This is a genomic window from Plantibacter sp. MPB07 (genome assembly GCF_046619465.1).
Taxonomy (GTDB): domain Bacteria; phylum Actinomycetota; class Actinomycetes; order Actinomycetales; family Microbacteriaceae; genus Plantibacter; species Plantibacter auratus.
Map to the genome: position 1 here is coordinate 2222513 of NZ_CP177043.1, position 226547 is coordinate 2449059.

215 protein-coding genes, 4 tRNA genes and 1 riboswitch (2 of these 220 running past the window's edge) are annotated in these 226547 nt (G+C 69.9%); of the genes, 80 read left to right on the forward strand and 139 right to left on the reverse strand.

What is annotated here, in order from left to right; all coding sequences use genetic code 11:
* The 7 genes from ACLIME_RS10165 to ACLIME_RS10195 all read right to left on the reverse strand — a co-directional run.
* Positions 1–422, reverse strand: partial view of a Gfo/Idh/MocA family protein gene (locus tag ACLIME_RS10165; protein ID WP_411556840.1) — the beginning only. 712 nt of this gene lie to the left of the window's left edge; only the first 422 of its 1134 coding nucleotides appear in the window; its start codon is at positions 420–422; its stop codon lies off the left edge, out of view.
* Positions 423–483: 61 nt separating this feature from the next.
* On the reverse strand, positions 484–1179 hold the full coding sequence (locus tag ACLIME_RS10170) for a ThuA domain-containing protein (protein WP_064295003.1): 696 nt from the start codon (positions 1177–1179) through the stop codon (positions 484–486).
* Positions 1180–1228: 49 nt separating this feature from the next.
* Positions 1229–2182, reverse strand: a complete 954-nt coding sequence (locus ACLIME_RS10175; protein WP_079706768.1) for a carbohydrate ABC transporter permease — start codon at positions 2180–2182, stop codon at positions 1229–1231.
* Complete coding sequence (locus ACLIME_RS10180; protein ID WP_071258845.1) at positions 2182–3108, reverse strand: carbohydrate ABC transporter permease; 927 nt, start codon at positions 3106–3108, stop codon at positions 2182–2184. The genes ACLIME_RS10175 and ACLIME_RS10180 overlap by 1 nt, the downstream gene beginning before the upstream one ends.
* Before the next feature lie 7 nt (positions 3109–3115).
* Positions 3116–4426, reverse strand: coding sequence for an extracellular solute-binding protein (locus ACLIME_RS10185; protein WP_202939489.1), 1311 nt, complete (start codon positions 4424–4426; stop codon positions 3116–3118).
* A gap of 50 nt (positions 4427–4476) precedes the next feature.
* A complete protein-coding gene (locus ACLIME_RS10190; protein ID WP_411556841.1) occupies positions 4477–5667 on the reverse strand; it encodes a Gfo/Idh/MocA family protein in 1191 nt (396 codons plus the stop codon).
* Positions 5668–5895: 228 nt separating this feature from the next.
* Positions 5896–6942 (reverse strand): LacI family DNA-binding transcriptional regulator, encoded by a 1047-nt coding sequence (locus ACLIME_RS10195; RefSeq protein WP_192005792.1) that lies wholly within the window; start codon positions 6940–6942, stop codon positions 5896–5898.
* Between the two features lie 187 nt (positions 6943–7129).
* Between ACLIME_RS10195 and xylA the strand changes: the two genes are divergently transcribed.
* The 3 genes from xylA to ACLIME_RS10210 all read left to right on the forward strand — a co-directional run bounded on the left by xylA (position 7130) and on the right by ACLIME_RS10210 (position 11316).
* Positions 7130–8320: a xylose isomerase gene (gene xylA, locus ACLIME_RS10200; protein ID WP_202939491.1), complete on the forward strand. Its 1191-nt coding sequence runs from the start codon at positions 7130–7132 to the stop codon at positions 8318–8320.
* Positions 8321–8449: 129 nt separating this feature from the next.
* Positions 8450–9883: a xylulokinase gene (gene xylB / locus ACLIME_RS10205; protein ID WP_411556842.1), complete on the forward strand. Its 1434-nt coding sequence runs from the start codon at positions 8450–8452 to the stop codon at positions 9881–9883.
* A gap of 389 nt (positions 9884–10272) precedes the next feature.
* Positions 10273–11316 carry an NADPH:quinone reductase gene (locus ACLIME_RS10210; RefSeq protein ID WP_411556843.1) on the forward strand — a complete coding sequence of 348 codons (1044 nt, stop codon included), beginning with the start codon at positions 10273–10275 and terminating at the stop codon, positions 11314–11316.
* 25 nt (positions 11317–11341) lie between these two features.
* On the opposite strand, the gene ACLIME_RS10215 is transcribed toward ACLIME_RS10210, so the two are convergent.
* The 4 genes from ACLIME_RS10215 to ACLIME_RS10230 are packed head-to-tail and all read right to left on the reverse strand — an operon-like array spanning position 11342 to position 16695.
* Positions 11342–12454, reverse strand: a complete 1113-nt coding sequence (locus ACLIME_RS10215) for a glycerate kinase (protein ID WP_411556844.1) — start codon at positions 12452–12454, stop codon at positions 11342–11344.
* Positions 12455–12458: 4 nt separating this feature from the next.
* Entirely contained in the window at positions 12459–13511 is a 1053-nt protein-coding gene (locus ACLIME_RS10220) for a M24 family metallopeptidase (protein WP_411556845.1), read from the reverse strand.
* Positions 13508–14677 carry a Gfo/Idh/MocA family protein gene (locus ACLIME_RS10225; protein WP_411556846.1) on the reverse strand — a complete coding sequence of 390 codons (1170 nt, stop codon included), beginning with the start codon at positions 14675–14677 and terminating at the stop codon, positions 13508–13510. The genes ACLIME_RS10220 and ACLIME_RS10225 overlap by 4 nt, the downstream gene beginning before the upstream one ends.
* Positions 14674–16695, reverse strand: a complete 2022-nt coding sequence (locus ACLIME_RS10230; RefSeq protein ID WP_411556847.1) for a DUF6807 family protein — start codon at positions 16693–16695, stop codon at positions 14674–14676. Before ACLIME_RS10230 ends, ACLIME_RS10225 begins: the two co-directional genes overlap by 4 nt.
* Positions 16696–16821: 126 nt before the next feature.
* Between ACLIME_RS10230 and ACLIME_RS10235 the strand changes: the two genes are divergently transcribed.
* From ACLIME_RS10235 to ACLIME_RS10250, 4 genes are all read left to right on the forward strand, one after another.
* Positions 16822–17790, forward strand: coding sequence for an NAD-dependent epimerase/dehydratase family protein (locus ACLIME_RS10235; RefSeq protein WP_411556848.1), 969 nt, complete (start codon positions 16822–16824; stop codon positions 17788–17790).
* Between the two features lie 14 nt (positions 17791–17804).
* Positions 17805–18746, forward strand: coding sequence for a 5-dehydro-4-deoxyglucarate dehydratase (locus tag ACLIME_RS10240; RefSeq protein WP_124769998.1), 942 nt, complete (start codon positions 17805–17807; stop codon positions 18744–18746).
* 2 nt (positions 18747–18748) lie between these two features.
* Positions 18749–19843: a mandelate racemase/muconate lactonizing enzyme family protein gene (locus ACLIME_RS10245; RefSeq protein ID WP_411556849.1), complete on the forward strand. Its 1095-nt coding sequence runs from the start codon at positions 18749–18751 to the stop codon at positions 19841–19843.
* 406 nt (positions 19844–20249) lie between these two features.
* A complete protein-coding gene (locus ACLIME_RS10250; RefSeq protein WP_411558788.1) occupies positions 20250–21776 on the forward strand; it encodes an aldehyde dehydrogenase (NADP(+)) in 1527 nt (508 codons plus the stop codon).
* Between the two features lie 504 nt (positions 21777–22280).
* On the opposite strand, the gene ACLIME_RS10255 is transcribed toward ACLIME_RS10250, so the two are convergent.
* From ACLIME_RS10255 to ACLIME_RS10280, 6 genes are all read right to left on the reverse strand, one after another.
* Positions 22281–23513 carry a dienelactone hydrolase family protein gene (locus ACLIME_RS10255; protein ID WP_411556850.1) on the reverse strand — a complete coding sequence of 411 codons (1233 nt, stop codon included), beginning with the start codon at positions 23511–23513 and terminating at the stop codon, positions 22281–22283.
* 269 nt (positions 23514–23782) lie between these two features.
* On the reverse strand, positions 23783–25144 hold the full coding sequence (locus ACLIME_RS10260; protein ID WP_411556851.1) for a Gfo/Idh/MocA family protein: 1362 nt from the start codon (positions 25142–25144) through the stop codon (positions 23783–23785).
* Positions 25141–26151, reverse strand: a complete 1011-nt coding sequence (locus ACLIME_RS10265; RefSeq protein ID WP_411556852.1) for a PmoA family protein — start codon at positions 26149–26151, stop codon at positions 25141–25143. Before ACLIME_RS10265 ends, ACLIME_RS10260 begins: the two co-directional genes overlap by 4 nt.
* A 94-nt stretch (positions 26152–26245) precedes the next feature.
* Entirely contained in the window at positions 26246–27559 is a 1314-nt protein-coding gene (locus ACLIME_RS10270) for an ABC transporter substrate-binding protein (protein ID WP_124767322.1), read from the reverse strand.
* Positions 27560–27676: 117 nt separating this feature from the next.
* Complete coding sequence (locus ACLIME_RS10275) at positions 27677–28603, reverse strand: carbohydrate ABC transporter permease (RefSeq protein ID WP_079706749.1); 927 nt, start codon at positions 28601–28603, stop codon at positions 27677–27679.
* Positions 28596–29552, reverse strand: a complete 957-nt coding sequence (locus ACLIME_RS10280; protein WP_079706748.1) for a carbohydrate ABC transporter permease — start codon at positions 29550–29552, stop codon at positions 28596–28598. The genes ACLIME_RS10275 and ACLIME_RS10280 overlap by 8 nt, the downstream gene beginning before the upstream one ends.
* A gap of 358 nt (positions 29553–29910) precedes the next feature.
* Here ACLIME_RS10280 and ACLIME_RS10285 point away from each other — a divergent pair, with 358 nt between their 5' ends.
* The 4 genes from ACLIME_RS10285 to ACLIME_RS10300 are packed head-to-tail and all read left to right on the forward strand — an operon-like array spanning position 29911 to position 34308.
* Positions 29911–31080 (forward strand): Gfo/Idh/MocA family protein, encoded by a 1170-nt coding sequence (locus tag ACLIME_RS10285; protein WP_411558789.1) that lies wholly within the window; start codon positions 29911–29913, stop codon positions 31078–31080.
* The gene (locus ACLIME_RS10290) at positions 31077–32264 is read left to right on the forward strand and encodes a dihydrodipicolinate synthase family protein (RefSeq protein ID WP_411556853.1); all 1188 of its coding nucleotides are present in this window, start codon (positions 31077–31079) and stop codon (positions 32262–32264) included. Before ACLIME_RS10285 ends, ACLIME_RS10290 begins: the two co-directional genes overlap by 4 nt.
* The gene (locus ACLIME_RS10295) at positions 32261–33199 is read left to right on the forward strand and encodes a sugar phosphate isomerase/epimerase family protein (RefSeq protein WP_411556854.1); all 939 of its coding nucleotides are present in this window, start codon (positions 32261–32263) and stop codon (positions 33197–33199) included. Before ACLIME_RS10290 ends, ACLIME_RS10295 begins: the two co-directional genes overlap by 4 nt.
* A 59-nt stretch (positions 33200–33258) precedes the next feature.
* Complete coding sequence (locus ACLIME_RS10300; protein WP_411556855.1) at positions 33259–34308, forward strand: LacI family DNA-binding transcriptional regulator; 1050 nt, start codon at positions 33259–33261, stop codon at positions 34306–34308.
* Between the two features lie 296 nt (positions 34309–34604).
* Here ACLIME_RS10300 and ACLIME_RS10305 read toward each other — a convergent pair whose 3' ends face one another.
* From ACLIME_RS10305 to ACLIME_RS10330, 6 genes are all read right to left on the reverse strand, one after another.
* The gene (locus ACLIME_RS10305; RefSeq protein WP_411556856.1) at positions 34605–35492 is read right to left on the reverse strand and encodes a DarT ssDNA thymidine ADP-ribosyltransferase family protein; all 888 of its coding nucleotides are present in this window, start codon (positions 35490–35492) and stop codon (positions 34605–34607) included.
* A 116-nt stretch (positions 35493–35608) separates the two neighbouring features.
* A complete protein-coding gene (locus tag ACLIME_RS10310; protein WP_411556857.1) occupies positions 35609–36175 on the reverse strand; it encodes a DUF1648 domain-containing protein in 567 nt (188 codons plus the stop codon).
* 171 nt (positions 36176–36346) lie between these two features.
* Complete coding sequence (locus ACLIME_RS10315) at positions 36347–37852, reverse strand: MFS transporter (protein ID WP_411556858.1); 1506 nt, start codon at positions 37850–37852, stop codon at positions 36347–36349.
* Between the two features lie 159 nt (positions 37853–38011).
* A complete protein-coding gene (locus ACLIME_RS10320; RefSeq protein WP_137243873.1) occupies positions 38012–39190 on the reverse strand; it encodes a cystathionine gamma-synthase in 1179 nt (392 codons plus the stop codon).
* 133 nt (positions 39191–39323) lie between these two features.
* On the reverse strand, positions 39324–40688 hold the full coding sequence (locus tag ACLIME_RS10325; RefSeq protein ID WP_064295706.1) for a cystathionine beta-synthase: 1365 nt from the start codon (positions 40686–40688) through the stop codon (positions 39324–39326).
* Between the two features lie 195 nt (positions 40689–40883).
* Positions 40884–41189, reverse strand: coding sequence for a hypothetical protein (locus ACLIME_RS10330; protein ID WP_411556859.1), 306 nt, complete (start codon positions 41187–41189; stop codon positions 40884–40886).
* A gap of 174 nt (positions 41190–41363) precedes the next feature.
* Between ACLIME_RS10330 and ACLIME_RS10335 the strand changes: the two genes are divergently transcribed.
* Positions 41364–42041 (forward strand): metal-dependent transcriptional regulator, encoded by a 678-nt coding sequence (locus ACLIME_RS10335; RefSeq protein WP_411556860.1) that lies wholly within the window; start codon positions 41364–41366, stop codon positions 42039–42041.
* Positions 42042–42092: 51 nt separating this feature from the next.
* Here the strand turns inward: ACLIME_RS10335 and ACLIME_RS10340 are convergent, their stop codons facing one another.
* Entirely contained in the window at positions 42093–43346 is a 1254-nt protein-coding gene (locus ACLIME_RS10340) for an Nramp family divalent metal transporter (RefSeq protein ID WP_411556861.1), read from the reverse strand.
* A 165-nt stretch (positions 43347–43511) separates the two neighbouring features.
* Between ACLIME_RS10340 and ACLIME_RS10345 the strand changes: the two genes are divergently transcribed.
* From ACLIME_RS10345 to ACLIME_RS10355, 3 genes are all read left to right on the forward strand, one after another.
* Positions 43512–44216 (forward strand): DUF3105 domain-containing protein, encoded by a 705-nt coding sequence (locus ACLIME_RS10345; RefSeq protein WP_124767330.1) that lies wholly within the window; start codon positions 43512–43514, stop codon positions 44214–44216.
* A gap of 4 nt (positions 44217–44220) precedes the next feature.
* A complete protein-coding gene (locus tag ACLIME_RS10350; protein WP_411556862.1) occupies positions 44221–45009 on the forward strand; it encodes a DUF305 domain-containing protein in 789 nt (262 codons plus the stop codon).
* A 118-nt stretch (positions 45010–45127) separates the two neighbouring features.
* On the forward strand, positions 45128–45337 hold the full coding sequence (locus ACLIME_RS10355; RefSeq protein WP_079706736.1) for an antitoxin: 210 nt from the start codon (positions 45128–45130) through the stop codon (positions 45335–45337).
* A 93-nt stretch (positions 45338–45430) separates the two neighbouring features.
* Here the strand turns inward: ACLIME_RS10355 and ACLIME_RS10360 are convergent, their stop codons facing one another.
* The 6 genes from ACLIME_RS10360 to ACLIME_RS10385 form a co-directional block, all read right to left on the reverse strand.
* The gene (locus tag ACLIME_RS10360; protein WP_124767331.1) at positions 45431–45934 is read right to left on the reverse strand and encodes a hypothetical protein; all 504 of its coding nucleotides are present in this window, start codon (positions 45932–45934) and stop codon (positions 45431–45433) included.
* A gap of 163 nt (positions 45935–46097) precedes the next feature.
* Positions 46098–46889 (reverse strand): aquaporin, encoded by a 792-nt coding sequence (locus tag ACLIME_RS10365; RefSeq protein ID WP_411556863.1) that lies wholly within the window; start codon positions 46887–46889, stop codon positions 46098–46100.
* Positions 46890–47011: 122 nt separating this feature from the next.
* Positions 47012–47626 (reverse strand): GntR family transcriptional regulator, encoded by a 615-nt coding sequence (locus tag ACLIME_RS10370; RefSeq protein ID WP_411556864.1) that lies wholly within the window; start codon positions 47624–47626, stop codon positions 47012–47014.
* A gap of 86 nt (positions 47627–47712) precedes the next feature.
* Positions 47713–49134: a mechanosensitive ion channel domain-containing protein gene (locus tag ACLIME_RS10375; RefSeq protein ID WP_411556865.1), complete on the reverse strand. Its 1422-nt coding sequence runs from the start codon at positions 49132–49134 to the stop codon at positions 47713–47715.
* Positions 49131–51368 carry an adenylate/guanylate cyclase domain-containing protein gene (locus tag ACLIME_RS10380; RefSeq protein ID WP_411556866.1) on the reverse strand — a complete coding sequence of 746 codons (2238 nt, stop codon included), beginning with the start codon at positions 51366–51368 and terminating at the stop codon, positions 49131–49133. Before ACLIME_RS10380 ends, ACLIME_RS10375 begins: the two co-directional genes overlap by 4 nt.
* 194 nt (positions 51369–51562) lie before the next feature.
* The gene (locus ACLIME_RS10385) at positions 51563–53452 is read right to left on the reverse strand and encodes an ABC transporter ATP-binding protein (protein ID WP_202938964.1); all 1890 of its coding nucleotides are present in this window, start codon (positions 53450–53452) and stop codon (positions 51563–51565) included.
* Between the two features lie 355 nt (positions 53453–53807).
* On the opposite strand from ACLIME_RS10385, the gene ACLIME_RS10390 reads away from it, so the two are divergent.
* On the forward strand, positions 53808–54599 hold the full coding sequence (locus tag ACLIME_RS10390) for an endonuclease domain-containing protein (protein WP_411556867.1): 792 nt from the start codon (positions 53808–53810) through the stop codon (positions 54597–54599).
* A gap of 341 nt (positions 54600–54940) precedes the next feature.
* On the opposite strand, the gene ACLIME_RS10395 is transcribed toward ACLIME_RS10390, so the two are convergent.
* From ACLIME_RS10395 to ACLIME_RS10405, 3 genes are all read right to left on the reverse strand, one after another.
* Positions 54941–55915 (reverse strand): carbohydrate ABC transporter permease, encoded by a 975-nt coding sequence (locus ACLIME_RS10395; RefSeq protein WP_079706730.1) that lies wholly within the window; start codon positions 55913–55915, stop codon positions 54941–54943.
* Entirely contained in the window at positions 55912–57045 is a 1134-nt protein-coding gene (locus ACLIME_RS10400; RefSeq protein ID WP_411556868.1) for a carbohydrate ABC transporter permease, read from the reverse strand. Before ACLIME_RS10400 ends, ACLIME_RS10395 begins: the two co-directional genes overlap by 4 nt.
* 127 nt (positions 57046–57172) lie before the next feature.
* Positions 57173–58486, reverse strand: a complete 1314-nt coding sequence (locus ACLIME_RS10405) for an ABC transporter substrate-binding protein (protein WP_079706728.1) — start codon at positions 58484–58486, stop codon at positions 57173–57175.
* A gap of 298 nt (positions 58487–58784) precedes the next feature.
* Between ACLIME_RS10405 and ACLIME_RS10410 the strand changes: the two genes are divergently transcribed.
* On the forward strand, positions 58785–59834 hold the full coding sequence (locus tag ACLIME_RS10410; protein ID WP_124767336.1) for a LacI family DNA-binding transcriptional regulator: 1050 nt from the start codon (positions 58785–58787) through the stop codon (positions 59832–59834).
* Positions 59835–59946: 112 nt separating this feature from the next.
* Here the strand turns inward: ACLIME_RS10410 and ACLIME_RS10415 are convergent, their stop codons facing one another.
* From ACLIME_RS10415 to rplJ, 5 genes are all read right to left on the reverse strand, one after another.
* Positions 59947–61245, reverse strand: coding sequence for an MFS transporter (locus tag ACLIME_RS10415; protein ID WP_411556869.1), 1299 nt, complete (start codon positions 61243–61245; stop codon positions 59947–59949).
* Positions 61242–61703: a MarR family winged helix-turn-helix transcriptional regulator gene (locus tag ACLIME_RS10420; RefSeq protein ID WP_192005846.1), complete on the reverse strand. Its 462-nt coding sequence runs from the start codon at positions 61701–61703 to the stop codon at positions 61242–61244. The genes ACLIME_RS10415 and ACLIME_RS10420 overlap by 4 nt, the downstream gene beginning before the upstream one ends.
* Before the next feature lie 140 nt (positions 61704–61843).
* Positions 61844–61987 carry a hypothetical protein gene (locus ACLIME_RS10425; RefSeq protein ID WP_153303516.1) on the reverse strand — a complete coding sequence of 48 codons (144 nt, stop codon included), beginning with the start codon at positions 61985–61987 and terminating at the stop codon, positions 61844–61846.
* A 329-nt stretch (positions 61988–62316) separates the two neighbouring features.
* On the reverse strand, positions 62317–62700 hold the full coding sequence (rplL, locus tag ACLIME_RS10430; protein ID WP_056014124.1) for a 50S ribosomal protein L7/L12: 384 nt from the start codon (positions 62698–62700) through the stop codon (positions 62317–62319).
* Positions 62701–62778: 78 nt separating this feature from the next.
* Entirely contained in the window at positions 62779–63297 is a 519-nt protein-coding gene (rplJ, locus tag ACLIME_RS10435) for a 50S ribosomal protein L10 (RefSeq protein ID WP_079706724.1), read from the reverse strand.
* A 320-nt stretch (positions 63298–63617) separates the two neighbouring features.
* On the opposite strand from rplJ, the gene ACLIME_RS10440 reads away from it, so the two are divergent.
* A complete protein-coding gene (locus tag ACLIME_RS10440; protein WP_192005847.1) occupies positions 63618–64775 on the forward strand; it encodes an AAA family ATPase in 1158 nt (385 codons plus the stop codon).
* 24 nt (positions 64776–64799) lie between these two features.
* Here the strand turns inward: ACLIME_RS10440 and ACLIME_RS10445 are convergent, their stop codons facing one another.
* The 4 genes from ACLIME_RS10445 to ACLIME_RS10460 all read right to left on the reverse strand — a co-directional run bounded on the left by ACLIME_RS10445 (position 64800) and on the right by ACLIME_RS10460 (position 68310).
* Positions 64800–65210: a DUF5684 domain-containing protein gene (locus ACLIME_RS10445; RefSeq protein WP_079706722.1), complete on the reverse strand. Its 411-nt coding sequence runs from the start codon at positions 65208–65210 to the stop codon at positions 64800–64802.
* A 101-nt stretch (positions 65211–65311) separates the two neighbouring features.
* A complete protein-coding gene (locus tag ACLIME_RS10450; protein ID WP_124767341.1) occupies positions 65312–65932 on the reverse strand; it encodes a phosphoribosylanthranilate isomerase in 621 nt (206 codons plus the stop codon).
* 27 nt (positions 65933–65959) lie between these two features.
* Positions 65960–67555 (reverse strand): sensor histidine kinase, encoded by a 1596-nt coding sequence (locus ACLIME_RS10455; protein WP_411556870.1) that lies wholly within the window; start codon positions 67553–67555, stop codon positions 65960–65962.
* Positions 67552–68310: a response regulator transcription factor gene (locus ACLIME_RS10460; protein ID WP_079003251.1), complete on the reverse strand. Its 759-nt coding sequence runs from the start codon at positions 68308–68310 to the stop codon at positions 67552–67554. Before ACLIME_RS10460 ends, ACLIME_RS10455 begins: the two co-directional genes overlap by 4 nt.
* Before the next feature lie 235 nt (positions 68311–68545).
* Between ACLIME_RS10460 and ACLIME_RS10465 the strand changes: the two genes are divergently transcribed.
* From ACLIME_RS10465 to ACLIME_RS10480, 4 genes are all read left to right on the forward strand, one after another.
* On the forward strand, positions 68546–70069 hold the full coding sequence (locus tag ACLIME_RS10465) for an ABC transporter permease (protein WP_411556871.1): 1524 nt from the start codon (positions 68546–68548) through the stop codon (positions 70067–70069).
* Between the two features lie 89 nt (positions 70070–70158).
* On the forward strand, positions 70159–70839 hold the full coding sequence (locus ACLIME_RS10470; RefSeq protein WP_411556872.1) for an ABC transporter ATP-binding protein: 681 nt from the start codon (positions 70159–70161) through the stop codon (positions 70837–70839).
* 297 nt (positions 70840–71136) lie between these two features.
* Positions 71137–72888: an MDR family MFS transporter gene (locus ACLIME_RS10475; protein ID WP_411556873.1), complete on the forward strand. Its 1752-nt coding sequence runs from the start codon at positions 71137–71139 to the stop codon at positions 72886–72888.
* A 17-nt stretch (positions 72889–72905) separates the two neighbouring features.
* Entirely contained in the window at positions 72906–73397 is a 492-nt protein-coding gene (locus ACLIME_RS10480) for a MarR family winged helix-turn-helix transcriptional regulator (protein ID WP_159879906.1), read from the forward strand.
* Positions 73398–73472: 75 nt separating this feature from the next.
* Here ACLIME_RS10480 and ACLIME_RS10485 read toward each other — a convergent pair whose 3' ends face one another.
* Positions 73473–74312, reverse strand: a complete 840-nt coding sequence (locus tag ACLIME_RS10485; RefSeq protein ID WP_124767346.1) for an NAD-dependent epimerase/dehydratase family protein — start codon at positions 74310–74312, stop codon at positions 73473–73475.
* A gap of 109 nt (positions 74313–74421) precedes the next feature.
* On the opposite strand from ACLIME_RS10485, the gene ACLIME_RS10490 reads away from it, so the two are divergent.
* Positions 74422–74682: a hypothetical protein gene (locus tag ACLIME_RS10490; protein WP_064294542.1), complete on the forward strand. Its 261-nt coding sequence runs from the start codon at positions 74422–74424 to the stop codon at positions 74680–74682.
* Between the two features lie 96 nt (positions 74683–74778).
* Here the strand turns inward: ACLIME_RS10490 and ACLIME_RS10495 are convergent, their stop codons facing one another.
* Genes ACLIME_RS10495 through ACLIME_RS10510 form a run of 4 tightly spaced genes read right to left on the reverse strand, consistent with a single transcriptional unit; the run spans position 74779 to position 78777 of the window.
* The gene (locus tag ACLIME_RS10495; RefSeq protein WP_191941759.1) at positions 74779–75813 is read right to left on the reverse strand and encodes a sugar phosphate isomerase/epimerase family protein; all 1035 of its coding nucleotides are present in this window, start codon (positions 75811–75813) and stop codon (positions 74779–74781) included.
* Entirely contained in the window at positions 75810–76928 is a 1119-nt protein-coding gene (locus ACLIME_RS10500) for a Gfo/Idh/MocA family protein (RefSeq protein ID WP_411556874.1), read from the reverse strand. Before ACLIME_RS10500 ends, ACLIME_RS10495 begins: the two co-directional genes overlap by 4 nt.
* Positions 76925–78034, reverse strand: coding sequence for a Gfo/Idh/MocA family protein (locus tag ACLIME_RS10505; RefSeq protein WP_079706712.1), 1110 nt, complete (start codon positions 78032–78034; stop codon positions 76925–76927). Before ACLIME_RS10505 ends, ACLIME_RS10500 begins: the two co-directional genes overlap by 4 nt.
* Positions 78031–78777: a sugar phosphate isomerase/epimerase family protein gene (locus tag ACLIME_RS10510; protein WP_079706711.1), complete on the reverse strand. Its 747-nt coding sequence runs from the start codon at positions 78775–78777 to the stop codon at positions 78031–78033. The genes ACLIME_RS10505 and ACLIME_RS10510 overlap by 4 nt, the downstream gene beginning before the upstream one ends.
* Positions 78778–78931: 154 nt before the next feature.
* Here ACLIME_RS10510 and ACLIME_RS10515 point away from each other — a divergent pair, with 154 nt between their 5' ends.
* The gene (locus tag ACLIME_RS10515; RefSeq protein ID WP_124767348.1) at positions 78932–79594 is read left to right on the forward strand and encodes a YqaJ viral recombinase family protein; all 663 of its coding nucleotides are present in this window, start codon (positions 78932–78934) and stop codon (positions 79592–79594) included.
* 42 nt (positions 79595–79636) lie between these two features.
* Entirely contained in the window at positions 79637–80863 is a 1227-nt protein-coding gene (locus ACLIME_RS10520; protein WP_411556875.1) for an ROK family transcriptional regulator, read from the forward strand.
* On the opposite strand, the gene ACLIME_RS10525 is transcribed toward ACLIME_RS10520, so the two are convergent.
* Together ACLIME_RS10525 and ACLIME_RS10530 are read right to left on the reverse strand one after the other, a co-directional pair.
* Positions 80830–81603 carry a DUF998 domain-containing protein gene (locus ACLIME_RS10525; protein ID WP_411556876.1) on the reverse strand — a complete coding sequence of 258 codons (774 nt, stop codon included), beginning with the start codon at positions 81601–81603 and terminating at the stop codon, positions 80830–80832. The two genes, ACLIME_RS10520 and ACLIME_RS10525, sit on opposite strands and share 34 nt — an antisense overlap.
* Positions 81600–82229, reverse strand: coding sequence for a Pr6Pr family membrane protein (locus ACLIME_RS10530; protein WP_159879921.1), 630 nt, complete (start codon positions 82227–82229; stop codon positions 81600–81602). Before ACLIME_RS10530 ends, ACLIME_RS10525 begins: the two co-directional genes overlap by 4 nt.
* Positions 82230–82530: 301 nt before the next feature.
* Between ACLIME_RS10530 and ACLIME_RS10535 the strand changes: the two genes are divergently transcribed.
* Positions 82531–83487: an NADP-dependent oxidoreductase gene (locus ACLIME_RS10535; protein ID WP_124770005.1), complete on the forward strand. Its 957-nt coding sequence runs from the start codon at positions 82531–82533 to the stop codon at positions 83485–83487.
* 50 nt (positions 83488–83537) lie between these two features.
* On the opposite strand, the gene ACLIME_RS10540 is transcribed toward ACLIME_RS10535, so the two are convergent.
* From ACLIME_RS10540 to ACLIME_RS10580, 9 genes are all read right to left on the reverse strand, one after another.
* Complete coding sequence (locus ACLIME_RS10540; protein WP_411556877.1) at positions 83538–85589, reverse strand: hypothetical protein; 2052 nt, start codon at positions 85587–85589, stop codon at positions 83538–83540.
* Between the two features lie 175 nt (positions 85590–85764).
* Positions 85765–86316 carry a GNAT family N-acetyltransferase gene (locus ACLIME_RS10545; protein WP_411556878.1) on the reverse strand — a complete coding sequence of 184 codons (552 nt, stop codon included), beginning with the start codon at positions 86314–86316 and terminating at the stop codon, positions 85765–85767.
* A gap of 79 nt (positions 86317–86395) precedes the next feature.
* A complete protein-coding gene (rplA, locus tag ACLIME_RS10550; protein WP_079706704.1) occupies positions 86396–87085 on the reverse strand; it encodes a 50S ribosomal protein L1 in 690 nt (229 codons plus the stop codon).
* Positions 87086–87199: 114 nt separating this feature from the next.
* Complete coding sequence (gene rplK, locus ACLIME_RS10555) at positions 87200–87631, reverse strand: 50S ribosomal protein L11 (protein ID WP_056014074.1); 432 nt, start codon at positions 87629–87631, stop codon at positions 87200–87202.
* 93 nt (positions 87632–87724) lie between these two features.
* Complete coding sequence (nusG, locus tag ACLIME_RS10560; RefSeq protein WP_079706703.1) at positions 87725–88687, reverse strand: transcription termination/antitermination protein NusG; 963 nt, start codon at positions 88685–88687, stop codon at positions 87725–87727.
* 139 nt (positions 88688–88826) lie between these two features.
* The gene (gene secE, locus ACLIME_RS10565) at positions 88827–89099 is read right to left on the reverse strand and encodes a preprotein translocase subunit SecE (protein ID WP_079706702.1); all 273 of its coding nucleotides are present in this window, start codon (positions 89097–89099) and stop codon (positions 88827–88829) included.
* A gap of 41 nt (positions 89100–89140) precedes the next feature.
* Positions 89141–89213: transfer RNA gene (locus tag ACLIME_RS10570), tRNA-Trp, on the reverse strand.
* 172 nt (positions 89214–89385) lie between these two features.
* Positions 89386–90741, reverse strand: coding sequence for a signal peptidase I (locus ACLIME_RS10575; RefSeq protein ID WP_411556879.1), 1356 nt, complete (start codon positions 90739–90741; stop codon positions 89386–89388).
* 81 nt (positions 90742–90822) lie between these two features.
* A complete protein-coding gene (locus tag ACLIME_RS10580; RefSeq protein ID WP_192019059.1) occupies positions 90823–91422 on the reverse strand; it encodes a hypothetical protein in 600 nt (199 codons plus the stop codon).
* A gap of 139 nt (positions 91423–91561) precedes the next feature.
* Between ACLIME_RS10580 and ACLIME_RS10585 the strand changes: the two genes are divergently transcribed.
* Entirely contained in the window at positions 91562–92113 is a 552-nt protein-coding gene (locus tag ACLIME_RS10585) for a DUF805 domain-containing protein (protein ID WP_411556880.1), read from the forward strand.
* Here ACLIME_RS10585 and ACLIME_RS10590 read toward each other — a convergent pair.
* A complete protein-coding gene (locus ACLIME_RS10590; protein WP_411556881.1) occupies positions 92088–93356 on the reverse strand; it encodes a low temperature requirement protein A in 1269 nt (422 codons plus the stop codon). The genes ACLIME_RS10585 and ACLIME_RS10590 overlap by 26 nt on opposite strands.
* Positions 93357–93594: 238 nt before the next feature.
* On the opposite strand from ACLIME_RS10590, the gene ACLIME_RS10595 reads away from it, so the two are divergent.
* Complete coding sequence (locus ACLIME_RS10595) at positions 93595–94668, forward strand: alkene reductase (protein ID WP_411556882.1); 1074 nt, start codon at positions 93595–93597, stop codon at positions 94666–94668.
* Between the two features lie 60 nt (positions 94669–94728).
* Here the strand turns inward: ACLIME_RS10595 and ACLIME_RS10600 are convergent, their stop codons facing one another.
* Positions 94729–96222 carry a helix-turn-helix domain-containing protein gene (locus ACLIME_RS10600; RefSeq protein ID WP_411556883.1) on the reverse strand — a complete coding sequence of 498 codons (1494 nt, stop codon included), beginning with the start codon at positions 96220–96222 and terminating at the stop codon, positions 94729–94731.
* Positions 96223–96373: 151 nt separating this feature from the next.
* On the opposite strand from ACLIME_RS10600, the gene aceA reads away from it, so the two are divergent.
* From aceA to ACLIME_RS10615, 3 genes are all read left to right on the forward strand, one after another.
* Positions 96374–97720 carry an isocitrate lyase gene (gene aceA / locus ACLIME_RS10605; protein WP_411556884.1) on the forward strand — a complete coding sequence of 449 codons (1347 nt, stop codon included), beginning with the start codon at positions 96374–96376 and terminating at the stop codon, positions 97718–97720.
* A gap of 84 nt (positions 97721–97804) precedes the next feature.
* Entirely contained in the window at positions 97805–99469 is a 1665-nt protein-coding gene (aceB, locus tag ACLIME_RS10610) for a malate synthase A (RefSeq protein ID WP_411556885.1), read from the forward strand.
* A 121-nt stretch (positions 99470–99590) separates the two neighbouring features.
* On the forward strand, positions 99591–100802 hold the full coding sequence (locus tag ACLIME_RS10615; RefSeq protein WP_138945169.1) for a pyridoxal phosphate-dependent aminotransferase: 1212 nt from the start codon (positions 99591–99593) through the stop codon (positions 100800–100802).
* Between the two features lie 48 nt (positions 100803–100850).
* Here ACLIME_RS10615 and ACLIME_RS10620 read toward each other — a convergent pair whose 3' ends face one another.
* From ACLIME_RS10620 to ACLIME_RS10655, 8 genes are all read right to left on the reverse strand, one after another.
* A complete protein-coding gene (locus tag ACLIME_RS10620; RefSeq protein ID WP_411556886.1) occupies positions 100851–101987 on the reverse strand; it encodes a UDP-N-acetylmuramate dehydrogenase in 1137 nt (378 codons plus the stop codon).
* An 11-nt stretch (positions 101988–101998) separates the two neighbouring features.
* A complete protein-coding gene (locus tag ACLIME_RS10625) occupies positions 101999–102430 on the reverse strand; it encodes a MaoC family dehydratase (protein WP_411556887.1) in 432 nt (143 codons plus the stop codon).
* On the reverse strand, positions 102427–102876 hold the full coding sequence (locus tag ACLIME_RS10630) for a MaoC family dehydratase N-terminal domain-containing protein (protein ID WP_079706694.1): 450 nt from the start codon (positions 102874–102876) through the stop codon (positions 102427–102429). The genes ACLIME_RS10625 and ACLIME_RS10630 overlap by 4 nt, the downstream gene beginning before the upstream one ends.
* 63 nt (positions 102877–102939) lie before the next feature.
* Positions 102940–103737: a sulfite exporter TauE/SafE family protein gene (locus ACLIME_RS10635; protein ID WP_079706693.1), complete on the reverse strand. Its 798-nt coding sequence runs from the start codon at positions 103735–103737 to the stop codon at positions 102940–102942.
* Positions 103734–104324 (reverse strand): histidine phosphatase family protein, encoded by a 591-nt coding sequence (locus ACLIME_RS10640; RefSeq protein ID WP_124767362.1) that lies wholly within the window; start codon positions 104322–104324, stop codon positions 103734–103736. The genes ACLIME_RS10635 and ACLIME_RS10640 overlap by 4 nt, the downstream gene beginning before the upstream one ends.
* A 58-nt stretch (positions 104325–104382) precedes the next feature.
* Positions 104383–104688, reverse strand: a complete 306-nt coding sequence (locus ACLIME_RS10645) for a DUF3253 domain-containing protein (RefSeq protein ID WP_411556888.1) — start codon at positions 104686–104688, stop codon at positions 104383–104385.
* A gap of 21 nt (positions 104689–104709) precedes the next feature.
* On the reverse strand, positions 104710–105156 hold the full coding sequence (locus ACLIME_RS10650; RefSeq protein WP_159879943.1) for an ImmA/IrrE family metallo-endopeptidase: 447 nt from the start codon (positions 105154–105156) through the stop codon (positions 104710–104712).
* Positions 105101–105544, reverse strand: a complete 444-nt coding sequence (locus ACLIME_RS10655; RefSeq protein ID WP_137243913.1) for a helix-turn-helix domain-containing protein — start codon at positions 105542–105544, stop codon at positions 105101–105103. Before ACLIME_RS10655 ends, ACLIME_RS10650 begins: the two co-directional genes overlap by 56 nt.
* Positions 105545–105698: 154 nt before the next feature.
* On the opposite strand from ACLIME_RS10655, the gene ACLIME_RS10660 reads away from it, so the two are divergent.
* The 3 genes from ACLIME_RS10660 (at position 105699) to ACLIME_RS10670 (ending at position 107717) form a co-directional block, all read left to right on the forward strand.
* Complete coding sequence (locus ACLIME_RS10660; RefSeq protein ID WP_411556889.1) at positions 105699–106040, forward strand: hypothetical protein; 342 nt, start codon at positions 105699–105701, stop codon at positions 106038–106040.
* A gap of 271 nt (positions 106041–106311) precedes the next feature.
* On the forward strand, positions 106312–106929 hold the full coding sequence (locus ACLIME_RS10665) for a M23 family metallopeptidase (protein ID WP_411556890.1): 618 nt from the start codon (positions 106312–106314) through the stop codon (positions 106927–106929).
* A gap of 98 nt (positions 106930–107027) precedes the next feature.
* On the forward strand, positions 107028–107717 hold the full coding sequence (locus ACLIME_RS10670) for a M23 family metallopeptidase (RefSeq protein ID WP_411556891.1): 690 nt from the start codon (positions 107028–107030) through the stop codon (positions 107715–107717).
* A 101-nt stretch (positions 107718–107818) separates the two neighbouring features.
* Here the strand turns inward: ACLIME_RS10670 and ACLIME_RS10675 are convergent, their stop codons facing one another.
* A complete protein-coding gene (locus ACLIME_RS10675; RefSeq protein ID WP_411556892.1) occupies positions 107819–108520 on the reverse strand; it encodes an SDR family oxidoreductase in 702 nt (233 codons plus the stop codon).
* A gap of 92 nt (positions 108521–108612) precedes the next feature.
* On the opposite strand from ACLIME_RS10675, the gene ACLIME_RS10680 reads away from it, so the two are divergent.
* The 6 genes from ACLIME_RS10680 to ACLIME_RS10705 all read left to right on the forward strand — a co-directional run bounded on the left by ACLIME_RS10680 (position 108613) and on the right by ACLIME_RS10705 (position 114336).
* Positions 108613–109011 (forward strand): MerR family transcriptional regulator, encoded by a 399-nt coding sequence (locus ACLIME_RS10680; protein ID WP_124767369.1) that lies wholly within the window; start codon positions 108613–108615, stop codon positions 109009–109011.
* A gap of 141 nt (positions 109012–109152) precedes the next feature.
* Positions 109153–109731, forward strand: a complete 579-nt coding sequence (locus tag ACLIME_RS10685) for a hypothetical protein (RefSeq protein WP_137243917.1) — start codon at positions 109153–109155, stop codon at positions 109729–109731.
* Between the two features lie 82 nt (positions 109732–109813).
* Positions 109814–110365, forward strand: a complete 552-nt coding sequence (locus tag ACLIME_RS10690; protein ID WP_411556893.1) for a hypothetical protein — start codon at positions 109814–109816, stop codon at positions 110363–110365.
* Between the two features lie 37 nt (positions 110366–110402).
* Positions 110403–110900 (forward strand): DUF3592 domain-containing protein, encoded by a 498-nt coding sequence (locus ACLIME_RS10695; protein ID WP_411556894.1) that lies wholly within the window; start codon positions 110403–110405, stop codon positions 110898–110900.
* Between the two features lie 270 nt (positions 110901–111170).
* Positions 111171–113972 carry an immunoglobulin-like domain-containing protein gene (locus ACLIME_RS10700; RefSeq protein WP_411556895.1) on the forward strand — a complete coding sequence of 934 codons (2802 nt, stop codon included), beginning with the start codon at positions 111171–111173 and terminating at the stop codon, positions 113970–113972.
* A gap of 109 nt (positions 113973–114081) precedes the next feature.
* Positions 114082–114336, forward strand: a complete 255-nt coding sequence (locus ACLIME_RS10705) for a hypothetical protein (RefSeq protein WP_411556896.1) — start codon at positions 114082–114084, stop codon at positions 114334–114336.
* Positions 114337–114436: 100 nt separating this feature from the next.
* Here ACLIME_RS10705 and ACLIME_RS10710 read toward each other — a convergent pair.
* From ACLIME_RS10710 to ACLIME_RS10725, 4 genes are all read right to left on the reverse strand, one after another.
* A tRNA-Met gene (locus tag ACLIME_RS10710) sits at positions 114437–114513 on the reverse strand.
* A gap of 42 nt (positions 114514–114555) precedes the next feature.
* Positions 114556–114627 (reverse strand) — tRNA-Thr (locus tag ACLIME_RS10715).
* 80 nt (positions 114628–114707) lie between these two features.
* Positions 114708–115646, reverse strand: coding sequence for a lytic murein transglycosylase (locus ACLIME_RS10720; protein ID WP_411556897.1), 939 nt, complete (start codon positions 115644–115646; stop codon positions 114708–114710).
* Between the two features lie 45 nt (positions 115647–115691).
* Complete coding sequence (locus ACLIME_RS10725) at positions 115692–116069, reverse strand: PGPGW domain-containing protein (RefSeq protein WP_285026349.1); 378 nt, start codon at positions 116067–116069, stop codon at positions 115692–115694.
* A gap of 218 nt (positions 116070–116287) precedes the next feature.
* On the opposite strand from ACLIME_RS10725, the gene ACLIME_RS10730 reads away from it, so the two are divergent.
* Positions 116288–118069: a glycoside hydrolase family 13 protein gene (locus tag ACLIME_RS10730; RefSeq protein ID WP_411556898.1), complete on the forward strand. Its 1782-nt coding sequence runs from the start codon at positions 116288–116290 to the stop codon at positions 118067–118069.
* Between the two features lie 47 nt (positions 118070–118116).
* Here the strand turns inward: ACLIME_RS10730 and treZ are convergent, their stop codons facing one another.
* The 4 genes from treZ to ACLIME_RS10750 all read right to left on the reverse strand — a co-directional run bounded on the left by treZ (position 118117) and on the right by ACLIME_RS10750 (position 125453).
* A complete protein-coding gene (gene treZ, locus ACLIME_RS10735) occupies positions 118117–119892 on the reverse strand; it encodes a malto-oligosyltrehalose trehalohydrolase (RefSeq protein ID WP_193555856.1) in 1776 nt (591 codons plus the stop codon).
* 5 nt (positions 119893–119897) lie between these two features.
* Positions 119898–122252: a malto-oligosyltrehalose synthase gene (treY, locus tag ACLIME_RS10740; protein ID WP_411556899.1), complete on the reverse strand. Its 2355-nt coding sequence runs from the start codon at positions 122250–122252 to the stop codon at positions 119898–119900.
* A complete protein-coding gene (gene glgX / locus ACLIME_RS10745) occupies positions 122249–124297 on the reverse strand; it encodes a glycogen debranching protein GlgX (protein WP_137243947.1) in 2049 nt (682 codons plus the stop codon). The genes treY and glgX overlap by 4 nt, the downstream gene beginning before the upstream one ends.
* Before the next feature lie 94 nt (positions 124298–124391).
* Complete coding sequence (locus ACLIME_RS10750) at positions 124392–125453, reverse strand: serine/threonine-protein kinase (protein ID WP_159453425.1); 1062 nt, start codon at positions 125451–125453, stop codon at positions 124392–124394.
* 244 nt (positions 125454–125697) lie between these two features.
* On the opposite strand from ACLIME_RS10750, the gene poxB reads away from it, so the two are divergent.
* Together poxB and rfbB are read left to right on the forward strand one after the other, a co-directional pair.
* A complete protein-coding gene (poxB, locus tag ACLIME_RS10755) occupies positions 125698–127434 on the forward strand; it encodes a ubiquinone-dependent pyruvate dehydrogenase (protein WP_411556900.1) in 1737 nt (578 codons plus the stop codon).
* Positions 127435–127489: 55 nt separating this feature from the next.
* The gene (gene rfbB / locus ACLIME_RS10760; protein WP_411556901.1) at positions 127490–128488 is read left to right on the forward strand and encodes a dTDP-glucose 4,6-dehydratase; all 999 of its coding nucleotides are present in this window, start codon (positions 127490–127492) and stop codon (positions 128486–128488) included.
* Between the two features lie 204 nt (positions 128489–128692).
* On the opposite strand, the gene ACLIME_RS10765 is transcribed toward rfbB, so the two are convergent.
* From ACLIME_RS10765 to ACLIME_RS10785, 5 genes are all read right to left on the reverse strand, one after another.
* The gene (locus ACLIME_RS10765; RefSeq protein ID WP_411556902.1) at positions 128693–129895 is read right to left on the reverse strand and encodes a peptidoglycan DD-metalloendopeptidase family protein; all 1203 of its coding nucleotides are present in this window, start codon (positions 129893–129895) and stop codon (positions 128693–128695) included.
* Between the two features lie 259 nt (positions 129896–130154).
* Positions 130155–130982: an inositol monophosphatase family protein gene (locus ACLIME_RS10770; RefSeq protein ID WP_411556903.1), complete on the reverse strand. Its 828-nt coding sequence runs from the start codon at positions 130980–130982 to the stop codon at positions 130155–130157.
* 295 nt (positions 130983–131277) lie between these two features.
* Complete coding sequence (locus ACLIME_RS10775; protein WP_411556904.1) at positions 131278–132549, reverse strand: DUF222 domain-containing protein; 1272 nt, start codon at positions 132547–132549, stop codon at positions 131278–131280.
* 387 nt (positions 132550–132936) lie between these two features.
* Positions 132937–133018: transfer RNA gene (locus ACLIME_RS10780), tRNA-Tyr, on the reverse strand.
* A gap of 105 nt (positions 133019–133123) precedes the next feature.
* The gene (locus ACLIME_RS10785) at positions 133124–133888 is read right to left on the reverse strand and encodes a lytic transglycosylase domain-containing protein (RefSeq protein WP_411556905.1); all 765 of its coding nucleotides are present in this window, start codon (positions 133886–133888) and stop codon (positions 133124–133126) included.
* 53 nt (positions 133889–133941) lie between these two features.
* On the opposite strand from ACLIME_RS10785, the gene ACLIME_RS10790 reads away from it, so the two are divergent.
* Complete coding sequence (locus ACLIME_RS10790; protein ID WP_056014685.1) at positions 133942–134430, forward strand: YajQ family cyclic di-GMP-binding protein; 489 nt, start codon at positions 133942–133944, stop codon at positions 134428–134430.
* A gap of 296 nt (positions 134431–134726) precedes the next feature.
* Here ACLIME_RS10790 and ACLIME_RS10795 read toward each other — a convergent pair whose 3' ends face one another.
* From ACLIME_RS10795 to ACLIME_RS10830, 8 genes are all read right to left on the reverse strand, one after another.
* Positions 134727–135764, reverse strand: a complete 1038-nt coding sequence (locus ACLIME_RS10795) for an alpha/beta hydrolase (protein WP_411556906.1) — start codon at positions 135762–135764, stop codon at positions 134727–134729.
* A gap of 73 nt (positions 135765–135837) precedes the next feature.
* Positions 135838–136932 (reverse strand): hypothetical protein, encoded by a 1095-nt coding sequence (locus ACLIME_RS10800; protein WP_411556907.1) that lies wholly within the window; start codon positions 136930–136932, stop codon positions 135838–135840.
* A gap of 96 nt (positions 136933–137028) precedes the next feature.
* On the reverse strand, positions 137029–138414 hold the full coding sequence (locus ACLIME_RS10805) for an FAD-dependent oxidoreductase (protein ID WP_079707009.1): 1386 nt from the start codon (positions 138412–138414) through the stop codon (positions 137029–137031).
* A gap of 112 nt (positions 138415–138526) precedes the next feature.
* Positions 138527–139588 (reverse strand): polyprenyl synthetase family protein, encoded by a 1062-nt coding sequence (locus ACLIME_RS10810; RefSeq protein WP_079706663.1) that lies wholly within the window; start codon positions 139586–139588, stop codon positions 138527–138529.
* Positions 139589–139690: 102 nt separating this feature from the next.
* Entirely contained in the window at positions 139691–140128 is a 438-nt protein-coding gene (locus tag ACLIME_RS10815) for a hypothetical protein (protein WP_079706662.1), read from the reverse strand.
* A gap of 114 nt (positions 140129–140242) precedes the next feature.
* The gene (locus ACLIME_RS10820; protein ID WP_085514037.1) at positions 140243–141802 is read right to left on the reverse strand and encodes an APC family permease; all 1560 of its coding nucleotides are present in this window, start codon (positions 141800–141802) and stop codon (positions 140243–140245) included.
* A gap of 150 nt (positions 141803–141952) precedes the next feature.
* Positions 141953–142612: a class I SAM-dependent methyltransferase gene (locus ACLIME_RS10825; protein ID WP_411558790.1), complete on the reverse strand. Its 660-nt coding sequence runs from the start codon at positions 142610–142612 to the stop codon at positions 141953–141955.
* A gap of 108 nt (positions 142613–142720) precedes the next feature.
* Entirely contained in the window at positions 142721–143401 is a 681-nt protein-coding gene (locus ACLIME_RS10830) for an SDR family NAD(P)-dependent oxidoreductase (protein ID WP_411556908.1), read from the reverse strand.
* A gap of 101 nt (positions 143402–143502) precedes the next feature.
* On the opposite strand from ACLIME_RS10830, the gene ACLIME_RS10835 reads away from it, so the two are divergent.
* A complete protein-coding gene (locus ACLIME_RS10835) occupies positions 143503–144345 on the forward strand; it encodes a helix-turn-helix domain-containing protein (RefSeq protein WP_411556909.1) in 843 nt (280 codons plus the stop codon).
* A gap of 88 nt (positions 144346–144433) precedes the next feature.
* Positions 144434–145672 carry an isochorismate synthase MenF gene (locus ACLIME_RS10840; RefSeq protein ID WP_274500354.1) on the forward strand — a complete coding sequence of 413 codons (1239 nt, stop codon included), beginning with the start codon at positions 144434–144436 and terminating at the stop codon, positions 145670–145672.
* Between the two features lie 16 nt (positions 145673–145688).
* On the opposite strand, the gene ACLIME_RS10845 is transcribed toward ACLIME_RS10840, so the two are convergent.
* The 3 genes from ACLIME_RS10845 to ACLIME_RS10855 are packed head-to-tail and all read right to left on the reverse strand — an operon-like array spanning position 145689 to position 148764.
* Positions 145689–146552 carry a polyphosphate kinase 2 family protein gene (locus ACLIME_RS10845; protein ID WP_159875725.1) on the reverse strand — a complete coding sequence of 288 codons (864 nt, stop codon included), beginning with the start codon at positions 146550–146552 and terminating at the stop codon, positions 145689–145691.
* A gap of 56 nt (positions 146553–146608) precedes the next feature.
* Positions 146609–148345 (reverse strand): 2-succinyl-5-enolpyruvyl-6-hydroxy-3-cyclohexene-1-carboxylic-acid synthase, encoded by a 1737-nt coding sequence (gene menD / locus ACLIME_RS10850; protein ID WP_411556910.1) that lies wholly within the window; start codon positions 148343–148345, stop codon positions 146609–146611.
* Positions 148342–148764: a PLD nuclease N-terminal domain-containing protein gene (locus tag ACLIME_RS10855; protein ID WP_085514031.1), complete on the reverse strand. Its 423-nt coding sequence runs from the start codon at positions 148762–148764 to the stop codon at positions 148342–148344. The genes menD and ACLIME_RS10855 overlap by 4 nt, the downstream gene beginning before the upstream one ends.
* Positions 148765–148835: 71 nt before the next feature.
* Here ACLIME_RS10855 and ACLIME_RS10860 point away from each other — a divergent pair, with 71 nt between their 5' ends.
* Positions 148836–149180, forward strand: coding sequence for a DUF4229 domain-containing protein (locus ACLIME_RS10860; protein ID WP_411556911.1), 345 nt, complete (start codon positions 148836–148838; stop codon positions 149178–149180).
* On the opposite strand, the gene ACLIME_RS10865 is transcribed toward ACLIME_RS10860, so the two are convergent.
* From ACLIME_RS10865 to ACLIME_RS10885, 5 genes are all read right to left on the reverse strand, one after another.
* Complete coding sequence (locus tag ACLIME_RS10865; protein ID WP_079706653.1) at positions 149121–150155, reverse strand: 1,4-dihydroxy-2-naphthoate polyprenyltransferase; 1035 nt, start codon at positions 150153–150155, stop codon at positions 149121–149123. The genes ACLIME_RS10860 and ACLIME_RS10865 overlap by 60 nt on opposite strands.
* Positions 150156–150194: 39 nt before the next feature.
* Positions 150195–152336: an acyltransferase family protein gene (locus tag ACLIME_RS10870; RefSeq protein ID WP_411556912.1), complete on the reverse strand. Its 2142-nt coding sequence runs from the start codon at positions 152334–152336 to the stop codon at positions 150195–150197.
* A gap of 106 nt (positions 152337–152442) precedes the next feature.
* Complete coding sequence (locus ACLIME_RS10875) at positions 152443–153603, reverse strand: AMP-binding protein (protein ID WP_411556913.1); 1161 nt, start codon at positions 153601–153603, stop codon at positions 152443–152445.
* Between the two features lie 57 nt (positions 153604–153660).
* The gene (locus ACLIME_RS10880) at positions 153661–154587 is read right to left on the reverse strand and encodes a 1,4-dihydroxy-2-naphthoyl-CoA synthase (protein WP_411556914.1); all 927 of its coding nucleotides are present in this window, start codon (positions 154585–154587) and stop codon (positions 153661–153663) included.
* 16 nt (positions 154588–154603) lie between these two features.
* The gene (locus ACLIME_RS10885; RefSeq protein WP_411556915.1) at positions 154604–156091 is read right to left on the reverse strand and encodes a hypothetical protein; all 1488 of its coding nucleotides are present in this window, start codon (positions 156089–156091) and stop codon (positions 154604–154606) included.
* A 62-nt stretch (positions 156092–156153) separates the two neighbouring features.
* On the opposite strand from ACLIME_RS10885, the gene ACLIME_RS10890 reads away from it, so the two are divergent.
* Positions 156154–157131: an o-succinylbenzoate synthase gene (locus tag ACLIME_RS10890; RefSeq protein WP_411556916.1), complete on the forward strand. Its 978-nt coding sequence runs from the start codon at positions 156154–156156 to the stop codon at positions 157129–157131.
* A gap of 16 nt (positions 157132–157147) precedes the next feature.
* Here ACLIME_RS10890 and ccsB read toward each other — a convergent pair whose 3' ends face one another.
* From ccsB to ACLIME_RS10915, 5 genes are read right to left on the reverse strand one after another with little or no spacing between them, the layout of a single operon-like run.
* The gene (gene ccsB / locus ACLIME_RS10895; protein WP_079706648.1) at positions 157148–158203 is read right to left on the reverse strand and encodes a c-type cytochrome biogenesis protein CcsB; all 1056 of its coding nucleotides are present in this window, start codon (positions 158201–158203) and stop codon (positions 157148–157150) included.
* Positions 158200–159864, reverse strand: coding sequence for a cytochrome c biogenesis protein ResB (locus ACLIME_RS10900; RefSeq protein WP_079003290.1), 1665 nt, complete (start codon positions 159862–159864; stop codon positions 158200–158202). The genes ccsB and ACLIME_RS10900 overlap by 4 nt, the downstream gene beginning before the upstream one ends.
* A complete protein-coding gene (locus ACLIME_RS10905; protein ID WP_411556917.1) occupies positions 159848–160594 on the reverse strand; it encodes a cytochrome c biogenesis CcdA family protein in 747 nt (248 codons plus the stop codon). The genes ACLIME_RS10900 and ACLIME_RS10905 overlap by 17 nt, the downstream gene beginning before the upstream one ends.
* Positions 160591–161199: a TlpA family protein disulfide reductase gene (locus tag ACLIME_RS10910; protein WP_411556918.1), complete on the reverse strand. Its 609-nt coding sequence runs from the start codon at positions 161197–161199 to the stop codon at positions 160591–160593. Before ACLIME_RS10910 ends, ACLIME_RS10905 begins: the two co-directional genes overlap by 4 nt.
* On the reverse strand, positions 161199–161834 hold the full coding sequence (locus ACLIME_RS10915) for a histidine phosphatase family protein (protein WP_192005946.1): 636 nt from the start codon (positions 161832–161834) through the stop codon (positions 161199–161201). Before ACLIME_RS10915 ends, ACLIME_RS10910 begins: the two co-directional genes overlap by 1 nt.
* A gap of 85 nt (positions 161835–161919) precedes the next feature.
* Here ACLIME_RS10915 and aspS point away from each other — a divergent pair, with 85 nt between their 5' ends.
* From aspS to ACLIME_RS10930, 3 genes are all read left to right on the forward strand, one after another.
* Positions 161920–163260, forward strand: a complete 1341-nt coding sequence (aspS, locus tag ACLIME_RS10920) for an aspartate--tRNA(Asn) ligase (protein ID WP_411556919.1) — start codon at positions 161920–161922, stop codon at positions 163258–163260.
* 18 nt (positions 163261–163278) lie between these two features.
* Complete coding sequence (locus ACLIME_RS10925; protein WP_124767400.1) at positions 163279–163731, forward strand: flavodoxin domain-containing protein; 453 nt, start codon at positions 163279–163281, stop codon at positions 163729–163731.
* Between the two features lie 89 nt (positions 163732–163820).
* A complete protein-coding gene (locus ACLIME_RS10930) occupies positions 163821–164597 on the forward strand; it encodes a putative protein N(5)-glutamine methyltransferase (RefSeq protein ID WP_194645099.1) in 777 nt (258 codons plus the stop codon).
* A gap of 18 nt (positions 164598–164615) precedes the next feature.
* On the opposite strand, the gene ACLIME_RS10935 is transcribed toward ACLIME_RS10930, so the two are convergent.
* The gene (locus ACLIME_RS10935; RefSeq protein ID WP_411556920.1) at positions 164616–164924 is read right to left on the reverse strand and encodes a Dabb family protein; all 309 of its coding nucleotides are present in this window, start codon (positions 164922–164924) and stop codon (positions 164616–164618) included.
* Between the two features lie 40 nt (positions 164925–164964).
* A complete protein-coding gene (locus ACLIME_RS10940) occupies positions 164965–165225 on the reverse strand; it encodes a glutaredoxin family protein (RefSeq protein WP_064294609.1) in 261 nt (86 codons plus the stop codon).
* 192 nt (positions 165226–165417) lie between these two features.
* Here ACLIME_RS10940 and ACLIME_RS10945 point away from each other — a divergent pair, with 192 nt between their 5' ends.
* Positions 165418–165717, forward strand: coding sequence for a helix-turn-helix domain-containing protein (locus ACLIME_RS10945; RefSeq protein ID WP_064294610.1), 300 nt, complete (start codon positions 165418–165420; stop codon positions 165715–165717).
* A gap of 42 nt (positions 165718–165759) precedes the next feature.
* On the opposite strand, the gene ACLIME_RS10950 is transcribed toward ACLIME_RS10945, so the two are convergent.
* The 4 genes from ACLIME_RS10950 to ACLIME_RS10965 all read right to left on the reverse strand — a co-directional run bounded on the left by ACLIME_RS10950 (position 165760) and on the right by ACLIME_RS10965 (position 167277).
* Positions 165760–166068 (reverse strand): hypothetical protein, encoded by a 309-nt coding sequence (locus tag ACLIME_RS10950; RefSeq protein ID WP_411556921.1) that lies wholly within the window; start codon positions 166066–166068, stop codon positions 165760–165762.
* 246 nt (positions 166069–166314) lie between these two features.
* Entirely contained in the window at positions 166315–166413 is a 99-nt protein-coding gene (locus ACLIME_RS10955) for a 30S ribosomal protein bS22 (protein ID WP_003792170.1), read from the reverse strand.
* 139 nt (positions 166414–166552) lie between these two features.
* Positions 166553–166747, reverse strand: coding sequence for a helix-turn-helix domain-containing protein (locus ACLIME_RS10960; protein WP_079706638.1), 195 nt, complete (start codon positions 166745–166747; stop codon positions 166553–166555).
* Between the two features lie 125 nt (positions 166748–166872).
* Positions 166873–167277: an ArsR/SmtB family transcription factor gene (locus ACLIME_RS10965; protein WP_064294613.1), complete on the reverse strand. Its 405-nt coding sequence runs from the start codon at positions 167275–167277 to the stop codon at positions 166873–166875.
* A 72-nt stretch (positions 167278–167349) separates the two neighbouring features.
* Here ACLIME_RS10965 and ACLIME_RS10970 point away from each other — a divergent pair, with 72 nt between their 5' ends.
* Both ACLIME_RS10970 and ACLIME_RS10975 read left to right on the forward strand, forming a co-directional pair.
* Positions 167350–168792: a TrkH family potassium uptake protein gene (locus ACLIME_RS10970; RefSeq protein WP_079706637.1), complete on the forward strand. Its 1443-nt coding sequence runs from the start codon at positions 167350–167352 to the stop codon at positions 168790–168792.
* Positions 168785–169456: a potassium channel family protein gene (locus ACLIME_RS10975; protein ID WP_056013885.1), complete on the forward strand. Its 672-nt coding sequence runs from the start codon at positions 168785–168787 to the stop codon at positions 169454–169456. The genes ACLIME_RS10970 and ACLIME_RS10975 overlap by 8 nt, the downstream gene beginning before the upstream one ends.
* A gap of 7 nt (positions 169457–169463) precedes the next feature.
* Here the strand turns inward: ACLIME_RS10975 and ACLIME_RS10980 are convergent, their stop codons facing one another.
* A complete protein-coding gene (locus tag ACLIME_RS10980) occupies positions 169464–169922 on the reverse strand; it encodes a GNAT family N-acetyltransferase (protein WP_411556922.1) in 459 nt (152 codons plus the stop codon).
* A 63-nt stretch (positions 169923–169985) separates the two neighbouring features.
* Between ACLIME_RS10980 and ACLIME_RS10985 the strand changes: the two genes are divergently transcribed.
* Both ACLIME_RS10985 and ACLIME_RS10990 read left to right on the forward strand, forming a co-directional pair.
* Entirely contained in the window at positions 169986–170585 is a 600-nt protein-coding gene (locus tag ACLIME_RS10985) for a TetR/AcrR family transcriptional regulator (protein ID WP_192005953.1), read from the forward strand.
* On the forward strand, positions 170582–171085 hold the full coding sequence (locus ACLIME_RS10990; RefSeq protein ID WP_411556923.1) for a GNAT family N-acetyltransferase: 504 nt from the start codon (positions 170582–170584) through the stop codon (positions 171083–171085). The genes ACLIME_RS10985 and ACLIME_RS10990 overlap by 4 nt, the downstream gene beginning before the upstream one ends.
* A 16-nt stretch (positions 171086–171101) precedes the next feature.
* On the opposite strand, the gene proC is transcribed toward ACLIME_RS10990, so the two are convergent.
* From proC to tadA, 3 genes are all read right to left on the reverse strand, one after another.
* Positions 171102–171893, reverse strand: a complete 792-nt coding sequence (proC, locus tag ACLIME_RS10995; protein WP_411558791.1) for a pyrroline-5-carboxylate reductase — start codon at positions 171891–171893, stop codon at positions 171102–171104.
* A 99-nt stretch (positions 171894–171992) separates the two neighbouring features.
* A complete protein-coding gene (locus ACLIME_RS11000) occupies positions 171993–173180 on the reverse strand; it encodes a MarP family serine protease (RefSeq protein WP_411556924.1) in 1188 nt (395 codons plus the stop codon).
* Positions 173181–173291: 111 nt separating this feature from the next.
* Positions 173292–173768 carry a tRNA adenosine(34) deaminase TadA gene (tadA, locus tag ACLIME_RS11005; RefSeq protein WP_411556925.1) on the reverse strand — a complete coding sequence of 159 codons (477 nt, stop codon included), beginning with the start codon at positions 173766–173768 and terminating at the stop codon, positions 173292–173294.
* Positions 173769–173819: 51 nt separating this feature from the next.
* On the opposite strand from tadA, the gene upp reads away from it, so the two are divergent.
* Positions 173820–174452, forward strand: coding sequence for a uracil phosphoribosyltransferase (gene upp / locus ACLIME_RS11010; protein WP_079706630.1), 633 nt, complete (start codon positions 173820–173822; stop codon positions 174450–174452).
* A 502-nt stretch (positions 174453–174954) separates the two neighbouring features.
* Positions 174955–175662, forward strand: a complete 708-nt coding sequence (locus ACLIME_RS11015) for a winged helix-turn-helix domain-containing protein (RefSeq protein ID WP_079706629.1) — start codon at positions 174955–174957, stop codon at positions 175660–175662.
* 36 nt (positions 175663–175698) lie between these two features.
* On the opposite strand, the gene ACLIME_RS11020 is transcribed toward ACLIME_RS11015, so the two are convergent.
* Both ACLIME_RS11020 and ACLIME_RS11025 read right to left on the reverse strand, forming a co-directional pair.
* Complete coding sequence (locus tag ACLIME_RS11020; RefSeq protein WP_411556926.1) at positions 175699–176706, reverse strand: DMT family transporter; 1008 nt, start codon at positions 176704–176706, stop codon at positions 175699–175701.
* The gene (locus ACLIME_RS11025; protein WP_079706627.1) at positions 176706–177980 is read right to left on the reverse strand and encodes an AI-2E family transporter; all 1275 of its coding nucleotides are present in this window, start codon (positions 177978–177980) and stop codon (positions 176706–176708) included. The genes ACLIME_RS11020 and ACLIME_RS11025 overlap by 1 nt, the downstream gene beginning before the upstream one ends.
* A 175-nt stretch (positions 177981–178155) precedes the next feature.
* Here ACLIME_RS11025 and ACLIME_RS11030 point away from each other — a divergent pair, with 175 nt between their 5' ends.
* Genes ACLIME_RS11030 through ACLIME_RS11040 form a run of 3 tightly spaced genes read left to right on the forward strand, consistent with a single transcriptional unit; the run spans position 178156 to position 179706 of the window.
* The gene (locus tag ACLIME_RS11030) at positions 178156–178731 is read left to right on the forward strand and encodes an RNA polymerase sigma factor (protein ID WP_236555260.1); all 576 of its coding nucleotides are present in this window, start codon (positions 178156–178158) and stop codon (positions 178729–178731) included.
* Entirely contained in the window at positions 178728–179345 is a 618-nt protein-coding gene (locus tag ACLIME_RS11035) for an Asp23/Gls24 family envelope stress response protein (RefSeq protein ID WP_411556927.1), read from the forward strand. The genes ACLIME_RS11030 and ACLIME_RS11035 overlap by 4 nt, the downstream gene beginning before the upstream one ends.
* Positions 179338–179706, forward strand: coding sequence for a hypothetical protein (locus tag ACLIME_RS11040; protein WP_411556928.1), 369 nt, complete (start codon positions 179338–179340; stop codon positions 179704–179706). Before ACLIME_RS11035 ends, ACLIME_RS11040 begins: the two co-directional genes overlap by 8 nt.
* A 61-nt stretch (positions 179707–179767) precedes the next feature.
* Here the strand turns inward: ACLIME_RS11040 and ACLIME_RS11045 are convergent, their stop codons facing one another.
* Positions 179768–183454, reverse strand: coding sequence for an SdrD B-like domain-containing protein (locus ACLIME_RS11045; RefSeq protein WP_411556929.1), 3687 nt, complete (start codon positions 183452–183454; stop codon positions 179768–179770).
* A 399-nt stretch (positions 183455–183853) separates the two neighbouring features.
* On the opposite strand from ACLIME_RS11045, the gene ACLIME_RS11050 reads away from it, so the two are divergent.
* The 4 genes from ACLIME_RS11050 to ACLIME_RS11065 all read left to right on the forward strand — a co-directional run bounded on the left by ACLIME_RS11050 (position 183854) and on the right by ACLIME_RS11065 (position 188165).
* The gene (locus ACLIME_RS11050; protein ID WP_411558792.1) at positions 183854–184285 is read left to right on the forward strand and encodes a MarR family winged helix-turn-helix transcriptional regulator; all 432 of its coding nucleotides are present in this window, start codon (positions 183854–183856) and stop codon (positions 184283–184285) included.
* Positions 184286–184374: 89 nt separating this feature from the next.
* Positions 184375–185877, forward strand: coding sequence for an AlkA N-terminal domain-containing protein (locus ACLIME_RS11055; RefSeq protein ID WP_411556930.1), 1503 nt, complete (start codon positions 184375–184377; stop codon positions 185875–185877).
* Entirely contained in the window at positions 185874–186434 is a 561-nt protein-coding gene (locus ACLIME_RS11060) for a methylated-DNA--[protein]-cysteine S-methyltransferase (protein ID WP_411556931.1), read from the forward strand. The genes ACLIME_RS11055 and ACLIME_RS11060 overlap by 4 nt, the downstream gene beginning before the upstream one ends.
* Positions 186435–186794: 360 nt before the next feature.
* Entirely contained in the window at positions 186795–188165 is a 1371-nt protein-coding gene (locus tag ACLIME_RS11065; protein WP_192005974.1) for a cryptochrome/photolyase family protein, read from the forward strand.
* A 301-nt stretch (positions 188166–188466) separates the two neighbouring features.
* On the opposite strand, the gene ACLIME_RS11070 is transcribed toward ACLIME_RS11065, so the two are convergent.
* Both ACLIME_RS11070 and ACLIME_RS11075 read right to left on the reverse strand, forming a co-directional pair.
* Complete coding sequence (locus tag ACLIME_RS11070) at positions 188467–189123, reverse strand: response regulator (RefSeq protein ID WP_411556932.1); 657 nt, start codon at positions 189121–189123, stop codon at positions 188467–188469.
* On the reverse strand, positions 189116–190381 hold the full coding sequence (locus tag ACLIME_RS11075) for a sensor histidine kinase (protein ID WP_411556933.1): 1266 nt from the start codon (positions 190379–190381) through the stop codon (positions 189116–189118). The genes ACLIME_RS11070 and ACLIME_RS11075 overlap by 8 nt, the downstream gene beginning before the upstream one ends.
* Positions 190382–190557: 176 nt before the next feature.
* Between ACLIME_RS11075 and ACLIME_RS11080 the strand changes: the two genes are divergently transcribed.
* From ACLIME_RS11080 to ACLIME_RS11095, 4 genes are all read left to right on the forward strand, one after another.
* Positions 190558–191643, forward strand: coding sequence for an ABC transporter permease (locus ACLIME_RS11080; protein ID WP_411556934.1), 1086 nt, complete (start codon positions 190558–190560; stop codon positions 191641–191643).
* Positions 191644–191704: 61 nt separating this feature from the next.
* Positions 191705–192409, forward strand: a complete 705-nt coding sequence (locus ACLIME_RS11085) for an ABC transporter ATP-binding protein (RefSeq protein WP_411556935.1) — start codon at positions 191705–191707, stop codon at positions 192407–192409.
* 51 nt (positions 192410–192460) lie between these two features.
* Positions 192461–192862: a hypothetical protein gene (locus tag ACLIME_RS11090; RefSeq protein WP_064296142.1), complete on the forward strand. Its 402-nt coding sequence runs from the start codon at positions 192461–192463 to the stop codon at positions 192860–192862.
* 735 nt (positions 192863–193597) lie between these two features.
* Complete coding sequence (locus ACLIME_RS11095) at positions 193598–194218, forward strand: hypothetical protein (RefSeq protein WP_411556936.1); 621 nt, start codon at positions 193598–193600, stop codon at positions 194216–194218.
* A 124-nt stretch (positions 194219–194342) separates the two neighbouring features.
* On the opposite strand, the gene ACLIME_RS11100 is transcribed toward ACLIME_RS11095, so the two are convergent.
* The 4 genes from ACLIME_RS11100 to thiM form a co-directional block, all read right to left on the reverse strand.
* Positions 194343–194639, reverse strand: coding sequence for a pyrimidine/purine nucleoside phosphorylase (locus ACLIME_RS11100; RefSeq protein ID WP_086475105.1), 297 nt, complete (start codon positions 194637–194639; stop codon positions 194343–194345).
* Positions 194640–194686: 47 nt separating this feature from the next.
* Complete coding sequence (locus tag ACLIME_RS11105) at positions 194687–196255, reverse strand: bifunctional hydroxymethylpyrimidine kinase/phosphomethylpyrimidine kinase (protein WP_411556937.1); 1569 nt, start codon at positions 196253–196255, stop codon at positions 194687–194689.
* Positions 196252–196962: a thiamine phosphate synthase gene (gene thiE, locus ACLIME_RS11110; protein WP_307783489.1), complete on the reverse strand. Its 711-nt coding sequence runs from the start codon at positions 196960–196962 to the stop codon at positions 196252–196254. The genes ACLIME_RS11105 and thiE overlap by 4 nt, the downstream gene beginning before the upstream one ends.
* A complete protein-coding gene (gene thiM, locus ACLIME_RS11115) occupies positions 196959–197810 on the reverse strand; it encodes a hydroxyethylthiazole kinase (RefSeq protein WP_411556938.1) in 852 nt (283 codons plus the stop codon). The genes thiE and thiM overlap by 4 nt, the downstream gene beginning before the upstream one ends.
* A riboswitch (TPP riboswitch) is annotated at positions 197802–197902 on the reverse strand. It overlaps the preceding gene by 9 nt.
* Positions 197903–197962: 60 nt before the next feature.
* On the opposite strand from thiM, the gene ACLIME_RS11120 reads away from it, so the two are divergent.
* A complete protein-coding gene (locus ACLIME_RS11120) occupies positions 197963–198472 on the forward strand; it encodes a DUF1622 domain-containing protein (protein ID WP_192019015.1) in 510 nt (169 codons plus the stop codon).
* A gap of 10 nt (positions 198473–198482) precedes the next feature.
* Here ACLIME_RS11120 and ACLIME_RS11125 read toward each other — a convergent pair whose 3' ends face one another.
* The 3 genes from ACLIME_RS11125 to ACLIME_RS11135 all read right to left on the reverse strand — a co-directional run bounded on the left by ACLIME_RS11125 (position 198483) and on the right by ACLIME_RS11135 (position 202608).
* Positions 198483–199166 carry an HAD family hydrolase gene (locus tag ACLIME_RS11125; RefSeq protein ID WP_411556939.1) on the reverse strand — a complete coding sequence of 228 codons (684 nt, stop codon included), beginning with the start codon at positions 199164–199166 and terminating at the stop codon, positions 198483–198485.
* Between the two features lie 80 nt (positions 199167–199246).
* On the reverse strand, positions 199247–200524 hold the full coding sequence (locus tag ACLIME_RS11130) for a CDP-alcohol phosphatidyltransferase family protein (protein ID WP_411556940.1): 1278 nt from the start codon (positions 200522–200524) through the stop codon (positions 199247–199249).
* A gap of 104 nt (positions 200525–200628) precedes the next feature.
* Positions 200629–202608 carry a carboxypeptidase regulatory-like domain-containing protein gene (locus tag ACLIME_RS11135; protein WP_411556941.1) on the reverse strand — a complete coding sequence of 660 codons (1980 nt, stop codon included), beginning with the start codon at positions 202606–202608 and terminating at the stop codon, positions 200629–200631.
* 262 nt (positions 202609–202870) lie between these two features.
* On the opposite strand from ACLIME_RS11135, the gene ACLIME_RS11140 reads away from it, so the two are divergent.
* From ACLIME_RS11140 to ACLIME_RS11150, 3 genes are all read left to right on the forward strand, one after another.
* A complete protein-coding gene (locus ACLIME_RS11140; protein ID WP_411556942.1) occupies positions 202871–203320 on the forward strand; it encodes a hypothetical protein in 450 nt (149 codons plus the stop codon).
* Positions 203321–203425: 105 nt separating this feature from the next.
* Entirely contained in the window at positions 203426–204397 is a 972-nt protein-coding gene (locus tag ACLIME_RS11145; protein ID WP_411556943.1) for a DMT family transporter, read from the forward strand.
* A complete protein-coding gene (locus ACLIME_RS11150) occupies positions 204394–205032 on the forward strand; it encodes a GntR family transcriptional regulator (RefSeq protein ID WP_411556944.1) in 639 nt (212 codons plus the stop codon). The genes ACLIME_RS11145 and ACLIME_RS11150 overlap by 4 nt, the downstream gene beginning before the upstream one ends.
* A 190-nt stretch (positions 205033–205222) precedes the next feature.
* On the opposite strand, the gene ACLIME_RS11155 is transcribed toward ACLIME_RS11150, so the two are convergent.
* Entirely contained in the window at positions 205223–206854 is a 1632-nt protein-coding gene (locus ACLIME_RS11155) for a sensor histidine kinase (protein WP_411556945.1), read from the reverse strand.
* Entirely contained in the window at positions 206851–207642 is a 792-nt protein-coding gene (locus ACLIME_RS11160) for a response regulator transcription factor (RefSeq protein WP_064295688.1), read from the reverse strand. Before ACLIME_RS11160 ends, ACLIME_RS11155 begins: the two co-directional genes overlap by 4 nt.
* 111 nt (positions 207643–207753) lie before the next feature.
* On the opposite strand from ACLIME_RS11160, the gene ACLIME_RS11165 reads away from it, so the two are divergent.
* The 5 genes from ACLIME_RS11165 to ACLIME_RS11185 all read left to right on the forward strand — a co-directional run bounded on the left by ACLIME_RS11165 (position 207754) and on the right by ACLIME_RS11185 (position 212693).
* On the forward strand, positions 207754–208518 hold the full coding sequence (locus tag ACLIME_RS11165) for a GNAT family N-acetyltransferase (RefSeq protein ID WP_411556946.1): 765 nt from the start codon (positions 207754–207756) through the stop codon (positions 208516–208518).
* A 286-nt stretch (positions 208519–208804) separates the two neighbouring features.
* Positions 208805–210535, forward strand: coding sequence for a dihydroxyacetone kinase family protein (locus ACLIME_RS11170; protein ID WP_411556947.1), 1731 nt, complete (start codon positions 208805–208807; stop codon positions 210533–210535).
* A gap of 77 nt (positions 210536–210612) precedes the next feature.
* Positions 210613–211074 carry a ribose-5-phosphate isomerase gene (locus ACLIME_RS11175; protein ID WP_071258616.1) on the forward strand — a complete coding sequence of 154 codons (462 nt, stop codon included), beginning with the start codon at positions 210613–210615 and terminating at the stop codon, positions 211072–211074.
* Positions 211075–211100: 26 nt separating this feature from the next.
* The gene (locus ACLIME_RS11180) at positions 211101–211877 is read left to right on the forward strand and encodes a triose-phosphate isomerase family protein (RefSeq protein ID WP_411556948.1); all 777 of its coding nucleotides are present in this window, start codon (positions 211101–211103) and stop codon (positions 211875–211877) included.
* 102 nt (positions 211878–211979) lie between these two features.
* On the forward strand, positions 211980–212693 hold the full coding sequence (locus ACLIME_RS11185) for a GntR family transcriptional regulator (RefSeq protein ID WP_244175592.1): 714 nt from the start codon (positions 211980–211982) through the stop codon (positions 212691–212693).
* Positions 212694–212826: 133 nt separating this feature from the next.
* Here ACLIME_RS11185 and ACLIME_RS11190 read toward each other — a convergent pair whose 3' ends face one another.
* The 6 genes from ACLIME_RS11190 to ACLIME_RS11215 form a co-directional block, all read right to left on the reverse strand.
* On the reverse strand, positions 212827–214200 hold the full coding sequence (locus tag ACLIME_RS11190) for an MFS transporter (protein ID WP_240044097.1): 1374 nt from the start codon (positions 214198–214200) through the stop codon (positions 212827–212829).
* Positions 214201–214414: 214 nt separating this feature from the next.
* The gene (locus ACLIME_RS11195; protein WP_124767434.1) at positions 214415–215188 is read right to left on the reverse strand and encodes an SDR family NAD(P)-dependent oxidoreductase; all 774 of its coding nucleotides are present in this window, start codon (positions 215186–215188) and stop codon (positions 214415–214417) included.
* Positions 215189–215263: 75 nt separating this feature from the next.
* Entirely contained in the window at positions 215264–216217 is a 954-nt protein-coding gene (locus tag ACLIME_RS11200) for a 3-hydroxyacyl-CoA dehydrogenase family protein (protein ID WP_079706602.1), read from the reverse strand.
* Between the two features lie 27 nt (positions 216218–216244).
* A complete protein-coding gene (locus tag ACLIME_RS11205) occupies positions 216245–217198 on the reverse strand; it encodes a sugar phosphate isomerase/epimerase family protein (protein WP_411556949.1) in 954 nt (317 codons plus the stop codon).
* A gap of 246 nt (positions 217199–217444) precedes the next feature.
* Positions 217445–218140: an LON peptidase substrate-binding domain-containing protein gene (locus ACLIME_RS11210; RefSeq protein ID WP_241160950.1), complete on the reverse strand. Its 696-nt coding sequence runs from the start codon at positions 218138–218140 to the stop codon at positions 217445–217447.
* Positions 218141–218239: 99 nt separating this feature from the next.
* A complete protein-coding gene (locus tag ACLIME_RS11215) occupies positions 218240–218461 on the reverse strand; it encodes a hypothetical protein (RefSeq protein WP_079706600.1) in 222 nt (73 codons plus the stop codon).
* A gap of 220 nt (positions 218462–218681) precedes the next feature.
* On the opposite strand from ACLIME_RS11215, the gene ACLIME_RS11220 reads away from it, so the two are divergent.
* Positions 218682–218891 carry a hypothetical protein gene (locus ACLIME_RS11220; protein ID WP_124767435.1) on the forward strand — a complete coding sequence of 70 codons (210 nt, stop codon included), beginning with the start codon at positions 218682–218684 and terminating at the stop codon, positions 218889–218891.
* A 61-nt stretch (positions 218892–218952) separates the two neighbouring features.
* On the opposite strand, the gene msrA is transcribed toward ACLIME_RS11220, so the two are convergent.
* The 3 genes from msrA to ACLIME_RS11235 all read right to left on the reverse strand — a co-directional run bounded on the left by msrA (position 218953) and on the right by ACLIME_RS11235 (position 221488).
* Complete coding sequence (gene msrA, locus ACLIME_RS11225) at positions 218953–219501, reverse strand: peptide-methionine (S)-S-oxide reductase MsrA (protein WP_411556950.1); 549 nt, start codon at positions 219499–219501, stop codon at positions 218953–218955.
* A 150-nt stretch (positions 219502–219651) separates the two neighbouring features.
* The gene (locus tag ACLIME_RS11230) at positions 219652–220299 is read right to left on the reverse strand and encodes an MOSC domain-containing protein (RefSeq protein ID WP_411556951.1); all 648 of its coding nucleotides are present in this window, start codon (positions 220297–220299) and stop codon (positions 219652–219654) included.
* 82 nt (positions 220300–220381) lie between these two features.
* On the reverse strand, positions 220382–221488 hold the full coding sequence (locus ACLIME_RS11235) for a LacI family DNA-binding transcriptional regulator (RefSeq protein WP_411556952.1): 1107 nt from the start codon (positions 221486–221488) through the stop codon (positions 220382–220384).
* A 96-nt stretch (positions 221489–221584) separates the two neighbouring features.
* On the opposite strand from ACLIME_RS11235, the gene ACLIME_RS11240 reads away from it, so the two are divergent.
* Entirely contained in the window at positions 221585–223576 is a 1992-nt protein-coding gene (locus ACLIME_RS11240) for an aldo/keto reductase (protein WP_411556953.1), read from the forward strand.
* 175 nt (positions 223577–223751) lie between these two features.
* Here ACLIME_RS11240 and ACLIME_RS11245 read toward each other — a convergent pair whose 3' ends face one another.
* The 3 genes in view from ACLIME_RS11245 to ACLIME_RS11255 are tightly spaced (each overlapping or abutting the next) and all read right to left on the reverse strand, a layout consistent with a single transcriptional unit that may run on beyond the window.
* Entirely contained in the window at positions 223752–224843 is a 1092-nt protein-coding gene (locus ACLIME_RS11245; protein ID WP_411556954.1) for an ABC transporter permease, read from the reverse strand.
* Positions 224840–225868, reverse strand: coding sequence for an ABC transporter permease (locus ACLIME_RS11250; protein WP_124767441.1), 1029 nt, complete (start codon positions 225866–225868; stop codon positions 224840–224842). Before ACLIME_RS11250 ends, ACLIME_RS11245 begins: the two co-directional genes overlap by 4 nt.
* A protein-coding gene (locus ACLIME_RS11255) for a sugar ABC transporter ATP-binding protein (RefSeq protein ID WP_411556955.1) crosses the window boundary here: on the reverse strand, positions 225865–226547 show its final stretch. Its footprint extends 961 nt past the window's final position; the window shows 683 of its 1644 coding nt (coding positions 962–1644); its start codon lies off the right edge, out of view — the gene reads right to left on this strand; its stop codon occupies positions 225865–225867. Before ACLIME_RS11255 ends, ACLIME_RS11250 begins: the two co-directional genes overlap by 4 nt.

Consider the following 226547-nt stretch of genomic DNA (forward strand, 5'->3'; position numbering starts at 1 on the left):
CCCGACCCGAGGACGGTGTCCGGTGCGCTGCCGACGCGGAGGCCCTTCGCCGCCGCGAGCTCGAGCACCGGTCGCGCCTCGGCGGTCGACAGTGCGAGCGGCTTCTCCCCGTAGACGTGCTTGCCGGCCTCGAGGGCTCGGAGCGCGACCTCGGCGTGCGCCGCCGGGATGGTCAGGTTCAGGACGACGTCGACCTCGGGGTCTGCGAGCAACTCGTCGACGCTCGACGACCGCACGCCCTGTTCGGCGGCGACCTCCGCCGCGCGGGCGAGGTCGAGGTCCGCGACGACGACGAGCTCGAGGTTCGGCAGCTTCGGGAACTCGGCGAAGTACTGCTTCGAGATGTTGCCGACGCCGATGACGCCGACCCGGAGGACGGACCCTCCGGTGGTCTCCGATGCCCCGTTCAGCGTGCTGCCCACAGCAGGCCCCTTTCGATCATGGCGCGGCCGGCGTTCTGGCACCGGTCTTCGACGATCCCGTTCAGCGTGCTGCCCACAGCAGGCCCCTTTCGATGATGGTGCGGACGTTCGGGTCCTCGACGATCTCGATGCGGTGGCCGGGAGCGGACACGAAGATCCGACCCTTCCCCCACTGTCGCGTCCAGATGGCGGGCGCCGTGACGGGACGGTTCCATGCGTCCCAGGGCCGCACCTCCTGCGTCGTCGTCGCGAGGACGTCGTTGTACTCGTCGCTCAGCACCCAGTACTGCTCGGTGACGAGGTCGAAGTCCTCGATCCCCTCCGTGATGGGGTGGGTCCGGCCGTACTCGGTGATGTGGACGGTGTAGGGGATGTAGTTGTCGGACTGCTCCCCCGTCCGCTCGGCCGGGTCCTTGCCGGCGTGGTGCGCGAACTGGCCGCCGATCATGTGGAGGTAGTCGGCGTTGTTGCGGTACGAGTCTGCGATCCCGCCGTGCCAACCGGCCATGCCCGTCCCGTTCAGGACGGCGCGTTGCAGGCCGGCGAACTCCTCCGGCTCGATCGTGTTCATCGTGTTGATCTGCACGATGAGGTCGACCGTGTCGAGGTAGTCGGTGTCCGTGTAGACGGTGGTCCCGTCCTCGACGCGGACGGTGAACCCGTTCGCCTCCAGGAAGGGGATGAAGGCCGCGGTCGTCTCGACGGGCATGTGCCCGTCCCAGCCGCCTCGCACCACGAGCGCCTGCTTGTCAGTCATGTGTTCCTCTCAGGGGATGGTTCGGTCATTGGTCGGCTCGCGATCAGCACTACTTGCTGAAGCCGGCGGTCATGCCACTGATCAACTGGCGTCGGCCGAACAGGTACAGGATGAAGATCGGCAGGGTCGACAACACCACGGCGGCGAGCACGGCCGGCACGTTCACGCTGAACGACCCTTGGAACGTCCACAGCGACAACGGCAGCACCCGGTTGCTCGGCGACTGCGTGAGCACGAGTGGGAACAGGAAGCCGTTCCACACGTTGAGCGCGTTGTAGAGCGCGACGGTGACGATCGCCGGCCGGGCGAGCGGGAGGACGAGCGAGACGAGGGTCCGCCAGCTCGACGCCCCGTCGACGGTCATCGACTCGAACAGCTCCTTGGGGATGTCGCGGATGAAGTTCGACAGGATGAGCACGGTGACGGGCACCGCGAAGCCGATCGACGGCAGGATCAGCGCCAGGAGGGTGTCGTAGAGCCCCGCCTTGCTGAGCATGTAGAACAGCGGGATGATCGTCGCCTGCAGCGGGATCGCGAGGCCGAGCAGGAAGAACGAGAACGCTCCCCGCGTGAACCGGGAGTTGGTGCGCACGATCGCGTACGACGCCATGAGGCAGACGAACACAGTGACGGCGACGCTCGCGACGGTGATGATGACGCTGTTGCCGAGGTACAGGAAGAAGTCGCTCTGCAGCACGAGGGCGTAACCGTCGAGGGTCGGGTCGGTGGGCGGGATGAGCTGGTTGCTCGAGAAGAACCCGGCCTGCGGGCGCACGCTCGTGATGACGATGTAGTAGATCGGCAGCACGATGATGAGCAGCCAGATCCAGGCGCCGATCCCGCCGAGGATGTTCGGTTTGCGGCGGGCACCGCGGGGGCGCTTGCCTCGCGTCTCGTGCTCGCCGGGGCGTCCTCGCTTGGACCCGGCGGTCGAGACGCTGACCGTGTCGAGGCTGCCCGTCGGGAGCGCGCCGGGCTTCGTGAGTGGGTTCGTCGCTGACATCAGAGGCCCTCCTGCTGACTGTCCATCTTGGCGAAGCCGCTCAGCTTGGTGAGCAGCAGGGCGATGGCGAGACCGATGACGGCCAGGATGATCGCCATGACGCTCGCCTGCCCGAACTGACTCGCGGAGAAGCCCGTCACGTACATGAGGATCGGGAGGATGCGGGTGCCGGCGCTCGGAACGCCGCCGGTGAGCACGAAGATCACGTCGAAGTAGGTGAGCGAACCGATGATCATGAGCGTGGACGACGTCACGAGCGTGTACCGCAGCTGCGGGAGCGTGATGTGGAAGAACTGCTTGACCGTCCCAGCCCCGTCGATCTCGGCCGCCTCATAGAGGGACGCCGGGATCTGTCGCACGCCACCCTGGAACAGGAGCGTGTGGAAGGGCACGAACTGCCACGCGATGATGAAGATCACGACGAAGAGCACGAGCTGCTGGTTGCCGAGCCAGTCCTGCTTGAGGAACGGGATGCCGAGCGACGCCGACAGGCCGAAGTTCGGGTCGAGGATCGCCTTGAACGCGATGGCCGTCGCCGCCGACGACAGCAGCAGCGGCAGGAAGAAGATCGCGCCGAGGACGGCCCGGTTGCGCTGCTTGCCGGCGGTCCAGGTCCCGAGCAGCAGGCTGATCGGGGTCTGGACGATCCAGGAGATCACGATGACCTTGAGGGTCAGGACGAGGGCGTCGATCGCGACCGGGTCGACGAGGACGGATGCCCAGTTGTCGAGGCCGACCCACGCGGGGTCGGTGATCGCGTCCCAGCGGGTGAAGCTCAGGTACAGGGCGACGATGAGCGGGATGATCGCGAAGACGAGGAAGAAGCCCAGCGCCGGCGCGACCATCCAGCCGCTGGGGCCGGTGCGGCGGCGCATCGCTGCCGCACCGGCCCCTCGGGCCCCGTTCAATGGACGGGTGACGGTCATCGGGAGATCACTGTCCGATCGTCTTGTTCATGTTGTCGGAGAACTCCTGCGGGGTGATCTGCAGGTTGAACAGCTGGTCGAGGTTCGTCAGCAGCGCGGTGGCCTGTGCGGGCGGGAGCGCCTGGTCCCACGACATCTGGAAGTTCTTGGCGTTCTTCGTCAGGTCGTAGACGGTCGTGCCGAAGTCGCCGCCGGCGTCCGCGATCTGGTCGTCGATACCCGTGATCGGCGGCACCTGACCGGCCTCGACCATGCGGTCGATGTAGCCCTTGTCGAAGACGCCCTCGGTGAGGTACTTCAGCGCGCTGGCCTGCTGCTCCTTCGTCGCCGAGGCGGAGATGGAGAAGTACCCGGACGGGTTGCCGACGATGTTCGACGGGTCGCCCTTGCCACCGGTGACGGCGGGGAAGGTCGTGTAGCCGAGCCCCTTCTCGGCGAACTCGGCCGCCTGCTGCTTGAAGGTCGTCATGACCCAGGCGCCTTGGAGCATCATCGCGGCCTTGCCCGTGTAGAGCAGGGCGACGTCGGCGTTGCTGTCGGCGGTGACCGAGGCGTAGCCGTCGACGAACGCGCCGGCCTTCACGAGCTCCTGGATCTTCTCGTTCGCCTCGATGATGCCGGGGTCGCTCCACGCGTCGGCTTCACCGGCCATGATCTTGTTGAAGGCCTCGGGGCCGGCGACGCGGTCGACGAGGTACTCCTCCCACATGAGCGACGGCCACTTGGACGCACCGGCGAGCGAGAACGGGGCCACGCCTGCGGCCTTGAGCTTGGGGATGGCGTCGATGATCTCGTCGAAGTTCGTCGGGACCTCGACGCCGGCGGCCTTCAGGACGTCCTTGTTGTAATAGAACATGATCGGCGTGGTGGCGTTCATCGGCACCGCATAGACCTTGTCGTCGATGACGCCCTGGTTCCAGACGGACTCGAGGAACTTGCCCTTGGCGTCCGCGGTCTCCGAGGTGATGTCGGCGACCTTGCCGGCGTCCACGTAGGAGTTCAGGGTGCCGCCCGCCCAGCTGTAGATGATGGTCGGGGCGCTGCCCGCGCCGACGGCCGTGCGGATCTTGGTCTTGTAAGCGTCGTTCTGGAAGTAGGTCGCTGCGACCTGGCCGTCGGCGTTGGCGCCGTTCCACTCCTTGAGCGACGGGCCGAGGACGGTGTCCTCGTCGGTGCCGGTGAGGCCCCAGAGGGTGGCGCTGCCACTCGGGGCGCCACCGCCGCTGGAGCAGGCGGTCGCGCCGAGCATGAGGGCCGAGACGCCGAGGGCGACTGCGGCCAGTCGGGTCCGACGGCGGGATGAAGTACGAAGCGTCATTGCGTTCTCTCCTTGGTGGGTGCTGCTGCTGATGGTGCGATGTGGTCGGGTCAGTCGGTGGGCGTCCAGGCGCTGCCGTTCGCGGCGCTCGACTCGACGGCGCGCAGGACCCGCTGGACCTGCAGGCCTTCGGCGAAGGACGGTTCGGGATCGGTGCCGCCGGTGATGGCCTGGACGAGGTCCCGCACCTGGTGCGAGAACGGGTGCTCGTAGCCGATGCCGTGGCCGGTCGGCCACCAGGCGGCCATGTACGGGTGCTCCGGCTCGGTGACGACGATGCGCGTGAAGCCCTGCTTGCCGGCGGGAGCGGTGGCGTCGTACACCTCGAGCTCGTTCATCCGCTCGAGGTCGAAGGCGATGGCTCCGCGGGAGCCGCTCAGCTCGATGCGGAGCGCGTTCTTCCGGCCGGTCGCGTAGCGGGTGGCTTCGAAGGCGCCGATGGCGCCGTCCGCGAGTCCGCCCGTGAGCTTTGCGGTGAACCAGGCGGCGTCGTCGACGGTGACCGCGCCGCGTTCGTCCGAGGCGGTCCCGCTCAGGCCGACGGTCTCGCCGAGGAGCGGTCGCTCGGTGACGAAGGTCGCGAGCGTCCCGCTGACAGTGTCGAGTCGGGCGCCGGTCAGGTGCTGCACGAGGTCGATGGCGTGCGCGCCGATGTCGCCGAGCGAGCCGGAACCGGCCTGGTCCTTGTCGAGGCGCCAGGTCATCGGACCCTCGGCGTCGCTCAGCCAGTCCTGGAGGTAGAGCGCGCGGATCTGGCGGACGTCCCCGAGCGCGCCCTCCGCGACGAGCTGACGGGCATACCCGATGGCGGGCACGCGACGGTAGCTGAAGCCGACCATGGAGCGGACGCCGCGGGCCCTCGCCGCCTCGGCTGCGGCGACCATCAGCTCCGCCTCCTCGACGCTGTTGGCGAGCGGCTTCTCGCAGAGGACGTGCTTGCCGGCTTCGAGGGCGGCGATCGCGATCTCGACGTGCGAGGAGCCGGGCGTGCAGACGTCGACGATGTCGATGGACGGGTCGGCGATGACGCTCCGCCAGTCCGTCGAGGCCGACTCCCAGCCGAACTTCACGCGGGCCGCCTCGAGTGCCTCGGCGTTGCGGCCGACGATCGTCGCCATGACCGGTTCCGCGTCGAGGTCGAAGAAGCGCGGTGCGGTGCGCCAGGCCTGCGAATGTGCGGCTCCCATGAAGCCGTATCCGATCATCGCGACCCGGAGTTCCGGCCGTCCGCTTCCCGCCATGTGCAACGCTCCCGAGCTGCTCGCGCAGCTGCGGCCCCGGGGTTCCGGATCGCTTCGCTGCGGTGCCCTGAAGCTAGCCCCGCCGCCTGTCTCCCCGCAACTTCCCTCTCCCGCATTGGAAACTTTTCGCACGAGCCAACCTCCCCCCCCCCCCCTGCCCCTGCCCGCGAACTGTCACTCCGACACAGTCCCCGCCGCTCGGACTAGGAGCGAGTGACAGTTCGCGGGCTACGGGGTGGGCGGGGCTGCGGTCGAACCCCGGACGACGAGGGAGGTGGCGAGGTCGAGGCGGATGTTGTCGACCGTCTCGGACCGGAGCTTCAGCACCAGGCGGGTCGCCTCCTCGGCCATCTCGATGAGCGGCTGCCGGATGGTCGTGAGGGCCGGGCCGACCCACTTGGCCGGCGGGACGTCGTCGTACCCGACGACCGACAGCTGCTCCGGGATCGAGATCCCGAGCGAGCGCGCCGCCTCGTAGACGCCGAACGCCTGCATGTCGTTGCCGGCGAAGATCGCAGTCGGTCGGTCCTCGAGCTGCAGCAGTTCGAGCGCCAGGACGCGTCCGGCCTCCGGGATGAACTCACCGCGCCGCAGGATGGTCTCGTCGAGCGGGATCCCGGCCTCCTCGAGCGCGGACCGGTAGCCCGAGACCCGTGCCCGCGAACACATGAGGTCCTGCGGACCCGAGATCAGCCCGATCCTGCGGTGTCCGAGCTCGATGAGGTGGCGCGTCGCGGCCATCCCGCCGGACCAGTTCGTGGAGCCGATGGCGGCGACCTCCGGGCCAGGGTCCCCCGCCGGGTCGACCACGACGACCGGGATGTTGCGCGTGTGGAGCTGGCGCCGGTACGCCGGGTCGATGTCCGAGAACACGAGGATGACCCCGACCGGCTTCCGCGAGATGATGCTCTCGACCCAACCCTCGCCGGTCGACCGCCGGGCGCCCGTCTCGGTGAGGGTGACGCTCATGCCGTGCTGACGCGCGACCTTCTCGACACCGCGGATGATCTCGAGCGACCAGGAGCTGTCGATGTACTCGAAGACGAGCTCGATGAGCGAACCTTGCGCGAGCTCGGCACCGCGGCGACTGTAGCCGTGGCGGTCCAGGAGTCGCTCGACGATCTCCCGGGTGTCCGGCGACACCCCCGGTCGCCCGTTGAGCACCTTCGAGGCGGTCGACACCGACACGGAGGCCTCCCTGGCGATGCGCGACAGGGTCGCGCGCCCGCCACCGGCACCGGGTCCAGCGGTCTGCGCCGCGGGGTCGTCGCTCATCCGAGTCCTCCGATCCCGCTCCGTCGGGCCGGACGGCCGTCTCTGCAGCGAGAAGTTCTGCCCATGCTAACGAAATATTTCGCGACACTCGACCGGTGACGCGCGGCCGTCGATCTGCTAGTCTCGACTATAAGTTGTGGTTAACAACAAATCATCCGCTCACCAACGACGTTGAAGGACTGCACGCATGAGCCTCACCCCCACCAAAGCCGATCGATTCTCCTTCGGCCTCTGGACGATCGGCTACAACGGGACCGACCCGTTCGGTGGCCCCACCCGCCCCGACCTCGACGTGGTCGAGGCCGTCACCCGCCTGAACGAGCTCGGCGCCTACGGCCTCACCTTCCACGACGACGACCTCTTCGCCTTCGGTTCGACCGACGCCGAACGCCAGAAGCAGATCGACCGTCTCAAGCAGGCGCTCGCCGACACCGGCGTCATCGTGCCGATGGTGACCACCAACCTGTTCAGCGCCCCCGTCTTCAAGGACGGCGGCTTCACCTCGAACGACCGCGCCGTCCGTCGCTTCGCCCTCCGCAAGGTGCTCCGCAACCTCGACCTCGCCGCCGAACTCGGCGCCAAGACCTTCGTCATGTGGGGCGGCCGCGAGGGCGCCGAGTACGACTCTGCGAAGGACGTGCAGGCGGCCCTCGAGCGTTACCGCGAGGCCGTCAACCTCCTCGGTGACTACGTCACCGACAAGGGCTACGACATCCGCTTCGCGATCGAGCCGAAGCCCAACGAGCCCCGCGGCGACATCCTGCTCCCGACGCTCGGCCACGCGATGGCGTTCATCGAGACCCTCGAGCGCCCGGAGCTCGTCGGCATCAACCCCGAGGTCGGCCACGAGCAGATGGCGGGCCTCAACTTCACGGCCGGCATCGCCCAGGCGCTCTACCAGGGCAAGCTCTACCACATCGACCTCAACGGCCAGCGGGGCATCAAGTACGACCAGGACCTCGTCTTCGGTCACGGCGACCTGCAGAACGCGTTCTCGCTCGTCGACCTCCTCGAGCACGGTGGCGTGAACGGCGGCCCCGCGTACGACGGCCCGCGTCACTTCGACTACAAGCCGAGCCGCACCGAGGACATCACGGGCGTGTGGGACTCCGCAGCCGCCAACATGCGCATGTACCTGCTGCTCAAGGAGCGCGCCGAGGCGTTCCGCGCCGACCCCGAGGTGCAGGAGGCGCTGGCCGCCGCCCGCGTGCCCGAGCTGCGCGAGCCGACGCTCAACCCCGGCGAGACCGTCGAGCAGCTGCTCGCCGATCGCTCGTCGTACGAGGACTTCGACGCCGACGCCTACTTCGGCGGCAAGGGCTTCGGCTTCGTCCGCCTGCAGCAGCTGGCCGTCGACCACCTCATGGGTGCACGCTAGCCGACACCCGCGAACCTGGCGTTCCGTCTCCTGATCCGAGAGGATCGGGGGCGGAACGCCGTTCCGCGTCCCACCCCACAGCAGACCCGGCGGTCACCCGACCGCCCACCACCGAGAACAGGGAGAGCGATGACGCTCGTCGCCGGCATCGATTCGTCCACCCAGAGCTGCAAGGTCGTCATCCGCGACGCCGAGACCGGAGCGCTCGTCCGCGAAGGACGCGCGGCGCACCCCGCCGGCACCGAGGTCGACCCGGCCGCGTGGTGGCAGGCGTTGCAGGAGGCGGCCGCCGCCGCCGGCGGGTTGGCCGATGTCGCCGCGGTGTCGGTCGCGGCCCAGCAGCACGGCATGGTCGCGCTGGACGTCGACGGACGCGTCATCCGTCCGGCGCTCCTCTGGAACGACACCCGGAGCGCGCAGGCCGCGACGGACCTCATCACGGAGTTCGGCGCTGCGGAACTCGCCCAGCGGACCGGGTGCGTCCCCGTCGCCTCCTTCACGATCACGAAGCTGCGCTGGCTGCGCGACGCCGAACCCGCGAACGCCGCCGAGGTCGCCGCCGTCGCGCTCCCCCACGACTGGCTGAGCTGGCGTCTGCGCGGCTTCGGTCCGGCCGACGAGAGCCCGCTCGGCGCGGACCTCGCCGAGCTGACGACCGACCGCTCCGACGCCTCCGGCACCGGGTACTGGTCCCCCACCGACGGCGAGTACGACCGCGAGCTGCTCGTCGCAGCGCTCGGCCACGATGCGATCCTGCCGCGCGTGCTCGCGCCGGAGGAGTCCACAGGGACCGGTGTCGACGGCGGCCTCATCGGGCCGGACACCGTCATCGGGGCGGGCGCCGGCGACAACGCGGGAGCCGCCCTCGGGCTCGGGGCGACGGCCGGCGACGTCGTCGTGTCGATCGGCACGAGCGGGACGGTGTTCGCCGTGACGCCGGCCGTGGTCCGCGACAGCTCGGGCACCGTCGCCGGGTTCGCCTCGGCCGACGGCGCGTTCCTGCCGCTCATCGCGACGCTCAACGCCGCCCGAATCCTCGACGCGGTGGCCGCGCTGCTCGGCGTCGACCACACGGAACTCGGTCGACTCGCGCTCGAGGCCCCGGCCGGGGCACGGGGACTCGTGCTCCAGCCGTACTTCGAGGGCGAGCGCACCCCGAACCGGCCGGACGCGACGGCGACCCTCTTCGGCATGACACTGGAGTCGACGACGCGCGAGGGCCTCGCCCGAGCGGCGATCGAGGGGCTGCTCTGCGGACTCGCCGACGGCCTCGACGCGGTGCTCGCGCAGGGCGTCACGGCGGAGCGCGTGCTCCTCATCGGTGGTGCGGCGCAGAACCCGGCGGTGCAGGCGATCGCTCGCGAGGTCTTCGGCGTGCCGGTCGTCGTGCCGGCACCCGGGGAGTACGTCGCCGACGGCGCCGCGGTGCAGGCGGCCTGGGCGCTGAGTGGCACACGCCCGGCGTGGGCTGCAGTGGGGGCCGGCGTCCGCACCGACCAGGCGGACGCGGTCGCTGCGGACGCGTCCGGCATCGCACGGGAGCAGTACGCCGCCCGAGCCTGAGGCGGCACCGGTCGCCGGTCACTGAGCCTGTCGAAGTGCCACACACCGGAGCCTCCCGACCTACAACGCTCCCCCGGGGGCCCTTCGACAAGCTCAGGGAACGGGCATCCCTTCCCTCGGTCACTGAGCGAACCCCTCCCGGTCTCTGAGCCGACCCCTCCCGGTCAGTGAGCCGAACCCTCCCGGTCACTGAGCCTGTCGAAGTGCCACACGCAGAAGCCTCCCGAGACGCAACGTCACCCCGGGGGCCCTTCGACAAGCTCAGGGAACGGGTATCCCCTCCCCGGTCACCGAGCACCACCCGGTCACTGAGCGAACCCCTCCCGGTCACTGAGCCTGTCGAAGTGCCACCGCGGAATCTTCCGCGCGGCGGAGACGTTGGCCCCGGTATGCGATCGATCGTCTACTCCACCAACGGTGACCCGTCCGTCCTCCACCTCGTCGAGCGCGAGCTCCCCGAGCCCGGCCCCGGCGAGGTCCGCATCAAGCTCGCGTTCTCCGGCGTCAACCCGACCGACTGGAAGACCAGGCGCGGCGGCGGCCCCTCGGGTGGCATGCCCTTCCCCGAGGTCGTCCCGAACCTCGACGGCGCCGGCGTGATCGACGCGGTCGGCCCGGCCGCCGGCGACGCGGTGTCCACAACCACCTTCGCCGTCGGCGACCGCGTCTGGGTGTACCTCGCGGCGCACGAGAGCCCGCTGGGCACGGCCCAGGAGTTCACGGTGCAGCCCGTCTCCCGTGTGGTCCCCCTGCCCGACGCCGCGTCATTCGAACTCGGCGCCAGCCTCGGTGTCCCCGCGATGACCGCGCACCGCGCCCTCACCGTCGCGCAGGACGGCCCGACCCGGCTCTCCCCCGGTGCCCTCGACGGCCGGACGGTCCTCGTCCAGGGTGGCGCCGGTGCGGTCGGCAACGCCGCGATCCAGCTCGCCCGCTGGGCCGGCGCGACGGTGATCAGCACCATCAGTAGCGACGAGAAGGCCCGCCTCGCGACCGCCGCGGGAGCGCACCACGTCGTGAACTACCGCGAGGGCGACACCGCCGCGGCGATCCGTGAGGTGGCACCCGACGGCGTCGACCTCGTCGTGGAGGTCGCGATCGCGCAGAACCTCCCCCTCGACCAGGCGGTCCTCGCCCCGCGCGGCACGGTCGTCAGCTACGCCAACAACGGCGGTGACCAGGTCACGCTCGACATCCGTCCGCACATGGGGCTCAACACGCGGCTCCAGTTCATGCTGCTCTACACGGTCGGCGACGCCGCGCTCCACGCCGCCGCTGAGGACATCACCGCCGCGATCGAGGACGACGCGCTCGCCGTCGGCGAAGACCACGGTCTGGCGCTGACGGTGTTCCCGCTCGCTGAGACGGCTGCGGCCCACGCCGCCGTCGAGGACGACACGGTCGGGAAGGTCCTCATCGACGTCACGGCATGACCGCCGGCGCGTCGACGTGACCTGATCAGGGGCGGTACTGGGTGGCCAGTGCCGCCCCTGCCGCACGCAGGTGGACGAGCGGTTCGGCCATCGCCGCCTCGACACCGCCGGCCAGCGCCGTGAGCGATGCCGCCGCGAGGAAGATCCCCTCGGTGGGCGCCTGGATCGCCCCGGCGACGAGCATGGTCCGGTCCGCCGCGAGCCCGGCGACCCAGGAGGCGACCTTGCCGTCGGCCGTCTGGTCGTCGAAGCGGCCCTCGCCCGTGATCACGATCGACGCCGTCGCGGCCGCTTCCGGGAGGGCGATCGCCTCGCCGACACCGCGCGCGCCCGAAGTGGCGGTGGCGCCCCACAGCAGGAGGCCGTAGCCCGCACCGCCCGCGGCACCGGCACCGGGTTCGGCCGCGGCGCGTTCCGCACGGTCCGTCCCGAAAACCTCCGCAGCGCGGCTCACGAACCGGGCCAGGTTGGTGTCGAGGACCGCGACGTCGGCGGTGGTCGCGCCCTTCTGCGGGCCGAAGACCGCAGCGGCACCGCGGTCGCCGAGCAGCGGGTTGGTCACGTCGCTGAGGATGACCGCGCCGTCCGGCGGCAGCGCGCGGAGTCCGGCGGTGTCGATGTCGCGGAGCGTCGCGAGTCCGGCGTTGCCGGGCGCCACCGGTCCACCGTCGGCGTCCACCAGCCGCGCTCCGAGCGCGGTGAGCAGCCCGGCTCCACCGTCCGTGCTGGAGCTTCCGCCGATCGCGAGCAGGAGGCGTCGCGCACCGTGGTCCAGGGCGGCCGCGATGGCCTCACCGAAGCCGACGGTGTGCGCCGCGAACGGCTGCAGGGGGTCGAGCAGGGTCAGCCCGCTCGTCTGGGCGAGCTCCACGACCGCCGAACCGTCGGGCAGCTCGAGCCACTCGGCGTCCACCGGGTCGCCGACCGGGCCGGTGACCGTGATCGGGTGCCGACGCGCCCCGGGCACGGCGGCCGCGAAGGCGTCGAGCGTGCCCTCGCCGCCGTCGGCCATGGGGAGCGATTGCAGGAGATCGTCGGGCCGAATGGTCTGCCACCCGTCGGCGATCGCCTCGGCGACCTCCGCGGCGGTCGCCGTGCCCTTGAACGAGTCCGGTGCGATCACGATGTGCCGGGTCATGTCTTCAGCCTCCCACGGTGGACGGGGTCGGGTGGGTCGAGGCCGTGCTCGTCGTCAGCACCTCGACACCGTCCGGCGTGACCACGACGGTGTCCTCGACCTTCACGCCGGGGGCGGTCGGGTTCCAGGCGAAGGCTTGCCAGAGCTGGACGACGTCGGTCGCCTCAGGCGTGGCGCGCGGATCGCGTCCCGCGTAGCCGGCCGCACCGCCCTGATGGTGCCTCGTCCACTCGTCGGCGTCGAAGCCCCGCTCGGCGTACGCCGCACTCCCCGTGCGGAGGATGTCGGCGAGCGAAGCACCTGGCACGGTGGCGTCGAGATAGGCGCGTTCGACGGCGCGGATGCGCTGCATGTCCGTGGCGAACGGCTCCGCCGGGGTGCCGCCCTCGTCGAACCACCGCGTGAGGTTCACGATGAGCCCGTCGCGGCGGCCGCAGGCGACGAGCATCGCCCGGGAACCGAGTCGCCCCTCGGTCGGCAGCGGGTGCCGGTGGGCGAGTCTGCCCTCCCCGGCGACGAGGAGGACGAGCGGGTCGATACCGGCTGCGACGAGGCGCCCGGCGAGGTCCGCAGCGACCGCGCGTTCCGTCCGGGCGGGGTCGAGCTCGTCGACGAGCGTCTCGAGCGCCGACGTCGTCTCCCGACCGAGCGAACGGAAGCGCGCGAGTTCAGCCGGGAGGAGCGACGCACGTGCGGCGCGCAGCTCGGCGGCGACGTCCGCCTCCTGCAGCACCCCGTCCCCACTCGGCAGCACCGCGTCGATCGGCGTGTGCCACGGCACCGTCCGAACGCGGATGTCGGGCAGCTCCTCGGCCTGCAGCCGGTCTACCTCGTTGGAGGTCGCGACGAGCCACGCGTCGCCCGGCGAGACCACGACCGCGACGATCGGGTCGGCCGCGAGGCTCACGTGGACGCGCGAGCCGTCGAGGTACCAGCTGACCGCTGCGGCGGACCGCAGCACGATCGTGCCTGCTCCGCGGGCCTCCAGGAGCGACGCGAGTCGGGCGTGTTTGCGACGGCGGTCGTCCTCGTCCGGACCGGGCCGCTCGTGGTTCATCGCCGGGCCCAATCGGTCCCGAGCTCGGCGAAGGTGCTGCCGGTGGCGGCCGCTTCCGCGACGAGCTCCTCGATCCTCGGAATGACGGGGCGGCGCTCGTCGCCCGCCCCGAGCCACTCGACGAGATCAGCGGGGATGCGGTGTGGCGCGGGGGCCGACCGGACCGCGTCGAGGACGGCGGTGAAGGCGGACGCGTCGGCCAGGGAGCTGACGAGTGCGGCATCCTCACCAGCCCGGACCGCCTCGCGCGCGCGGAGGAGGTCGGGGAGCAGGTCGGTCCGGCCCGTCGTCCAGCGTCGCAGGGTGACGCCGTCGACGACCAGCTCGACCTCGTCGCGTGTGTAGTGGAACCGGATCGAGCCGAGCTCTCCGTGGACCGTGACCACCGGGTCGGTCGTCTCCTGCGCGCACAGGGTGAGCGCCGCGGTCATGATCGGACCGCGCTGTGGGGTGATGCGGACGACCGAGGTGTCATCGGCCTCGATGTCGTTCGCCCGGTACTGGTCGAGGTCGATGGTGGCGATCGCCGCGCGGTCGGTCGTGACGCCGAGTCGGAGCATGGTCTGGACCGCGTGCGCGAAGGGGTTGGTGACGACGCCGTCCACGACGGGTGTGCCGTCGAGCGTGCGCCTGCCCGACCACGCGGCACGCGTCCAGTAGCCGACGGTGCGGACCCAGGTGCCTCTCGCCTCGAGTGCTGTCACGGCCCCGATCTCCCCGCCGGCGGCGACGTCCGCGATCTCGCCGATCGCGTGCGATCCGAGACTCTGGAACCCGACCTGCACGAGTCCGCCGGTCCGGGCGGCGGTGGCCTGCAGCCGGTCGAGTTCGTCGTTCGAGGTCACCGGAGGCTTCTCGAGCAGGACGTCGGCGCCGTGCTCGAGGGCGGCGACGGCGAGGTCCAGGTGCGTGTGGATCGGGGTCGAGAGGATGACCACGTCCACCCGCCCGGCGGCGAAGCACTCCTCCAGCGAGTCGCGGAGCGGCGCATCCCCGGCAGCGCGGTCCTCCTCGGTGAAGGTCCGGTCGACGAGTCCGACGAGACGGATCGCGCCGGTCGCGGCGAGCGCCCTGGCTGCCGCCACGTGACTGGCGCCATGGCCGTGGATCCCGACGACCACGACGGTCGGGGCGGTGGTGGCGGTGGCGTGGTCGGTGCTGGTCATGCGTCACTCCCTGTGCTGCGCGGTTCAATGCTGCGCGGTTCGGTGCTGCGTTCCTCTGCGGTGAGGAGCGCACGGTGGATGGCGTCCGCCTGCTGCGCGTCCAGAGCGCCGTCGACGACGACCGTCTCCAGACCGGTGACGAGCGGGGTTTCGGCGGTGATGGTGGTGCGGCTGGTGGCGGCGAGCGAGACCCCGATACCCGGGTACTCGGCCGCGCGGACGAACCAGCGGAAAGCATTCGCTGCGGGCTGTCGGAACAGGACCGTGGTGGGGCGTCGAGGCGGCGTCGGGGCGGGCCCGGTGGTGTCGCCCGTCTGTGTGTCAGCGCTCCCGTCGGCGTCGAGGACGAAGGCGACCCAGGCCGCACGCGAGCCGTGCGCGGTCGACTCCCCCGGTCCGTCAGCGCTGAGGACGGACCGGTGGGCGTCCGCGGGCAACCGCCAGAACCATCCGCCGTACCCGGCGCCCTCACGACCGTTGGTGGCCGGCGATCCGATCGTCACCGTCGATCCCGTCGTCCGGAAGACACTGGAGACGGCGACGCGGAGCGCCGACCTCCCGCTCCCGACGCCAGGCACGGCGAACTCCTCGACGACCGTGCGGCGCGACTCCCTCAGCTGCGTCGTCCCGTCGCGTCCGATCCAGTCGAGCGACTGACGCAGCACACCGGCGTCCACCTCGGTCTCGGTGACGCGCTGGACACCGTGGTTGTCGAGCATCGTCGACCCCTGCCCGGCGACGTAGGTGCGACCGCCCCAGTAGGAGACGCCGTCGACGTCGGCGACGGCCATCGAGAGACCGACATGGTGGGGGTGGTCCTCGGGAGCGGATTCCGTGACGACGGTCCCGCCGAGCGACGTGACGGGGTGTGCGAACGGTCGCTGGGCGTCGGTCGGTTCGAGGCCGCTGCCGTCGTGGAGGACGAGGACCTCGCGGTCGCCGAGCCGGGCGGTCAGCTCCGGTGAAATGGGGTGGTCGGGTTCACGCCAGACGGGCGGACTCGCGGCCGGGCGGGCGGCGGCGCTCTCCCGGGCGACGAACCGGGGCCGGAAGACGAGCGGGTGTCCACCCTCCGCACCGCCGATCGTGTCGCGCAGTCTGGTCCACGCCTCGGCGCCGAGCTCGCGTCGCGGGACGGACACCGTGCTGAGCGCCGGCACCGCGAACGCCGCGAACGGGATGTCGTCGAAGCCGACCACACTGAGCGCCGAGGGGACGGACACACCGGCACCGCGGAGCGCCGAGACGAGCCCGAGGGCGACGAGGTCGTTGAAGGCGACCACGGCGGTCGCGTCGTGCTGCACCACCGTGTCGACGACCGTCGCGCCGTCCACCAGCGCTGATCCGGCCGTCACGATGTCGACGGAGAGGTCGTCGTGGTCCGAGCGTGCGCGGGCGATGCCGACCCGTCGGAGGCGATCGCCCTGACTCGCGGTGGGACCCGCGAGGTACAGGATGCGCCGGTGCCCGAGCGCGTGCAGCTCGGCGAGCACCTGCTCCATGCCGCTGGCGTAGTCGATGGACACCGACGGCACGGGCGAGTCGGCGAGCTCGCGGTTGACGAGCACGACCGGGTGGAGTTCGGCGAGCAGCGCTCGAAGCTCCGGCTCGGCCAGACGGGGTGAGCAGAGGACGATCGCGTCGCAGCGACGACGGGCTTCGCGGGCCGCCGCAGCCTCGTCGGCCGGGTCCTCCTCCGTGTCGGTCACGAGGACGCGGTAGCCGTCGGCCGCCGCGGCCCGGGTGACCCCGCGCAGGATCTCCTGGAACATCGGGTTCTCGAGGTCGGGCACGACGACCCCGATGGTGTTCGTGCGGCCGAGCGACAGGCTTCGGGCGAGCATGCTCGGGCGGTAGCCGAGGGCGTCCACCGCGGCGAGGACGCGGTCGGCGATCGCCGCGTCGACGGTCGCCTTCCCGTTGAGCACCCGCGACACGGTGGCCTTCGAGACGCCCGCCTCCACGGCGACGTCCGAGATCGTCGGTGTCGGTCCAGCACTGGGGAACCGGTTGCTCATACGTCCTCGTTCAACTCGTCACGGGTGGTGCCGTCCTCAATCATCCTATAGGCTCGCTCCGAGAAACCGGTTTCCCGGTTTGCGTGGTCGACCCGGTCGACCCGGACGTGGTCAGAGAGGACACCGATGCGCATCATCGTCACCGGCGGTGCAGGACGACTCGGGCGGAGCGTCGCGAGCGCCCTCGCCCAAGCAGGCCACGAGGTCGTCTCCGTCGATCGGACCGACCCCGGACTCCCCGGTGTCGAGGGCCGGACCGCAGACCTCCTCGACCACGATGCGACCCACGAGCTCTTCGCCACCCTGCGGCCCGACGCCGTGGTGCACCTGGCGGCGATCGCGGTGCCGTTCAGCGCGCCGGAGCACGTCATCCTGGCGACCAACCAGACGCTCGCCTTCACCGCCCTCACCGCCGGGATCGCCGCCGGGGCGACCAGGCTGCTGGCCGCGAGCAGCCCGACCGTCATCGGCTACGGTGCCCCGCACGGGTGGACGCCCGAGGCGCTCCCCATCACCGAGGAGCACCGGGTCGCCCCGTGGAACGCCTACGCGCTGTCGAAGGTCGCGATCGAGTCGACGGTCGCGATGCTGGCCCGAGCCCACGGCGACGCCGTCGTGACCGGTGCGTTCCGGCCGTGCTTCGTCGTCTCCCCGGAGGAGTGGGAGGGCGCGCCGACGCAGCAGGGGCACACCATCGTCGACCGGCTCGCCGATCCCGCACTCGCGGCCGTCTCCCTCTACAACTACGTGGACGCGCGTGACGCCGGCCGGTTCGTCGCCGCCTGGATCGATCGTGCCGAAGCCCGACACTCCGGTGAGGTGTACTTCGTCGGCGCCGACGACGCCCTGGCCCTCGCACCCCTGTCCACCCTGCTGCCCGCGCAGGTCCCGAGCACCGCCGGATTCGCCGACGGACTCGTCGACCGAGCCGCCGCCTTCAGCAGCGCGAAGGCCACCGCCCACCTCGGGTGGCGCCCGGAGCACGACTGGCGATCCGCACTCAGCCCCGCCGAGGCTGCCCGGCTCACCGATCTGCTCGCCGCCGACACCGGCCAGCCGGCCACCACTCCTGTTCCAGCCCCAGCCCCACGATGACGAGGACCTCCACCATGCCAGCACCACTCGCCTTCGACGGCGTCCTGTACTTCCCGATCACCCCCTTCGACGCCGCGGGCGAGGTCGACCTTGGGCTCCTCGGCACCCACCTCGAGTCGCGACTCGAACACCGGCCCGGTGGGGTGTTCCCCGCCTGCGGCACCGGCGAGCTGCACGCGATGTCGCCGTCGGAGGCCGCCCGCGTCGTCCGACGGACCGTCGAGGTCGTCGACGGCGCCGTCCCGGTCATCGGTGGCGCCGGAGGAGGCGTGGCGACCGCCAAGGAACTCGCGGTGGCGGCCGAAGAGGCGGGAGCCGACGCGATCCTGCTCATGCCGCCATACCTCGTCTCCGGGCCGGCGGCCGGTCTGCAGGCGTACGTCGAGGACGTCCTCTCGGCGACGAGCCTCCCGGCGATCGTCTACCACCGGAACAACGCCCGGTACACGACGGCGACGATGCGCCACCTCGCCCGCAACCCGCAGGTCGTCGGTTTCAAGGACGGCGTCGGCGACGTCGCGGCCGCCCAGGACATCGTGCTGGCGGTGCACGAGGAGGGACGCGATGACTTCGCCTTCTTCAACGGCCTCCTCACCGCCGAGCTCACGCAGGCCGCCTACCGCGGCATCGGCATCCCGCTCTACTCCTCGGCCGTCTTCGCCATGCTGCCCGAGCTCGCGACGCTGTTCTACCGCGCGTACACCGAGCACGACGAACCGCTGCGCGAGCGCCTGCTCCGCGAGTTCTACCGGCCGCTGGTCGCCCTCCGCGACGAGACCCCCGGCTTCGCCGTGTCGCTCATCAAGGCCGGCGTCCGGCTCGGCGGCCTGCCGGTCGGTTCCGTGCGGTCGCCCTTCGTCGATCCGACCCCCGAGCAGACCGACCGCCTGGAGGCACTCCTCGCAACCGGTGCCGACCTCGTCGCCGAGCACGCGACGCTGGCCGCAGGGCGCTGACGATGACCCGGATCGCCTCCATCACCACCTCGCTCGGCCGGTTCGCCATGCCGCGCCCCTGGGTGCCCGAAGCCCCGTGGCTGCATCTCATCCGCGTGGACGTCGTCGACGACGAGGGGGCGACCGGGTCGGGCTTCACGTGGACGCCGACCATCGGAGCCACGGCCGTCCGGGCGTTGCTCGACGACGACATCTCCGCCGCCGCCGTCGGATCGACGACCGACCCCGAAGCGCTGTGGCCCCGGTTGTGGGCGCATCTGCACGAGGCCGGTGGCGGCGGGATCACGACGATCGCGCTTGCCGGGCTCGACACCGCGCTCTGGGACCTCCGTGGACGACGGGCCGGGCTCGGGCTCTCCGACCTCCTCGGCCGTCGACGCGACACGGTCCGGGCGTACGGCAGCGGGGTGAACCTCCACCTCGACGCCGCCTCGCTCGCCGCGCAGGTCGAGCGGTGGATCGCGGCGGGCTACGACGCCGTCAAGATCAAGGTCGGCAAGCCCGACCTCGCCGAGGACGTCGACCGCGTGACGATGGTGCGCGAACTGCTCGGACCGGACCGCCGGCTCATGATCGACGCGAACCAGCGCTGGGACGTCGACCAAGCGGTCTCCTCCCTGGAACGGCTCGGTGTCGTCGCCCCGGCCTGGATCGAGGAGCCGCTGCGCTCGGACGACACCGCGGGGTACGAACGGCTGCGTCAGGCGACCGACATCCCGATCGCTCTGGGCGAGAACGTGCACACGATCCACCGGTTCCGCGACCTCGTCGACCGTGGCGTCGCCGACGTCCTGCAGCCGAACGTGGTCCGCGTCGGCGGCATCACCCCCTTCCTCGCGATCGCCGCGCTCGTCGACGACGCCCAGCTGACGCTCGCGCCGCACCTGCTCCCCGACCTCTCCGGGCAGCTCGCCCTCGCCCTCGCGCAGCGCACCGAGGTCGAGGACGTCGAGGACGCGGGCTTCGTCGCGATCGGCGCCATCGACCCGCCCGGGCCGGTCACCATCGCGGAGGGCCTGGTGCAGGTCGAGCAGCGCCCCGGCCTCGGCTTCGTGATCCGAGACCGGGCCACGGAGACCACTGCCGTCGCGCACTGACCCCGTCCGCCGCCCGGCCCGCCGGCCGACCAGACGCCCAAATCATCACCTGTCGCATCCGCATCCTCGAGGAGCCATCACCATGCACGACGCCGACCACAGCACCGGCACGATCGACCACACCACCCCCGCCAGGGCGCGCACCGACGACCCGAACGGCGTCGGCGGCCGTATCGACGACAACGACGACAACGACGGCAACGACGGCAACGACGGCAACGACAACAACGACAACAACGACAACAACGACAACAACGACAACAACGACAACAACGACAACGGTACCGACAACGGTACCGACAACGGTACCGACAACGGTACCGACGGCAACGGCAACGGCAACGGAAGCAGCAGCAGCAGCAGCAGCAGCAGCAGCAGCAGCAGCAGCAGCAGCAGCAGCAGCAGCGTGGGCCCCGGCGGCGGCACCGTCACGCCCGCAGGTCACGCTGGCGACGCCGCGTCCGACACGGGCCGTGCCGCCGTTCCGACCGTCGACGAGGTCGCCGCGGCAGCAGCCGCGGCCTCCTCGGAGCTCGCATCCACGGTGCCCTCGACCCGGGCCGCCTGGCTCGAGGCCGTCGCCGACGCCCTCGACGGACGGGTCGACGAGCTCGTCGCACTCGCCGACGAGGAGTCCCACCTCGGGACCGCGCGCCTCACGGGCGAGGTCGCGCGGACGACGGGCCAGCTGCGACTGTTCGCAGCCGTCCTCCGCGACGGGGCCTTCCTCGAGGTCGTCATCGACCACGCTGACGCCTCCGCCACCCCGCCCAAGCCGGAGCTGCGACGGATGCTCCGGCCGACGGGACCGGTGGCGGTCTTCAGCGCGTCGAACTTCCCGTTCGCGTTCTCGGTCGCCGGCGGCGACACGGCGTCGGCGCTGGCGGCCGGATGTCCGGTCATCGTCAAAGCGCACGCCGCCCACCCGCGACTCTCCCGGCTGACCGCGGCGATCGTGGTCGATGCGTTGCGCTCGGCCGGCGCCCCGGACGGCACGTTCGCGCTCGTCGAGGGTCGCGAGCAGGGCACCGCCCTCGTGCAGCATCCTGCGATCACCGCGGTCGGGTTCACGGGCTCACTCGCCGGCGGGCGCGCACTGTTCGACCTGGCGTCGCAGCGGCCGGCCCCGATCCCGTTCTACGGCGAGCTCGGCAGCACGAACCCGGTCGTCATCACCGCGGCCGCACTGCAGGGCGAGGCGGCGGCGGACCTCGCGCGTGGGCTGGCGGCGTCGTTCACGCTCGGTGTGGGGCAGTTCTGCACGAACCCCGGTCTCGTCCTCGTACCGAGCGGCAGCGGGTTCGCCGAGCTCGTCGCTCAGGCGGCGTCCGACGCCGTCGCCGGGCGCATGCTCACGCCGGGCATCGCCGAGGCGTATGCCGCGGGCACCGCTCGCGCCGCCGGCCATCCCGGGGTGCGGACGCTCCTCGGCGGCGAGACGGCGGCTGCGGATTCCGGCGTTCCGACCGTCCTCGCGACCACCGCCGCGACGGTGCTCGACGCGCCAGAAGTCCTGCTCGAGGAGATCTTCGGGCCGGCGACGCTCGTCATCGAGGTCGCGGACGACGCCGAGCTGCACGCGGTCCTGGCCGAGGTCGGTGGCGCGCTCACGGCGACCGTGCACGCGGCGCCCGGTGAGGACGTCACCGGTGTCGTGTCACGGCTCGAGCCGATCGCCGGCCGGGTGCTCTTCGGTGGCTGGCCGACGGGTGTCGCGGTCGGCTGGGCGCAGCACCACGGCGGACCGTGGCCGGCGACGACCTCGCTCCACACCTCGGTGGGTGCGTCGGCGGTACGCCGCTTCCAGCGTCCGATCGTCTACCAGGACGCACCCGAGCGCGTGCTCCCCGAGGCTCTGCACGAGGCGAACCCGCTCCGTCTCCCCCGCCGCGTCGACGGCGTCCTCGAGCTCCCCGACGCAGCCCGCGCCTGACCGCCGTCCGGTCCGTCCCCAACTCAGGACTCCCCCGGCGTGCCGCCGCAACCCGGGCACGACACACCGGACATCTCCTGAGTTGGGGACACCCCGACCAACCACACCCACCCCTGTTCACAACTCAGGACGCACCCGGCGCGCCACCCACCCAGCCCGGTCCCACACCCCAACACGCCGCAACCATCCTGAATTGCGAACACCGCAACCACCGTCCCTAACTCAGGACTCCCCCGGCGCGCCGCCCCAGCCCAGCCCCGGCACACCGGACATCTCCTGAGTTGGGGACACTCCGACCATCCACACCCGCCCACGTTCACAACCTAGGACGCACCCGGCGCGCCGTGCGCCACAGCACCCGCCCCGGGCCCAACATGCCGCAACCATCCTGAATTGCGAACACCGCAACCACCGTCCCCAACTCAGGACTTCCCCGGCGTGCCGCTCCAGCCCGGGCACGACACACCGGACGACTCCTGAGTTGGGGACGAATACCAGGGCGAGTCAGGCGAGGGCGACGGCGAGCCAGGCGCGCAGCCCGGCCTGCATCGGTGCCGACCAACTGTGCGGTTCGTCGTGGAAGGTGCCCGTGTAGGCCGAGTGCTCGGCGCCGACCCGGTACCGCTCCGTGAGGATCGCGTGCGCTTCACGCATGCCCGCCGGCTCGAAGAGCTCGTCGCGCTCGGCGTACTGGACGAGCAGCGGCAAGCGGGGGCGCAGGGATGCGAGCTCCGGCCAGTCACCGACCCGCGACAGCCCCGGTGAGAGGAACGACCACGAGTGCTGATCGGCGTGCCCATCGAGCACACCGTCGAACGTCGACATCATCGCGACCACGCCGGCAGCACGGATCCGGTCGTCCATGGCTGCGAGCAGAACGGCCCGGGCACCGCCACCGGAGAGACCGAAGCACGCGACGGCTCCGGAACGGACCCCGGGCGCGGCCGCCAGCTGGTCGAGCGCGATGAGGTCGTCGCGGAGGACGAGACCAGCGAGCGAGGTGCCCAGGACGCCCAGCTCCTTCGCGAGCTGCGGCTCGTTGGCCGTCGCGAGGAGCTCGGACCGCTGCCCGAGCGACACCGCCGCGACCTCCATCCCGCGTCGGATCGACTCAGCCCGACGGCCGGCGAGCTGCAGGTCGACGGTCCGATGGAAGCGTTCGGCGACGGCCTCGTCCGGGATCCGACGGGACCCCCACCCGAACGCATCGTGCACGAGCACGGTGAACCCGTCGCGCGCGAGGTCGGACGCGACGGCGCGGCCTCCGTAGTACCGGTCGCGGAACGCCTGCAGCTCCTCGCGCGCGACGGTCGACGTGGCGGGGACGCCATCGGGTCCGTCCGCGAGTTTCTCCCGCCCGACGCGCGTGAACCCACCGTGGTCGTGCAGCGCAAGCGCGCCCGGGAGCGCACCTGTCTCGCCGGCCGGCCGCAGAAGCCACGCCGACGTCGGCGCACCGAACCCGGTCGACCAGCGGAGTTCGACCCCGTCGACGCCGTCGCGGGTCCAGCTGCCGAGATCCTCGGGCGGCTCGGTCTGCGCCGGTCGCGGGAGGACACCGAGGACCTCGGCGAGGCGCGTGCGCGTCCTGCCGAGCGACCGGTCGCCCGGGTTGCTCTGGTGCGGGGATGCGCGGAAGCGAGCGGCGAGCGCCCGCAGACGGGAGTCGCGCGCAGGTGAAGGTGTGACCGGTCGGGACCGCACCTCGACGGGCTCGGCGACCGGGACATGGTCCACGACCGAGACGTGGCTAGCGACCGGGACGCCGACCGTTACGGGACCGTCCCGCAAGGCAGCATCCGGGGCCGGGACCGACCCTGTCCGGGACCGAACCTCGACAGGCTCAGCGACCGGGACGGGCTCAGCGACCGGGACGGGCTCGGCGACCGGAACAGTCTCACCGGCCGGGACGGACTCGGTGATCTGGGCGGGCTCGGCCACCGGCTCAGTGGCCGGGGTCGACCCGACGTCCGAGTCAGCGCCGGCGCCGGCATCCGGGCCGGAGCTCACGGCGCGATCGTCGCGACCGGACGCCCGGTCAGCAGCGACTCGTTCCCGGCGATGCCCACCGAGATCGCCCGGACGCCGTCGTCGTAGCCGGCAGGCCGTCCCAGTTCGTCCTCGGTGACGCGGTCGAACAGGTGCCGCAGCAGGAACGCGTCGCCGCCGCCGTGTCCGCCGACGCCCTCGGGGATCTCGATCTCGCGGGCCTCCTCCCAGTGGCGTTGCAGCACGAGGCGTTCCCCGCGCGAGCGCACCGGCGCGACGGACGCGGCGCCGTCCGCGGTCTCGCCGTCGCCGCTCAGGCTCGGGTCGAGGACGACGCGCCCGTCGGCCCCCACGAGCACGGCGGCGCGCTCCACGACCTCGAGCTCGACCCTGCCCTCCGTCCCGTTGATGGCGACGCGATACCCCTCCCACGGTGCGTGGGCGTTCAGGGAGTAGCTGAGCGAGGCGCCGCCGTCGTACTCGACGAGGACGGACAGGTTGTCCTCGATGTCGATCCCGGGCGAGAAGACGTCGCGGTCGCGTAGGTACCCGTCGTGCTGCTCGGCCCGCAGGTAGAGCGACTCGAGCCGCGGGTCGTCACGCAGGTCGAGGGCGAACGGGTCGGTCGAGCGCCCGCGAGCCGCCGCCTCGGCGTCGTCCGGCACCGATCCACGCCCCTGACGCGCCGCGAGCCCGCGCTCGGCCGCGTTGGCGTCACCGTAGAAGCGGAGTCCTCCGGTGGCGTAGACGGAGGCCGGCCGAGCCCCGATCCACCAGTTGACGAGGTCGAAGTGGTGCGACGCCTTGTGGATGAGGAGCCCGCCGGAGTGCTCCTTCTCGCGGTGCCAGCGACGGAAGTAGTCGGCGCCGTGCACGGTGTCGAGCACCCACTCGAAGTGCACGCTCGTCACCCGGCCGATCCCACCGTCCTGCACGATGCGGCGCAGCTCCGAGTTCCGCGGGCTGTAGCGGTAGTTGAAGGTCGTCACGACGTTCCGGCCGCTTTCGGCGACGGCCGCTGCAATGCGCTCGACGCCCTCACGGTCGATGGTGAGCGGCTTCTCGACGACGACGTCGGCACCGGCGAGGAGCGCGCGCGAGACGATCTCGGCGTGCGTGAAGTCGGGGGTCGTCACGATCACCCGGTCGACGCGCTGCTCGGCGATGAGCCGCTCGACGTCGTCAGGGCCGTATCGAGCCGGCAGCGCGACACCCTGCTCGGCGAGGACCGCCTCATAGTGGTCGAGGCGGCCGGGGTTGCTGTCGCTCCAGGCGACGAGCTCGGCGACGTCTGCGTGCGGGCCGACGATGGCGTCGAGGTACATCTGCGAGCGGTGTCCGGTGCCGATGAGGGCGTAGCGTTCGCGGGTCGTGGTCATGCGTGTGGGTCCTTCCGGGTCGGTGCGGCGGGCGCTGTGGTCGGCGCGCTGTCGTGGTGATCGGCACGGCCAGAACGCGACCGTTCGAGCGCGTCTCGACCGGATGCGGCGAGCGCCGCTGCCCGGCCGTCACCGACTACACCGTCGGCGACGACGACGGCGTATCGGAACGCGAGGGTCTCGTCGGCGCCGAAGGGCAGTTCCTCACTGAAGAACGGGGCCGGGCAGAGACCGGCGAACTCCTCGGTGCGCGCGAACCACTGCGGTGGGTGCGCGGGGTTCCGCTCGTCGTCGACGATGACGATGCTCGACGCCGCGGCCGTACCGTCGTGGAGGCCGGTGAACCCCATCCACGCGTGGCGGGTGCCGCGGAGCTCCTCACCGCCGCTCCCGTCGGGGGTGTGCAGGGTGCCGCCGGTGAAGGATCGCGGGCCGCGCCAGAAGAGCCCGCCGTAGCCGGCGTTCTCCCGCCCCTTCGTCGTGGGCGATCCGATCGACAGGTCCCGGCCGGAGACGTTGCGCATCCGGGTCTCGATGGTCAGCGTCCAGTCGCCGGCGGCCGGTCGCACGGTGAGCGCACGCTCCTCGTCGACGAGGTGCCGACCGTCCTCCGTGATCCACCTGAGCGTGTGCGCGAACCGCACCTCGCCCGGGTCGGCACGGGCGTCCGTGACCGCGACGTGCTCGGAGCGACCGTTGTTCGCGAGTTGTTCGTAGGCGGTCCCGGTGAAGGTCGGGCCGCCCCAGAAGTTGTCGTCGCCGACGTGCGGGAGGGCCCAGGCGATCCCGGTGTGCCAGACGTGGTCGTGCGGTCTGGCCAGGGTGACGAGTGCTCCGCCGGCGGTCCGCACCGGGTGGAGATACGGCTTCGGCGACTCGCGCTGGACCGTGTCCGGACGGTAGGTGTACCGCAGGATGTCGATCCCGTCGAGGTGCACGGTGATGGCCGAACCGACCTCGTGCGTCAGCGCGAGACCGGTCGGACGGGGGCGGTGGTCGGTGGTCACGGGATCCCCTCGGGTGAAGCGGTGGTGGAGCTGCCGATCGACAGGCTCAGGGACCGAAGCGGTTCCCTGAGCCTGTCGAAGGGCTGTGGCAGGATCAGCCGGCTGCGACGGCGGCCTTGAGGTCCTTGATGAACCCCTCGGCGGCCTGGTCGGGCGTGTTCTTCCCGAAGAGGACCTGCTCGGTGTACTGCTTGACGAGCGCCTCGATCGCGCTGCCACCGGCAGGCGTGACGGTCGGCGGCTCACCGATGTCGTCGGCGAGCCCGTCGAGGAACTCGACGACCGCCTGGTCGGTCTCGGCCAGCTTCGGCGTGATGTATTCGCGGATCTTCGTGTTGGCCGGGACGCCGCGCTCGGTGAGGAGCGAGTCGGCCGCGGTCTCGCTGTTGGCGAGGAAGTCGATGAACAGCGCAGCCTCGGCGGGGTGCTCGGTCCGGGCGGACGCCGACCAGTACATCGACGGCTTGTAGTACGCCGAACCATCGGCGCCGCCGTCCACCGTCGGCACCCGCAGGAGCTCGAGCGGCGACCCGCTCGCCTCGGTCAGGGCCGTCAGCTGGCTGTTCCACCAGGGGGCGAACGCAGCCGAGTTGGTCGCGGTGAAGGACTCGGCGAGCCCGCCGGCCTGCTTCTCGATGATCGCGGAGGGCGACGGCGTCGCTCCCGCGTTCACGAGGTCGAGGAGGTAGGTCCACCAGGAGGACAGGGTCTCCGGCTTGATGGACACCTCGCCCTTGTCGTTGTACAGCTCGTCGCCGTGCTGACGGGCCCAGTTGTTGAGGCCGCCGTCCTCGAAGCCGAAGGGCTGGAAGCCGTAGATCGATCCGCCACCGGCTGCCGAGACCTGCTCGCTCAGCTCGGTGAAGTCGTCCCACGTCCAGGTCTCGTCGTCGGGCATCTCGATGCCGGCCGAGGCGAGGAGGTCGGGGTTCACGACGAAGGAGTAGCTCGTGATGCCCGAGGGGACGCCGTAGAGCGAGTCGTTGACCGTGCCGGACGTCAGCGTCTCCTTGGGGAAGTCGCCGAGGTCGAGCTGGTCGGTGACCGTGTTCAGGTCGAGGAGCGCGCCCCGGTCGCCGTAGGTGGCGATGTACTTCTCGTCCATCTGGATGATGTCGGGGGTGTCGTTCGCCGCCGTCTCGGTGGCGAGCTTGTCCCAGTAGCCGGCCCAGTCCGTGAACTGCGGCTCGATGGTGATGTTCGGATACTCCTTCTCGAAGGCCGCGATGACCTCCTGGGTGGCCGCCGTGCGGGCGTCGTTGCCCCACCAGGTGAAGCGGAGGGTGACGGGCTCGTCGGACAGTTCGGTGGCGGCGTCGCCCCCGGCGCTGCAGCCGGCGAGGAGGAGGGCTGCGACGGCTCCCGTCGCGATGAAGCCGGCGGCTCTGCCGTGCTTGCTGATGCTCATGCTGTTCCCTTTCGAATCGATCGATCCGGATCCGGAGCTGCTGGATCCGGTGGTGCTGGGTCTGGTGCTGGTGGTCTGGTGCGGGTGCTTCGGTGGTGCTGGTCGGTGGGTCGGGCCTCACTTGCCGCCGGTCGTCGCGATGCCCTTCAACAGGAACCGCTGACCGAACAGGAAGACGAGGAAGATCGGCAGGAGCGAGACGACACTCATCGCGAACATCGGCCCCCACGAGGTGGAGGATTGCGCGTCCATGAACGCCCGGAGGGCGAGCGGCACCGTGTACATCTCCGGTTTCGTCAGGTACAGGAGCTGACTGAAGAAGTCGTTCCAGGTCCAGATGAAGGTGAAGATGGCGGTCGTCGCGAGCGCCGGCACCATGAGCGGCAGGATGATGACCCCGAAGATGCGGGCGTGACCGCAGCCGTCGATGCGTGCCGCCTCGTCGAGTTCCTTCGGGATGCCGCGGATGAACTGCACCATGAGGAACACGAAGAACGCGTCGGTGGCGAGGATCTTCGGCAGGATCAGCGGCAGGTACGTGTTCACGAAGCCGAGCTGGGAGAACATGATGTACTGCGGCACGATGATGACGTGGATCGGCAGCATGAGCGTCATGAGCATCGCCGCGAACCACCAGCGCTTGCCGCTGAACTTCAGACGGGCGAAGGCGTAGGCGGCCATCGAGCAGGACACGAGGTTGCCGACGATGCACCCGAGGACGATGAGCACGGAGTTCAGCAGGAACACGTGGAACGGCTCGGAGAGGGTGTTCCAGCCCTCGCTGTAGTTGCTCACCTCGAAGCTGTCGAGGACGATGCCGGGGTTCCGGAAGATCTCCTCCGTCGGGCGGAGCGAGGAGACGACGAGCCAGATCACCGGGTAGAGCATGATGAAGCCCACGAGGATCAGGCCGATGTGCTTCAGGACCGACTTCCAGGGCGACCACCCACGAGCCCGGCGGTACTGGCGTTCGGCCTCCTTGGCCTCGCGACTGCGGTTCTTGCTGTCCGTCGTGATGGACCGTGTGGTCAGCGTGTCAGTCATCGTAGTTCACCCAGTATTTCGAGGCCCAGAAGTTGATCGCGGTGAAGACTCCGATGATGAGGAGCAGGAACCAGGCCATGGCCGAGGCGTAGCCCATGTCGAAGTTCGAGAAGCCGCGGTTGTAGAGGTACAGCGTGTAGAAGAGCGTCGAGTCGGCCGGGCCGCCCGTTCCGCCCGACACGATGAAGGCCTGCGTGAAGGCCTGGAACGCGTGGATGATCTGCAGCACGAGGTTGAAGAAGATGATCGGGGTGAGCAGCGGCAGGGTGATCTTGGTGAAGCGCTGCCACTTCGTCGCGCCGTCCATCTGCGCCGCCTCGTGGTACATGACGGGGATCTGGCGGAGACCGGCGAGGAAGATCACCATCGGTGCACCGAAGGTCCACACGTTGAGCGTGATGAGCGTGGAGAGGGCGGTCGACGGGTCGGCGATCCAGCTGCGTCCCTCGATCCCGAAGATCGCGATGAACTGGTTCACGAGGCCTTCGCCGCCGAACACCTGCTTCCACAGCACCGCGATGGCGACGGAGGAGCCGAGGAGCGACGGCAGGTAGTACACGGACCGGTAGATCGCGAGGCCACGGAGACCGCGGTCGAGCAGGGCGGCCAGGGCCAGTGCCGCGGCGAGCTGGAGCGGCACCGACACGAAGACGTACACGAACGTGACACCGAGCGAGTTGTGGAGCCGCTCGTCGCCCATCATGCGGATGAAGTTGTCGAGGCCGATGAACTTCGGCGCCTGCAGCAGGTTGTACTTCGTGAAGGACAGCGCGAGCGAGGCGACCATCGGACCGACGGTGATGACGGCGAGTCCGATGAGCCACGGGAGGAGGAACAGGTAGGCGGCCTTGTTGTCGCGGCGGTTGTCCTTCTTGATGAAGGCCTTCTCGGCCGCCGTCTGCGGGCGCTTGCCGGCGCTGAGCTTGCGGAGCTCGCCGAGCGCGCTCACCGAACACCCCTCGCGAGTGTCGTCCTGGGCGCTCCTGGAGTTGCACGGACCACGTCGGACCTCCTTGTCGATCGTCGTTGATGACTTCCCGGAAAGCGTTTCCCGGCTGAGCTGCATCAAGTTCTATCACGGCCCCGTCGGACGATGCAACGATTCAATCCGCATCCGTGTCCGATCTGTGATCACCTGCGACCGAATCGGTTCGAACGCTTGCCTTGACCGCGCGCGCCGTTCTACAGTGACCCGGTAAACGCTTTCCGGATGGCCCGCGGCCGCCGGGACCGGAACACGAACCAGAGGAAGAGCCACCGTGTCAGAGCAGACCATCGGGATCATCGTCAACGGCGCCACCGGGCGCATGGGCTACCGGCAGCACCTCGTGCGCTCGCTGCTGGCCATCCAGGAGCAGGGCGGTGTGCAGCTGTCCGACGGCACCCGACGCCAGATCGAGTTGATCCTCGTCGGCCGCAACCAGGCGACCCTCGACGAGCTCGCCACGCGTCATGGCATCGAGCACACCTCGACCGACCTCGACGCGGTCCTCGCCGACCCCCGCTGGGACATCTACGCCGACTTCCTCGTCACGAAGGCCCGCGCGACCGCGCTGCGCAAGGCGATCGCGGCCGGCAAGACCATCTACACGGAGAAGCCGACGGCGGAGTCCTTCGAGGAGGCGCTGGAACTCGCACGCCTCGCCGCCGAGGCCGGTGTGAAGAACGGCGTCGTACACGACAAGCTCTACCTGCCGGGGCTGCGCAAGCTCAAGCGCCTGATCGACTCGGGCTTCTTCGGTCGGATCCTCTCCGTCCGTGGCGAGTTCGGCTACTGGGTGTTCGAGGGCGACTGGCAGCCGGCGCAGCGCCCGAGCTGGAACTACCGGGCCGAGGACGGCGGCGGCATCGTCGTCGACATGTTCCCGCACTGGAGCTACGTGCTCGAGAACCTCTTCGGTCGGGTCGAGTCGGTGTACGCGAAGGCGACGACGCACATCCCCGAGCGCTTCGACGAGCGGGGCGAGGCCTACGCGGCCACCGCCGACGACGCCGCCTACGGGGTCTTCGAGCTCGAGGGCGGCGTGATCGCCCAGCTCAACTCCAGCTGGACGGTGCGCGTCGACCGCGACGAGCTCGTGCAGTTCCAGGTCGACGGCACGCATGGCTCCGCCGTCGCCGGTCTCTTCGGTTGCAAGGTGCAGCCGCGGAACGTCACCCCGAAGCCGGTGTGGAACCCCGACCTCGCCGACGACCACGACTACGCGGGCGATTGGCAGGACGTGCCGACGAACGACGTGTTCGAGAACGGGTTCAAGACGCAGTGGGAGGAGTTCCTCCGCCACGTCGTCGAGGACGGCCCCTACGAGTACGACCTCCTCGCCGGCGCGCGCGGCGTCCTGCTCGCGGAGCTCGGCCTCGAGAGCTCGCGCACCGGCCGCCGCCTCGACCTGCCCGAGGTGACGCTCGGGGGCACGGGCGACACCGCCGGCGCGGACGAGGAGCTGGCGTCGCTCGAGGCCTCGGTCGCACGATGACCTCCGTCCCGCTGCTCTCGACCGACGGCGCGGTCACCGCGCTGGAGCTCCGCGAGCCCGTCGTGGCCGAGCGCCCGACCACTCCCCTGGCGAGCCGCACCGCCTACGCCGCGGCACACGTCGTGCCGACGGCCTGGGGCGACAACGTGCCGGGCGCGCCCGCCGAGCTCGACTGGGACGCGACGCTCGCCTACCGCCACCACGTGTGGTCGTACGGCCTCGGCGTCGCGGACGCGATGGACACCGCCCAGCGGAACATGGGGCTCGACACCGCCGCCACGCGTGAGCTGATCACCCGGAGCGCCGCGGAGGCCGCCTCCGTCGGCGGCGCGCTCGTCGTGGGCGTCAACACCGACCATCTCACCGACGAGACCGTCTCGCTCGACGCGGTCGCCGACGCCTACCTCGAACAGCTCGCGTTCGCCGAGGACGCGGGCGCCGGGACCGTGCTCATGGCCAGCCGACACCTGGCGAGGGCCGCGCGGTCCGCCGACGACTACCGTCGCGTCTACGACCGGGTCCTGTCGGCGGCGCAGGCACCCGTGGTCCTGCACTGGCTCGGCACGGCGTTCGACCCGAGCCTCGAGGGCTACTTCGGCGCAAGCGACGTCGCCGAGGCCTCGGACACCCTGCTGCGCATCATGACCGACCACGTCGACCACGTCGCCGGGGTCAAGATGAGCCTCCTCGACGCCGACGCGGAGATCGCCGTCCGACGTCGCCTCCCGGCCGGCACGACGATGTTCACCGGGGACGACTTCAACTACGTCGACCTCATCGCCGGAGACACGGTCGGACACTCCGACGCCCTGCTCGGTGCGTTCACCGCGATCGCTCCGGCCGCGTCCGCCGCGATCCAGGCGCTCGACGCCGGCGACCCGGCCGCCTACGAGCGGATCCTCCGACCGACCGAGGCCCTGTCTCGGCAGATCTTCGCCGCGCCGACCTACTACTACAAGACGGGCATCGCCTTCCTCAGCTGGTTGAACGACCACCAGCCGGCGTTCTCGATGGTCGGCGGCTTGCACGCTGCCCGGAGCCTGCCGCACCTGTCGGAGATCGTGCGCCTCGCCGACGCGGCCGGCGCACTCGAGCACCCGGAGCTCGCCGCCGAACGCTGGACGGGCCTGCTGCGCACGGCCGGTGTCGTCGGCACGCTGACCACTGCGGGAGGAACCCGATGAGCACCACCGCCCTTCGACAGGCTCAGCGACCGGCGGGACAAGCCGAGGGACCGGCGGGCGGCAGCACCACCCCGCACCCGCGACTCTCGGTCAACCAGGCCACGATCAAGTACGCCACCCTCCCGGAGGCGGTCGCAGCCGTCACGGCGGCCGGTGTCACGAGCTTCGGCGCCTGGCGCGAGCCCGTGCAGGAGTACGGCGTCGCCGCCTCGGCGAGCCTCCTCACGGACAGCGGCCTGCGTGTCTCGAGCCTCTGCCGTGGTGGCTTCTTCACCATGCCCGAGGGGCCGGCTCGCCGGAGGTCGATCGACGACAACCGGACCGCGATCGACGAGGCCGCCGCCCTCGGCGCACCGGCCCTCGTCCTCGTGGTGGGCGGCCTCCCGGCCGGATCCCGTGACCTCATCGGCGCCCGCGAACTCGTCCGAGACGCGATCGGTGAACTCACCGACCACGCGCTCGAGTCCGGCGTGCAGCTCGCCATCGAGCCGTTGCATCCGATGTACGCCTCGGACCGCGCGGTCGTCTCGACGCTCGGTCAGGCCCTCGACATCGCCGAGCAGTTCGCTCCGGAGGCCGTCGGAGTGGTCGTCGACACCTTCCACATCTGGTGGGACCCGCAGGTGCTCGAGCAGATCGCCCGCGCGGGCGCGACCGGTCGGATCTCCAGCTACCAGGCGTGCGACTGGGCGACGCCGCTCGCCGCGGACGTCCTCCTCTCCCGGCACTACCCGGGCGACGGTGTCGTCGACTTCGGCTCGCTCACCCGTGCCGTCGAGGCGGCGGGGTACACCGGCGACATCGAGGTCGAGCTCTTCAACCAGGACATCTGGGACAGCCCGTTCCAGCAGGTGGTGGATCGCACCGTCGACGCGTTCCAGGCGACGGTCGTCCCGCACCTCGACCACGACGACGACGCGATCCACCACCCCTGATCGCCGCGGCCGCCCTGTGGCAGAGTGTGTCTCAGCAGCCGCCAGTACGAAGGAGCGCCATGTCGGTCGACGAGCACCGGGCGACGCCGGTCCCACCGACGCTGCACGACGTCGCCCGTGAGGCGGGGGTCTCCCTCGCCACCGCGTCGCGCGCGCTCAACGGGAGCACCCGGACGGTCAACGAGACGTTCCGTCGGCGGGTCCTCGACGCCGCGCTCCGGCTGAACTACACGCCGAACCTGTCGGCCCAGGCGGTCGCGAAGGGGCTGTCGTCGACGATCTCGCTGCTCGTGAGCGACATCGCCGACCCGTACTTCTCGTCCATCGCGGCCGGGGCCATCCGCGCGGCCGACGAGCAGCGCATCGCCACGACCATGGCCGTCACGCACCGCGACCACGAGCGCGAACTCGAACTCGTGCGGGTGCTCCGCGGGCAGCGGCCACGCGCCATCATCCTGACGGGCAGTCGCTGGGACGGGGTCGCGTCGGAGCACCGGCTGTCGGATGAGCTCGCGGCCTACGAGTCGACGGGCGGACGCGTCGTCCTCGTCTCGCAGCGGACGCTCCCGTTCGCCACGGTGCAGCTCGGCAACGCGACCGGTGCCCGCGAGCTGGCCCGGGAGCTCGTCGGTGCCGGGTACCGCCGGTTCGCCGTCATCGCCGGCGACGACCGCCTGCTCACCTCCCGCGAGCGCGTGAGCGGGTTCGCGGAGGGTTTGGCCGAGCACGGCATCGCGATCCATCCGTCGAGGATCGTCCGGGCCGAGTTCACCCGCGACGGCGGGCGCCAGGGTGCCGCCGAACTCCTGCAGCTGGGACTCGACGACGTCGACCTGGTCTTCGCCGTCAACGACGTGATGGCGATCGGGGCGATGTCGGCGTTCCGCGCGGCCGGACTCCGCCTTCCCGAGGACCTCGCGGTCGCCGGCTACGACGACATCGCGACCTCCCGCGACGTCACCCCGGCGCTCACCACGGTCGCCGTGCCGCTCGAGGCGGTCGGTGAGCACGCGGTGCGGCTGGCGCTTGACGCGGCGACGGACAGCACGACGACGGAGCCCATCGGGGCGACGGTCCTCCTCCGCGAGAGCACGCCACCGCGCGTCTGACTCGCCAGTCCGTCTCCTCCCCCGGGGCGTTCACCGGGGCACAACTCCTGCAGCTCGCCCCGATCGGGGTGTGCAGCGTCCGACTCAGTGGCCCTGGGGCCATGCAGCAGGAGTTGCGGACAGCAGCACGCCCTGAGCCTGGTGTCCTCGGAAGGGGACGCGTTCACCTCCACACAGCCGAGGTGCGCACTCGTTTCCGCGCACAACTCCTGCTGAGGGCGGCTGGACCGCCCGACACGGCACCGACAGCCGGGTTCCGGTGCCGTCCAGCAGGAGTTGTGAACGCGAGACAGCTGCTACTCGGCGACGTGCTCCTGGAACCACGGCGTGTAGGCGGCGACCTTGGTGCGGTGGCCGGCGCCGGCGACGAGTCGCTTGACGTGCTCGCGGACATTGACCGTCGCGACACCGATCACGGTGACGCGGTCGAACGGCACGGCGTCGGCGACGAGCACCTCGGCGCGTCGGAGGGCCGCGGAGTCCTCGTCGGTCGCGAAGCGCTGCACCATGCGGTCTGCGGTCATCGCGTTCGCGCCGATGCTCGTGAGCACGTGGGAGGCGTCACCGTCGGCGACCACGACCCGCGCGCGGGAGGGCCGGCCGGTGTCGGCGTCGAACTCGCCCGGGTGCACGGCTGCGCCGTCGATCGTGGTGACGAGCACGACGTAGTCGTTGACCGATGACGCGAACGCCTCGGCGGACAGACGGACGTCGTGCTCGCCCGCGCGGATGCCCGCCCAGAGGTCGGCGTCCGGGGTCAGGAAGAACGGGACGAAGTCGGCGGGCGTCAGGTCGTCGGTGCCGGCGAGCACCATCGTGCGTCGCGCTTCGCGGTGGCTCGCGGCGGCGATGTCGACGACCGGCCCGTCGGGGAGCGCCGGGGAGGCCACCGGCAGGATGCTACCGGTCTCGAGGATGCGCTCGAGATTGCGGATGTGGGTGACGTGGTACAGCCGCTGCTCGCCGACGCGCACCACGGGCAGCGCTGCCGCCGCCTTCGTCACCGTCTTCGTGGTGGCCGCGGTCCGCACGCGGGTCGGGGCCGGCTCGCGGAGCGAGGGAGCGACCGTCGACCGACGGACCTTGGGAGCGGGTGGTTCAGCGACCGGCACCTCGCGGGGCGGCGGCGGGAAGCAGGTCGCGCAGAGTCCGTTGTCGAAACCGTGTTTGCATTCGTCGCTCAAGAGAGTCCTTCTGCAGTCCGGCTCCGAGACACGAGGAGCGGGTCACTGGGGGGACGAGCCGAGACGTACGCATCAAGGGTACGCGGCTTCCGCACCCCTCGTGCACGCGGGCACCCTCAGGCCAGCCCGCGCTGCGCCCGGAACCCCCGGACGCACGACACGGCGAGTGATCCGAAGAACGCCACCATCAGCACCGGGAGCAGCCAGGGCGCCATCCACGCGGGCACGCCGAGCCAGGTGGTGAGTGCGACGACGGCGATGAGCGCGGCGGTCGCGATCGTCAGATCCCCCAGCAGTCGCCCGGTGGCGTCCAGCGTGGCAGCCGTCACCTCCGGACGAGGCGACAGTTGCGTGGACCACGTCGATGCGGTGGTCGGTGGGTGGGGGTCGACATCCGATCGGGTCGTGCCGGCGAGCGGTAGGCAGGCGGCGACGATCCAGAAGATCGCCACGACCGCGGCCCCGATGATGACCGGGAGCAGGAACCCGCCGAGACGCTTGTCCGACCAGGCGTCCGGCTGGAGTGCGGCGTCGAAGTGCACCGGCATCGGATCAGGAGCAGACGGATACATCACCAGGCCGACGACCAGCGTCGCCGCGACGATCACGAGTGCGACGAGATGCGGCCAGACCGGCGGTCGGCGAGGGGGCCACTCCGGGCGAGTGGTCGTCGGGTCCTGCATCCCACTCCTCATCTGCGCGAGCACCCTGGTGCGCACCCCAGGAATATCTGCATCAACCATACCCGATGCCCTGGTTCTCCACCTCGGGGCCGCCGCCTGGACACTGCAGCGATGCGTGGGCGACGCTACCCCCCACGCACCGCAGCACTACCCAGGCGACGGCGTCTCGACTCACCCGGTCGCGCCTGGCTCCGCTGGTCGGCCCACCCGACGCGCGACGACGACCGCCACGACACCGGCGACCAGCGCGATCGCGAAGCATCCGGCGAACGCGACCCCGCCGGGAGCGATCCAGCCCAGCCCGGCGAACACACGGGAGCCGTCGAGTGCCGTGAACGCCAGCCCGGTCGCCGCGAGGGCGAGAGCACCGCCGATCGCGTCGCCGATCGACATCGCCGCGCTGTTGAACCCCTGCGAGCGCTCGTCGGAGTAGGCGAGCGTCATGACGCTGAGGCGCGGGAACATGAGGCCCATGCCGCCGCCGCTCACCACCCAGGCGACGATCGGCACCACCGGCGGCAGGCCGACGAGGGCGGCGGACAGGGCGATCGCGACGGCGACCGTGACGAGTGACGACCCGATCTGCACGGCGTTCGCATTCGACAGCCGGTCCCCGAGGCGCCCCTGCAACCAGGACGACAGCGACCACGCGATCGCCCCACCGGTGAGCGCGAGTCCGGCGAGCGCCGGCGTGAGCCCGTGCTCGCGGGTCAGCAGGTACGGCACGTACACCTCGGCGCCGAAGAACGCGGCGGAGGTCAGTCCGCGCACCAGGATGACCGTCGGGAGCCCGCGGCGTGCGGTGAGCGTGCCGAGCGGAATCAGGGGGCGGAGGGCGAGGATCGCGACCACGGCACCGACGACCGGGAGCGCCCAGGCGGTCCATCCCGAGAACTCCGTCGAGAGGTTGACCGCGAGGACCGCCGCCGCGACGAGCACCGCCCACCCGAGTCGGCGCAGCTCCGCGCCCGTGCGCGCGACGGTGGCCGCCTCGCCGCTCTCCTTCGCCGACTGCTGCTCGGCGGCCTGCCGCTCCGCGCGTTCGGTGGCGGAGGCGCGCAGCATCCGGAGGGCCGGCAGGAGGAGGAGCGTCGCGACGACCACGAGGCCGACGACCCCGAGGAAGACCCAGTGCCAGCTGAACCGCTCGGCGACCACCCCGGCGAGGAACGGCCCGATCAGGGAGGGGACCACCCAGGCGGCCGCGAACCCGGCGAAGATCCGCGGGTGCAGGGCCGGTGGGTAGATGCGGGCGACGAGGACGTACAGGGCGACGGTCATCGCTCCCGAACCGAGGCTCTGGACGAGGCGTCCGGTGACGACGGCCCACATGGTGGTCGCGGTTCCGGCCAGGAGGAGACCGATGAGGAACAGGACGACTGACGCGAGCAGCGGCTGGACCGGACCGATGCGGTCGGCGACCGAGCCCGCCGCGACCATGCCGATGACACTGACCGCGAGCGGGCCGGCGAAGGCGAGCGCGTAGAGCTGCTCGCCGCCGAGTTCCCCGCTCACGAGCGGCATGATCGTCGTGACGGCGAGGGACTCGAAGGCGCCGAGGAACACGAGCGCGCACGCACCGATGGTGACGAGGACGAACCGGCGGCTGAAAATCCCGCGGTCGCGGGGCGTCGTGTCGGCTCCGGTCACGGGCTCGGGGGTCGTCGCTGTGGTCACGATCCGAGCCTAGAACCTCAACGTGACTTGAGGTCAAGCGCAGACGAACCCCTGCCCGTTCACCATTCAGGACGTGCCCGGCGCGCCGTCGCCGATCGACGGGTTCGGCGCAGGACGCGCCGCAGCCTTCCTGAATTGCGAACGAGCCGGGACCGCCCGCTAGTGCTTGGCGCTCGCCTTCAAGACCTTCGCGAGCGCGCGGTCGAGGTCGGCGATGAGGTCGGCGACGTCCTCGATGCCGACCGACAGCCGGACGACGTTCTCGGGGACCGCCAGCTCCGTGCCCTTCACCGAGGCGTGCGTCATCTGCGCCGGCAGGCCGATGAGCGACTCGACGCCGCCGAGCGACTCGGCGAGCGCGAAGAGCTTCGTCTTCTCGACGAGGCGCGTGGCTGCAGCCGGGCCACCGACGAGCGCGAGCGACAGCATGCCGCCGAACCCGGACATCTGGCGGGCGGCGAGCTCGTGACCGGGGTGGCTCTCGAGGCCCGGGTAGTAGACGCGCTCGACGGCGGCGTGGCCGTCGAGGAACTCCGCGATCGCCTGCGCGTTCGCGCTGTGCTGGCGCATGCGCACCGCGAGGGTCTTGATGCCGCGGGTCGTGAGCCACGCGTCGAGCGGGGCCGAGACCGCGCCGGCGGCGAACTGCACGAAGCCGAGCTGCTCGGCGAGCTCGTCGTCGTTCATGATGACGGCGCCACCGAGGACGTCGGAGTGACCGCCGAGGTACTTGGTCGTCGAGTGCACGACGATGTCGGCCCCGAGCGAGAGCGGCTGCTGCAGCGCCGGCGAGGCGAAGGTGTTGTCCACGACGGAGAGCACCTCGTGGCGGTGCGCGAGGGCCGCGAGTGCCGCGATGTCGCTGATCTTCATGAGCGGGTTGCTCGGCGTCTCGACCCACAGCAGCTTCGTGCGGCCCGGGATGATCGCCGCTTCGACGGCCGCGAGGTCGCCGAGGTCCACGACCGTGTGCTCGATGCCCCAGGCGCCGTGCACCCGGTTGATCAGCCGGTAAGTACCGCCGTAGACGTCGTTGCCGATGACGATGTGGTCGCCGGGGCGGAGGGCCGTGCGGATGAGCGCGTCCTCGGCGGCGAGGCCGGAGGCGAAGGAGAAGCCGTGCTTCGCACCCTCGAGCGCGGCGAGCTGCGTCTCGAGCGCCGTGCGGGTCGGGTTGGCGGAGCGGCTGTACTCGTAGCCGCCGCGGAGCCCGCCGACGCCGTCCTGGACGAAGGTCGACGTCTGGTAAATCGGCGGGATGATCGCCCCGGTGGTGGGGTCGAACTCCTGTCCGGCGTGGATGCTGCGGGTGGCGAAGCCGTGGTCGTGCTTGCTCATGGGTGACTCTTTCGGTTCAGGATTCGGGGAGGTGTCGGGGTGGGCGACCGGTCGGACTGCCCCGGTCACCGGGGTCGGGCGCGGTCGGGACATCGCCCGGACTCCGCCCACACGACCTGCATGCCGCCCACGCTCAACCCGCCAGGTAGGTGAGGAGGTCGTGCCGCGTGATGACGCCGATCGGCTTGCCACCGTCGGTGACGAGGAACGCCGGGGCGGAACCGAGCGCCGCGCGCGCCGCCGGGATGGACTCACCGAGACCGATGAGCGGCAGCGGGTCGCCGACGAACGCGCTCGCGGCGTCGTTCATCTTGGCCGCGCCGCTGAAGACGGCGTCCATGAGGCTGGCCTCGTCGATCGCACCGACGACCTCGCCCATCACCACGGGCGGCTCGGCGCTCAGCACCGGGAGCTGCGAGACGCCGTACTCGGTCATGATGTCGACGACGTCGCGGACGGTGTCGCTCGGGTGCACGTGCACGAGGTCCGGCATCTCCGAGCCCTTGCCACGGAGGATGTCGCCCACCGTGCGGTCGTCGGCGACCTCGCTGAAGCCGTAGGACTGCAGCCAGGAGTCGTTGAAGATCTTGCCGAGGTAGCCGCGCCCGCCGTCGGGCAGGAGGACGACGACCACGGCCGACGCCGGGAGGTCGCGCGCCGCGACGAGGGCCGCCTGGACCGCCATGCCGCTGGAGCCGCCCACGAGCAGTCCCTCCTCACGGGCGAGGCGACGTGTCATCGCGAACGACTCGGCGTCGGTGACGGCGATGATCTCGTCGGGGATGGAGGGGTCGTACGCGGTCGGCCAGAAGTCCTCGCCGACGCCCTCGACGAGGTATGGACGCCCGGTGCCGCCCGAGTAGACGGAGCCCTCCGGGTCTGCGCCGATGATGCGCACGCCGCCCTCGGAGACCTCCTTGAGGTACTTGCCCGTCCCGGAGATGGTGCCTCCGGTACCGACGCCCGCGACGAAGTGGGTGATCTCGCCCTCGGTGTCGCGCCAGATCTCGGGACCGGTCGACTCGTAGTGGCTGCGCGGCCCGTTCGGGTTCGCGTACTGGTTGGGCTTGAACGCGCCCGGGATCTCGGCGGTGAGGCGGTCGGACACGCTGTAGTACGAGTCGGGGCTGTCGGGAGCGACAGAGGTGGGCGTGACGACGATCTCCGCACCGTAGGCGGTGAGCACGTTCCGCTTGTCCTCGCCGACCTTGTCGGGCAGGACGAACACGCAGCGGTACCCGCGCTGCTGGGCGACGAGGGCGAGGCCGACGCCGGTGTTGCCGGAGGTGGGCTCGACGATCGTGCCGCCCGGCTTGAGGTCGCCCGACGCCTCGGCGGCGTCGATGATGCGCGTCGCGATGCGGTCCTTCGAGGAGCCGCCCGGGTTGAGGTACTCGACCTTGACGAGCACGGTGGCCGCGATGCCCTCGGTGACCCGGTTGAGCTTGACGAGGGGCGTGTTCCCGATGAGATCGAGGACGGAGTCTGCGTAGTTCATGTCTGCAATCTGTTCCTGTGGTGCGTCACCGCACGACTCTCGCGTGCGTCACCGGATGGCTGGGGCGGCTGAGGCGGCATCCCGGGCAGGGACGGTTCAGCGAGGACAGCAGGAACACGACAGGCGGAGACGCATGCTGACCACCCTACCCGGCGAGTGCAGGGAACGCAGCCGGATGACGGGGCCGATCCGACGTCAGTGGATCGCGACGAGTCGCTGCCGCGGACCGAGTGCCGAGACAGCCGAGGACACCAGCCGGACGGCGAGGGTCAGCACCATGAGGACACCGATGACCGTGAGCACGACCGCGGCGAGCAGCAGCACCGCGACGAGCGCCGGGAGCCGGCGCAGCGCGAGCTCGACCGGGCGACGACGGGGTGTCCCGTCCGCCTCGGGTGCCTCCAGGTGGCCTTCGCCCGCCATGGCCGCGGCGACGAGTTCGAGCGTGGCACGCGCGCCGGATCCGAGCCGTGTTGTCGAGGTGCGCAGCGCCTGGGACATCGCGTGGCCCTTCTCGTCGGATGGATCGGTGTTCGCGGGTGCGAGGACTCGACCGTAGCAGTCGGGTGCCCTGTTCGGGGGTGCCGGTGCCCATTCTGCCAGGCGGGCGTGAACACCCGGTGGCCTGCCGACGGACGCATGATGGACGCGCACCGCGCTCCCTAGACTGGAGGCATGACCGTCTCCGGCCTCTCCGCCGTCTCCCAGGACTACCTCAAGACGATCTGGACGACCTCCGAGTGGGCCGACGAGTCGGCCACCGTCAAGCTGCTCGCGGATCGCATGGGTGTCCGTCCCGCGACCGCCTCCGACGCCGTGAAGCGACTCGCGGCCCAGGGACTCGTCGTGCACGAGCCCTACGGCAGCATCGAGCTCACCCCCGCCGGGCAGGCGCACGCGGTCGCGATGGTGCGGCGGCACCGGCTCATCGAGACCTTCCTCGTCGAGATGCTCGGCTACGGCTGGGACGAGGTCCACGACGAGGCGGAGATCCTCGAGCACGCGGCGAGCGACACGATGATCGAGCGCATCGACGCCGCGCTCGGCCACCCGATCCGCGATCCGCACGGCGACCCGATCCCCTCTGCCGACGGCACGCCGCACCGCCCGGACGCGGTCCGGTTGAACGAGGCGCCGTCCGACAGCCCACTGACGGTGTGCCGCATCTCGGACGCCGACCCGGAGAACCTCCGCCATCTGAGCACCCTCGGCATCGTCCTCGACACCGAACTCAGCGTGGACGACCACCGTGCGTTCGCGGGCGAACTGGAACTCCGACTCACCGCCACCGGCACCCGCCTCACGCTCGGTCGCCTCGCCGCCGACGCCGTCTGGGTGACGGTCGTCGCCTGATCGCCGGCATCTCCGTTCGCCGATGTTCCGGCGAGCGAACCGCCGGGCTGATCACCCGAAGAACGTCAGCACGATGAGCGCGACGTTCAGCGTGACGATGAGCGCGACCACGATCCAGGCGAACACGCGCGTGGCGAGCTGGTTGACGTGGACACCCATGATCCGCCGGTCGCCCGTGTAGCGCACGAGCGGGATGAGCGCGAAGGGGATGCCGAGGCTGAGGAACACCTGGCTGAGCACGAGCGCGGTGGTCGGGTCGATGCCCGCAGCCAGGATGACGAGTGCCGGGATCAGGGTGATCACGCGTCGGGCGAGCAACGGGATGCGCACCTTGAGGAGCCCTCCCATGATCGCCGCTCCCGCGTAGGCGCCCACCGAGGTCGAGGCGAGCCCCGATGCGAGCAGGCCGATGGCGAAGATCACGCCGATGACCGGCCCGAGCGCAGCGGTGATCGCCGCGTGCGCCCCCTCGATCGAGTCCGTCCCCTCGACACCGCCGAGCGACGCGGCCGCGAGCAGGAGCATCGCGATGTTCACCGCTCCGGCGAGGACGAGTGCCGCCGCGACGTCCCAGCGGGTCGCCACGATGAGCCGACGGATGGCGCCGTCGCTCGTCTGGACGCCGTGCCGGTCCCGACTCAGCGAGGAGTGGAGGTAGATCGCGTGCGGCATGACCGTCGCGCCGAGCATGCTCGCGGCGAGCAGGACCGTCGCCGTGCCCTCGAACCGAGGCACCAGCCCACCGGCCGCGGCACCCCAGTCGACGGGACTGACGAACAGGCCGGCGAGGAAGCCGACGGCGATGACGGCGAGGAGCGTCAGGATCGCGAACTCGAAGTGCCGCTGGCCGTACCAGTTCTGCACGGCGAGGAGCACGATCGAGAAGACCCCGACGATGACGCCGCCGAGCACGAGCGGGATCCCGAACAGCAGGTACAGCGCCACGGCGCCGCCGATCACTTCGGCGAGGTCGGTCGCGGCGGCGACGAGCTCCGCCTGCACCCAGTAGAGCCGACGCGGCCCGGTGCGCAGTCGCGAGCCGAGCAGCTCGGGCAGGCTCTGCCCGGTGACGAGGCCGAGCTTGGCGGAGAGGTACTGGACGAGCACGGCCATAGCGTTCGCGGCGACGAGCACCCAGACGAGCAGGTAGCCGTACTGGGCTCCCGCCGTGAGGTTGGCCGCGACGTTCCCAGGATCGACGTAGGCGATCGCCGCCACGAAGGCGGGCCCGAGGAGGAACAGGAGTCGGGGTCCGCGGGGCGCGCGGGTCGTCGGAGCGGCGAGGTCACTGGTCACGTCGGCCATGTTAGCAAGACCGAGCTACATTTGTTAGACGAGGCTAACTCTTGGATTCACCGGCTGTCTGCTTGGATGAGCCTGAGAATCGACTGCGCATCGTCAGGCGCCGGAACGGCACCCGCAAGCCGATCTGGTTCGATAGTTACGCATACAACTTTTCGAGAGGCCCCCGTGACCCCTGCAGCAGATCGCCCCAAGAACACCCCCGTCCCGCCCGCCGTCAAGCAGCAGAGCGTGAAGCAGGAGCGCGAAGCCCAGCGTCAGGCCAAGGTAGCCGCGTTCAAGCAGGCGCAGAAGCGGAAGAACCGCAACCGCCGCATCGGGATCTGGGCCGGCGTCGTGGGCGGTGTGGCCGTCATCGCGGTCCTCATCACGAGCGTCGTCCTCACCCTGCCGAAGAACGCCAGCTACCCCGGCGGTGGCACCGGCACCGGCCAGGACATCGCGGGCGTGGAGCTGTTCCAGAACACCTCGGAACACGTCGAGGGCACGGTCGACTACCCGCAGAACCCGCCGGCCGGTGGCCCGCACAACCAGTACTGGCTGAACTGCGGCATCTACACCGAGGAGCAGACCAACGAGAACGCGGTCCACTCCCTCGAGCACGGCGCGATCTGGGTCACCTACGACCCGTCCCTCAGCGACGCGGAGCTCACGAAGCTCAAGGAGCTGCTCCCCACCACGTACGTCGTCCTGTCGCCGAAGTCCGACCTCCCCTCGCCCATCGTGCTGAGCGGCTGGAATTCCCAACTGCAGGTCAACAACGCGAGCGACGCGCGCATCGCCGACTTCTTCGAGGAGTTCTGGAAGAGCAACAACGTCCCGGAGCCCGGCGCGGCCTGCACCGGCGCGATCGACGGTCCCGGCAAGGTCTGATCCGTTGACCCCGGCGAGCACACCCGACGCCCCGGCGACCGGTGAACCGGCCGACGGCGGCGTGACCGACGAGGAACTCGCCGCCTGGGAGGCGCAAGGCTCCCCCGACGGCTCCAGCCGGACCCGCGTCGTCATCGCCGCGATGGCCGTCGTCGCGATCATGGTCGCCGCGGCGATCGGTTTCTCCGTCGGTCGGCTCAGCACGCTCGCCGACCCGACACCCACCACGACGAGTGCCGAAGCGGGCTTCTCGCGCGACATGCAGGTGCACCACAACCAGGGTGTGGAGCTCGCCATGATCATCCGCGATCGGACGGACGCGGTCGACGTGCGCACCCTCGCGTACGACATCGCGACCACCCAGGCGCAGCAGTCGGGCCAGCTGTACGACTGGCTCGTCCAGTGGAACCTGCCGCAGGGTTCACGGCAGCCGGACATGACGTGGATGACGCTCCCCACGCTCACGGGCGCGAGCGGCCATGCGCACGGCGGTGACACGGCGACCCCGGGATCCACCCACACCCCGGGCGACCCGATGCCGGGCCTCGCCACCCCCGCCCAGATCGACCAGCTGACGGCAGCGTCCGGTCTCCAAGCCGAGCGGGTCTTCCTCACGCTGATGATCGCCCACCACCAGGGCGCGGTCGAGATGGCCGAGGCGCTGCAGCCGCGGACCACGAACGCGACCGCGCTGGCCTTCACGCGCGCGGTCATCGCGAGCCAGCAGGCGGAGATCGAGCTCATGACCAGCATGCTCGACGACCGGGGCGGGCCGGTCGACCTCGCCGGCTGACCCCTCCTGTCGACCGCCCGGGCGAGCTGCGGGCTCCGACAAGGGGCTAGCCAGAACACCGGCTGACGGCGAAGAATGATCCCGACGCCCGAACGGGCCCGATGAACAGGAGCGACGAATGGCACTCGACGACATCACCAAGAAGGCTCAGGAATTCCTGAAGGACAACAAGGTCAAGGACGCGCTGAAGAGCGAACAGGCCGAGGACATCAGCGACAAGCTCCTCGGCAGCGTGGCCGACGCGGCCAAGAAGGTCACCGGCGGCAAGTTCGACGAGCAGATCGACGGCGCCCGCGACGCGGCGGACAAGGCCGTCGGCAACGAGTAGTCCCCGGCTCGAAACGCGAGACGGCCGGGTCCCGATGGGCGCCCGGCCGTTCACGTCTGCGCCGGTCAGCGCTCGATCGCCCTTCCGGGTCGATCAGTGCCCGTCGACGCCGGCGTCCACGGGATTGCTCCGGAACCGGTCGAGCGCGATGGCCACGAGTTCGGGAGCGGACAGGTGCGTGTCCTGCATCAGGTCCGAGAGGACTTCTGATGCGCGTCCGCTGAGCGTCAGTTGCACGGTCGCGGAGCGGTCTTCATCGACACCGCTCAGCGCGCGACGACGTTCGCCCAGGCTGAGAATGGCCGACCGCAGATAGGTGCGGCTCGCGACGGTGTCGATCTCCCATCGGCCGGCGCGACGGTTCGCGACGACATTGCCGCGACGGATGTTCGTCATGAGCGACGCTCGGCTCACATGGAGCTTCGCGGCGAGTTCCGCCGTCCGGACCGGACGCGGGAGGTCGTCGATGAAGTCCTCGACGAGCGCCTCCCGGAGGAGTTCCCAGGCGACGTCCGGAGGGAGCGGCGCATCGGGCATGCTGCCGCCGTCCTGCAGCGGACCCACCCACGCGGTCGTGGGGGCGTCGCGTTCGGTCATCGTCATCGCCCCTCCAAGGTTCCGGCGCTCGAACCTCAAGCATGCTCGGTGCCCGTGGAAAGCGCGTCCCCCAATGCGGGTTGCCCGCGTTCGCGGGGTGCCGGCCCGAAACGACGCACCCCGTCCACCAGGGCGGACGGGGTGCGGGCGACGCTCGGACGACTCAGCTGCGGTTCGCGACCGGTCGGGAACCCACCGGGCGGGTCCCCTCGAACAGGATCCGATAGCTGAATCCGGCGATCAGCGCGCCGATGATCGGGAACACGATGAACACCCAGACCTGCGCGAGCCAGTCGGCCCCGCCGAAGATGGCGGTCGCGATGGAGCGCGCCGGGTTGAGCGAGCCGTTGTCGATCGGAATCGCGATCAACAGGAACAGCGTGAGCGTGCCGCCGATGGCGATCGGCGCGAAGCCCGCGGCGGCCCGCGTGTGCGTGACGCCGAGGATGACGTAGAGGAAGAGTGCGGTGATGACGACCTCGATCACGATCGCCGAGACGAGTCCGAATCCGCCGGGCGAGAGCTCGCCGAAGCCGTTCGAGACGAAGCCGCCCGCGACCGACTTGTCGAGGAAGCCTGCCGGCCCGCCGGCCGCGAGGCCGAACACCGCGAGTGCGCCGAGGAATGCTCCGACGAGCTGCGCGAGGATGAACGTCCACGTCGCACGCCAGGGGAACCGACCGGCGGCGGCGAGCCCGAGCGTCACCGCCGGGTTGAAGTGCCCGCCGGAGATAGGGCCGAACGCGTAGGCGGCGATAGTCACCGAGAGGCCGAGGGCGATCGCCACCCCGAGGAAACCGACGCCCAGGGGGTTGGAGGTCTCCTCGCCGAAGAATGCGGAGAAGGTCGCCGTCCCGACGAGACCGAAGACCAGCAGGAAGGTGCCGGCCAGCTCTGCGAGGAGTTGCGACGCGGTGGTCGGTTCGACGGAGGGTGGGACTTCCGGGGAGGACATCTGGGCTCTTCTCGCTCGAGGTGACGACGTGGACGCGGAGCTCTGGCGAGCACCGCGCCATCAGCAGACTATTGCCCCGCGTCCCACCGGCGACAGCCCCGAGGGCAGCATGTCGCCGTCGCTCAGTGCACCTCCAGGTCGTGGAGCGGGACCTGGAGCCGGAAGACGTGCTCGATCGCGAGCTCCGCGCCGACGGCGTCGCCCGAGGCGATCGCGGAGCGGAGGTGCGGGTACCCGACGCGCAGATCCGACCAGTCCACCGTCTCGGCCGACCGCGTCGCCGCGACGCGGTAGATCAGGGCGCCGATCACGTCCTTCGTCGCGGAGACGAGGACCGGGTTCTCGCAGTGCTTCAGGAACCGGTCCACGAGCCCCCAGACGCAGCGGCCGTGCGCATCCGCGTCCTCCGCCGTCACCGTCGTCATCGTGTGCTCGACGAACGCCAGGAGCTCGGCCCGTTGCCCAGCGGTCAACGTCGGGACGGTGACCCGGACGACGCCGCTGACGAGCGCTCCGAGGGTCTGCAGGACGGCTGTCCGGTCCTCGGCCCGTGGCTGCGCGACCCGGGTGTGCCGCTGCGGTGCCGTCTCGACTAGTCCGACGCGCTCGAGTTCCCGGAGTGCTGCGGCGACTTCCTTACTCGGAGCGTCGAGCCACTCCCGGAGCTCCTCCTCGATGAGCAGCTCGCCCGAGGGGAGCGTCCCGTCGTAGATCGCGTTGCGGATCCGCTCGGTCACGGAATCGCCGACAGGCGACGGCCGCGACCCGGACGGTCCATCGGGGTTCGGCATCGGTTCCTCGCTCGGCTGGGGACGGCTGCTGGCTACCGGCCGATCGTACCGCGGACGATCCCCGCCTCGGCGAGCGCCGCCTGCGCCTGCCGGTGCTTGTTGTCGATCGAGGCGCCGATCTCCTGGGCCAGGCGGGGCTTGCTCCGCACGAGCTGATCGATGGTGGACAGCGGCATCCGCAGGACCAGGGTCGTCCCGTCGGCGATCGCGGCGGCCATGGCGACCTCCCTCGTCAGCGCCGTCTGGCCGATGAAGTCGCCGACGCCGAGTCGTTGGAAGGTGATGAGCCCGTCCGTCGTCGGCACGGCGAGATGGACGCCACCCTCCACGAGGAACCGCATCGCGCCGGGGATCGTGCCCGCCTGCTGGATGGTCTCCCCCGGCCCGTACCGCTCGAGTGTGCACGTCCGGGCGAGCTCGTCGTAGTCCTCCTCCCGCGCGTGGAGGGTCGGTGCCAGTGCGGCGATGGCACTCCGCAAGCGCTCCGGCGTCGCGACCGGGTCGGAGCCGTCGCCGTCGAGCGCGAGACCGCGGCGCCGCGAGGCGTACCAGAGCCAGGCGCGGAACAGGGCGACCGCGGCGTCGGCGGTGGAGGGCCCGGACACGGGCAGGGTGACGGAGAACCGCGCTGCGCCGAGGTAGGACGCGGAGACCACGTCCCCCGGCTCGAGCATCGGCAGGCCCGATCCGACCTCGCGGAGCAGCCGGAGCACGTCGTCCGGCGGGTCGTCGGTCGAGAAGGTCACCTCGACGCTCGCGGTGTACGCACCCACCGGTTGGCTGAGGTTCGTGAACGACGCCCCCGCGAGCGAGGAGTTCGGCACGATCTGGATGCCGTTGCCGGTGTCGAGGTGGACCGCACGCCAGTTCACCTCGACCACGCGACCGCGGACGCTTCCCGTGTCGAGCCAGTCGCCGAGACGGAACGGCTGCTCGAACAGCAGCAGCAGTCCCGAGATGACCCCGCCGACCGCGTTCTGCAGGGCGAGGCCGATCACGATCGACGTCACGCCGAGCGCGGTGACGAGGCCACCGATGTCGGCTCCCCACACCCACGAGAACAGGATCGCGAGGCTGATGAGGATGAGGGCCAGCCGGGCGAGGTCCACGAAGATCGACGGGATCCGGTCGCGCCACGACCCCTCCTCGGCGTTCGCGAACAGGGCGACGTTGAAGGCGGAGAGGATGAGCAGGATCACGAGGAACCCGAGGAGGGTGCCGACGATCCGCACCCAGGTGCTGTCGTCCGCCCGCGCTGTGGCGAACACGAGGAGCGCGAACACCGCGCCGACCGGCACCACGTAGTTGCGCAGCAGACGGATCGGTTTCGCCGCAGCGTGCTTCCGGCGGTTGAGCGCACCGAGCACCTCGGTCAGGACGATGAGCAGCACGGGGACGCCGACGGCCAGCGCCACAGCCCAGGGGAACCACGCCTCCTGCCACACCTGCGTCATGACTTCGGCCCCGAGACGACCTGCCAGACGGCCTGCGGACCGCCGCGCGTCTCCACGGTGCCGGCGGCCTCGAAGGCGACGGTGTCCTGCATACGGTCACGTACCCGCTGACTGACGAAGATGCCGGCCGTCCCGGAGACCGACTGCACCTGGTTGGCGAGGCTCACCGCGTCGCCCCACATGTCGTAGGCGAGGCTCGTCCGGCCGACGAGGCCGCTCGTCACGACACCGGCGTCCACGCCGACCCGCAGGGTGAGGTTCGCCTGGTGCTGCGCATTGAAGCGTTCGACGATCGTGCGCATCTCGAGCGCGAAGTCGAGGGTCCGACGCACGTTGTCGACTCGTGGGACGATCAGCCCGCAGCTCGCGAGATACCCCTCCCGCAGTGTCCGCACCTGCTCGATCCCGAGCCGCTCGGCCGCCTCGTCGAAGCTGCGGACCAGCGCGTTGAGCATCGACAGCTCCCGCTCCGGATCGAGGCCGCGGGTCAGGTCGTCGAACCCGACGAGGTCGGCGAAGATGACGGACACGTCCTGGTGGACCTCGGAGATCGTCTCCTCACCGTCCTTGTAGCGCTTGGCGACCGACGCCGGCATGAGGGTGAGCAGCAGCTTCTCGTTCTCCGCTCGCTGCTCCTCGATGAGCTCCTGCTTGAGTCTCAGGCTGCGGCTCATGTCGTTGAAGGCCGAGCCGAGGTCGCCGAACTCGTCGCGTCGGGTGTTCGGCACCTCGACGCTGTAGTCGCCACCGGCCACCCGCCGCACCGCGCCGACGAGTGCCCGCACCGGCCGGGCGAACACCTGCGCCAGGAGCAGGGAGAGCAACGACACCACGACCACGATGGCGAGCACCGAGATGACGAGGTTGCGGGTGAAGTCGGTCACCGGCGCGAAGGCCTCGGCGGCGTCGACCCGGGCGACGAGCACCCACTGGAGCCCGTCGATGTCGACCGGGGTGTACGCCGTGAGGTTCTCCTCACCGAGGTAGCCGCGCCCGATGGTGGTGCCGGTCTCGCCCGCGAGCGCACGCTCGACCGAGACGGTGCGGGTCGGTTGGATCTGGATCGTCCCCGCGACGGCAACGGCACGCGCGGCGGTCTCCGGCGGTGTGCCGGCGGCGACCGCGGCCCGCTCGTACGCCTTCGGATCCTCGATCAGCAGACGGGAGGTCGAGCGCATGAGTTGATCGGGCCCGGCGAGGTACGTCTCACCGGTCTCCCCCAGGCCGTCCTGCTCCCACTGGCCGAAGCCGGTCATGATGTCGTTGATCGCCTCGATCGGGACCTGCAGCGCCATCACCCCGTCGACCCGACCGTTCTCGCCGACCGGTGAGAAGATCCACTGCGTCGGGACGTTGAGCGACGGCTGGTAGCGCTCGAAGTCGGTGATGCCCACGTAGTCGATCGCGTTCGACCGGAGCGCCGCGGTGAAGCCGTCCTCGAGCACGCCGCCCTTGTAGGGGCCGGTGAGGACGTTCGTACCGAGGTCCGGACCCTTGTAGGCGCTGTAGACGACGTCGCCCTCGTCATCGATGAGCAGGGCGTCCTCGTACCCGAAACGGTCGATGATCTCGCGGAAGTAGTCGTGGTACTGCGCGTGCACGGACGACCAGGCGCTCCCGTCACCGGCATCGTCGACGGTGATGGCGGTGTCGTAGTCGAGGTCGCCCGGCGTGTACACCGACTGCAGGTAGGTCTCGGCCGGGTTCGTCGGGATGAACGCAGCCGGGTCCGCCTCGTCACCGGTGCGTTCGGCGAGCTCCGGAGCGAACGTGTCCTCGTAGAACGACGTCACCGTCGACGCGCGCGCCGGGTCCACCGGCTGCTCCTCCAACTCGTGGAAGGCGTCGTGGAAGCCGTTCATCGCGTCGACCACCGTGGTGCCGCGGGTGTAGACGACGAGCGAGTCGCGCGTCTGGTCGTAGTAGTTCGTGATCTCACGGGCGCGGGACTCCCGGACCTCGGTCAGCCGCTCGAACGACGCCTGGCGCAGCGAGTCACTGCCGGACAGGTACCCGACGATCCCGGTCACGATCGACGCTCCCACGCTGACGAGCAGCAGCATGACGAGCAGCTTCGACTGGATGCTGAAGCCGGGGCGACCGAACCGTCCGCGACCGAACCCGCGGGACCTGGCGGCCGGGGAGGGGGCAGCTGGGATCGGCGGGCCTGACTGGACTGTCGGCGCGGGGCCGTCTGGCGAGGATCCGGATGGTGCGTCCACAGCTGCGGTCATCGACGAGTCCCCTACTCGATCCGGCGGTGCGCGGTCACCCCCTCCTTCGGGGGGTCACGATGGCGCTCACTCTAGCCACCCGTGTCGCGCGCCCACAATGGCTGGACCGCGATTCTTCGCTGGCCGGACTGCGCCGGACCGGCCTCCTCACGTCAGCGCGTCGTCGACGTGCACGACGCGACGCGACGTCCTGCTCAGACGGTGACGGCCTGCTGGGCGTAGAGGGTCGCGTACACGCCGCCGGCGGCGAGCAGTTCCTGGTGGGTGCCGCGCTCCACGATGCGCCCGCGATCGAGCACGAAGATGACGTCGGCGTGCACGATGGTCGACAGGCGGTGCGCGATCGACACCGTGGTGCGTCCGCGGGTCGCGTCGTCGAGGGCCACTTGTACGACCCGTTCGGAGATCGTGTCGAGAGCGCTCGTCGCCTCGTCGAGGATGAGCACCTCCGGGTCCTTCAACAGCACGCGCGCGATGGCGATGCGCTGCTTCTCGCCGCCGGACAACCGGTAGCCGCGCTCCCCGACGAGCGTGTCGTAGCCGTCCTCGAAGCGAGCGATCGTCTCGTGGATGTTCGCCGCGCGGCAGGCGGTCTCGAGCTCCTCGAGGGTCGCGTCGGGCTTCGCGTAGCGGAGGTTCTCGGCGATCGTCGCGTGGAAGAGGTAGGTCTCCTGACTGACGATGCCGATGCGGGAGACGAGGGACTCCTGCGTGACGTCGCGGACGTCTGCGCCCGCCACCATGACCCGTCCGCCCGAGACCTCCTGGAAGCGCGGGATGAGGTAGGAGATGGTCGTCTTGCCTGCTCCCGACGGTCCGACGAACGCGGCGAACTGTCCGGGTTCGATCGTGAAGGAGACGCCGTCGAGCGTGGGGGTCGAGTCGTCCTGGGCATCGGCGTAGCGGAACGTGACGTCGTCGAAGCGGATCTGCGGTGCGACGCTCGGGAGCGGTGCGGCGCCGGGGCGGTCGGCGATCGCGGGCTTGAGGTCGAGGTACTCGAAGATCCGCGCGAAGAGGGCGCCGGAGGTCTGCAGGTCGAGGGCGACGCGCATCACGCCCATGAGCGGGAACAGCAGGCGGGCCTGGATGGTGGTGAAGGCCACGATCGAGCCGGCGGTGACGTCCACCGCCCCGCCGGTGATGAGCCAGCCGGCCACCAGGTACACGATCGCGGGGATGGACGACAGGAAGATGTTGACCATCGCGAAGAACCACTGGCCGCTCATCGCCTGGCTGACCTGGAGGCGGATCTGGGTGCGGTTCTCGGCGCTGTAGCGCTCGACCTCGGTGTCCTGGCGGTTGAAGCTCTTCGCGAGGAGCACGCCGGAGACGCTCAGGGCCTCCTGGGTGATCGCGGTCATCTCCGACAGCGACTCCTGCGTCTTCGTCGCGATCCGTGCCCGGACCTGACCCACGCGGCGCTGCGCGATCACGAGGATCGGCATGAGGATGAGGGCGACGATCGTCAGTTGCCAGTTGAGGATGAGCATCGCGACGAGCGCGGAGATGACCGTCACGGTGTTGCCGAGCACGCTCGACACGGTGTTGGTGAGGACGTTCGCGACGCCACCGACGTCGTTCTGGAGGCGCGACTGGATGATGCCCGTCTTCGTGCGGGTGAAGAAGCTCAGTTCCATCGCCTGCAACTGCGAGAACAGCTTGATGCGCAGGGCGCCCATGACACTGTTGCCGACGGTCGCCGTGAGGTAGGTCTGCCAGACGCCGAGCAGGGCGGCGATGATGAACAGCGCCACCATCACGCCGACGATCTCCGCGAGGGCGACGAGGTTCGGAGTGCCGCCGTCGGTCGGGAACAGGCCGACGTCGAACGCCTGCTTGACCAGCAGCGGAGGGAGCACCGCGAGGGCGGCACCGATGACGACGAGCACCATCGTGAGGATGATCTTCGCGCGGAACGGCACGAACAGTGCGACGATGCGCTTGCCGAGGTTCGGGATCCTCGGTGCCTCGGCGTTGAGCGCCTTCTGCGCCGCCATGTCGCCACCGCTGACGCGGCTGCCCGCTCGAGGCCCGCCGCCCCCGGGTGCACCGCCGCGTGGCCCGCCCCGTCCGCCGTGCATGCTCATCCCGCCACCCTATCCCCGCCCACCGTCCTCCCCGCCCTTGTCCCCGTCCGCGTAGGCTTCCCGCTCCGTGTCCTTTCTCAGGAGTCCGCTGGCGCGTCACCTCGCCCGCTCTCCGACCCGCCGCAACTGTCCTGAGAAAGGGTCACCGCCGCGAGTCCGCTCCCCAGGTCCACTGCGGGGCGGATCATCCCCAGATGAGCAGCGTGACTCGGCGGTCCCGCGACACCGGGTGGACGATCGACCAATGACAGGAGGAACCTACGCCTTGGGCCCGGCGTACGGTATCGCCACGGTCCATCAGCTTCGGGCTCGCGGCCACTCCAAACGGTCGCTCCGACTCGCGGTCGAGATGGCCGAGCTGATCAGGGTGAAACGAGGCTGGTACGCGGACCACGGTGCACCCCCGGAGATCGTCCAAGCCGTTCGGGTCGGCGGGAGACTCGCGTGCATCTCGGCGGCCGCCTGGTTCGGCTGGGCCACACCGGAAGACCGGCGCATACACGTTGCCGTCCCGTCGAACGCGGGACGCCTCCGCGATGTGAGCGACCGCCGATGTCATCCGCCCGCGCAGGACCGGGACGACATTGTCCTGCACTTGGACGACGATCAACCGGTGGTCCCTCGGGGCGGTTCGATCGCGCCGCTCCTCGTGGTGAGCCGTGAGTCGGCAGTTCGTCAGATCGTCACCTGCCAGCACCCTGACGTCGCCGGCGCGATCTTGGACTCGGTGCTGCACCGAGAACCCCACCGCGGGCGGGCGCTCCGCGCGTGGCTGGACGAACTCCCGCACGCGCGCAGGCGCAGACTCCCTCGGCTGGAGTCGGGATGCGAGAGTTTCCTCGAGAGCATCGGTCGCATCCGCCTCGAACGGGCCGGGATCGCCGGTCGACACCAGGTCGACATCCCCGGTGTCGGGCGCGTCGACGAGCTGATCGAGGGCTGGCTGGTGGTCGAGTGGGATGGGCGCGCGTTCCACGACACGCCCGACGCCCATGAACAGGACCGCTGGCGCGACGCCCAGTTGGCGATCCGCGGCTACCGCTCGCTCCGTTTCACCTATCGCATGGTGATGGACGACTGGTACGCGGTCATCGGAGCGGTCCGCGCAGCGCTCGCGCGGGGCCGCCCAAGGCCCCGCTGAGCGGATCCGATCACCCTCGCACCTGCCAGCCTGCACTCCGTCCCTTTCTCAGGACTCCCCCGGCGCGCCGGGTGTACTCGGGCACGACGCACCACAACTCTCCTGAGAAAGGACCATCCCCGTCATTCGTCCGCCGGAATTCGCCTCCGTCCCTTTCTCAGGACTCCCCCGGCACGCCGGGCGCACACCGACACGACGCACCGCAACTCTCCTGAGAAAGGGCCATCGGGACCAGGAGAACGAACGGCCGGCAGACGCACGGACGCCCCGGGAGCGTGAGCTCCCGAGGCGTTCGCGCACCGACGACGCTGTCGATCGGAGGATCGAACCGCGGCGTCGGGTCAGCCCTTCGTCGAACCGGCCAGGAGCCCGCGGACGAAGTACCGCTGCAGCGCGAAGAACACGACCAGCGGGACGAGGATCGAGATGAACGCGCCGGCCGTGAGCAGGTGCCACTCGTTGCCACGCGTACCCGTGATCTCCGCCAGCAGCTTCGTGATCGGTGCGACCTCGCCGTCCGCGAAGATGAGCGCGACCAGCAGGTCGTTCCACACCCACAGGAACTGGAAGATCGCGAACGACGCGATGGCGGGCATCGTCAGCGGCAGCACGATCCGGAAGAAGATCTGACCGTGACCGGCGCCGTCGACGCGTGCCGCCTCGATGACCTCGCCGGGGATCTCCGCGACGAAGTTGTGCAGCAGGAAGATCGCCAGCGGCAGCGCGAACATGGTGTGGGCGATCCACACCTGGGCGAAGGTGCCGCTCGCGTCCAGTCCCTCGCCGACCTGCAGACCGAAGATGTTCAGGCCACGGGAGAAGGTCGACAGCAGCGGGACGAGCGCCATCTGGATCGGCACGACCTGCAGCGCGAACACGAGGATGAACAGGAAGTTCTTGCCGCGGAAGTCGATCCACGCGAACGCGTACGCCGCGAGGCTCGCCACCACCAGCGGGATCAGGGTCGCCGGGACCGCGATGGCGATCGAGTTGACCCACGAGCCCGCCAGGTTCAGCGTCGAGTTGCCGGCCTGCAGCACCTGCACGTAGTTGTCGATGGTGACCTGGAAGTCGGAGAAGATCGTCCACCAACCGGTGGTCTTCACCTGCTGCTCAGGCCGGAATGAGGAGACGAAGAGACCGAAGGTCGGGATCGTCCACAGCACGGCGATGACGACGGCCGCGATGGTCGCGCCACGGCTCGTGAGCCGCTTCTTCGTCCGTCGGCTCGCAGCCTCGATGCCGCGCTCACCCTTCGCGAGCTGGTCCTTGGTGGACTCGTCGATCGGTAGTTCGATCGGCTGCACAGCACTCATCGGATCTCCCTCTGCTTCTTGATCTGCCGTGCGTTGTAGATGACGATCGGCAGCACGAGGATGAACAGGATCACGGCGAACGCCGCACTCCGGCCGTTCTCGAAGTTCTTGAACTGGGTGTACATCTCGTTCGCGATGACCGAGGTGCCGTTGTTGCCGGCGGTCATGGTGCGGACGATGTCGAAGACCTTCAGCGACGCGATGGAGATCGTCGTGACGACGACGACCAGCGAGGAGCGGATGCCGGGGACGATGACGTTGGTGAAGCGCTGCCAGCCGTTCGTGCCGTCGAGCTCGGCGGCCTCGATCTGCTCGGTGGGGACACCCTTGATCGCGGCGGACAGGACGACCATCGCGAACCCGGTCTGCACCCAGATGAGCACGACGATGAGGAACAGCGTGTTCCACGGCTCGTTCTGCAACCACTGCACCGGGGTGCCGCCGAACCACACGACGATCTGGTTGAGCAGACCGATCTGGGTCGCGCCGGCCTCACGGTAGGCGTAGATGAAGCGCCAGATGATGGATGCGCCGACGAAGGAGATCGCCATCGGCATGAAGACGAGGATCTTGAAGTACTTCTCACCGCGGGACTTGTCGATGAACACCGCATAGGCGAGGCCGAAGGCCGTCGACAGCGCCGGGACGAGCAGCACCCAGATGATCGTGTTGATCACGGTGCGGATCGCGCTCGGCTGCGTGAACAGCCAGATGAAGTTGTTCAGCCCGACGAAGTTCTTGCCGGACGCCGACATGAATGCGGCGATCGTCGTGTTGATCGACGGCAGGATCAGGCCGATCAGCAGCAGCAGGAAGGCCGGTGCGAGGAAGCCGACGAGCTGGACGAGGTACCCGACGCCCTTCTTGGAGCGGTAGTCGAGGAGGAAGAGCAAGCCACCCAGGACGGCTGCGACGGCCGCGGCCCACAGGAACGAGCCGAAGAAGAGGACGACGATCACGGGCACCAGGACGCAGAACGCCAGACGGATGACCGTGTAGAGGGTGCCCTTGCGTGGCGCGATGTCCACGAAGAAGAGGAGGAGGGCCACCACCGCGCCGAAGGCGATGACGACGATCGGGATCTGGGCGAGCGGTGGCAGTCCGCCCAACCAGTTGAGGAAACCTGACATAGCTGGCCTTTCGAGTACGGCGTTGGACCCTGAGTGAACCCTAGGGGGTTCCACTGCCGAGGCGGAAGCGCCGGAGGGTGATCACCCTCCGGCGCTTCCGCTCTTGAGCAGCAGTTCCGGATATCGATTACTCGCTGGAGGGCCAGCCGGCTTCGATGTCCTTGAGGACCTGGTCGGTCTCGTCGCCGTTGATCCAGTTCACGAGGCCCTTCCAGAAGGTTCCGGCGCCGACGGCACCGGGCATCAGGTCGGAGGCGTCGAAGCGGAACGTGGTCTTCTCGTCCTGCAGGATCTCGATCGCCTGGCTGAGGATCGGGGTCGAGGCGTTCGCCGGGTCGAGGCCGTTGTTGGCCGAGATGACGCCGCCGAGCTTGACCCGCTTGTTCGCCCACTCAGGGCTCGAGAGGTACTCCTGGACCTTGACGGTGCTCTCGTCGTCGCTGAACGCGCCGACGATCTCGCCACCACCGGTGACAGCGGTCTCGCCCTCCTTGATGCCGGGGGTCACGAAGGCCCACACGTCACCGTCGGGGGCGACGGTCGCGCCGGCGTCCTCGAGGAAGCCGGAGAAGAAGGATGCCTGGTGGTGCAGTGCGCAGGCGCCGGAGGCGAGCGCCGGAGCGACGTCACCGAACTCGGTCGAGTTGATCGAGGACACGTCGCCGAAGCTCGCGTTCACGTACTCCGGGTTCTTGAGGATCTCGCCGACCGAGTCGAACGCTTCCTTGATCTTCGGGTCGGTGAACTTGACCTTGTTGGCCACCCAGTCGTCGTAGACGTCCGGGCCCTGCTGGCGCAGGACGAGGTCTTCGATCCAGTCGGTGCCGGGCCAGCCCGAGGCGTCGCCGGAGCCGAAGCCGGCGCACCAGGGTGCTGCACCCGTCTTCTCCTGGATCGTCTTGGTCAGCGTGAGCAGCTCGTCCCAGGTCTTCGGGACCTCGACGCCCCATTCCTTGAACTTGGCCGGCTGGTACCAGACGAGGCCCTTGACGCTCGCCATGAGCGGCGCGCCGTAGACGGTGTCGTTGACGGTGCCGTAGGCGGCCCAGTCCTTCGACCAGTACTTCTCGATGTTCGCCTTGACGCTGTCGGGCGCGGGCTTCAGGTAGTCGCGCTTGGCGAGGTCGGCCAGGAGGCCGGGCTGCGGGAAGATCGCGAGGTCGGGCGGGTTGCCGCCCTGGGCGCGGATACCGATCTGCGACTCGAACTCCTTGGAGGACTCGTACTTGATCGTGATGCCGCTGTCCTTCTCGAAGTCGGCCCAGCTCTCCTCGAGCAGTTTCGCCTCGGTGTCGGCGATCGTCCCGTAGATGGTGACGGTCTTGTCGTCGTCGCCACCGCCGCTGCTGCCCGATCCGCCTGAACAAGCGGTGAGCGCGACGCCCGCGACGGCCAGGACGGCCAGCGGCAGGGCCGTCCGGCGGGTCCGAATGAAACTCATCTGTGTCCTCCTCATTGAGTGCTGCAGGTTCGAACGTCTCCAGGGTCGAGCCGTTCCGATGATGCACTGGTGCGGAATCGGCCCGGATGCGGAACCGTTTCCATGCGTCAAAGTACTTCACCCGGCGACAGGATGCAAGCACGAGAACATAACGAAATAGACAGTGAGAGCGCTCCCACCGAAATCATGCGGCCGGGCGGTCCATTCGCGTTCCAGATGTTATGGATCAGTTCCAGTCGGCAGTTCCAGGTCTGTTCCAGATTCGCTATGGTGGTGCTACCCAACGGAGGGAGTCGGCATGAGTGGTGCCATCAGCGATGTCGCGGCCCTCGCCGGCGTCTCGAAAGCGACGGCCTCGCGAGCGCTCACCGGGCGCGGATACGTGTCGGCCGAGACCCGGGAACGGGTCGTGCAGGCCGCGGCCACGATCGGGTACGTCGCCTCGCCCATCGCCGCGAGCCTGTCCACCGGACGCACGCTGGCCATCGGTGTCCTCACCTCGTTCCTCAACCGCTGGTACTTCGGGGAGGTCCTCGAGGGCGCCGAGGGGGCACTCCGTGCGCGGGGCTACGACCTGACGCTCCACCATCTGCCGCCCGACTCCCCGGAACGCGACCGCATCTTCGACTCGTACCTCACGAACAAGCGCTTCGACGGCATGATTTCGATCGGGATCGAGGCCTCGCAGGACGAGATCGCGCGCCTGCTCGCCAACCCCCGTCCACTCGTGTCGATCGGCGGCAACATCCGCGGGGCCCACTCCATCAACATCGACGACCAGGCGCTCGGCCGCGAGGCGACGGAGCACCTCATGACGCTCGGGCACACGCGCATCGCCCACATCACCGGTCACGACGCCGAACTGCAGACGGACACCGTGCACGGCAGGCGCCTGGCCGGCTACCTCGCGGCGATGGAGGATGCAGGGCTCACCTCGGCCGTGCACGTCCTGCCCGCGGTCCACTCGTTGCCGGGCGGGTACGAGGCCGCGGCGCAGTTGCTGCGGGACGCGAGGATCCGCCCGACGGCGGTGTTCGCCTCGACGGACGAGGTGGCGATCGGCATCATCATCGCCGCACGACGCCTCGGGATCACCGTTCCGGCGGAGCTGTCGGTCATCGGGATCGACGGGCACTCCTACGCGGAGATGTTCGCGCTCACCACCTTCGAGCAGGAGCCCCGCGCGCAGGGGCGGCATGCCGTCGAGATCCTCCTCCAAGACCTGGAGGACGAGCAACGCACGCAGGCCCCGGACTCCGGGGAGCCGGGCAGCACCGTCTCCGAGGTGCGCTGGCCGACCCGTCTGGTGATCCGACAGACCACGACCCGCCCCGAGTCAGCCGAGTAGACACCCGGCTGCGCCCCCAGCGCGGTGCGCGGACGCGAGCGCGCCTCACTGCCGTGAGCGCGGGCCCCCGGAGGGGAGCGCTCGCGTCAGTGGGGCGCGGTGACCGGTCGGATCAGCTCGCGTCGGCTGCGGTGATCGCGATGGCCTCGTCGAGTTCGCTCTCCACCGGACCGTCGACGCGGGCGAGGTGCTTGCGTCCGAGGACGACGATGAGGACCGCGACGATGAGCGAGCCGGCGGCCACGTAGTACGGTGCGGCAGGCGAGAGGAGCTTCGCGATCTCCGCGGCGGCCGGCGGCGCGATGGCCCCACCGAGGAACCGTACGGACGAGTACGCCGAGGATGCGACGTTGCTCGGCAGGTCCGTCGCCTCCATGACCGACTCGGTCAGCACCGTGTTCATGACGCCGAGCAGGAGTCCGCCGACGACGATGCAGACGATGAGGCCGGTGGTGGACTGCACGAGGAGTCCGGCCGCGACGAGGTTCAGCGCCAGCAACGGCAGGACCAGCTTGATCACGGAGGTGCGACGCATCCGAGCCGTGAGCAGCGGTGCGACGAACACGCTCGTGATCGCCAGCGCGACACCCCAGCCGAAGAAGGTGAACCCGAGACCCATCGCATCGAGGCCGAGCGGGAACGGCGAGTAGGCGAGCAGGGTGAAGAAGCCGATGTTGTAGAACAGGGCGGCTGCCGCGAGGATGCCGAGCGACGGGATCGCCAGCGCCTTGAACGGCGCGGACAGCTTGAGCGGCTCAGGCTTCGGCCCCTCGGTCTTCAGCAGGGTGACGATCGCGATGAACCCGACGGCCATGAGCGTCGCGGTGCCGAAGAACGGCCACTTCCAGCCGATGCCGCCGAGGAGACCACCGAGGAGTGGACCGATCGCGATGCCGAGCCCGAGTGCCGCTTCGTACAGGATGATCGCGTTGGCGCGGCCGCCCGCTGCAGCACCGACGATGGTGGCGAGTGCCGTCGAGATGAAGAGCGCGTTGCCGAGGCCCCAGCCGGCCCGGAAGCCGATGACGGCTCCGACGGAGTCGGACAGGCCCGCGAGGAGGGCGAACAGGACGACGAGTGCGAGTCCGATGAGGAGCGTGCGTTTGGCACCGATCCGGCTCGACAGCCAGCTCGTGAAGAGCATGGCCACGCCGGTGACGAGCAGGTAGCTCGTGAAGAGCATCTCGGCCTGGGTCGGCGTCGCCTGGAGGTCTTCGGCGATCGCGGGGAGGATCGGGTCGACGAGGCCGATGCCCATGAAGGCGATGACGCTCGCGAAGGCGACCGCCCAGACGGCCTTCGGCTGGTGCAGGATGCCGCCGAGGTCTGCACTGTGGCCGGCGCCGTGGCCGTGGCTCGACGCCGTGGGCGTGGGCACGGAGGACGTGCGTGCGCTGGTTTCGGCGCTCATGCCGTCAGCTCCGAGGCGACCTCGACGGCCACGCGGGCCTGGATGATCTCGACCGTCCTGGCGATCGCAGCGAGGTCGTCGTCCTCGAGGTCGGTGAAGGCCGGCTCCAGGGCGTTGGTGAGCTCGTCAAGCCAGGCGAGGAGGGCGGCCGTCCCCTTGGGGGCGATGGCGATGAGCCACGCGCGGTGGTCGTCGACGTCGGCGATCCGTTTGATCCAGTCGCGCTCGTCGAGGCTCTGCACGAGCTTCGTCATCGTGGGTTGGGACACCCGGCTCTGGCGGGCCAGTTCGCCGACCCGGACGGGGCCGACCGTGGTGAGCACGGAGAGCGTGCGCCAGACGGCGGGCGATTCGGAGGATCCGGTGGCCTGGGCGGCAAGGCGGGTGAGCCGGTGCGATGCCGTGATGAGGTCGCCGAGGATGGTGTGCAGGGGTGAATGCGTACGGTTCTCGGTCATGATCCATCCAGTATACATAGCTAAGCTATGCACTTGCACCCTCAGTCCGGTGATCACCATTCAGGAGGCTCCCGGCGCGTCGGCACCGGGAGCCTCCCGCAGGGCGGGACTCGCCCAGGCGGACCTGAATTGTGAACCGGTCAGCGCATCCAGGTGGTGAAGGACTGGCTGACCCGCGGATCGGGCGGATGGGCGTCGCTCGCCCGTTCCGACTCGGTGAAGGCGGATGCGAGCTGGGCTCGGATCCAGGTGATGGTTGCACGCCAGCGTGCGTGGGTGTTCATGGTGGTGGGTTCTCCCGATTCGGGCACCGCACCGACGGCCCACGCTCACACGGAGCGGGACGACGACGCGGATACCTGCGTGAACCGTCGACGAACGTCGTCGACGGGTGCAGAGCATCCGCGTCCGTGTGGAGTGACGCGACGAATCGCAGGCCCTCCGATTAACTGACGGAGGGCACCGCTCCCGAACGAATCGGGGGCGATGCCCTCCGATCACGGATGTCTCTGCCGAGTGCGTGCAGCACTCGTCTCAAGAAGATCCGCGATCGTCAGCGGCGACCGACCGGAGTCGGTCGCCAGCCCAGTGGTTGTCCCCCGCAGGGGACCGACTACTTGAGCGTGACGGTGGCGCCGGCAGCCTCGAGGGCTTCCTTCGCCTTGTCAGCGGCTTCCTTGTTGGCACCTTCGAGGACGGCAGCCGGAGCGCCGTCGACGAGAGCCTTGGCCTCGCCGAGGCCGAGCGAGGTGAGCTCGCGGACCGTCTTGATGACCTGGATCTTCTTGTCGCCAGCAGCCTCGAGGATGACGTCGAAGTCGGTCTTCTCTTCGACCTCTTCGACAGCAGCGCCAGCAGCAGCCGGGCCGGCGACGGCGACGGGAGCAGCAGCGGTGACCTCGAAGGTCTCCTCGAACAGCTTGACGAACTCGCTGAGCTCGATGAGCGTGAGCTCCTTGAACGCGTTGATCAGTTCTTCGTTTGACAGCTTTGCCATGATTGTTCTCCTTGTTTCATGCCCTGCAACCGCATCACGCGGCGGACAGGTACGGGGTTGATTGTTCGCGGAACCGAATTACTCGGCCGCGGACTCCTGCTTCTCGCGCAGCGCCTCGACCGTGCGAACGGCCTTCGAGAGCGGTGCGTTGAAGAGGTAGGCAGCTCCGAACAGCGAGGCCTTGACGGCGCCGGCAAGCTTTGCCAGCAGCACTTCACGGGACTCGAGGTCGGCGAGCTTGCCGACTTCTTCAGCGGTCAGCGGGTTACCGTCGAAGTAACCGCCCTTGACCACGAGGAGAGGGTTTGCCTTGGCGAAGTCACGAAGAGCCTTCGCGACGGTGACCGGGTCACCGTGCACGAATGCGATCGCGGACGGACCGGCGAGCTCGTCGTCGAACGACGAGATGCCGGCGTTGTTCGCCGCGATCTTGGTCAGCGTGTTCTTCACCACGGCGTAGGTTGCGTCCGCACTGATGCTCTTGCGCAGGTTCTTGAGCTGAGCAACAGTGAGGCCGCGGTACTCGGTCAGCAGAACGGCAGTCGAGCTCTGGAACTTCTCCGTGAGTTCGGCAACCGAGGCTTCCTTGTTCGCCATGGCCACTCCTTTTCGAATCTTGAATGCATGCAGCGGAGGCCGCACACACCAACCGCCGGGCCGGCGAAGGGTTCGGGCATGAAAAAAGCTCCGGCGCAAGCGCACGGAGCTGGGGAGAGGCGAGCCTCGATCAGATCTTCATACACCTGCGCTGGACGTCTCGTCATGAGAACCTTCGACTGTCTCGTTTGCACGCGACAGTGACCGGCGGTCTTTGGTTTCGACAACCATAACACACCCCCGGCCCCGTTCCGACAGGCGTGCACCGGGCGCTCACGACCGCCCGTCCGGATGTCCGAGGCGACCGGCACCATGGAGCCATGATCCAGACGCTCGCCATCTCCGGCTACCGGTCCATCCGAGACACCGTGCTGCCGCTGCACGGCCTCGACGTCGTGACCGGAGCGAACGGCACCGGCAAGTCCAACCTCTACCGGGCACTCCGACTCCTCGCGAGTGCGGGCGACGGCGATGTCGTCGGATCCCTCGCCCGCGACGGCGGGCTCTCCTCGACACTATGGGCCGGCCCCGAGCACGTGAGTCGCGCCATGGTCGACGGCTCCGTCCCGGTCCAGGGCACGCGCCGTTCGGGTCCGATCAGCCTGCGACTCGGGTTCGCGACGGACACGCTGGGGTATCTCATCGACCTCGGGATCCCGCAGCCGTCCACGACGCTGTTCGGTCGCGACCCCGAGATCAAGCGGGAGCAGATCTTCGCCGGTGCACTGGCCAAACCGAGCAGCCTGCTCGTCGACCGGCACGGTCCGGCGGTCCGGGTCCGCGACGGGTCGTGGCGTCCGATCGGTCGAACGCTCGGCACCTCGGAGAGCATCCTCACCGAGTTCTCGGACGCCGACGCGACGCCCGAGGTCCTCCGCGTGCGCGGCCAGGTGCGCGGCTGGCGGTTCTACGACCAGTTCCGGACCGACCGCGACGCCCCGGCACGTGCGCCGCAGGTCGGGACGAGGACGCCTGTGCTCGGACACGACGGCGCGGACCTCGCCGCCGCGGTGCAGACGATCATCGAGTCCGGCGGACGGGATCGCCTCGACGCAGCCGTCGACGACGCCTTCCCCGGCAGCGTGCTGCGCGTGCGCGCCGACGACGGGGTGTTCCGGCTGGAGCTCGAACAGCCCGGGATGCTCCGTCCGCTCTCGGCCGGCGAGCTGTCCGACGGCACGCTCCGCTACCTGCTGCTCGTCGCGGCGCTCCTCACTCCGCGCCCGCCCGAGCTCATGGTGTTGAACGAGCCCGAGACGAGCCTGCACGGCGACCTCCTCCCCCAGCTCGCTCGGCTCATCACCGCGGCGAGCGCCGACACACAGCTCGTGGTCGTCTCCCACGCCCGCCCACTCATCGAGGCCATGCTCGAGGCCGGCGAGGTGCACGAACACCGGCTGGTGAAGCGACTCGGCGAGACGACCGTCGAGGATCAGGGCCTGCTGTCGACGCCGCCGTGGGCCTGGCCGTCCCGGTGAGCGTCCGGCCCAGGTGACCGCCGGCTAGGCGCGGTCGGCCTGCTTGCCCAGGTAGCGGTCCGAACCGTAGCTGAGGATGAAGAACCCGATCAGCTGGAACAGGACGAGTCCGAAGATCCGGAACACCGTGCTCTTGTCGAACTGCTTGCCGATGTGCCATCCGACGATCCACCCGAACACGATGTTCACGAGCGGGATGAAGTAGAGGATGGTCGCCGCACCCGTGAAGCCGGCGAGCTTCACGACGACGTACCAGTTGTAGATCGGGATGATCGCGGTCCAGCCGGAGCGGCCAGACTTCTCGAACATCCCCCAGACGGATGCGACGAACAGCGCGTAGCCGATGATGCCGCCGAAGACGTTGGCGGGGGCGTTCATGAACTCGATGGCGGCACGACCGTTGTCGTCAGCGGCGAGCAGGATGGTGTCGATCACGGTGGTGGCGCTCCTTGTCGTCATCGCGGTCGACCGACCGCCTCATCCGACGAATGTAGCGCGCGGGTCGCACCCCGGACCAGCGGGTGTCCCGCAGACGCTCAGACGGCCCGGGCGGTGCGGGCGGCGTGCACGAACGAGCGGATGAGCTCCGGCGACTTCACCCCGCGCGAGGACTCGACCCCGCTGGACACGTCGACTCCCCAGGGCCGGAGTTCCGCGATGAGGCCCTGGACGTTCTCCGGCGTGAGACCACCGGCGAGGATCCACGTGCGGGTGGGTGGGTTCGCCACCAGAGCGATCGTGTCGAAGGTCTTCCCGGCTCCCGGGTCAGGTGCATCGAGGAGCAACAGCTCCTCGGCGTAGGCGGCGCGCTCGGCGGCGTTCTCGGAGGCGTAGTGCACCGCCGAGGTCGCCCGGAGCGTCCGCCATCCCATCGCCTGCAGCTCCTGGAACGCCTCGGGTGGTTCGTCACCGTGGAGCTGGACGGCCTGCACCCCGGCAGCACCGGCGATCCGCGAGACCTCCTCGACCGACTGGCGCCGGAAGACGCCGACCGTGAGCACCGACTCGGGGACGTCGGCGAGCAGCGAGGCGACGCGTTCGGGCTCGATGGTCCGGGGCGACCCCGGCGCGAAGACGAATCCGATCGCGTCGACTCCGGCGTCCACCGCCGCAGCGACGTCGGACGCCTCGGACAGACCGCACACCTTGACCCACATGGGGACCACGCTACCCGGCCTCACGGATCACTCCGCCGTCGGGACGAGGACGTCCGGGGTGGCGACGGCCGGCAGCTCGACGCGGAACACCGTCCGTCCTGGTGTGCTCTCGCACCTGACCGTGCCGTGGTGCGCGGCCACGACGGCGTGCACGATCGCGAGCCCGAGGCCGGTGCTCCCGGTGGCCCGTGAGCGGGAGTCGTCGCCACGGACGAAGCGCTCGAAGAGGTTGGGCTGCAGCGCGGGGTCGATGCCGGGGCCGTCGTCCGAAACGGTCAGCACGGCGATCTCGCCCGCAGGACCGCTCTCGACCGCCAGCCCCGTCCGCACGGTCGTCCCGGCGGGCGTGTGGGTCCGCGCGTTGGCGAGTAGGTTGACGATCACCTGTTGCAGTCGGGACGCATCACCCGTGACGAGGACGGGATCCTCGGGGAAGTCCAGTTCGAACACGTGGTCCGGCCCGGCGACATGGGCGTCGCCGACGGTGTGGATGACGAGTTCGGTGAGGTCGACGGGGCGCTTCGCGAGTTCGCGTCCCTCGTCCAACCGCGCCAGCAGCAGCAGGTCCTCGACGATCGTGGTCATGCGACCGGCCTCGGAGCGGATCCGGCCGAGGGAGTGGGTGACGTCCTCCGGCAGCGCGTCCGACTTCCGGGCGGCGAGTTCCGAGTATCCGGCGATGGACGCCAGCGGGGTCCGGAGCTCGTGGCTCGCGTCCGAGACGAACCGGCGCACCTTGTTCTCGCTCGCCTGCCGGGCGTTCAGCGCGGACGAGACGTGCCCGAGCATGCGGTTGATCGCCGATCCGACGCGTCCGACCTCGGTGCGCGGGTCGGTGTCCGACTCCGGTACCCGGACGGCGAGCGCCACCTCACCGCGGTCGAGGGGCAGCTCGGCGACGACCGCGGCCGTCGCGACGACCCGGTCGAGTGGGCGGAGCGAGTACCGCACGATCGCGAACGCCGCCAGCCCGGCGAGCAGCAGGACCACGACGCTCATGATCGCGATGAGGGTGACGAGCTGCATGACCGTCGACGCGACCTCGGCGAGCGGCAGCCCGATGATCCTCGTCGCGCCGCTCGCGTCGGTGACGGCGACGACGCGGTAGTCACCGAGGTGCTCCCCGAGGTTGATGGTCGACGGTCGGTCACCGGCCGACACCGTGAGGATCATGGCGTCCTGACTCTCGGTGCACGGGACCGTGCTGCCGTCGGCGTTGAGGTATCCGGCGCTGACGATGGTGCCGTCGACGACGATCGCCCCGAGTGCGCCGGGGCCGAGGCCCGGAGCGCCGATGAAGGCGGGCGGCTCGCGCGTGCCCGAGCCACCGCCGTAGCCGTCCGGGATCGCGGCGTCGGGGATGGACTCCGGCGTGGGGAGTTGACCGTTGCGACCGTAGTCGACGATCCGCTCGGCGGCCTTCGTGAGCTGGTTGTCGACGCCCTCGGTGAGGAGGCCGCTCACCGCCACCGCGCTCGCGACTCCGACGACGGCGCTGCCGAGGGCGAGGAGCCCGACGACGACGACCATGAGGCGTCGACGGAGCGTCCACGGAGCGCGCTTGGGGTGGGTGGATTCGGTGGTCGTCGCTGCCGGGTCGGTGACGGGGGCGCTCGTGGTCACGAACCGACCGTCGGGATCTTCAACATGTAGCCGGCGCCGCGCACGGTGTGGATCATGGGCTCGCGCCCGGCGTCGATCTTCTTCCGCAGGTAGGAGATGTAGATCTCGACGACGCTCGCACGACCGCCGAAGTCGTAGCTCCACACCCGGTCGAGGATCTGGGCCTTGCTCAGCACCCGGCGCGGGTTCCGCATGAGGAACCGCAGCAACTCGAACTCGGTCGCGGTGAGTTCGATGGGCTCGCCGTCGCGCGTCACCTCGTGGCTGTCCTCGTTCAGCACGAGGTCGCCGACCACGATGTCCGGGCCGGACTCGTCGGCGGCCAGCAGGGTCGAGCGGCGGATGAGCCCGCGCAGCCGGGCGACGACCTCCTCGAGGCTGAAGGGCTTGGTCACGTAGTCGTCGCCGCCGGCGGTGAGGCCCGCGATGCGGTCGTCGAGCGAGTCCTTGGCGGTGAGGAACAGGACGGGGACGTCGCTCCCCGAGGTCCGCAGGCGGTTCAGCACCTGCAGGCCGTCCAGGTCCGGCAGCATGATGTCGAGCACGATGGCGTCCGGGCGGAAGTCGCGGGCGATCGTGAGGGCCTCGCGGCCGTCGGCGGCGGTCCGGATCTCCCAGCCTTCGTAGCGCAGGGCCATCTGCAGGAGGTCCGTGAGCGTCGCCTCGTCGTCGACGACGAGCACGCGGACGGCGGTGCCGTCGGCCCGTTTGAGTGCGCTTCGCGCGGCACCGGGCGCCTGGGTCGGGATGTTCACGGCTTCAGTATTCGCCGCCGCCCTATGAGCTGTCTATGAACCGACCTGACGGATGCTGTGCCCTCCCCGAGCCGGCGAGACGCCATCAGCGGCCTGGGCCGATTCATAGCGTCGCCGAGGCGCAGGCCAAGCGGGCCTCCGTAGCGTCCGGTCCAAGTCATCCGCGACGTGCGGATCGTCGGCGTCCCGCAACGGGGACGCCGGCACGTGCACCAGAGCAGAAGGAAACTCAGACATGTTCGGAACCTATCTCCGGCGGGAACTCGTCGGTCGTCGGAAACAGACCATCATCATCGCCATCGGGATGGCGCTCGCCATCGCCCTCGTGATCATCGTCAACTCGGTCGCAGCCGGCGTGAAGACGGCGCAGGCGTCGGTGCTGGAATCCGTCTACGGGGTCGGAACGGACATCACCGTCAGTCAAGCCGCCGAAGCGCCGACGGAGGGCGGTGGCCCCGGCCAGAACTTCGACTTCGGCTCGGGCGACGGATCGACGAGCGACGGCACGACGACCGTCAACCAGTCGCGGCTCGAGGCGGCGCGCGGCACGTCGACCTTCGACGCGACGGCGCTCGGCACGATCACCGACGTCGCCAACGTCGAAGCCGCCGCAGCCACCCTGTCGCTCACGAACACGACCTTCACGGGCGAGCTGCCCGACTTCTCCCAGGCGCAGGGATCCGATGGGACGGCAGGCGTGCCCGGCGATGACGCGACCGGCGCGACCCCGCCGCAGGGTGGTCCGGACGGCGCAGGCGGGAGCTCCTTCGGCGTCGACTCCTTCACGGTCCTCGGTCTCGACCCCTCGGGCGACGCCGTCGGTCCGCTCTCGGCCGTCACCCTCAGCGACGGACGCTCGCTCGCAGCCGACGACGCGGGCACGGACGTCGCCGTCCTCGACGCCTCCTACGCGACGGAGGCGGGGATCGCCACCGGCGACACAATCGACATCGTGGGCACCACGTTCAGCGTGGTCGGCACGGTGACCGCCTCCGGAGCCGACGCCACGACCGCCTCGAACGTCTACATCCCCCTCGACGTCGCGCAGACGCTCGCCGGACTCGACGACCAGGTCAGCGACGTGTACGTGCAGGCCGCCTCGTCGACCGACATCACGCAGGTGCAGACGGACATCGAGACGGCACTGCCCGACGCGACCGTGAGCACCCAGGAGGACCTCGCGTCCACCGTGTCCGGCTCGCTCGCCTCGGCGTCGACGCTCGTGTCCAACCTCGGCACCTGGCTGTCGCTCATCGTGCTCGCAGCCGCGTTCCTCATCGCGATCCTGTTCACGATCTCCGGCGTCACGCGCCGCACCCGCGAGTTCGGCACGCTCAAGGCGATCGGCTGGAGCGACCGGCGCATCGTCGGCCAGGTCGCGGGTGAGTCCGTCGTGCAGTCACTCATCGGCGGCGCCGTCGGTGTCGCGGTCGGCCTCGTCGGCATCCTCGTCGTGAACCTCGTCGCCCCGACGCTCAGCGCGGCGGCGACGACCTCGGCCGGTGGCGGACTCGGCGGACCCGGCGGCGCCGCGGGCATGCCGGCGGACGCGGCGGCGGGAACGGCCGGTGGGTTCGGCGGCGCCCCGGGCGCTGCGGCCGCGACCACCACCGACATCGTCCTCCAGGCTCCCGTGACCGCGTGGATCATCGTCATCGCCGTCGGGATCGCCGTCATCGGCGGGCTGCTCGCGGGTGCCATCGGCGGGTGGCGCGCCTCACGGCTGCGTCCGGCCGAGGCGCTCCGCTCCGTCGCCTAGGCGACGCACCAGACGCCGCCGGGTGGTCGTCTCTCCTGCACCACCCGGCGGTCCCACTTCTCACTCCGACCAGCAGAACGAAGGACCCCATGTACACGATCACCGGCCTCACCAAGCAGTACCGCCAGGCGAAGCGCTCGGTCACGGCGCTCGACGGCGTCGACCTCGACATCCCCGACGGACAGCTCGTCGCCATCCAAGGTCCGACCGGCGGCGGCAAGTCGACGCTCCTCCAGATGCTCGGCGCGCTGGACCGACCGACCGCCGGCAGCATCTCCCTCGCCGGCGACGACCTCTCGACGCTCAGCGAGACGAAGCTCGGCAGGATCCGCGCCACGGAGATCGGCTTCGTGTTCCAGGGGTTCAACCTCATCCCGACGCTGACGGCACAGGAGAACGTCGAGATGGCCCTGGTCCCGATCGGCACCCCTCGGGCCGAACGCGAGACCAGGGCTCGGGCGGCGCTCGCGTCCGTCGGACTCTCCGAGCGGGGTTCGCACCTCCCCGCCGAGTTGTCCGGCGGGCAGCAGCAGCGGGTGGCGATCGCCCGTGCGCTCGTCAAAGAGCCCGAGGTGCTGCTCGCCGACGAACCGACCGGCAACCTCGACGAGGAGACCCGCGACGAGATCATGGACCTCCTCGAGGGCCTGTGGCGCGACCGCGGGCTCACGGTCATCGTGGTGACGCACGACACCGCGGTCGCCAAGCGCGCCGAGCGTCGTCTCCACATCGCGAACGGGAAGCTCAAGGACGTCACGACTCGGCGCTGATCGGCCACTCGGCAGGCTCGGGGAGCGGCTCCATCCGCTCCCCGAGCCACCCCTGACCGGACCGCGAGCCACTCGTCCGCTCCCCGACGCGCCCCTCCCCGGTCCCCGCGCCGCCGGTCCCCGGTCCCTGAGCCTGTCGAAGGGCCACGGGAATACCCCGCCGTCGTGATTGGTTGACACTGATCAACTACTTCTCATATAGTTGACGCATATCAACTAGCTGACGTCATCACGATCGCGGAGCCCATGTCACACACCACTTCTTCACCAGCCACGCCCGCTCGCGCGGACAACGGCATGACGCATCGCCAGGTGCTCGAGGCCCTCTCCGGCCTCCTCCTCGGCATGTTCGTGTCGATCCTCGCCGGAACCGTCGTCTCGACCTCCCTCCCCCGGATCATCTCCGACCTGAACGGCGACCAGACGGCATTCACCTGGGTCGTCACGGCCACGTTGCTCGCCACCACCGTCTCGACGCCCATCTGGGGCAAGTTCGCCGACCTGTTCAACCGCAAGCTGCTCATCCAGCTGGCGCTCGGGATCTTCGTCCTCGGCTCGGCGCTCGCGGGCTTCTCCCAGGACACCGGCACGCTCATCGGCTTCCGCGTCCTGCAGGGCCTCGGCGCCGGTGGTCTCACGGCGCTCAGCCAGATCATCATGGCCGACATCATCAGCCCGCGTGAGCGTGGCCGCTACATGGGCCTCTTCGGCGCGGTGATGGCGGTCGGCACGGTCGGCGGCCCGCTCTTCGGCGGACTCCTCACCGACTCGCTCGGCTGGCGCTGGAACTTCTTCGTCGGCGTCCCCTTCGCGATCGCAGCGATCTTCCTCCTGCAGCGCACGCTCCACCTCCCGAAGCGGAACGTCGGCAAGGTCAAGATCGACTACCTGGGCGCAGCCCTGATCGCCGGCGGTGTCTCGCTGCTGCTCATCTGGGTCACCCTGGCCGGGACGCAGTTCGAGTGGGCGAGCTTCACGACGCTCGTCATGGTGGGCATCTCCGTCCTCCTGCTCGCCGCCGCGGTCATCGTCGAGATCAAGGTCGACGAGCCGATCATCCCGATGTCGCTGTTCAAGAACCGCACCTTCACCCTCGCGGTCATCGCGAGCATCTCGGTGGGTGTGGCGATGTTCGGCACCTCGGTGTTCCTCAGCCAGTACATGCAGCTGGCGCGTGGGGCGACACCGACGGAGTCGGGCCTGCTGACGCTCCCGATGATCGGCGGCCTCCTGATCGCCTCCATCGTGGTCGGGCAGTTCATCTCCCGCTTCGGCCACTGGAAGCCGTACCTCATCGTCGGCTCGATCCTCCTCACCGTCGGCCTGTTCCTCATGAGCACGATCCACTACGACTCGAACTACCTGCTCGTCTCCGTGTACATGTTCGTCCTCGGCGCCGGTGTCGGCATGGTCATGCAGAACCTCGTGCTCGTGGTCCAGAACGACGTCCTGCCGCAGCAGCTGGGGACGGCGAGCGCGGGTGTCGCGTTCTTCCGCAGCCTCGGCGGCACGATCGGCGTCTCGGTCATGGGCTCCGTGCTCGCGACGAAGGTCACCGACATGCTCTCCGACCGACAGGACGACCTGCAGGCGGCCATCGTCGCCCTCGGTGCTCCCGGCGCCAAGATCGCCGAGACGCTCTCGAGCGGCACGATCCCCAAGGTGAGCACGCTGCCCGAGTCGGTGCGGACCATCATCGAATCCGTCTACGGTGACGCGGTCGCCGACATCTTCCTCGTCGCCGCACCACTCGCGATCCTGACGATCATCGCCGTGATCTTCCTGCCGAACAAGAAGCTCGGTTCGAAGAACGCCGTGCAGCGCATGGCCGAGCAGGGCGCCGGGGAGCCGGCCCTCGTCGGCGCGACCACCGGTTCCGTCACGACGGCCACCGCGTCCACGTCGACCCAGTCGTTCGCGACCGGTGCGCTCGACGTGGCCGAGGCCATGATCGGTGGCGAGGCGGACACCCGACTCGAGCGAGGACGGGACGAGACCGCCGACAGCGGCATCGAGGCCGAGGCACACAGCCCCCGCCACGGCCGCTAGTCCGTACAATGCGAACGATGTCCATCGATCACGACGCCCAGGCCGGGCCGGCCGCTGCCGACGACGCAGCGGCCGGCACCGCGCACGACCTCGCGATCGGTGCCGTGGAGGAGCAGTTCGCGCTGCTCATCAACCGCATCCGCAACGGCATCCGCGACCGGGCCGAGCGGATCTCCCCCGGACTCCAGCCGGCCGGCTACAAGCTGCTCAGCATGGTCTCGCGCTCTGGAGCGATCCGCGCCGGTGCCCTGGCCGAGATGCTCGCGACGGACAAGAGCGCGGTGAGCCGCCTCATCCACCAGCTGGAGGAGCTCGGCCTCGTCACGAGGACCCCGGACCCCGAGGATGGTCGAGCCAGCCTCGTCGTCGCGACGGCCGAGGGCAAACGCCGGATGGAGTCGACGAAGGCGAGCGACCAGGCGATGCTCTACCAGCAGCTCTCGTCCTGGGACGAGGCCGAGGTGCGGCGGCTCGCCGAACTGCTCGCGAAGCTCAACGACACCCTCTGAAGTCCCTTTCTCAGGAGTCCCCCGGAGCGCCGTGCTCGCGAGCGAGCGACGCGCCGAGGAACTCCTGAGAACGGGTCAGCGCCAGCTGTGCTTCGGGTCGTACCCGAGGACCTCGCGGGCGTGGTCGATCGAGAGCAGCGTCCCGTTGCCGGCGATGTCGCCGTTGACGGGCACGTCCGGGAAGACCTCCGCGACGAGCTCGACGTTGTCGCGCGACATGACCGTGTCGGCCGCAGCGATGATGAACCGGTCGAACCCGGTGGCCTGGTGCTCGAGCGCGAGCCGCACGGCCTGCGCGCCGTCACGGCCGTCGATGTAGCCCCAGAGGTTCCACTTGCGGAGGGTGGCGTCGGCGTCGAACGACGGGAACGCCGCGTAGTCGGCCTCGTCCATCACGTTGGAGAAGCGGAGGGCGATGATCTTGAGCTCGGGGTGCCACCGCGTGAGTTCGATCGCCAGCTGTTCCTCGAGGTGCTTCGAGAGCGAGTACGTCGACTCGGGTCGCGCCGCGTAGGCCTCGTCGACGGGGATGTAGGGCGGCGGGGTGTCGAACGGCAGCCCGAGGACGGTCTCGCTCGACGCCGTGACGATGTTCGTGATGCCGGCCTTGATGGCGGCGTTGAACACGTTGTAGGTGCTGAGGATGTTGTTCTGGAAGGTCGCCGTGTTCGTCGAGAGCCCCGGCGCGGGGATGGCGCTCAGGTGGACGACCGCGTCGAACCCGTCCGGCGCCTGCTCGTCGACGCCGGTGAGGGCGTCGAACACCTGGCCAGCGTCACGCAGGTCGATGCGGACGAAACCGTCACCGCGCTCTCCCGCCTGGTCGAGGTTGATCACCAGGTGACCGTGCTCCCGAAGATGGCCGACCACTGTTCGCCCGAGCTTGCCCGAGCCTCCCGTCACTGCGATTCTCATGACGCCCATCCTGGTCCATCAACCCGCGATCGCGTGGACGATTGACAACTCCCCCAGGATCGGGCGACCGAAGCGGAATGGTCGACCGCCGGCTCGCGTTGGACGAGACGTGAAGCTCACCCTGTACACCTCCGCGTTCTGCGCCCCCTGCATGCAGGCCCGCGCCGTCCTGGCCGAGGTCCCGGCGCTCGTGGCCGGTGCCGTCGTCGAGGAGCGCGACGTCGCCTTCCGTTCGGCGGAGGCGGAGGCCGACGGCATCCGCTCCACCCCGACCGTCATCATCACGGCCGACGACGGCACCGAGGTGTTCCGTGCGACGGGCGCACCGACGCTCAACCAGGTGCTGGTCGCGGCGGCGAAGGCGCTGTAACCGGCGACCGCCCTTCGACAAGCTCAGGGACCGAAGAGGCAGCTCAGGGACCGGAGAAGCAGCTCAGGGACCGGAGAAGCAGTTCAGGGTCCGGGGCTACTGGGTGCTGAACGCCGCGTCGAAGGACTGCTCGGGCAGCTTCCAGAGCAGGTTCCGGATGTATCCGACGGCCTCCTCGGCTCCGTGCAGGCGGTCCATGCCGGCGTCCTCCCACTCGATCGAGATCGGCCCGGCGTAGCCGATGCTCGAGAGGGCACGGAAGGCGTCCTCCCACGGCACGTCGCCGTGACCGGTCGACACGAAGTCCCAGCCGCGTCGCGGGTCGCCCCAGGGCAGGTGCGAGCCGACGATGCCGGCGTGACCGGTCGCCGGCCGGATCCGGGTGTCCTTGCAGTCGACGTGGTAGATCCGGTTCGCGAACTCGACGATGAACCCGACCGGGTCGACACCCTGCCACATCATGTGCGACGGGTCCCAGTTGAAGCCGAACGCCGGGCGGTGGTCGATCGCCTCGAGGGTCCGGACACTCGTCCAGTAGTCGTACGCGATCTCGGACGGGTGCACCTCGTGTGCGAAGCGGACACCTTCGGCGTCGAAGACGTCGAGGATGGGGTTCCAGCGGGTCGCGAAGTCCTCGTACCCGGCGTCGATGACGGAGGCCGGCACCGGCGGGAACATCGCGGAGTACTGCCAGATCTTCGACCCCGTGAAGCCGACGACCGTGTCGACGCCGAGCTTGCGCGCGACCCGTGCGGACCGCTTCATGTCCTCGGCCGCCCGCTGGCGCACCCCCTCCGCTTCGCCGTCGCCCCAGGTGTAGTCGCGCACGATCGCCTGGTGGCGGAAGTCGATCGGGTCGTCGCACACGGCCTGGCCGGTGAGGTGGTTCGAGATCGCGAAGACCTCGAGGCCGTGCCGGTCGAGGATGTCGAGGCGGGACTGCAGGTAGGCGTCGTCCTCATCCGCGCGCTTCAGGTCGAGGTGGTCGCCCGAGGCCGCGATCTCGAGGCCGTCGTAGCCCCAGGAGGCGGCGAGGCGGGCGACCTCTTCGAAGGGGAGATCCGCCCACTGTCCGGTGAACAGGGTCACCGGGAGGCGGCTGGCGTACTGCTTGTCGGTGGTGTCGGTCATGCGGTGATCCTCTGCTCGTCGTCGGTGGAGGTGGCGATCGCTTCCCAGCGGCCGGTTTCGGCCGCGTCGAGGACGGCCTCGGTGATGCGCGCGGTGCGGAGGCCGTCGGCGAAGACGGGCAAGCCGTCCGGCGACTGCCCGGCCATCGCCGCGTAGCTGTCGGCCACGAACGCGTTGAAGGCGTCCTGGTAGCCCATCGGGTGCCCCGAGGGGACGATGGACAGGCGTGCGGCGTCCGGGTGCAGCTGGTCGGCGTCGCGCGGCAGCACCTGCGTCCCCGACCGACGGCCGAGCCAGAGCGTCTCCGGCGCTTCCTGATCGAAGCCGATGCTGAGCTCCGTCCCGGCGACCTCGAGGTGCAGCCGGTTCTTCCGACCGGGCGTGACCTGCGAGACGAGCAGCGTGCCGATGGCGCCGCCCTCGAGCCGGATCACGACCGCGGCCGCGTCCTCGGTCGTGACCTCCGGAGTGTTCGCGCGCTCGGCGAAGAAGGTGCGGACCGTCGAACTGAGCTCCGTGATGCGCGCGCCGGTGATGAACTCGAGGAGGTCGACGAGGTGCGAACCGATGTCGGCGAAGGCGCGCGAGCGGCCACCGGCCGCCGAGTCGACCCGCCAGTTGTCGTCGGCCTGCGCGAGCAACCAGTCCTGGAGGTAGGACCCGCTGATGGTGAGCAGGGTCCCGAGGTCACCGGCGGCGACACGCGCCCTGGCCTCCCGGACGAGCGGGTGGAAGCGGTACACGAACGGCACCGTGCCGACGACACCGGCCTCGGCCGCGGCGGCGACGAGACGCTCGGCGGTCGCGGCGTCGGTCGCGAGGGGTTTCTCACAGACGACGTGCTTGCCCGCCGCGATGGCCGCGAGTGCCTGCTCGGCGTGGAGCGCGTTCGGCGTGCAGACGTGTACCACGTCGACCGAGGGGTCGGCCAGCAGCTCGTCGAGCGAGCCGTACCCGCGCTCGAACCCGAGGTTCGCGGCGACCTCCCGCGAGCGCTCGGGCGTCGAGGCGACGACACCGACCAGCCGGGCACCCGCAGCGCGGGCCGCCCGGCTGTGGACGGTGGCCATGAAGCCACCGCCCACCACCGCGATACCGGGGCCGGCCACGGTCATGCTCCGAAGGTGCCGTCCGCCGGCGTCCACGACTCGGGCAGCGCGGGAGCGAGCTCCACGGTGCTGACGACGTCGACCGAAGTGCGGCTGAGACCCGACTCGGCCGTCGAGACCATGACGTCGAGCACGTGGTACGCGAGCTCACCGGAGGCGCGCTCGGGACGACCGGCGCGGATCGCCTGGGCGAGCTCGACCACCCCGGTTCCGCGGCCCTGCGTCGGACCGGTCGACGGGATCGACTCGGGCTCCTCGCCACCGCCGTAGACGAGCAGGTCGCCCTCGAAGGTGTTCGGGTCGGGGACGACGAGCGTGCCGGTCGAGCCGGCGACCTCGAACTGCGTGCGGCCGAGCTTGGAGTCGAAGCTGAAGACGCTCTGCGCGAGCTGCCCGCTCTCGAACTCGAAGAGGGCGCTCACGTGCGTCGGCACCGTCACGTCGAACGACTGACCGGCGCGCGGGCCGGATCCGATCGTCCGCTGCGGGAAGGCCTGCGAGGCCAGCGCGGTGACACGGGCAATCGGACCGAACAGCTGCACGAGCGCCGTGATGTAGTACGGGCCGATGTCGAAGAGCGGACCGGCGCCGTCCTGGAACAGGAAGTCGGGGTTCGGGTGCCACGACTCCGGGCCGGGGCTCTGCATGAGGGTCAGCGCGGTGAGGGGCTGGCCGATGCCACCGGCCTCCACGAGTCGACGGGCGGACTGGATGCCGGCGCCGAGGAAGGTGTCCGGAGCCGTGGCGACGCGGAGCCCCTTCTCCGTCGCGGCGGCCAGCAGGGCCTGCCCGCTCTCACGGTCGAGCGCGAAGGGCTTCTCGCTCCACACGTGCTTGCCGGCGTCGAGGATCTGCATGGCGACCTCGACGTGGACCTTCGGGATGGTCAGGTTGACGACGATCTCGATCTCGGGGTCGGCCAGGAGTTCGGCGACCGAGCCGTGGCCGGGCACCCCGTACTTCTCGGCCTGCGTCTTCGCCCGCTCGAGGTCGAGGTCCGCGACGAACCGGACGTCGAGGTCGGGGAAGGTGACCATATTGCTGAGGTACTGGTCGCTGATGACGCCGGCGCCGATGAGGCCGACACCGACCGTTCCGGTGCTGTTGCTCATGCCTGGACTCCGTTCGTGGTGAGGTACGTGAAGCTCTGCTCGAGCCCCTGGAAGATGTCGCCGTCGAACGCGTCGAACTCGACGACGCGGAGGGCCTGCGGTGCCGCGGCGAGGATGTCGAGCACCGGGACGACCCCGGCGCCCGCGGGCAGCTGCTTCAGCGTGTCGCGGGAGGCGTCGCCGTCCTTGACGTGGATGAAGCGCACACGATCGCCGATCGCACCGAGGACGTCGACCGCGCGGCGTCCGCCGACCTCGACCCAGTAGGTGTCGACCTCGAACACGACGGCCGGGTCGGTGAGCGCGGCGAGGTGCTCGAGCGGGCTGGTACCCGCGACGTCGCCCTCGAGCTCCCACCAGTGGTTGTGGTAGCCCACCTGGACCCCGTGACCGGCGGCGACCGCCGCCGCGGCGTTCAGCTCGTCGGCGATCGATGCGACCGTCTCGGCGGTGGCGAAGCGCTCTTCGGCGATGGCTGGGTCGATGAGGACCTGCACGCCCTGCTCCGCCGCCGCGCCGAAGGCCGCCGACAGGTCGATGTCGTCGGCGATGACCTTGCCGTGCGCGCTCGGGGTGGCGAGGCCGGCATCGTGGATGTCCTGCAGACTGACGCCGGGACCGAAGCCGAACGGCTCGGCCTGGCGGAAACCGATCTCGGTCAGGCGCTGCAGCGCTGCGGCACGATCCGCGGTGAGCGGCTCCCGTACCGAGTAGAGCTGGACAGAGAGTTGGGAAGTCGACACGATGCTCCTCAATGATGATGGTGTCAGGCAGCCGCTGCTGCGAGATCCAGGCTAACCACACTTCTGTCGGTGGTCAAACAAAAGTCTCCCACCGGTCGCCGCTCCCCCGGCGACGAATACCGCAGGAGTCGGAAGCGTGGGGGACAATGGAGAGGTGAACTCAGCTCTGCTCTCCCGGATCGTCGCTGACTCCAGCGACCGCATCTCGTGGTTGCGGGCTCGTTCGCGCGGGATCACCGCGACCGACGTCGCCACCCTCTCGACCCCGGCCTCGATCCAGCGGGCGGCCGACGCGAAGCTCGGCGGGACGGGCTTCTCCGGCAACGCCTTCACCGACCACGGTCGCGCCCGCGAGCCGGAGATCGCCCGGTGGGTCGCCGCGACACACGGGATCAACCCCTCGTCGGCGCTCTTCCGGGCTGAGGTCGAACATCGCCACCTCGCCACCCCCGACGGCATCGCCGTGACCGAGCGCGGGGCCGTCGTGCTCGCGGAGATCAAGACCACGACGAAGTCCTGGCGCTCGATCCCCCGCAACTACCTGCGTCAGGTGTGGTGGCAGCAGTACGTGATCGGCGCGGAGCGGACGCTCGTCGTCTGGGAGGAGCATAAGGACTTCGTCCCCATCGACGACGAACCGCTCTGTCGATGGGTCGAGCGGGATGACGTCGAGATCGCGAAGCTTGTGGGCCTTGCGAACGCACTCATCGACGAGCTGTACCACCGCACCAATCCAGCCGCCCGGCGCCCGGTCCTCCCGGAGCCTGCGCCCGTCACTCGGCAGCTCCGGGAACCACTGCTGAGCGCCGACTTCTGACGACAAGTCGACAGAAGTCGGCCGAGGTGGTTGACTGTCGCCATGACCGAGCCGCTACGCCCCTCCCCCGGAGCACCGGGCGCCGGCGACCTCTTCCAACTCTTCCGCGGCGGTGAGGCACGCACGAAGTCGGAGTTGTGCGCCCTGACCGGCCTGGCCCGCTCCACCGTCTCCCTCCGGATCGACGCCCTCGTGGCCGCAGACCTGCTCCGTCCCGCTGGAGAGGCAGCCTCCTCGGGTGGTCGGCCGCCCGCACGGATCGCATTCAACCCGCTCGCGCGCGTCGTCGTCGCCGTCGACCTGGGGGCGACGCACGGGACGGTGGCCGTCACCGACCTGGCCGGCGCGATCCTCGCGACGAGCCGCGCGGAGCTGCAGATCGCCGCAGGACCCGAGCCCGTCCTCGACTGGGTGGTCGAAGCGGCGTCGGCCCTGCTGGCCGCTCCGCAGACCTGGGCCACACCCCAGCCGGTCGCTCCCCCGGTCATCGGGATCGGGATCGGCCTCCCGGGGCCGGTCGAGCACTCGACCGGACGGCCGACGAACCCGCCGATCATGCCGGGCTGGGACCGTTTCGACGTCCCCGCCTACATCCGTCGGACCATCGACGTCCCGGTCCTCGTCGACAACGACGTCAACGTCCTCGCGCTCGGCGAGCACGCGATCTCCTGGCCGGACACCGACGACCTCGTCTACGTGAAGGTGTCCACGGGTATCGGTGCCGGCATCATCGCGGGTGGCGAGCTGCAGCGCGGGGCACTCGGTGCGGCCGGCGACATCGGGCACGTCCAGGTCCCCGTCGGCCGAGACTCCCCACGCGCTGCGGACGACGAGCGCGACCTCGAGGCCATCGCGAGCGGGCCGGCGATCGCGACCGAGCTCCGCGCCCGCGGGATCGACGCCGTCAGCAGTCGCGACGTCGCAGCACTCATCCGCGCGGGCGACCGTATGGCCATCGAGACCACGCGGCAGGCCGGCCGGGAGATCGGTGAGGTGCTCAGCGTCGTGGTGAACCTCCTGAACCCCTCGGTGATCGTGCTCGGCGGGACGATGACCCGGGCGGGTGAACATCTCCTCACCGGTGTCCGCGAGGTGGTCTACCGCCGGTCGATGCCGCTCGCCACCGGACACCTCGGCATCGTCACCTCGACGGCCGGCGAGGAGGCCGGGGTGTTGGGAGCGGCGATCATGGTGCTGCGCGACGCCCTGTCCGCACCGGCGATCGACGCGATGACTCAGCCCCGGGCGCTCGACGCCGCGTCGACCTGACGCGCGTCCTCCGCTGCGGAACCAGGCCGTCCGACGTCATCCGTCTTCGCGACGGCGAGGACCTCCGCCAGGCCGTACCCGACGAGCCAGAACAGGGCGATGGTCATCGCCGCGAACTCCAACCAACTGCCCACCTGCTGCCCGATCTCGGCGAGCGAGAGCAGGCCACCGAGCCCCGCGACCACCGCGACGGCGGACCCGGCGAACCAGGACAGCCGCCGGATGGCGCGCAGCCGGGACCCGAGGGCCGACCCGATCATCGCCAGGCAGGCGAGGGCGAAGCCCAGCACGGCGAAGGAGATGTGCACCGCGTCCTGGAGCGTGAACAGCGGATTCGACGGGATCGGGCACTCGTAGGTGCACGTCACCCGGGACGCCACGAGGAAGCACAGGCTCGACAGGCCCACGAGCAGCCAGGGGATGAGCAGCAGTCCAACCCTCGTGCGGCGCTGACCGGGCTCGCGGGACGGGACGACTCGCTGCAGCGCCACAGCGATGCTGAGACCACCGACCGCGACCATGAGCAGTGCCGCGTTGAAGACCGGCGCCGTCACCTCGCCGGTGGCACCGAGGCCGCTCACGTAGCTGTTCTTGCCGAGGCTGAGTCGTGCGGCCCAGATCATGATCGTGGCGACCACGACGAGCACGCCACCGATGCTCGCGAACCCGAGGGCGACGGATCGGCGCCGACGGACGGCCGACGGGCGAGAGACCCGCTGGTCTGAGGTGGCCCCCGTCATCCGCGGATGAGCCTCGTCCGGCTCAACGCGATGACGGCGCAGCCCATCAGGCCGATGAACCCGGCGATGGCGATCATGTAGACGACGACGGCTCCCCAGCCGCCGGGCTGCGCCGGGTTGAGGAACGGGTACGGGTACCAGCCGACGATCGATCCGCGGATCATCGTGTAGACGGTCCAGACGAGGGGGAACGCGATGATCGCCCACACCTGACGCCATTCCAGGCGGGACTTGCCGGGCGTCACGATCCAGACGAGCACCAGGTAGATCGGTGCGATGAGGTGCAACACCTCGTTCGACCAACCGAGAGTGTGCCCCTGGTCGAGAGCGATGCCGCGCAGCAGCAGGTTGTAGACGACGCCGGTGGTCGCCATGTAGGTCACGACGCAGCCGAGGACCAGGTTGTACCAGGCCGGATCGCGTCGCAGCCGGAAGCAGAACCCGGCGCCGACCAACAGGACGATCGCACTCAGCGCGTTCGACAGGATCGTGAAGTAGCTGAAGAAGTTGACGAAGAAGTCGTCGGGCGCATCACCGAAGGACAGGGTGTAGACGAACTGGCCGACGATGGCGGCGATGATCACCCCACCCGCGATGATCCTGATGACTCCGAACAGTGCGCGCATTGCGCCACTGTATCGGAAGCACGCGCCCGAGGATCGGGCGACAGCCGGGCCGCCGTGTCCCCCGAAGAGAGGGAATCGTTTCCAGCCAATTGACACCCCCGTAACAGCGCCGACTCATTCGACGGCTTTGATGAGAACAGAGCCGGACCACGCACCGGAGCGAGACTCGTCGCCGAGCCGACCTCCGCCGGGTGGAGCTTTCGGGGGATGAACGACGAAGGAGTACTCGATGCGTCAAGGAGTCGGACACTCCTGGTCTCTGGCGACAACCGCGGACGCGGTGAAGCCGGCACCGGAGACCATGCGAGCCGCGGTGATCGACGCCGTCGGCAGCCCTGAGGTCCTCCGGATGGAGACCGTACCGACACCGCGTCCGGTCATGGCGGAGTTCCTCGTGAAGGTCGTCGCGGCCGGCGTGAACCCGGTCGACGCCAAGACCCGCGCGGGCCGGGGCGTCTCCTCTGCCATCACGGCGATGCCGGCCGTCCTCGGGTACGACTTCAGCGGCATCGTCGTCGAGTCGCCCTTCGCTGCCGCCGGCCTCCTGCCCGGTGACGAGGTCTACGGCATGACGAGCTTCCCGCGGACGGGCGGCAGTTACGCCGAGTACGTCGCGGTGTCCTCCCTGAGCCTGACGCGGAAGCCGACGACGCTGTCACACGTCGAGGCCGCCGGGGTCCCTCTCGCCGCGCTGACCGCGTGGGGCATGGTCGTCGACGTCGCGAAGGCGCACGAGGGACAGCGCATCCTCATCCACGCCGGGAGCGGCGGTGTCGGGCACTTCGCCGTGCAGTTCGCCACCTACTTCGGCGCGCGGGTGATCGCCACCGGCTCCGGTCGCAACGTCGGTTGGCTGCGCGAACTCGGCGCCCATCAGGCGGTCGACCACGAGTTGCACCGGTTCGAGGACGTCGTCGACCAGGTCGACGTCGTGATCGACCTCGTGGGCAACACCGTGGACGACACGGGGTCGCGTTCCCTGCGGGTCCTCCGCCCTGGCGGGCTCATCATCAACGCGCCGACCGGTTCCTGGCCGACGCTCGAGGAGGAGGCCCGGGCCGCAGGCGTCCGCGCGACGCGGTTCACCGTGGCCCCCGACGGCGCCACACTCGACACCATCAGTCGACTGCTGGAGTCCGGGGACGTCCGGGTGTTCGTCGACCAGGTGTTCGACCTCGACGCCGTCCGGCAGGCCCACGTGCTCCTCGAGGGCGGTCACTCACGCGGCAAGATCGTCCTCAAGGTCGCCGACGGCTGACGACCGAGGCCGTCGGGTGACCAGGCCGCTACGGCGCCGCCAGCCGACGCTCAGCGGACGAGGGTGAAGTCGTAGGGCAGTGTCCTGACCACCGTGCCACCCACGGCTTCCGTCACCGTGCCACCCGAGTACCGAGCAGGCAGGTAGTCCGACGGCCAGGTGATGCTCCAGTCGCCCTGAGGTCCGGCCGTGACGCTCCCGAGGTCCGTGCCCCAGGCCCCGCGGATCTGGATCAGGGCGCCGGGGTTCGCGCGGCCGGAGAACACCGGCCGGGTTCCGGCGATGGTGCCGCCGAGCGCGGGCGACACCACCTCGAGGCGTGGGACGACGACGGTGAAGTCGTAGACGACGGAGTGGGTCTGCTCCCCGTCCACGAACTGCCGGACTGTGCCGCCGACGTACCGTGCGGGCAGCAGGGTCTTGTTCCAGGTGATGGTCCATCGACCGTCGTCGGCGACGCGGTCGACGGCGCCCAGGAGGTCTCCCGACGCACCGCGGATCTCGATCGCCGCACCCGGCTGCGCGGTGCCCGTGAACACGGGGTTGGTCTCCAAGACGATCGCCCCGACCGACGGGGAGGTCACGACGAGGGGCGCCACCCGCCAGTCAACTCGGAAGTCGTACGGGACGCTCGTGAACGGCTTGCCGTCGAGGTACTGCCGGACCGAACCGCCCGAGTAGGTCCCGGGCGTCAGCGCCTTGTTCCAGGTGAGCGTCCAGGTGGCGTCCGTCTCCACGCGGGTCTCACCCAGGAGCGAACCCCAAGCTCCGTAGACCTGGATCAGTGCGCCGGGCTGACCGGTCCCGGAGAACACCGGGGCGCCGGGCTCGAGGACCCCACCGGTCGCCGGCGAGAGCAGGACGACCGGGGCGTCGGGAACCGGCGCACCGGCCTCGATCGTCGCGGTCCACACCTGGTCGATCCCTGTGGCGCGCACGGCGCCGTCGAACACGCCGACGGCGGCATCGGCGTTCGCGGTCAGCGCCAGGGTGAACGATCGGTTCGCGGCCGTGATCGTGCCCCGGTAGCTGTTGCTCGCGGGGTACCAGGTGAATCCGGCCGGCGCATCGCCGGTGGGCTTGAGCCCGGCCGGGACGACGATCTCCGCGGATCCGGACACCGATTCGGTGAAGGCGACGGGGACCTCGACGGCGTCCCCCTGTCGTACGGTGACGTTCGGGATGGTGACACCAGGCGCGATGGGTGCCGCGAGGACGTTCGCCGTGAAGTCCGCGAGCTTCACCCGGTTCGTGGACCAGCTGACGCTCCCGCCGGTGGCCAGGCCGAGCCGCGCGTCGGCTTCGGCAGTGAGGGTGAAGGTGACGGCGGTGGTGCCGATCGGCAGGGTGCCGCCGGCACCGGTGCCGTCGAGCGCGAATGCCGGGTTCGCCACGGCGGTGATCCTGGTACCGAGCGGCGGCACGATGTCGATCCGTTGACCGCCCGCATCGGTGTTGAAGGTCGCCTGGACCTGGACCGATTCGCCCTGCCGGAGCGACGGGGTCGGCACGGAGGCCGACGGCGACAGGTCCGGAACCAGCTGGCTCATCACCAGCTTGCTGACGTCTGCGTCGTTGTTCGGCCCGAATCCGAGTTGCATGTCCTTCGTGCCGACCCCGAGGACGTTCAGGCGCCGCCCGGACGGATCGGTGAGGAACCCGTCGGCGGCCAGCGTGTACTGCGTGCTCGCCGAGGAGCAGCTCGCCACGCGCACGAGATCGGTCCTCGTGCCGCCCCGGTCCGTGGTGAGGCACTGGCCGTTGATCTCGATCCTTCCGCTGGTGCCGACGGCGGGGAAGGTCGCGGTCGCCGCAGCGGCCAGGGCCGCGCCATACGACAACCCGTAGGGCCCGCCGGTGCCGATCGACTGCGGGTGGGTGAGCCACTGCGAGGACCCCCGCGGCGCCCAGCCGTGGAATCCGGTGGACCACGCCGGATCGGTCACGAACTTGCCGCGCAACCGCGGCTGCGTGGCCGTCACCGACGTCTCCGCGTCCGATCCGGCCTGACCGACGGGCGCGGCCGATGCCGGACCGGACACCAGTGCTGTGGCGGCGACGGCCGTCAGGACGACCATCGAGAGGGCTGTGTGGGGCTTCATGGAGGGGCGTCCTTTCGTGATCGGGCCTGTCGGCCCGCGCCGCCTCGGCCTCCACCAGGAGGGAGACGTGCTTGGGAGGATCGAGGGCGCAGCTCACCGAGCGCCGCTCATGTCGTCCACAAACATATCAGTCGAACAGCTTGCTGGTCCGCACTCCTACCGAGGCCTGCCAGGGCTAGCCGATCGGGCCCCGTTCCGACATCCGCTCCATCACGAAGTCGTCGTGCCGCTCGGGCCCGACCAGGAACGTCTTCGTCCCCACCACCTCGAAGCCGCTCTTGCCGTAGAACCGGATCGCCCTGGCGTTCTGCTGGTTCACCCCGAGCCACACCGACGTGACGCCTCGGGAACGGGCGTCGTCGAGCGTCGCCTCCATGAGCGTGCGCGCTGCGCCGGCACCGTGGCTCGCGGGGAGCACGTACAGCTTGCTGAGTTCCGCTGTCGGGCGGTGCGTGACTGCGGCGAGCACGTCGGGGTCGATCGGATCACCGAAGACGAGCATCGTGTAGCCGATGGCCGTGCCGTCATCGTCGTCGACGAGGAGCCGGAGCGCGCGTCCGGGATCTGCCAGGTAGCCGGTGAATCGGTCGAGGGTGAAGTGCTCGGCGATGAACGCGTCGATGTGCTCCTGCGCAGTGCCGGGCGGGCAGGCGAGGGCGAAGGTCGCTGCGGCGAGCGTGGCGAGGGTGGCGGCGTCGTCGGCCTGAGCAGTGCGGGTGGAGACCATCCCTGCATCGTACGACGCCACCCCTCCGGACGACGAAGGCCCGGTCGCGTGACGCGACCGGGCCTTCGTACTGGTGAGACTAGATGGAGTTGACGTCCAGCGGGATGCCGGGGCCGAACGTGGTCGACACGGCGCCCTTCTGGATGTAACGGCCCTTCGAGGAGGACGGCTTGAGGCGGAGGATCTCCTCGAGCGCGGTGTTGATGTTCTCCTCGAGCTGCGATGCGTCGAACGAGGCCTTGCCGACGACGAAGTGCACGTTGGAGTGCTTGTCGACGCGGAACTCGATCTTGCCGCCCTTGATGTCGGACACGGCCTTGGCCACGTCCGGCGTCACGGTGCCGGTCTTGGGGTTCGGCATGAGGCCACGGGGACCGAGGACCTTACCGAGACGACCGACCTTACCCATGAGCTCCGGGGTGGAGACCGCGGAATCGAACGAGGTGTAGCCCTCGGCGACCTTCGCGATGAGCTCGTCGCCGCCGACCTCGTCAGCACCGGCCGCGATCGCGGCCTCTGCTGCCGGGCCCGTCGCGAAGACGATGACGCGGGCGGTCTTGCCCGTGCCGTGCGGGAGGATGACCGTGCCGCGGACCATCTGGTCCGCCTTGCGCGGGTCGACACCGAGCTTGAGGGCGACCTCGACGGTGCTGTTGAACTTGGCGGAACCGGTCTCCTTGGCGAGGGCGACGGCCTCGTTCGGGGTGTAGAACTTGTCAGCCTCGATCTTCTCGGCTGCGGCCCGGTAGGCCTTCGACTTCTGTGCCATGTGTGTTCTCCTATGAGAAATGTGGTCATCTGCGCCTGGCCGGCGCTGCCACGAGTGAAAAAGAAAGGTGCGAGGGTGTGGCCTGGACGGCTCACCCCGTGCGGGTCGGAAGGACTAGCCCTCGACCGTGATGCCCATGGAGCGGGCGGTGCCGGCGATGATCTTCGCGGCTGCGTCGATGTCGTTCGAGTTCAGGTCGGGAGCCTTCTGCTCGGCGATCTGACGGACCTGCTCCTTGGTGAGCTTCGCGACCTTGACGGTGTGCGGGGTACCGGAGCCCTTGGCGACGCCGGCGGCCTTCTTGATGAGCTCCGCTGCGGGCGGGGTCTTCAGGATGAAGGTGAACGAACGGTCCTCGTAGACGGTGATCTCGACGGGGATGACGTTGCCGCGCTGCGACTCGGTGGCCGCGTTGTACGCCTTGCAGAACTCCATGATGTTGACGCCGTGCTGACCAAGGGCGGGGCCGATGGGGGGAGCAGGGTTTGCGGCGCCGGCCTGGATCTGCAGCTTGATGAGACCCGTGACCTTCTTCTTCGGTGCCATGTTTCTTCCTTCTTCTGGGGTTCGAACGCCATCGGATGATGTGCGCTCTCCCGCGCGCCCGTCGGGCGGCGGTGGACTGTGGAGCCGTGTGGCTTAGAGCTTGGTGACCTGGTCGAAGCTGAGCTCGACCGGCGTCTCGCGCTCGAAGAGGGAGACGAGCACCGTGAGCTTGCCGCTCTCGGGCTTGATCTCGCTGATGGAGCCGGGGAGGCCCGCGAACGAGCCTTCCTTGATCGTGATGGTCTCGCCGATCTCGAAGTCGACCTCGGCGGGGATGACACGCTGCTGCGTGGCGCTGCCCTTGGTGCCGGAGCCCTTGACGGGCGCGGTCTCCTTGACCTCGACGAGCGACTTCAACATGTTGAAGGACTCTTCGAAGCGGAGCGGCGTGGGGTTGTGCGCGTTGCCGACGAAGCCGGTGACGCCAGGCGTGTGGCGGACGACCGACCAGCTGTCCTCGTTGAGGTCCATGCGGACGAGCACGTAGCCGGGGATGCGGACGCGGGTGACCATCTTGCGCTGGCCGTTCTTGATCTCGACCACGTCTTCCATGGGGACCTCGACCTGGTAGATGTAGTCCGCGACCTCGAGCGTCGACTTGCGCTGCTCGATGTTGGCCTTCACCTTGCGCTCGAAACCGGCGTAGGAGTGGATGACGTACCACTTGCCGGGCAGGAAGCGGAGTTCCTTGCGGAACGCGTCGTAAGGGTCTTCCTCGGACTCCTCGGCGGGCTCGGCGTCGGCGTCGGTGGGGTCTGCCTCTTCTTCGGCGATGGCCTCTGCTGCGGCTTCGACCTCGGCTGCCTCGTCGAGTTCGAGGGCGTCGTCGACGACGGCGTCGGCCTCGGGGTCGACGGCCTCGGCCATCGCGTCGAGCACGGCGTCGAGGTCGACCTCGGTGTCGCCGGTCTCCTCGACGTGGACGGCGTTGTGCTCAGCGGGGTCGACGGAGTGCTCGTCGGCCGAGAGCACGTTGCCCTCCTGGGCCTCGTCGTCCTCCGAGGACTGCTCGGCAGCGGTTGCCCAGTCGACGTCGTTCGAGTTTCGCTCAGACACTGATTTCCATTCCGTTTCTGTTGTGCGGATCGTGGGTGATCCCCGACCGCGGCGCCAGATCCTGGCGCGTGACGACTGCGTCGCCGTCTGTGATTGTGGAACCCGGGTGCCGGACCGGAGCACCGGAACCTGAGCGGAACTAGCTCGCGGTACCGAACACCAGCGTGACGACCCAGGCGAAGACGAAGTCGATGCCGTAGACGAGCGCCATCATGATGCAGACGAAGACGAGCACCACAGCCGTGTAGCTGAGGAGTTCCTTCCGCGTCGGCGTGACGACCTTCTTGAGTTCCGCGAAGACCTGCTTCAGGAACAGGACGATGCCCGAGAAGAAGCCGCGCCGTTCGGCACGGTCCGCCTTCGCCTTGACGACGACGTCCTCGCCGGGCGTGTCGGTACTCTTCGGGGCCACTCGTTACACCTTTCGTGTGCCGGTGCATACGCACCGACTCGCAGGGCGGACAGGACTTGAACCTGCAACCTGCGGTTTTGGAGACCGCTGCTCTACCAATTGAGCCACCGCCCTTCAGTGCTCACGCACCGGAGGGGTCGAAGCTACCCTGACCTCCTGAGCGTTGCCTCACCACACGGTGAAAACAGGCGCAGAAAATCATGGCAGATTTCAACTACCTCCATCCAGTGTACGGCACGGTCGCCCGGCTGTAAAACCGGCGTCGGCCTGCGCGCGGCCGCACGCCTCACAGGCGCCCGAGCGCTGCGTGCTCGGCAGCCTCCTCGGCCGACAGCACCCGCGAATGGATCCCGACGCCGTCGAGATCTCCGGCGAACCAAGCGGAGGAGGGCGCACCGGGCCAGGTGGACGCGATCGTGTCGTGGCCGATGCGCCAATAGCCACGGTAGCCCTGCAGCACCGTGTTCGAATTCGTTCCGACCAGGGCGCCGTCGAGGTAGAGGCGCATGCCGTCCGTGGTCGACATGGTCGCCATGACGTGGTGCCACCGTCCGTCCGTGACCGCGTCCGGCGTCACGATCGTCTGCGGCGAACCGCTCCACGTCCCGAAGACGAGGCGGCCGTCCCGGTCGATGTACAGGTGGCGGTCATGGGCGCTGGACGGGACGGTCTGCGCGTTCCCGAAGCCGATCAGCTTGCCCTGCGACTCCGTGGTCCGGAACCAGGTCTCCAGCGTGAAGGTGGTCTGCTGCGGAAGCTGCGGCATGGTGACCACCTGACCGGCCTGGCCGTCGAGTCGGACGAACGGACTGTCGCCGCAACTACCGCCGACGCGCTCCGCCGTGCCGCCCAGCTGTGCGATGCCACTGCCGGTTCCGCTGTTCACGACCTCGGCCCCGTCGGCCTCACTGAAGTCCAGTCGGAACTCGGGCGAGCCCAACGGCTGCCCGAGGCACGAGAAGGGCCCCGCGCCGAGTCGGTTGTCGGAAGCGCCGGCGACGCTCTGCCAGTTCGCGCCAGCGGTCGGCAGCACCGACACGACGGCCAGGACCCCAGCCAGGGCGGCACCACCGATCGGGGCGGCCCGACGCACCCGACCGATCGGCGCGGTGGCTTCGCGGTCCTCGACGAGGTACCGCCGCGTGGCCGCGATCGCCCCGAGGATCGCCGCCGCGAACGCCGCGGAGAGTGCCAGGGGACCCCAGGCACCCTCGTTCGCCCAGACGACGGGGAGACCGATGTACGGGACTCGGAGGACGCCGACGCCACGAACGGCGTCGTCCTGGACGAGCTGTCGATCCGATTGCCGGTTCGCGTCACCCTTCAGGCGGAGTCCCTCCGCCTCCCGCTCGACGACGCGGTGCAGGAGCAGCGCGTCGTCCTCGCCCGGTCCGTCGACGAGGACCACCTGTCCTGCCGCGGCGTCGGAGCCGTCGATCGGCATCGAGACGACGACGTCGCCGGTCATGATGCGCGGCTCCATGGAACCTGACGCCACGGTGGTCGGAATCCACCCGACGAGCTTCGGCACAGCGGCCCACGCCAGGAGGCACAGCGCGAGCAACGCGAGGACGCGCGCACCGAGGGCGACGACCACGATGCCGGACGACACGACGCGCCGGCGGGCGGATGACGGTTCCATGAGAGCTCCCGGAGGGACGAGGTGGACGGGGACAGGCGGGCCGCGGTGCTCCCGTCAGCGGGACGAGAGCACCGGGATCGCCTAGGAGGTGCGACCCTCCCAGACGAGGTCGACCGCCGCCGTGCCGCCCTGGACGGTGTTCGGCGCATCCGGGGACAGCGTGTACGTGACCTTGAAGACGCGCTCCTCGCCGCCGCCGACGGAGGCCCACGAGCCGAGTCCGGACGCGTGGTCGACCGCAGTGTTCGCGAGGCCGGCGAGGGTGCCGCCGTAGACGGACGCGCCCGTGGTCGCGGGGACGAAGTCCTCGCAGGACCCGTAGCCGCCGCCGGCGCCCTGGACGATGTCGAGCTGCAGGTGCTGGTCGAGGTCCTGCGTCTGCGCCGCGTTGTCCGCGTAGAGACGGATGTCGGACGACAGCGAACCGTCCGAGGTGACGGCGATGCAGTTCACGCCGGTCGAGCCGGGCTGCAGGTCGTCCGCGGCGAACATGGCGGCGCCGGAGTCGTCATCGCTCAGCGCGATCGCCCCGGCGCTCCAGGCGTTGCCGGAGTTGTCGGTCGACGAGGTGAAGGCGGCGTAGGAGGCGGTCGAGACGATGACGCCGCTCGCCAGGACGGCGACGGGCAGCGCGGCCCAGCGGACGAGGCGGCGGGATCGAGGGGACAGGGCGGTGGTCATGGTGATTCTCCAGGGTCGGGGCCGAAATCGGCACGTGTTGTACAACTAATATTCCATATGCTGTTCTGAAATACAACATGTGCTGGCGATGTCGGTAGGGTGGACGCACGAATGCACGACGACTCGACCCAGGGGACCGATGAGCAGCGCAGACGAACACGCAGTGACCGCGGAGACGGACCGCAAGGACGATCGCCGGATCCCGGCCCGCTTCGCGGACGACAGCCCGCTCCCGGGCGCCGGCCCGATCCAGGCGTTCCTCCGCTTCTGGAAGCGGTATCCGATCTTCACCGGGCGGGCCAGCCGGAGCGAGTTCTGGTGGTGGGTGGTCGTCCACGCGGTCATCGTCACCGCGCTCCTGGTGATCGGACGCGGTGTCGACGTCGCGACCGGGGTGACGGCCGGTTTCTGGGAGGGTCAGGTCACCGAAGGACCCGCATGGGGTGTCCAGAGCGTCCTGTCCGGGATCTGGGGCCTCGCGACGATCATCCCGGGGCTGTCACTGAACGCCCGTCGCATGCACGACACGGACCACAGCGGCTGGTGGCAGCTCATCAACCTGGTCCCGATCTTCGGCTGGTTCTTCTTCATCTGGCTCGCGGCGCAGCCGAGCGACCGGGGCGGTGCCCGCTACGACACGGGGCCGCACCGCGAGGGCGCCCAGATCAAGCCTGGTGACGCTCCGCAGTGACCCGCCGGTCCGGGAGGACCGTGTCGGCGATCGCGGCGAGGACGAGCACCAGCGTGCAGAGACACCCGAGGACGAGTTCCCCGAGCTGCGGCACGAGGAACGCGGCGACCGCGCAGCCAGCGAGCATCGCGAGGCCGATGACCGGCGCGAGTGGAACGGCGCGGTCGACGACGAACCGGAACAGCGACAGCCCGAGCAGGTAGAGGGCCGGTCCGCCGAGGATCACGACGCCCCCGGCGAGTTCCACGGCGTCGGCCGGCCGGTCGAGGATCTCCTTGTCCCCCACCGAGACGAGCACGATCCCGGCGACGATCACGACGTGGGCGTAGCTGTATCCGTCGCGCGCGATGCGTCCGAGACGTCCCGGCCCCCGTCGACCGGGACGACCCTCGTCACCGTCGGCGCGGTCGGCCTCCTCCTCGGCGGCCTCGACCGCTCGGCGTCCCGCCGTCTCCGTGCGGTGGAAGTACAACCACCACAGCGCGACCGCGGAGACGAAGGCGCTCAGCATCCCGACGACGGCGGCGACCGACGTCTCGAGCTCGACGAACGCGAACCCGGTGACGAGCAGCGACTCGCCGATCGCGATGATGATGAAGAGCGACGCCCGCTCCGAGAGGTGCGCACCGGAGAGCTCCCAGCTCTCGACCTCTGAGGTCCGCACACCCGGCAGCCGGAATCCGAGGGCCCCGCCGCCGTACTCGATGGCGACGGCGCAGATCCAGAACGCCAGTTGCCAGTCGGCCGGCACCAGCGCGCCGGCGATCCAGAAGACCGCGGCGAACGCGGTCCAGACGAGGACGCGTGCGAAGCTCAGGGCCACGTCGCGGTCGTGCCGCCAGGTCGCCACGACCATGAACAGCGTCCGGATGAGCTGGAGCACGACGTAGGCGACGGCGAACGCCAGCGCGCGGTCGGTGAACGACGCCGACACCGACACCGCCGCGACGAACGCCAACAGGCCGAAGCCGATGAGCGCGAGTCGCACCGCGAGCCGTTCCGGGTCGAGCCAGTTCGTCACCCAGCTCGTGGACACCCAGGACCACCAGAGCGCCAGGATGAGGACGATCGACTCGAGCGCGGCGGTGACGCTCTGGTCGTCGGCGATGAGCTTGCTCAGCTGGGTGAGCGCGAAGACGAAGACGAGGTCGAAGAACAACTCGACGAAGGTGACGCGCTCGGCGCGTTCACCGGACTCCGGACGACGGAGGTCGGAGACGAGGCCGAATCTGGGGGCGGGCATCTTCGTATCCTGGCAGGGTTCCCGGTGCCGACGCCTCCCCCTCGGATTCGTCGACACCGGGTCGTGCTCGTCGCGAGCTGCGGGGACAGAGCCCGACGACCACACCGTGAGCCTAGCAAGAAGTATTCCAGATGCACAAGGTCCAGAAGCATCACCGGAATATCGACGGCCGCAGCCGGGTTGCGTCCGGAGGCCGCGTCCTCCGCGAGCCGCATCCCCCACGAAAGGCATCACCCGTATGGATCTCTTCGCGCCCATCCGACTCGGCGACCTCGAACTCGCCAACCGCGTCGTCATGGCCCCGCTCACCCGCATGCGGTCCGGAGCCGACGGCGTCCCCGGCGAACTCGTCGCAGAGCACTACAGCCAGCGCGCAGGGCTCGGGCTCATCATCACGGAGGGCACCTACCCGAGCGCCGAGTCGCGCTCCTACCCGGGCCAGCCCGGCATCGTCACCCCCGAGCAGGTCGAGGGTTGGCGTGGCGTCGCGAAGGCCGTGCACGGAGCGGGCGGGCTCATCGTCATGCAGCTCATGAACGGCGGCCGCGTCTCGCACACCGACATCACGGGCACCGACCGCATCGTCGCGCCGAGCGCGATCGCCATCGCCGGCGAGGTCCGGACGCCGGCGGGCGCCCAGCCGTACCCCGTCCCGCACGCGCTGAGCACCGAGGAGCTCGACACGGTCCGCGAGGAGTTCGTCCAGGCCGCCCGCAACGCGATCGAGGCAGGCCTCGACGGCGTCGAACTCCACGCCGCGAACGGCTACCTGCTGCACCAGTTCCTCTCCCCCGTCTCCAACGTGCGCGACGACCGCGCCGGAGGCAGCCCGGAGGCCCGCGCGTCGTACGTCGCCGAGGTCGTCAGCGCCGTCGCCGAGGCGGTCGGTGCAGCGCGCGTCGGCATCCGCATCTCCCCGATGAACGGCGCCGGTGACACTGCGGAGACCGACGAGGCCGACGTCCGCGCGACCTACGAGGCACTGCTCGACGCCCTGGCACCGCGCGGCCTCGCCTACGTCAGCATCCTCCACGAGGACCCGGCCGGCGCGCTCGTCCAGGACCTGCGCGGTCACTTCGGCGGCAAGCTCATCGTCAACAGCGGCTTCGGCACCGTCACGACGCGCGACGAGGCGATCGCCCTCGTCGAGCACGCGCACGCCGACGCCGTCGCCGTCGGGCGTCTCGCCATCGCGAACCCCGACCTCGTCGAGCGTTGGGCGGGCGAGCACGAGGAGAACACCCCCAACCCGGCCACCTTCTACGGCCCGGGCGCCGAGGGCTACACGGACTACCCGCGCCTCGCGAGCTGATCACGCTGAGGTGAGGCACCTCGTCGCTCGACACCTCGTCGGGCGACGAGGTGCCTCACCTCAGTCCGCCCGCGGCGCGTGCGACTCGAGGAACTCGTACACCTCGACGGAGTCGACCCCCGGGAAGGATCCGGTCGGCAGCGCAGCCAGCAGACTCGTCGGCGTCCGCGCCGCCGGCCAGGCCTTCCCCTCCCACCGTTCGGCGAGCGCCGGCGACGCCCGACGACAGCATCGCTCGTCGGGGCAGTTCGAGGTCGACCGATGCGGCGTCTCGCGTCCGCGGAACCACTTCACGTGCGCGAACGGGACGCCGACGCTGACCGAGTACTCGCCCTCCTTGGCCTTCTCGATCCGCGAGGTGCACCAGAAGGTGCCGGTGTCCATGTCGGTGTACTGATACCAGGGGCTGAAGCGGTCCTCGACGTCGAAGACGGTCCTGGCCGTCCAGTTGCGGCAGACGAGCGAGCCCTCCACCGCTCCGAGGACGTCGGACGGGAACGTGACCCCGTCGTTCTCGTACGCCTTGATGATCGTCCCCGACTCGTGCACCTTCATGAAGTGCACCGGGAGCCCGAGGTGCCTCGTCGCGAGGTTGGTGAAGCGGTGCGCGGCGGTCTCGTACGACACCGCGAACGCGTCGCGCAGGTCCTCCATCGAGATGCGCCGGAGCTGTTTCGCCTCACCGAGGACGCGCACGGCGTCGCGCTCGGGCAGCAGGATGGCCGCCGTCAGGTAGTTGGTCTCGACGCGCTGCCGCAGAAAGTCTGCGTAGTTTCCCGGCTCCTCGTGTCCGCACAGGTGACTGGCGAACGCCTGGAGGATGGGGGAACGCGAATCACGGGACATCGAGGGTTCGGTCGGCAGGTAGATCCGACCGTTGCGCCGGTCGGTGACCGAACGAGTCGAGTGCGGCAGGTCGCCGACGTAGTGGAGCGAGAACCCGAGGTGCTGTGCCATCTCCGCGACCGTCTGGTGCGAGACCGGCCCTCCGGTGTGGCCGACGGCGTCGAGCAGTCCTTTCGCGACGGCCTCGAGCTCGGGGAAGTGGTTGTCGGCCGCGCGCATGTCCGCCCGGAGGACCGCGTTGGCCCGGCGCGCCTCCTCGGGTGTCGCCGCTCGCTCCCGATGCAGGCGGGCGACCTCGTCGTGCAGCGCCAGCACGGTGCGCAGCGTCTCGTCCGCCGTCCCTTTCGAGACGCGGATGGGCGCGATCCCGAGGGCGGAGAAGACAGGCCCCCGCTGGGCACGCTCGACGGCGATCTCGAGCGCGGCCCGGTCGCTCGGCGGTTCGTCACGGAGGAGGTCGTCGACGGTGGTGCCGAGGGCCGCGGCGATGACGCGGAGCATCGACAGGCTCGGCTCCCGATGCCCGTTCTCGATCGCCGACGCCTGCGACGGTGCGCGGTCGATCGCCTGCGCGAGCTCGTCGAGGGTGAGGCCCGCACGGGATCGGGCATCGCGGATCCGGCGACCGAGGACGAGGGCGTCCGCGTGTGGAGCAGGTCCGTCACCAGAGGTGGCGGAGACGGGTGGAGCAGCGGCGGTGCTGGTCATGGTGATCATGCTCACACGCGCCGGTTGTTCCGGCAAACAGAAGGTCGGCCGTTCTTCTGTCCACGGATGACGTCCGTCGGGGTTGCGGCGAGCGCAGGATCGTTCCGACAGCACGACCCGCCCCACCGCCCTCGACACCACAGGAGTCATCGTGAGCAATGAAGCCACCCGACCGACCGACCACCGCACGCCCCTCCGCGCCGGCGACCAGACGCAGACGGCCGAGGAACTGCAGCGCGAGTGGGACACCGACCCGCGCTGGGACGGGGTCCGCCGTGACTACACCGCTGAGGACGTCGTCCGCCTGCGCGGCGGTGTCCGGGAGGAGCCGACGCTCGCACGCCGAGGGGCGGAGCGCCTGTGGAACCTCCTCCACACCGAGGAGTGGGTGCCTGCCCTCGGCGCGCTGACCGGCAACCAGGCCGTGCAGCAGGTCCGGGCTGGCCTGCAGGCGATCTACCTCTCCGGCTGGCAGGTCGCCGCCGACGCGAACCTCTCCGGGCAGACCTACCCCGATCAGAGCCTCTACCCGGCGAACTCGGTTCCGGCGGTCGTCCGGCGGATCAACAACGCGCTGCTCCGGGCCGAGCAGATCGACTTCGCCGAGCGAGCCGTCGGGGAGACGCCGGGACCCGAGGCGATCGACTGGCTCGCGCCGATCGTCGCCGACGCCGAAGCCGGCTTCGGTGGACCGCTCAACGCCTACGAACTCATGGCCGGCATGATCCAGGCCGGCGCCGCGGGCGTCCACTGGGAGGACCAGCTCGCGGCTGAGAAGAAGTGCGGCCACATGGGCGGCAAGGTGCTGGTGCCGACGAGCCAGCACATCCGGACGCTCAATGCGGCCCGGCTGGCGGCGGACGTCGCCGGCGTCCCGACCATCGTCATCGCCCGCACCGATGCGCTGGCCGCCACGCTCCTCACGAGCGACATCGACGAGCGCGATCTGCCGTTCCTGAACGGGAACCGGACCCCGGAGGGCTTCTACGAGGTGGAGAACGGCATCGGTCCGGTGCTCGCGCGCGGCCTCGCCTACGCGGAGTACGCCGACCTGCTCTGGGTCGAGTCCGCGGAACCCGACCTCGACCTCGCCCGTCGGTTCGCCGAGGCCGTCCACGAGCGGTTCCCGGGCAAGCTGCTCGCCTACAACTGCTCGCCGTCGTTCAACTGGAAGTCGCACCTCGACGATGCGCAGATCGCGTCCTTCCAGCGCGAGCTCGCCGCTATGGGATACGCCTTCCAGTTCATCACCCTCGCCGGCTTCCACGCGCTGAACCACTCGATGTTCTCCCTGGCGAGCGACTACAAAGAGCGGGCGATGAGCGCCTACGTCGACCTCCAGGAAGCCGAGTTCGCCGCAGAGGCCAGCGGCTACACCGCCACCAAGCACCAGCGGGAAGTCGGTACCGGCTACTTCGACCTGGTCGCGACCGCCCTCAACCCCGGCAGCGCCACCCTCGCCCTCGCCGGCTCGACCGAGGAACAGCAGTTCCACTGATCCACACCAGCCCCGCCCTTCGACAAGCTCAGGGACCGCTCGAAGGCCCCATCCGACGCACGACCTCCGAAACGGAGTCACCCCATGAACACCCTGCTCGCTTCCCCGTCCACACCCACCACCGGGCCGGTGCCCACGCAACGCACCGGCCCCGCCATCGAGGTCATCGGTCGTCTCGGTGACCGGCACGAGGAGATCCTCACCCCCGACGCCCTCGCCTTCCTCGCCGAACTGCACCAGCGGTTCGCGGGTGCGCGGCACGACCGCCTCGCCGAGCGCATGCGCCGACGCTTCGAGATCGGGAACGGCCGCGACCCGCGGTTCCGCGACGACACCGCGGCGATCCGGGAGGACCGCTCCTGGCGGGTCGCCGGCGCCGGGCCGGGTCTCGAGGACCGCCGGGTCGAGATCACGGGCCCCACCGATCCGAAGATGACGATCAACGCCCTCAACTCCGGCGCGAACATCTGGCTCGCCGATCAGGAGGACGCGACGAGCCCGACGTGGGCCAACGTCATCGGTGGTCAGCTCTCGCTGCGCGACGCCGTCCGCGGCGAGCTCACATTCACCAACGAGGCGGGGAAGGTGTACCGCGTCACCGCGACGGAGACGCCGACGATCGTCATGCGCCCGCGCGGCTGGCACCTCGTGGAGAAGCACCTGCGGTTCATCGACCGCTCCGGGGCGGCGATGGCGGCCTCCGGGAGCCTCGTCGACTACGGCCTCTACGTCTTCCACAACGCCCGCCCGCTCATCGACGCCGGCCGCGGGCCCTACTTCTACCTCCCGAAGTTGGAGTCGAGCGAGGAGGCGCAGCTCTGGGATGACGCCTTCACATTCACCGAGGAACGCCTGGGTCTCGACCACGGCACGATCCGCGCCACCGTGCTCATCGAGACGCTCCCAGCGGCGTTCGAGATGGACGAGATCCTGTACGCGCTCCGCGACCACTGCGCCGGTCTCAACGCCGGTCGGTGGGACTACATCTTCTCGATCATCAAGAACTACCGGGGGCGCGGTGCCCGGTTCGTCCTGCCCGACCGCAGCGAGGTGACGATGACGGTTCCGTTCATGCGCGCCTACACCGAGCTCCTCGTGCAGACGTGCCACCGCCGCGGTGCGCACGCGATCGGCGGGATGTCGGCGTTCATCCCGAACCGGCGCGATCCGGAGGCGACGGCGCGCGCCATCGAGAAGGTCTCAGCCGACAAGCGCCGCGAGGCGGGCGACGGCTTCGATGGGACCTGGGTGGCGCACCCGGACCTCATCGAGACAGCCAGGGCCGAGTTCGACGCGGTCCTCGGCGACCGTCCGAACCAGCTCGACCGACTGCGGGAGGACGTGTCGGTGACACCGGCGCAGCTCCTCGACGTGCGCATCGGTCGGGCGGTCACGGACGCCGGTCTCCGTGACAACGTGTCGATCGCCGTCCGCTACCTCGACTCCTGGCTGCGCGGCGTCGGCGCCGCGGCCATCGACGGACTCATGGAGGACGCGGCCACGGCGGAGATCAGTCGATCGCAGGTCTGGCAGTGGATCCACCAGGACGTCGCGACCGACGACGGCCGTCCGATCACCCGTGAGCGGGTCGAGGACCTCCTCGACGAGCTCCTCTCCTCGCTCCCCCGCACCGCGGACGACCGCTTCGACGACGCCGCCGAGCTGTTCCGCGAGGTCGCGCTCAAGGACGAGTTCCCGACCTTCCTCACCGTCCCGGCGTACACGCGGTACCTCGTCGACCCCGCATGAGGACCGAGGTGAGGCACGTCGTCGTTCCCCGGTGGACCGGGCGACGACGTGCCTCACCTCGCTGCACGCGAGGTCGGACACACACTGTCCTCTCGATGCCGGGTTCGGTACGCTCGGACTCGTGCCTGAATCGACTCCCACGCCCCGCCTGTCCACGAAGATCTCAGCGATCGCCGAGTCCGCCACGCTGAAGGTGGACGCGAAGGCGAAGGCGCTGCAGGCGCAAGGCCGACCCGTGATCTCCTACGCGGCGGGCGAGCCGGACTTCCCGACGCCCGAGCACATCGTCGAAGCGGCGCTCGTCGCCGCCCGCGACCCGAAGGCGCACCGGTACACCCCAGCGGCCGGCCTGCCGGACCTCCGCGCCGCAATCGCGGAGAAGACGCTCCGCGACTCCGGTCTCGAGGTCGACCCGAGCCGCGTCATCGTCACCAACGGCGGCAAGCAGTCGGTGTACGAGGCGTTCCAAGTCCTGCTCAACCCGGGCGACGAGGTCATCGTGCCGACGCCGTTCTGGACCACCTACCCCGAGGCCATCGCGCTCGCCGACGGTGTCGCGGTCGACGTCTTCGCCGACGCCTCGCAGAACTACCAGGTCACCGTCGAGCAGCTCGAGGCGGCGCGCACCCCGCGTACCAAGGTCCTCCTGTTCGTCTCCCCCTCGAACCCGACCGGGTCCGTCTACTCCCCCGAGCAGACGAAGGCGATCGGCGAGTGGGCGCTCGAGCACGGCATCTGGGTCATCACCGACGAGATCTATCAGAACCTCACCTACGACGGCGTCCGCGCGACGTCGATCGTCGAAGCGGTGCCCGAGCTCGCCGAGCAGACGCTCCTCGTCAACGGCGTGGCCAAGACGTACGCGATGACGGGCTGGCGGGTGGGGTGGACCGTCGGCCCGGCGGACGCGATCAAGGCGCTCGGCAACCTCCAGTCGCACCTCTCCGGCAACGTGAACAACATCGCGCAGCGCGCGGCGATCGCGGCCCTCACCGGTCCGCAGGACGCCGCGGAGGCGATGCGTGAGGCGTTCGACCGCCGCCGCAAGCTCATCGTCGGCGAGCTCAACAAGATCGACGGCTTCGAGACGCCGACCCCGCAGGGCGCCTTCTACGTCTACCCCGACGTCACGGCACTGCTCGGCCGGACGTTCGGCGGCGTGACGCCCACGACGTCCCTCGAACTCGCCGACCTCATGCTCGACCAGGCCGAGGTCGCGGCCGTGCCCGGCGAGGCGTTCGGGCCGTCCGGCTACCTGCGCTTCAGCTACGCGCTCGGCGACGACCAGCTCCTCGAGGGCGTCCAGCGCCTCCAGCGCCTGTTCGCATCCTGACCCGAGGTCCGCTCGCTCGTCCCCGGGCGAGCGGACCTCGCATCAGCGTCAGATCGTGACGCCGACCACGACGGGCTCGGGCTGCAGGAGGACGCCGAATTCGGCGTGGACGCGCGCCTGCACGAATCGCGCGAGCTCGGCGATCTCGGTGGCGGTCGCCCCGCCACGGTTCGTCAGGGCGAGCGTGTGCTTCGTGGAGACCGCGGCGTGCGATCCGGGGAGTGCGAACCCGCGACGGACGCCGGCCCGCTCGATCAGCCAGGCGGCCGAGAGCTTCGCGAGGCGCTCGGTCGGGGCCGGACGGGGCGGGTTGACGACCTCGCCGAGCGGGAAGACGTACTCGGTGTCGTCGTCGGCCGGCGGGTCGACGGGCCACCAGGGAGCGTCGCCGGGGAGCGAGCGGGCGACGTGCTCCGACACGATCGGGTTCGTGAAGAACGACCCGGCGCTGGCGGTGTCGGGGTCGTCGGGATCGAGCACCATACCCTTCGACGTCCGCAGCGCGAGCACCGTCGTGCGCACCTGGGCCAGGCGGACCTGCTCGCCGACCTCCACGCCGAGTGCGAAGGCGAGCTGTTGGTAGGCGATGGGTGCGGCCAGTCCGTCGACACCGACGTCGTCGAGGTCGATGATGATCGCCACGACCACGCCGGAGCGCTCGGGCTCTCCGCCACCGTGGCGCTTCAAGACCGACGTCCGGTACCCGAGACCGAGCTCCGCGGCGGGAACGCGCTCGACGGCCTGCGACTCCTCGTCGAGCAGGTCGACGGCGACGAGCGACGACACGATCTCCTGCCCGTAGGCGCCGATGTTCTGGACGGGGGCCGCCCCGCAGGATCCCGGGATGCCGGAGAGCGCCTCGATGCCCGCGAAGCCGTGCTCCACGGTGAAGGCGACGAGCGCGTCCCAGTCCTCACCGGCCTGCACCCGCAGGCGGACACGGCCGGACGGCGCGTCGAGGCGTTCGATGCCGCGGTTGGCCGCCCGGATGACGGTCGCGTCGACGGGCTCGTCGCCGATCAGCAGGTTCGACCCGCCGCCGAGCAACAGCCACGGCTGGTCGGTGTTCCAGACGTCGAGCACGGCCTCGATCAGCGCTGCCTCGCTCGTGCACTCCGCGAAGGCTGCGGCGGGCCCGCCCACCCCGAGGGTGGTGAGCTCGCTCAGACGGATGGCGTCGTTCATGGTCCTCCGGGTCAGGCGAAGCTGACGACGAGCTGCGCCTTGCCGAGCACCGTCTGCTCGGCGTAGGTGACGGTGAGGTCGACGCGCGCGGTGCGGGCTTCCTCGTCGATCTTGCCGACCTTGGCGACGATCTGGAGGTCGGCGCCGGTCGCGGGGTCGACGACGACCGGTCGGGTGAACCGCACCTGGTACTCGAGCACCCGACCGGGGTCGCCGATCCAGTCGACCACCGGCTGGGCGGCGATCCCCATCGTCAGCATGCCGTGGGCGAGCACGCCCGGCAGCCCGACGGAGGCCGCGACATCGTCGCGGTAGTGGATGGGGTTGAAGTCTCCGGAGGCGCCGGCGTACCGCACGAGGGCGTCGCGCGTCAGGTGGACGGTCCGCTCCGCGACGACGTCGCCGACAGCCGGCATGGTCGGGGTCTGCTGCACGTCGCTCATCCTTCGTCTCCTCGCACCACGAGCGTCGAGGTCGCGGTGACCACGGGCTCGCCGGCGGCATCGGTCATGACCGAGTCGCACGTCACCATCGAGTGGCCACCCAGGGACTTCACCGCGGTGACGGTCAGCTGCGCGGTGAGCTCGTCGCCGGCGACGATCGGTCGGTGGTGCACGAAACGCTGGTCGCCGTGGACCACCCGGCTGAAGTCGATACCCGCGTCGGGTGCGGCGAGCAGTTGCTGGAGCGTGTGCTCCTGGACGACGACGGCGAAGGTGGGCGGCGCCACGACGTCGGCGTATCCTGCGGCGCGGGCCGCCTCCGGGTCGAGGTTGATCGGGTTCGTCGCGAAGACGGCCCGCGAGAACTCGCGGATCTTCTCGCGTCCGACCAGGTACGGGGCGACGGGCGGGAAGACCCGACCGGCGAGCTCTGGGTTCACTGACACGCCCTCCAGCCTACCCGCTGCCCTGGCTCGCCGACCGGGCACGGACGGACCGACAGCGGGCTGTCAGGAGCGCTTGATCGCCTGGAACACCATCCGGATCGCGATGGCCACGAGGAAGGCAGCGAAGAGCAGGTTGCCGACGAACGGGGGCACCACCGAGGCGACGATGGCGCCGAGTGCGGTCGTCGTGCAGGCGGCGACACCGATGATCGCTGCGGCCGTCAGGTCGACGTTGCCTCGCCGGACGTTGCCGATGGTGCCGGAGATCGCGGTCGGCACCATCATGAGCAGCGAGGTGCCCTTGGCGATGAGGTCGCTCGCGCCGAACAGCAGGATGAGCATCGGCACCACGACGACCCCGCCGCCGATGCCGAGCAGTCCCGACAGGACGCCGGTCAGGAAGCCGAGCACGATGAGGCCGATGATCGATCCGACGTGCAGATCGATCTCGGCTGTGCGGGACGGGACGATCAGGAACAGCGAGACCACCACGACGAGCAGGAAGCCGATGAAGCCCCACTGGAGCGCCTTCTTGGGGAGCTTGGAGAGGAGGTAGCTGCCGAGTTGTGCCCCGCCGATCGCACCGATCGCCAGGAGGATCGCCGCCACCCAGTCGACGGTCCCGTTCACCGCGTAGGAGAGGACGCCGACGAGCGAGGTCGGGACGATCGCCGCGAGTGAGGTCCCCGCGGCGAGCCGCTGGCCGAAGCCGAGCAGGAAGACGACGGCGGGGACGATGAGGATGCCGCCGCCGACGCCGAACAAGCCGGAGAGGAATCCGGCGGTCAGTCCGATGCCGATCAGCCAGGCGATGCCCGACGGGGAGCGGACCGGACGGCCGGTCGAGTCGCTCCCGCTCACTGCGCGCTGGAGCCGGACAGCGCCGTCTCGAGCGAGGGCGTCGTGCGAGCGGTACCGGCGTCCAGGAGTGACCAACCGGTGTCGGTCGCCTCGATGACCGACACGGAGCAGTTCTCCAGCGGAGGGACCGTCGTACCCGAGAGGTGGCTGAGCGTGAGACGGATGAGCGTGCCGTGGCTGACCACGAGCACGTTCTGGCCGGGGAAGTCACGGGCGATGGCGTCGATGCCGCGGACGCCGCGTTCGATCACCGACTCCTCGGACTCGAGGTTCGGGTACTGGTGGTCGGGCCAGTTCTCGAGGACCATCTGCGCCGTCGCGCCCTCGGCGTCGCCGTAGTGCCGCTCGATGACGTCGGGATAGGACGGGCCGAGCTCCAGTCCGAGCGCGTCGGCGATGATCTGCGCGGTCTCGCGTGCGCGCCCCAGTGGGGAGCTGACGACGACGTCCCAGGTGCCGGTGAGCCGAGGGGCGACCGTGGCCGCCTGCTCCCGCCCGGTGTCGTTCAGGGGGATGTCCGTCGTGCCCTGCAGCCGTCGTTCGAAGTTCCAGGCGGTCTGTCCGTGACGGATGAGGGCGATGGTCATGTCTCAAGCCTAACCGGCGTCGGACCGAGGTCTTCCGGCCTTCACCGCGACACGGGGCTCACTGCTCGTCGACGGCGTCCTTCGCCCATCGGATCCGGATGGGTCCACGGACCGTCGTGCGGTCGACCGCCTCGTCGCCCTGCGTGATCCGCACCCGGCCCTCGTCGACCAAGCGCCAGGCGACCCGGCGGGTGTCGTCCATCAGCGCTCGCCAGTCGTCGCCGCCGACGGCTCGTGCCACGTCCGACGGACAGATGGACGAGGTGGCGGCCCGGTTCCCCAGCAGGTCGAGCATCGTCGACTCCAGGAGGCCGTCGTCTACGGCTCCCGCAGGCTGCGGGTCCGGTTCGGCTTCGTCGGTCATGGTCCCAGTATGCGCGCGCCGCTAAGCGAGATCGGCGTGCCGGGACAGATCCGCATGCTGCGCGACGAACGCCCGGGCAAGGCGCTTCGTGACGCCGAGTTCGGCGACGAGATGCTCGAGGTCCGGTGCCCAACGCGCGATGGCCCGGAACTCGTCGAGGTCGATGAGGTTGGATGCGGCGAACCGGTCGGCCTGCACCTCGTGTTTCGGTCGGTCGTCCTCGTGGCCGAGCACGCAGTGCGCGATGCCGTGGGCGAGGGCGTTCCGGCGGTGGACGGACCGGAGCGACTCCTGGATGACGATCGTGTGCGCGGACGGCAGCCAGCGCTCATGGGACACCCGCAGGGGCCGGAAGATCACCGCGAGACCGAGCTCCTCCGCGTGCGCATACGGGTCGTAGGCGCGCCCACGCTCACGGGGCTTCCGGCTCGGGTTGCTCCAGTTCTCCATCGGTGATTGCCGCCCCACGTTCCCCCTCCAACTGCTCCGTCGTCCACGACGCAGCCTCGCGCTGGCGTCGCTTGCGATCCAGCTCGTCATTCGTAGCAGCGGTGTCCGACACCGGAGCCATACGCTCGTCGGCGCTCGCCTGCAGTTCGGCCTCGATCCGACTCATCCCCCCGACGGCTTGCAGGGCGTCGGCAAGGAGTCGCACCGGATCGGAGCCGGTCACCGCGCAGAGCGTCACGAAGGTCGGGCCACTGATCTCGCTGCGACCGGCGAGGACGCGTTGCAGCGTCGTCGGACTCATCCCCGTCGCCTCAGCCAGGGCGCGCTGATTCATGCGTCGCCGCTTGTAGGCGGCGACGAGCTCGTCCGCCAACGCCTGATTGACCATCGCCTCTGCTGCGTTCACGTTCCGATCGTAGCCAGAAACCCTGTCGCGAACGGCAGAAAACCTGCCTCAGTCGCTCTATAGTGTCACCTCCGACCTGAATGATGCCAGATGAGACAACTTCTGAAAACCATCCGGGTCATCCACCACCACCCACGATGCCTGAGGAGGCACCATGACCGAACACCGGACATCACCGGAACCACCGACACCACCGCCCGTCCCGTTTCCAGCACAGCGGATCATCCGCACCGTGATCCAGACGACCGCGGCCGTGATCCTGAGCTCGGTGGCCTGCATCACGACCGCGAGCATCATCGCGCCACAGCTCCTGGAGGCGATCCGGGAGCTCCTCCCGGACGACGTCTACGCCTGGGCGGCTGCGGCCGTGGCCGCCACGGCGGCGATCGCCGCAGCACTGGCCCGGATCATGGCGATCCCCGGCGTGAACGGCTTCCTGACGAGGCTGAGCGCAGGATCCACACCCCGCCACGCTCGAATCGATTCAGACGCCTAATCTGCCACTGGAGAAAGAATTTCAGGACGAATCGGCAAGATGAACTGGACAAGACGACGAGGTGGTCGTAGAGTCTCTCTCGAACACACGTTCGAATGTCGGAGGACACTTCCTCCATCAACAGAAAGGAGGGCTCATGGTCTTGAAGTACCAGCAACCGTTCACACAGACGGATCAGGCGACAGACGGCTGGGGCTCTTGGGCGGATGGGCGTACACAGGCCCATCGAGGCGTCGACTACCAACCGGGGGCCGGCGCATCGATTCCCGCAGTGGCAACCGGGACGGTGTCGTACAACGACTGGAACTCCGCGCTCGGCAACGTCCTCGTGATCGCCCATCCGGATGGCATGTACTCGGGATACTCGCACATGCGTGATCGATCGCCGCATGCGCCGGGGACGGGGATCACGCGGGGCCAGCACGTCGGCTACGTCGGGAACACCGGCACGGCGTCTCGGGCCGCGCATCTGCACCTCACCATCACCTACACCGCGGACGGAACCTGGAACAACGGTGACATCAACGTCACTGTCGACCCGTACGCATTCATCAACGCTCGCCTCAACGGCGACGACCCCAACACCACCCCACCACAGGAAGAAGAAGACGACATGGCAGCAGGAACCCTCATCAAGCGACAGGACAACGCGGCGGTCTACTGGCAGGAGCACCCGCTCGCTCCGCTGTACCCGCTGAACGGTGGCCAGTTCGCCGCGTACACCAACCAGGGGCTGAAGCTCAACGACCTCGCGCCGGCGAGCTTCGACCCGATCATCCAGCGGGTCGGCCGGTACACGCTCGACCAGCAGGAACGACGCATCCCCGCTGGCACGACCGACGCCAAGTACGAGGGCTGGCAGATCTACCTGCCCAACCGCCCGCTGTAACCCTTCCGGGTTCTCGCAAGGGAATCACTCCCACACCGGGCATCCTCCGAGCAGACCGTAACTGCTCGGGGGATGCCCCCTCAGTACGGAGGAGCCACATGGTTCTCAGATATCAACACCCGTTCGCCCAGATCGACCTCGCCGATGGCTGGGGATCGATGGCCGGCGGGCGGACCCAACCGCACCGCGGACTGGACTACCAACCCGGCGCCGGAGCCGCGATCCCCGCTGTCGCAGCCGGAGTCGTCTCCGCCAACCGGTGGAACGCGACCCTCGGGCAGATTGTCGTCATCGCACATCCCGACGGCATGTACTCGGGCTACTCGCATCTGGCGGCGGCCTCACCCCATCAGGTCGGTGCGGCGATCGTCCGCGGTGAACCCGTCGGCGTCGTCGGGAGCACCGGGTCCGCAGCCCGAGGACCCCATCTCCACCTCACCATCACCTTCGCCGCGGACGGCACGTGGAACAACGCAGACATCGGCGTCACCACCGATCCGTACCTCTTCATCAACGCTCGCCTGAACGGCGAGGACCCGGTTCACCCTCTCAAGGAGTCAGACATGCCCAAGATCATCAGCGTGCCAGGTGGCACCATCGCGCTCGTCACCGAGACGTTCGGCACGATGTACACGTCCGCCAGCGGCGGGCAGGGATTCTCCATCGCCGCCAACACGAAGGCCTACGGTCAGGTCAGCGGGCTGACCCAGGACCAGGTCTCGACCCTCGTCGCCGAGGCGAACGCCCGAGGCCAGCGCATCGCCGACCTCGTCGCGGCCGCGCGATAGCCGCACCGGCACGAGGAAGCCCCCGAGCAGACCGTAACTGCTCGGGGGCTTCCTCCATTCTGCACTGTCTACGCCCGGTGCACAGGGCCCAGGTTCGGTGTTCAGGCGAACTGCGCGTAGAACGCGTCAGGTCCGTGGGCGAGTGAGGCCTTGACCATGGCGCTCCACTCGTCGACGACGACCTCGGAAGCGCCGGCTGCAACGCCGTCGAGGCTCGCGCGCGCGACGTCCGCGGGGTCGACCATCGGCCCCTCGTAGCCGGCCATGATGTCGGTGTCGGCGGCCCCGAGGTGGAGCCCCTGCACCGTGACGCCCTTCGGGGCGAGTTCCAGACGGACCGCGTTCGTCATGTTCCACTCCGCCGCCTTGGCAGCTGCGTATCCGCCGGAGCCGGGGTGGGCGAACCAGCTCAGGGCGGAGAGCACGTTGACGATCGTCCCTCCGCCGTTCGCCTCGATCACCGGCGCGAACGCACGCACCATGGCGAGGTTGCCCCAGTAGTGCGTGTCCATCTCCCGCCGAGCGTTCGCGAGGTCGTCGGTCAGCATCGAGCCCTGCGTCGCGATCCCGGCGTTGTTGACGAGCAACGTGACGTCGGTCGCGATCTCGGCCGCCGCAGCGACGGACGCCTGATCGGTGATGTCGAGCTGCAGCACCTCCACGCCCGGGATGTCGACGAGGTCCGGGCGCCGCGCGGTCGCGTACACCTTCGAGGCGCCGCGCTCGAGCAGCTGCACGACGAACCGGCGTCCGATGCCCCGGTTCGAGCCGGTGACGAGTGCGACGGATCCTGCGATGTCCATGATTCCCTTCCGCGTGCGGGTCGATCCCGCAGCAGCCTGGTTAGGCTAAGACCTCACATCAATGTCAGGTGCAAGCCAGGAACGGAAGATCGATGCGCATCGGAGATCTCGCGGCTCGAACCGGGGTGAGCGTCCGCTCGCTCCGCTACTACGAGGAGCAGGGGCTGCTCACCGCCACCCGCACGACGAGTGGCCAGCGGACCTATGAACGAGCGGCGGTGGAACGCGTCGAGCTCGTGCAGCAGCTCTTCGCCGCCGGCCTGCCGAGCCGCACGATCGTCCAGCTGCTCCCCTGCGTCGATGCGGGAGTCGCGACGCCGGAGTCCCTCGCGCTGCTCCGGACCGAACGCGACCGCATCACCGCGCAGATGGCCGACCTCGAAGCAGCACGCGCCCGCTTGGAAGCGGTCATCGACATCACCCTCCACCCGACGCCGGAGCACTGCCCCGCCCTGCGCGAGGAGCTTCCGGCCGAGCTGGACGCCGCCTGACGCCACCCGGCACGGCTCCGGCATGGTCGGCCCATCGCGGCTACCATGACCACGTCGGAGGTCGAGGGCTACCGGTCGCTCGCCTTCGCGGCAGCCGAGTCGGGCACGCCTGAGCCCGACTCCCGATCCGGGGGGTAAGCGATGAGTGAATCAGCGAAGCAGGGGTCAGCGAAGCAGGGACCAGCGACCGCCACCGAGTCGGTCGCCGCCCAGGCGGCGCGCACCCGGCTCGAGGAGCGCGTGGCGGGCATCGAGTCGATCCTGATCTCGGTCCCGATGCTGCTGCTCGAGATCGCCCTCATCCTCTCGCTGTTCGTCCCCTACGCGAGCCAGACGAAGACGGATGAGGACCCTGAGTCCTTCAACCTGTTCTTCTTCCTCGCGGGATTCGCCGATCGCGACGACGACGGCGACCCGGAGGCCGCCTCGATCCTGTTCGCGAGTGCGTTCCTGATACTCATCGTCGTGATCGTCGGCACGATCTGCACCGCGCCGACCCTCGCGGGCAAGCGGGTCTCGTCGCGAGCGGGAGCGACCGCGGTGACCTTCATCATCGTGCTCATCCTCGGCAACATCGGCGCCTGGATGGTCATGCTGATGGGGGTCTACGCCGACTCGCCCTGGACCATCGGTCCAGCTCTGCCACTGCTCAACCTCGGCACCCTGCTCGCGGCGATGATCGCCTTCATGCCCGGCTACCGTCGCATCTGGGAGCGATAGCAGTTCGAGGTCAGTGTGCGATGGGGAGCACTGCCCATCCGACGGTGGTCGCGCACTCTCGCCGCGTTGCCATACTGAGTCCGTGAGTGGAACCGACGTTGCGCCGACGGGCGTGCTACAGGACTATCAGTGGGCCGTGGACGCCGAGCTGCAGAACACCCCATTCACCGTCACCAGCCTCCCCGACGGGTTCCAGGTCGGATACGACATGGCGGACGCCCGCTGGTGGAACGTCCTCCAGCTGAACGAGGTGTCCGACAGCATCACCTACACCGTGCGGGTCGATGAGCGACGCCGGCGGTTCAGCATCACCGACACGGTCAAGCGGATCAGCTGGTCGGCTGGTGTCTCCGGCTTCGTGCCGCGCCTCTCCTGGTCGTTCTCCTGGCAATCCGGCCGGATCCGCTACGGCAGGGTCATCATGCTCGGGACCTCCCCCGGCGGGTTCGAGATCGCGTTCAGCCCCGAGAACGAACGCGCGCGGATCAAGGAGATCGGCGAGGAACTCGGTCTGCGTCCCCGCATGAGCCCCCACGTCCGCATCGGGCTCTGGGCGGCGGCCGGTGGCGTCGCGATCGGCCTGATCGTGCCCGCCATCATCATGCTGAGTCTTTCCCTCACCGGGAACCACTGATGCAGGAGCTTCGAAACGGGACGGTGGCGTACTGGTGATGGCACGCAAGCGCGTGGCGGGCGACACACGGGGCTTCCTGCACAGCAGGGTGTTCCAGACGGCGGCGATCGTCCTGATGCTGTTGGCCGGTCCGGTGGCCGTGGTCGTCGGCTCCTTCATGATGGCTGCCGACAGCGACCTGTTGCAGAACGGGGAGCGGACGAGTGGGACGGTCACCGAGGTCGACGACGGCCGGAAGGCATCTCACCACCGGTTCAGGACCGACTATCTGGCACCCGACGGTTCGCCACAGCGGGTCTGGTCGGACTGGCCCCTCGACGGCAAACCCGCCGTCGGCGACGTCGTCACGGTGATCTACCGCGCGGACGACCCCGGCACGGCGGTGCTCGAGGGCTATGACGGACCGGGGACCCCGGTCGTCGGGATCGGTGTCGTGCTGACCGGCGTGAGTCTCCTGATCGGTACCGCGATGCTCGTCGGGGTCTTGCTTCGAGCAGGCCGCGGGCCTGACCCCGAGGAGATCTCGAAGCCGTGACCGTGCGGTGACCGAGGTCGCCGCCCGTCCGAGCATCCGTCACCGGGTCGACTCGCACAGCTCCTCGCTCTTGACGGACCAGGTCCGCATGCGCCAGGGTCGACATCACGATGTGAGCGATCACAATCCGTGACCCTGATCCCGAGACGATGGAGTTTCCAGGTGAGTCCACAACGCCTATCGACCATGCAACCCCGGCACCTGTCCCGTAACTGGACAACCCCGCTGGTGGCCTCACCCAAGCGGGCCGCTGCCTGGGGCGCGATGATCATGGTAGGAGTCATCTCCGCTCTGGGCGCCACGCCGGCGACGGCAGCCGCCGACTCGAGTGCACTGCTGCACTATCGATTCGACACGGCCGCGAACGGTGTGGTGCCGGATGTGAGCGGTAACGGCAACGACGGGACGCTCAGGAACGTGGGCGGCACGGTCGCCGACGGCCTGCTCACCCTGCCCGGCGGCTCGGCCGACTCGGCGCCCTATCTCGACATCCCGACCGACGATCTGGCCGGGGTGCAGACGTTGACCTCGAGCATCTGGCTCGAGTCGCAGTCACCAGCTGGGAACACCGCTGCAGCCTTCATCGGCACCCCGGTCGGCGATGGCCAGTTCTCAGCGGGCTACTGGTTGCTCAATCCGGCGAATCCGAACGGGTACGTCAAGTCCGTCATCACGGATTCGGTGAACCCCGGAGCACCCTGGACGACCGAGGTGGGCGCCGGTTCGACCAACGCGCCCACCAGCGGACTCCGGACCCCGACCGGGATGGCGCTCTACACGACCGTGATCGACGGCCCGGCCGGAACGTTGACGAGCTACGTGAACGGTGAGCGGATCGCGCAGACCGCCATCACGCGCGACGTGGCGTCCTTCGGTCCGGACCTCGTCGCCTACCTCGGCCGCTCCACCTACGCGGACGCCGGGTGGAAGGGCTCCATCGACGAGGTCGTCCTGAGCGATGTCGCGATGACGGCGACGGAGGTCCAGGACGCGTTCATCGAGCAGTCGATCGAGAAGGCGTCGTCCGGGCTGCGCGTACCGACGGAGGCGACGAGCGACTTTCCACTCCCCTCGACCTCCTATGGCACGCATCTGAGCTGGACCTCGGATGACGCCGCCATCGTCGTGGAGGACGGACTCGCGCGGGTGGTCCGGCCGACGAATGGCGAGCAAGACGCCACGGTGACCCTCACTGCCACGGTGACCGCCGGAGACCGACAGGAGACGCTGGCATTCCCCGTCCGGGTCGCCGCCGACCGCTCCGACGCTGAGAAGCTCGCCCTCGACCTTGAGGGCATCCGGATCACCAATTCGGATGACATCCGGTCCAACTTCTCCGTCCCAGGCAAGGGCCCGAACGGATCGTCCTTCACCTGGTCCGTCATCGGCGGCACCGAGGCGGCGACGGTCCGCGCGGGAGTCGACGAATCGTCGAAGACCATCGACGTCGTACGCCCCGCCACCGGGAGTGCCGTGACCGTGACGCTCCGCGCCACCGCGCGCATCGCCGGATCCGAACTGACGCGGGACATCACCGTGTCCGTCCAGCCGCTGCCGGCGGACCAGCCGGATCCCGAAGCCTATGTGTGGGCGTTCTTCACCGGGGAGGGCAGTGGTGCCGAGCAGGTCAGCCTCGCTGCATCCAAGGGCAACGACGCGTTGAGCTGGAACACGCTGAACGAGGGCAAGCCGATCTTCACGTCGACCCAGGGCACGACCGGCCTGCGCGACCCGTTCATCCTCCGCTCCCCCGATGGCGACCGGTTCTTCATGATCGCCACCGACCTGAAGATCGACGGTCTTCCCGGTGGCTTCGCCACGGCCCAGATCAGTGGGTCGCGGTACATCGAGGTCTGGGAGTCGAACGACCTGGTCACCTGGTCCGAGCAACGACATGTGAAGGTCTCCTCGGACTTCGCCGGGAACACCTGGGCGCCCGAAGCCTACTGGGACGACAAGCTGGACACCTTCGTCGTGTTCTGGGCCTCGAACCTGTACGACACCACGGACGAGAGCCAGCGGACGAACGTGACCTACAACCGGATGATGTACGCGACGACTGACGACTTCATCACCTTCTCCGATCCCGAGCCGTGGATCGACGTCTCGCGTGGGCCCGGTCTCGGCACGATCGACTCCTCGGTCACGAAGTCGGGCGACTACTACTACCGGTTCACGAAGGACGAGGGGACGCTGACCATCCGCGAGGAGCGGTCGACGGATCTCCTCGCCACAGAGAAGGGGACCCTGCCCGGTGCGGGAGGACCTGCCGACCAGTGGAGTCTCGTCAAGGACCAGGTCGCCTCCGGATTGCCGAACGGCGAGCCGGGCGGTGTCTACCTGAACGGCGAGGGCCCGAGTGTCTTCCCCGCGAATCCCGGCGACGTGAACGGGCTCGACTGGTATCTGTTCATCGACCAACCCGACTACCACGGTGGCCCGAACCACTACATCCCATTCGGGACCGACTCCCTCGACGACGGCGACTCCTGGGAGCCGTTGGGGGCCAAGCTCCGGGAGAACCTCCCTCAGAACGCGGACGGCGGAAAGCCGAGGCACGGCACGGTCATCCCCGTGACCCGTGCTGAGTACGAACGTCTGTTGACCGCCTACGCGCCGGGTGTCGCCGTCCAGGACGTCTCAGTGCCCGAGGTCGTCACCGCGGTGGGTACGGCTCCGAGCCTGCCGTCCGCCGTGCTGACGAAGGTGGACGGTTCGATCGAGACCGTCCCTGTGGACTGGGCGGCCGTCCAGGCCGATCAGTATGGTGCGCCCGGCAGCTTCACCGTGTCGGGCACGGCGGCAGACGATGCCCGCACGCCGGTCGACGTCACCGTCACCGTGCGGGCAGGGGGCGCGCTGCCGGGTGGACCCGAGCCGTCCACCCCGCCAGCGGCGGAACCGGGTTCGTCGTCGGGTCGTGACGCCGACAGCGCCCCTGGTCCGAGAGACGGCCTGGCGTCCACGGGGGTCGACACGGAGGCCGTCGCGCTCCTGGCGACGGCCGCGACCATCGCCCTCCTCGTCGGCGGGCTGCTCACCCGGCGCCGCACGAGACGCGGGGAGATCTGAGGGCGATCTCGGCGTCGCACAGGCGTGGACGGCTGCTGTCCAGTCAGCGACGCGTGAACTCCACCGAGAACTCGACAGCATCGACGGTGTCGACGTCGAAGAGCTGCGGATGCCCTTGGATGAGGACAAAGGCACGGCGCTGCAGAGGATCATCCGGGCTGATGGCTTGGGTGTCGTCGCATACGCCGGTGACGACCGTGGGGACCTGCCTGCGTTCAGAGTGGCGCTGGCCAGCGGCGGGTATGCACTCGTCGTCGAGGGCCCCGACGCAGCGGAGGAGGTCGCTCGGATGCCCGGAGTCCACTTCTCAGGTCCCGGCGAGTTCCAGCAGTGGCTCCAGCAACTTGACGACGCTCTAAGCTGACCGGATCGCTACTCGCAGTCGTGCGCGATTCAGCGAACGCTGCGGCAAAACAGAGAAGCACCGGAGAAATCTCCGGTGCTTCTCTCTTGAACAGCTGATCTGGTAGCAGGAGAGAGATTCGAACTCTCGACCTCACGATTATGAGTCGTGCGCTCTCACCAACTGAGCTACCCTGCCACGTCTCTCCGTATGCCGGCGAGAGCAGTGACGGAGAGAACGAGCCCCGAGCGGGACTTGAACCCGCGACCTCTTCCTTACCAAGGAAGTGCTCTACCACTGAGCTATCGGAGCGCGAACCAAACCGCTCACGCGGAAATGGCACCAGTAGAGACTAGCATCCCGCGAGGGGTGCTTCGTACACCGGATCGGGATCAGTTCGCGGCGAAGGTGTCCGCGGCGTGGACGACCTTCTGCAGGTACGACGCGGCCCCGTTGTACGAGCCGATCGCCGCGATCCACTCGGCCTCGATGCGGAGGTCCCGGCCACCGTGGCACAGATAGTGCGCTGCGGCGAGCGCCGCGTCGTCGATCTGTTGCGGGTCCGCGACGCCGTCGCCGTTCCCGTCCGCGCCCCACCGCTGCCAGGTCGACGGGATGAACTGCATCGGCCCGACCGCACGATCCCATCTGGCGTCGCCGTCGAAGGCGCCGCGGTCCGTGTCGGTGACGGCATCGAACTCGGTGCCGGTGAGCGCCGGGCCGACGATGGGTGGAACGGCCCGCCCGGCGTCGTCGAGCGCACCGCCGAAGATCGTGCCGTGGCCGGACTCGACGCTCCCGAGCGCAGCCAGGGTGTTCCAGGCGATCCCGCAGCCCGGCTGCGTCTCCGCGACGGCGAGCGCCGCACCGGCGTAGGCGACCATCGCCCGCTCGGGGATGCCGAGGCGGAGCGCCGTGGCCGTCGCCCAGGCACGGTCCACCCGGTCGGTGACGGCCGCCGGCGCTGTTCCAGCCGAGCCCGCGGCGGGGATGCCCGGTCCCTCGACGGCAGCATGTGGCGCGGCTCCGAGGGTCGAGTCCCGTGCTTCCGCTCGACTGATGAGCTCCGGTCCCCAGACGACCGCTGCCACGATGACGGCGAGACCGACGATCGCGACCGCTCCGCCGGCGACGAGCCAGCCCACGCGGATGCCCGACCGCCGGTTCCGGCGTGTCGGTGCGACGGGGCGCCGGGAGCCGTTGCGCGCGCCGGACGGTCGGGACCGCGGCTTCCGCGTCGAGCGGGTGGCGCTGGTCGTGCGTCGTCCGGGCGCAGCGGTCTTGCGTTGTGCAGGCCGACGCGCACCACTCCCCTTCGCCGATGTCCCCACCGGTCCACCGTACCCGCGCGTCGGTCGGCGCCGTGCGCCGCGGGGTCAGTGCTCCGGAGCAGCCTTCGCAGCCTGCTTGGCCTGACGCTTCGCCCGAAGGTCTTTCGCGACGGCGACACCCTTCTTGGCGGCGGCGTTCGCCTTCGTGCTGGCGCGCTTCGCACCCTCGAACTCCGAGGCGAGGACGGCGAGCCCGCCGACGGCGATCAATGCTCCCGGTCCGGGAAGCGGGATCAGGGCCACGCCGAGGGCCACGGTGCCACCGCCGACGACTCCGACGCCCGCCCGGTACACCCGGTTCGCGGTCGGATTCCGACGGATGATGCCACGCGTCGTCCGGGCCGCTGATCCGGCGATGCCTCCCGCCTGCGCGGCGACGCGCTTCGCCGTGCTGCGGGCCGAGCCGTCCGATTCCGTGGTCATATCCCCACTCTAAGCAGGGCGGGCGGGTCGGTGGCCGGGAATCCGGTCCGAATCGACGTGGCTCCCGTGTGACCGAACCGACGTGAGCGCGGGGTGCCAGCGCGACCGCACCCCTCCGGGGCGCCGCGCTCGCCGCCATGCACCGCACTCGTGTCAGCGCACCGCGCTGGCCAGTCCACGAGCGGCGACGGGCCCCGTGGATGGCCTAGGGTAGCGACATGGACTCCGCCCTCCCGACCACGTCGGCGACCGCAGCTCAGCACGCCTCCCCCGCAGGAGGCTCCACCCCCGGTTCGGAGTGGTGGCGCTCCGCCGTCATCTACCAGATCTACCCGCGATCCTTCGCGGACGCGAACGGCGACGGCCTCGGCGACCTGCCCGGGATCACCTCCCGCCTCGGCGCCCTGCAGGAGCTCGGCGTCGACGCCATCTGGCTGTCCCCCTTCATGACGAGCCCGCAGAAGGACGCCGGCTACGACGTCGCCGATTATTGCGACGTCGACCCCATCTTCGGCACGCTCGCCGACTTCGACGCGATGACCGCTGCCGCGCACGCTGCCGGCATCCGCGTCATCGTCGACCTCGTCCCCAACCATTCCTCGAGCGCCCACCGCTGGTTCCAGGAGGCCCTCGCAGCCGGGCCCGGCTCGGCGGAGCGCGCCCGGTACATGTTCCGCGACGGCAAGGGCGAGCACGGCGAGATCGCCCCCAACAACTGGGAGTCCGTCTTCGGCGGTCCGGCCTGGACGCGGGTCACCGAGGCCGACGGCACGCCTGGCCAGTGGTACCTGCACATCTTCGACTCCTCGCAGCCCGACTTCGACTGGACGAACCCGTGGGTCCGCGAGCAGTTCCGCGACATCCTCCGGTTCTGGCTCGACCGCGGCGTCGACGGGTTCCGCGTCGACGTGGCGCACGGCATGATCAAGGCCGACGGCCTGCCCGACTACACCCCACCGGCCGAGGGCGGCAGCATGGGTGGCGCCTCCGTGGACGCGTCGCTCGAAGCCGCCGGCACCGGTCCGGATTCGTGGCCCGAGACCGCGCCGTACTGGGGACAGGACGGCGTCCACGAGATCTACCGCGACTGGCACGAGCTGCTCGCGACGTACGACGGCGACCGTGTGCTGTGCGCCGAGGCCTGGGTCGACCCGCTTGACAAGATGGCCCTGTGGGTGCGCCCCGACGAGATGCAGCAGGCGTTCAACTTCCCGTACCTCGAGACGCCGTGGAACGCGGCCGCGCTCAAGACCGTCGTCTCGGAGTCGCTGCGCGCGTTCGCCCAGGTCGGCGCACCGAGCACCTGGGTGCTCTCGAATCACGACGTCGTCCGTCACGCCTCCCGCCTCGCACTGACCGAGGAGAACCCGCAGGGCTACGGTGTCGGGCCGAACACCCCCGGCAAGCCGGACCGTGCGCTCGGTCTGCAGCGCGCACGGGCCGCGACGGCGCTCATGCTGAGCCTGCCCGGCGGCGCCTACCTGTACCAGGGTGAGGAACTCGGGCTCCCCGAGGTCATCGACCTGCCGGATGACGCCCGACAGGACCCGACGTGGTTCCGCACGAACCACGAGCGGTACGGCCGCGACGGCTGCCGCGTCCCGATCCCGTGGGAGGCCGGCCACCCCGCATACGGCTTCAACACGACCGGTGCGTCCTGGCTGCCGCAGCCCGACGACTGGAACGACTACTCGCGCGACGCACAGGCCGGCATCCCCGGTTCGACGCTGGAGCTGTACCGCACGCTGCTCCGCCTGCGCCGCGAGCACACGCTGGGACTCGGCTCGATCGCCTGGATCGAGGGGGCTCCCGACACCATTCTCGCGCTGACGAACGGTGCGGTCACGGTCGTCGCGAACACCGGTGCCGACGACATCGCCGTGCCCTCGTCGCTCGCGGACTCGGCCGTGCTCGTCGCGAGCGGACCCTTCGACGGCAGGACCATCCACGGCGACACGACGGTCTGGTTCACGACGCCGTCGACCCTGCCCGTCGGCTGAGACCCGCGCCCGGGTCAGCGCACCGCGCTGACCCGAGGCCCAGGGACTCAGTGGTGCAGGATGGCGACGGAGTGCGCTCCGAGCCGCAGTGACCCCTCCGTCGTGACGACCTCGCCGAAGCTGTCGAGCAGCTCACCGACCCGCTGGGTGAGCTCCACCGGTTCCGTCCCGAAGTTCACCGCGAGCATCGCAGAGCCACGACGCAGGACGAACGAGCCGGTCGCCTCGTCGACGATCGCGGTCGTGTCGGCGAACGCCGGATCGGTGAACGCCGGGACCGTCCGCCGCAGCTCGATCACCCGTCGGTACCAGGTCAGCAGCGTCGCGTGCCGCCCACGGGACCGCTCCGACCAGTCGAGCACCGACCGACGGTAGGTCTCGGGATCCTGGGGATCCGGCACGTCGGCCTCGTTCCAACCCATCCGGGCGAACTCGGCGATCCGGCCCTTCGCCGTCGCCTCACCGAGCTCGGGCTCCGGGTGCGAGGTGAAGAACTGCCAGGGCGTCGAGGCGGCCCACTCCTCCCCCATGAACAGCATCGGGGTGAACGGTCCGAGCAGCGTGACGGCGGCGGCGATGGCGAGCTGCCCGTCGTCGAGGGTCGCGGCCAGCCGGTCGCCCGTCGCGCGGTTCCCGATCTGGTCGTGGTTCTGGTCGGAGACGACAAGCCGCCAGCTCGGCGTCCGTTCGAGGTCGATGCGGCGGCCGTGGTGGCGCTTGCGGAAGCTCGACCAGGTGCCGTTGTGGAAGAACCCCTCCTCCATGACCTTGCCGAGCGCACCGAGCGGCGCGAAGTCGGCGTAGTAGCCGGACACCTCGCCGGTGAGCGCCACGTGCAGTGCGTGGTGGAAGTCGTCGCTCCACTGCGCGTCGAGACCGTACCCGCCGGCACCGCCGGGCCCACGGGGCGTGATGAGCTTCGGGTCGTTCAGATCCGACTCGGCGATGAGCGTGAACGATCGGTCGAGGTCGGCGCTGAGCGCATCCACCGCGGCGTCGAGTTCTTCGAGGAGGTGGATCGCACGGGTGTCGTGCAGGGCGTGGACCGCGTCGAGGCGCAGGCCGTCCACCCCGTACTCCTCGAACCACAGCAGCGCGCTGTCGATGATGTACCGACGCACCTCGTCGGAGTCCGGCCCGTCGAGGTTGAGGCTGTCGCCCCAGGTGTTGCCGGCGCCGTCCGCGAGGTACGGACCGAAGCGCGGCAGGACGTTGCCGGAGGGGCCGAGGTGGTTGTACACGACGTCCTGGATGACGGCGAGCCCGCGCTCATGGCACGCGGCGACGAAGCGACGGTAGCCGTCCGGTCCGCCGTAGGCCTCGTGGACAGCCGACCAGAAGACGCCGTCGTAGCCCCAGTTCCAGACGCCGTTGAACGCGTTGACCGGCAGGACCTCGACGGCGTCGACGCCCAGCTCGACCAGCTCGTCGAGGCGTTCGATCGCCCCGTCGAAGGTGGCCGCCTCGGTGAAGGTCCCGATGTGGAGTTCGTAGAGCACGGCACCGATGAGGGAGCGACCCCGCCAGCCGGTTCCGTCGCACGGCACGGGGTCGGATGCGACGACGCGTGACGGGCCGTGGACGCCCTCCGGCTGCCGGCGCGAGCGCGGATCGGCGAACGGACCCTCACCGTCGACGAGATAGCGGTAGTCGCTGTCGACGACCGCCACGCGGGGCTCGGCACCGTCGAGCGCGATCCACCACCCCTCGGCGACGTCGCGGTCCATCGGGTGCTGCTCACCGTCCAGGACGAGGTCGACGCGCTGGGCCTCGGGTGCCCAGACACGGAACCCGTCAGCCGGACTGGTGGTGCTGGTCGTCATCGTGCTCACTCCTCGCTCGCGGCCTCGGCCGCATCGTCGGGCCGCGTCAGGACGGCGACGGGATACTGCTCCAGCAGCGCCGCGAGACGGACCTCGCCACCCTGCAGCTCACGGCCGGTCAGCACGTCGACGAGCCGGCCCTCCGGCAGGGTGACCGTGGTCGACTTCCATCCACCGTGCTCCGCGAGCCGGAGCGAGAGCCGGGTCGCGACCGTGGTGACGCCACCGCGTGAGAACGCGACGACGTGGTCGGCGGCCGGTCCGTCCGCCCCGATGGGGGTGTACTCGGCGAACCGCGACGGGTGCTCCCGTCGCAGGCGGAGGAGCCGGCTGGTCACGAGGAGCTTCGCGGCTCCGTCGGCGTCGACCGGCGGCAGCCAGCCCTCGTCGAGACGGGCCAGCACCGCGCGACGCTCGGCGTAGTCGACCGGGCGACGGTTGTCGGGGTCCACGAGCGATCGGTCCCAGAGCTCGCTGCCCTGGTACACGTCCGGCACGCCCGGCATCGTGAGCTGGATCGCCTTGGCGACCAGACTGTTCGTCCATCCGGCCGCCTCGACGTCCGCGACGGCGTCGAGCAGCGCGGCGTTCGCACGACGGCTGTCGTACAGTCCGTCGACCGCTGCATGCAGGGCGGCCTCGAACGTCTCGTCCGGTGCGGTCCACGTGGTCGAGTCGCCTGCCTCACGGGCGGCCTTCTCGACGTAGGCGTGCAGTCGCTCGCGCTCGATCGGCCACGCACCGACGGCCGCCTGCCAGACCAGCTGCTCGAGCTGCCGGTCGGGGAAGCCGTTCGAGGTGTGGAGGGCGACGGCGTGCTCCGCCCACCGGTCCGCGACTTCACTCAGGGCGTCGATACGGGCGCGGACGTCTTCGCTGCGCTTCGTGTCGTGCGTGCTGAGCGTCGTCATCGAGGACGGCCACTCCGCCTGCCGCCGTGCCTGGCGGTGGTGGAACTCGGCGACGCTGATGTCGGTCTCGGCGGGGTCGCCACCGACCTCGGTCAGCGAGGTGAGCGCCGTGTAGCGGTAGAACGCGGTGTCCTCGACGCCCTTCGCCATCACCATGCCCGAGGTCTGCTGGAACCGCGCGGCGAGCGGATCGGTCGAGTTGCGCAGGCGCGGAGCCAAGGCGGCGAAGGCGTCTGCGAGCTCCGGCCGACGGGTCTCCGCCTCGTCGAGTGCGGCGTCCAGGTATTCGTCGCCGAGCGGCAGGTAGGAGCGGTAGACGGGGAACGCGGTCAGGATCTCGGCGAGGGCGTCCACGGCGTCCGGGACCTCGGGCACGAGTCTCGCGAGACGTCGCACCTCGGAACCGAGGATCCCGTCGGCGATGCCGCGCTTCGTGGTGTGCACGAGGTCGTCCCACGCTTCACGCGTCAGTTCGACGCCGGCGAGCTGGCCGATCGTCGGCAGCCCGGTCGGGTCGACGAGCACCCGGTCGACGTCGCCCAGGGCGTCGTACCCGGTGGTCCCGAGCGTGGCCCACTCGGCCGGCAGGTCCTCTTCGCCCTCGAGGATCTTCTCCACCCAGATGGGTGCTCCGCCGATGCGCTCGGACAGTCGGTCGAGGTAGGCACCGGGGTCGAGGAGCCCGTCCGGGTGGTCCACGCGGATCCCGTCGGCGAGGCCGTCGTCGAACCAACGACCGATCTCGACGTGCGAGCCGTCGAAGACCGCCGGGTCCTCGACCCGGATCGCTGCGAGCGTGTTGACGGCGAAGAACCGTCGGTAGTTCAGCTCGCTGTCGGCGCGGCGCCAGTTCACCAGTTCGTAGTGCTGGCGGTCGTGTACCTCGCGGGCGCTCGCGTCGTCGTCCGCCGTCCCGGGAGCGATGGGCAGTCGGTGGTCGAAGTAGCGCAGTTCGCCGTCCTCGATGCTGAGGTCGTCGAGCGCACGACGTCCGTCCTCGTCGTCGCCCAGGATCGGCACCCGGATCCGACCGTCGCCGGCCTCCCAGTCGACGTCGAACGCGGCCGCGTGCTCTGCGTCCCGACCGTGCTGGAGCAGGTCCCACCACCAGGCGTTCTCCACCGGTGTCGCGACGCCCATGTGGTTCGGGACGGTGTCGATGAGGACGCCGAGGCCGGCCGCGTGGGCTGCTTCGGCGAGCGCCGTGAGCCCGTCGGCACCGCCGCGCTCCGGGTCGACCTCGGTGTGGTCGACGACGTCGTAGCCGTGGGTGGATCCGGGTTCCGCGCGGAGGATCGGCGACAGGTAGACCCAGTCGGCACCGAGGGCCTGGAGGTAGTCGACGAGCGCCGCGGCGTCCTGGAGTCGGAAGTCCGCGGTCAGCTGGAGACGGTAGGTCGAGACGGGCACGGTGGAACGCTGTGGCCCGCCGCCGGACACGGTGGTCATGATGCGACCCCCGATCGCAGGAGGGTGAAGGAGGTCCCCTGCACGATCACCGTCGTCGACCCCTCGGCGAGCATCTGCTCCGGGTCACTCGATTCGACGAGCGCCCATGGCAGGCCGGGAGCCTTCGGCAGGCTGAACTCCACGCCGTTCTCGGCCGCGTTGAGCAGCAGGGCGAACGACGCCGATCCGGCGTGACGGAACACGAAGGTGATCGAGCGGGCGTCCGGGTTGTCCCAGTCCTCGTCGGCGAAGGGCTCGTCGTCGGACCGGGTGATGAAGACCCGGTCGTCTGCTTTGGAGCCCGGACCCTGGCGGAACCAGTCGGGTCGCAGGGCCGGCTCGGCGAGGCGCAGGGCGATCAGACGCTTCGTGAAGCCGAGGAGGTCGTGGTCGGCGTGCTCCCAGTCGAACCACGACACCTCGTTGTCCTGGCAGTAGGCGTTGTTGTTGCCGCCCTGGGTGCGGGCGATCTCGTCGCCGCCGAGGATCATCGGGACACCGGCCGACAGCAGGACCGTCGCGAGGAAGTTGCGACGCTGACGGTCGCGGCGCGCGTTCACGGCGGGGTCGTCCGTCGGACCCTCCGCACCGTTGTTGCTGGAGCGGTTGTCGCTCTCGCCGTCGTTGTTGTCCTCGCCGTTCGCCGCGTTGTGCTTCGTCGAGTACGCCGTGAGGTCGGCGAGGGTGAAGCCGTCGTGCGCGGTGACGAAGTTGACGCTGGACAGCGGCGAGCGTCGGGACGCCTCGTAGACGTCGGGGCTACCGAGGACGCGCTGCGACATGGTGCCGAGCACGCTGTCGGCGCCGTTCCAGAAGTCGCGCACGTCGTCGCGGAACTTCCCGTTCCACTCGGACCAGCTCGCGGGGAAGCCACCGACCTGGTAGCCGGCGGTGTCCCACGGCTCGGCGATCATCTTGATCGGGGCGAGCACCGGGTCCTGCTCGATGAGTGAGAGGAACGCACTGTGGATCTCGGCGGAACCGTCCTGGCGGGTGAGCGTCGTCGCGAGGTCGAAGCGGAAGCCGTCGACGTGCATCTCGGTCACCCAGTAGCGCAGGGAGTCCATGATGAGGCCGAGCGCCGCGGGGTGGCCGACGTTGACGCTGTTGCCCGTGCCCGTGGTGTCGAAGTAGTGCTCGCGGTCCTCGTCGACGAGACGGTAGTAGGCCGCGTTGTCGATGCCCTTGAACGACAGGGTCGGGCCCATGTGGTTGCCCTCGGCCGTGTGGTTGTAGACGACGTCGAGGATGACCTCGAGGCCGGCGGCGTGCATCGCCTTGACCATGGCCTTGAACTCGTCGACCTGCCCACCGGTATCGCCGGCGGCCGCGTACTCGCCGTGCGGGGCGAAGAATCCGATGGAGTTGTAGCCCCAGTAGTTGCGGAGCCCCTTCTCCTCGAGGTGGCTGTCCTGCACGAACTGGTGCACCGGGAGGAGTTCGACCGCGGTCACGCCGAGGTCGGTGAGGTAGCGGATGGCTGCCGGGTGGGCGAGGCCGGCGTAGGTGCCGCGGATCTCCTCGGGCACCTCGGCGAGCTGCTTGGTGAAGCCCTTCACGTGGACCTCGTACACGATCGTCTCGGCGAGCGGGATGCGCGGGGCGACGTCCTGTCCGTCGGCGTCCCAGTCGAACGAGGACGGGTCGGTGACCACGCCGAGCGCGACGTGGCCCGCGGAGTCGGTGTCGTCCATCGACTCCGGCGCGTCGAGACGGTGGCTGAACTGTGCCTGGCCGAGGTCGTATCGCCCCGTGACCGCCGTCGCGTGCGGATCGAGCAGCACCTTGGCCGGGTTGTGACGGAGACCGTTCGCCGGATCCCAGGGGCCGTCGACGCGGATGCCGTACCGCGTCCCGGGGACGAGGCCCTCGACCAGCCCGTGGAACACGTGTCCGGTGCGCTGTTCGAGGCGCGTCTGCTGTTCCTCCCCGCCCTCGGGGAAGATGCACACGGTGACGGCGTCGGCGGTCTCCGAGTAGATGGCGACGTTCGCACCATCGCCCCGAAGGGTGACGCCGAGCGGATAGGGGGTCGAGAGCGTCATGGCGCCCTTTCACTCGAAGGGATCGATCGTTGTTGAGACGGTACACCGGCCGGATGACTTCCCCGGTTCCGGACGAAACGTGGTAATGGGCCGATCAGAACGCGAAGATGCCGATCGCGACGCCGATGGCGAGCCCCGCGGCGGCCGTCGCGGCGGCGAGGAGCAATGCGATCCGGGGGTCGACGCCCTGGTCGACGACGAGACCGAGGCGCGCACGCACCCGGCGGACCCGGCGCACGCGCGACTCGGACCAGATCTCGCGCAGGCTGGCCGCGACCTCGTGCGCTGCGGGTCGGTCCTCCGGCTTGCGGGCGGTCATCGACCGCAGCAGCGGGTGCCAGGCGGCGGGGAGCTCGGGCGGGATCACCGGGTCACGGTGCAGGCGTGCGATGGCGGCCTCGACGAGACCGCCGTCGAACTCCCGGCGACCTGTCACGGCCTCGAGCAGGACGAGGCCGAGCGAGTAGATGTCCGTCTCGGTGCCGACGGTGTCGCCGAGCGCCTGCTCGGGCGAAAGGTAGGACGCCGTGCCGGAGATGGCCTCGGTGTTCGTGAGGCGCGACCCGCCCACGAAGTGCGCGATCCCGAAGTCGGACAGCTTCACGAGGTTCGCATGGCCGAACGCGGCGATGTCGCTGAAGAGCATGTTGTCGGGCTTGATGTCGCGGTGCACGATCGACCGCGTGTGGATGAAGGACAGCGCGTCGGCGACCTGCGCACCGAGGGCGGCTGCGTCACGCGGGAGCATCGGGCCGGCCTGCAGCTTGTCGGTGAGCGTGGCGCCCGGGATGTACTCCATGACGAGGAACCGGTGCTCGACGCCGCGGTGGACGACGGAACCGGAGTCGTAGAGCTCGACGAGGCCCGGGTGGCGGAGTTCCCCGAGCAGACGGATCTCCCGCTCCTGACGCAGCCGGTCGTTCGCGGTCGCGGCCTCGTCGCGGAAGAGCTTCACGGCGACGGGGCGCGAGAGCAGCTCGTCGCGTGCGCGGTAGACGTTGGCGGACCCGCCGGAGCCGAGCTGCTCACCGATGCTGTAACGCCCGTTCGACAGGCTGACGCCGGTGACGACCGTCTCGGTGTGCTCGGTGAACATCGCAGCTGGATCGGTGATCGATCCGGCGTGTGCCGGCGGTCGGTGCAGGGAGTCGCTCACGGCCGCCCCCTTCACGGTGCAGTCGATGTTGGCCGCGCCACCGTGTTCTCGGCAGGCTGTTCCAGCAACCACGTTACAAGGCGTTCGTCGTTCAGGCGGATTCGTGTCGGAGTGTTGAGAACGGCTAGCGCACCTGGTAGGCGTCTGCAAGACCCCGATGCTCCCTTGCGGGCCCCGAACCGCGACGAGGACCATGGAGAGGGCCGGGGAACCCGGGCCGAGTCGTCTGCTGCGAGGAGCACCCATGTCCACTGTCGCTGAAACCGTCGTCGCCACCCTCCAGGCCAGCGGTGTACAACGCGTCTACGGCCTCCCCGGCGACTCCCTGAACGGCTTCACCGATGCTCTCCGCTCCTCCGGCGGCATCGACTGGGTGCACGTGCGCCACGAGGAGGCGGCCGCCTTCGCCGCGGCGGCGGAAGCGGAGCTGACCGGCGAGCTGGCGGTCGTCGCGGCGAGCTGCGGCCCCGGCAACCTGCACCTCATCAACGGCCTGTTCGACGCGAACCGCTCACGGGTACCGGTGCTCGCGATCGCCGCCCACATCCCGAGCTCCGAGATCGGGACCACCTACTTCCAGGAGACCCACCCGCAGGAGCTGTTCCGTGAGTGCAGCGTCTACGTGGAACTCGTCTCCCAGCCGGAGCAACTGCCGCGGGTGCTCGAGATCGCGATGCGCACCGCGGTCGAGCGCCGCGGCGTGGCCGTCGTGGTCGTCCCGGGCGACGTCATGCTCCAGCACGCGGTCTCGGAGCACGTCGCCGCCATCCGGGCGACGCGACCCCGGATCCTGCCGTCGGAGCACGAACTCGACGAGGCCGCTCGCCTGCTCAACGGCGGCAAGCGGGTCACCATCCTTGCCGGAGCCGGAGTCGCCGGAGCGCACGAGCAGCTCATCGCGACCGCGGACGCGCTCGGCGCCCCCATCGTCCACGCCCTGCGCGGCAAGGAGCACGTCGAGTACGACAACCCGTTCGACGTCGGCATGACCGGCCTCCTCGGATTCGCCAGCGGCTACCACGCCATGCTCTCGTGCGACGTCCTCCTCATGCTGGGCACCGACTTCCCCTATCCGCAGTTCTTCCCCGAGCACGCGACCGTCATCCAGGTCGACATCCGCGGTGAGCAGATCGGCCGGCGGCACCCGGTCGACCTGCCGCTCGTCGGGACCGTCCGGGACACGCTCGACGCGCTGCTGCCGAAGCTCGAGCGCAAGACGCACCGCAAGCACCTGGAGGAGTCGCTCAAGCACTACCGCAGCTCGCGGAAGGGCCTCGACGACCTCGCGACCGCGGACCACGACGGCCAGGCGATCCACCCGCAGTACCTCGCGAAGGTCGTCGACCAGCTGGCGACGGACGACGCCGTGTTCATCCCCGACGTCGGCTCCCCCGTCGTCTGGGCGTCGCGCTACCTCACCATGAACGGGCGGCGCCGACTCATCGGCTCGTTCAGCCACGGCAGCATGGCGAACGCCGTCTCCCACGGTCTCGGAGCCCAGGCGTCCCACCCCGGCCGCCAGGTCATCGCGCTCGCGGGCGACGGCGGACTCACCATGCTGCTCGGCGAACTCATCTCGCTCACCCAGAACAAGCTGCCCGTGAAGATCATCGTCATCAACAACTCCTCGCTCAACTTCGTGGAGCTGGAGATGAAGGCCGCCGGGTTCGTCAACTTCGGCACCGACCTTGTGAACCCCGACTTCTCGCGTGTGGCGGAGGGCATGGGGATCCACGGCGAACGCGTCGAGCGGGCGAGCGAGTTGGAGGGCGCCATCCGTCGGGCCTTCGATCACGACGGTCCGGCGCTCGTCGACGTCGTGACGGCGAGACAAGAGCTGTCGATCCCGCCGACGATCACCGCCGAGCAGATGAAGGGGTTCACCCTGTACGCGCTCCGGACGGTCATGTCGGGCCGCGGCGACGAACTGCTCGACCTCGCGAACACGAACCTGCTGCGCCGCATCCTGCCCGGTCACTGAGCGACGGCCGGATTCCCCCGCGGTATCCAGAGACCGCCGGGTAGACTCGTCTACCGTGTCCAGACTTCTCGTTACCGGCGGCGCCGGATTCATCGGCTCGAACTTCGTCCACTTCGTCCTGAACAACACCGATCACTCGGTGACCGTCCTCGACAAGATGACCTACGCGGGCAACCGCGCCTCACTCGACGGCCTCCCGGCCGATCGTTTCGAGCTCGTCGTCGGCGACATCCAGGACGCGACGCTCGTCGACGAGCTCTTCGCCCGTCACGACGCCGTCGTGCACTACGCGGCGGAGTCGCACAACGACAACTCCCTCCACGACCCGCGCCCGTTCCTCGACACGAACATCATCGGCACGTACACGCTGCTCGAGGCGGCTCGCAAGCACGGCACGCGGTTCCACCACATCTCGACCGACGAGGTCTACGGCGACCTCGAACTCGACGACCCGGAGCGCTTCACCGAGCAGACGCCGTACAACCCGTCGAGCCCGTACTCCTCCACGAAGGCCGGCAGCGACCTCCTCGTCCGCGCGTGGGTGCGGTCCTTCGGCGTCAAGGCGACGATCTCGAACTGCTCCAACAACTACGGTCCGTACCAGCACGTGGAGAAGTTCATCCCGCGCCAGATCACGAACGTGCTCGGCGGCGAGCGCCCGAAGCTGTACGGCACGGGCGAGAACGTGCGCGACTGGATCCACGCGAACGACCACTCGTCCGCCGTCCTCACGATCCTCGACAAGGGGGTCATCGGCGAGACGTACCTCATCGGTGCCGATGGCGAGAAGAACAACAAGGACGTCGTCGAGCTCATCCTCACCCAGCTCGGTCAGCCGGCGGACGCCTACGACCACGTGAACGACCGTCCCGGCCATGACCTCCGCTACGCGATCGACTCGTCGAAGCTGCGCACGGAGCTCGGCTGGACCCCGGCGTTCAGCGACTTCGAGGCCGGCCTCGCCGACACGATCGCCTGGTACCGCGACAACGAGTCGTGGTGGAAGCCGCAGAAGGCCGCCACCGAGGCGAAGTACCAGGAGCAGGGTCAGTAACCCTCAGACACCGTCACGAAGGCCCGCCCGGCATCAGCCGGGCGGGCCTTCGTCGTTCCGTGCCCCGGCCCCCGAGCCCCGACACCGGCCCCTGAGCCACAACACCGGTCCCTGAGCCTGTCGAAGGGCACCCGCCCTCGGGGTGAACCACGACTGCCCCGCCCGGAGTCGGGCGAGGCAGTCAATTCATTGGGTTCCGTGGCGTCAGTTGACGTTCGCGTAGAGCCACTCGAGCGGGTCGACCCAGGTGACGCCGTCGAGTCGGATCTCGAAGTGGAGGTGCGGGCCGGTGGACATGCCCGTGCTGCCGGTGAGGCCGAGGATGGTGCCGACCTTGATCGCCTGCCCCTCGACGACGCGGACCGAGCCGTGCTGCATGTGCGCGTAGACGCTCGAGACGAGGCGGCCGTTGATGGTGTGGTCGACGATGACGTTGACGCCGAGCGAGCCTTCGCCGTCTTCGACGTGGCGAACGACGCCGTCGGCGATGACTTGGATGGGCGCACCGTTGCCGGGGTTGAAGTCCTGGCCGTGGTGGTCGCTCGAGCAGCCGGCGCAGTCGCGGGCACCGAAGCGGTCACCGATGGTGACACCGACCGCGAACGGCCACTGGATGGTCCCGTTCGGGTTGTTCGTGAAGGTGTTCGCGGGGCGGATGCCCATTGCGGCGGCGGCTTCCTCGACGGTGCTCGTCGTGTAGTCGTCGCGGGTGAAGGTCAGCTCAGCCGATCCCTCGCTGTCGAGCGACTGCGACGCCTGGTTGCTCAGCCCGTTGCCGTCGCCGAGCTCGGCCTGCGAGGCCTCGGCCACCGACGTCGCGACGTCTTCAGCGGTGAGCAGCGCGTTGGCGGGCACCGAGGTGGCCACGGCCATGAGGGCGACGAAGCCCATCGCGGCGCCCGCGAAGATCTTGGTGGTGATGCGACGCTTGCGCGCGATGGTCGTCGGGCGGGGCGAGGCCGGTGCGGCGGACGGACGGGACGATGCGCGGGGCTTCGAGGCCGGCTTCGGTGCAGCTGCGCGGCGTGCACGGGGAGCGTCGACGGTGGAGGCGTCGACCGTCACCGTGATGGACTCGGTGGCCTGAGCGGTGTCGGAAGCCACGGCCGGTTCGGCGATGAGCGGCTCTGCCTCGACCGGCGCGATGTCGGCGACGTCCGTGACGTGCACGGCGTCGATCGCCTCGGCGATCATCTGGTCGACCGGGTCGATTGCCGCGGCCGTCTCCTCCTGGTCGGCGCTGGCCTCATGCGTCGGCTCCTGCAGCACGGACTCCTGGTGCTCCAGGGCGGCCGCCGCCTGACGCTCACGTTCGCGGAGTTCACGGCGGCTGAGCGGCGGCGTCTGCACGGGTGCAGCGCTGTTCTCGACAGACGTGTTCTGCGGGTCCTGAGGGTCGGGAAGCACAGGGGTGTCCTCAGGGCTTGCATGGCGTGACAAGGGGGCGGGGGCCTTTCAATGGGCTAGCAGGAAGATCTCGACGTCCGTCCGCGCGGGGGAACGCGAAGGTAACGAATGCATAAATGCTAGCAACGGGAGGCTGAAAAAGCCATGGCAGTGATCGGTTTTATCCGATAAAGGCCTGGTCAGAGGCCATATGAGAGTTCTCTTATGAACGAGTCGCCCCCGGAGCGTTACCGCGAGCGGCGGTGGCGCGCATGGAGTGTCACCCGATCGGCGTCGCGAAGCCCTGCTCGACGAGGAGCCGTTCGAGGACCGCGAGCAGCGGTGCATCGGCGGCCATGATGAGCTGCGTGGTGGCCGGAGCACCGTCGAAACCGGCGACCGTCGCGCCCGCCTCGGCAGCGACCAGCGCGCCCGCGACCTGGTCCCACGGCTTCAGGCCGCTCTCGTAGTAGGCGTCGAGGCGGCCGGAGGCGACGCTGCAGAGGTCGAGTGCGGCGGAGCCGATCCGCCGGACGTCGCGGAAGGTCCCGAGGAGGGCGCCGAGCACGGCTGCCTGCTCCATGCGACGCGAGGCGGTGTAGGAGAAGCCCGTGCCGAGCAGCGCCACGTTCGGTGCCACGCCTCGGTTGACCTTGAGGGCGCGGCCGTTCAGTCGTGCTCCACCGCCGCGGGAGGCGGTGTAGTGCTCACCCAGGACCGGGTTCACCACAGCCCCGGCGAGGGCGGTCCAGGTGGCCGGGTCCGGTTCACCTTCGACGACCCCGATGCTGACGGCGTACGCGGGGATGTCGTAGAGGTAGTTGACGGTGCCGTCGATGGGGTCGACGACCCAGGTCAGGCCGGAGGTCCCCGTCGCGCCGCCTTCCTTGCCGGTCTCCTCGCCGAGGAATCCGTCGTCCGGTCGTGCAGCGAGGAGGCGGTCGCGGATGAACTGCTCGGACTCGCGGTCGGCTCGGGTCACGACGTCCTCGACCGACGACTTGCTCGCCGCGATCTCGACGCCCTCCCGGCGTCGGCGCAGGATCAGTTCGCCGGCCTCTGCGGCGATGTCGGTGGCGATCTGGAGGAGTTCTTCGTGTCCGGTCACCCCACCACCCTATGGCGGCCCCTCCTGCCCTTCGACACGTCGACCGCCTCAGTGCGGCGCAGCTCAGGACCGGATCGAACCCGGGCACACGTCCGACGCGGATTGAGGCGCCACGACCCGAGCGCCCTTCGACAAGCTCAGGGACCGGTGTCTCCCGGGCACGCCTCCCCCGGTCACTGAGCCTGTCGAAGTGCCCACAAGGAACCCTCACCGTTCCGGGCACACCCTTCCCGGTCACTGAGCTTGTCGAAGTGCCCACGAGGTACCCTTCGACAGGCTCAGGGACCGGACCCGTTCAGAACGGTGCGGGGTCCGGTTCCGTTTGATGGCGTTTGCCGTCGGGTGTCGTCCAGTCGAGGGCCCCGCCGGGCCCGTGGTCGAGGTCCCAGCCGGGGAGGTGCTTCAGCCTGTGGTGATGTCGACACAGGCAGGCGAGATTGCCGACATCCGTCGTGCCGCCGTCTTCCCAGGCGACCGAATGGTCGAGGTCACAAGCCCTGGCGCGTCGACCGCAACCGGGCGCCCGACAGGTGCCGTCTCGGAGGCGCACCGCGCGCTGGAGGTCGGCCGGAACGCGGTACTGGCCGCGCCCGACCGACAAGACCGCGCCGGTTTCCGGTTGGACGAGGATCCGGGTAAAGCTGGGCGCGTTCACCGCGATGCGGGCCGCAGTCTCCGGGTCGATCGGGCCGTAGCCGTCGAGCGTCGCCGGGGCATCGCTCACACCGGCCATACTGAGCGCCGGAACCGTGATCTGCACCGTCGGCTTGATGTGCTCCTGGACCTCGATCGGGTGCGGGAGCACCGGGCTCGACATGACGTCTTCCGGCGTGACGCCGGTTAGGGCGAGGGCTGCGAGGGCGTCGGCCTGGAGTTGTGCGCAGGTGCGGGTGTCGCCAGCTGCGCGTGACTCGGCCGCGGCGGCTTCAACGCGCTCGATGATGCCCTGCGCGATCGGCGCCGTCGTGAACAGGTGCACCCACGCCATGCCGTCCGCTGCGGGTTCGAACTCCGCCCGGCGGTCCGCCTCCGAGCGAGTTGCGCGCGCGGTGATGGACTCGGGGTGGAGGCGCTCGCGCAGGACGCGGGCACGCCTCCGGAGGTTCGCGTCGGTCAGCTGCTCCGCGGCCGGCAACACCGCCTCCAGGAACGCCGTCCGCCCTGCAGCCGGCACATCACTGAGCTGGTCGATGATCGTCCGCGCGTGCCGCGCCGAGATACGACCCGCCTCGAGCGAGGCAAGCACGGCAGGTGCTTCGTTCACGAGACGCTCGGCGCCGTTCGTCGCCCGCTGAACGGTCCGCTCAGGCGTGCGCGTCGCCATCGCAAGCGCTGCACATGCCGACCGGCGGGAGAGCGCCTGCCGCTCCGCGGGCGGAAAGATCGCCGGGACGGTGGCATCTGCGAAGGCGTCCGCGTAGGCAGCAGAACGGGCGAGTAGGCGAGCCTCCTCGGCGTCCAGAGCCGCGCGGCGACGCTGGATGTCCGCGTAGTGATCCGAGAACTCCGCGAGGCGCGCGGCGCACTCGTCGCCAGCTCGAACTGCGGAGGCGGTGGTCTCGGTCATGGAACAAGTCCACCATGAACCACTGACATTCCAGATGCTGAGTCGAGCTGGTTGTGGAAGTTGCTCGTGTGCCCTTCGACAAGCTCAGGGACCGGAGGAGGCATGCCGGATTGGCGGGGTTCTGCATGGGCCCTTCGACAGGCTCAGGGACCGGAAGAGGTCCGCCGGATTGGCAAGGTTTCCTCGTGGCCCTCCGACAAGCTCAGGGACCGGAGCGGGTTACTGAGGGACCGGAGGAGGCATGTCGGGTTCGTGGGGTTCTCCGTTGGCACGTCGACGCTTCGACAGGCTCAGGGCGGCGCAGCTCAGGGACCGGCGGGGGTTCCCGCCAGACGCTCGCCAGCACAACGAAAAATCGCCCCATCCGAGGATGAGGCGATTTGTCCGTGGCGAGTGAGGGATTCGAACCCCCGAAGGCTGAGCCGTCTGATTTACAGTCAGATCCCTTTGGCCGCTAGGGTAACTCGCCAAGCGCGCCCGACCGACTTTCGAACAGCCAACCGAAAGCGCTTGACCAATATAGCCGTCAGACCGCCGGACGCGAAATCAGCATCGGCATCCGTCACCGGGCCGCTCAGCGCTCGTCGGACGGCACGGCCTCGGCGTACTCGTTCGCCGCGGCGGCGACCCGGCGAAGGTACTCGGGTGACGAGTTGTACGCCCGGATCCCGCTCAGCCAGCCGTCCTCCGTCCGCATGTCGTAGTCGCTCGCCCGGCAGAGGTAGTTCGCGGCCGCCATCGCCGCGTCGTCGAGGTTCTGCGGGTCGAGCACGCCGTCACCGCTCGCGTCGGTCCCCCAGTTCTCCCACGACTGCGGGATGAACTGGAACGGCCCGACGGCACGGTCGTGGACCGGATCACCGTCGATGACCCCCTGGTCGGTGTCGGTGATCTCCTCGGTCTCGCCACCCTTCAGCGGCACACCGAAGATCGGCGGCGTCACGACGCCGTCCTCGCCGAGCTTCGAGCCGTCGTGGCGACCGTGGTCGCTCTCGGCGAACCCGACGGCCGCGATCGTCGTCCAGCCGATACCGCACTCCGGCGTCAGGTCGGCCTTGCGGATGGCGGCACCGGCATAGGAACGCAGGGCACGCTCGGGGATGCCACTCGCCTCGGCGACCTCGGTGATCCACTGGGGATCGGCGAGGTCGACGTTCGCGACACCGCCGTCGGGGGCGTCGCTCTTCGGCGGGAGCTCGACAGGAACCGCATACGGGACGGGGTCCGGCTCGGGAGCGCAACCGCTCAACACGAGCACACCGATCGCCAGGGTCGCTCCGGCGAGCGCCCCTCGTCGTCCGACGATGGTCCGCTGGTCCTGCTTCACCGGGTTGCGCATCGCACCCACCCAACCACACCTGCCTGAGCGACACCGGCGCTACCATGGTCCACATGGCAGATTCATCGTTTGACGTCGTGAGCAAGGTCGACAAGATGGAGGCGGACAACGCCCTCAACCAGGCGCACAAGGAGGTCGAGCAGCGGTACGACTTCAAGAACGTCGGTGCCTCGATCGCCTGGAGCGGCGAGAAGATCCTCATGAAGGCCAACACCGAGGAGCGCGTGAAGGCGATCCTCGACGTCTTCGAGTCCAAGCTCATCAAGCGCGGCATCTCGCTCAAGAGCCTCGAGGTCGGCGATCCGTTCGCGAGCGGCAAGGAGTACCGGATCGAGGCGACCCTCAAGGAGGGCATTAGCCAGGAGATCGCGAAGAAGGCCAACAAGCTCATCCGCGACGAGGGCCCGAAGTCGGTCAAGTCGCAGATCCAGGGCGACGAGCTCCGCGTCTCGTCGAAGAGTCGTGACGATCTCCAGGCCACCATGGCGCTGCTCAAGGGTGCCGACCTCGACATCGACCTCCAGTTCGTCAACTACCGCTAGCGGGTCGGACGCGGTCGATCACCTCGATCGCGTCATGATCGGCCCCCGCACCACTCTCTTCACCGGAGCACCCGCACGAGCGGGCTCGATGGTTGGAGTGGAGCAGTGGATCATCAGAGACCCGCGGACGGGTCGCATCTCGAACTCTTCCGGACCTCGCGCGCCGGCCAGGAGGTCGGTGTCCCGTGTTGGTGCGCGATCGGCGCGAATCACAGCTACGCCGACTGGCTCGCCGCCGGGCGACCGGATCCGCGGCGTCCGATGGGCTCGCGACGGCGCCTCCCGCCCGCTGAACGCTAGCGGCCGACGGTCGGCGGGTTCGTGAGGTAGCCACGTCCCCACGCGACGATCTGCTCGAACGCACGCTGTCGGACGGGCTCCTCGGACAGGAAGACGTCGTGCAAGGCGCCGTCGAGGCGCACGATCGTGACGGTCTCGCCGAGATCGAGTGCGCGTTCCGCGACCGCGTCGACGTCGAGCGCCGTGTCACTGCGCATCATCGCGTCGTTCCACCGCGGCAGCAGGACACTCCGCGCCGACAGCAGCGTGAGTGCCGGCACACGCAGCTGCAGGCCCGCGTCGACGAGCCGATGCCCTCGCAGGATCGCGTTCAACCATCCCGGATGCAACGGGAAGCCGTGGAGCGGACGCCAGGCGAAGTCGTAGTCCCAGGCGCCGTCCATCGTGCTCGACACGGAGCGGGTGTAGAACCCGAGGTCGACGACAGGGAGCTGCGCACGTGGGTCGATCCGCGATCCGGCTTGGACGAGCGGGGCGATCGCGAGCCGCCCGAGCTGTCTCGCCTGGAATTCGAGCCACGGACTGTTCAGGACGAGACCGGCGACGCGATCCTGGTTCCTGGCCGTCCAGAGACTCAGGGTGAGCCCGCCGGTCGAGTGGCCGAGGAGGACGAGTCGGCGCCGGTTCCGACGCCCGGTGGCATGGTCTTCGGGGCCGTGCCCCATCACGGCGAGCGCGGCCTCGATGTCCTCGTCGTAGGTGCGGAGGTCGTCGACGTATCCCGGCGTCTGGTGCGGACGGAGACTCCGGCCGTACTTGCGCAGGTCGAGCGCGTAGAACCGCGCACCGAGCCTGGCCCAGAATCGCGCGAGGTGACGTTGGAAGAAGTAGTCGGACCAGCCGTGGACGTAGAGGACGTCGATACCGTCCGCGACGTCGGGCAGGAGGAACTCGCCCAGCTGTTCGAGGGGCGGCATCCGGTAGCGGACGAGGGTCGCGACGACGTCGCCCTCGTCATCCGGTTCGAGGTTCAGCGTGCGCTGCTGGAAGCCCTCGCCGAGGATGTCGGCGGTCCACCCTCGAGATCCGGCCATACCGTCACGTTACCGCGCCCGGTGATCGGTGGTCGGATGGTCGGGCTCGCGCGCCGACCACCCGACCCTCCGACTACTGCTGGTACGGGTTGTGCTGCTGCGGAGCCTGCGGCTGCTGTCCGTAGGGCTGCTGCGCCTGACCGTGCTGCTGCGAGCCCTGGTCGTGCTGACCCTGCTGGTGCTGCCCCTGCTGCTCATGCTGACCCTGCTGGAACTGCTGACCGTGCTGCTGACCACTGTGCTGCTCGCGCGGAGCGTCGGCGAGGCCCTCGGGTGCGACGAACCGCGTCACGAGCACGGCGCCGATCGTGAGGAAGCCCGCGAGGGTGACCCCGTAGAGGATCGGCGAGAGGAAGCCCTGGTTGACGAAGAACGCCGGCGTGCCGTACTGCTCGACGACGCCGCGCACGATGGTGACGATGAGCACGATGAGCAGCATGACGCCGGTGCCGACGGCCGCGGCGATGCCCACCGACTGGATCAGGTCTCGGGCGGTGCGGACCCGGGTGAGCGGACGGACCATGATGAGGATGAGAGCTGCTCCCGCACCCCAGAGGGCGATGTTGACGAGGTTCGCGCCGAAGCTCAGCAGGACGTCGCCGATGGGGTAGAACTCCGAGATGCTGAAGAACGACCCGATGAGGCTCACCAGGGCGACGGCCGCGGCGATACCCGCTGCGATCCCGACCGACACGAGGGCGAGACGCGTCTCGCGTGCGCGGGGGTTCGGCGCCTTCGGAGCCTGCGCGTACTGCTGCGGCTGACCGTACTGGCCCTGCTGCGGCTGACCGTACTGACCCTGGGGGGCTCCGTACTGACCGGTCTGCTGCGGCTGGCCGTACTGGCCGGTGTCCTGGCCGTACTGGCCGGTGTGCTGCGGCTGGCCCGGGTGCTGGGGCTGGCCGTACTGGCCCTGCTGCGGCTGACCCCACTGGCCCGCCTGCTCACCCGTCTGCGGTTGACCCCACTGGCCACCCTGCTGCGGAGCCGGGGTCTGCTGGCCCGTCTGGTCCCACTGCTGCTGCACGGGGTCCGGGTGCATCTCGCCGTAGCGCGGCTGCTGCTGTTGCTGCTGCTGGCCGTCGGCGACGAATGCCGGCGGGTCGGACGGCGGTACGGACGTCGGCTGCTCCGACGGGACGTTCTGGGGCGCGTTGGGGTCGGTCATCCGTCCAGCATAGTGACCGACTCGCGCCGAAACCGGGTTCCGTGAAGCGGCTTGACTCGCGGCGATCGGCCGGATTGCGACCGTCGCCGGTGCGACTCAGGCGGACGGTGTCCCGTCATCCGACGACTGCGCCCGCGAGATCGCCACCATCTCCTCGCGCGGCACCACCTTGATGCGGGCACGACCCTGTGGTTCACCGAGCGCGATCTCGTGCTGGTCGAGGAGGTGCCAGCCCTCGAGGTCCGTGTAGGCGACGCCACGCGACTCGAGCAGCGCGACGACGGCCTCCTCCTCGGGTTCCGCGGGCGCCCACCAGTCCGCCTGATCGTTGATGACGTGACTGATGGTCTCCATCGCGTCCGACTTCGTGTGGCCGATGAGCCCGACCGGACCACGCTTGATCCACCCGGTCGCGTAGACGCCCGGGACGCGCTCGTTGCTCTCGGGGTGGAGGACCTTGCCCTCGTGGTTGGGGATGACGCCGTGCCGCGAGTCGAACGGCACGCCGGGCAGCGGGCTTCCGAAGTACCCCACCGCGCGGTAGAGCGCCTGGATCGGGACCTCGCGGATCTCACCCGTGCCCTCGACGCCGCCCTGTCCGTCGGGTCTCGTCCGCTCGTACCGGAAGGCGGCGACCTTGCCGGAACCGTCGTCGACGACTTCGAGCGGCTTCGCGTAGAAGTGCAGGTGCAGGCGGCGGGAGGCCTGACCGGTCTCGCGCTTGCGCCACTGCTGCAGGACGCGGTCGATGACCATGACCTGCTTGTTGCTCGCCACCGCCGCCTTCGATGCCTCGTCGTAGTCGAAGTCCTCGTCGGCCAGGATCATGTCGACGTCGTTGAGTTCCCCGAGCTCGCGGAGCTCCAGCGGTGTGAACTTCACCTGCGCGGGCCCGCGACGCCCGAAGACGTGCACGTCGGTCACGGGCGACTGCTGCAGCCCCTCGTGGACGTTGGCCGGGATCTCGGTCGGGAGCAGGTCCTCCGGGTGCTTCGCGAGCATACGTGCGACGTCGAGCGCGACGTTGCCGTTGCCGATCACGGCGATCGACTCCGCCTCGAGCGGCCAGGTGCGGGGGACGTCGGGGTGTCCGTCGAACCAGCTCACGAACTCGGCGGCGCCGTACGACCCGTCGAGGTCGATGCCCGGGATGTCGAGCGGGGCGTCCTCGACGGCGCCCGTGGAGAAGATCACGGCGTTGTAGTGGTGCTTGAGGTCGTCGAGCGTGATGTCGACGCCGAAGCGGACGTTGCCGAAGATCCGGATGTCGCCTCGGTCGAGGACGTCGCGGAGCGCGTTGATGATCCCCTTGATACGCGGGTGGTCGGGAGCGACGCCGTAGCGGACCAGGCCGTACGGGGCCGGCAGCTGCTCGAAGAGGTCGATGGAGACGTCGAACTTCCGTTCCGCCTTCAGGAGGATGTCCGCCGCGTAGATGCCTGCGGGTCCTGCGCCGACGATGGCCAGCCTGAGCTTGGTCACGGTGGTTCCTTTCGTGTCCCCGTGCGGGGTTCCGGGTGCGGCCGGTTGAGCGCTCCGGCCGTCATGCATGCGCGTCTGGGATGCCGTGCCGCTCCGTGGAGCGGCGCCGCCATCAACTCCTTCGGTCGACGATCGCCTTCGCGAAGTGCACGAGCGCCTTCTTTACCGAGCCGTCGGGCAGCGGTGCCAGTGCCGCGATCGCCTCGTCGGCCCACTGCCGCGCCTCGGCGAAGGTCCGCGCGGTCACGGCGTGGTCGCGCAGGGTGGCGACCAGCGCGGCGAACCGGACGGGGTCGTGGTCCGTCTCCGTGACCTCGGCGTCGAGACGGGCGACGAGGGCCGCGGCTTCGGGGTCGGCGACCGCCTCGCGGCGAAGGTAGAGCATGGGGAGGGTGACGACGCCGGCCCGCAGGTCGGTGCCGGGGACCTTGCCGGTCTCCTCGGGTTGCGGCGACAGGTCGATGACGTCGTCGATGAGCTGAAAGGCGATGCCGACCTTCTCGCCGAACTCGACGACCGCGCTCTCGTACACCTCGGGGGCGTTGGAGAAGATGACGCCGCTCCGGGCCGCGGCGGCGATGAGCGAGCCGGTCTTGTCGGCGAGGACCTGGATGTAGTGCTCGACCTCGTCCTGACCCTCGCGAGGGCCGGTGGTCTCGTGCAGCTGCCCCAGCACGAGGCGCTCGAACGTGGCGGCCTGGATCCGGATCGCCCGCTCGCCGAGGTCGGCCATGATCTGGCTGGCGCGCGCGAACAGGAGGTCGCCGGTGAGGATGGCGGTGTTGTTGCCGAACACCTGGTGGGCGCTGGGGACGCCGCGACGCTTGTCGGCGTCGTCCATGACGTCGTCGTGGTACAGCGAACCGAGGTGGGTGATCTCGATCGCCTCGGCCGCCCGCAGGACGTTGTCGGTGATGCCGTCGCCGAGCTGGGCGATGAGCATCGTGAGCAGCGGGCGGACCCGCTTGCCGCCGGCCTCGAGCAGATAGCGCGCGGTGACGTCGACGAGGTCGTCGGTGAACCCGAGCTGCTCCTCCAGACCGATCTCGAGGCGGGCCACGCCGTCGTCGATGGTCTTGGCGAGCTTGCGGTCTGCACCGGTCGCGAACATGCGTTCGGCAAGCCCGGCCTGGCTGGCCAGGTTGCTGACACGGCGGGTCGCGCTGGGATTCACAGCTCTAGCCTAGCCGGGGCAGCCCGTCACCTGTGCCGGAGGACCGGAATCCACGGGCGCGATCAGGCGATTGGCAGCTGTGGTCGGACCACACGACTCGGTTCAGCGGAGTCGCACGCCCTCGGCGTCGTAGAACGCCAGATGCGGGAACTCGTGCGCGAGGTCGAGCAGCATCGAGTATCCGTCGGTGTTGAGCGGCGGCCAGGTCCAGGCGTCGACACCCTGGGCGGTCGGCAACGCGGCGCGGAAGAGGCCCGCTTCGACGCCGGTCCCGAGGTGTTTCGGCGGCACGACGACGAGGGCGATCCTGGCCGACGGCCCGGACGCCACGAACTGGAGCCGCGCACCGGTCGCGTCGTCTCGCACGATGAACTCACGGGTACCCGGGGTGTCCGGCGGGATCTCGGTGGTGTCGTAGCGCTCGTACGGCTTCGCGAACGCGGACTTCGCCCGCCTGGCGTTCAGGAGGATGACGACGAGCACGAGACCGACGATCGCGACGCCCCAGATCCACGGGCCGCCTGGCAGGGTGTCCAACATCCCACCAGTATGCCCGGCCCGCCTGGACGGCCCCGGGAGATGTGCCCTTCGACAGGCTCAGGGACCGGAAGGGGGAGGCTCAGGGACCGGAAGGGGTGGCTCAGGGACCGGAGGTCAGGCGAGACCGCCGTCGACGGAGCGGCCGTACTCGATCGGCTCGTCGGGCACGAGGACCTCGGTGTCGCGGTTGAGGCTCTCCCCGCGGAAGAAGGGCCGCGAGGACTTCCGGCTGTACCAGAGCAGCATGAGCACGAAACCGAAGGCCAGCGAACCGACGCCGATGACGAACGTCCCGCCGACGCCGAACAGGACCGTGTAGCCGTAGTCGACGTCGAACATGTCGATGCAGCTCTGCACGAAGGCGAAGGTGAGCATGAGCGCCCCGAGGAGCGGGAAGAGGCCCTTGAAGAAGAAGTCCTGCGCGGAGCGGAAGAGCACCTTCCGGAAGTACCAGACGCACGCGTACCCGGTGATGCCGTAGTAGAAGGCGATCGCGAGTCCGAGGGAGAGGATCGAGTCCGCGAGGATGTTCTCGCTCACGAGCGTCATGCCGACGTAGTAGACGATGGCGACGATGCCCATGACGAGCGTCGAGAAGGACGGCGTCTTAAAGGTCGGGTGGACGGTCGCGAACCGTTTCGGCAGCGCCTTATAGGCAGCCATCGCGAGCGTGCCGCGCGCCGTCGGGAGGATCGTCGTCTGCGTCGACGACACCGCCGAGATGAGCACGGCGACGACCAGGATCCACGCCCACGGTCCGAGCACGAGGTCCTTCAGCGCCAGGAAGATGTCGTTCGCGTTGTCCTCGTTGGCGAGGCCGGTGCCCGTGGTCCCGAGTCCGGCGTAGACCATGGCGGCGACCGTGACGGTGACGTAGGTGACCAGCAGGATGACCGTGGAGATGACCGCCGCGCGGCCCGGGATCTTCTGCGGGTCCTTCGTCTCCTCGTTCAGGGCGAGGCAGGTGTCCCAACCCCAGTAGATGAAGAGTGCGAGCAGCACCGCCTCGATGAAGCCGTGGTAATCGGTGAACGCGAACGGGTTGAACCAGTCGAGCGAGATCGGCGTCGCGTCGGGCGCGGTGCCGTTCGACGCTCCGATGAAGGCGAACACGGCGAACAGCACGAGTGCGAGGTACTGGACCGCGAGGAGGATGTTCTGGATCCGCTCCCCCAGCTCGATGCCGCGGTACGACACCCACGTCATGAGGGCGATGAACACGACACCGGTCGCGGTGACGAGCGGGACGTTCGAGGCGAGGGAGCCGTCGCCGATGAGCAACCACAGGTACTGCCCCGCGATCTGTGCGAGGTTGGCGAGCACGACGATGCCGGCGAGCGCGACGCCCCACCCGCCGATCCAGCCGGTGACCGGGCCGAAGGCCTTCGTCGCCCAGGTGAAGGTGGTGCCGCAGTCCGGTACGTCGCGGTTCAGCTCGCGGTAGGCGAACGCGATGAACAGCATCGGGATGAAGGCGACGATGAAGGCGATCGGCGCCTGGGCACCCACGGCGAGCACGACGAACCCGAGCGTCGCGACGAGCGAGTACACCGGCGCGGTCGACGCCAAGCCGATGATCACGGAGCCGAAGAGGCCGAGGGTGCCGGTGGCGAGCCCCTTGCCGCCGGTGGGTGATGCCGGCTGCGACCCGCGGGCCGTGTCCTGTGCTGTCATGACGGAACGGTAGGGCCGGGCGCACCCGTGTGTCAATGCTCCCGTTCGGGACCGGGCTACGGAATCAGTCGCGCCGGCTCGCGAGAAGTGACGGGATCAACAGGTTCCACCCCTCGAGAATGCCGAGACGAACCCCGACGGTGACGAGGCTCAGGCCGGCTTGAGTCCGCGGTGCAGGGCGACGATCCCGCCGGTGAGGTTGCGGTAGGCGACGTGCTCGTAGCCCGCTTCACGCAGCCAGGTGGCCAGCTCCGGCTGGCTCGGCCAGGCGCGGATCGAGTCGTTGAGGTAGGTGTACGCCTCGGCGTTCGACGATGCGACGCCGGCGACGAGCGGCATCACGCGCTCGAGGTAGAGGTTGTAGGCGGCGCGCATCGGGGCGAGCGTCGGCGTGGAGAACTCGCAGATGACGATCCGGCCGCCGGGCTTCGTGACGCGGAGCATCTCGGCGAGGGCGTCCTTCGGGCGGACGACGTTGCGGAGGCCGAAGGAGATCGTCGTGGCGTCGAACTCCTCGTCGGCGAAGGGGAGGTCGGTCGCGTCGGCCTCGACGAACTGGATGTCGGAGCGGTCGGCGTACTTGTCGCGACCCACGGCGATCATGCCGGGCGAGAAGTCGGCGGCCACGACCTGCGCACCGTTGCGGGCCAGCGCCGCGGAGGACGTTCCCGTGCCGGCTGCGAGATCGAGGATGCGCTCACCGGCGGCCGGACCGACCGCACGAGTGGTCGCGATGCGCCACAGGGCGTCGTTCCCGACGGAGAGGACCGCGTTCATGCGGTCGTACTTCGTCGAGACGTCGTCGAACATGGCCGAGACCTGCTCGGGCTGCTTGGAGAGGTCGGCGCGGTTCACCCGTCCATCCTACGTCCGCGCCGCTGGGAGCCGGCCGTCCGAGCACGGCTCCCAGGCTCGCGCTCAGTAGTCGATGCGTCCGTGCCGGTTGTGGAACTCGCCGGTGGGCCCGTCCGGACCGAGCAGGGCGAGCGCGACGGTCGCGTCCGTCCCCTCGGTCACCGTCTGATGGCCTCCGTGTCCGTTGAAGTCGGTCGCGGTGTAGCCCGGGTCGCTCACGTTCACCCGGAACCCGGGCAGGTTCTTCGCGTACTGCACGGTGAGCGTGATGACGGCCGCCTTCGACGCGGCGTACGGGATCGTCGGCACCGCGAACTCGTCGGCCCCCTCGGAGGTGAGGAAGCGCGGCCATCCCACTCCCGAGGCGACGTTCACGATGACGGGTCGGGACGAACGGCGCAGGAGGGGCAACGCAGCCTGGGTGACGCGGACGAGACCGACGACGTTCGTGTCGAGGACATCCTGCATCGTCTCCGGGGTGAGGTCGTCCACACCGAAGGACGTACCGAGCACGCCGGCGTTGTTGACGAGCACGTCGAGCTCCGGAAGCGCGGCGAGCGCCGCGTCGACGCTCGCCTGATCGGTGACGTCGAGCTGGACGGGGTGGGCGCCGAGCGCGGCCACGGCATCGCCGCGGCCCAGGTCGCGCATGCCGGCGTAGACGGTGTGGCCGGCGTCGATCAGTCGGCGTGCGGTCTCGAGTCCGAGGCTCTTGTTGGCCCCGGTGATGAGTGTGGTGGTCATGGGTCCATGCTCCGCCCGGCATGGTCGGTCCGCCAGGCCCCGGTCGACAGGGGGACCGGCAGTACCAGGATGCGGACCGACACCGGGGGCACAATGGCCGGATGGACGAATTCGCCGGTGTGCTCCGGGCCTGGCGCGAACGGGTCTCCCCTGCCGAGGTCGGTCTCCCCGCCGGCCCAGGGAGACGGACGGCCGGCCTGCGCCGCGAGGAGCTGTCCGCCCTCGCCGGCATCAGCGTGGACTACATCGTCAGGCTCGAGCAGGGTCGCGCCCGGAATCCCTCACCGCAGCTGCTGCGGGCCCTCGCGGTCGCACTGCGACTGACGGATCAGGAGCGCGACCACCTCTACCGCGTCGCCGGAGCCGCTCCACCACCGCCCGGGGTCGTCCCCCGGCACATCGGTCCGGGCGTGCAGCGCATCGTCGACCGGCTCGGTGACGTGCCACTGGCGGTCTTCTCCGCCGCCCACGACATCCTGCTCTGGAACCCGCTGTGGGCCGCGGTGAACGGCGATCCCTCCGCCCTCGTCGGCGACGATCGCAACATGGTGTGGCGGCACTTCACCGCGGGGCACGACGGCACCGACTTCGACGAGCAGCACGAGGAGGAGTTCGCGAGCGACCTCGCCGCAGACCTCCGGGCGGCGGTCGGGCGCTACCCGCGGGACGACGAGCTCGCACGACTCGTGGCCCGGCTGCGATCGGTGTCACCCGAGTTCGAGCGGCGCTGGGCGGAGGCCAGGGTCGCGGAGCACCGGGCGAGCCGGAAGACGGTCACACGGACGCCGGTCGGACCAATCACCGTCGACTGCGACGTCCTGTCCACGCCGGGCGGCGACCTGCGCATCGTCGTGTACACCGCGGCACCGGGCACCGAGGACGCGGCGAAACTCGCACTGCTCGGGGTCACCGGGTTGCAGACGATCGGGACGCCCGGCCGGTGAACGCCCCGCCGACGAGGCGGTGACCGACCCTCCGCCAGTCGGGCTGCGGCGGGGAGGGACCCCTCCTGCGCGGGCGTAGGGTTGAACGGTGACCATTCCCCTGACCTCGTCACTGGTCGCCCAGACCGTCGCCATCGACGACCCGCGCCAGCTCCTCCCGTTCGCCGACCAGACCTCGCCGCTCCTCTGGGTGCGGAAGGGACACGGGTTGGTCGGACTTGGTGAGGCGCTCCGCCTGGAGTTCTCGGGCCCCGACCGGTTCACGCGTGCCGCGGCGGCCTGGCGGGACGTCTGCGCCGCAGCAGTGGTGACGGACGAGGTACGACGGCCCGGGACCGGCCTGGTCGCCTTCGGCACGTTCGCCTTCGACGACGAGTCCTCCGCGACGAGCGTCCTCATCGTGCCGCGCACGATCATCGGCCGGTACCCCGACGCGAGCTTCATCACGCGGGTCTCCCTCGGCGACGGCGCCGAGGACGTCGATCCCGTGACCACGGCCTACGGGCCCGAGTACCGCATCCAGCTGACCCCCGGTGTGCAGAGCCGCGACGGCTACCTCGACTCGGCCGAGCGCGCCATCGCCCGCATCCAGGCCGGCGGCCTGAGCAAGGTCGTGCTCGCACGCGACCTGGCCGGGCACCTCCCCGCGGAAGCGGACCGCCGCCGGGTGCTCCACGACCTCGCCCTCGGCTACCCCGACTGCTGGACCTACGCGGTCGACGGCTTCATCGGCTCGAGCCCGGAGACGCTCGTCCGAGTGGATCGGGGTGCCGTCTCGGCACGCGTCCTCGCCGGCACGATCTCGCGTGGTCCCGACGCCGAGAGCGACCACGACCAGGCCGTCGCACTCATGACGAGCGCGAAGGACCAGGGTGAGCACCAGTTCGCCGTGCAGTCGGTGCTGACCGCCCTGCAGGCACACAGCCCCCAGTTGCGCCGCAGCGAGGCCCCGTTCACCCTCAAACTGCCGAACCTCTGGCACCTCGCGACCGACATCGACGGTCGGCTCTCGGACGGCTCGTCCTCGCTCGACCTCATGGACGGCCTGCACCCGACGGCCGCCGTCGCCGGGACCCCGACGCGCGACGCCGTCGCCCTCATCCGCGAGCTGGAACCGTTCGACCGCGGTCGCTACGCCGGTCCGGTCGGGTGGGTGGACGCCTCGGGTGACGGCGAGTGGGCGGTGGCCCTCCGCTGTGCGCAGATCGCGCCGGACGGTGACATCACCGCCTACGCCGGCTGTGGCATCGTCGCCGACTCGGACGCTGCGACGGAGCTCGTCGAGACGAAGATGAAGTTCCGTCCGATCGTGGAAGCCTTCGGCTGAGCCGAGGAACCTCGGCTCAGCTCGCCGCGAGTCGTGCCTGCTCGACGGCGATGTCGTAGTCGGCCGCCGGCCACTGCGGATCGATGTCCTCGAGGGCGTCGAGCAGCAGCCGTTGGACCGCGATGCGCGCGTACCACTTGCGGTCCGCCGGCACGACGAACCAGGGGGCGGCCTCGGTGCTCGTCCGCTCGAACGCCACCTGGTAGGCGTCCTGATAGGCCGGCCACAGCTCGCGTTCGTCCACATCGCCCGGGTTGTACTTCCAGTGCTTGTCCGGACGCGCGAGCCGGTCGGCGAGCCGTTCCTTCTGCTCGTCGGCGCTGATCTGCAGCATCACCTTGACGATGCGGGTCCCGCTCGCGACGATGCCCGCCTCGAAGTCGTTGATCGCCCCGTACCGACGCTCGATCTCGTCCGGCGCGGCGAGCTGACGCACCCGACCGATGAGGACGTCCTCGTAGTGCGAACGGTCGAAGACGCCGATCTGACCGGGCTTCGGCAGGTGCGGCTCAACCCGCCAGAGGAAGTCGTGGGAGCGCTCCTCCTCCGTGGGCTTCTTGAAGGCGTGGTGGTGCACGCCCTGCGGGTCGACCGAGCCGACGACGTGCTTGACGATGCCACCCTTGCCCGCCGTGTCCATCGCCTGCAGGACGAGGAGCACCGCTTCCGGGGCTCCCTGCGTGCTCGCCGCGAAGAGTCGCTCCTGCAGCTCGGACAGCGCGGGCACCCCTGCGTCGAGCTCGACCCGGCCCTGCTGCTTGTCACCGTCGAAGCCCGGCGTCGATGAGGGATCGACGTCGGCGAGGCTGAACCCCTCCCCCACGCGCAGCGTGTCTCGGGGTGGTGCCGTCCAGGTCGATGCGTGCTTCGATGCCGTCATCCGCCCATTCTGGCTGCAGGTCGCTTCGGAAGTCGACCCCTGGCAGGACCGGCGGGTCAGGCTCGCGGCAGCGGGACCTCGATGAGGACGGGACCGGTCACCGGCGCGGTGAACGCCTGGTCGAGTTCCGTGCGCGTGCGGGCCGAGCGGTACTCCCACCCGTAGGCGGTCGCGAGCGACTTCAGCCGGACGTGCTGTGGCGTGTACTGGACGCGGTCGAAGAGCGCTCCAGGGGCACTCTGGGCGACCTCGAGCGCGTCGAAGATGGTGCCGCCCCCGTCGTTGCCGACGATCACCTGGAGACGCGGCACGACGCCGTCGTCCAGGAGCATCGCGCCGACGTCGTGGAGGAAGGCGAGGTCGCCGAGGAGCACCCGCGTCACACCTGGGCCTCCGTCGGCCTGGCTCGCCAGCGCGATCCCCGTGGCGGTGGCGATGGTGCCGTCGATACCCGCGAGTCCGCGGTTGGCGTGCACGCTGATCTTGCGGCCGGGGACGAGACCGTCGGCCACGCGGATGAGCCTCGACGCGCCGACGACGAGGCGGTCGTGCGGCCAGGTGGCACGCCAGACCGCGTCGACGAGGACCTCGCGGGTGACCGGGAGGCGGACGGCGTCGAGCTCGGCCCGGACGGAGGCCAGCCGCTCGGCGGGAGTCGTCGAGTGCAGCCCGTCGAGATCGGGGGCTGCAGGCGAGGGGTCCACCACCCGTTCGCGGGATCCGACGACCCAGGCTCCGAGCCAAGCGCGATCCGCGGGCCCCGCCTCGACGGAGACGGAGGACACGATCCGGTCGGCCCGTCGTCCGGGGTTGTAGACCTCGGCTCCGGCCGGGGCGACGACGATCGTCTCGACCTGCGGCTGCTGGAGCAGGAGCGGGACCTCGCGACTGAGGGTCGGGTGGCCGAAGACGACGACGCGCTCGACGGCCTCGCGGTAATCGTCCTCGCGGAGCAGCTCCCGGTAGGCGGCGATGACGTTCCGCCCGAACCGGGATCCGCTCGACACCTCCGCGATCAGCGGCCATCCGCCGTCCGCCGCGAGCTGCTCGGCGGCCGGGCCGGCATGGTGCCCGGCGACGACGAGGGTCCTGGGTCCGCGCTCGAGGACGAGATGCGGTCGCCCCGGGTAGAGCGGTGCTTCCGCGGTTGCGTCCGTCTCGACCGGGACGTTGGGGGTCACCCCGGCGACGACCGGGTCGAAGCCACCCGAGAGCGGCTCCCGGAAGGCGAGGTTCAGGTGCACCGGGCCCGGATCGAGGACGTCCGTCGCGGCGCGGTACGCCCGCTGGGCGAGATCGCGGGCGGCGTCCTGCTCACCGTCGGCACCGGTCGGGGCCTCGACGACCACGGCGAGGCGCGCGGCGAACCCGTAGAGGTCGTCCTGCTTCGTCGTCTGGTTCGCCCGGATGCCGTGCGCCTCGGCCGGCCGGTCGGCGGTGAGGACGATGAGCGGCACGCGCGAGTGATGCGCTTCGAGGACCGCCGGATGCAGGTTCGCGGTCGCCGTCCCCGAGGTCGTGATCACGACGGCCGGACGGTCGGTCTCGACGCCGAGGCCCAAGGCGAGGAAGCCGGCGACCCGCTCGTCGATTCGCACATGCAGGGTGATCCGTCCGGAGGCCGCAAGCTCGGCAGCGGCGAGCGCGAGCGCCTGCGACCGGGAACCTGGGCAGACGACGACGTCGGAGACACCCACGGCGACGAGCGCGTCGAGGAGTGCCCACGCGGACGCGCTGGCCGGGCTCGACGAGGGAGCCGAGCCGACGGGCTCGGGAGCGGCGGACGGGTTCACGAGGCGCTCGGGGCGCCAGGCGGTCTGCGGCCGGAACCGTCGTCGGGCGTGTCGGATCCCGGGGTGGGGTCGTCGTGCGTCGTCGCATCCGGGCTGTCGCCCGACTCGTCGTCGAAGCGGTTGAGCTCGTCCTCGAGGTCGCGGATGCGCTTCGTCTGCGCTCGGTCGGCGTCGAGCTTCTTGAGGAAGTCGGGGTCGTCGTCCGGCGCTGAGCCGCGGGGCACGGCCTTCGGAGCGCGAACCCGGCCGATGATCCACCAGAGGACTCCGCCGATGACCGGCAGGAGGAGGATGGCGATGATCCACGAGGTCTTGCTGATCCCTCGGACGCGGTCGCGCGGCATCGTGGCGCAGTCAACCACCGAATACACGATGAAGACGACTGCCGCGACGGCGAGGCCGATCCAGAGACGAACCATGTCTCCATCGTAAACGCCAGGTGACGTGATTACCTGGGGTTGCCTTCAGGCGGGACGCCTAGACTTGTCTGGTGAAACGCGTTCCCGCCGCCGTCCGGTACACCATCCTCCGCCTGTTGGCGTTCGTGGTGCCGCTCCTGCTCCTCGTCTTCCTCACGGGTCTGCAGCCCTGGGTCGCCGCGATCATCGCCGCGATCATCGGACTCTGCGTGTCCTACATCTTCCTGCGCACCCCGCGGGAGACCGTCGCGCAGGAGCTCTACGCCCGTCGGCACGGCGACAAGGCGTCGCCGCACGACGATGAGGACTCCGAGGACGCGGCGCTCGATGCGAGCGCGGCGGCACCGGAAGCGTCGTCAGCCGGCGATGCCGGGCGTGTAGAAGAACGCCAGACCGAGGATCACCCCGAACGCTAGCTGCACGAGCCCCGTCAGCTTGAGCACCAGGATCTGCTCCCTGGCCGTCGTGGAGAACAGCACGATCACGCACGCCGGGATGGCGGCGAGCAGCGCGAACATGGTGAACCAGGCGATCGGGTAGAACAGCGCGAGGAACGCGGCGATGCCGAACGGCACGAGCAGCAGGACGCAGTAGAGCACCTTCGACGCGATCCGGCCGATGAACGTCGACAGGGTGCGCTTCCCGACCGCCTTGTCCTGTTCGAGGTCGCGGAGGTTGTTGACGACGAGCGCCGCGCAGGCGATGAGGCCGGCGCCGATCGCACCGAACCATGCTTCCTGGTTCACGGTCCCGACCTGGACGAAGGTCGTGCCGAGCGTGGCGACGAGGCCGAAGAACACGAAGACGAAGACCTCGCCGAGCGCGAAGTACCCGTAGGGACGTTTCCCGCCCGTGTAGAACCAGGCGGCGACGATCGCGACCGCCCCGACGAGGAGCAGCCACCAGAACTGGGTGAGGATCGTGAGGACGATGCCGGCCACCGCCGCGATACCGAAGAACACGAGCGCGACGGTCAGGACCGTCTTGGGCTTCGCCGCACCGGAACCGGTCAGTCGGCTCGGGCCGACCCGTAGGTCGTCCGTTCCGCGGATGCCGTCGGAGTAGTCGTTGGCGTAGTTGACACCGATCTGCAGCGCGAGCGCGACGACGAGGCAGAGCAGCGCGCGGACCGGGTGGTAGACGCCGGGGCCCGCGATGATCGTCGCGGCACCGGTGCCGATGAGCACGGGGGCGACGGCCATCGGCAGCGTACGGATCCGGGCCGCACCGACCCAGTCGCCGAAGGTCGCCGGCTTCGCGAGCGGGACCTTGCGACCGCCACCGCGTGCGGGGTTGCCGGATCGTCCACCGTTCGCGCCACGACCCGCCGTGCTGCGCGGTGCGGACGTCTTCTGCTGTTTCGGCGCTGCCGGCCGTGCTCCATGTGCCACGACGGCGAGTCTACCCGCGGAGCCTCGGGGCGGACGGCGTCACAGGGCCCCGGCGACCTGGAGCGTCTGGAGGATCGCCGGAGCGATGTGCTCGGCGAACGCCGGGGTGAGGTGCACGCTGTCGTACTTCGTCGGCGTCGTCCCGGCGAACGCCGGGCAGACGCCATCCGCGCAGCTGAACGGGAGCGACGAGACGAAGCGTTCCCCGGCTGCTCCCGCCGCCGACTCGGTCGCCGCGGCGAAGTCGTTCCAGGCGGCGTCGACGCCGACGGCGCAGTCCTGCGGACTGGACACCCGCGAGTAGCAGGAACCGAGATCGGCGCCGAGCGGCGGCGGCGCGAGGAACACGACGCGGCCGGGGACCTGATACCCCGCAGTCTCGGCGAGCGCCGACGCGACAATCGACGTCGTGTCGAGCGAACGGCCGTCCGTGGTGCGACCCGCGGCGAACGCGTTCGAGACGATCACGAGGTCGGGCTGGTCCGCTGCGATGCGTTCGGCGATGTCGTGCTTGCGCGTCGGGCAGTCGTCCATGACCCCGGCGCCGCTGTTCTGGATGAGGTCCTGCGTGAAGCGGCACCCGTAGAGGCCGATGGTGGTGATCCGCACCGCCCCACCGCTCTGATCCGCGATCGCGCGGAACGCCGGCGCGTAGGCGAGCGCGGTCGAGTCGCCGACGAGGTAGACGTGCTTCGGCGCGGACGCATCGCCCCAGGTGCACGAACCGTCGTCGGGCGTCGAACCCAGGTCGAAACAGGCCCGGGCGGGGTTGGTGCTCGAGGTCGCGCGGATCGCGTCGTCGAGGCTCGGCGAGAGGTTGTCGGGCCACGCAGAGGCCTGGCTCGCGAGTTGCAGCTCGGCGGCGATGCCCTGGAGCGGGTCTCCGGCCGGTGCCGCGACGGCCGCCGGTCCCCCGGTGGTCACCGGCATGCGGAGCGCGGGGCCGATGGCGATCACCGCGAGCCCGGCGACGATCACGAGTCCGACCGCCGAGTAGAGGAACTGGGAGGCGAACCGCTCGCGCCAGGCGGCCCAGGCGGCGTCCCTGGCGTCGCGGTCGCCGTGGAAGGAACCCACGAGTGGCGTGCGGTGCAACGGCTGTTCGATGAGCAGGAAGGAGAGTACCGAGACCCCGAGGATGAGCCCGAGCATCCCCGGGACCGTGCTGAGGGCGGTGTCGGGGACGAGCATCGGTACGAACACGAGGATCGGGAGGTGCCAGAGGTAGAGCGAATAGGAGATCGCTCCGACGCCACGGCTCAGCGGGTTCGCGAGCGGGAACATCCAGCGCGGGTACGCCGGGCCGGCTCCGGTCCCGGCGGCGATGAGCAGCATCGCGGCGACGACGGGGGCGACCGCCCAGGGGCCGGGGAACCCGATCGACCCGGTGATGAGCAGCGCGGATGCGACGATGCCGACGAGCCCCGCCCATCCGGCGACCACCCGGAGCGCCAGCGGCAGCCGGCCGAGGAGCGGCGCGGACACGGCCAGGAGTGCGCCGGCCCCCAGCTCCCAGACCCGCGCGCCGGTCGCGAAGTAGGCGGCCTGCGGAGCCGCCCCGGACTGCCATACGGCGACGGCGAACGAGGCCGCGATGAGGACGACGAGGACGCCACCGACGACGATGCGCGAGCGCAGCACCGGTCTGGCTCCGCGGGCCGCGACGGCGAGCAGGACGACGAGCAGCACCGGCCACACGAGGTAGAACTGCTCCTCGATCGAGAGGGACCAGAAGTGCTGCAGCGGTGACGCGGCGTCCGTCACGTGGAAGTAGTCGGTGCCCGATGCCTCGAAACGCCAGTTCGAGACGAGCAGTGCGGCCGACACCGCGTCCCACCAGGTCGCGAGCGCCCGCGGGGCGTTGAACAGCCACGCCGCCAGCGCGACGGTCGCGGCCAGGACGACGAGCGACGCGGGCAGGATCCGCTTGATCCGCCGCCCGAAGAAGGCCGGCAGGGAGATGCGTCCGGAACGCTCGTGCTCGCGCAGGAGCAACCCGGTGATGAGGAAGCCGGAGATCACGAAGAACACGTCCACGCCCACGAAGCCGCCGGCCGGCCAGCCGGTCGCGTGGGCGAGGATCACCGCGGTCACGGCGAGCGCCCGCATCCCCTGGATGTCGGCGCGGAACGCCGTGGTCGGCCTCGTGGGCGCAGCGCCCGTGTCGGTCCCCGTTGTCACCTGTCGTCGTCCCCCGGCTGCGGTCGCTCGTCGACACGCATGGGAGAGCATGCCCTATGCGACAACCGCCTGCAAACCGGCCCTCGCGGTCACGCGGAGGACGGGCTCAACCCAATCGTGAGCGGAGTGCGACGAGGTCGGGTTTGCCGCTCGCGAGCAGCGGCAGCTCGGCCAGACGGACCAGTCGGGCGGGGCGCGCCGGGCGGCCGAGCGCCTCCGCGACGGCGTCTCGGGCGGTCTGCAGCAGCGCGTCGTCCGGGCGCTGGTCCAAGGGGGTCCCGACCCCCGTCACGATCACGGACGCCTGGCCGAACCGCTCGTCGGGGACGGCGACGACGACGGCCTCGGCCAGCCCCGGCACCGACCGGACGACCGCTTGCACCCGGTCGAGGGAGATGTTCACCCCGCCGCTGATGATCACGTTGTCGGCCCGCCCGGTCACCCGGACGACGCCGTCGGCGAGCTCGGCGGTGTCGCCGGTGCGGTACCACCGGCGGCCGCCGTCGTCCGGGAAGGCGGTCGCCGTGCGGTCCGGTTCGCCGAGGTAGCCCTCGGCAAGGACCGGTCCGGCGATGAGGAGCTCCCCGTTCACCAGCCGGGGTTCGACACCGGCGAACGGCACGCCGTCGTACAGACAGCCGCCGGAGGTCTCGCTCGAGCCGTAACTCCGCACGACGCGGATGCCGAGCGCCGCGGACCGCTCGAGCAGCGGAGCGGGGGTGGCCTGTCCCCCGACGAGCAGCCCGGCGAGTCCGGCGAGCGCGTCACGCACGGAGGTGCTCGTCTCGGCGGCGTCGACGAGCATGCGCAGTTGTGCCGGTACGAGGGCAGCGAATCCGGCATCGGCGTCGAGCCGCTCGACGAGTCCGCAGAACGCCCGGGCGTCGAACGACCCGGTCGGTGCCTCGAGCGGCCTGGTCCCGGCGACGATCGACCGGAGTAGCACGTTGACGCCGGCGATGTAGTGCGTCGGGAGCGCCAGGATCCACTGGGACGAACGGCGATGGGCCTCAGGGCCACCCAGAGCCACCGCGGAACCCGCCGCGCTGGCCAGGAGGGCCTCAGCCGAGAGGGCGACCCGCTTCGGCACCCCCGTCGAGCCGGACGTCTCGATCACGAGGGCCACCCGGTCGTCGACCACGGCCGGTGCCGCGGACGATCCGGGTTGCATCGGGAGGACCGCGGGTCCGGAGCCGTCGAGCGCCGTCTCCAGGGCTGCGAGCATCGCCGAGGCGGACGCGTCGACGGGGAGCAGCTGACGGGTCATGGATTCAGCGTACGCCGGGTGCGTCGGCGCTCCGCCGACTCCTCGCGGTCAGGCAGCTCAGAACTGCCAGGGGAACGGAGCCCAGTCCGGCTTGCGCTTCTCCAGGAAGGCGTCGCGCCCCTCCACCGCCTCGTCGGTGCCGTAGGCGAGGCGGGTGGCCTCGCCCGCGAAGACCTGCTGGCCGACGAGACCGTCGTCGACGGCGTTGAAGGCGAACTTCAGCATGCGGATGGCGGTCGGTGACTTGCCGAGGATGGTGCGGGCCCAGGCGACGCCCGTCTGCTCGAGCTCGGTGTGCGGGACGACCGCGTTGATCGCGCCCGCCTGCAGCGCGCGCTCCGCGTCGTACTCCTGGGCGAGGAAGAACACCTCACGGGCGAACTTCTGACCCACCTGCTTGGCGAAGTACGCGCTCCCGTACCCCGCGTCGAAGGAACCGACGTCGGCGTCGGTCTGCTTGAACCGCGCGTGTTCTCGACTCGCGATCGACAGGTCGCACACGACGCCGAGGGAGTGCCCACCGCCCGCGGACCACCCGGGAACGAGGTTGATGACGACCTTCGGCATGAAGCGGATGAGGCGCTGGACCTCGAGGATGTGCAGGCGACCGTTGCGCGCCGCGTCGATCCCGCTCGCCGTCTCGTCGTCCGCGGCGTCGTCGCTCGCGTACCGGTAGCCGTCGCGACCACGGATGCGCTGGTCGCCGCCCGAGCAGAACGCCCAGCCGCCGTCCTTCGCGCTCGGACCGTTGCCGGTGAGCAGCACCACTCCGACCGTCGGGCTCTGGCGAGCGTGGTCGAGCGCGCGGTACAGCTCGTCGACGGTGTGCGGGCGGAAGGCGTTGCGCACCTCGGGGCGGTCGAACGCGATGCGCACGAAGCCGCCCTCGCGCGCGACGTGGTACGTCAGATCGGTGAGGTCCTCGAACCCCGGTACGACGTCCCAGATCTCCGGGTCGAACAGTTCGGACACTCGATCGCTCATGCGTCCAGCCTAGGCACTACTTCGGCTTGTCGAGGTCCGCGTAGGGCTTGAGCGCCTCCAGGTAGTCGGCGCGGTCCGCCTCCTTCAGGAGCGCATACGAGTCGAGGTGCAGCTCGATGCCCTCCGCCGCCATGTCGTAGTAGTCGACGTCGAACTCGCGGTCCTTCGCGACCGTGCCGGCCGAGTCGAGCGTGAGGTCGACGATGCTCGTCCGGAAGTCGCCGGCCCCCGTGATGGCGTTGTAGGTGTGCAGGTCCCACAGTGCCTGGGTGTCGAGGGTCTCACCGCCGTACCGCTCGGTGAGCTCGCCCGGCTCACGCCAGGAGGACGGTGCGTTCTGCATGTCGAGGTTCGCGATCCCGTAGCGGAGCAGCACCTGCCGGATCAGCTCGACGACCCGCGACTTCTCCTCGAAGGTGCGCACGGTCGTCGTCGTCTGCCACACCGGTGCCGTGTACTCGAAGAGCATGGAGTCCCCGCCGTACCCGTTCTGATCGACCTCCGTCTCGGCGGGCTGTCGCTCCACCCAGTCGAAGCCGAACTCGGCGGTCAGGGCCGTCCGGATCTCCGCGAGCATCTCGTCGGACGTCCCGACGAAGTCCTCGTAGCTCGGCCCGTCGAGGGTCTCCTTCGCGTCGACGTAGGCGGACCCCGGGTAGGTGTCCCAGATCGGGTCGTGCTCCTCGTCGCCGCTGCCACCGGCGGAGGCACCATTCCCGGCCCGATCCGGGGAGAGACCGCCGACCGCCATCGCCGTGACGGGGTTGACGACGAGGATGAGCACCAGTGCCAGCACACCCCAGCGGCGCCGCACCTTCCGGCGGATGACGATGACACTCCCGATGAGCAGCACGATCTGCACGACGACGACGAGGACGAACGCCACGAGGATGGCCCAGGCCCCCTCGCCGGGCCGGTAGCTCACGGCCAGCAGGACGGTGAAGAGGGTGACGGCCACCACCGCGCCGAGCAGGGCGAGCGGCGAGAAGGAGGCGACGACACCCCGACTCCGCGCGCCGAGCTCGTCCCGCCCGGTCGGGGACGCACCGCCGGCAGGAGGGTGGGCCGCCGGACTCCGCTCGCCGCCGTCGGCCGGGATCGCCGCGGACTCGGGTCGCGAAGCGGCCGCGCGCGCCGCCGCCTTCCGTTGACGGCGCGACGACGGCTTCCGTGATGCGGGCTGCCGTGGCGTCCGTCGTCCTCGGGACCCCGGACGACGGAACCTTGCGGTCTCCGCCTCCAGTTCCTCGGGCGTGCGCTCCGGGGCGGCAGGCGCTGGCGCGCTCGAGGACACGGCTGCCGGCGGCGCTCCGGGGATCGGCGGGGCGTTCGGATCGCGCGGCTCGTCGGAGGATCCGCCGGGCGCTTCCTCGACCACCGGGAGCACCTCGGCCTCGGGGCTCGGCTCGAAGATCGGCTCGGGCACCGAGAAGGCGGCGGGTTCGTCCGCGGGCACGCTTCGCCGATCGCCTGGCGTCGGCTTGCGTCGGGAGAACAGCGGCACGGGATCGATTGTGTCATGGGCGTCCCGCAACGGCTTCCGACGTCCGGGTGCAGGATGGGGTCATGCAAGCGAACCTCGACGACGTCCTCGCCACCGCCCGCGTGGTCTCCATCCCCCTCCGCGTCCGGTTCCGGGGCATCGACACCCGCGAGGCCGTCCTCTTCCGCGGGCCCGCCGGGTGGACGGAGTTCTCCCCCTTCGTCGAGTACGACGACCAGGAGTCAGCCGCGTGGCTGCGGGCCGCCATCGACTTCGGCTGGTCGGACTTCCCACCCCTCCACCGGGATCGCATCCTCGTGAACGCGACGGTCCCGGCCGTGGACGCGGCGGACGTGCCGTCGATCCTCTCCCGCTTCCCGGGCTGCCGGACCGCGAAGGTGAAGGTCGCCGAGCGCGGGCAGGTGCTCGCCGACGATGTCGCGCGCGTCGCCGCCGTCCGGCGGGCCATCGGACCCGAGGGTCGACTCCGCGTGGACGCCAACACCAACTGGAACGTCGACGAGGCCGAACACGCCATCCGCGCTCTCGAACCCTTCGACCTCGAGTACGTCGAGCAACCCTGCGCGACCGTCGCGGAACTCGCCGAGATCCGTGAACGGGTCTCCTCCCTGGACGTCGCCATCGCGGCGGACGAGAGCGTCCGCAAAGCCGAGGACCCCCTCGCCGTGGCTCGCGCCGGCGCCGCCGACCTGCTCGTCGTGAAGGCGCAGCCGCTCGGCGGCGTGCACGCCGCGCTCCGCATCGCGGGCGAGGCCGGCCTGCCGATCGTCGTCTCGAGCGCGCTGGACACCTCCGTCGGCATCTCCATGGGTGCCCACCTCGCGGCGGCCCTGCCGGAACTCGACTACGACTGCGGGCTCGCCACCACCGCGCTCCTCGGCGGCGACGTGACGACCGCACCGCTCGATCCCGTGGACGGCGGCATCGCCGTTCGGCGCGTCGAGGTGGACGTCGATCTCCTCGAGCACTTCACGGCGTCACCGGAGCGGACCGCCTGGTGGCTCGACCGGCTCCGCCGCACGCACGCGTTGCTCGGCTGAGGGCCGGCGCAGGGGCTTACAGGCCGCTGTAGGCGTGCAGACCCTTGAAGAACACGTTGACCACGACGAAGTTGAACATCACGGCGCTGAAGCCGATGATGGCGAGCGTGGCCGCGCGCGATCCGCGCCAGCCGCGCGTCGCCCTGGCATGGATGTACCCGGCGAAGATCACCCAGATGATGAAGGTCCACACCTCTTTGGTGTCCCAGCCCCAGTACCGACCCCAGGCGCGCTCAGCCCAGATGGCACCGGCCATGAGCGTGAACGTCCAGAAGATGAAGCCGATGATGTTGACGCGGTAGGCGAGGTTCTCGAGGCGCTCCGCGTTCGGGAGAGTAAGCAGGAAGCGGAGACGCCCGGAGCTCTGGGTGGGCTGCACGAGCCCGAGCCGGCGCTCGCGACGCCCCTGCAGGAGCTGCACGACGCTCAACGCGAAGCCGATGGCGAAGAACGCCGTGCCGAGGCTCGCGACGAACACGTGGATGACGAGCCACGCCGACTGCAGCGCCGGCGGCAGCGGGACGACCTCGACGTAGAAGTTCGCGGTCGCGAGGCCGAGGAGCACGGTCACGAGGCCGATCACGAAGCTGCCGAGGAACCGGAGGTCCACGCGCGCGATGACCACGAGGAACACCGCGACGATGAGCAGCGTGCCCGTCATCGCGAACTCGTACATGTTCGCCCACGGGACACGACCGGCGGCGATACCGCGCGTCACGTCCGCGACGAGGTGGAGGAGGAAGGCGATGACGGTGAGCGAGACCCCGACCCGGAGGCTCGGCGACTTGCGCGACGCCTGCTGCTCGGGCTCGTCCGAGGGACGGCGGGTCTTGCGCGGGACACCGTCGCTCGTGACGATCGGTGCGGCGGTCCGCGCCGCGGCGGAGGCGAGTGCACCGACGCGTTCCTCGGCGGCTGCCGACCGTTCCAGCTCAGCCCGCTCGGCCGCGTCGATCGCCGCGGTGACCTCGGCGCTGCGGCGCGCGAGGTCGAACGTGAAGGCGATGAACGCCAGCGCGTAGACGGCGACGGCCGACCAGAGGCAGAGGTTCGAGATTTCGACGAGGGTCACGGGGTGATTCTACCTTCGGGTTCGGACGGGACAGGCGTTGGACTGTGCGCTTCGGCGATCGCCGCGACGGCCGCTTCGAGGCCGGGGTCCTCGCCGCGGGCGAGCCCGGCGTATTCGAGGGAGACGGTGCCGTCGCTCCCGGTCACGGCCTTCACCCAGACGCGGCGTCTGGCGACGAAGAGTGAGGTGATGAGACCGGACAGGGCGAGGATGGCGAACGCGAGCACCCACAGCTGGGTCGGGTCGTGGTGGACGTCGAACGAGGCGAACCGCTTGACGGAGCCGGCGTAGTTCTCGGTCGACGGGTTGGCGGCGACGTTGTCGAAGGACACCGTGCCGAGTCCGTTCGGCAGGTCGGTGATCTGGCCGGGCGTGAGTTCGATCGACTCGACGCCGGTGTCGCCCCCCGTGAGCTGCTTCATGTCGTCGACGTCGAGCGCGTAGACCGACTTCGGAGCACCGGCGTTGATCCCGAGGTCGCCGGAGTAGACGTTGAGCGTCAGCACCGGGTAGGCGAGGTCGGGGTAGGACGAGAAGAACGGCGGCTTGGACGCGGCCTGCGTCGGGTAGAAGAACCCGATCATGCCGAGCTGCTCCGCCAGGCCGTCCGGGACCTTGACGATGCCGAGCGAGGTGAGCTGGGCGTCCTGCGGCAGGAACGGGATGGAGTCGCTGAACACGACCTTGCCCTCGGGATCGCGGACGGTGATCGTCGGCGCGTAACCGTTGCCGAGCAGGTAGACGTCGGTGCCCTCGAACCGGAGCGGATCGTTGACCTTGATCGTCGCGTCCTGCGGCTTCCCGCCGGGCGAGGTCGTCGTGACCTTCGCGCGGTAGTCGATCGCCTGCCCGTACGCGTCGAGGTTCTCGGTCTCGTAGGTGACGCCGAACTCGTCGAGCGTCAACTTGTAGGGGGCCAGCTCCGACTCGTTGAAGAAGCGGCCGGGGTTGAACGAGTCGTAGTCGAGCAGGGTGTTGACGAAGGTCTGACCCTCGACGAGCACGCGCTGACCGGAGAAGCCGAAACCGCCGCCGAAACCGACCGTCACGAGGATGCCGACGAGTGCCGAGTGGAAGACGAGGTTGCCGGTCTCGCGGAGGAAGCCGCGCTCGGCGGAAACCGATGCGGACCCCTCGGCGTCGTAGCGTTCGACTCGGTAGCCCTGGCGCTTCAACTGCTTCGTCGCGTCGTCGATGAGCTCGGTGGCGGTCGCGCCGCTGTCGTCGCTGCGACGCTCGAACGCGGAGAGCCGCGACAGGCGCGCGGGCGTCCGCGGCGGGCGGGAGCGCAGGGCGAGCCAGTGGTGCTTCGTCCGCGGGATCACGCAGCCGATGAGCGAGATGAACAGCAGCAGGTAGATCGCGGAGAACCAGGCCGAGCTGTAGACGTCGAACGCCTGCACCTTGTCGAGGATGGGCGCGAGGTCCGGGTTGTCGGTGAAGTACTGGGTGACGCCGTTCGGGTCGCTCGACCGTTGCGGGACGAGCGAACCGGGCACCGCGGCGATGGCGAGGAGCAGCAGCAGGAAGAGCGCCGTGCGCATGCTCGTGAGCTGACGCCAGAAGAAGCGGAGCCAACCGACGAACCCGAGCTTCGGCTGGTTGATGCCGTCGGCCGGAGCCGGTGCGGCGGAATCGATGTGATCAGAGGGGCGTGACAAGGCCGCTCATCACCCCCTGCAACGAGTACATCCAAGCGGACCAGAGACCAGACACCATCAACACACCGATCACGATGAGGAGCACGCCGCCGATGATGTTGATCGTGCGGATGTGCCGTTTGAGGAACGCCAACGACCCCGTGACCCAACCGAGTCCGAGCGCGACGAGCAGGAAGGGGATGCCGAGACCGAGGCAGTAGAACAGCCCGAGGAGGGCCCCGCGCCAGGCGGAGCCACCCGAGAGGGAGAGCGCGCTGATCGCGGTGAGCGTCGGGCCGAGGCAGGGCGTCCAGCCGATGGCGAAGACGAAGCCGAGCAGTGGCGCGCCGGCGAGGCCGGTGGCGGGTGCCCAGCTGGTACGCACCGTGCGCTGCAGCCGCGAGAACTGTCCGACGAAAATGAGCCCCATGAGGATGACGACGGCGCCGAGGACGCGGGTGATGACGCCCTCCCACTCGACGAACCAGGCGCCGATCGTTCCGACGAACGCCGCGATCGCCACGAACACGACGGTGAAGCCGAGGATGAAGAGGCTGACGCCGAGCAGCACGCGCCGGCGACCCGCACCGGAGCGCCCCTCCTCGACCGTCGTCATGCCGCCGACGTATCCGAGGTAGCCGGGGACGAGTGGCAGGACGCACGGCGAGAGGAAGGACAGCAGACCGGCCGCGATGGCGATCGGGATCGCCACGAGGAGCTGGCCGCCGTAGACGAGCTCGCCGGGGCTCACTCTGGGGCGCTCTCGGCGATCGTGTCGCGGATGAGGGTGTCGAGGATGGTGCGGTCCTGCAGCTGCCCGAGGATGCGTGCGGCGACCCGACCTTGGGCGTCGAGGACGATGGTGGTCGGCACCGCGTTCGGCGGGACACTGCCCGTGAAGGCGAGCTTCGCCTCCCCGCTGTCGACGTCGAGGATGGAGGGGTAGGTGATGCCGAAGGTGCCGTTGAACGCCTTCGCGGTGTCGGCGGTGTCGCGGACGTTGACGCCGATGAAGGTGGCGCCCTTGTCGGTGTAGGCCTCGTTGAGCGCCTGCAGGTCCTTCGCCTCCGCGCGGCAGGGGGCGCAGGCGGCGTACCAGAAGTTCACGACGAGGACCTGGCCCGCGTGGTCGGCGGAGGAGATCTGCTCGCCGTCCTCGCCGACGCCTGAGAAGCTGATCGACTCACCGCGGTCGTCCAGCGCGACCTCGGTCACGCTGCCGTCGCCCGCGACGTACCCCTTGCTGCTGCCCTCGCGGTACTGCTCGGCGAGCGGGTCGCTCCCGCACGCCGTGAGCAGGAGTGCCCCGACGGCCAACACGGCGGCGACGGCGGACGTCCTCGATCGGCGGGCCATCAGACGGCCCCGACATCGGTCGCGCCGGACGACAGACGGGCGGCCGGATCGACGTAGCCGACCTCGACGAAGCCCTGCTCGGTCCGCTCGAGGGTGGTGATGCTGGACAGGGCGCACCGTCGCTTCCGCGGGTCGTGACGATACGGCGCCCCGACGACGGAGCTGTGCAGCATCCAGATCGGCAGCTGGTGGCTGACGATGACGACGTCGCCCGACGGCGTCGCCCGCCAGGCGTCCTCGACGGCCGCGGTCATGCGGTTGACGATCGACGCGTACGGCTCGCCCCAGCTCGGGCGGGACGGGTTGCGGAGCTTGGGCCAGTTGAGCGGGTTCTTCAGGGCGCGGCTCATGCGCTTGCCCTCGAACTCGTTGAACGGTTCGATCACGCGCGGCTCGGCGACGACGGCGAGCCCGAACGCTGCGGCGACCGGCGCGGCGGACTCCTGGGTGCGCTGCAGCGGAGACGCGTAGAGCGCGCCCACCGTGCGATCACGGCTCACGAGGTCGTCCGCGGCGGCCTGCGCCATGCGCTCGCCGAGCTCCGACAGTCGGAATGCGGGGAGTCGACCGTAGAGCACACGAGAAGGATTGTGCACCTCGCCGTGACGCACGAGATGGATCTGGTCGGCTACCACCCTTCAAGTGTACGTTTCCCCAAGCTGCGGATTCACCGTGACCTCCGTCCAGGTCCGAGCCACGAGCGACGGCTAAGCTGTCGGGGTGAGTGAACGCGTCGTTGTGAAGAACCTGGCCGCCCTGTCCGACGGTCCCGTCACCGTCTCCGGATGGGTCGAGACCGTCCGCGACCAGAAGAAGGTGCAGTTCGTCGTCCTCCGCGACGAGAGCGGCGCCGTCCAGCTGGTGAACCCGGCTGTCCGCGAGGTCGACCCGGAGGTCGAGGGCTCCGCCGAGCGCCTCGCCACCACCGAGGCCATCTCCGCCCTCGCGCACGGCTCCTTCATCACCGTCACCGGCGAGCTCAAGCACGACGAGCGCGTCAAGCTCGGCGGCATCGAGGTCAAGATCGCCACGCTCGAGGTCGTCACCGCCGCCAACCCCGAGACGCCGATCGCCGCGGACTCCTCGCTCGACAAGCGGCTCGACTGGCGTTTCCTCGACCTGCGCCAGCCGAAGCAGGCCCTGATCTTCCGCATCCAGACGACGTTCGAGCACGCACTGCGTCAGTACTGGATCGACAACGACTTCATCGAGATCCACACCCCGAAGCTCATGGCGAGCGCGAGCGAGTCGCGCGCCGAGCTCTTCGAGGTCGACTACTTCGAGGGCAAGGCGTACCTCGCGCAATCCCCGCAGTTCTTCAAGCAGATGGCGCAGTCCGCCGGCTTCGGCAAGGTGTTCGAGGTCGGACCCGCATTCCGCGCCGACCCGTCGTTCACCAGCCGACACGCGACCGAGTTCACGAGCGTCGACGCCGAGATCAGCTGGATCGAGTCCCACGAGGACGTCATGCAGCTGCACGAGGAGCTCCTCGTCGCCGGCTTCACGGCGGTCAAGGACAAGCACGGCGAGCAGATCTCCGAGCTCTTCGGCATCGAGCTCGAGGTCCCGTCGCGTCCGTTCCCGCGCATCCCGCTGGCCGAGGCCAAGCGCATCGTCGCCGAGCGCGGCTACGAGATCCCCCGCGCCGACGACGACATGGACCCCGAGGGCGAGCGTCAGATCGCTGCCTACGTCAAGGAGACCTTCGGTCACGACTTCGTCTTCCTGACCGACTACGCGTCGAGCATCCGGCCGTTCTACCACATGCGCAACGCCGAGGACGGCTCGCTCACCAACAGCTACGACCTCATCTACAACGGCGTCGAGATCTCCACGGGCGCGCAGCGCGAGCACCGGGTCGACGTCCTCGTCGAGCAGGCCAAGGAGAAGGGCCTGGAGCCCGAGGAACTCGAGTTCTACCTCGACTTCTTCCGCTACGGCGTCCCGGCGCACGGCGGCTTCGGCATGGGCCTCGCCCGCGTGCTCATGCTCATGCTGCACGAGACCTCCATCCGCGAGGTCACCTACCTGTTCCGCGGCCCGACCCGCCTCGCTCCGTAACCCCGCAAGAAGGACGCCATGCAGATCGTCATCCTGTACGGGACCGAATCCGGCAACGCCGAACGCCTCGCCGGCGACATCGGCAAGGCCATCGGCTCGCAGCACCAGTGGCGCGTCGCCGACCTCGGCGACGTCGACCCCGCGGAGCTGTCGACCGACGAGATCCACATCTTCATCACGTCGACGTACGGCGACGGCCTCCTCGGTGAGACCGGCCAGATCTTCTACGAGGCGCTCGAGGAGTCCGACGTCGAGCTCGACGGGCTCCGGTACGCCATCTTCGGGCTGGGCGACAGCAGCTACGAGGACACGTACAACCAGGGCAGCTCGCTGCTCGACGCCATCCTCACCGAGCACGGCGCGACCCGCTTCGGCGAGTTCGGTCTGCACGACGACGGCGGGTTCGAGCGCAAGAAGGACGTCGCGCTCGCCTGGCTACCCGGCGTGCTCGCCGCAGCAGAACAGCTCTGACCTCCGCCCTGGTGCGTGCCAGGACGCGACGGTAGCGGGACTCGCACCGACCGTGCGGCGTCCTCGCACGCGAGCGAGGGGTGAGCCAGATGAACGCGACCGCCGGATCCGTGGTCCTGCGCCTTCGTGCGGCGGGGTGCGTCTTCGCCGAGGACGAGGCGGCGCTGCTCCTCGCCGAGTCCGATGATCCGGATCGACTCGAACGGATGGTCGCGGCACGGGTCGCCGGCCGGCCGCTCGAACACGTCCTCGGCTGGGTCGCGTTCCGAGGACGCCGGGTCGTCGTCGAGGACGGGGTCTTCGTGCCGCGGCGACGGACCGAGCTCCTGGTCGACGCCGCCCTCCCGCGCCTCCGGAACGGTTCGGTGGTCGTCGAGCTCTGCTGCGGTGCCGCGGCTGTCGGGAGTGCCCTCCTCACCGAGGCACCCGGCCCCATCGACGTCTGGGCGTCGGACATCGACCTCGCCGCGGTGGAGTGCGCACGGCGCAATCTCGAGCCACTCGGTGGGCATGCCCTGCCCGGAGACCTGTTCGACGGACTGCCCCGGTCGCTCGCGGGTCGCGTCGACCTCCTGCTCGCGAACGCCCCCTACGTCCCGACGGCGTCGATGGCGACGATGCCCCCGGAGGCTCGGGAGCACGAGGCCGTGATCGCGCTCGACGGCGGTGCCGACGGGCTCGACGTCCAGCGTCGGATCATCGCGCAGGCCCCGGACTGGCTCGCGCCGACCGGTTCCCTCCTGATCGAGACGAGCGAACGTCAGGCCCCCGAGACCGCCGCGCTCATGCGGGCGGCGGGCCTCACGGCGTCGATCGTCCGCGACGACGAGCTCGACGGCACCGTCGCCGTGGGCGTCACGCCCTGAGTCCTGGGGGCGCCGGGCTCAGTCGAGCTCGAAATCGACCGCGGAGCGCTCGACGACGAGCTGACGGACGATCTGCACCACGCGGACGTGCTCCGGGTGGACCTGGTACCGCTCCAGGGCTTCGAGGCTCGGGTAGTCGCCGACCAGCACGACGTCCCAGTTGCTCTCGGGGTAGGCGATGTTGCGTCCGACCTGGAGGTGCTCGATGTCGTCCGGCATGAACCCGGCGAGTGCCTCGAGTTCGGACTGCATGGTGGCGAACGCCGCGTCGCGCTCTGCGTCGTCCGTTGCCGCCAGCTTCCAACTGACGATGTGGCGGATGGTCACTGGGCCCCCAAGGGTCGATGTGGATGGATGGACGTGCGGATCAGTCGGCGAGCAACGCGGACCGCAGGCGGTCGGGGTCGATGCGCCAGTAGTTGTGGACCCTGCCGTCGATGAGGACGACGGGGATCTCCTCCCAGTGGCGGTCGTGGAGCGCGGGATCATCGAGGATCGAGAGCTCCTCGCGTTCGATCGTCGGGCCGTCGGACGGGAGGCCTGCGACCACCTCGTCGATCACGGCGCGGGCGTCGTCGCAGAGGTGACAGCCGGGCTTGCCGATGAGCGTGACGTGCAGAGTGGACACCTCCTCAACTGTACGGGGTGCCCGAGGTCGGAGCACCTCCACAGAGCCGACACGTGTGGTGTTTCACCGAGACATCTGACACGATGACGGAATGATGATGCCGTTGAACCCAGGGCTGAGAACCATGCGTGTCGAATTCACCGGGCTCAGACACTCTGGCATGCGCCGGTCGAGGTCCGTTGTCATTGTGTGATGCCTACACATTCGGAAGCCGCGACGATCCTCGGCGAGCGGCTGCGTGCCGCCCGCAACGAGCGACAGCTGACCCTCGAGGACCTGGGCGTGCTGGCCGGGATGCACTGGACGAACATCGGCAAGATCGAGCGAGGGCAGGTGCACCCGAGCGTGGAGACGCTCGTCAGGCTGAGTACCGCGCTCGACCTCGACCCGGCCCCGTTCATCACGGGCCTCAACGCCGACATGTACCCGGGGCGGGCGCACAAGCTGACGGCACGCGATCTGCTGGCCGCTCGCCGCGACCAGGAACGCTGACCCGTCCGCCGGAGACCACTCCACTCCACCCGCCGGCGTCCATCAGAAGGTGACCCGCCAGAGGTACTGGTGGCCACCGGGACGGAACCAGGACACCTGTACGCTGGTCGCGCGGGCCAGCTCGGTGCCCAACACCTCGAATTCCAGGGCGCTCCCCGGCGTCAGGCGACACGGTTCCAGTGGAGCGAGGAGTCCAGGTCCGATCAGGCGCAGCACGACCCAGTGGACGGCTTCGTCACTGACGTTCCGGAGTCGATAGCGAGGTGCGTCGTCTCGTTCGACGACGAACGGCACCCGGTACGCGAGCTCGCGTCGGTTGCGGTGGACGGTTGGCGGGAGATCGCGGGTCATGCGAAGAACCTACGAAGGACCGCCGACGATCTCGGGGCGACGGACCGCGTGCCGCGACGCGCTGTGGATCAGTCCCGTCCGGCCTCGCCTGTGGAGGAACCTCGACGCCGCTCGACCCGCGGAGACCACACGCTCTGACCGACCAACGAGACGATCACCTCGACAACGCCAGAAAGCGCCGTACCCCAATGGGCAGGCGCTTCCGGTGGACGAAGAGTCGTCAGGCGCTCCGAACGGAGCAGCCGGCTACTTCTTGTTGCGGCGCTGGTGACGGGTCTTGCGAAGCAGCTTGCGGTGCTTCTTCTTCGCCATACGCTTGCGGCGCTTCTTGATAACAGAACCCACGGATTTACCTCACAGAATTGGGGGGCTTGGCCGCAGGGATCGCGACCGAAGAGAACAAGTCTTGTTGCCAGTCTAGCCGATTGCAGCGCGCGTCGTTCACACGCCGTACGCCTGCAGGCTGCTAGGAGCGGGAAACGCCTCAGCCGACGTCGGCGACCGGGCGCTGCCGGACGGCGTCGACGGCGGTCTCCGGCACTCGGAACGACTTCCCGAACCGGATGGCCGGGAGCTCCCCCGAATGCACCAGGCGATACACGGTCATCTTGGACACCCGCATCATCTCGGCGACTTCGGCCACGGTGAGGAAGCGGACGTCGGCAGTGTCCTGCGTCATCGAACCCCTCCTGCGCCTCTGAAAACCCGCTTGAACGGCGCTCCGAGGACCGGAACGCCGCATGGCAACTCTAGAGGGCCGACGCCCGCCCTGTACATCCCCTGTGTGAACGGTATGGGGCCGGGCTACGGGCGGAGCTTCTTCGTGACCGACTGCACCGCGTGGGTCACGTCCGCAGCGACCTTGCCGACCGATCCGGCGACCGCCTTGGCCTGGTCCGGGAGTGACAGCGCCGCGAAATCGACACCGTCGTCCTGGTAGTCGACGCTGAGGAACGGGATCAGCCAGTCCTCCACGTCCTCGAGCGGCGCCGAGTCCAGGCTGTAGTAGCGGTGCTGGCCCTCTTCGCGCACCTCGACGAGCTCTGCTTCGCGCAGGACCTTGAGGTGCTTGGACACCGTCGGCTGGCTGAGGCCGAGCTGCGCGACGATCTCGGAGACGCTCGTCCCGGTGCCACCGTGCCGTTCGAGCAGCAGCGCGAGGATGTCCCGCCTGGTGGTGTCAGCGATCACGTCGAAAATGTCGGCCATGCTCCAACGATAGTGATGGAGCGCACGGAGTACCATTGCCTCCGGCGCAGTCCTGAGGTGTTGAGGGGTCAGATGAGCGGCAATGCCATGGGGCGTCGTCCCTCGATCACCGTCCGTCACGGACTCGCGAGAGTCAGGGAGGCCGTCAGCGACTTCGCCGCGAAGTCGACCTCGCGGTTCGCCATCCTCGTGTTCAGCTTCCTGATCTTTGTCTTCACGATGCTGTTCTCGCTCCCCATCGCGAGCGCCGACCGCCAGGTGACCCCGATCGCCGACGCCCTCTTCACCGCCGTCTCCGTCATCTGCGTCACCGGGCTCTCGACCGTCGACATGGCCACGCACTGGTCGCTCTTCGGTCACGTGCTCGTCTTCATCGGCGTCCAGATCGGCGCGCTCGGCGTCCTGACCCTGGCCTCGATCCTCGGGTTCGTGATCGCCCGACGACTCGGGCTCCGCCAGAAGCTCATGGCGGCGAGCGACACGAACCCCCTGCGGTCGCACCACGGCCCCGTCGCCGAGGGTCAGGCGGTCCGCCTCGGGGAGATCGGCAACCTGCTCGTCACCGTCGCCGTCAGCGCCCTCGTGATCGAGGCGGCCCTGGCCGTCCTGCTCTTCCCGCGCATGCTGCTCGACGGCATCAACCCCTGGGACGCCGCCTGGAACAGCGTCTACTACGCGGCCATGGCCTTCACCAACACCGGCTTCACGCCGAACGCCGAGGGGCTCGCGGCCTTCGAGAACGACTACTGGTTCCTCAGCATCCTCATGCTCGGGGTCTTCCTCGGCAGCATCGGCTTCCCGGTCATCTACGCACTGAGCCGCAACTTCCGTCGGCCGAGCCGCTGGTCGCTGCACGTCAAGCTCACGCTCGTCACGACGATCATCCTGTTCTTCGCCGGGGCGCTCGCCTTCATCCTCCTCGAGTTCAACAACCCCGAGACCTGGAACAAGTGGAACCTCTGGGACACGATCTTCCAGGGGTTCTTCCTGTCGGCCATGACGCGGTCGGGCGGCTTCTCCACCGTGGACATCGGCGACCTCAACGGTTCGACCCTGCTCGTCGCCGACATGCTCATGTTCATCGGCGGTGGTTCTGCCTCGACCGCCGGCGGGATCAAGGTCACGACGCTCGCCGTCCTGTTCCTGGCGGCGTTCGCCGAGGCCCGCGGACGCGAGGGCGTGGAGGTCTTCCGCCGCCGGATCCCGCAGGACGTGCTCCGCGTCGCGGTGAGCGTCGTCCTCTGGGGTGCGACGATCGTCGCCCTGTCGACGATCGTCATCCTGCAGATGACGAAGGCTCCGCTCGACCACGTGCTGTTCGACGTCATCTCCGCCTTCGCGACCGTGGGGCTGAGCACCGGCCTCGTCGCGGACCTGCCCGACGCCGGGGTGTACGTCCTCGCCGTCACCATGTTCCTGGGCCGCGTTGGTACAGTGACACTCGCTGCAGCCGTGGCCGCGAGTCAGAGCGGCCAGCTGTTCAAACGACCCGAAGAGAGGCCCATCGTTGGTTGACCGCATCAAGCACGACGCCCCGGTCCTCGTCATCGGACTCGGTCGGTTCGGTGCGGCCTGCGCCGGCGAACTCGACCGACTCGACCGCGAGGTGCTCGCGATCGACGACAACTCCGACCTCGTGCAGAAGTGGTCCGACCGGGTCACGCACACCGTGCAGGCCGACGCGAAGAACATCGAGGCACTCCGGCAGATCGGCGCGCAGGACTTCTCGGTCGCGGTCGTCGCGGTCGGCTCCTCGATCGAGGCGAGCGTGCTCATCACCGCCAACCTCGTCGACCTCAAGATCCCGCAGATCTGGGCCAAGGCCGTCTCGCAGTCGCATGGCAAGATCCTCGCCCGGGTGGGGGCGAGCCACGTCATCTACCCCGAGCGCGAGGCCGGCGAACGCGTCGCCCACCTCGTGTCGGGCCGCATGCTCGACTTCATCCAGTTCGACGACGACTTCGCGCTCGTCAAGATGTACCCGCCGAAGCCCATCCGCGGGCTGAACCTGACGGAGTCGGGCGTCCGGACGAAGTACCGGATCACCGTCGTCGGGGTGAAGTCGCCGGGCAAGCCGTTCACCTACGCGACCGCGGACACCGTGGTGTCGAACCACGACCTCATCATCGTGTCGGGCACGTCGGCCGACATCGAACGCTTCGCCTCCCTCGAGGGCTGACGCCCGCTCAGCTGAGGCTGCGCGCGTAGCAGCGCGATCGGGGCTCGTCGACATACGACCCGAACGCCTCGATCGGGTGGTATCCCTCGCGCTCGTAGAATCGCATCGCGTCCGGTTGCTCCGTGCCGGTCTCGAGGAGGAGCTCTGCGAGACCGAGCGACCGCGCTTCGTCCTCCAGTGCCCGCAGGAGCGCGGTGGCGACGCCGGTCCCCCGGGCCTGCTGTACGACGAACATGCGTTTGATCTCAGCCCGGTCCGCGCCGAGCATCCGCAGGCCGCCGCAGCCGAGCGGGGTGTCGTCGACGTCGCTGGCGAGCAGGAAGAGCGTGATGTCGGCTGCGGTCGGCGGTGTCCCGGGTTCGTGATCGTCGCTTCCGTACCGCGCATCGAGTTCGCGGCGTTGGGCGGCCCGCAGCGCGGTTCCCGCCTCGTCGTCCCAGGCCACCCGGCTGATCCTGATCGTCATGCGTGTCCTCAAGTCATTCCGTAACAAACATTACGGTAACATCGGTTCCGAGGTGATCACGACATGGCAAGAACCAAGGACCCAGCGGCCCAGGCGCGGATCTCGCACGCGGTCTGGGAGGTCCTGGGCGAGCACGGCCCGCACGGGTTGACCCTCCGCGCGGTCGCGGAGCGGGCCGGTTGCACGACGGGCCTCGTCCTCCATCGCTTCCCCGACAAGCGCGCGCTCCTGCTGCACGCTCGCGACCTGCTCCACGAACGGACGGCGGCGCGGACCGAGGCGCTCGAAGCCGCAGCCGAGACCCCGCGTGACGCTCTGCGCGCCGTCCTCCGGCAGGCCCTGTCCCTCACCGACGAGACGCGCCAGGAGGCCCGGGTCTGGCTCGGCTACCTCGCGACGGCGCTCGACGACGAGGTGCTGGCCGAACGGCACCGTGCGGGTCATGGCGTGTTCGTCGCGCGCACCCGCCGCCTCGTGGCCGAGATCCGCCCCGAGCTCACCGAGGCCGAGGTCGCCGCGACGGCCACCGTCGTCGTCGGATTCATCGAGGGCGTCAGCACCCTGAGCACGGCCGACGACGACCACTACGACGCCGCGGCCCAGCTCGCCGCGCTGGACCGACTGCTGCTCGTCCTCGGGCTCGACGAGACGAGCCACGCGTGATCGTCGTGGAACGGTGGGCGGATGCTCCGGCTCATCGTCGCGAGCGATTCGCCGAGCTCCTCGAGGAGTACCACCGCCGGACCGAGCATGAGAAACTCCTCGGCCGAGCGCCGGGTTTGGACGAGCCCACTCCGACGATCGCCCTCCCCGACCGCTACCGGGCCGAGATCACCGACCCGAGTACCGCCTTCGCCTCCGACGCGATCCTCCTGGCCGTCGAGGACGACCGGGTGCTCGGCTGCGTCGTCCTGACGGACGGCCCGTCGCCGGAGCTCAAGCGGCTCTGGGTCGCCCCCGACGCTCGTCGCCGAGGAGTGGCCGCAACCCTGCTCGAGGCCGCCACGACCGTCTCGCGGCTGCGGGGCGATGACGCCGTGCGTCTCTCCGTGTGGCACTGGCGCTCCGCCGCGATCGCGCTCTACCGGCGGTCCGGCTTCGTGGCGGTCGCTTCCTGGGACGACAGACCCGGCCTCGACTGCTTCGTGCGGTCCTTCGACTGATCCGGCCGCCGTCGGGTCAGGACGCCGACAGCTCCTCGGCGCGTGCGATGGCGGCTGCCGCGGCGCGGTCGAACGTCTCGCTGAAGCCCGCCTCGGCGAGCACGGCGAGCGCCTGCTCCGTCGTCCCCTTCGGGCTTGTGACGTTGATCCGCAGCTGCTCGGCGCTCTCCCCCGTCGTCGCGAGGAGTTCCGTCGCGCCGCGGAAGGTTCCGTCGACCATCACGGACGCTTGCTCGGGGGTGAACCCGAGGCCGATCGCCGTGCGGGTCAGTTCCTCGATGAGGTAGTAGACGTACGCCGGACCGGAACCGGAGATGGCGCTGAGGGCGTCGATCTTCGATTCGGGGATGACGACCACTTCGCCGACGGTCTCGAAGAGCGCGGTGACGACGGCGAGGTCGTCCGCGCTCGACCGGGTACCCGGCGCGAGCCCGGTGACGCCGAGCCCGACGTAGGACGGGGTGTTCGGCATGGAGCGGAGGACCGACACCGACTCCGGCAGGGCGGCCTCGAAGGCCGCACCGCGGATGCCGGCCGCAAGGCTCACGACGATCGTGCCCGGCTGCAACGCGTCGGCGATCTCGGCGAGGAGGTCGGCGACCAGGTAGGGCTTCACGCCGATCAGGACGATTTTCGCCGCGGCTGCCGCCCGACGGTTGCCGTCGGCGTCCTGCTCGAGGGCGATCGAGGTGACGCCTGGCAGCTCGGCGAGAGCCTCCGCCTTGGCGATGGTCCGGTTCGTCACCGTGATGCCACCGTCGACCTCGACACCCGGCTGGACGAGACCGCGGAGGACGGCCCCTCCCATCGAACCGGCTCCGAGGATGGCGATGCTGGGCAGGCTGATCGTTTCACTCACCCTGCGAGTCTAGGCACCTGCATGCTCGGCGGCACCTGCCCGGCCGGGTCAGTCGGCGAGGCAGGCGCCCGACGGGACCGCGGACTGCAGCGACCCGGCGAGCGCGACGACGGGCAGGACCTCGTCCATCGCGAGCGCGTACCCGACCGGCGCGGAGTTCGCGTCGCGGGCGAAGATCACGCCGGCCACCTCACCGGACTCGGTGAGGAGCGGGCCACCGGAGTTGCCCGGCTGCACCGTCCCCGACAGCGTCACGACCTGACGGCTCGTCGGGTTGTTCCCACTGATGTCGGCGACGAGGCTCGGCCCCACCACGATGACCTGCGCGCCACCGGCCGTGTACGGGCCACCGAACGGATACCCGGCGACGACGGCGTTCGAACCGGGCGCCGGGTTCGGTGCGAGCGGCAGCGATCGGGCGCCGAGGTCGTCGACGCGGATGACGGCGAGGTCGTCGACCGGGTCGAAGTAGACGATCCGTCCTTCCCTGGGCATGGCCCCTGGGACCTCGACGACCGGGTTCGTCACGCCGGCGAGGACGTGCGCGTTCGTCATGACCAGGTCGTCCGCGAAGACGAAGCCGCTTCCGGTGAGGCTCCGCGAGCAGGACTCGGCCGTGCCGCTGATGCGGACCACGGACGCGGAGGCCGTCTGCAGCGCCGGCGTCGAGGTGTCGAGCTGCGGGGCGGCGGGGACGTCCGCGGTTCCGCCGAACGCCTCGATGACGCGCTGGGCCCCGCCGTCGACCACCGTGGAGCGGAGCTGCGCGAGCGTGCTCTTCACCTGCACGGGCGTGACGCGGTCGATCGTGCCGATCACCGCGGACGATCCGACCGCCTGGGCGAGCAGCGGGATGCCGAGGGAGCCGACGCCCAGTGCCGCGGTCACGAGGACGAGCGCGGTGACGACGAGGTTGAGGGCGGCGCCGAGCAGGCGTTCCAGACCGCGCAGGGGGGTCTTGCGGACGACGGAGCCGATGGCCCCGCCGATGAACGCACCGATCGTGTAGCCGAAGGCGAGGACGACCACCGCCGCCGCGACGGCCGCCCAGCCGCGCCAGGCCGCATCCGGCACCCACGAGGCGACGAGCGGGATCGCGAAGAACGCGCCGACCCCACCGGCCGCCAGCCCGACGAGCCCGCCGAGGCTCCCGAGGAGCCCCGCACGCCACCCGCGGATCAGGAAGCCGATCAGGACGACGACGAGGATGATGTCGAGGATCACGCCGGGTTGCATCCTGCGATCCTGCCATCACCCGCCGACAACGGGCTCCGGAAGTGCTGGGAGCAGCCACATCCGGTCAGCGATCCGGTCGAGGCGCGGGGATGTCCGGGGCCGTGTGCGCCCTCAGGGGGCTCCGACGCCGCCCGCGCCCCGGAAGAAGTCGGTGAGGAGCGCCGAGCAGCGCTCGGCCTCTACTCCCGCGTAGACCTCGACACGGTGCTGCAGGCGCCGGTCGCGCAGGACGTCGTAGACGGAACCGACCGCACCGGCCTTCTCGTCCCAGGCCCCGAAGACGACCCGCGGGATCCGGGCGGCGAGGATCGCGCCGGCGCACATGACGCAGGGTTCGAGCGTGACGACGAGCGTCAGCTCCGTGAGGTGCCAGTCGGCCAGCGCGGCCGCTGCGGCGCGGATGGCGACCACCTCGGCGTGGGCGGTCGGATCGGTGTGCAGCTCGCGCTCGTTGCGTCCGACGGAGACCACCGTGCCGTCCGGGGCGACGAGCACCGCGCCCACCGGGACGTCGTCACTGGCCAGTGCCGCCTCGGCCTCGCCGATGGCTATCTCCATCCACACGGCGAACTCGGCCGGTGCGTGCATCCGTCATCTCCCCGAAATCCTGGTCGCCGCGCGAGCGACTAGATTGATCGTATGCGAGTGCACGTAGCCGACCACCCCCTCATCACCCACAAGCTCACGGTGCTCCGCGACAAGACGACACCGTCACCGGTGTTCCGTGCCCTCACCGAGGAGCTCGTCACGCTGCTCGCTTACGAGGCGACGCGCGGTGTCACGGTCGAGGAGATCACGATCCAGACGCCGGTGACCGAGACGGTCGGCGTCAAGATCAGCGAGCCGCGTCCGCTCGTGGTCCCGATCCTGCGGGCCGGCCTCGGCATGCTCGAGGGCATGGTGAAGCTGCTCCCCACCGCCGAGGTCGGCTTCCTCGGCATGGTGCGCAACGAGGAGACCCTCGAACCCACCACGTACGCGGAGCGTCTCCCCGACGACCTGTCCGACCGCCAGTGCTTCGTGCTCGACCCGATGCTCGCGACCGGTGGCTCGCTCGCGGCGGCCATCGACTTCCTCTTCAAGCGTGGCGCGATGCACGTCACCGCCATCTGCCTGCTCGCCGCCCCCGAGGGTCTCGAACGCCTCGAGGCCGAGACGGCCGGCAAGGACGTCACCATCGTCCTGGGCGCCCTCGACGAGAAGCTCGACGAGAACGGGTACATCGTCCCCGGGCTCGGCGACGCCGGCGACCGCCTCTACGGCGTCGTCTGACCCCTGCTCCCGCCGACATGAGGCGGATCGTCGTCCATCCCCGCGATGGACGACGATCCGCCTCATCTCAGTTGTGCCGCCAGCTGACAATCCCCGAGTAACAGAACGTCATCTTCCGCTCGCACTTGACAGGATCCGGGGGATTCCTGTTGTATTGCGGACTATGACGACCAACGCGCCCACCCCGACCTCCTTCGAGGCCCCTGGGAACGCCGGCATGATGATGCCCGGCCGCGCTGTCATGTGCTGTCGAATGTGTCGCTGATCCGACTCCTCCAGCACCGGTAGCGATCCACACGGATCCGCTCCACTGCTCCCAGCACCTCCGAGTCCGCCGCTCCCCCACCAGGTGAGCCGACTCCCGGACGTACCCCGTCCGTACCCGGCCGACGCGCCACTTCCCGGATCGCGGGACCGCAACTGCCCACCGGCAGGCGGGATCACCCCGAGCGCACCGCGCACGATCCGTCGTAGCATCATCACTCCCGAGGACCTCGCACTCATGTCTCTTGCAGCCGTTCAGACCACCCGCCCCACCCGCCAGCTCACCGCCGTCGAGGATGCGCCTCGGGCCGCGACCCCGCACGTCCGCGCCGTTCCGGCCGGCCCTGAAGCCCGAGGCTTCGTCCTCTACGTCGGTCTCGACGAGGCGAAGGCGGCGGCGGCCGGCACGAGCCTCGGTGAGATCGTCGAGGCCATCAAGGCCCTGACGGCCCAGTTCGCTCCGGAGGCCGAGACCCACGCGGCCGTCGCCCTCGCCCCCCGCGGTGCCGGCGGACGCGACCTCGACGTCGTCCGGCTCGCCCTCCAGGACCCCTCGGCACTCGCGGCCCACCGCGACGAGGTCGACGAGGAGGAGCAGGACCGCGCGCACGCCGGTGTCGTCGTCGACATCTCCCGGAAGCGCCTCGTCCTCGACAACGAAGCTGCGCCGCTCACGTACAAGGAGTTCGAGCTCCTCCAGTACCTCGTCCTCCGCGAAGGACGCACGATCGAGCGCGCGGAGCTCATCTCATCGCTGTGGCGTGCCGGCGACGACGAAGAGGTCCCGAACGAGCGGACCATCGACGTCCACGTGCGTCGCCTGCGCGCCAAGCTCGGCCGCTACGAGGACATCGTCCGCACCGTGCGCGGTGTCGGCTACCGCTTCGACCGCCACGCGGACGTCTCCATCCGCTACGCCAGCACCCCGTCGCCCGACCTGTTCTAAGCCGGTTCGGCGGCCCCACCGACGAGACGACGGGCGTCAGATGACGCGCGGCTTCTTCGGCTTCTCGCCCGGTGCGGGGACCGGGCGCATCGCGAGCTTCCACACGCCGAAGACGGCGATCGCGCCGGCGACGACGAAGAGCACGAGCGCTAACCAGGGCGCGCTGGCCGCCTCACCGAGCACGACGATGCCGATGCCGACGGCGACGAGTGGGTCGACGACGGTGAGGCCCGCGACCACCAGGTCCGGCTGTCCGCTCTGGTGGGCCTTCTGGACGAAGAACCCGCCCACCCCGGCGGCGACGAGCAATGCGATGATGCCGACGACCGTGAGACCCTCGAAGTTCTGCGTGATGACCCGATTGATGACGACCTTCGCGAGGGTCACGACGAAGCCGTACAGGACGCCTGCCGCGACCACGTAGAACACCGTGTGCAGCTTCCGGCGCCACAGGGCATAGGCACCCGCGAGGGCGAGGGTCACCACGGTCAGCATGATGAGGATGATGATGAGCTGCGGCTGACGGATCGGCTCCTCCACCGCGTAGAGCGCGGCGACGATCACGAAGAGGCCGATGCCGGCGACGCACAGCACCATCGCGCGGGTCTGCTCCTTGGTGATCTTGACCCGGGTGACCCTGGCGTTCAACAGTGCCGTGATCACGAGGGCGATCGCCCCGAGCGGCTGCACGACGATGAGCGGTGCGAAGGCCAGCGCGACGAGCTGGAAGACGATGGCCAGGCCGAGCAGCAGAGTGCCGATGAGCCAGGACGGGCGACCGAGCAGCTGCGGGAGCTGCTTCAGCCCGAACGCCGACGAGGCCGCCTCGACCTTCCCGACGCCCCGGGACTGGAGCTGGGTACCCACCGCCAGGAAGAAGGCGCCGACGAGGGCGATCGGGATGCCGATCGCCTGGTACGGCGTCACGCTGATCGTCGGGATGTCGAGGTCGACCGCTGCCCGGGCGGACTGCGCGACGACGCCCGCGGTACCCGACAGCAGCAGGGCGCCGGCCGCGAGGACCGGGAACGACGTGGCCGCCATCACTTCGCCGCCGCGCTCGTGCCGACGGCCGCCGTCTCGGCGTCACCGAGTTTGTTCTCCGGTACCACCTTGGAGTCCTGGCTCGGGAAGACGACCTTCTGCACGATGATGATGATCGATGCGGCGACCGGGATCGCGACGAGGGCGCCGAGGATGCCGCCGAGGGCACCGCCACCGAAGGCCGCGATGACGACGAGGGCGCCGGGGACGGCGACCGCCTTGTTCATGATGCGCGGGCTCAGGACGTACGCCTCGATCTGCATGTAGATCAGGTAGTAGATGATCGCGATGAGCGCGGTGACCGGCGAGACGAAGAGGCAGAGCGCGCTGTTCACGATCGAGGCGCTCAGCGTTCCGACGAGTGGGATCATCGACCCGATGAACGCCAGCAGGGCGAGCAGCGGCGGGAAGGGCGCTCCGATGATGCTGAGGAAGATGAAGCTCAGCACACCGTTGACCAGCGCGAGCCCGACCTGCCCGACGACGTATCGTCCGACGGCCTGCGTGATCTCCTCGAGCACCTGCGCGAAGCCCTCGCGGCGGTAGGCGGGGAGGAAGCGGTACGTGACGGCCTTCATCGAGCGCAGCGACGCGAGGAAGTACAGGGTCAGGATGAGGACGATGATCGAGCCGGTGATGCCCGATGCGACGCCCGCACCGACCGCGACGATGCCGCCACCGATGTTCAACAGGTTGTTGGGGTCCTTGAGGAAGGAGAACGCGTCGTTGAGCGCCGAGTCGATGTCGAGGGTGTTCCCGATCGTGTTCTGCACCCACGCGACGAAGTCGCTGTTCAGGAACTGCTGCGAGATCCGGGGGTAATCGCTCACGAAGTTCGAGATCTGCGTCACGAGCAGCGGCACGATGGCGAAGATGATGCCGACGAACGCGCCGATCACGGCGAGGAAGACGACGGCGATGGCGAGGCCGCGCGGCAGCTTCTGCTCGAGCCAGGAGACGAGCGGGTCCAGGCCGAGCGCGATGAACAGTGCGACGCCGACATAGATCAGGGTGGTGCTGAGCTGGGTGACGATGCTGCCGATCACGAGCGCGACGAGCACGCCGATACCCCCGACGAGGCCGATGCGGAACGCGTTGATGCGCACGCTCGGAGCCGAGGGCTGGAGGGCCGCGACCACGGCTGCCGACGGTGGCGAGGAGGCTGCGGCCTTCGCCGCGCGCTCCTGCTTGGCCTCCTGGTGCTTGGCGCGCCTGGCCTCGCGCTCCTCCGGGGTGGAGGAGAACCCGGGCAACCGGAGTTTGGGGGTCTTCATCGTGCGGTCTCCTCGGTGGTGATGCGATCGTGGTGCGATCGTGGTGCTGGGGCGTTCACATGGATCGCCGCTCTGTGCCTACAGTAGTGAGACGGAGCCCGGCTCGCAGATGTCACGGTCGGGTGTGACGAAACCGCCGGAAGTTGTCTCGGCCGGCACAGAGAGGCGGCAGGCGGTGGGTGTCGATCCAGTGCGCACGTCGGGTGGCCTCCTCGAGCAGGCGACCGACCGGACCCTCGTCGAACGGTGCGTCGACGGCGACACCCGCGCGTTCCAGGTGCTCATCACGCGCTACGGCAGGATGATGAAGGCGTACGCCGTGCGACTCACGCGCTCCTCGGCGGACGGCGACGACGTCGTCCAGGAGGCGCTCATCTCGGCCTGGAAGCGGATCGACACGCTCGAGGACGGCGCGATGGTGAAGAGCTGGCTGATGCGCATCGTCAGCCGCCGGGCGATCGACCTCATGCGGCAGCGTAAGGACACCGAATCGACCGACGACGCCATCATCGAGGCCCCGGAGCGCGACGGTCCCGAGCGGCGAGCCGAAGCATCGTCGCAGCTGGGAGCACTGTCAGCAGCGCTCGACAGACTGCCGCACGGACAGCACCAGGCTTGGGTGCTCCGCGAGATCGGCGGATACTCGTACGAGGAGATCGCCGAACAGCTGGGGCAGAGCGTCGCCAGCGTCCGAGGGAGTCTTGCACGGGCTCGGGCGACACTGGTCAAGGACATGGAGGGGTGGCGATGAACACCGAAATTCCGGGCTCCGGACCGGGCGAACCGGGCGGTTGCGCGCACGGGATCGACGCCCTCACGGACTACCTCGAACGCGACATGCTGCCGGCCGACCCGTCGATCGACGACTCGCCCGAATGCCAGCGGATCCTCCGGTCCCTGCGACGGGTCCGCTCGCTCGCCACGCCATTGCGGGAGGCGGACGAGGCGGCGGTCACCGCACTCGACCAGGACTGGATCCGCGGGATCATGGAGAACATCGGCCGTGAGGCGAAGGCCGGACGCGACATCCCGTTCGCCGCGTCCGACGACGCCGCGGCGCTCGTCATCACGGAGGGCACGGTCCGCGGGCTGGTCCGCGGTGCCGGCGACCGCACCCCGGGCGTGCTCGTGGGGCGCTGCGTGCTCGAGGGCGACGTCACCGTGGTCGGTGAACCGATCATGCTCCACGTCACGGTGAGCATCGGTTGGGGGAAGTCAGTCGCCGACACGGTTGCGTTGTTCCGCGAGGAGGTCGCCGCCAGCCTCCGGCAACACACGGACCTCGTCGTGGCAGGACTCGACATCGTCGTCGACGACCTGCACTTCGAGGCCGACGAGATCGGAGAGGTGGGGGACGATGCATGACCTGACGGAGACGGACGACGACCTCGGATCGCTCGCGAGCTCGCTCAACGACGTGATCCTGGCGGTACCGGGCGTCGACGGGTTGACCGCCGTCGAGCCCACCCTGCTCCGGGCCGCGAAGGAGGGCGTCGGTGCCCTGCTCGGCTCGCCCGACCAGCCGGCACGGGTGAGCGTCAAGCGGGTCCGAGGCGTCCTGACCGTGCAGACCAACATCTCCGTCGCCGCGGAGGCGGCATCCCCTGCCGTCGCGCAGGCGGTCCATCGCGCCATCGCGGAGCGGCTCCCCTCGTCCACCGACGAGGGTGCACCGTCCATCACCGTCCGCGTGATCGACGTCGTCCCGAGCGGCTCCCAGGACTGACACGAGCGCGCACGGTCCCGATCCGGGATCGTGCGCGCTCGATGTGAGGTGGCTCCTCGACTCAGCCGCTCGACTCCTCGGCGTCACTGCGGGCGCGACGCGCACGCACGACGAGGAGTGCCGCCCCGCCGATCACGAGCAGGAGCATCGCGGCGATCATCGCCTGGTCGAGCCAGAGCACGCCGGTCGTGGCCAGCGGACCCTGCGTTCCCTCCGTTCCGGACGGACGTTCCGGGGTCGCCTGCGGCGTCTCGGACGGCGTCGGTGTCGGCTCCGACGGGACGGACGGGTCCGTCGGGTCCTCGGGATCGGTCACCGGCGGGGTCACCGGCAGCTCCACCTCGACGATGCCGCCGTTCCAGGTGAGGTCGACCGCGTCCGCGCCGGTCGGCGACGGGTCGACCACGACGATGTCCTCCATGGTGGACGACTGTGGATCGAGCGCCGAGTTGACGAGGCCGTCGTCACCGACGCGGAAGCCGGTGATCTCCGCGCCCTCAGGTAGGTCGACACTGATGGTGTACGAACCCGAAACGAGCCCGCTGAAGCGGTATCGGCCGTCGGAGTCCGTCTCGGTCTCCTCGGAGACGGTGGCGCCGTGCTTGTCGACGCCGTCCAGCCGGAGCGGCACATCGGCCACGCCGTCGCCGGGCTGTCCGTCGGCACCGTCGTCGTCGAGTCCGTCACCGTCACGGTCCCACCAGAGGCGCTCGCCGATCGACGAGGAGACGACGGTCGTCGTCACGAGCGGGGAGCGCGCTCCGAGGGTCTGCGACGCCGAGCGCACCGTGGCGTCGTTCCGGTACTCTGCACCCGAGACCGCTCCGTCGGTCGTGAGTTCGACGGCGATCTCGTGACGTTCGAGGGCGTCGAGTTCAGCGACCTCCACACGGAATGCCGTGACGTCAGCGAGCGAGTCGGGGCATGCCTCCGCACCGAAGCGGTCGGCGGTGCACCACTCGAAGCCGTCCGGGAGCTCCCGGGAGGTGTCCGAGCCGTCGATGGCGGACGCGGCCTGCACCGCGGCCGGGTCGGCGGAGGTGTAGAGCACGCGGTCCCCGTCGGCGGCCTCGATCTCGTCGGCCAGGACGCCGGCCGCGGATGATCCACGGGTGTCGCCGACGAACGGGAGCACGTCCACCAACGCGACGTCCTCCTGGGCTCCGGTGGCGTTCATGTTGGCGTAGGCGAGGCGGTAATCGATCCGGTCGCCGGACTCGATGACGCGCTGTTCGACGCTCTTCTGCACGCGGAGCCCACCGGGCGCACGGAGCGACACGGTCTGGCGCCCGTGGTGCGCGTCCTGCGTCGTGGCGTCCTCAGGGACCTCCTCGAGCGAACCCGGGTCGTCCGGGCTCGCGACGACCACCTGGTTGACCAGGTCGCCGACGAGCGTCGCATCCGACGTCGCCCAGTACCGGATGACGGGCTCGGCGCCGCGCTCGACCTGCCCGAGCCTCCAGGTGAGGAGGGTGGTGCCGTCCTCGGCGAGCTCGACCGAGTCGGGCACGTGCGACACCTCCGTCGGGTCGTAGACGAGTCCGGCGGGCAGTCGGTCGACGACGACGACGTCACGTGCGGCGTTCCCCTGGCCGGGCACACTCGTGATCTGGGGCGTCACCTCGAAGCGGACGCGGTCACCCGCGAGCAGTTGGGCCGGCGAACCGGGTTCCACGGCCGGTTCGATCGCCCGCTTCCCGATGCCGATCACGGCGTTGGCTGCGATGAGGCGGTCGCCGCGAGGGTAGCCCTCGTTCGTCGGTTCCGCCGGGTCGTATTTGCTGTGGTACCAGCCATCCTTCGCGTACCATGCGCTCGTGTCGCGATCAACGGGATACTGCTCCGGGCTGTAGAGCGAGTAGCTCTCGGCGAGGAGGCTGCCGGCCGGGACGCCGGCGTTCAGCTCGAGGGTGAGCGAGGCCATGACGCTCGCGCCGATAGCGATGGTCCCGTTCGCACTCCGGTAGCGGATCTTCGTGATGTCCTCGGCGTCGATCGACGAGGGGTCGGTCGTCCAGATGTCGTCGCCGTCGTTGCAGGTCGTGTCGTTCATCTGCTTCCACCGGGTCGCGTCGTCCGCACCCACGTCGACGGTCGGCCGGGTGCCGTACTCGATGACGATGTCCGTCGTGCCGTGCGAGCGCGCGGGCACCCCGTCGATGCCGATGGCCGCACGCTGCGTCTTCGTGTCGAAGGCCTGGCAGAACACCTGCCCCGTGAACTCGGTGCCGCCGCGGTTGTTGAACATCGTGAGCGCGCGATACTGCTGGCCGGGGACGACCACACCATCACCCGTGCCAGGAAGGAACTGACCGGGGACCGGGATGAGCTTGATGGTCTCGTCGACGTACCGGGTGCCGTGGCTGCCGTCAGCTCGACGGATGAGGTTCGCCGTGGCGCTGTTGTCGTCGAGCGGCTCGGTGGCGTTGGCGATCGGTTCGCCCGCCGCATCGGTGCCGGTCGCGACGAGGTCGCGGAGGGTGATGCGCGTGCTCAGCGAGCCGTTGGCGGGCACGTCGTCCCGAGGGACGAAGACACCGAAGCGACCGAGCGCGAGGTACCCGCGGAGCGGGATGGCGGCACCGTTGGCGGTCTTCGACGGGATGTGGTCGGCACTGAGGTCGGCGCCCGAGACGGTCACGATGATGCGGCGGGCGTCGTCCGGGTCGATCCGGCAGGTCCACCGGCCGGAGTCCGTGACGGCGTTCTCGCCACCGCCGCGGACCTTGGGGAACACTCGGCTCTCGGCGGCACCTGCGGCGCAGGCGGTCTCGTTCGACAGACGGGCGTTCGGGCTCACGTCGTCGAGGTCGATCACGAACGTGACGTCCTCGGTCACGTTCGCCTGACCGCGTGCACCGAGACCCCCGGCAGCGTTGTAGCCGGACAGGTCGAGATACGCGTCGTATTGGACGCGGAACCCGGAGAGTCCGTCCTGCTGGGCGGTCGTCGAGATCAGTTGCGGCCGCACCCCGAGGTTCACCCGCGGGCCGCTACTCGCTGTCGTCGTGGGGACCTCCGTCGCGTCCTCGGCGAGCGCGCCGGAGGCCACGTCGTTCGCCGCCGCGCTGAGTGCTCCCGCCGGGGAGGTGAGCACGGAACCGTTCGGCATGCTCTCCGCCGTGGCGACCAGGTCGTAGGTGGTGACGGAGTTCGGCAGGACGCCGCCGATGACGCACTCGAGGACGCGTCGGTCGTCGCTGACGGTCGACCCGGCTCCGCAGTAGGCGGGGAGCGCGGTGACGATCGGCCAGCGCAGGCCGTCGGGGAGGGTCTGTCGAACGGTCACGAGATCGCCGGCTGCGGCTCCGTCGAGCTGGACCTCGACGCGGTAGGTGACCGTGTCGTGCGTGCGGACGACATCGTTCGTCGCGCTGCTGTCGTGGCCGGGGGCGTCGTCCACGTCGAACGGGGCGGTGCCGGTGGCGACGCTGGCGAGCACGATCTGCAGCGCGAGATCGGCGTTCGGGGCCACGGCGTCGGGGGTGGCGGCGGGCTCGGTCCGCGGTGCCGACGGGGTCGTCGGCGGGGTGTCGTCGGGGTCGCTGCCCGAGGAGGGCTCGTCGGTGTCGACCGGGCTGTCGCCGGTGGGCTCATCGACGGGCGCGGGGTCCGTCGGTGCCGTTGCCGGGGTGCCGGCCGCTGTCGCGGGCGAAGCGACCGTGCCGGTCAGCAGCGCGACGAGCGCGACGATGGCGCCCGCGTGGGCGGTGACGATCCGGCGTCGGGGCCGGTGCGGTGTGGACATGGGGGTCTCGTCTCGGTAACGTGTGGTCGGGTGGTATTTCAGAGCGTAACATAATAAACATACGTGGGAAAGTGGGGCCATCGACACCCATGCGTTCGCGCTCCGCCCCGGTAGCGCACTCGGACAACTCCCAGCAAAAATAACGTTCTGATAACTACCGCTCGTTACCGATCCGTTATATGGTTTTGGAACGTTAGTTGTTTTGCTGTGGCAGCTGACGGAATGTGATTGCAGGACACTCTTGGTGCTAGGGAAAGAGAGCCGGTCGTAGCCTCTGCGACCGGCTCTCGTCATGTCCGGAGACGATACGGAGCGCAACCACCCCACCTCGACGCACCGCTCGACGGCCGTCCAGGATAGATTCAGGTGGTGGATCGTCGGACGGCAGCGGGAGCGGGTATGGACGAGAGGCGACTCGCGATCGCCGCGTGGGAGTCACTGTTCCGCGCGCAGGTCGACGTGATGCGCCACATCTCGCAAGACTTCCCGAGCCACGGCATCTCGCTCAACGAGTACGACGTCCTGCACACGATGTCGAGGGAGCCCGATCGTCGCATCCGTCTGCGCGACCTCAACTCGAGCGTGCTGCTCTCGCAGCCGAGCATCAGTCGCCTGGTCGACCGACTCGTCGCGCGCGGACTGGTCGGCAAATGCCCCGACCCGGACGACGGCCGCGGCACCCTCGTCCGCATGACCGACGCGGGCTACGACGTCTACCGTGCGGTCGCCATCGCCCACGGTGCGACGATCGCCGAACGCGTGACCACGTCGCTCAGCCCACAGGAGATGGCGACCCTCGCGGCGCTCAGCGACAAGCTCCGCGGAGCGTGAGCCGCGCCGACTGATCCGGCGCGCACGGCCCCCACTGTCGTGTCCGATTTCCGCTCGTCGGACCCGGTGGCGCATGTCAGACTCGGATCATGGACGACACCCGGAGCATGGACTTCGCCGAACGCTATCGCGCGATCCAAGCCCGCGACCAGCGCTTCGACGGGCAGTTCATCACGGCCGTGAGCTCCACGGGGATCTACTGCCGGCCGTCCTGCCCGGCTCGGACCCCGAAGCCGGAGAACGTCACCTTCTACGCGACGAGCGCCGCAGCGCACGAGGCCGGTTTCCGCGCATGCAAGCGGTGCCTGCCTGAGGCTGTCCCTGGCACGCCCGCCTGGAACCTCGGCAACGACGTCGCCGCGCGCAGCATGCGCCTCATCGCCGATGGCGTCGTCGAACGCGAGGGCGTCCCGGGACTCGCCTCGCGCCTCGGGTACTCGAGCCGGCATCTGACGCGGATCCTCAGCGCCGAGCTGGGCGCGGGTCCACTCGCCCTGGCGCGGGCCCACCGCGCGCAGGGTGCTCGACAGCTGCTGACCGGCACCGACCTCCCCTTCGGTGACATCGCCTTCGCCGCCGGGTTCTCGAGCATCCGGCAGTTCAACGACACGATGCGGGAGGTGTTCGAGCTCACCCCCGGTGAGCTGCGCGCGAAACACCGGACGGTCGGCGAACACGCCTCCGGCTCGATCACCCTGTCCCTGCCGTTCCGCCGCCCGTTCGACGCAGCGGGCGTCTTCGCCTGGCTCGCGCCACGGGCGGTGGACGGCGTCGAGCTCGCGGGGCCCGACCACTACGCCCGGCTCCTCGCCCTCCCCGGCGGCACGGCGTGGTTCGAGGTGCGACAGCTCGGCGACGACCTCCGACTCACCGCCGAGGTGACGGACCTCGCCGACCTGCCGGTGCTCGTCTCGCGGGTCCGTCGGCTCTTCGACCTCGACGCCGACCCGACGTCGGCCGACGCCGTCCTCGCGACGGACCCGCGTCTCGCCGCCTCGGTCGCGGCCACACCCGGCATCCGACTCCCCGGGGCGGTCGATCCGGAGGAGATGCTGGTCCGGGCGATGGTCGGCCAGCAGATCACCGTGGCCGCGGCGCGCACCCAGCTCCGCCGTCTCGCGGACGAGGTGAGCACGACGGTCCCCGAACGACACGGACTGCACCGGCTCTTCCCGACGGCGACGCAGATCGCGAACGGCGGGGAGGCCGCACTCGTCGGGCCCCGAGCGCGGATCGACAGCCTGCTCGGCGTCGCGCGGGCACTCGTGTCCGGTGAACTCACGATCGGCTTCGGCGACGACCGCGACGAGCTCCGGACGCGCCTGCTCGCCATGAAGGGGATCGGCCCCTGGACGGCCGACTACGTCAGCATGCGGGTGCTCGGCAACCCCGACGCCTTCCTGCCCGGCGACGTCGCCGTCCGCACGGGTGCGGGCCGACTCGGCCTGCCGTCCGACGCCCGCACCCTCACCGCGGAAGCGGACGCCTTCGCCCCGTGGCGCTCCTACCTCTGCCTCCACCTGTGGAAGGCGGCCTCCACACCGGCGCCGTCCGCCGCGCCCGCAGCCCTCGAGAAAGGTCCAGCAGCATGACCACCACCATCTCCAGCACGAGCGCCCGCCGCGGTGACGGCCGGGCGTCCGGCGCGCAGCTCACCGCGACCAGCCAGACCGTCGACACCCCGGATGGCCCCTTCACGATCCTCGCGCGGGAGGACGGGGCGGTCCTCTCCTCAGGGTGGTCCGACGACATCGGCGTCATGCTCGAACGGATCCGACCCGCCGACCGCCCCGGCGAGACCGTGGCGGGGACGATCGCAGCGATGGACGCCGTCCGCGCGTACTACGACGGCGACCTGGCGGCGATCGACCTCGTACCGGTCGCCCAGTTCGGCGGCCCGTTCCGCACGCACGCCTGGACGGTGCTGCGGACGATCGCGGCAGGACACCCGGTGACGTACACGGAGTTCGCCGCGGCGAGCGGTCGGCCGTCGGCGGTCCGCGCTGCGGCGAGCGCCTGCGCGACGAATGCGCCCGCCCTGTTCGTCCCGTGCCACCGTGTCCTCCGGACCGACGGGTCGCTCGGTGGGTTCGCGTGGGGACTCGACGTCAAGCGGTCGTTGCTCGACCGCGAGGCCGCGCTGAGCTGAGTGGGTACGGGAAGAGTGACCGCCGGTCCCTGAGCACCCATCCACGGTCCCTGAGCACCCATCCCCGGTCCCTGAGCCTGTCGAAGGGCGGCGCTTCCCCGTGGGCACTTCGACAAGCTCAGTGACCGGAGAAGGAGACAGCGGAGCACGAGGGCACCCGTCCAAACGGCGAGAACCCTCCCACGGTCCCTGAGCCTGTCGAAGGGCGGCGCTTCCCCGTGGGCACTTCGACAAGCTCAGTGACCGGAAGATGGCACGGGGACCGGAAGATGGCACGATGACCGGGACGGCACGATGACCGGGACGGGCGGGTCCGGTCAACCCTGCGGACCGAACGGATCGTCCGCGTAGGCTGACGGGATGGCTGCTGCCCCGACGATCGTATGGTTCCGCGACGACCTCCGCCTGGCCGACAACCCCGCGCTGCACGCAGCGGTCGAGCTCGACGCGCCGATCCTCTGCCTGTTCGTCCTCGACGACAGCGAAGCGCTGCGACCGCTCGGCGGCGCGTCCCGCTGGTGGTTGCACCACAGCCTCGAGGCGCTCGGCGACGACATCCGCGGTCTCGGCGGCACGCTCCTCCTGCGGTCCGGGAGCGCGGCGACCATCGTGCCCGAACTCGCCCACTCGATCGGCGCCGGCGCCGTCCTGTGGAACCGTCGCTACGGCGCGGCCGAGCGCGAGATCGACGCCGGGATCAAGTCGGAGCTGAAGGAGGCCGGGCTCGACGCTCGCAGCTTCGCCGCGAACCTCCTCGCTGAGCCGTGGGAGATCGTCACCGGTCAGGGGCAGCCGTATTCGGTGTTCACCCCGTTCTGGAAGGCCTCGCTGCAGCGGCACGCGGCGAACCCGCCGAGACACCCCCTCCCCGCGCCGACCGCACTGACCGCCATGGCCGAACCGCCCTCGGGCGACGAGCTCGGCTCCTGGAACCTGCTCCCGACGAAGCCGGACTGGGCGGCCGGAATCCGGGAGCAGTGGACGCCCGGTGAGGCCGGCGCCGACGCGCGGCTCGCCGAGTTCCTCGACGACGGCGTCACGGGCTACGCGGAGGACCGAGACTTCCCGGCCCAGCCGTCGACCTCCGGGCTCTCCCCGCACCTCCGGTTCGGCGAGATCAGCTCGCCGCAGATCTGGCACGCCGCCCGCGACGGCCGCCGGCATCTCGGCGACGACGGCGCCACCTTCCTCAAAGAACTCGGCTGGCGCGACTTCGCCTACCATTGCCTCTTCGCCTTCCCCGACCTCGCGACGCGCAACTGGCGTCAGGCCTTCGACCGGTTCCCCTGGCCGGACGTCGACCAGGACGCCTTCGACGCCTGGACCGCCGGGAGGACCGGGATCCCGCTCGTCGACGCCGGCATGCGGGAGCTCTGGGCGACGGGCACCATGCACAACCGGATCCGGATGGTGACGGCATCCTTCCTCACCAAGAACCTGCTCATCCACTGGAAGCTCGGCGAGGACTGGTTCTGGGACACGCTCGTCGACGCCGACCCGGCGTCCAACCCCTTCAACTGGCAGTGGGTGGCCGGCAGCGGCTTCGACGCCTCGCCCTACTTCCGGATCTTCAACCCGGAACGGCAGCGCGAACGCTTCGACGCCGACGACGCGTACATCAAGCGATGGGTGCCCGAGTTCGGGACGCCCGACTACCCCGAGCCGATCGTCGACCTCGGCGAGACGAGACAGGCTGCGCTCGCGGCGTACGAGCAGGTCAAGGGGGCGTAGCTCCGGGCCGTCGTTCTTCGACCCTTCGACAGGCTCAGTGACCGGGATTAGTGACCGGGTGGATCGGACCCTGAGTCAGTCGACCCTTCGACAAGCTCAGGGACCGGGATTCGGCTCAGTGACCGGGTGGATCGGACCCTGAGTCAGTCGACCCTTCGACAAGCTCAGGGACCGGGGTGGCGCTCAGGGACCGGGGTGGGCGCTCAGGGACCGGGACGGGCCTCAGCGACCGTGCGAACCCGGTCCCTGAGCCTGTCGAAGGGCGGGGACACGACCAGTCCTCGGGCCTGTCGACGGGGGGTCAGCGGGTGCGGAAGAGACCGGCGCGCTGGGCCGCGGCGATCGCGGCAGAGCGGTTCGACACGTCGAGCTTCGTGTAGATGTGGGCGAGATGCGACTTCACGGTTGTCTCCCCGACGTGCAGTCGCCCGGCGATCTCGAGGTTGGTGAGCCCCTCGGCCGCCCGCGCGAGCACCTCGATCTCGCGCGCGCTCAGCGCCTGTTGCGGTGCGTTCACCCGAGCGACCAGCCGGGTCGCCACGGCCGGCCCGAGCACCGAGTTCCCGCCGGCCGCCGAGCGGATGCCGTCAATGAGGTCCTCCGGGGCGGCGTCCTTCAACAGATACCCCGCGGCTCCGGCTTCGATCGCGCCGAGGATGTCGGCGTCGGAGTCGTAGTTCGTCAGCACGAGGACCGACGGACCGCCCGGCAGCGACGCGATCTCCCTCGTCGCATCGATCCCCGTCGGACCGTCGCCGAAGCTCAGGTCCATGAGGACGAGGTCGGCGCCGGGTGCGGCGGCGACGGCCTCGGCTGCGGTCGACGCGGTCCCGACCACCTCGATGTCGGCGATCGGCGCGAGCACCGCGAGGAGCCCGGCTCGGACGATCGGGTGGTCGTCCGCCACCACGACCCGGATGACCGGCGGCTCCCCGGCATCCGTCGCATCGTCACGCATGGACGTCCCCCTCCACTCCTGGTGCTGCGAACCGCACGGTGATGGTCGTGCCGGCGCCCGGCGCGCTGCGCACCTCGACCTCGCCACCCAGTTCGGTGATGCGACGGCGCATGGACATCATGCCGAACGAACCGCCCGCAGTGCGCTCGGCGACGCTCGCCGCATCGAACCCCACCCCGTCGTCGTCGATGTCGAGGATGACCTCCTCGTCGAGGTAGGTGAGGGTGACGTCCGCCCGGCTCGCTCCGGCATGCCGGACGACGTTCGCGAGACTGCTCTGCGCGGTCCGGAGGAGCGCGGTCGTCACCGGCGTGCCGAGGACGAACGCATCGCCGGTGACCGTCGTGGAGACCGGCGTGCCGCTCTGGGCGGTCGTCGTCTCGGCGAGCCGACCGAGCGCGTCCGCGATCGTCGCGCCGACCAACGCCGGCGGGCTCAGCTCGTCGATGAGGCTGCGCGTCTCGGCGAGGGCCGTCGCCGCGGCGTCCCGCGCCAGACCGATGTGCGAACGCAGCTGCTCGGTGCCGGGCTGCTCGACGGCAGAGCGCTCGGCCGCGTGCAGGAGCAGTTGGATGCTCGACAGGGCTTGGGCGACCGTGTCGTGGAGGTCGGCGGCGAGGCGCTCGCGCTCCGCCAGCTTGCCCGCCTGCCGGCCCCGCTCGGCGAGCTCCTCGCGTGCTGCGACGAGCTCGGCGATGAGTCGCTCCCGCTCGGCCGCCTCCCGGGCCAGCGCTTCGTAGCCGAGTCCGATCGCGACGGCCACGGCCGCACCGACGAGCGGGCCGACGACTCCCCCGACGCTGAAGCCGGCGTGCAGACCGATCGCCACGACCGCGGCGATGGTGGCGGTCACGACGGCGGGCACCGCGACGGCCCTGGGGAGGAGGTGCAGATAGAGGAAGAACAACGGGAAGACCAGGTAGGCGGCATCCGGGCTGAGGAGCACCAGGACCACCCACTCGACGCTCAGCAGCACCAGCCAGACGAGGACGGACACCCGACCTCGACGCACGCCGACAGGAGCAGCGTCGCGATCGGTGGTGCCGCTGACGATAACCGCACGGCGGACCCGACCGCCGAGGATCGCGCCAGCGGCGTAGGTGAGCAGCATGACGACGGCGAGGACGATCGCCGCGAGGGCCGCTTGGCCACCGACCGAGACGGATCGCGCGATCACGAGCACGATGAGTGCCGTGACCAGGCCGTGGAGGCCGAGCTGCAGGCCGGTGAACACGGGGCTGAGTGCCGAGTGCTTCATCCGCCCAGCGTACGGCGGGGATCGTCCTCGCGAATCATCAGAAAGGTGGAACGTCGCCTCCACCTGACCGCGCCTGAGGACCGTCCCGTCCGACGATGCCCGGCGTCGGCGACGCGGCGAGGCTGGAATCCTGCCGCACCACGGAGACGCCGTCGGGCGGCGGACAAGGAGTCCCCATGTTCGTCGCCTGGCGCGACATGCGCTTCGCCACCGGTCGCTTCGTGCTGATCGGGGCGGTCGTCGCCCTCATCACCCTGCTCGTCGGATTCCTCAGCGGCCTCACCGCAGGGCTGGCGAACCAGAACATCTCGGCGATCACCGGGCTGGGTGCGTCGAGCATCGTCCTCGCGGCCCCCGCCGACGGCGAGCAGGCGACGTTCGCCGACTCCGCGATCGATGCGGACGCGGCCACCACGTGGGCTGCGGTCCCCGGGGTGGACGGTGTCCAGGAGCTCGGCATCAGCCAGACGCGGATGACCACGGACGATGCGCGCACCTCCGTGGCACTGTTCGGGATCAGTGGTGACGCCGTCGCGGGTCGCGCAGCCGACGTGCCCGCTCACGGGACCGCCCGCCTGAGTCGGACCGCCGCGGAGGCCCTCCACGTCTCCCGAGGCGACACCGTCTCGATCGGTGGCAGCGAACTCGAGGTCGGATCGGTCGTCGACGACCAGTGGTACAGCCACACGCCGGTCGTCTGGACGAGCCTGTCGGAGTGGCGGTCGCTGCAGGCCGCGCAAGGGTCCCCCGGCGACGGAGCGACCGCGCTCGCCATCACCGGGAACCCGAGCGCCGATGCGGTGACGGGAGCGGAGCAGGCCACCGGCACGGTGTCGAAGGACGTCCTGTCGTCCCTGCTCGCGATCGGATCGTTCCGCTCCGAGATCGGATCGCTCCTCCTCATGGTCGCCATGCTGTTCGGGATCTCCGCGCTCGTCATCGGAGCCTTCTTCACGGTGTGGACCATGCAGCGCGCGGGCGACGTGGCGATCCTCAAAGCACTGGGCGCGACGACCCGTCGGCTGTCGCTCGATGCACTCGGCCAGGCGCTCGTCCTCCTCGTCCTCGGCGTGGGACTCGGCATCGGCATCACCGCCGCACTCGGATCCGCGGCTGGCACGGCGCTGCCCTTCGTGCTCAGCCCACTGACGACGCTCGTGCCCGGGGTGATCATGATCGCCCTCGGCCTGATCGGCGCGGCGTTCGCCCTGCGGTCCATCCTCTCGGCCGACCCGTTGACCGCGCTCGGCGGCAACCGGTGACCGTGCACGCCCTCCCCGCATCCTTCCTCGCACCCACCCCCGTCACCATCGGAGTCACCCCATGATCTCGCTCACCGACGTCACCCTCACCTTCCCCGACGGCGATCACCGCGTCACCGCCGTCGACCACGCGACCCTCACCGTCCCGGCCGGGACCGTGACCGCGCTCACCGGGCCCTCGGGCTCCGGGAAGTCGAGCGTGCTCGCCGTCGCGGCCGGCCTCATCCGGCCCGACAGCGGCCTCGTGGAAGTGGCCGGGGTCGACGCCACCTCCCTCGACCGCCGTGCGGCAACCGACTTCCGCCGCACGAGGCTCGGCATCGTGTTCCAGCAGGCCAACCTGCTGCCGTCGCTCACGGCCCTCGAGCAGTTGTGCGTCCTCGGGACGCTCGGCGGCCGCGCGTCGCGGGCCGACCGGACGCGCACCCGCGAGCGGGCCGCGATGCTGCTCGCCGCCGTCGGGCTCGCCGACCAGGCCGGCAAGCGGCCGCATCAGCTCTCCGGCGGTCAGCGGCAGCGGGTCAACATCGCGCGCGCCCTCATGAACGAGCCCGACGCCCTCGTCGTGGATGAGCCGACCAGTGCACTCGACCACGAGCGCGGATCCGCGATCATCGAGCTCATCCTCGAACTCACCGCGACCTCGGGCGCCGCGACGCTGCTGGTCACCCACGATCGGAGCCACCTCGACCGCATGGACCAGGTGCTCGTCATGGAGGACGGTCGGCTCAGCGCCGCCGCCGACGCGCTGGCCCTGCGGTCCTGAGGTCCACCGTCGCCCGGCGGTAGGGTGAGGTCACGTCGAGAGAGGACCGCCATGCGCCGTGCGACCCGTGGGCTGACCGTGATCGCGATCGTCGGCGCCGTGCTCGGCACGAGTGCCTGCACCGGTGGCGCGGACTCGCCCTCCGGTCAGAGCTCCGCGAGCGAGGCCGGCGTGATCGCACCCGTCATCGTGCAGCTCGTCGATCAGGACGGCCGCACCGTCACCGTCGGCCTCGACAACGTGGTGGACCTCGTCGCCGTCGATCCGACCGTGTGGTCCGCTGAGATCGAGGATCCGTCGATCGCGGAGTACGTACCGGGCGGATCCCGCGGCGGCGCGTCGTTCAACCCCGGCCTGCAGCCGCTCGAGGTCGGGAGCACGACGGTGACGCTGACGAACAGCTCCGACGATTCGACCGTCGTCCTCACGCTCGAGGTCGTCGACCGGTCCTGAGCCGGGGACGCTCGTACGAACCGAACCGGTCCCTGAGCCTGTCGAAGGGCGCACCCACCCCAGTCCCTGAGCCTGTCGAAGGGCGCACCCACCCCGACCAGTCCCTTTCGAACCGAACCAACATCTGCATCCTCTCCCTCAAGTGCCGGACCACTTCTCCATCGAGGGAAAGGCTCGCGGAGCGAGCCGTGGCAGCTGGCTTGCCGAGACATCCGGAATTGACAAGGCAACAGACCCCCGCGTGACTGATCTCCGCGGATGGGCGTCACACGCCGAGGACGGATGGACGGGCATCAGGCCGGCGAATCTCACCCGGAGCAGGCGGAGGCTATAGTCCTGTATACGAGACTGGAGGGACTAAAATGTCAAAGCCCATTGCTGCGCTTCGGGGCGAGGAACGTGCTCTTGCCTCTCACGTCAGGGCGGTGTTGATCGCCAGAGATGACAAGATGGAGAGCTGGGATGTGGAGCTGCTCCGCGTAGATTCGGGCGCTGTACTCGCCGCGGATCTCTACTCGGTTCCGACACCCTCTCGGGGTTCCATTTTGGATGTCATCTCCTACGCCCTCTCGACGATCGGGCTCCAGGCGGGCCCCAGCCCTCTCGCGAACGCATCTCAGGGCCCCTCCGACTTCACCTTCCCCGTATCACAGGTTTCTCACACAGAGAACTAGTATTTGAGCGCATGAGATGCCACTCTGAACGGGTAGATGGCAGCAACCCAGAGGAGGCTTCATGAAATCTGTCCGATCGATCCGGAACATGCTTGTCGGTGTCGCCGTGCTTGGACTGAGTCTTGGCGGAGCGAGCTCATCCGCCCTGGCATCAGACGTGCAGGACGATGGCACCAGCGCTGTTTCCTCTCCGATGGAGGCCATCAAACTCACGGCCGACAACGCCATCGCCTACGGCTACGCGGTCCGCACAGACTCGGACGGGCAGCAGTGGGCCATGGACGCGGGCACGCCGGACGGAGACTTCACACATGCAGTCCCGATTGCAGAGGAGAGCGGCGCCTCGACACGGGATCGCGTCGTCGGAAACTGCGGCAGTTCATGGGTCTATCTGAGCGGCAAAGAGGGCTACCGCAGTGTCTACACCGGCTACGACATCCAGCCCAAATTCGGACTTCCCGTAAGCCACGTCTGGTCGGTCGCCGTTTACTCGAGCATCGATTTCGAGAGCTTCGACTTCAGTGGCCTGCCCGCCTGGGGAGCCGAGAGGTGGTTCGAAACCAGGTTCATCGATACCCAGGTGATCGAGGGCCTGCCAATCTCTACGATTGCGGGCGGATCAGTACTCACGACTGGGGGCCTTTGCGTTAGCGGATCTCCCACCGACACGATCACTGGCTAGACCAATTCTCAACGAGGGGGACCGACTCATCGCGTCGGTCCCCCTCTCAGTTCTGCAGGTCGCCTCACATCGCTCCGTCCACTACCCTCGGCGTCTTCTAGCTCGGTGACCGGTCGAACAGTGCTCAGATGTTGAGGTAGCGGCAGAGGTACGCGGTGGTGACCTCGACCTCGACCTGGAAGCTGCTGCTCCCCGGGACACTGAACTGCGCGTCGGGCCCGAAGTCCTGCCAGGCACTCGTGTTCGGCAGCAGCACGCGGAGCTTGCCGGAGATCACCGACATCTCCTCGGCCTTGCCCGTGGTGAAGGTGTACTGCCCCGGCTCCATCACTCCGACGCTGGCCGACTCCGCACCGGGCTCGTTCGTGGTGAAGCCGATCGACTTCACGTTGCCGTCGAAGTACTCGTTGCTCGTCAGCATCAGGGGCCTCTCGTCGTGGTCCGGGACCGCGGCGGCGGAACCGGCCTTCATCGTATCGGCTCGGCGAAGAACGCCTCCTCGTGCGCGGCCGAGGCCAGGAACGCCCGTCGCATCGTCTCCCGGCCGGCCTCGTCCGCACGAGCCGCCGCCCCGGCGACGATCTCGATCGCCCGGGCGTTCGCCGTCGCGAAGGCGGGGTCGGCGTACGTGTCGAGCCACGCCGCGAAGGGGTGCTCCGCGTGCGATGCGCCGACGAGCCGTTCACCGAGATCCTGATAGATCCAGTAGCAGGGCAACACGGCGGCGACCACCCGCCCGTAGTCGCCGTCGACGGTCGCCGCGTGCAGGTGGTCGAGGTACGCCGTGGTCGTCGCCGACGGTTCCACGTCCATACCGCCGACGGCATACGTGCTCAACCAGGTGCGGTGCAGCTCCATCTCGGCCTCGATGGAGCCCGCCGCGCCGGTCGCCCAGAACACCTGTTCCTCGGCCGTCGGCGCCAGTGCACTCGCTCGTGCGAGGACCCGCGAATAGGCCCGCAGGTAGATCGCGTCCTGCTGCAGGTACCAGGCGAACCGGGCTGGATCGAGGGTGCCGTCCGCGAGCGTCGTCACGAACGGCAGGTGATCGATCCGCGTCCGCAGCTCGGCGATGTCCTCCCACCAGCCCGTGAGGATGCCGGCGCCGTCCTGCCGACTCGAGGTCGTCCCGGACGATGCCCACAGCTCGGCGAAGTGGCTGATCGGCCCGTTGCCCGAGCCGACCTCGAGCACGTCCGCGTGTCGGAGGCTCGACGTGAGCCACGTCTTCGCCTTGCCGAGCGCCTCGGTCCAGGACCCCGAACGGACGACGAGGGTGGCCATCGCGCTCGACAGGGAGCATCCGGTCCCGTGGGTGTTCCCTGTGTCGACTCGAAGACCGTCGAACTCGACGAGTGATCGGTCGTCGCCCAGACCACCGGTGGCGTCGACGAGCGCATCCGGGCACGCGGTCGTCCCCGTCAGGTGCCCACCCTTCACGAGCACGATCACGCCCGCCTGCGCCGAGACCCGCTCCGCCTGGGCGAGTGCGTCGGCCCAGCTCGTCGCCACCGGTTCGTCCGCGAGGACGGCGAGCTCCGGCAGGTTCGGGGTCACGAGGTCGACGCGCGGGAGGAGCGCGCGCATGGCCGCTTCGGCGTCGCGGCGGAGGAGACGGTCGCCGCTCGTCGCCACCATCACCGGGTCGAGGACGACGGGTCCGGTCACCGTCTCCTGCAGCCAGGTCGACACGGTGTCGATGATCGCGACATCGCCCAGCATCCCGATCTTGACCGCGTCGATCACCACGTCGTCCGCGACCGCGTCCAACTGCTCGCGAAGGAAACCGACGGGCGGGGTGTGCACGGATCGGACGCCCCGGGTGTTCTGCGCGACGAGCGCGGTGACGACCGCCATGCCGTATCCGCCGTTCGCGGCGATGCTCTTGAGGTCGGCCTGGATCCCGGCACCGCCGGTCGGGTCGGTGCCGGCGATGCTCAGCACCCGCGGTGTGTCCCGGACCGCGACAGGTCGTCGACCGCGCACCCGGTCCGAGCTCGACGACGCCGGCGCCGTCGTCTCTTTCACGGCGCTCATGCCGAGACCTCAATCCAGGCGCTGTGGAACGCCCGGGCGGCGGCCGCCGGATCGTCGGCGGCGCAGATGGCGGAGACGACGGCGAGACCAGCGGCACCGGCAGCGTGGAGCTCGACCGTGTCCTCCAGTGACACCCCACCGATCGCGACGCACGGGAGCGGGGTCGCGGCGGCGATCGCGGCGAACCCCTCCATGCCCAGCGGCTCCGGGTGGTCCGGCTTGGTCGTCGTCGGGCGGATGACGCCGACGCCGAGGTAGTCGACCGTCCCGAGTGGCAGCGCTGCGACCGCGTCGAGGTGCGCCGAGGTGTTCGCCGTCAGTCCCACGACGGCGGCCTGACCCACGATGCGACGCACGGCGTCGACCGGGAGATCGCTCTGACCCACGTGGACGCCGTGGACGACGGCGCCGGCGGAACGGGCGGCGAGGAACACGTCCACCCGATCGTCGACGAGGAGCAGCGCCCGCCCGGCGACGACCTCCGCCGCACGCACGGTCAGGTCGAACAACTCTCGCGCCGACGCGGTCTTCTCCCGCAGCTGGACCGCGGTCACCCCACCGTCGACGGCCCGGCGCACGACGTCGAGGACACCGCGATCCCCGCTGGCCGAAGCATCCGTGACGAGGTAGGTGGCGATACCGCGGCGCACGAGCTCGGCGTGCGAACGGGCCGCGAGGACCCGGTCCGCGGTGGTCGAGGCGCTCACGCGATCACCGCCAGGCTGCGGACGGTGTCGGCATCGAGGAGGTGGAGGTGGTCGAGGAAGGCGGGAGCGAAGGAGCCGGGTCCACGGCTCTCCGCGGCCGCCAGCTGCGCGGCGACCGTGTACGCGGTGGTCGCCGCGACCGTCGTCAGCAGCCGGTCGTCGTCGAGTGACGCGAAGGCGGCGAGTACGGCACCGAGGGCACAGCCACCGCCCGTCACGAGGGTGAGCCAGGCGTGCCCGTTCGAGCAGCGGACGATGCGCTCACCGTCGGTGATGACGTCTGTCGGCCCGGAGATCGCGACGACGGCACCCGAGGTGCGGGCGATCGCGGTGGCCGCCTCGATCGCACTGTCGACCGAGTCGGTGCTGTCGACCCCGCGACCGCCGGCGCCCAGTCCGGCGAGCGCGATGATCTCGCTGGCGTTGCCGCGGACGATCGTCGGCCGGAGGGCGAGGAGTTCGGTGGCGAGCGCCGTGCGCACCGGCAGGAAGCCGACGGCGACGGGGTCGAGCACCCACGGGGTGCCGGCGTCGTTCGCGGCGGTGGCGGCCTCGACCATGGCTTCGCGCTGCTCCGCCTGCGGCGTCCCGAGGTTGAGGAGCACCCCGGAGGCGATGCGGGCGAACGGTCCGGCCTCGGTGGGGATGTCGGTCATCGCCGGGGCGGCGCCGATGGCGAGTAGGACGTTCGCGGTGAAGTTCGTCACCACGGCGTTCGTGATCGATTGGACGAGCGGCGTGCACTCGCGCAGGCGGTCGAGGAGGTTCCCGGAGGCGCTCGCGAACTCGCCGACGGACGGCTCGTCGGTGGACGGGTGGGCAGACTGCTGCGGTGTGCGAATGCTCATTCGCGACATCCCTTCGCTCGGACTAACGAGATCAGGTTCGACGGGTGTGTTCTCAGCCGATCGTCGTGGGATCGGCACCCCGTGTCACTCGCGACCACCCTAGCGGGTCGGCCCGGCTTCCCGTCCAGCGGGCGGGCGAGGATGATGGAGGGATGGACTTCTTCGAGCTGGTCACCATCGTCTTCGAGGTCGCCGGTGTCGGGGCGATGGTCGTGGGCTTCGTGATCGCCGTCACCCTCTCGGCCCGCCTGTGGTGGAGCACGCGCGACGGCGCACGGGCTTTCCGGATGCTGCGGGAGACGATCGGCTCGGTCATCCTGCTCGGGCTGGAGATCCTCGTGGCCGCCGACCTCGTGAAGACGGTCACGTCGACGCCGTCGCTGACCGACGCACTCGTCCTCGCGATCATCGTCGTCATCCGCACCCTGCTGAGCTTCTCCCTGCAGATCGAGATCGAGGGCACCCTCCCCTGGAGGCGCCTGGCGACGACCGGTCCACAGCTGTTCGACCGTGCCGTCAAGCGCGGTGGCGAACGCACGCGGCGTCGCGCCGAGGAGCAGGACGTGTCGACGTCAGCCGATCCGACACCGGCGCCGACGGTCGCGGCGCAGGCCGTCCCCGACGATGAGGACGGCTTCCCCGAGCTCCGCAGTCGCAGCTAGTGCGGCGCGGCTAGCGCGCCGCGGAGGTCGCCCAGGTGTCGCGGATGAGGTCGGGCAGCAGGCGCATGTCGTCGAAGACGTGGGTGCCGTCGCCGATGAGGCGCTCGGCGGGCGTCATGCCACCGGCGTAGGCGTAGACCGTCATGCCGGCCGCGCGGGCAGCCAGGACGCCGACGACGCTGTCCTCGATGACCGCGCACCGCTCGGGGGCCGTGTCGAAGTCGGCGGCGGCATGCAGGAAGAGGTCGGGTGCGGGCTTGCCGACGGCGACGTCGGTCGCGCTGAAGATGCGCCCGTCGAAGCGGTCGTGGATGCCCACCTGCCCGAGGTTGCGGACGACGTCGTGCAGCATCCCGTTCGAGGCCACGCACAGCGGCACCCCGGTCGCAGCGATGCCGTCGAGGGCGTCGACGACCCCGTCGACCGCCTCGAGCTCGCGCTCGCAGATGCCGCGGAACATGTCGCTCCAGCGCTGGATCCAGTCAGCCTCGAGCGGCTTCCCGAGACGCTGCTCGACGAGCGTCGCGTAGGTCTCGAGCGAGGCGCCGACGAAGAGCTCCCGCACCTCGGCCTCGGTGTAGTCGCCGCCGACCTCGTTGAGCAGCTGGAGGTTCACCTGGACGGAGATGCGTTCCGTGTCGACGAGCGTGCCGTCGCAGTCGAAGATGACGAGGTCCGGATAGTCGACTGGCATGCTCCGAGCCTAAACGACACCGCCTGCGCTGTGGCCGTGTGCCCTCCGGCGGCGACCTCCGACGGCGGTCGGCGTCATGGTCAGCGGGCCGCGCGGACGCCCTGTCGCTGCCAGGTGACGACCATGCGTCGCGCATACTGGGTCGCCGCGACGAAGTGGCCGAGGAGTCCCAGGAGGATCGCCACGAAGCCGACCCCGCCGAAGACCCGGTAGAGCGCCGACGCCGGATCCCCGCCGCCGAGCGCGAGGCCGATGAGCAGCGCGAAGAAGCCGACGAAGAGGAACACCGTCCGGATCTTGCCGGCGATGCTCACCGGCACCTCGGGCGTCCCGCGGAATGCGACGACGGCGACGAACGCGAGCAGGAGGTCGGGGACGATCATGACCACGAACACCTGCCACGGGATGATCTGCGCGATGGCGAACGACGCGGCGACCACGACCACGGTCAGACGGTCGGCGACCCCGTCGAGCCAGGTGCCGAGCGCGGAGACCGTGCCCATGCGGCGCGCGATCTGCCCGTCGGCGACGTCGCTCAGGAACACCACCGCACCGACGACGAGCGCAGCCCAGTAGGAGCCGGTGATCACGAGGGCGGCGAACACCGGGAGCAGGACGATGCGCCCCGCCGTGATCGCGTTCGGGAGGTTCTTCCAGTCGTCGTCGGAGAACAGCTGCGTCCGGAGGCGCGCGAGCGGCGTCTTCTCGTGCAGGGTCACCGGGATCATCGCCTCGTCGCCGGGGATCGCGGCACCGCGGCGGAATCGGGCGATCGCGACCACCGTGACCACCACGACGAGCGCGAACAGCAGCACCCAGCCGGTGGCACCGAGGTACTGGCGGACCGTGTCGAGCGTGGCGCGGACGAGGGAGCCGACCCCGACGTAGACGGCGGACCAGAGGAGGGAGCCCAGCAGCGATGCCGCGAGGAACGACCGGTAGGGCACGCGGGCGACCCCGGCGGCGGTCGGTGTCAGGCATCGGAGCACGGGGACGAGCCTCGTGAGGAAGACGGCCTGGGCCCCGCGTCGCTCGAGCGCCTCGACCGCGCGGTCCCAGCCGTCGACGCCGAGCCGCCGGACGATGGCCGAGTCACGGAGGCGACCACCGGAACGCCGACCGAGGAGGTAGCCGAGCTGGTCCCCGAGCGACCCGCCGAGGGCGACCGCGAGGACCAGCACGAGGGCACCGGGGGCGGAGTCGAGCATGGCCGCGAGGAGGAGCACCACCGGTTCACCGGGGACGACGAGGCCGAGCCACAGGCCGGATTCGGCGGTCGTGAACAGGAGCCCGAGGAGCCAGATCAGCGGATCGGGCAGCGCCGTCGCGGCGTCGTTCACCCACCCGATGATGTCCACGGATCCCCGTTCAGCAGTGCGATCCGCACTCCTGGGTGGGGCGCGGCTCGCCCAAGTCTACGGACGAGCCGCGCCCTCCCATCCCCGAGGGGGCGTTCAAACGGTCATTCGCCGGACAGCTCGTCCCGATTCGCGCGTCGACGACGCAGGACGGCCGCGGTGACGACACCTGCGGCACCGAGCACGAAGAGCGCTCCGGCAGCGACGATCCACGGCATCGCGTCCGCACCGGTCGAGGGCAGACGACCCGCGTTGCTGGGAACGGCGGGGTCGCTCGGCGTCGCCGTTGGGACGGGCGGCACCGGAGCGACCTCGTCGGCGACGAGCACGAAGGTGGGCACCGTCTGGACCGCGCCGTCCGTGCCGACCACGACGGTGGCGGTCGTGACGCCACCTGCGGCCACCGAATACCCGGCAGGTACGGTCAGCGTGACCTCGTAGCTGCCCGGCGCCAGGTCGGCGAGCCCGTAGGACCCCTCGGCCGTCGTGGTCAGGGCGACCGGGCCGCCCGGCGTCGTCACGGTGACCGTCGCTGCGGGCACCGGGGCGTCGGTGTCCGTGCGGACGTCGCCGATGACGGTGCCGAGTCGAGCGAGCTCAAAGTCGACCGCGTCGAGATCGGTTCCGGCGAGCTCCTCCTCCCGGGTGGCCGCTCCGGAGACGACGTACCCCTCCGGGGCGACGACCGAGACCTCGTAGGAGCCAGCGGGCAGGAGCGGGAAGCGGTAGGAACCGTCGGCGGCCGTGACGGCGCTCTCGACACCGTTCGGACCGTCGACACTCACGGTGACGCCGGCCACACCGACCCCACCGGACGTGATCACCCCGCCGAGACTGGGATTCGCGACGAGCACGAAGTCCTGCTGGGTGATGGGTGTCTCGCTCCCGACCGGCACGGTGAACGATGCGGGGGCGGTCTGCACCGCGTAGCCCGCGGGCGGCGTGATGACGACCGTGTGGTCGCCGACCGGCACGGTGTCGAAGAGGTAGTTCCCGTCGGTGTCGGTGGTGACGCTGCCGACACCGTCGATGGTGACGGTGGCACCTACTACCGGGACGCCGTCGGTGTCGAGCGCGGTGCCGGACACGGCGACGGGCACGATGTCGCGGACGGTGAAGTCCGCGACGGCGTCGGCGTCTGTGAGGTCGGCGGCGGCTCGTGCGGGACCGACGGCGATCTTGCCGGTCGGCGGGACGAGTTGCACCGTGTAGCCGTCGGTCGCGAAGTAGCCGGCGAAGGTGTAGGCGCCGCCACCAGTGGTCGTGGTCGACGCCACCACCCGGCCGTCGCGGTCGATGAGGCGGACGCCGACGCCGTCCAGCGGGCCGGTGGTCTGGTCGGTCACGGTGCCGGTCACGTCACGCGCGATCGACGCGAACCACGCCTGGTAGACGGGCGCGCCGAGACGCTGCTGGAAGGTGAACGTGAGGCTGGAGATCGGGGCGGAGGGTTCGAACCACCCCGCCGCCCCGGCGGTGTCCTGGGCGGCGTCGTTGCCGCGGAGCACCTGCGTCGCCGGGTCCCAGGTGGGGACGTCCGTGGCGGAACCGGTGCAGGACGGCTTGCCGGCCAGACCGGGAGCGCAGTAGTTGAAGCCACCGTTGAAGCCGAGTTCGTCCGCGGTGAGCGGGGTGCCGTCCGGGCCGATCGCCGTCACGGTGACCTGGTCGGCGTCGATGTCTCCGAGGACGAAGGTCCAACCGGACGGAGGCGTGGGTGTCGCGAAGGAGTAGGTGGTGGTCGAGGGCGACGCCGCGTTGTTCGCCTTGGGCTTGAGGTTCAGGTACGGCCGATCACGGCTGCTGCCGTACTTGGCACCGACCGGGGTCGACGCCGCCAGCCAGGTCGAGGTGCCGGGAACGCGGGCGGCGCCACCGAGTGAGTCACTCGTGAGGGCTGCCGTCAGCTCGGGTTGCCCGGCCAGGGTCATGATGCCCTGGTACGACCCTGATCCGCCGGAGAGCTCGGACCACGTCGCCCAGCTCGAGGTGGTCGCGGCGGAGGCCGCCGGGACGGCTGCGGTGAGCGCGAGCGCGGAGGCTCCGAGCAGGGCGAGCACAGCGGCTCCGATGCGGCGGGTCATGGGCGCCAGGATAAACGCACATCTGTTGCCTGCGAAACCCCTCTGTCCCGAATACGGGGGCCGGCGTGACCCGTGGTAACGACGGCGGCGGCACCGCAGACCCATGGGCGCGACACGCAGGATCATCCCGCAGGCGGATCGGAGATCGGGCGCACGGGCGACTCGCAACGGCGGTGATCCGAGGAGGCTGGAACCATCAACCGATCAGCTCCGCACACTGCGGAGAGAGCTCCGCACACCGCGGAGGAAGGAACCCCACCTCATGTCCGCCTCAGCCACCACCGAGTCCCCCACGATCTCGCCCGCCGAGGACGTGACCCTGGCAGACGCCCCGACCGAAGCGTTCGGCCCCGAGCCCCTCACCCAGGCCACGCCCGTGCAGGAGGTCGCGCCGACCCAGCCGACGACCCCGCTGCCCCTGGCACCCGTGCCTGCTGCGACGGCCGCCGACCGCGAGAGCTCGACCCAGACACTGTCGATCATCGCGTTCGCCCTGTCGATCGCCGCGATCGTCGCGCCGTCGTTCGTGCTCCTGCCGATCGCCTCACTCGTGCTCGGCATCATCGCGCTCGCCCGGAAGCCGAAGTCGAAGGGCTTCGCCCTCACCGCCGTCATCATCTCCGGCACCATGCTGGCGCTCGCCCTGATCGTCGCCGCCGGCGCAGCCCTGCTGCTCGGGGTGTCGGTGATCAGCAGCGGCTACGCCGGCTGACCCGATCTCCCGCCCGACGCCCGTCCGCTCCTCGAGCGGGCGGGCGTCGTGGCGTGTGCGCGGACAGCCGTTGATTGTTACACAATCCTGCGGCAGGCTGTCCCCATGACCCGTTCGCCGACCGAAACCCAGACGACCGGCAGCAGCACTGCCGCGGGGCGCCTGCCCGTCGCCGCCGCGGTCCTCGCCGCCGTGTGCTTCGGGACGACGGGCACGGCTCACGCGCTCCTACCGATCGAGGTCGGCTCGGTCGCGTTCGGCGCTGCACGCATCGTCTTCGGCGGAGCGCTCCTCGTCCTCGTGTGGGCGGCCTTCGCCCACCGCTCGAGGTCCACGCCACCTCGGACCCGCGTAGCGGAACTCGCAAGGCCCGCTCTGGTCGTCGCCGTCGTCGTCGGCACGATCGGTGTCACCGCGTACCAGCCGTTCTTCTTCCTCGGCGTGGAGCGCAACGGTGTCGCGATCGGGACCCTCACGGCACTCGGCTCCGCACCCGCGATCACCGGCCTCCTCGAATGGGCGATCCACCGCAGGCGCCCAAGCGGCCGCTGGTTCCTGGCCACGATCGTCGCCGCAGCCGGTGTCGCCGTCCTGTCCGGGGTGACGGGCGGCGGGATCGGGACCGTCTCGGTGGGCGGGTTGCTCGCGTCCGTCGGAGCCGGAGCCTCCTACGCCCTGTACACGCTCTGCAGCAAGGCGCTCATCGAGCACGGGTGGACGCCGCTCGGCACCATGGCGGCGCTCTTCGGCGGAGCGGCGCTCGTCTCCGTGCCGATCCTCCTCGCCACCGAGACCGCTTGGATCCTCACCGTGCCCGGCGCACTCGCGGTCGCGTGGCTCGCGCTCGTGAACACGGTGGCGGGGTACCTGCTGTTCGGCTACGCACTCGGCGGGTTGCCCGCGTCTCGGGTCGCAACGCTCACGCTCTTCGAACCATTGACGGCGACGCTCCTCGGCATCCTGCTCCTCGGAGAGTCCTTCGGGCTGTCCACCGTCATCGGTGCCGCGCTGCTCGTGATCGGACTCGCGATCCTCGTCGTACCGAAGCGCATCGACCGTCGCGAGGTCGCCCGATGACCGCGGTCGACGCCGTCGCGGACGCGCTGCGGGAGGACATCCTCGACGGACGGCTCGGCGCGGACGAGCCGTTGCGGGAGACCGCACTCACCGCCCGGTTCGGCGTCAACCGGCACACCGTCCGAGCGGCGCTCCAGGCGCTCGCGGCGGAGCGCCTCGTCACGTTCGAGGCCTACCGCGGCGCCCGGGTGCGGTCGTTCAGCGATGCGGACGTCCTCGCGCTCATGGAGTACCGGACGGCGATCGAGGCCGAGGCGGTCCGGCTGCTGCGAACGCGTGCGGAACCGTCGTCGCGCCCAGCGGCCTCGATCATCGCGGCGAACGACAGCCTCCGACGCATTTGCATCGAACGACCCGGCGATCACCGTGCCATCGAGGTCGCGCACGCCGAGCTGCACCACGCGATCGTCGCCGCGGCCCGGAGCCCTCGACTGAGCGAGGCGCACGCTGGCCTGGTCGCCGAGCTCGGCCTGTTCATGGTGCAGCTCCGGAGCGTCCTCCCGCCCGAGGAACTCATCGACCAGCACGACCGACTCGTTGATGCCCTCAGCGGCGACCACGGCGAGACGGAGCTCCGCGCGCACCTCGCGCACTCGGCAGAGCAGCTCATCGCGCTCCGCCGGTCGGCCCCCTGAACTCGGCACCTGAGCCACCCCTTCCGGCCCCTGAGCCACCCCTTCCGGTCCCTGAGCTTGTCGAAGGGCACCTCGACAAGCTCGGTGACCGGATGGCGCTCGGTGACCGGATGGCGCTCGGCGACCGGATGGCGCTCGGCGACCGGGTGCGGCTCGGCGACCAGGTGCGGCTCGACGACAGGACGGGCGATCAGCCTCGCGTCGAGGTGACCGCCTCCGGCCGCGTCGCGGTGGCGTCGGCCGCCGGCCGGACCGCGGGGTGCTCCCCGGACGGGCCCGACCACGGCAGCGTCACCGTGAACGTGGTGCCGGCGGACGACGAGGCGACCTCGATCGAGCCTTCGTGGCCCTCGGCGATGGACAGCGCGATCGCCAAACCGAGGCCCGTACTGCCGGCGGCACGCGAGCGCGACGAGTCGGCTCGGGCGAAGCGGTCGAAGAGCTCGGGGAGGAAGGCCTCGTCGATGCCGGGTCCGTCGTCGGCGATCGTCAGCGAGGCACACTGCGGCTCGTCGTGACTCTTCGGTGCGCTGATGCGGGTGACCACGGAGGTGCCGGCCGGGGTGTGCACGGCGGCGTTCGACAGCAGGTTCACGACGAGCTGGTGCAGGCGCTCGCGGTCGCCGCGCACGATGATCGCGCGCTCCGGCACGTCGACCGACCAGTGGTGCGCCGGTGCCGAGACGGCCGCGTCGCTCACGGCGGCGGCGACGAGGTCGCTCAGGTCCACGTCGTCGAGGTGCAGGTCCTGGCCCTCGTCGAGACGCGCCAACAGGAGCAACTCACTGACGAGCGAACTCATCCGGGTCGCCTCCGACTCGATGCGGGCGAGCGCGTGCTCCGTCATGGGCGGGAGGTTCTCGCTGTCCTGGCGGGTGAGCTCGGCGTAGCCCTGGATCGCAGCGAGCGGCGTCCGGAGTTCGTGGCTCGCGTCGGTGACGAACCGGCGCATGCGCTTGTCGGTCGCGGCTCGGACGGCGAGTGCGCGGTCGACGTGGTCGATGAGGCCGTTCAGCGCCTCGCCCACCTTGCCGATCTCCGTCCGGGGATCGGTGTCGGCCTGATCGACCCGCACGTCGATCCCGGTGTCGCCACGCTCGAGTTGCAGCGTGGACACCTCCTCGGCGGCGGCGGCCACGCGGGACAACGGTCGGAGCCCGAGGCGGACCACGATGATCGCCCCGACGATGGTGACCGCGAGCGCGAGCACGGCGAGGATCGCGATGACGATCGCCTCCTGCTGCACGGCCGCTCGCGGGGTGGCGAGCGAGACGCCGGCCACGAGGGTCTCGCCGTCGCCGTGGTCGAGGAACTCGAGTCGGTACCCGCCGAGCGACCCCAGCTCGATGTTCTGTCGCTCGGAGCTGTCGACCGCGACGGCCTCCTCGATGAGCGCCTTCGTCCGCACGTCGAGCGCCGTCGCGTTGGACTGGGTGAAACGCGCGGAGTCGACGACCCCACCGTCCGCGACGAGCGCGATGAGCGTCCCGGGCCCGTGGCCGACATAGTCCACGAACGGCTTGACGTAGCCGGGCTCACCGCGCGTGGCATCGGGGTCCACCACCGCTCCAGCACCGGCCTGCTGATCGTGGAACTTCACCACGGAGTGCTCGAAGGCCTCCATCGACCCGGTGAGCTGGGTGTCGACGACGGCGGTGACCGACGCTTCGACCGTGACGATCGTCAGGATGCCCGACACCGCGAGGACCGCTGCGATGACCGCCGCGATGCCCGTCACCAACCGTCGCTGCAGCGTCCACGGGTGCCGCCGGTTCGCCCGAGGCGTCGGCACGCCCGCAGTCGGAACCGATGCGGTGCTCATTCGACCGGCCGCAGCACGTATCCGACACCGCGGACGGTGTGGATCATCGGCGCACGGTCGGCGTCGATCTTCTTGCGGAGGTAGGAGACGTAGAGGTCGACGATGCTGGCCTTGCCGGCGAAGTCGTAGTTCCACACGCGGTCGAGGATCTGGGCACGACTCAGCACGCGCTTCGGATTGCGCATGAAGTAGCGCAGCAGTTCGAACTCGGTCGTCGTGAGCGCCACCGGCTCGCCGTCGCGACTGACCTCGTAGCTGCGCTCGTCGAGGAAGAGCCCACCGATCGTGATGCGGGAGTCGTCGTCGGACACGACGTGCGCGGTGCGGCGGAGGAGACCGCGGAGACGGGCCACGAGCTCCTCCAGCGAGAACGGCTTCGTCATGTAGTCGTCGCCGCCGGCGGTGAGTCCCATGATGCGGTCGTCCACCGAGTCGCGAGCGGTGAGGAACAGGGTCGGGGTGCCCGATTCCGGCTCCCCCTGCGAGAAGCTGCGGAGCTGGCGCAGGACGCTCAGCCCGTCCATGTCGGGCAGCATGATGTCGAGGACCACGACGTCCGGACGTTCCGTGCGGTAGCGCTGGACGGCCTCGCGACCGTTGGTGGCGACGTCCACGACCCACCCCTCGTAGCCGAGGGCCAGGCTCACGAGGTCGGTCAGGACCGCTTCGTCGTCGACGAGGAGGACGCGGATGGGTGAACCGTCGGCCCGGTACATCCGCGGTAGCTTGGCGAGGACCGCCCGGCGGCGCCCCGAGTCGACGATCTGCGTTGGCAGGTCGGAGGGCATGGGTCGATTATCCGTCGTCGCGCTGCGAGGCGCGGGGAGCGACGGGCGATTCATAGAGGCCTCATATCTTTTCAGGCCGAGCCCATGGGTGCGGTGCCTACCGTGGAGGGCATGACCCGAGCAGAGCCCCTGGGCACGTCGTTCGCCCCCCGCCGTCGTCGGACGGCCGGAGCGACGGCCGAGCCTGCGGACCGGATCCGGAGCGGCCTCGCCGCCGCCGTCCGTGCTCTGCGTCCCCTGTTCCCGGCTGGTGTCTCACGTCCTCGATTCCTCCGCGGGCCGCGGATCGAGGCTCCCGTCGACGCGCACCCGATCAGCACCGACCGTCTCGTCCTGCGTCGCCACCGGTTGGAGGACGCCGAGGCCTGGTACCGCATCCAGTCCACACCGGCGGTCGTCGAGCACCTGCCGTGGCCGGTCCGCGACCGCGAGGCGTCCCGTGAGCACCTGCGGCACCGCGTCGGGCACCACCGCCTCTGGCAGTCGGGCGACTTCCTCGCCCTGGCCGTGGAGCACGACGGGCGGCTCGTCGGCGATGTCTCCCTGCATCTCCGGGAGGTCCACCCCGCCGAGCGCTCGGTCGAGATCGGATGGGTCCTCGACCCCGCCGTCGGCGGACGCGGTCTCGCGAGCGAGGCCTCCGAGGCGATGATCGACCTGGCCTTCCGCGAGCTCGGGGCGAAGACCGTCACAGCCGTCATCGAGCCGGAGAACACCAGGTCCATCGCCCTCGCCGAGCGGCTCGGCTTCCTGCGGGCGACCGCGCCGCGCCGGTCGTCGAGCATCACCTTCGCGATCACGCCCTCACTCCTCGCCGCGCGTCGTGCAGAACGCGTCGAAGCCAGGCACACGGGGTCCACCGTCACGCGCCCCTGATCGCCGGCGTCCCGATCGCCGAACCTGCCGGGGCTGAGTCTCCCCCACTCCAGCCTCGGCAGGTTCAGCCGTCGGGACGCCGGCGACGTGCGTCCCTCGTGTCACACGTCCACAACTCAGGTGCCCCCGGCGCGTCGCCTCCGGCTGCCGCCCGAGGGCGCCGCCCCGCCCGTAGCGTCCTGAGTTGTGCGCCGTCCAGGGTTCCGGTCGGTTCCAATATCCTATAGGATTATCGCGATGTGCCGGCTTGCGCCGGATCGACGGACTCGATGACGAGGAGATGCAGATGACCAGGCTCTGGAACCGACCGGCCGACTTCGCGGATGAGATGGTGGACGGCTTCGTCCGCGCCAACGGACGCTGGGTGCGCAAGGTCTCCGGCGGGGTGTCGCGCTCCACGAAATCCGCGGAACCGGAGGTCGCCCTCGTGATCGGTGGCGGATCCGGCCACTACCCCGCCTTCGCCGGCCTCGTCGGCCCGGGACTCGCCCACGGTGCGGCCATGGGCAACCTCTTCGCCTCGCCGTCCGCACACCAGGTGGAGAGCGTCGTCCGCGCGAGCGAGCAGGGACGGGGCGTCCTCCTCAGCTACGGCAACTACGCCGGCGACGTCCTGCACTTCACCGCGGCGCAGGACGCCGTGAAGGCCGACGGCATCGACTGCCGCACCGTCACCGTGACCGACGACATCTTCAGCGCACCGCCCACCGAACTCGAGAAGCGGCGCGGGATCGCGGGCGACCTCACCGTCTTCAAGGTCGCTGGTGGTGCGGCATCGGGTGGATACTCCATCGACGACGTCGAGCGCGTGGCGATCCTCGCCAACGCCCGCACCCGTTCGATGGGCGTCGCGTTCTCCGGGTGCACGCTGCCCGGTGCCGACGAGCCGTTGTTCTCCGTGCCGGAGGGACGGATGGCCGTCGGGCTCGGCATCCACGGCGAGCCCGGTATCGACGAGACCGACATCCCCTCCGCCGACGGGTTGGCGGAGTTGTTCGTGCACCACCTCCTGAACGAGGCCGAGATCCCGGACGGCGTCACGCCGAACGGCGCACGCGTCGTCCCGATCCTCAACGGCCTCGGCTCCGTGAAGTCGGAGGAGCTGTTCGTCGTCTACGACCGCATCGCCTCCCTACTGGAGGACGCCGGGATCACCCTCGTCGATCCGCAGGTCGGTGAGTTCTGCACGAGCTTCGACATGGCCGGCGTCTCGCTCACCCTGCTCTGGGTCGACGAGGAGCTGGAGCGACTGTGGAGTGCCGCTGCGGACACCCCCGCGTTCCGCACGGGCGCCGTCGACTCCGGCGCGCTCGAGACCGTCGCCGCCGACGACACCGAGGGCGTCGCCTTCGTCGTGCCGGACGCCTCGCCCGAGTCGCAGGAGTCGGCAGCCGTCGTGGCCGACGCGATCTCCGCGATCCAGGAGCTCCTCGCGGAGCACGCTGACGAGCTGGGACGCCTCGACGCCATCGTCGGCGACGGCGACCACGGCATCGGCATGGACCGCGGGGCGACCGCTGCCGCCGCCGAGGCCGAGCGCCTGCGTGAGGCCGGTGCCGGCGTCGCGACGCTGCTCGACCGCTCGGGCGACGCCTGGTCCGACCGCGCCGGTGGCACCTCGGGCGCGCTGTGGGGCGTCATGCTCCGCACCCTCGGCGAGCGCCTCGGCGACGCCGAACGCCCGACCGCCACCGCCGTGAGCGAGGGCGTGACCGCAGCGAAGGACGCCGTCATGCGCTATGGCAAGGCCTCCGTCGGCGACAAGACGCTCGTCGACGCCCTGGTCCCGTTCGCCGACACGCTCGCAGAACGCGTCGCCGCCGGCGACGACCTCTCCACCGCCTGGACCACGGCGGCGGCAGCGGCCACCACCGCGGCCCACGACACGGCAGGTCTCATGCCCGGCATGGGTCGCGCCCGCTCGCACGGCTCGAAGGCCGTCGGCGTCGAGGACCCCGGGGCCGTCTCCCTCGCCCTCATCGTCGAGCGCGTCGGCACCCTCCTCGCCGAGCACTGACGCCCGATCCCCCGAAGCGAAACCCCGGTCCCTGAGCTTGTCGAAGGGCCACCCGCTCCAGCAACGAAAGGCACACCATGACCCGCACCTGGCGAATCGTCATCGGCTCCGATGACGCCGGTTACGACTACAAGGAGATCCTCAAGCGCGACCTCGAGGCGAGCGACCTGGTCGCCTCCGTGGTCGATGTCGGGGTCGACGCCGACGGCCACACCAACTACCCGACCGTCGCGGTGACCGCGGCCGAGATCGTCGCCCGCGGCGAGGCCGACCGCGCGCTGCTCATCTGCGGCACGGGCCTCGGCGTCGCGATCGCGGCCAACAAGGTCCAGGGCATCCGAGCCGTCACCGCGCACGACGGCTTCTCCGTCGAACGCGGGGTGCTCTCGAACGACGCCCAAGTGCTCTGCATGGGCCAGCGGGTCGTCGGCATCGAACTCGCCCGCCGCAACGTGCGCGAGTGGCTCACCTACGAGTTCGACGCCTCGAGCGCGTCGAACGACAAGGTGCAGGAGATCAGCGCGTACGAAGCGTCCTGATGTCAGGACGTCCCAGACTCGTCGGCGTGAGCCTGAAGATGTACTTCGGGCACGCGCAGACGCTCGACTGGTGCTCGGTCGTCGCGGGGGTGTCGGCCGAGCACCACGCACTCCGATCCGGCGCGGCGGAGCTGTTCGTCATCCCCGGATACCTCTCGGTGACCGGCGCGGTCGAGCGGCTCCGCGGCGTCGCAGCCGTGGGGGCTCAGGACCTCGCGACCGAGGACACCGGGGCGTTCACCGGCGAGGTGAGCGGTGCCGAGCTCCGCGAGGTCGGCTGCGAGGTCGTCGAGGTCGGGCACGCGGAGCGGCGCCGACTGTTCGGTGAGACGCCCGACGTCGTCCGCGCGAAGACGACCGCCGCGCTCCGCAACGGTCTCGCGCCGGTGCTGTGCATCGGCGAGGCCGAGCACGGACACGCCGAGGTGGCGGCCGCGGAGTGCGTCGCACAGCTCGACGACGCCCTGGCAGGGGCGGTCGCCGCCGGGATCGTGGGCCGCGTCATCGTCGCCTACGAACCACACTGGGCCATCGGCGCCACCGAGGCCGCGAGTCCAGCCCACATCCGCACGGTGTGCCTCCGGCTGCGCGGCCACCTCGACGCGCTCGCCGCGGCCGGGCACATCGACACCTCCTCGGCCGTCATCTACGGCGGGAGCGCCGGACCCGGCCTGCTGACCACGATCGGCGACGCGGTCGACGGGGTCTTCCTCGGCCGCTTCGCCCACGATCCGGCAGCCCTCTCGCTGGTGCTCGACGAGGTGGCCGGCCTCGACCGCGCGGGCTCCGACCTGCCGCGATGACGCCTGGAGGCCCCGTAAACTGGTCCTCGACGATCATCGCGGCCGCTCGACCGGAGGTTCCCCTCCGTGACGACGCCTCGAGCACACCCTTCGGAGGCTGCCGTGGTTGATGCCGTCTTCCCGCTCGGCGCCTCCTCCTCGCTCGAACGCCGCGGTCTGCGCGACCGCGTCTACGAGCTGGTGCTCGACATGCTCCTGAGCTCCGGTATCGAACCGGGTGCCCGCCTGTCGATCGACGCCATCGCCCGCGACCTCGACGTCTCGCCGACGCCGGTCCGCGAGGCGCTCGTCCAGCTGGAGCGCACCGGGCTCGTCACCCGGGTCACCCACAAGGGCTACCGGGTGGCACCGCCGCTCGCCGACGACCAGCTCGAGTCGCTGTTCGACGCCCGCATCGTGCTCGAGAGCGGCGCCACCGCGCTGGCCGCCGCCCACGCCGACGAGCTCGTCCCGGCCCTCGAGGTCGCCCTCGCTCAGCACGTCGAGATGACCGCCAGGGTGCGCGCCGCGGCGTCGGCCGGCGAGATCCCCGTCGCACTCCTCCGCGAGTACTTCGCGGTCGACTGGAACTTCCACCACCTCATCTTCGAGGGCACCCGCAACCCCTTCCTCCTCGACATGTCCGAGGGCATCTCCACCCGCGTGCACCGCATGCGCCAGACGGTCGAGACGGGCGTCACCGACGCCGACCAAGCGGTCGTCGAACACCGGGCCATCCTCGACGCGTTCTCCGACGGCCCCGAGACCGCCGCGGCGGCCATGCGCTCGCACATCGAGCTCGTGCGCACCCGCGCCCGCAGCGACGCCGAGCACTGAGCCGCCCTTCGACAGACTCAGGGACCGAGTCCGCCGGTCCCTGAGCCGCCCTCCTCCGGTCCCTGAGCCTGTCGAAGGGCAGAACGGGGCCGACCGCCTGAGCGATCGACCCCGTCCGGGTGTTGCGGTGAGACTAGTGCGCCGTGCGGTTCGCCGTCGTCTCGAGCAGCTCGTCCGCCTTCGCACCACGGAAGAACCGGGTGCAGTAGAGCATCGCGGCCGCGAGGAAGGCGAACACCCCGAGCGAGACCACGCCCCACACGCCGCTGTCGGTCGGCACGCTCTCGTTGATCCCGGTGCGCATGATCGGTGCCACGAAGCCGCCGAGGTTACCGAGCGAGTTGATGAGGCCGATGCCCGCCGCTGCAGCCGTTCCGGTGAGGAACGCCGTCGGGTAGGCCCACGTGATCGGCCCGACCGAGAGGAAGCTCGCCACGGCGATCGTGATGAACAGGATGCCGAGGATGGGCTGGTTGTTCGCGCCCGCCCAGGCCGAGGCCAGGATGAAGACGCCGGTCGAGATGTAGAACCACGTGCCCCAGGTGCGCCGACGGACGACGGTGTTCGCGTTCCGTCCCACGTAGTAGCAGGCGAAGAGGCCGACCAGCCACGGGATGGCCGCCACGAGGCCGACCTGCCAGCCGACGTCCTGGCCGATGAGGTTCGAGACCTGCTGCGGCAGGTAGAACGTCGTGCCGTACACCGCGATCTGCAGGCAGAAGTAGATGATGGTGAAGTACCACACCTTCCAACTCGTCATCGCCTTCGCAATACCGGTCGGGCCGTCCGACTGCCGTACGGTGTCCTCGCGTTCCATTGCGGCCGTCAGCGAGTCCTTCTCCTGTTGGTCCAGCCATTTCGCCTGTTGTGGCGAGTTGGTGAGGAAGTAGAGCGCTGCGAAGCCGGCCAGGACCGCGAGCATGCCCTCGGCGAAGAACATCACCTGCCAGCCATGCCACGGGGTCAGGGCGTCGCCGAAGCTGATGAGGCCACCACTCAGCGGGGCGCCGAGCATCTGTGAGAACGGCTGCGCCAGGTAGAAGATCGAGAACATCTGGACACGGACCTTGTTCGGGAACCACTCCGACAGGAACATGATCACGCCGGGGAAGAGCCCGGCCTCGGTCACGCCGAGCAAGAACCGCAGGACGATGAACATCGTGTCGTTCGTCGTGAAGGCGAACAGGGCGGCGACGATGCCCCAGGTCACCGCGATGCGGGCGAGCCAGAACCGGGCGCCGAACTTCTTCAGCAGCAGGTTGCTCGGGATCTCGAAGATCGCGTAGCCGATGAAGAAGATGCCGGCGCCGAGGGCGAAGGCACCGTTCGAGATGCCGCGGTCGACGCTGAGCGCCTCCTCGGCGAAGCCGACGTTCGTGCGGTCGAGGAACGCGACGAAGTACAGGATGACGAGCATCGGCATGAGGTGCTTCGACGCCTTGCGGATCGCCGACTTCAGCGCCGGATCGTTGGTCGATCCGATCGCCGGCGGATTGGGTGTGGACAAGACACTCTCCTTTGAGATGACTGGTGCGGGTGGGTGCTGCCGGTGCTACTGCTGCTGCTGGCGGTGGTCAGGAGACCATCGAGGGGATGATCATCCAGAGGCCGATGCCGACGAAGACGACGCCGAGACCGAGGAAGATCAACCGGGATTTGGTCCACTGACCGGTGAGGTGCTGCATGGTGCTGCTCCGTTCGCTCGTGGTGCGTGTGGTGGATCAGTGCATGTAGAGGCCGCCGTCGACGTTCAGCGTCTGACCGGTGACGAAGCCGGCGTCCTCACTGATGAGGTAGGCGATGGCGGCGGCGATGTCGCGTGGGGTGCCGATGCGGGGCAGGACGCCGTCGGCGGCCATGGCCGTCTTGCGCTCCTCGGTGAGGGTGCCGCCCATGATGTCGGTGTCGATGGGTCCGGGCGAGATGGCGTTGACCGTGATGCCGTCGTGGCCGAGCTCACGGGCGACGCTGCGGGTGAAGCCGATCACGCCGGCCTTCGCCGCCGAGTAGGCCGTCTTGCTGAAGGTGCCGCCGCCGCGCTGGGCGGAGACGGACGACAGGCTGACGACCCGACCGACGCCGTTCGACACCATCGACTCCACCGCACGGCGGGTCGTGTAGTGGACGCCGTTGAGGTTGATGTCGATGACGCGCTTCCACTCGTCGGCGCTCACCTCGAGGTAGGGCACCGGTGAGGCGACGCCCGCGAGGTTCACGAGGGCGACGAGCTGTGGGAGGGCGGCCTCGAGTGCGTCGAACGCGGCACGCACCTGCGCCTCGTCGGCGACGTTCGCGCCGGCGCCGGCCGCTTGCACCCCGTGCTGCTCCGCGATCTCGGCGGCGACCGCCTGCGCCGCAGCCTCGTCGAGGTCGATGATCCCGATGTTCCAGCCGAGTTCGGCGAGGTGGTGGGCGGAGGCGCGACCGATGCCGCGCGGGGAGGCTGCACCGGTGAGGACGACGGTCTTGGATTCGGGGAAGCTGGTGGCGGTCATGGCCGGCCTTTCTGCGTGGGAGTGGTGAAGTCGGTGTCCGATCGAGCCGGACGGTGCGCTCGGTCGGCGCCGCGCTCAGTTGATGGGCGCGGGGCCGAGCTCGTCCATGAGCTGCTTGATCGCGACGTAGGCCTTGTTGCGGTAGGCGATCAGCTCGGGCGTGCGGTCGGCCGGGACGTCGAGGTAGCCGGCACCCGACTTGGTGCCGAACTTGCCGGCGTCGACGAGCTCCTTGAGCGAGTCCGGCGTGGCGAACCGCTCGGGCCACCGGGTCTGGAGCGAGGCGTAGCAGAACGAGTACACGTCGAGTCCGGCCATGTCGGCGATCGCGAAGGGACCGAAGACGGGGAGCCGGAAGCCGAAGGTGGTGCGGACGATCGTGTCGATGTCCTCGGGCGTCGCGACGCCCTCCTCGACGAGCTGCGTCGCCTCGTGGAACAGCGCGTACTGCAGTCGGTTGAGCACGAAGCCGGTGGCGTCCTTGACGCGGGCGGTCTCCTTGCCGGTCGCTGCGACGATCTCCTCGACGGTGGCGATCGCCGCATCGGCGGTGGTCTCGTGCGGGATGAGTTCGACGCCGGGGATGAACGGGGCCGGGTTCGAGAAGTGGACGCCGAGGAACCGCTCCGGGTTCGTGACGGCCTCGGCGAGCGAACCGATGAGGATGGTCGAGGTGTTCGAGCCAATGATGGCGTCGGGCGAGGCGGCAGCGCTGATGCGACGGAGGGTCTCGTGCTTGATCTCGATCTTCTCGGGGACGGCCTCCTCGATGAAGTCGGCTCCGGTGACGGCCTCCTCGATGGACGCGGCGGGCGAGACGTTGGCGCGGATCCGCTCCACGGCGTCGGCGGGGAAGAGTCCGTCGGCGACGAACTGCTCGGCCTCGGCGATGAGGCGGTCGTAGTTCTTGCGCGCGATCTCCTCGGAGATGTCGGCGATGCGGACGGTGGCGCCGGACAGCGCGAGCACTTGGGCGATGCCGCCGCCCATGTACCCCGATCCGACGACGGCGATGGTGTGTGTGGTCATGATGAAGCTCTCCTGTGGTCGTCTGGATCAGGCCTGCGGCAGCAGGGTCCTGATGTACTTCTGGTTGGTGGAGCACATGCCGAGGCTGTCGCCGCCGTAGTGCTCGGCCAGGATGATGCCGTTGAAGCCGAGCTCGACGGCGTCGCGGAAGACCTGGCGGTAGTTGATGAGCCCGGCCTCCATGGTGGAGGGCACGGACGTCGCCCAGCTGCCGTCGGCCGCCTCGTCGCGGGTGTAGTTCTTCACGTGCATGTAGTTGGCGTACGGCAGGGTCTTGGCGAACAGCTCGCGCCAGTCCTCCACCGGGCGGTGCAGGCGGATGAGGTTCGCGACGTCGGGGTTCAGACCGACGTTGTCGAGCCCGACCTCCTCCACGAACCGGACCGCGCTGTCGGCGGTGCCGAGGTAGGTGTCCTCGTAGAGTTCGAGGGCGAGTGGCAGCCCGACGTCGGCCGCGTGCTTGCCGAGCTCGCGGATGCGGCTGACGGCGGCGTTCCAGACCTCGGGGTCGTCGGGGTCCTTCGGGCCCTGGGCGGTCCAGAACCAGAGCGCCTTGCGCTGGGCCTCGCTGAAGGGCTGGTGCAGGCCGGTGGAGAAGACCTGCATCCCCCACTCGGCGGCGGCGTCGATCGTGCGGTGCGCGTATTCGAGGTTGCGTTCCTCGTGTCCCGGCATGATCACGCTCTGGCGCTGCAGGTGGACGGACGGGACGCCGACGCCGTGCGACTTCGCGATGGCGAGGAACTCGTCGCGACGGGACGGTTCGAGGTCGGCGGGCCGGACGTGGCTGTCGGGCAGTTCGGCGAGGGTGAACCCGACGCCGGCGACCTGCGCGAAGAGGTCGTCCCAGGCTTCGGGTTCCGCGTCGTGCAGGGAGACGCCGTTGCGGTCGACGGGTGGGATGCCGTGCAGGCAGGTGGCGATGGGCCAGGTGTCGGCGGTCCGTCGGGGGGTCGACGCGGTCGCGGTCGTATCCGTCATGATGCTCCATTGCGCTCAGGGACTGCTCGGGGCTGGTGCTCCCGGTCAAAAAAGATCCTATAGGAAATAGTAAAGCGTTTCCACGAATGCGCAAGGGCACTTCGACAGGCTCAGTGACCGGCGGGGGGGGCTCGGCGACCGGCGGAGGGGAGGAGGGGAGGAGGGGAGGAGGGCTTCCGGTGTCCGAGTGCGCCCGGTCACCGAGCACTGCCGGTCATCGAGCCTGTCGAGGTGGGACGTCGGGGCTCAGCCGCCGAGGATGTCCCAGTCCTCGTCGTCCGCGTCGGCGATGCCGCCCGCGATGAACGCTTCGCCGGCCTCGGTGGCGCGATCGCGCACACCGACCAACAGCTCTTCCAGCGAACCGGCCGAGAGGAACCGCATCTGGTCGAGCTCGCTCACCGGGGCGATGCCCGCGAGCTGCCACGACGACTCCAGCGGGTCGTCGGCGAGCTCCACGACCGAGGCCCACTGCTGCTCGCTGAACTCGCTGGCCACGGCCAGCGAACGCCGCACCGCCGCCTCGGTCTCGTCCCGCAGCTGCTCCCAGCGCTCGTCCCACTCCAGGTCGTCGAGCGTGCGGATCTCGGCGCGTGGGTACGGGTCGTCCGGCAGCCAGTCGGTCACCTCGAAGCGCTGACCGCCCTCGGCGATCACCGCCACGAAGCCCTCGCCGCCGTCGACCTCGACGATCTCCGCCACGGTCCCCGTCCGGAAGCGGTGCTCACCGCCTCCCGTCTCGCGCCCGCGCTCGATGAGCACCACGCCGAACGCCGGGTCCTCGGCCTCGAGCAGGTGGGCGAGCATGGTCAGGTAGCGCTCCTCGAAGAGCCGCAGGGCGAGCGGCATGTGCGGGAACAGCACAGAGCCGAGCGGGAACATCGGCAGCTCGAGGACCGGGAGGCCGGACGCCCAGGGCTCGGCACTGAAGGAGTCGGTCATGTCACTCTCCCTCCGTCTCGCAGGTCCGACCGGGTGCCGCCCGGCGAACCGTCCACCCGAACCGTGCTGCGATCATAGTCGCCGGACACCGGAGGCGACTCAGTCGCCGAGGACCGCTCGCAGGGCCTGGTCGAACCGGATCGCCCGATCGATTTCGACCGCCGTCTCGTAGTCGGCCCCGCGGAGGGCGACGTGTAGCGGCCAGTCCACGTCGATGAACCCGATTCGCCGATCCCCCACGAAGACGCCGAAGCGGTCGGCCGTGAGCTGCTCCACCCAGGCTCGGCGGAGTTCAGACGTCTCGCTGCCGGCGGAGCCCATGGAACGACCTCTCTCGGCAGGTGCAGTGACCGGGTCCGGACAACCCTTCGAAGTATCTCGATTGTCTAGCTATCTCCGCCGTGCTTCATCATGACAGCACCGACGGCCGATGGACAACTCCGTATCCATCAGACGAAACGAGCACGCCTCGACGCCATCGTTGCGAGATCGTGGCGCGATGGTCCGCGGATCTTCAGGAACCGTCCGTAGGATGCTGATCGTGGGGTGGAAGTGGCCGTGGGGACGCAAGCGCATCGTCGATGCGCCGGTCGATGCCGGGTCCGACCCCTACCTCCAGTACCTCGAGTGGGTCCGCCTCGGGAAACCGTCACTGGCATCACCCGACGATCCACCGCTGCAGTTCGACCCGCGGTTCGCGCCACGACTGGCCTCCGACGCCGTCAACTCCTCGCGCGCCGACGGCGTCTGAGCCTGCCGGTCCACACACAGCACAGCGCCCGACACCGAGGTGCCGGGCGCTGTGGACGTGCTTACGCGGTGGCCTGCTCCGCGACCTCGGCGCGGCGCGGGAGCTTCCAGCCCGGGCGCACGAAGTGGCAGGTGTAGCCCCACGGGATGCGCTCCAGGTAGTCCTGGTGCTCCGGCTCGGCCTCCCAGAACTCGGACACCGGCTCGACCTCGGTGACGACCTTGCCGGGCCAGAGCCCTGAGGCGTCGACGTCGGCGATCGTGTCGCGGGCGACGCGCTCCTGCTCGGGCGAGGTGTAGAAGATCGCCGAGCGGTAGCTCAGGCCGACGTCGTTGCCCTGACGGTTCTTCGTCGACGGGTCGTGGATCTGGAAGAAGAACTCCAGGAGCTCGCGGAAGGACAGCTTGCTCGGGTCGAAGACGACCTCGAGGGCCTCCGCGTGGGTGCCGTGGTTGCGGTAGGTGGCATTGGCGACGTCGCCACCGCTGTAGCCCACGCGGGTCGACTTCACGCCCGGCATCTTCCGGACGAGGTCTTCCATGCCCCAGAAGCATCCGCCGGCCAGCACCGCGCGCTCGGTCGTCGTGCCCTGCTCGTCTGCTGCACTCATCGTGACTCCTCCTTCGTGCCGAGCACCGTGCGGGGTCCCCGCGTGCTCCGGTCTTCGGCTCCATGGTATGCAACAGCGTCCGCTTCCGGACTGTTCCGGCCGGGGCTTGCACTCAGCGGTCGCACAGGTGTGCGGACGCGACGGCAGGGCTCAGACGGTCCGCTTGCGGCGGAGCTGCTTGATCGACTCGTGGATCTCGGGCGCCAGCACCACGGCGCCGGACTGCTCCGACTGCTCGAGGGTGACGGCCTGTGCCCCGTCCGCCGCGGCGAACCAGGAGGCGATGGTCACGCCATGGCCGGGCTGTCGGACGATCTCGATCGGGTCGCCCGCCTGCACCGTCCCGCTCTTGACCACCTTGAGGTAGGCACCGGGCCGCGCGGCGTCGGCGAAGCGCTTCACCCACCGAGGCTCGCCCAGGCGCCGCTGGAAGGTGCCGCACGGGGTCCGCGGGCAGGTCACCTCGACGACGAGGGTGTCGCCGATCCGCCAGCGTTCACCGATCTCGGCACCGTTCACGTCGAGCCCCTGCGTGCGGAGGTTCTCGCCGAACAGCCCCGGCGTGATCTCCCGACCGAGCTCACCCTCCCAGAACCGCGCGTCCTCCTCGGCGTAGGCGTAGAGCGCCTTCGTCAGACCGCCGTGGTGTTTGCGATCGGCCTGCACGTCGCCGTACAGCCCCATCGGCCGCACGTGCAGCGGCTCGTCGACCGGGCGCTTGTCGATCGCGGTGACGCCGATCGAGCCGTCGTCCGTCTTGAGGGCTTCGACGCGACAGAGGGCGAGGAGTTCAGACATGGAACCAGTCTGCCGTGTCCTCCGCGCCCGTCCGGACGACGGGGCCGGTGCGGCTCGGGTGGAGTGGCCCAGGCGGAGCGGGTCAGGCGGACTCGCGGATGACGAGTGAGACACCGACCGAGCGTCGGACGGACGGCCCCGAGAGCGGGAGCGTGCCGGACATCATGCCGTCGAGCAGTTCGAGACTGTGCCGTGCGATGTCACCCTTGTCGACGGCCACGCTCGTGAGCTCAGGGGTGACGAAGCGACCGAGGTCGAGTCCGTCGATGCCGATGACGGCGACGTCCTCCGGCACGCCGACCCCGGCACGGGCGAGTCCCTTGAGCACGCCGACGGCCATGACGTCGTTGAAGACGAGCACGGCATCGACGTCGGGCATCGCGGCCCGGCACCGCAGGGCGGCCGACACCCCGCCCTGGTGGGTGTCCTCCGCCCAGGTCTCCGACGCCTCCGACCACGGCAAGCCGTGCTCCTCGAGGAACGCCCGGTACGCGAGACGTCGTCCGGACGGTTCCGCCGAGGCGTCGATCATCGCGATGGAACGGCGCCCGGTCGCGACGAAGTGTGCGAGCGCCTGTCGGATGCCGTCCTCGAAGTCGATGTCGACGCCCGCCACCTGCAGCCTCGGCTCGGCGCCGGACGGGTTCGACCCTGCCTCGGACTCGTCTGACCGATGGTCGCCGAGGGAGACGAACGGGATGGTGGCAAAGGCGCCCTGGAGTGCTCCGTGGTCGGCGCCGTTGCGCCCGACGACCGCATCGACCTGCCGCGCGAGTTCGGCGAGCTGCGCACGTTCCGCGTCGGGGAGGTCCGGTCCGCGATCCGCGGCGGCGGGTCGGTCGCCCGATGCGTTCGCCGCTCCCCCGACCTCGGCGACCAACACGGTCCATCCGCGCTCTGCCGCCTGCTGCACGAGGGCGGCCGCGAGCTCCGGGTAGTAGGGGTTCCGCAGGTCGTCGACGACCAGTCCGAGCGTCGTGGTCCGGCCGCTCACCAGGTGCTGCGCGGCGCGGTTCGGACGGTAGTTGAGCGAAGCCGCGACCTCGACGACCCGTTGCCTGGTGGCGTCGCTGACGTCGCGCATCCCGTTGAGTGCGCGGGTCACGGTCTGGCGCGAGACACCGGCGACCCGGGCGACGTCGATGATCGTCGCTCGCGCCGGAGCGTGATCGTCGCGGGGCCTGGTCATGGTCACATCGTACTGATACGCTCACACCGTGAACGTTCACGGTGACGTTCACCACAGACCATCGCACCGCCGATCAACGTTGAGGAGCACCACCATATGGAACACGTCGCTTGGGGAATCATCGGCCCAGGAACGATCGCCGAACGGTTCGCGACCGAGCTGCACGCCAGTCGCACCGGTCGACTCGCCGCCGTCGCCAGTCGTGACGCGTCGCGTGCCGAGGAGTTCGGCGAGCGCTTCGGCGACGGCACGGCTCCCGTCCGCGGATACGGCTCGGTCGCCGAGTTGCTGGCCGACCCCGACGTCGACGCGGTGTACATCGCGACCCCGCACACGGAGCACGTCCGACTCGTGATCGAAGCGGCCGAGGCCGGCAAGCACATCGTCAGCGAGAAGCCGCTCTCGGTGAACCGGGCGGGCGCGATGCTCGCGATCGAGGCCGCCCGCCGTGCCGGCGTGTACCTCGCCGAGGCGTTCATGTACCGGTTCCACCCGCAGACCGCGAAGCTCGTCGAGCTCGTGTCGTCGGGCGCCATCGGCCACGTCCAGCACATCGAGGCGTCGTTCGCGTTCGCCGCAGACCTGCCCGCCGAGCACCGACTCATGAACCCGGAGCTGGCGGGCGGCGGCATCCTCGACGTCGGCGGCTACCCGGTCTCCATCTCGCGGCTCATCGCCGGTGCCGCCGTGGGTGCACCGTTCGCCGACCCGACGGAGGTCACCGGGAACGGCACCATCGGTTCCACCGGCGTCGACGAGTGGGCCAGCGCGTCGCTCGTCTTCCCCTCGGGCATCACGGCGCACGTCACGAGCGGCGTGCGCGTGCAGGACGACAACCGCGTCGTCGTAACGGGCTCGACGGGCCAGATCATCGTGTCCGACCCGTGGCTGCCGTCGGTCGAGGATGGCTCGACGATCGAGGTCCGCACCATCTCGGGCACGGAGTCGATCCACATCCCCGGGGCACCGCAGTACGCGATCCAGGCCGACGCGGTCGCTGCGTTCGCCGACGCGGGCCAGGCACCGCAGATGCGCTGGGCGGACTCGCTCGGCAACGCGGCGACCCTCGACCGCTGGCGCGAGGCGGTCGGCCTCGAGTACCCGTTCGAGTCGATCGACACCGACATCCCGACGGGTTCCGGCCGGCCGCTCGCCGTGCGCGCCGAGCTCCCGATGCCGACCGGTCGCATCGCGGGCATCGACCACGACATCTCGCGGCTCGTGATGGGTGTCGACAACCAGCAGACCCTGTCGCACGCGTCGGCGATGTTCGACGACTTCTTCGAGCGCGGCGGCAACGCCTTCGACACGGCCTGGCTGTACGGCGACGGGCTCCAGGAGCAGCTGCTCGGACGCTGGCTCGCCAACCGGGGTCTCCGCGACGACGTCGTGGTGATCGGCAAGGGTGCGCACACACCGTTCTGCGACCCGGAGTCGATCTCCCGGCAGCTGTTCGAGAGCCTCGACCGTCTCGGCACCGACCACCTCGACCTGTACCTCATGCACCGCGACAACGTGGAGGTGCCGGTGGGCGAGTTCGTCGACGTGCTGAACGAGCACGCCGAGGCCGGTCGCATCCGTGCGTTCGGTGGCTCCAACTGGACGATCGACCGGTTCGAGGAGGCGAACGCCTATGCGGCGGCCAACGGGAAGCGGGGGTTCGCGGCGCTGAGCAACCACTTCGGTCTCGCCCGCGCGCTCGACGTGCCGTGGGCCGGGTGTGTGGAGGTGACGGATCCGACGAGCCGGGCGTGGCTCGAGGAGACGAAGACGCCGCTGCTGCCCTGGTCGTCGCAAGCGCGCGGCTTCTTCACCGGGCGTGCCGAGCCCGAGGACCTGTCGGACCCGGACCTCGTGCGCTGCTACTACAGCGACGACAACTTCGAGCGGCTGGCCCGTGCGCGTCAGCTGGGCACCGAGCTGGGGGTCGCGCCGACGGCGATCGCCCTGGCGTACGTCCTGGCGCAGGACTTCCCGACCTTCGCCCTCATCGGGCCGCGGTCCGTCGAGGAGACCCGTTCGTCGACCGACGCCCTCTCCCTGAAGCTGACCCCGGAGCAGGTCGCCTGGCTCGACCTCCGGGTCTGATCCGTTCCCTCGGGTGACGCCAGCGCGGTGCGCTGGCGTGACCGCGGGTCATGCACGTGGGCGCGGGTCTCCAGAGGCCCGCGCTCACGCGTGCGGGGCGCGCTCGCGCCGAGTCACTCCTCCTCGCGTCAGCGCACCGCGCTGGCGCAACCGCACCACCAGACTCGGATGGACGTCACGTGAGGGGTTTGCGGACGCGGTCGCGCGCCAGGAGGACACCGAGGAGCAGGATCAGGATAAGGACGACACCGCGGGCGAGACCCTGCCAGTAAAAGGACAGCCCGATGAGGTTCATCCCGTTCGTCAGCAGCGCGAAGATGAGCACGCCGACGAGCGTCCCGAAGAGGTTCGGCCGCCCCGTCCGACTCAGCGTCGTCCCGATGAACACCGCACCGATGGAGTCGAGCACGTAGAGCTGCCCGCTGTTCGCGACGAAGCCCTGGCTCCGCGAGGCCAGGATCAGCCCGGCGATGGCCGCGATCCCGGCGGCGAAGATGAAGGCGGTCGCCATCGACGTCCCCGCCAGCCGACCGGAGATCCGGGTCGCCGTCGGCTGCTCACCCGCCGCGGTCAGCACCCGACCCCAGCGACTCCGTTCGAGCGCAGCCCAGACGATGATCAGCACGAGCACGGCGACGACGATCGGCGCCGCGACACCGAGTACGGTTCCGGCACCCAGCCACGCGAACTCGTCCGGCACGCTGCTGCGCGACAGGTAGATGGGCGACCCGCCGTCGGTCGCGACCTGCTGCACGCCACCACCGATGAACCAGACGCTCAGCGTCGCGAGGAACGGTCGGATGCGCAGCACCACGATGAGGAACGCGTTCACGGCCCCGACGAGCAGGCCGACGACCAGACCGCCGACGATCGCCACCCAGGCCACGTAGTCGTCGGCCAGGAGCGCCGACGCGGTGAGCGCCGCGAGGTCGATGGCGACACCGATGGAGAGGTCGATGCCACCGGCGCGGACGACGACCGTCATCGCGACGGCCGCGAGCAGGAGGAGCGCGTTCTGGTTGAGCACGCCAAGGAGGTTGTCGGCGGTCAGGAACGACGGCGACAGCACCGCGAACACGATGAGCAGCACGGCCAGCACGGCGGGGGCGAGCGCCTGCGGGACCGCGGCACCGAGGCCACGGACCGTCAGCCTTGAGAGCGGGCCGCCGGGACGCTGGTCATCGCCGCCTCCCGGTCCAACCGATCCGGCCTTCGGGACGGAGACGCCGGTGGTGGCGGAGGACTGCGTGCGCGTGTCGACACTCATCGCTTGACGCTCCGTTCGCGGATCGCGGCGACCGCGAGGACCAGCAGGATCAACACACCCTTGGTGATGCCGATCCACTGGCTCGGGACGCCGAGCTGGCTGAAGCCATTGGTGAGGATCGCGACGAACACGGCACTGAACAGAGTCCCCGTGATCGTGACGACGAGCCGACGGGAGAACGCGATGGACAGGAACGTCGCGAGGAGGATGTCGATGAGCGACTGCTCGCCGATCCCCGGCAGGGCAGCGGACAACCGACTGGTCATGAGGACGCCCGCGATCCCGGCGAGGACCGCCGCGAGGACGTAGCTGACGACGATGTGGCGGTTGACGGCGATCCCGGCCACCCGGGCGGCCGTCGGATTCTGCCCGACCGCGGCGTTCTTCACGCCCCAGCTGGTGCGCCCGGTGGTGAAGGCGGCGACCGCGAAGACGAACAGGAGCACGACGACCGCGGCAGGGACACCGACGACGTGTCCACTCCGCAACCAGACCAGCCCGGCGTCGGAGACCGGCACCTTCACGTTGTTCGTGATGACGATGGTGAGACTCGTGACGATGCTCATCATCGCGAGGGTGACGAGGAGCGGGCGGATCCCGGCGACAACGACGAGACCGTTCACGAGCCCGATGACCGCCGCGGCTCCGAGCCCGATGAGCAGCGCGAGCGGCAGACCGAGCTCGGCCTGCAGGAGCACCGCGACGAGGGCACCGGAGAAGCCGAGGACGGCGCCGATGGAGAGGTCGATGCCGCCGCGGACGACGTCCTCACCGCCCGTGACGACGACGATGGACAGTCCGAAGGCCGCGATCGCGTAGACCGCCGACTGGGTGAGGATCGTCGCGAGGTTGGCCGGGTCGAGGAAGCCGGGCGAGGCGACCGCGAAGACGACGACCTCGATGACGACGATCGCGTAGCCGATGAGTCCCAACCGGGAGACCGGGCGACGGCGTTTGGTCGCGGACTCGGCTGCGGCCGACGGCGCCTGGCCGGGCGCGACGGGTGGAGCGGAGAGGGCGGTCATGCGGAGACTCCTCGGGTGGGTGACGACTCGGTCCCCGAGCCGGTCGAGGGGGCCGGCGGCGTTGACGCGACCTCGGCGGCGCCCGTCGACCAGGCGAGGATCGTGTCGGCGGTCGCCTGCGATCGGGGCAGCTCGGTCCGGATCGTCCCGCGGTACAGCACGAGGACGCGGTCGGCGAGGCCGATCAGTTCCTCGAGGTCGACGCTCACGAGCAGGACGCCGGCGCCCTGCGCGACGAGCGCGTCGATCTCCGCGTAGATCTGTTGACGCGACCCGATGTCGACGCCGGAGGTCGGCTGGTCGAGCACGAACACCGTCGATCCGGCCGCGAGCCATCGACCGAGCACGACCTTCTGCTGGTTGCCGCCGGAGAGGCTCCCGGCCACCGCGGTGTCGTTCGCGGGCCGGACGTCGAGCCTCGCGACGAGGTCGGCGGCGATCTCCCGCTCGCGTCGACCACGCAGGATCCCGCCGAGCCCGGTGATGCGGTCGAGCGCGGCGAGGGTGAGGTTCTCGCGGACGGACTGACGGTTCAGGATGCCGTCGCGGTGGCGGTTGGCCGGGACGTACGCCCCACCCGCCCGGACGAAGGCCCTCGGCGAGCGGATCGTCGCCCGGCCGAGCCGCACGGTTCCGCCGTGCGCGCGCAAGCCGGTGACCGCGTCGGCCAGTTCCTCGA

Coding starts and splice junctions, on each gene's coding strand:
- ACLIME_RS10170 (WP_064295003.1), bottom strand. CDS start 1,179: ATGACTGACAAGCAGGCGCTCGTGGTGCGAGGCGGCTGGGACGGGCAC.
- ACLIME_RS10175 (WP_079706768.1), bottom strand. CDS start 2,182: ATGTCAGCGACGAACCCACTCACGAAGCCCGGCGCGCTCCCGACGGGC.
- ACLIME_RS10180 (WP_071258845.1), bottom strand. CDS start 3,108: ATGACCGTCACCCGTCCATTGAACGGGGCCCGAGGGGCCGGTGCGGCA.
- ACLIME_RS10185 (WP_202939489.1), bottom strand. CDS start 4,426: ATGACGCTTCGTACTTCATCCCGCCGTCGGACCCGACTGGCCGCAGTC.
- ACLIME_RS10190 (WP_411556841.1), bottom strand. CDS start 5,667: ATGGCGGGAAGCGGACGGCCGGAACTCCGGGTCGCGATGATCGGATAC.
- ACLIME_RS10195 (WP_192005792.1), bottom strand. CDS start 6,942: ATGAGCGACGACCCCGCGGCGCAGACCGCTGGACCCGGTGCCGGTGGC.
- xylA (WP_202939491.1), top strand. CDS start 7,130: ATGAGCCTCACCCCCACCAAAGCCGATCGATTCTCCTTCGGCCTCTGG.
- xylB (WP_411556842.1), top strand. CDS start 8,450: ATGACGCTCGTCGCCGGCATCGATTCGTCCACCCAGAGCTGCAAGGTC.
- ACLIME_RS10210 (WP_411556843.1), top strand. CDS start 10,273: ATGCGATCGATCGTCTACTCCACCAACGGTGACCCGTCCGTCCTCCAC.
- ACLIME_RS10215 (WP_411556844.1), bottom strand. CDS start 12,454: ATGACCCGGCACATCGTGATCGCACCGGACTCGTTCAAGGGCACGGCG.
- ACLIME_RS10220 (WP_411556845.1), bottom strand. CDS start 13,511: ATGAACCACGAGCGGCCCGGTCCGGACGAGGACGACCGCCGTCGCAAA.
- ACLIME_RS10225 (WP_411556846.1), bottom strand. CDS start 14,677: ATGACCAGCACCGACCACGCCACCGCCACCACCGCCCCGACCGTCGTG.
- ACLIME_RS10230 (WP_411556847.1), bottom strand. CDS start 16,695: ATGAGCAACCGGTTCCCCAGTGCTGGACCGACACCGACGATCTCGGAC.
- ACLIME_RS10235 (WP_411556848.1), top strand. CDS start 16,822: ATGCGCATCATCGTCACCGGCGGTGCAGGACGACTCGGGCGGAGCGTC.
- ACLIME_RS10240 (WP_124769998.1), top strand. CDS start 17,805: ATGCCAGCACCACTCGCCTTCGACGGCGTCCTGTACTTCCCGATCACC.
- ACLIME_RS10245 (WP_411556849.1), top strand. CDS start 18,749: ATGACCCGGATCGCCTCCATCACCACCTCGCTCGGCCGGTTCGCCATG.
- ACLIME_RS10260 (WP_411556851.1), bottom strand. CDS start 25,144: ATGACCACGACCCGCGAACGCTACGCCCTCATCGGCACCGGACACCGC.
- ACLIME_RS10270 (WP_124767322.1), bottom strand. CDS start 27,559: ATGAGCATCAGCAAGCACGGCAGAGCCGCCGGCTTCATCGCGACGGGA.
- ACLIME_RS10275 (WP_079706749.1), bottom strand. CDS start 28,603: ATGACTGACACGCTGACCACACGGTCCATCACGACGGACAGCAAGAAC.
- ACLIME_RS10285 (WP_411558789.1), top strand. CDS start 29,911: ATGGGCTACCGGCAGCACCTCGTGCGCTCGCTGCTGGCCATCCAGGAG.
- ACLIME_RS10290 (WP_411556853.1), top strand. CDS start 31,077: ATGACCTCCGTCCCGCTGCTCTCGACCGACGGCGCGGTCACCGCGCTG.
- ACLIME_RS10295 (WP_411556854.1), top strand. CDS start 32,261: ATGAGCACCACCGCCCTTCGACAGGCTCAGCGACCGGCGGGACAAGCC.
- ACLIME_RS10300 (WP_411556855.1), top strand. CDS start 33,259: ATGTCGGTCGACGAGCACCGGGCGACGCCGGTCCCACCGACGCTGCAC.
- ACLIME_RS10310 (WP_411556857.1), bottom strand. CDS start 36,175: ATGCAGGACCCGACGACCACTCGCCCGGAGTGGCCCCCTCGCCGACCG.
- ACLIME_RS10320 (WP_137243873.1), bottom strand. CDS start 39,190: ATGAGCAAGCACGACCACGGCTTCGCCACCCGCAGCATCCACGCCGGA.
- ACLIME_RS10325 (WP_064295706.1), bottom strand. CDS start 40,688: ATGAACTACGCAGACTCCGTCCTCGATCTCATCGGGAACACGCCCCTC.
- ACLIME_RS10330 (WP_411556859.1), bottom strand. CDS start 41,189: ATGTCCCAGGCGCTGCGCACCTCGACAACACGGCTCGGATCCGGCGCG.
- ACLIME_RS10335 (WP_411556860.1), top strand. CDS start 41,364: ATGACCGTCTCCGGCCTCTCCGCCGTCTCCCAGGACTACCTCAAGACG.
- ACLIME_RS10340 (WP_411556861.1), bottom strand. CDS start 43,346: ATGGCCGACGTGACCAGTGACCTCGCCGCTCCGACGACCCGCGCGCCC.
- ACLIME_RS10355 (WP_079706736.1), top strand. CDS start 45,128: ATGGCACTCGACGACATCACCAAGAAGGCTCAGGAATTCCTGAAGGAC.
- ACLIME_RS10360 (WP_124767331.1), bottom strand. CDS start 45,934: ATGACCGAACGCGACGCCCCCACGACCGCGTGGGTGGGTCCGCTGCAG.
- ACLIME_RS10365 (WP_411556863.1), bottom strand. CDS start 46,889: ATGTCCTCCCCGGAAGTCCCACCCTCCGTCGAACCGACCACCGCGTCG.
- ACLIME_RS10375 (WP_411556865.1), bottom strand. CDS start 49,134: ATGACGCAGGTGTGGCAGGAGGCGTGGTTCCCCTGGGCTGTGGCGCTG.
- ACLIME_RS10380 (WP_411556866.1), bottom strand. CDS start 51,368: ATGACCGCAGCTGTGGACGCACCATCCGGATCCTCGCCAGACGGCCCC.
- ACLIME_RS10385 (WP_202938964.1), bottom strand. CDS start 53,452: ATGCACGGCGGACGGGGCGGGCCACGCGGCGGTGCACCCGGGGGCGGC.
- ACLIME_RS10390 (WP_411556867.1), top strand. CDS start 53,808: ATGGCCGAGCTGATCAGGGTGAAACGAGGCTGGTACGCGGACCACGGT.
- ACLIME_RS10395 (WP_079706730.1), bottom strand. CDS start 55,915: ATGAGTGCTGTGCAGCCGATCGAACTACCGATCGACGAGTCCACCAAG.
- ACLIME_RS10400 (WP_411556868.1), bottom strand. CDS start 57,045: ATGTCAGGTTTCCTCAACTGGTTGGGCGGACTGCCACCGCTCGCCCAG.
- ACLIME_RS10405 (WP_079706728.1), bottom strand. CDS start 58,486: ATGAGTTTCATTCGGACCCGCCGGACGGCCCTGCCGCTGGCCGTCCTG.
- ACLIME_RS10410 (WP_124767336.1), top strand. CDS start 58,785: ATGAGTGGTGCCATCAGCGATGTCGCGGCCCTCGCCGGCGTCTCGAAA.
- ACLIME_RS10415 (WP_411556869.1), bottom strand. CDS start 61,245: ATGAGCGCCGAAACCAGCGCACGCACGTCCTCCGTGCCCACGCCCACG.
- ACLIME_RS10420 (WP_192005846.1), bottom strand. CDS start 61,703: ATGACCGAGAACCGTACGCATTCACCCCTGCACACCATCCTCGGCGAC.
- ACLIME_RS10425 (WP_153303516.1), bottom strand. CDS start 61,987: ATGAACACCCACGCACGCTGGCGTGCAACCATCACCTGGATCCGAGCC.
- rplL (WP_056014124.1), bottom strand. CDS start 62,700: ATGGCAAAGCTGTCAAACGAAGAACTGATCAACGCGTTCAAGGAGCTC.
- rplJ (WP_079706724.1), bottom strand. CDS start 63,297: ATGGCGAACAAGGAAGCCTCGGTTGCCGAACTCACGGAGAAGTTCCAG.
- ACLIME_RS10440 (WP_192005847.1), top strand. CDS start 63,618: ATGATCCAGACGCTCGCCATCTCCGGCTACCGGTCCATCCGAGACACC.
- ACLIME_RS10450 (WP_124767341.1), bottom strand. CDS start 65,932: ATGTGGGTCAAGGTGTGCGGTCTGTCCGAGGCGTCCGACGTCGCTGCG.
- ACLIME_RS10465 (WP_411556871.1), top strand. CDS start 68,546: ATGTTCGGAACCTATCTCCGGCGGGAACTCGTCGGTCGTCGGAAACAG.
- ACLIME_RS10470 (WP_411556872.1), top strand. CDS start 70,159: ATGTACACGATCACCGGCCTCACCAAGCAGTACCGCCAGGCGAAGCGC.
- ACLIME_RS10475 (WP_411556873.1), top strand. CDS start 71,137: ATGACGCATCGCCAGGTGCTCGAGGCCCTCTCCGGCCTCCTCCTCGGC.
- ACLIME_RS10480 (WP_159879906.1), top strand. CDS start 72,906: ATGTCCATCGATCACGACGCCCAGGCCGGGCCGGCCGCTGCCGACGAC.
- ACLIME_RS10485 (WP_124767346.1), bottom strand. CDS start 74,312: ATGAGAATCGCAGTGACGGGAGGCTCGGGCAAGCTCGGGCGAACAGTG.
- ACLIME_RS10495 (WP_191941759.1), bottom strand. CDS start 75,813: ATGACCGACACCACCGACAAGCAGTACGCCAGCCGCCTCCCGGTGACC.
- ACLIME_RS10500 (WP_411556874.1), bottom strand. CDS start 76,928: ATGACCGTGGCCGGCCCCGGTATCGCGGTGGTGGGCGGTGGCTTCATG.
- ACLIME_RS10505 (WP_079706712.1), bottom strand. CDS start 78,034: ATGAGCAACAGCACCGGAACGGTCGGTGTCGGCCTCATCGGCGCCGGC.
- ACLIME_RS10520 (WP_411556875.1), top strand. CDS start 79,637: ATGACCGAGCCGCTACGCCCCTCCCCCGGAGCACCGGGCGCCGGCGAC.
- ACLIME_RS10525 (WP_411556876.1), bottom strand. CDS start 81,603: ATGACGGGGGCCACCTCAGACCAGCGGGTCTCTCGCCCGTCGGCCGTC.
- ACLIME_RS10530 (WP_159879921.1), bottom strand. CDS start 82,229: ATGCGCGCACTGTTCGGAGTCATCAGGATCATCGCGGGTGGGGTGATC.
- ACLIME_RS10535 (WP_124770005.1), top strand. CDS start 82,531: ATGCGAGCCGCGGTGATCGACGCCGTCGGCAGCCCTGAGGTCCTCCGG.
- ACLIME_RS10540 (WP_411556877.1), bottom strand. CDS start 85,589: ATGAAGCCCCACACAGCCCTCTCGATGGTCGTCCTGACGGCCGTCGCC.
- ACLIME_RS10545 (WP_411556878.1), bottom strand. CDS start 86,316: ATGGTCTCCACCCGCACTGCTCAGGCCGACGACGCCGCCACCCTCGCC.
- rplA (WP_079706704.1), bottom strand. CDS start 87,085: ATGGCACAGAAGTCGAAGGCCTACCGGGCCGCAGCCGAGAAGATCGAG.
- rplK (WP_056014074.1), bottom strand. CDS start 87,631: ATGGCACCGAAGAAGAAGGTCACGGGTCTCATCAAGCTGCAGATCCAG.
- ACLIME_RS10575 (WP_411556879.1), bottom strand. CDS start 90,741: ATGGAACCGTCATCCGCCCGCCGGCGCGTCGTGTCGTCCGGCATCGTG.
- ACLIME_RS10580 (WP_192019059.1), bottom strand. CDS start 91,422: ATGACCACCGCCCTGTCCCCTCGATCCCGCCGCCTCGTCCGCTGGGCC.
- ACLIME_RS10585 (WP_411556880.1), top strand. CDS start 91,562: ATGAGCAGCGCAGACGAACACGCAGTGACCGCGGAGACGGACCGCAAG.
- ACLIME_RS10590 (WP_411556881.1), bottom strand. CDS start 93,356: ATGCCCGCCCCCAGATTCGGCCTCGTCTCCGACCTCCGTCGTCCGGAG.
- ACLIME_RS10595 (WP_411556882.1), top strand. CDS start 93,595: ATGGATCTCTTCGCGCCCATCCGACTCGGCGACCTCGAACTCGCCAAC.
- ACLIME_RS10600 (WP_411556883.1), bottom strand. CDS start 96,222: ATGACCAGCACCGCCGCTGCTCCACCCGTCTCCGCCACCTCTGGTGAC.
- aceB (WP_411556885.1), top strand. CDS start 97,805: ATGAACACCCTGCTCGCTTCCCCGTCCACACCCACCACCGGGCCGGTG.
- ACLIME_RS10620 (WP_411556886.1), bottom strand. CDS start 101,987: ATGAACGACGCCATCCGTCTGAGCGAGCTCACCACCCTCGGGGTGGGC.
- ACLIME_RS10625 (WP_411556887.1), bottom strand. CDS start 102,430: ATGAGCGACGTGCAGCAGACCCCGACCATGCCGGCTGTCGGCGACGTC.
- ACLIME_RS10640 (WP_124767362.1), bottom strand. CDS start 104,324: ATGACCATCGCCCTCATCCGTCACGGACAGACCGCCTGGAACTTCGAA.
- ACLIME_RS10645 (WP_411556888.1), bottom strand. CDS start 104,688: ATGACCGACGAAGCCGAACCGGACCCGCAGCCTGCGGGAGCCGTAGAC.
- ACLIME_RS10660 (WP_411556889.1), top strand. CDS start 105,699: ATGACCGAACACCGGACATCACCGGAACCACCGACACCACCGCCCGTC.
- ACLIME_RS10670 (WP_411556891.1), top strand. CDS start 107,028: ATGGTTCTCAGATATCAACACCCGTTCGCCCAGATCGACCTCGCCGAT.
- ACLIME_RS10675 (WP_411556892.1), bottom strand. CDS start 108,520: ATGGACATCGCAGGATCCGTCGCACTCGTCACCGGCTCGAACCGGGGC.
- ACLIME_RS10680 (WP_124767369.1), top strand. CDS start 108,613: ATGCGCATCGGAGATCTCGCGGCTCGAACCGGGGTGAGCGTCCGCTCG.
- ACLIME_RS10685 (WP_137243917.1), top strand. CDS start 109,153: ATGAGTGAATCAGCGAAGCAGGGGTCAGCGAAGCAGGGACCAGCGACC.
- ACLIME_RS10695 (WP_411556894.1), top strand. CDS start 110,403: ATGGCACGCAAGCGCGTGGCGGGCGACACACGGGGCTTCCTGCACAGC.
- ACLIME_RS10700 (WP_411556895.1), top strand. CDS start 111,171: ATGGTAGGAGTCATCTCCGCTCTGGGCGCCACGCCGGCGACGGCAGCC.
- ACLIME_RS10705 (WP_411556896.1), top strand. CDS start 114,082: ATGCCCTTGGATGAGGACAAAGGCACGGCGCTGCAGAGGATCATCCGG.
- ACLIME_RS10725 (WP_285026349.1), bottom strand. CDS start 116,069: ATGACCACGGAATCGGACGGCTCGGCCCGCAGCACGGCGAAGCGCGTC.
- ACLIME_RS10730 (WP_411556898.1), top strand. CDS start 116,288: ATGGACTCCGCCCTCCCGACCACGTCGGCGACCGCAGCTCAGCACGCC.
- treZ (WP_193555856.1), bottom strand. CDS start 119,892: ATGACGACCAGCACCACCAGTCCGGCTGACGGGTTCCGTGTCTGGGCA.
- treY (WP_411556899.1), bottom strand. CDS start 122,252: ATGACCACCGTGTCCGGCGGCGGGCCACAGCGTTCCACCGTGCCCGTC.
- glgX (WP_137243947.1), bottom strand. CDS start 124,297: ATGACGCTCTCGACCCCCTATCCGCTCGGCGTCACCCTTCGGGGCGAT.
- poxB (WP_411556900.1), top strand. CDS start 125,698: ATGTCCACTGTCGCTGAAACCGTCGTCGCCACCCTCCAGGCCAGCGGT.
- ACLIME_RS10775 (WP_411556904.1), bottom strand. CDS start 132,549: ATGACCGAGACCACCGCCTCCGCAGTTCGAGCTGGCGACGAGTGCGCC.
- ACLIME_RS10785 (WP_411556905.1), bottom strand. CDS start 133,888: ATGCGCAACCCGGTGAAGCAGGACCAGCGGACCATCGTCGGACGACGA.
- ACLIME_RS10790 (WP_056014685.1), top strand. CDS start 133,942: ATGGCAGATTCATCGTTTGACGTCGTGAGCAAGGTCGACAAGATGGAG.
- ACLIME_RS10795 (WP_411556906.1), bottom strand. CDS start 135,764: ATGGCCGGATCTCGAGGGTGGACCGCCGACATCCTCGGCGAGGGCTTC.
- ACLIME_RS10800 (WP_411556907.1), bottom strand. CDS start 136,932: ATGACCGACCCCAACGCGCCCCAGAACGTCCCGTCGGAGCAGCCGACG.
- ACLIME_RS10815 (WP_079706662.1), bottom strand. CDS start 140,128: ATGTTGGACACCCTGCCAGGCGGCCCGTGGATCTGGGGCGTCGCGATC.
- ACLIME_RS10820 (WP_085514037.1), bottom strand. CDS start 141,802: ATGACAGCACAGGACACGGCCCGCGGGTCGCAGCCGGCATCACCCACC.
- ACLIME_RS10825 (WP_411558790.1), bottom strand. CDS start 142,612: ATGTTCGACGACGTCTCGACGAAGTACGACCGCATGAACGCGGTCCTC.
- ACLIME_RS10830 (WP_411556908.1), bottom strand. CDS start 143,401: ATGACCACCACACTCATCACCGGGGCCAACAAGAGCCTCGGACTCGAG.
- ACLIME_RS10835 (WP_411556909.1), top strand. CDS start 143,503: ATGGACGAATTCGCCGGTGTGCTCCGGGCCTGGCGCGAACGGGTCTCC.
- ACLIME_RS10845 (WP_159875725.1), bottom strand. CDS start 146,552: ATGACGGCATCGAAGCACGCATCGACCTGGACGGCACCACCCCGAGAC.
- ACLIME_RS10855 (WP_085514031.1), bottom strand. CDS start 148,764: ATGGTTCGTCTCTGGATCGGCCTCGCCGTCGCGGCAGTCGTCTTCATC.
- ACLIME_RS10875 (WP_411556913.1), bottom strand. CDS start 153,603: ATGACCCGTCAGCTGCTCCCCGTCGACGCGTCCGCCTCGGCGATGCTC.
- ACLIME_RS10880 (WP_411556914.1), bottom strand. CDS start 154,587: ATGAGCGATCGAGTGTCCGAACTGTTCGACCCGGAGATCTGGGACGTC.
- ACLIME_RS10890 (WP_411556916.1), top strand. CDS start 156,154: ATGCAAGCGAACCTCGACGACGTCCTCGCCACCGCCCGCGTGGTCTCC.
- ACLIME_RS10910 (WP_411556918.1), bottom strand. CDS start 161,199: ATGGCCCGCCGATCGAGGACGTCCGCCGTCGCCGCCGTGTTGGCCGTC.
- ACLIME_RS10925 (WP_124767400.1), top strand. CDS start 163,279: ATGCAGATCGTCATCCTGTACGGGACCGAATCCGGCAACGCCGAACGC.
- ACLIME_RS10930 (WP_194645099.1), top strand. CDS start 163,821: ATGAACGCGACCGCCGGATCCGTGGTCCTGCGCCTTCGTGCGGCGGGG.
- ACLIME_RS10945 (WP_064294610.1), top strand. CDS start 165,418: ATGCCTACACATTCGGAAGCCGCGACGATCCTCGGCGAGCGGCTGCGT.
- ACLIME_RS10950 (WP_411556921.1), bottom strand. CDS start 166,068: ATGACCCGCGATCTCCCGCCAACCGTCCACCGCAACCGACGCGAGCTC.
- ACLIME_RS10960 (WP_079706638.1), bottom strand. CDS start 166,747: ATGACGCAGGACACTGCCGACGTCCGCTTCCTCACCGTGGCCGAAGTC.
- ACLIME_RS10965 (WP_064294613.1), bottom strand. CDS start 167,277: ATGGCCGACATTTTCGACGTGATCGCTGACACCACCAGGCGGGACATC.
- ACLIME_RS10970 (WP_079706637.1), top strand. CDS start 167,350: ATGAGCGGCAATGCCATGGGGCGTCGTCCCTCGATCACCGTCCGTCAC.
- ACLIME_RS10980 (WP_411556922.1), bottom strand. CDS start 169,922: ATGACGATCAGGATCAGCCGGGTGGCCTGGGACGACGAGGCGGGAACC.
- ACLIME_RS10985 (WP_192005953.1), top strand. CDS start 169,986: ATGGCAAGAACCAAGGACCCAGCGGCCCAGGCGCGGATCTCGCACGCG.
- proC (WP_411558791.1), bottom strand. CDS start 171,893: ATGGGAGGGGCCGTCCTCCGCGGTCTCGTCCAGCCGGGTGTCGAGGTC.
- ACLIME_RS11000 (WP_411556924.1), bottom strand. CDS start 173,180: ATGCAACCCGGCGTGATCCTCGACATCATCCTCGTCGTCGTCCTGATC.
- tadA (WP_411556925.1), bottom strand. CDS start 173,768: ATGCACGCACCGGCCGAGTTCGCCGTGTGGATGGAGATAGCCATCGGC.
- upp (WP_079706630.1), top strand. CDS start 173,820: ATGCGAGTGCACGTAGCCGACCACCCCCTCATCACCCACAAGCTCACG.
- ACLIME_RS11015 (WP_079706629.1), top strand. CDS start 174,955: ATGTCTCTTGCAGCCGTTCAGACCACCCGCCCCACCCGCCAGCTCACC.
- ACLIME_RS11020 (WP_411556926.1), bottom strand. CDS start 176,706: ATGGCGGCCACGTCGTTCCCGGTCCTCGCGGCCGGCGCCCTGCTGCTG.
- ACLIME_RS11025 (WP_079706627.1), bottom strand. CDS start 177,980: ATGAAGACCCCCAAACTCCGGTTGCCCGGGTTCTCCTCCACCCCGGAG.
- ACLIME_RS11035 (WP_411556927.1), top strand. CDS start 178,728: ATGAACACCGAAATTCCGGGCTCCGGACCGGGCGAACCGGGCGGTTGC.
- ACLIME_RS11040 (WP_411556928.1), top strand. CDS start 179,338: ATGCATGACCTGACGGAGACGGACGACGACCTCGGATCGCTCGCGAGC.
- ACLIME_RS11045 (WP_411556929.1), bottom strand. CDS start 183,454: ATGTCCACACCGCACCGGCCCCGACGCCGGATCGTCACCGCCCACGCG.
- ACLIME_RS11050 (WP_411558792.1), top strand. CDS start 183,854: ATGGACGAGAGGCGACTCGCGATCGCCGCGTGGGAGTCACTGTTCCGC.
- ACLIME_RS11055 (WP_411556930.1), top strand. CDS start 184,375: ATGGACGACACCCGGAGCATGGACTTCGCCGAACGCTATCGCGCGATC.
- ACLIME_RS11060 (WP_411556931.1), top strand. CDS start 185,874: ATGACCACCACCATCTCCAGCACGAGCGCCCGCCGCGGTGACGGCCGG.
- ACLIME_RS11065 (WP_192005974.1), top strand. CDS start 186,795: ATGGCTGCTGCCCCGACGATCGTATGGTTCCGCGACGACCTCCGCCTG.
- ACLIME_RS11070 (WP_411556932.1), bottom strand. CDS start 189,123: ATGCGTGACGATGCGACGGATGCCGGGGAGCCGCCGGTCATCCGGGTC.
- ACLIME_RS11075 (WP_411556933.1), bottom strand. CDS start 190,381: ATGAAGCACTCGGCACTCAGCCCCGTGTTCACCGGCCTGCAGCTCGGC.
- ACLIME_RS11080 (WP_411556934.1), top strand. CDS start 190,558: ATGTTCGTCGCCTGGCGCGACATGCGCTTCGCCACCGGTCGCTTCGTG.
- ACLIME_RS11085 (WP_411556935.1), top strand. CDS start 191,705: ATGATCTCGCTCACCGACGTCACCCTCACCTTCCCCGACGGCGATCAC.
- ACLIME_RS11090 (WP_064296142.1), top strand. CDS start 192,461: ATGCGCCGTGCGACCCGTGGGCTGACCGTGATCGCGATCGTCGGCGCC.
- ACLIME_RS11095 (WP_411556936.1), top strand. CDS start 193,598: ATGAAATCTGTCCGATCGATCCGGAACATGCTTGTCGGTGTCGCCGTG.
- ACLIME_RS11100 (WP_086475105.1), bottom strand. CDS start 194,639: ATGCTGACGAGCAACGAGTACTTCGACGGCAACGTGAAGTCGATCGGC.
- ACLIME_RS11105 (WP_411556937.1), bottom strand. CDS start 196,255: ATGAGCGCCGTGAAAGAGACGACGGCGCCGGCGTCGTCGAGCTCGGAC.
- thiM (WP_411556938.1), bottom strand. CDS start 197,810: ATGAGCATTCGCACACCGCAGCAGTCTGCCCACCCGTCCACCGACGAG.
- ACLIME_RS11120 (WP_192019015.1), top strand. CDS start 197,963: ATGGACTTCTTCGAGCTGGTCACCATCGTCTTCGAGGTCGCCGGTGTC.
- ACLIME_RS11125 (WP_411556939.1), bottom strand. CDS start 199,166: ATGCCAGTCGACTATCCGGACCTCGTCATCTTCGACTGCGACGGCACG.
- ACLIME_RS11135 (WP_411556941.1), bottom strand. CDS start 202,608: ATGACCCGCCGCATCGGAGCCGCTGTGCTCGCCCTGCTCGGAGCCTCC.
- ACLIME_RS11140 (WP_411556942.1), top strand. CDS start 202,871: ATGTCCGCCTCAGCCACCACCGAGTCCCCCACGATCTCGCCCGCCGAG.
- ACLIME_RS11145 (WP_411556943.1), top strand. CDS start 203,426: ATGACCCGTTCGCCGACCGAAACCCAGACGACCGGCAGCAGCACTGCC.
- ACLIME_RS11150 (WP_411556944.1), top strand. CDS start 204,394: ATGACCGCGGTCGACGCCGTCGCGGACGCGCTGCGGGAGGACATCCTC.
- ACLIME_RS11155 (WP_411556945.1), bottom strand. CDS start 206,854: ATGAGCACCGCATCGGTTCCGACTGCGGGCGTGCCGACGCCTCGGGCG.
- ACLIME_RS11160 (WP_064295688.1), bottom strand. CDS start 207,642: ATGCCCTCCGACCTGCCAACGCAGATCGTCGACTCGGGGCGCCGCCGG.
- ACLIME_RS11165 (WP_411556946.1), top strand. CDS start 207,754: ATGACCCGAGCAGAGCCCCTGGGCACGTCGTTCGCCCCCCGCCGTCGT.
- ACLIME_RS11170 (WP_411556947.1), top strand. CDS start 208,805: ATGACCAGGCTCTGGAACCGACCGGCCGACTTCGCGGATGAGATGGTG.
- ACLIME_RS11175 (WP_071258616.1), top strand. CDS start 210,613: ATGACCCGCACCTGGCGAATCGTCATCGGCTCCGATGACGCCGGTTAC.
- ACLIME_RS11195 (WP_124767434.1), bottom strand. CDS start 215,188: ATGACCGCCACCAGCTTCCCCGAATCCAAGACCGTCGTCCTCACCGGT.
- ACLIME_RS11200 (WP_079706602.1), bottom strand. CDS start 216,217: ATGACCACACACACCATCGCCGTCGTCGGATCGGGGTACATGGGCGGC.
- ACLIME_RS11205 (WP_411556949.1), bottom strand. CDS start 217,198: ATGACGGATACGACCGCGACCGCGTCGACCCCCCGACGGACCGCCGAC.
- ACLIME_RS11210 (WP_241160950.1), bottom strand. CDS start 218,140: ATGACCGACTCCTTCAGTGCCGAGCCCTGGGCGTCCGGCCTCCCGGTC.
- ACLIME_RS11215 (WP_079706600.1), bottom strand. CDS start 218,461: ATGGGCTCCGCCGGCAGCGAGACGTCTGAACTCCGCCGAGCCTGGGTG.
- msrA (WP_411556950.1), bottom strand. CDS start 219,501: ATGAGTGCAGCAGACGAGCAGGGCACGACGACCGAGCGCGCGGTGCTG.
- ACLIME_RS11230 (WP_411556951.1), bottom strand. CDS start 220,299: ATGTCTGAACTCCTCGCCCTCTGTCGCGTCGAAGCCCTCAAGACGGAC.
- ACLIME_RS11235 (WP_411556952.1), bottom strand. CDS start 221,488: ATGACCAGGCCCCGCGACGATCACGCTCCGGCGCGAGCGACGATCATC.
- ACLIME_RS11240 (WP_411556953.1), top strand. CDS start 221,585: ATGGAACACGTCGCTTGGGGAATCATCGGCCCAGGAACGATCGCCGAA.
- ACLIME_RS11245 (WP_411556954.1), bottom strand. CDS start 224,843: ATGAGTGTCGACACGCGCACGCAGTCCTCCGCCACCACCGGCGTCTCC.
- ACLIME_RS11250 (WP_124767441.1), bottom strand. CDS start 225,868: ATGACCGCCCTCTCCGCTCCACCCGTCGCGCCCGGCCAGGCGCCGTCG.